This window comes from Enterococcus sp. 9E7_DIV0242, from assembly GCF_002140975.2.
Classification (GTDB): Bacteria; Bacillota; Bacilli; order Lactobacillales; family Enterococcaceae; genus Enterococcus_L; species Enterococcus_L clewellii.
On the sequence record NZ_CP147247.1, the window covers coordinates 1,556,441 to 1,787,126 of the forward strand.

Below are 230,686 nucleotides of genomic sequence, written 5' to 3' on the forward strand. Positions count from 1 at the left end.
GGACAGCTAATTCTATTCCCTCACTATCAATCAACCGCTCTTCACCATATACAGATAATAGAAGCGGTTCTCCACTTACGACACGGATAGAAGCGGCTTCCGTGCTCGCCATCACTTCAATAATCCGTTTTCGATATTCGATTCGGAAAGTGTACCCCTTCCATTGCTTTGGCACTACAGGATGAAGCATCAGCTGATCGCCATCACTGCGCAAGCCGCCAAAACCGTAAACAATATTCATCCAAGCCGCAGCAATTGAGGTTGTATGCAGCCCTTCATTTGTATTTCGATTGTAGTTATCCAAATCCATTCGTGTCGCAAAGCTGAAGAAATCAAACGCTTCATCCACCCTTCCCAATTCAGCCGCCAAGACAGAGTGAATGGATGGTGACAGCGACGATTCATGAATCGTCCTCGGTTCATAATACGCATAATTCACTTGCTTAGATTCCTTAGAAAAGCGCTGATTATATAGGAATTGGAACATTAGCACATCTGGTTGCTTGATCATATCATTTCGATAAATGCGGTCATAAGACCAATGACTGTATAGTGGAAAATCCGAAATCGGAATCTTATCAATATCGATATGCGGCAAATCAAAATACCCTTCGTGCTGCTCGATCACACCATCGGAACGTTCAAAGAAAAGTGTTTCTTCTGCACATTTTTGCCAATGCTGCCATTCCTGTTCAGTCAATTTGATTTTATCCATCAACTGTCCCAACTGCTCAGGAGCATCAACACTCATTTTCTCTAAAACTTTGATCGTGTATTCAAATGTTTGCTGAGCCATATAATTGGTATACGCATTGTGATTGACCATCACTTGAAACTCATCGGGTCCCATCACTCCATAAAAACCAAATTTTTTCGTTAATTGACTCCAATCTCCTCGAGATTCCAAAAATCTAGCGATTTCCACCAGCATTTCAATTCCATGCCCGTAAAGAAATGCTCGGTCATCCGTTAAATGAACATAGTGCCAAATGCCGTAAGCAACACCTGTACTTGGCTGAAACTGGGTACTCGCATGCTGCCAGAGATCACAAGCTTCCTCCCCATTTAATGTAGCAATCGGATAGCAGGCACCGATACAGTCTAAATCACGTGCTCTTCTTCTAGCTGCATCTAATGTCGAATAACGGAATTCCAACAAATTCTTCGCCGCTTTTGGGTTGTTGAACAAATAATACGGTAGACAACAGGTCTCTGTATCCCAGAAAGCATGACCACTATATGCTTCGCCAGTCAGTCCTTTCGCGCCAATATTGTTGGAAGGATTTTGCCCATGATAGGTCTGTTGAAGCTGGAAAATACAGAAACGAATCCCTTGCTGATTCTTATCATCCCCATCGATCTGAATATCAAAACGATCCCAAATAGTCGACCAGTAGTCTTTCTGTTCCTGTTGTGCCTGTTCATAGCCGGATGTCACTGACTCATTTAAAACAGTACTTCCCTCTGACCATAACACTTCTTCTCTAACTTCCTGCTTTTTGATTACATTTACAACAAGCTTCTCAACAACGGCTTCTTTTCCTTCTAATAAAGGCAGAATCAGTTCGTAACCAATTTTCTTTTCTGATTCGATCCGTTGCTTTTGATATTCTTGATTGACCGTCAGATGAAATCCTGTAAAAATCTGCTGCTTGGTCGTAAGCGTCTGCCCAATAATGGCCAGATCCCCTGCCTTATTCAGCACACCCTTTTTCTGTTCTTGCCAAAAAGAAACAGGTTCTTCTCCATGCATCGTATTGAAATCGACTCCTAGCTTCACTTGAATAGTTCCTGAAAAATTCAATGGCTCAAAAGAGATTCTTTGATAGCCATTTGTCGATTTTTCCATATGAAGAAAGCGTTCAAAAGTTAGTTTCAGCTGTTTCCCCGTTTGAGTTATCCAGATAAAAGAACGAGTCAATCTACCTGTCCTCAAATCTAGCTCACGATAAAAATCTTTCAGCTGGATCGTGTTCATATCCAGTTGCTCATCATCCAGTTGAATAGACGTATCTAACCAATTTACAGCGTTCAGCATAAAATGCGGTTTCGTTACAATTCCCTTATAGTGAGATAAGGCTTCCTTTCGACTATACTCATAAATCCCATTGAAATAGTTTCCTAAAAGGCTATCGCCGGATGTCCCTTCTTCAAAATAGCCACGTACACCCATATACTCATTTCCTAAGGAAAAAATCGATTCAGATACTCGCTCATACTTTGGGTCGAAGCCTTCTTCAATGATTTTCCAGGGATCTAGTTTAAAATAATCATCTGCAGCTTTTGCCATAGAATATACACCACCATTTTTATTTAAAGTACGTTTTTTGAAACAAGAGCCGAGGATGTCCATAAAAACACCCTTGTCCTATCTCATTTCTCTTGCTTAATTGATTTTTGTTACTGAACGGCGAACAATCAATTCACCTGAAAGTAAATACAATGGTTGGACCTCCTGATCCAACTGATTGATGATAGCGATAAGCTTCAACAAGGCCATCTCACCTTTTTTCACATGGTCCAAGCGAATCGTCGTCAACGGCGGATCATTGATTTCCGCATAACGAATATCATCAAAGCCGATAATGGAAATTTTCTCTTTGTCATATTGTCCCTGTTCCTTCAAAAAATGAATGAAGGAAGCTGCTAAAAAATCCGCAGTTACAACAACAGCTGTAAACTCATGCAATTGCTTCGCCATTTTTTCGAACTCACCACGATGAAACAAAAGCTTGCGATTAAAACTTAGCGTATGGTTCTTCAACGCCTTCTTGAATCCTTGATAACGCTGCTCGATAACCCCAGTTGTATCTTCATCAAACGGGTATGTTAGAAAAGCAAATCTTTCATGACCATTTTCAATCAGAAACTCTGTTGCAATCGTTCCAGCTTCAAAGTCGTCCGAATTGATAAACACCCGATTGTGTTCATGTTCAATGAGATACTCTTTTTTGTTTGCTAAGTGCGTATCAACAAATACGATCGGCGTCTGAATGATTTTATTGATTTCACTATAAAATTGCGGAGAAACACCTACAGCAATAAACCCTTCGAATTTCCAATTTCTTTGAACCGCTTCCACATCTTCAACAGAAGTAACATTATGGATCAGTGTAAACATTCCGGCTTCTTTCGCCTTACGTTCGATTCCTTCCAAAACTTCTGTAACAAAGGGATCTGAGAAATCCACATCTACTTTATCAGAATAATACAATAGACCGATCAGCTTGGATGAAGATTGGACTAAAGCCCGTGCATTCATATTGGGTGTATAGTTATATTTCTTTATGATTTCTTCGATTAGTTCAATTTTATCCTTGGAAACTCGATGGGCTTTCTTATTAATGACATTGGAAACGGTCGTTACACTCACGCCTGCTTCCTTGGCAATCTGTTTGATTGTTACCCGCATATTCTTCACCGTCTTCTTGTTTATTTACAACTATTATATCTATAACTCAAAATAGTATGCAAACTTTCTTTTCTATTTTCCAGATCCTGTTGCCACACCGGCAATAAACTGCTTCTGGAAAATAATGTATACAATGATAACCGGAATAATAGAAATTGATGTTGCAGCGAACAAACCACCATAATCTGTTCCATATTGACCATTGAACATTCGAAGTCCAACTGAGATCAATTGTTTGTTTTCATCATTGATCACTAAGAACGGCCAGAGAAAATCCTCCCAGCTCCATAGGAATTGGAAAATTGCCAGACTTGCAATTGTGTTACGAGACATTGGTAAAATGATTTTATGGAAAATAAAGAAATCTGTTGCACCATCAACACGTGCAGCTTCAAGCATTTCATCAGATATCTGCGAAATAGATTGGCGAAACATGAAAATACCGAAACCACTGACCATCGCCGGAATAATCAATGCCTTATACGAATCCAGCCAGCCAAAGTCCATCATCATTTCATATTTTGGAATAATCGTCACAGCCCACGGCAGCATCATTGTACTCAATACGACGCCAAACAATAGATTTCTACCTCTGAATCGAAACTTCGCAAAGACAAACCCAACTAACGCGCTAGAATAAATCGTGATTGCTGTGATTGCCACTGAAATCAACAAACTATTGAAAAACATACGCATAAAATTGAACTTCTCTTGAACATCTACATAATTTTGAAGCGTTGTTGGCGTTGGAAAGAGTCCGCCGTCCACTCTGACGATTTCCTGATTGGTTGCAAAAGAAGAGAGAAGCATCCAAACAAATGGTACGACCGTCACTAAGGCTAAAAATAATAGGAATAAGTTGAATAGGATCTTTTTCGTTTTCATTTGTCCAGCTTCCCTTCCCCTGTAATTTTGAACATGATGATTGTTAAAATACCAATGATCACAAAGAGTATGATCGCCATTGCCGAAGCTGTACCAAAATTATATTTTTCAAAAGCTTCATCAAAAATCAAATAGGAGATCACATAGGTACTCGTCCCAGGTCCGCCTTTTGTCATAATCAGTATTTGTATATAAGCCTGTAAATAAGTAATCAGTGATGTAATGACTACAAAAAGAGTAGTTGGTCGTAACAGCGGCCAAGTGATTTGACTAAATTTCTGCCATTTACTCGCACCATCGATCGACGCTGCCTCGAACACATCCTCCGGTAAGCCCATCAGTCCTCCAAGAAAAATTACCGTAGCATAGCCAAAATCTTTCCAAATCGTCATGATAATAATTGCTGGCATAGCCCATTGAGAGTTCATCAGCCAGTTGATATCCAAGCCAAACAGTTTATTGATCAGTCCAAACTGTGGATTGAACATCCACATCCAAACAAAGGATACCGCAACTAATGGCGTGATCGTCGGCATATAGAACATCCCTCTAAAGAATGTCTTGAAGCGTGCCAGTTTTGAATACAGCAAAGTCGCCAGCCCCAGCCCAAGTACAACACGAAACACTACGGAGAAGAATGAAAAAATAAATGTATTGCTCATTGAACTCCAGAACAGTTTATTCGTTAAAACATTTTTAAAGTTCTCAAATCCGACGTAGTCATATTTATCAATCAAAGGATTCCAGTCATGAAGACTTCCTGCAAATGCTTTATAAATTGGATAGATAAGAAAAATAGCAAAATAGAGGACCAATAGTGTGATCGTCACATTCCTCAGATTAATGAATGCAGGTTTTATTGTTTTTTGTTCCATAATTACTCCCCCTTCATTCTTAGGAAGGACGGTCGGGGAAATCCCCGACGTCCGTTCCCAATCTATCTACTTTGCTTCATCAAAAAACGCATAGCTGGATTCCAATGAAGTAAAATCTGTATCCTTCATTTCAGATTCCATCTTTTCTTGTCCATCCTTGATTGCCTGCTTCATTTCTTTTCCGTTATAAAGTACATCATCCAATGTTTGATCTGCTGTCTTTTCAACAGTAGCAGGGAACGCACCCGGCCAGATCAAGCGATCCACACGTGGAGCAATCGCACTTAAAACTGGATTTTCTAAAATTTCAGTATCTTCAGCCAACGATTTTTTGGTTGGGAATGAAGCAAGAGCCAACGCACCTTTTTTAGAGTATTCATCATTTGCCAAGCAATACTTCAAGAAATCCTGTCCAACAGCCTGTTGCTCTTCAGACTGGTTCTTATTGATCCCCGGAGTACTTTCTCCATTGTAGCGGTCATAAGCAAATGGCGTTTCTTCCGTTGGTGTTGGCGTTGGGAACACTCCAAAATCAATATCCGGATAATTCGTATTTAGCTCATTCAGATACCAGCCCCACATATAAACCATAGCAGACTGCCCATTACCAAAGCTTTGTTTCGCTTCTTTACCAAAGTCTTTTGAACCAACCTTATCTTTTTCATACAAGTCAATCAGAAACTGCATATTTTCAACTGTTGTCTTGTTGTCATAATTAACTTTTGTGCCGGACTCATCAAACAACAATGTTCCTTTCTGATAGTTCAAGCCTTCATAAATCGCACTATAGTTTTCAAAGTTATAGTTGAAGCCGGCCTGAGTAATTTGGTCTCCTTCAGTTTTAGTCAATTTCTTCGCTACTTCTCTGAACTGATCCCATGTTTTCGGAATATCTGCCTCCGTCAGTCCAGCTTCTTTCCACATCGTTTTGTTGTAATAAATATTTCCAGTGTTGATCAAGCTATCTGTGTAATAAACCTTACCATCGATCACATGAGGATCAACCGAAGTAAAGTCTGCCTTCAAGTCATCTACTGAAATATCATATGGCGCGAGATATGGAATCAAAATATCGTGCTGTGAATTATGAATATTAAAAATTGCTGGTCCATCTTTGCCCTTTAGAGATAGCGGAAGCTTTGTCCAATAGTCTTCCCAAGGCTGATTAACGATTTTGATTTCAACGTTTGGGTAGATTTTTTCATACTCTTTTGCCATTTCGATTGCCGGATCTCCTTCATTCCACGTCCAGTAATCAATTTTGATAGGTTCTCCATCGTTCACGAGTTTATTAGGGTCAAACTGAACCGTCTGGCCAATAATGTCCATCCCTTTATCCTCAGTTGTGTCCTTCGTCCCAGAGCTTGCTCCTTCATCTTTTTTTGATGAGGAACAGGCAGCCAATCCACCAATTAATAAAACTGAAAACAATGCTGTGATGACTCTCTTCTTCATTGTAAGCCCTCCTAAAATTTATAAGGTTTAACGTTAAACTTAATCTTACAAACAAAGTTTAACGTTAAACTAAAAAGTTGTCAAGCGCTTTCATGATATTTTTTTATTTTTAACGAAGATTATTATAGTTACATGTTATTCAATTTCATAAAGAAATTCTCTTTCGGGCGCTTTCTGTTTTTTAATGATGTTATTGAATTATTCTTTTTATTTACTTATCATTTCTGGTACTCAAATTACAGGCAAACAGTATCTCACAGTTTAATTTGTACTTCGCTTGGCTATTTAAAAAGGAGCGAGACAATACTATAGCTCAGCTCCTTGAATCCGAATAAACGGTGCATCCAAAGTCGTTCATTGTCTTCTCATTGAACATAGTTCGCTCCTTTGAACCTCTCGATTTATGGCTTATATCCTGTTCTATCCATCTCTGTGATTTCACGAATCACTTTACAAGGTACCCCAGCGGCAATTACGTTCGCAGGAATATCTTTTGTGATGACACTTCCAGAACCAATAATAGTGTTATCGCCAATCGTTACTCCCGGATTTACCTGAACCCCAGCACCTAGCCAAACATTATCTCCGATTCTCACAGCGTCTGCATAACAAGCGCCATTTGTGCGCTCCCATGCGTCTACTGCATGATTCGAGGTATAGATACCAACTCTTGGGCCAAAAAGAACATTGTCACCGATCTCAATACTGCCACCATCAAGCATAACACAATCAAAATTGGCATAGAAATTCTTGCCTATCGATATGTTATAACCAAACTCACATCTGAAGGTTGGTTCAAAATGTACAGCTGTACCTATCGACTTTAATAATCGTTTTAATAGTGCTTCTCTTTCTTCTGATGATTTTCCAAAGCTGACATTGTACTCATTTGTAAGGAAAACTGCTTTTTCTCTCGCCTCGACTAGTTCCTTTGTTAAGTCATTATACATTTGGCCACTTAAAATAAATTGTCTCTGTTCTTCTAAATTCATTTATTTTACCTCATAAAGTTTTATTCACTAAAGTATATCACATGCAAAAAAAAGAATAATCACTATTAATGAATAGGCGAATCCACTTTTTAAACGTTTACACTAAAAGTTATTTTTCTATAGTTCATAGCCACTGTCAGTGCGACCTTTCAACAAAAAAGAACCTGAGGAGGTCCCCAAGTTCTCATAGTCAGTTTACGCTTTTTCCAGTACGCCTCGACTAATCATACCGTCCATCAGAAAATAGAATTTTTCTTGACTCATTGCGTGCTGCTCATTTTTAAAAATATTCATAGATTTCAAACCATTAGCTGTCGTTACTGACATCTTCAATGTTTGTAAATCTTTTGCCACTGTAATTTTCAACTTAAAGCCTTCTTTGCTCTGTGGTGTTGCATCCAATGAGCGGATCAATTGAAAATTACCGGAATTTGTTTCTGTAAAGCCATTATCTCGTAACGTATAGCGTTTTGCAGCTGGATTCATTTTGTAGAAAACGTCTGATCCTTCTACTGCTGCTTTTTCTTTAAATGCCATTTACTCACCTCTTTTATTCATTTCATCTTTCATTATAGTAGGAAAGTATCACTTTTTCTAGTCAATTTCTCTAAAATATCTAGTAGGCCTTCAGGCGGCGGACCGTTTTGATCAGTAAGTCTGAGAAACGTGCAACTTCTTCCTCTGTATTGCCATAGCCAAAGCTGATTCTCAGTGATTCCTTTACAGCCGGATGTTCTTTCCCATAAATAGCTTCCAACACATGGGAAGGGTCTACTGTTCCTGCGGTACAAGCCGAGCCAATCGAGACAGCCGCACCATTTAGATCCAGATGCATCAGTAGTAAATCACTGGAGACACCCTTAAACCAGATATTTAAAATATGAGAAAGCTTATTTTCTATATCCCCATTGACCTGATGTTCGATCTCAGCTTCCTCGAGTTTTTCCAGAATAATTTTCTGAAGTGCTGTATTCTTCGTTTTGTGTTTTTCCTTTTCTTCCAAGGAAAGCAGTTCGACTGCTTTGCCCATACCAGCAATACCAGGGATATTCTCTGTTCCGGCACGACGTTTTTCTTCTTGTTCACCGCCTCGAAGAAGTGGTTGAAATTTTAGTCCATCTTTTTTGTATAAAAAACCAACACCCTTTGGTCCATTGATTTTATGAGCCGAGGCACTGAGCAGATCAATCCCTGCTTCATAAGGGGCAATTTGTTCAGAGCCGAAAGCTTGCACTGCATCTGTATGGAATACTGCCTGATGCTCCTGCAGTAGTGCGCCAATTTCTTTGATTGGCATGAGCTGCCCCGTTTCACTATTACCGGAAACAATAGAGACCAAAATCGTGTCTTCCCTTAGAGCTTGACGAAAATCAGCCAAATCGATGCGTCCGGATAAACCCACAGGCAGATAGGTCACCTCGTATCCTTGGCTTTCTAAATAATGTAATGATTGTAAAACAGCCGGATGTTCTACCGCTGTTGTAATGATATGCTTGCCATGTTCTTTCATCACTGCTGCCGTCTCGATAATTGCAGTGTTATCACTTTCTGTTCCACCACTTGTAAAAATAATTTCGTGAGGCTTGACCTGCAAACTATCTGCAATACTTTGACGAACCGTCTCCAGTTTATGATGCGCCTCTCGTCCAACCCCATGGATACTAGAGGGGTTTCCAAAAATGCTGTGCATCACTCCTGTCATTTCTTCGATCACATCAGGATGCATCGGTGTCGTTGCAGCATGATCTAAATAAATGTATTTCATCGGATTCGTCCTTTCTCGATATGCTTTACTGAGTCATTCTAGCATAGACAACAGGTTTCCTCAAAGTATCTTTCATTCGCTTAAATCTTTTGCTCCTTTTTAAAGGTCAGGTAGCTACTATACGTAAATACTGCGATGCCCAGCCAAATAAAACCAAACGCTGTAAATTGAGCCATTGTATACGGTTCTTTAAATAGAAACACAGCAAATAGCAGCATGATTGTTGGATTGACGTACTGAATGAAACCGACAATGATATATGGAATTCGTTTCGCAGCTTCTGCAAACAGCAACAATGGAATTGCTGTAACGATCCCTGCACCCATCAAGAGAAGATTGATATTGAACTCATAAGCCATAAAACCTTTAGCTGAGAAGAAGAACAAATAAACGAATGCAACTGGTAATATGACAAAGGTTTCCAATGTCAGACCCGTATAAGAACTGACCTCAATTTTTTTCTTCATCAGTCCATAAAAACTGAAGGAAAAAGCCATAATTAGAGAAGCATATGGGACAACACCTGTTTGGATCGTTAGAAGCAATACACCAGTCAATGCCAACGCGCAAGCAAAAATCCCAGCCCTATTCAACCTCTCCTTTAAAATAACTGTTCCCAGCAATACGTTGACCAGTGGATTCATATAGTAACCGAGACTAGCTTCGGTCACTCTTCCTTGACCAACAGAATAAATAAAGGTAAACCAATTGATCGAGATCAAAATAGCCGCTACAATAATGCCAATAACTTTCTTTTTGTCTTTCAATACAGCTGTTACTTCCTGCATAAATGCCGGACCACGCTTAGTGATCAAAATATAGATACCCATGAATAAAAACGACCAAACAATGCGGTAACACAAAATATCCATTGAGTTTACAGTCGGCAACAACTTCCAATAAAGAGGAATGATTCCCCATAATACATAGGCTACCAAGCCTAAAATAATCCCTTTTTTCTGTTCTTTCATACGTTCTCCTTCCACTCTCTTCAACTCACTCATCGCTAGAGCACCTCGCCATTTCCTCCCTTATCCTCAAGCGCTTCCTATATTTTTCACAAATAATAGAAAGACACTTAAAATCGAAAATAGCTAAAACGACCGGAAGACAATCCACCCAGCCGTTTTACTTTTACTTTGTATGTCAATGATGATTTACTCTTTTTTCTTCAGATGGAACAATGGACTCATTGGTGTATTTTCATGAATTCTCTTTAGCGCTTCTCCCATGAGTGGTGCACAAGACACAATAGCTAAACACTCTGGTCTGCGATCTTCCGTTACAACCACTGAATCTGTGATACATAACTGTTTGATTGGCGAAGCATCAATTCGTTCCTTACCACCTTTTGAAAGCAACCCATGCGAACCACAAGCATAAACCTCAGCCGCTCCGTTCTCTTTCAAAATCTCGGCAGCAACAGTCAGCGTCTCGCCCGTATTGATGATATCATCAACTAAAATACAGGTTTTGCCTTTAACTTCTCCGATCACATAACCTGAACGAACGCCATCTACTTCTTCCTGATCCACGATTGCCAATGAAGCATCCAGATACTCTGATAAACTACGCGCTCGTTGAACCCCACTATTTTTTGGAGACACAACAACGATATTTTCTCCAGTAAGGTTCTTATCTTGATAATGCTGTGCAAACAACGGCATGGTAAACAGATTATCCACCGGAATATCAAAGAATCCCTGTACCTGTACTGTATGCAAATCCAATGTCAGCAGACGCGTTGCTCCTGCTTCAACAAGCATATTAGCTACCAACTTCGCTGTGATTGGTTCTCTCGGCTTCGCTGTACGGTCCTGACGGGCATACCCATAATAAGGCAATATCACGTTGATCGTTTTTGCACTCGCCCGCTTCAACGCATCAATCATAATCAACAACTCCATCAAATGATCATTTACAGGTGCATTCGTTGCTTGAATCAAATAAACATGATCCCCTCGAATACTCTCCTCAATGTTGATTTGAATTTCGCCATCACTAAACTGGCGAACAGTGCTTTCTCCTAATTTTGTTCCAACGACCTCAGCAATTTTTTCTGCCAAAGGTTTGTTGGCATTCAAACTAAAAATCCGCAATGTATCATCTTTGTATTTGCTGCCCATGATTTCCTCCATTTTCCTCATTCTACCTCATTTATTTTACCACTGATTGCCTGAAAAATCATGAAACTTTCACAAGTAATGTCAAAATACAGCTTGAATCTGCTGAAAAGTGATATCTATCTATCATTCTCTCACAAGTAACACGGAAATAGTTGTGAGGTGTCCTATTAAATCACTCGTTCCCTTTTCAAATTGACATCGGTTTAGATAGGTAAAGCGATGAAATAGAGTGGCCGTGTCATCAGACGTTTCCTTATAAATACATGGTACCCTTAATCGAACTATTGAGCCAATGAAAACAGTTGATATTTTTGACTATAGCACCACCAAAAAACGCACTCAACATGGAGTGCGTTCTTTGGTGAAAAGCCTAAATAGATTTTGGGGAAATCTACAAACTTTGTTTACTCTGCACTCAAAGAGTTCTTCTCATGCAAGGAAAACGTTAAAAGAATCTATAGTATCATTTATATGCAAAGACGATCAGGTTTGTTGCATCGTCAATACATGTCTGCAACGTAATTCGTTCACCACCGCCAGTACCGGTAATCATATCCCAGAGACTGTTACCTGTACCGATTTCTGTGGCATAATCATCTACCTTGGTTATGCTGCTGACTGTGTAAGTTGTGGGGGTTCCGGCACCATCAGTAACAATAATTTGACTGCCTCCACCAACTCCAAAAATAGCACTGAAGATCCCAGGGTTATGGCCGATAAAATGAGAATTTAATCCATCATCGCCAGACTGTACAGCTGCACCACCCCATGTAGAAACCGTCCCATTGGGATTGCCATCAATGATACCCTGCCCTCCTGAACCACCATTTTGATAAGGAATAGCCATACCATTGATATACATTACCATTGCTTGGTATGCTGGTGCACTAGGCTGTCCAGCAGTAGAATCACCAATCGTATTGGTCACAGTCGTTGGTTCATTGACATCAGGGGCCGCAGTTTCTACAACAGGAGTTTCTGCTACAGGCGCTACTTCTACAACAGTTGCTTCAGCAGCGATTGGTTCCTCTTCCACGACTGGTGTTTCCTGCACTGCAGGTTCTTCCTTCACATGCTCAGTTGCTTCGGCTTTCTTCTCTGCTTTTACTTTGACAATTGTGTATGTGCGCTCTGCCCAACCAATATTACCACTGTTATCGGTAGCAGAATACCGTACGATTTGTTTCCCAGCAGTAGCTGTATCGATGCTTTTGTCTGCAACTACTCTTGCTGAAATATCTCCATCCTGGTCATCAACCGCTTTGACCTTCTCGAGTACATTTACTTTTTGACCAACAGTAACTGTCACATCTTTAACTGAAACGACAGGAGCAGTTTTGTCCTCTTTACTTGTTTCGGTCGCTTTTTCCGTTGTATTTTCATCTGTTGACTGACTGCGAATTTCCGCAAATGTTGTTCCCCCAGCGACAGTTAATAAGGCAATAGCTATGACGACTTTCAATACATTGGCTTTCATGATAAATCCCTCCTGCTCAGTGATGAGATTTATACTTATCGATGAATGAAAACCCGTTTGCTTTCTACACTGCCATCATATATCTAATCGTTTGAAACAACTAACGATTAGACTGCTATATCTATTAATTTTTATGAAAAAACATGGTATAATCCTTGTTGTAACAGGATTATTTCAAAATCTTCTTAATCATGAGAACATTTTGAAACTAGGGGAGAATAAAACAATGGAACAACTTATCACAACAGAAATGACCAGAAAAATTCTATTATTGAATCTTTTATATGGTGCTGATGATTGGTTGACGACCGAAAAAATTTCAGCACGACTTCATTGTTCAACCAAGACAGTCATTGCTGATTGCCGGTATATCGAGGAACATTGGCCCGATCAGCTAACCATAGAAACCTCAAAAAAGAACGGCATCAAGTTAACCATATCTACTTACCATTCTATCCATGATATTTATGTCGATATCATTAAAAGCTCAGCCTCATTTACACTTATGGAAACAATCTTTTTTCATCCAGGAGAAAGCTCTGAGGAAATGGCAAATAGGGTTTTTCTCAGCAGCTCTTCACTCTATCGCTTATCGAGAAAATTAAATAAATCGTTGAAGGAACGCCATTTATCAATCGAGAGTAATCCCTTCCTTTTTTCAGGAACAAGCGAAAGGCAAATTCGCTATTTCTTTACTTCCTATTTTGTTGAAGTATATGGTGTCCATAAATGGCCCTTTCATTTTGACAAGGTGGCTCTACTCAATCTGGCGAAAAAATTCAATGCAGATTTCCAGCTCTATCTTAGTGATTTCCGCATTATTCGAATGGCTTTCTCTATTGCCGTGACATTAACTAGAATCCATCAGGGCTTCACTACACAAAAGGAAATGACTAATGACGACCAGCTAGTCGAGAAGCTGTCTCAGTGCATGATGGAAAGCTATCACGAAGAGTTGCTGGCTCTGGTGAAGGACTTGGATTTTCCCACCCATTCTGAGTGGCAAAAGGACTTTTGTTATAGCGTTTTTTGGTGGATATTTGGCAAAGATGAAGAAACAGAAGAAAAGACAGAACTGTTAGCTGAACAACTGATTCAAGGGGTAAATAAAGAATTGAATACCTCAATCGATGACATTAGTCGTAAAAAAATCAATCAAATCATTCGAAATCTCTATTGTTACCACCAAATCTATCCTTACAAAAAACATATTATCTATTCCCGTTTTTTCTACTCGGGGAAATCAATCAAACAAAATTTTATCCTTTTTTCGACCCGCATTTCAAAGATACTAACAGAACACGAAACCAGTGACGGACTCCCTTGGAATACATTCTATTTAAATGAAGTGCTTCATGACTTCATGCTCTATTGGGAGGACTTACCAACACAGTTATTCAATAACCGTGGAAAAGTTTCTATTGCTGTCCTAAGCGATCTCGGAAAAGAACATGCTGAAGTGATGGGGACGATTTTGAAGATGAATTTTCTGAATAATGTCAGCGTGACGACACAAAACACCTCACTCTTCGACCCACCAAAGCAACAGGTCGCGAGCAAACGCGACCTGTATGTTAGTAACCATCATATAGAACACGTTTCACAGGAGAAAGTAGTCGTGGTTGAGGATATCCTTTCATCAAAAAATATTGTTGATTTAAGAAAGATCATCGAACAGAATCAGCTGTTCGCATTTGCTGCAAAAAAGAAGGCAGCAGCTTCCACGAAACATCTGTAAAACAAAAAATAGGCTTGAAGCACGATCCAAAAAGGAAGTACTTCAAGCCTAACTATTTACGTAAATTTTTGGGGAAAATCTACATACTCTTATTAACCATTTCAATGGTAATTATTTATATACAATGACCACTCACTCTTATAAGTGTCATTGATACATACAGCTTTTCTTTGTCTGTACCCGCGAAGCACAGAGCAAATGATTCTCGCAGGTGAGCTCCTGCTGCGAAAACAATGCAGTACTACTTTTTGAATCATTGATGCTTAATTGTAGAAAGAATACACAAACGGCTGGTTTTGTCGAACATCGATAATTCTAAATCTGCTTTTGTTTACACTGTTATGATATCCTGTTTTATTGAAAACAACCAGTATTTATTTTAGAAAAAAAGTTAAAATCAAGCGAAAAAAATGATATAATCCTTGATATAAATGAATTATTTCTATTTTTTCATTTGATAAGAACTTTTTGAAATGAGGAGGAAAAGTGACTATGGAACGACTGCTTTCTACTAAAATAGCTCGAAGAATCTTGTTATTGAATTGGCTCTATGGCGCAGAAGATTGGATCACAGCTGAGAGACTAGCCACTAAACTTCGTTGCTCTGTAAAAACAGTGTTCAAAGATTGTGACTATTTGGAATCACATTGGGAAGATCACTTGACAATCGATGTCTCAAAGAAAAAAGGACTGAAAATGTCTCTTTCTTCTAATCACTCTGTTCATGATATTTATGCAGATATCCTCAAAGGTTCAGATGCGTTTACATTATTGGAAGCCGTTTTTTTTCATCCTGGTGAAGATTCAGAAGCCTTAGAAAAAAGATGCTATATGAGCAGCTCCACACTCTATCGTCTCTATCGAAAAATAAACATCCCTTTAAAAGAACGAAGCCTGAAACTTGAAAGAAACCCTTTCGCCCTATCAGGAAATAGCGAACAGGACATTCGTTATTTCTTCTCTTATTATTTCGTAGAAGTATATGGCGTTCATCGTTGGCCCTTTAAACTAGAAAAAGAAAAAATTCTTAATATTGTCCAAAAATTAAACAATGATTTCCAACTTTATCTCAGTGATATTCGTGTTATCCATCTGGCCTTTTCCATAGCCGTATCACTTACCAGGATCGAGCAAGGTTATATGAGTCAGTATGAATCACCAGACACAACTGTGTTCCGAACAAGTGCCGGAGCTGTTACTTCTATGGAATATAGAAATGAACTTTCTCCCTTTATTGATGATTTGGCTCTCTCTTTGCCTGAAGATTGGTATGAGGATTTTAGTCAGACTGTCTTCTGGTGGCTTCCTTGCCGGAAAACAGATGAAGGAAAACAAGTGCTTCACGCTGTAGAATTTCTCATTAGTGAAATACAATCAAGCTTGAACCTATCCATAGACGCACAAAGTCACGAAAAAATAACTAAGGTTATCCAAAATATTTATTGCCTTCACCAGATGTATCCTTATAAAAAGCATATCATCTACTCGCGCTTCTTCTATTCCGGGAAATCAATCAAACAGAATTTCATCCTGTTTTCGGCCTTCACTTCCAAGGCTTTAGGACAGCTGGAAAAAGAAAGCGGTTTTCCTTGGAAAAGTATGTATTTGAATGAGATCCTTCATTGTCTGATGTTGTATTGGCAGGAATTACCGGCACAGCTTTTCAAACGTAGGGGGAAGGTCTCTATCACTGTTTTGAGTGATCTAGGGAAAGAACACGCTGAAGTGATGAGCTCAATCATAAAAATGGTTTTTACAAATAATGTGGTTGTTACAACACAGCACGCCTCACTCTTAAATACCCTGAGCAAAAATTCGGTTGAAAAGAGCGATCTTTATGTCACCAATCATCGTATTCAATACTTGGCAGGTGAGCGAGTTGTGGTTGTCGAAGATATCTTGTCACAAAGAAATATTATTGAACTGCGAAAAATCATAGAGCAAAATCAATTGCGTGCATTTAGACGAGCAAAAAGACAAGCAATGATCTCTAATTAGCGTTGGAGATCATTGCTTGTCTTCTTTTTATGCGTATTTCTATAGCTATTTCAAAAACTATTATTTCCTCAATTTAACGAACGAAAAACTATTTCTCCATTTTTCCGGAAAACAAGTTGACAGTCTACACTTGATACGATATCCTATAACTTGTGTTAGAAGAATGCCGCCTTAGCTCAGTTGGTAGAGCGCAGCCATGGTAAGGCTGAGGTCGACGGTTCAAGCCCGTCAGGTGGCTTACTATAAAACGCTGAAACCTTTTTATATCAAGGGTTTCAGCGTTTTTTCATTTGTCTTTCCACGAAATTTTCATAGGCCAAAGAAGTGAAAAAGCTTTTAACTAGAAGATATAACACTCAGACTATTTAAGTATGAAATATCTCAGTCATATCTCTTTCGTTTAGAGGATGATGGAATATTCATTGCCTCCCGATATTTCGCAACCGTTCTTCGAGCAATTTCTATGTTGTTTTCCTTTAGTCTTTCCACTAATTTTTGGTCAGATATTGGTTTTGCTTTATTCTCCTGATCAATCATTTCCTGGATCAGCTTCTTTACATTACTAACCGATGTATCTTCTCCTTCATTATCTGAACTGGCTAAGCCTTGGGAGAAAAAGGACCGAAGCTCAAATGAACCAAACTCCGTTTCTAAATATTTTCCATTGACAGTTCTACTAACTGTCGACTCGTGGATGTCTAATTTTTGAGCAATTTCCTTTAAAGTCATTGGTTTCAATGGACGCTCAGGCTTCAAAAAGAACTCTTGTTGCCGCTCAACAATTTCTGTTCCTACTCTTAAAATCGTATCGCCACGTTGAACAATGGTTTTTTGTAGCCATTCAAATTCCTTTTTCTTTTCTGAAATATATTCCTGAACTTCTAAGTCTTCTGTCTTTTCCATCTTACTGAAATAGGCCTGCTGAAAACGAATCGTCGGTATTCCCTCTCTATTCGAAATAACAGTTGGATGCCCATCTACGACCTTCACTTTTAAATCCGGTCGAACATACAGACCTGCTGTTGAGCCAAATATACTTCCCGGTGAAGGAGTCAATGTTTGAACATAGTCAAACACTTCCTGCACATCTGACAGCTCAATATCAAATTTTTTGCTGATTACTGCCCATTTTCGATTGGCAAAGGCTTCAAACTCTTCCTCGATAATAATATAAGCCAGTACAGGTGATCGGTCATCTCGCTCGATTTGAAGCAAAAGACATTCCCTCAAATCTCTGGCCCCTACCCCTGCCGGATCAAGCTGTTGCAGTAAGACCAGCGCATCTAAAATTTGAATTGAATCTGCTCCGGTCTGTTCTGCTGCCTGCTCTAAAGAAATCGTCAGATAGCCATTCAAATCAATAAACTCGGCTAAAAAAAGGACGAGTTTTCGTAAGAATGTATCTCGATAGTTTAAATGAATCTGATCGATTATATACTCGAATAATGAAAGTGGACTATCTGGAATCTGATTCATCAAATTGGATTCTTTTTCGTTCGTATATTGTCCGGACGAAGTACCAGAGTATGTATAGTCGGTTACATTTGTCTGTAACTCAATCAATGGATTCTCCAGTGCTTTATTCTCAATAAATGCCTGAAGTTCCTCAGTATTGTATTGCAGTACCTGTATCGATTGTTGCAGCTGTTGTGTCATGGCAAGTTTCTGTATTTGCTTTTGCTGTTGAGAAAAGTGCTGCTCAAATTTCATAAATTTCACTCTCCCACTTGTTTTTTTTCGTAATATCCGATAAACTAGTATTCGTGCTTGCGCCCTTAGTGTAGTGGATATCACGTAAGATTCCGGTTCTTGAGACGGGGGTTCGATTCCCTCAGGGCGCGTAACTTAATAGCTCATTTAGAAAATCTTGTTTCTCAAAGATTTTCTTTTTTTGTGCTATTTTACATCAAGCGATACCAAGCTTCTCATTTATTCATTGTATCACAAATTTAATTGCCAGAACGTAACGATAAGGCTTGTTCCGCTCAACTTTTACCTTCTTATTTCAAAAATTCAATCATTTTTTTCGGTTCACTGCACACTTTTCTTCCATTCCTTCAAGCATAGCCAAGATAGTATTTTTTTACCGAAAGAACATCAGCTAATTGCTCGTTTCTAACAAAAAAATAGAGCTGAGACATTCGTATGTCACAACTCCTTAAACTCTAAAAAACAGTGGGACAGAAGCAGAAATTTCTTTTGCTGCCTGCACATTTTAGAGCTTACAAGTACGACGAATAATCGCAAAAGCAACACCCTTTTATTGCTTGAAGCATATATTTCTGTTCCAACCTCATTCATACTGCTGTTTATATCGTCAAGCTGGCTAATTCAAAGCGGATCTTATATTGCAGTTCTTGAACGCTGCTCGCCTCTTCAGTAGTCAACTCATTTCTGTATTTTCTTGCTGCTTCGTCACTGTAGGAAGCAATATAGCACATCGCCCATAGCTTCGGTTCTTCGATCAAACGATCAGAAAACGGATAAATCAATGCAAAGTGGATGCGAATCTCCTCCAGCAAATCCAAATACAGAATATGATTGTTATGCATTAATTCTTTTTCTAAATATAAAACGATTCGCTGATAGGAAGAGGTTTCCAACGGTCGAGCCAAAGTCGCTGGAACGACAGTATATAGCTGATTGTCTCTCCACAAAAATTCAACATTCTTTTTATAGTGTAGGCGAGACAACTCTTCAAGAACTCGCGAACGGACAAGATTATGGATTTTTGAATCTACGAGAATCTCTTTAGCTATCTCATAGAATTCTTCCTGCGGCAATTGAGCAGATTTTCTAATAATGGACAGTTGTTGATAGTAATCACAACGATTTAACCCCTTAAGCTCTTTCTTCAGCGCTTCAATTCTTTTCACTTCAAATTGTTGATACAGCAACTCCGATTGACGCACTTTCTTTTTCACGCCAACTAACGCCCTCATCTCACCACTATTTTCCATTAAAATCCGCTCATTGATAATCCCATGGGCAGATAGAAATTGGTAATTAAGGATCAATACCTGAATGTACGTCTCCATATACTCGATGCAGGAAAGGTATTGTTTCTTCATTTCTTCTGCAAGTGTCAAGGCTTCTTGATTCTCCCCAATCGCTATGTAGGTGTTTACCATTAAATAATTTAACGGGAACTCCTGGCGTATGGCGTATGCTTCCTCATAATATGAAATAGCTTCTTGCATGTTTTTCTGAGCCGCCGCTTCTTTTCCGAGCTCAATAAACCGATCATAATTTTTAGGAAATTGTACTTTATTGTCCATCAGAGATGCCACCCTTCTAAAAACCCTTACGATTTATCTATTAAGTAAATAATAACAAAAAAAGAAAACAGTGTACACCACAAAAAGATGGAAATTCATGCGATTTAGAAGCCTTTTCTTTTATTTCTCAATAAAGATTTCTTAAAATGATTGCGGTTTCTTCTACTCCGCTGGCATTCATCTTTTCAGCCTTTTCTGCTAAAGAAAATCCTGTATATAATTCTTTGGTCAATTCATCTTCTACTTTAAACTCTTTGACTGTTTCAACATGGATAGATTCCGGCTCTAATTCTTGTACACTATCCCAACCGGTATCAATAAATATCTTTGTATTTTCAGAAACCTGACGATTATTTTCTAAGTCAGAAATGATTTTTTTCAGTTCGCCGAATGTCATTGCTCTTACTTGATGTTCCATTGAATGTCCCCCTGTATTTGTTCAAGTGATGCCTTTGATTCTATCATATTCAGCCACAAATAGATAGACACGACAGGATTTATTGGCCTTCATTGCTGTGAAGAAACTTGATCAATTTCATGGCCCTAAAGCCGGTTTAATAATGAAGAAGGAGATTCACAAAAAACGTGAATCTCCCCATCCTGTTAGAAGAAAGCAACATATATTTCGCTAGCAAAATTATCTGACCTGCAGTCCTGTTATTCTACCGTCACACTTTTTGCTAGATTCCTCGGTTTATCCACATCATATCCTCTATGCAAGGTTGCAAAGTAAGCGATCAACTGTGTTGGCACAACACTGACTAATGCGCTCAGCAAAGGATGAACATCAGGAATGATTAGCTGATCTTCTTTTCCCGCTAAGGAGTCACTTACGATTCGCAACGTCTTAGCACCTCTGCTCTCCACCTCTTTCAAGTTTCCTCTTGTATGTGCCGCAGTTCTTTCATCCGTAATAATTCCAATAACGGGCGTTCCTTCTTCGATCAGTGCAATCGTTCCATGCTTCAATTCTCCGGCTGCAAATCCCTCTGCTTGAATATAGGATATTTCCTTCAGCTTCAATGCTGCTTCCATCGACACATAGTAATCCATTCCTCGTCCTATATAAAACGCATTACGAGTATCTGATAGAAAATCCTCGACAAACTGACTAATCATCATTTTCTCATCAACAATCGTCTCCATCACCGTTGCAACTAAGCTCAGCTCAGCAGAAAGATCAAAGGCTGCCGCCTGTTGATTCTTTTTTGCATTTCCTACCGCTGAAGCTAAGGTAGCCAGAACCGCGATTTGAGCTGTATATGCTTTTGTAGAGGCCACCGCAATTTCAGGACCAGCATGAAGTAACAAGGTGTGCTTTGCTTCTCTTGATAACGTAGAACCTGAAACATTCGTCAATGTCAATGATGGATGTCCTAGCTCATTGATTTTTACCAATACTTGACGACTATCTGCCGTCTCACCGCTTTGGCTCAAGAAAAGGAACAAAGGCTTCTCAGATAATAGCGGCATGTTGTAGCTAAATTCACTGGAAAGATGAACTTCTGTCGGAATTCCTGCCAATTCTTCCAAAAGTCGTTTTCCTGCCCAACCGGCATGGTAGCTTGTTCCACAAGCAACAATATATATGCGGTCACATTGAGCAACTTCAGTAACAATTGAAGAATCCAACAATGTTGTTCCTTCTTCATTTGTATACTGCGCAAGGATTCGACGCATCACACTTGGCTGCTCATCAATTTCTTTGAGCATGTAATACGGATATGTCCCTTTTTCAATATCATTCAAATCTAGTTGTGCTTCGTATGATTCGCGGAAAACCAAGTTGCCTTTTTGATCTTCGATCTGAATTTTATCTTGTCCGACAATAACCAGCTCACCATCTGCAATTTCTACAAAGTGATTGGTTTCTTGCAGCATTGCCATTGCATCACTACAAATAACATTGAAGCCATCACCCAATCCTATTAATAAGGGACTCTTATTTTTCGCTACATAGATAACATCTGGCGCCTGTTCATCAATCAACGCAAACGCATAAGATCCTTTGATTACACTTAATGCCTGTTGGAACGCTTCTTTTGTTGTTTCAGTTGTTTTAGAAAAATGAGCAATCAAATGTACAACAATTTCTGTATCTGTCTCACCTTCCAATGAATGCTCTTGAAGAAATTCCTGTTTTATTTCTTCAAAATTTTCGATTACTCCGTTATGAACCAAAGTAAATCGACCATTCTCTGAAGTATGAGGATGTGCATTTCTCTCGCTTGGTCTGCCATGCGTAGCCCAACGCGTGTGCCCAATGCCAATTGTTCCGTTCAGCTCTCCTGTGATTTTCTTCTGTAAATCAGCGATACGACCTTGGGATTTGACCAAATGATTTTCTCCCGATCCGTTCGTTACATAAATTCCGGCTGAGTCATAGCCTCTATATTCTAATTTCTCCAACCCCTGCAATAAAATATCTGCAGCGTTCTCTTTTCCGATAATTCCAACGATTCCACACATAATGTCTTTTCCTACTTTCTCACATCAATTTGTCTGCAACAAAATTCAGCATTATATGTCTCTATCTGCATGGCCAGTGTTTTGTTATGACTTCACAGCCATTCTTTGTACTGTCCTGTAGAGTGCAGTCCCTGAAGCCACCCGCCGATAATTCGATAAGCTTCTCCCTCGTCACCTGGTTATCAAGCCAGATCTGGCGCTCTCCATTCTAAATTGGTATAGATACCTCCTTTTAATAAAACTCATAGAAACATATTAAATATTATAATACACAGTTTAAGTTGTCAACAAAAAAATAAGAAAAAACGAAAATTGGTATACTTGAAATAAACTTATAACCGAAAGAAAGAGGGACCCTATCAAGCCCCTCTTTCTTTCAGCTGTATAAACTTTATTGAAATGGATTGTAGAAACGTCCACCGTTTACTTTGAACAATGAAAAACTGAAAATCGTCAATAGAACCCCTAGCAGCATAACTAAAAAATCAACCTTATGAAATGGTTGCTGTGCATACCAAGTACGCTTTTTCTTCTCACCAAAGCGGCGAAGCTCCATCGCTGTACTGATGGTTTCTATTCGATCTAAACTCGACAAAATCAGCGGAAAAACAATTTGTGCCATTCCTTTAATTCGCTGACTGAACTTGCCTTTTCTAGACAGCTCATAGCCACGAGCTTGCTGAGCCAAGGAGATATCAAAATAATCTTCCTGAATATCTGGGATGTAGCGAATCGCCAAAGCAACTGCATAACTGATTTTATAACTGACACCCAGACGATTCAAGCTTGAAGCAAATTCACTTGGGTTTGTCGTCAATAGAAAAATCAGTGCTAAAGGAATTGTACAAAAATACTTCAAAACCAAATTAAACTCATAAAATAATTGCTCAGAGGTCAGTGTAAACCGTCCGATCCCTCCCCACAAAACTGTTCTACTCCCATATAATTCCACACCATACTCCGGTGAAAAAAGATAGACAGCTAAAATATTCAGTACAGAAAAAACAAAAATAAATTTGATAACAAACGAAATTTGGTGCCACTTGATATTGGATAGCTTGAATAAAACAACCGAAGCTACACTCATGCCCAACAAAAAGCGCGTATCATAGGTTGTCATACAAGCAACTGACAACAGGATCAAAAATAACAGTTTCGTTGTCCCATTTAGTTTGTGGATCAGTGTATCATCTGGGGTGTAACCCAACATTTGATGCTCACTCATTTTCTACGCACCTCCTGGTCATACGTCATGAAATTCTCAGTAAATAGATATGGATCGGGTAGAGACAAGTGCTTAGCAAACGTAAAAAGGCTCGTTTCTTTCAAAGAGGCTTTACTAATCAACGCTTCATCTGTCAGTACATCGACCGGCTTCGTGTCCGCAATGATCTTCCCATCAAATACGACAAGTGCACGCTCGGTATATTCCAGCATCAAGTGCATGTCATGCGTAATCATCACTACCGTCATTCCCGATTGATTGAGTGACTTCAAGAACGTCATCATCTCTGTATAATGCTTGAAATCCTGTCCCGCAGTTGGTTCATCCAGAATGATCATTTCTGGTTCAAGAACTAGTATTGAAGCAATCGTTACCCGCTTCTTCTGTCCAAAGCTCAAAGCAGAAATCGGCCATTTTCTAAATGAATACAGCCCACAAACCTCTAGCGCTTTTTTCACTCTACGCTCGATTTCCTCTTCAGAGACTCCCCTCAAGACTAAACCAAGAGCAACCTCCTCCCAAATCATTTTTTTTGAAATCATTTGATTCGGATTTTGCATGACAAAACCAATTTTATCTGCTCGCTCTTTGATTGAAGACTGGTCAAACGATTGTCCTTCCCACGCCATCGATCCGGACGAAGGTGTGATAAAACCACAAATTGCCTTACATAGAGTAGATTTCCCAGCCCCATTTTTCCCAACAATACTGATCATCTCGCCTTTGTTCAACGTCACGCTGATTTGGTCCAACACGTTCCGACCATTTTTAGTATAACGATAATTGATAGCTTTCAGTTGTAGCTGTGGCTGTTCATGCTTTTTTTTGATCGGTTCAGCTATGTCTTTCATCCAAACAGCTATCTCTTCTTTCAGGCCACTTCCAGCGACCTGTTCAATATCGGATAAATTAGTAACAGTTGATAAATCAACGCCGGCATACTTCATCGCCGTAACATAAAGAGGCTCACGAATGCCCTGCTCACTCAAAATAGAGGTTTGCAGTAACTCATCTGGAAGCATATCCGCAATGATTCGCCCATCATTGAAAACAATCACGCGATCGACCGGACGATATAAGACATCCTCTAGACGATGTTCAATGATAACCACGGTCGTCTCTGTCTGCTTATGCAGCTGATCGATCAACGCCACTGTTTCTTTCCCAGTTGCCGGATCAAGATTGGCCAACGGCTCATCAAATAACAGAATAGGCGCTTCATCGATCAATACACCTGCCATGGACACACGTTGCTTTTGCCCACCGGACAGATCCTGTGGGCGATGTGAGAGGAACTGATCCAACTCCACCGTTTCAGCCCAGCGCCCAACCTCTGCTCGCATCTCAGATAACTCTACCTCATCATTTTCCAAAGCAAAGGCAATGTCTTCACCAACTGTTAAACCTACGAATTGGCCATCTGTGTCTTGAAGAACAGTCCCCACATCGAATGATAAATCGAACAAACTTGTTTCAGTCAGTTCTTTTCCATTGATTGTCACACTGCCTTGTATTTCTCCCTCATAAGTATAAGGGATCAGTCCATTGATACATTGAGCAAAGGTCGACTTTCCGCTACCGCTCGGCCCTACGATAAGAACTTTTTCACCTTTATAAATCGTCAAATCAATGTCATGCAAGGTCGGTTCTGCCTGGCTGTGGTATTGGAAAGTAAAATTTTTAAATTGAATGAGCGGTTGCTTCATAATTTCTCTCCTTTATTTCTAGGATGTATCTGAAACTCTAGATGTGTCCGATCGTTTCAGATATCTCTGAATCACATTAAAATAACTGAGTCCATCCTCAATGTTTAGAATAACTCTATGTACTACAGATTTTCAACACTATAAATAACGGGACAGAAGCTGTCCTGCGATCTTACCACAGAAAAAGACTGCTACTGTCCCGACTACTTTCTTAAAACATTTTACCACAGAATCAGTCTTTTGACAGACTTCCTTTTTTCGTTCGTGTTGCTGCGTAAGCCTTCATCAATAATGTTCCGATAACACCTACAGCTATCACGTTCGATACCACTGCGATTCCTCCTTGCGTATACACTTTACTCGCAGGTTCACTGTAAATCAGCACATCCAAAGTTGGCGCAATCAGTCCCCAAACCACCGCATTACCAATGACTTGATAAATGTTGAAGGTGATCATGTCTTTCTTTGTGAATTCACCATGCTCCAAATCCATTTTTCTTCCTGCAAATCCATAGACAAGTCCAATAATTCCAGAACAAATGATCCAGCTCCACCAAGCACTTCCGTACGTAGTAAAATCTTTCAAGGTATGACCGATCAGACCAATCAAGCCACCGGCAATTGGTCCAAATAAGGCAGACATCAATGCTAGAAATGGATAGGCTGTTTCTAGGTTCGTATTAGGAAATCCGGTTGGGATAACTGCAAAACGACCTAAAATGACAAACACAGCGGAACCGATTCCTATCGCAACAATTGTTTTAACTGAAAAATCTTTTTTCATTTTTTTCACTCCTGCTTCTATTCAAAAATAATTTTTGGCGCTTTTCTCAACTGAATCGTCCATTCTGTTCCTGTGCCGATATGATATAAATCAGAAAAAGAATCCTGATTGACTGCAACACCGATATTGACTAATGAATTGACATATACCAGAGGTTCTCCGATATGGACATCTGCAAATGATTTCGCAAACTGCATAATATTCTGATACACTTTTTTTCCTTGATGAAAAATCGTAACCTGTAGATTATCCCCATGAGCTATTTGTTCTTGCTTCATGAAATCCAATGGGATATTGGTCCATAGAGAGCCAAAACGGACATCTAAAACATCAATACTCCCCTCTAAAATACCACTATTTCGTTTTGCTTCAATCAGCGGCAGAAGCTCTAACGTATCTGCTGTTACAACACTGCCCAGCTCAGTAAACTCGATCTCTCCATGAGCTAAACGCGCACCATTATAAGCGTAAATATCGCGTCCATGAAATGTATGACTTTCTTCTGAATGAGGCAATCTGCTTTTCACTTCATCAATCGCTCGAATTTCTTCAATTCCTTGGTAATGATGAATATGTGTCAATGAACCATTGTCCGGCGTAATGATATAATGACCGGAAACTGTTTTTGCTACAATACTTCTTCTTGTACTTCCTACTCCTGGATCAACAACTGAAACAAAAACTGACCCTTTCGGCCAATACTTCACCGTCTGATACAAACGATACGAAGCGACCCAAATGTCATACGGGGGAATCTCATGTGTCAGATCCTCCACGACGATCTCATCGCTGACCATGTGTGCAACACCATACATCGCACTGACTGCACCATCTCCCAGACCAAAATCCGTCTGTAATACTAAATATTTTCCCACACTGTCAGCTCCTTCATTAATCTGAAAAATCAGTATATTATAAATTCAGCTCCAATCGTATCATAAGATTAACGGACAATCAAACAAGAAATATGAAAATCATTCGGGATATGAAAACATACTCCCGAACTATTTTTTTAAAGTTCAGAATGCCTGCTTGAACAGCTACAAGTGATTAAGTTTAAAACTAAAAAAGAGCCTGGCATCAAACTCAATGCCTCGACTCTCTAAAAATTGAATAATCAGTCTTCTATAAGAAAAAGTATTTTGCTTAAGGACTGCTTTTAATCCATCCCAATTTCAGCCTGTACAACCTCTGCAATCGTATCTACATAGTAATCTACTTTTTCTTTTGTCGGCGCTTCAGCCATGACACGAAGCAACGGTTCTGTACCTGAAGGTCTAACTAAAATTCGTCCATCACCATTCATTTCCTGCTCCATCAATTCAACGATTGCTTTGATTGCAGGAACATCCATCGCGTTATTTTTATTCGTCACACGAATGTTTACCAGCTTTTGCGGGTATACAGTAATTTCAGAAGCTAGCTCGGATAATTTTTTGCCAGTCTGTTTCATCACGTTCAATAATTGAACACCAGAAAGCATCCCATCACCCGTCGTATTGTAATCCAAGAAAATCATGTGACCGGATTGCTCTCCACCAAAGTTGTAATCATTTTTCTTCATCTCTTCAACAACATAGCGATCCCCAACTTGGGTAATCACATCAGACATTCCCTCTGCTTCCACAGCTTTACGGAAGCCAAGATTACTCATAACTGTTGTTACGATTGTATTTTTCTTCAAACGTTTCTTTTCAGACAAGTATTTTGCACAGATAAACATGATTTTGTCACCATCAACAATATTTCCAAGCTCATCTACTGCAATCAGGCGGTCCCCATCTCCATCAAAAGCCAAACCAACGTCCGCACCCTTTTCAAGTACAAACTCTGCTAATTTTTCCGGATGTGTCGAACCAACACCATCATTGATGTTCAAACCATTAGGACTAGTTCCCATCGTGAAAAAGTCCGTGTCTAAATCAGCAAACAGACGATTAACAGATGTAGCTGTTGCACCATTTGCTGCATCAATACAGACAGTCAAATCAGATAAATCTCCTGGAATTGTTTGTACAAGAAACTGAGAATATTTCAACAATCCTTCCGGAAACTCTTCTACTGTTCCTAATCCTTCAGCTGATGGTCGTGGCAGTGCATCCTCTTCAGCATCCAACAACGCTTCGATTTCAAGCTCTTGATCGTCAACTAGTTTAAACCCATCTGATCCAAAGAACTTAATTCCGTTATCTTCTGCCGGATTATGAGAAGCAGAAATCATGACACCTGCAGAGGCTTTCTGCAAACGAGTGAGATAAGCAACACCCGGAGTAGCAATAACGCCCAATTGAAAGACTTCAATACCGACAGATAATAAGCCTGCGATAAGTGCTTGTTCAAGCATTTGTCCTGATACTCGTGTATCTCGCCCAACTAGAACTCTAGGTTTACGTGAATCATCTGCTGCATGCTGACTCAATACATAGCCACCGCAACGTCCTAGCTTAAATGCCATTTCTGGTGTCAATTCCTTGTTCGCAATTCCTCTGACACCATCTGTTCCAAAATATTTACCCATCACTTAATTCTCCTTAATCACTAATTAGTTTGGTTAATTTGTACTCTGTTCGGTTGATTGCTGACTGGTCTCTGATGTTCCTGTTGAACGATCACTTTCAGTACTTGTTCTTGATTCAGACCGCTCTGAACTGCTCCTGTTTCCTTGTGTGGTACCAGAGCTATCCGTGATCCCCCAATTGGTTGATTCACTGGTTCCCGACCTTGAGTAAACTGGATTGATTGTTACTTCTACCTGGCTAGGCTCTACTGTGTATTCACCAGTACTTGGAATCGTGATCGTCTGCTTGATCGATGTTCGAATGTTACTGACATCTATCGGTACTTCGATTGTATCGATTGTTTCCAAAACAGAGTTTGACCCACTGATTTCCACAACATTTGTCTCCGCATCAAACGAGAAGCTATTCACATCAGACGGTGGTGTTCCGGAAGCTATAAAGCGTAAAGCAACTTCTTTCTTCGGTAACGACAGCTTCACAGTCACCTTCACTTGAGGCGCCGGATTCTCAATACTAAGCACCTGGCCTTTACTGTCCAGAGCCTGTACATTCACCGTTTGATTGATCGTATCCGTCAATTGGTTTACATTTGTCAATGGTGCCACTACTTGAGCGATCTCTGCCATTGTTTCTTCTCCGGTGGTGATTTCCACATTTTTCGGACTGATAGAAACCGTATCAACCTTATACCCTTCGGCATCAAAGCTGTCAGGTATTTTTGCTTCTACTTCAAATTTTTTCGTTGCTTTCTTTTCAATTGTCACTGTGATTGTCTTAGTTTCCAGCTCAGCTGTGACTGCAGAGCTTAAACTTGTTACTCGTAAAGGCACCTCAGTAGTACCTACGGAAGTATTGGTTAAGTCCGCCACTACTTGAAAATTTCGAGTATCTTCATTGGTCTCTAAATTCAACTGAATTCTGTTGGCACTACTCAGATGAACGGCCACAGTGTCTTCATAACCAGAAACGAAATACTGTTCTTCATCATACTTCAATTGGACGGGTACATTATAAATCATTTCATCATAAATTTGGCTGGTTGTTGCCGTGTTCCCGGAATTTCCTTCTGAATTCGCATTGAAAAAAAGAAGTAGGGCGAATAATAGAGCAAGCAAGCCGGAGAACCAGTTGCTTTGGTACGCCTTTTTCATTTCTTTTTCCCTCCCTTAGTCACACCGTCAATAAAGTGCTGGAGGATATTTTTACGACTTTTCTTTTCTTCGTCCGGAACAAGCTCTTCCCTAAGAATTTTTAAGTACTCTTCTTGTGTCAGTCTAGGAATTAATTCGTTATTCAGTGTCAAACTGACATCACCGGTTTCCTCAGATACAATAATGGTCACTGCATCGCTGACTTCACTGATTCCAACTGCTGCTCTGTGCCTCGTACCAAATTCTTTTGGAATCAAATTACTTTCTGACAGCGGTAGGTAAGCAGATGCAACGGCAATTTTTCCCTCTTCAATAATCACAGCACCATCATGGAGAGGTGTATTTGGTATAAAGATGTTAATCAATAGTTCGCCTGTGACATCAGCATCCAAACTGATCCCTGTTTCAATATACTCCTCTAACCCGGTATTTCTGGCAACAGTTATCAACGCACCTATTTTCCGTTTGGACATATATTGAATGGCCTTATCAAATGCGAGAATCATCTTCTCATCTTCCTGCTGCTCACTTTTAGACGCTTTGAAAAACGAGCTTCGACCCAAATGTTCCAAGCCTCGCCGGACCTCTGGTTGAAAAATTACCACCGCTGCAATCACACCATACATAATGACCTGATTCATTAACCAAGACAGCGTGTGCAATCCAATGATTTCACTTATCATTCGAATGATAATAAAGACTGCTACACCTTTTAATAATTGAACGGCTTTTGTTCCTTTTACAAGCATGATCAGCTTATATACTAAGTACCATACGACTAAAACATCAATAATATTTATAATAAAATTACTGGACAACAAGTCATTGGACGTAAATTTCTGCCAATAGCTTACATCAAAAAATTGACTGATTTGAAAAGCTGTCATATAAGTTATCACTTCTCTCTGAAGATTTCCTTTTTTTAGTATAGCATAAATTTTTTAGGGATTACAGAATACTGAAAATTGAAAGAAACTTTTATGAAATAGGACATAGTTTTTTCGAAATAAAAAAGCTTTTGAAGAAAAGCGTGGAACATAATTCAGTCCCGCACTCCTCTATACACCTAAAACTGAATAAACGGTGGGTAACCACTGTGTTTCAAGGCTCTTCGGAAATAAGCCGTAGTATTCTGAAAATGTGAGTGATCACTTTCATATACTACGGCTTATTTCTTGAAGCAGACCACTTTTGGCCCAACCTCTTCAAAAGCTTCTGTTTTTATGCTATTCTTTTTCTCTTCGCGCAGCCCGTTCTGCTCGACGCGCCGCTCTACGTGCATCTGCTTCCGGATCTTTGACACGTTCTTTTCTTTCACGTACTGGTTTTTCCGTCGGCTGCGTACCAGATTCCGCTGCTGATTTTTCCAGTCTCGCACGAATCTTTTCTTCCTGACCAGCCACACGAGCATAACTGTAGAAACGATTTTTCGCATCGTTTACGGTCTTATCAAACAGCTTCCCTGCGTACTCTGCCTGTGTAGATTCCAGTGCGGAGAAACGGACCTGCTTTCTCATAAAGCCTTTCATTTCATCAAAATTCGGTTTTTTATAATCCAAAGTCATTGGATTCTTCCCTTTTTCTCTCATTTCAGGATTGTAACGATACAGTGACCAATAACCTGATTGAACCGCTTCTTTTGCCTCTAGTAAAGTTTGGCTCATACCACCTTTCAGCCCATGAGCGATACATGGCGTATAAGCAATAATGAGGGATGGTCCAGGGAATTTTTCAGCCTCTTCAAAAGCTTTGATCGTCTGCATTTGATTTGCCCCTGAAGCAATTTGTGCAACATACACATTTCCATAGGTCATGGCCATCATGCCCAAATCCTTTTTGGAAATATATTTCCCGCTAGCAGAGAATTTCGCAATCGCTGAAGCTGGTGTTGCTTTCGATGTTTGCCCACCCGTGTTGGAATAGACTTCATTATCCAAAACAAGCATATTGACATCTGCACCACTTGCCAACACATGATCGATACCACCAAAACCGATATCGTATGCCCAGCCATCGCCTCCAATCATCCACTGGCTTTGCTTCACAAACAGGTCCCGATCTTCATAAATAGCTTCGAGTAACGAATGACCGGATTTTTCAGCTTCTAAAGCAGCTGTCAGCTTCGCAGCCCGTTGCTGTGTTCCTTCACTGTCAACCATATGTGCCAGCCAATCTTCCATCAGCAGCTTCAGCTCAGTTGATGCTTCGCTCATCGCTTCAGTCATTGCAACAGCCAGATATTCTCTTCTTGTTTGCGCGGCCAAAAACATCCCATAGCCAAATTCTGCATTATCTTCCAATAAGGAATTAGACCAAGCCGGACCTTGTCCAGCATCATTTGTAGTATAAGGTGACACAGGTGCTGCCGCTCCCCAGATAGAAGAACAACCTGTTGCATTGGCAATCATCATCCGATCACCAAACATTTGTGTCAGCAATTTAACATACGGTGTTTCCCCACAACCCGAGCAAGCACCTGAAAATTCAAGTAAAGGTTTATTAAATTGTGAACCGAGAACCGTATTCGGCTTCGCCGGATTTTCTTTTTGTCTCAAGGTCATAGAGAAGGCCCAATTCATGGCTTGCTCTTTTTGTTCGTTGTATGGCTTCATTACCAAGGCTTTTCCTTTAGCCGGACACGCTTCAACACAGAGACCACAGCCTGTACAATCTTCTACAGAAACCTGAATACGGTATTTCAAACCATCTGCGCCACGCATTTCTCGCACGATATAGCCTTCAGGTGCTGCGCCCATTTCTTCCTCATCTGCAAGAAATGGTCGAATAGCCGCATGTGGACAGACAAAGGAACATTCGTTACACATCGTACAGCGATCACTGATCCACTCCGGCACTTCCAAAGCAATCCCGCGTTTTTCTACAGCTGTTGTTCCTAAAGGCATCCGCCCATCTGTCATACCATTATTGACCAAAGCTCCAACAGAAAGATCATTCCCATCCTGACGATTGATTGGTTCAACGATTTCACGAATATATTTTGAAACATCCATATTTGGTGTTGCAATCTTAATTTCACAGTCTTTCCAATCTTCCGGCACCTCTACTTCATGCAACAGTTCCACGGTACGATCGATCGCTTCCACATTTTTTTCAACAACAGCCATCGATTTATGCCCATAGCTTTTCAGTGCTTCATCTTTCAAAATAGGTAATACTTCTTCAAAAGGCATGATATCAGCAAGCTTAAAGAATGCTGTTTCCATCGCAGTGTTGATTCTTCCGCCCAAACCAACCTCCGTTGCCAGTTTGACTGCATTGATCGTATAAAAGCGAATCTCATTTTCCGCAAGGTACTTCTTCATCTTTGCAGGTAAGAACCGTTCAAGCTGTTCATCATTCCAAATCGTATTGAGCAGGAAGGTTCCGCCTTTTTTCAAGCCTTTCAATAAATCATAGGTATTCAAATACGCCGCTGTATGACAGGCAATAAAATCTGCATGCTCAATGAGATAGGTCGACCGAATCGGAGTCTCCCCAAAACGTAGATGAGAAACAGTCAGTCCACCTGATTTTTTTGAATCATAGTGGAAGTAGCCTTGCGCATATTTATTTGTATGATCTCCAATGATTTTGATTGCTGATTTATTGGCACCCACAGTTCCGTCAGAACCAAAGCCCCAGAATTTCGCTTGATAGGTCTGTGCATCAGTCAAATCGACCGCTTGGCCTGAATCTAAAGAGGTTTCAGTCACATCATCGACGATTCCTAATGTGAAACGAGACTTACGACTGCTTTCTTCCTTCAACAATTCATTATACACAGCGATGATTTGATTTGGTAAAACATCTTTTGACCCTAGTCCATAACGACCACCAACGATTGCCGGACGAAGTGTGGACTCATATAAAGCACTTTGAACATCCAGAAGCAATGGATCACCACCAGCACCTGGTTCTTTCGTGCGATCAAGCACAGCAATTGATTTCACTGTCGCAGGCATCTTTTCTAAAAATGTATCAATTGGAAACGGACGATACAAGTGAATATTCAAAAAACCGACCTTTCTTCCTTGAGCGTTTAAATGATCCACGGTTTGCTCGATCGTTTGCGCCACTGATCCCATAGAGACGATGACTTCTTCAGCATCCTCTGCTCCATAATAAGTCACTAGGTCATAATTGGTTCCACGTAGTTGATTGATTTCCTTCATATAGGATTGAACAATTTCCGGCAGCTTGTCATAATATTGATTAACTGTTTCACGCTGTTGGAAGTGAATATCCGGATTTTGGTTTGTTCCACTGACCGAAGGATGGTTTGGGTTCATACTCCGCTCTCTAAAATCAGCCAACGCCTCTTGATTTACCAGAGGAAGCAATTCATCATAATCGATCACTTCAATTTTTTGAATTTCATGGCTTGTTCTAAATCCATCGAAAAAGTTCATAAATGGTACTTTTGCTTCTAATGAAGCCAAGTGTGCAACAGGCGACAGATCCATCACTTCCTGTACACTGCTTTCACACAACATTGCAAAGCCTGTTTGACGAGCTGCCATAACATCCCCATGATCGCCAAAAATATTTAAAGCTCCAGTTGTTACTGCTCTACTTGCTACATGAAAAACAGTTGGAAGTAGCTCTCCGGCAATTTTATACATATTTGGAATCATCAGCAACAACCCTTGAGAAGCTGTATAAGTGGTCGTCATTGCTCCAGATTTTAGTGAGCCATGAACCACTCCAGCCGCCCCGGCTTCAGATTGCATTTCAACGATTTTGACTGGTTGACCAAATAAATTCAGTTTTCCTTCTGATGCCCACTGGTCAACCAACTCGGCCATTGTTGAACTTGGTGTAATCGGGTAAATAGCTGCCAATTCTGTAAACGCATATGAGATATATGCTGCTGCAGTATTTCCGTCCATTGTTTTCATTTTACGCATACGAATAATCATCCTTCTATCTATTAAAAGTAAAGTTATTTAAACATTCATTCCTCATCTATTATAACGGATAGAAGCAAACAATGAAACATTTTATTGAATTTTTTCACAAACTTTCAATATTCCATACTTTTCCATTCTGTTTCATTCATAAGAAAATATCTTTTTTGTCTAATAAACCAAGCTTTCATCTTGATAAATCGCACATCTTTTATGTTCAATCTTTTTTACTAAAATCTGTGAAAAAGATTCATAATCCAAGAAAACACTAATATTTGCTGATAATTTCAATGGAATTACCAATAAATACAAACATGGTCTTCAAGTACAAAAAAATACCCTCGATTGCAATCACTTAGTAAGTGATTGTAATCGAGAGTGCGATAAAATTTTTTATTACTTAATTAATATAGCTCCAAATACTGTTCTCTTTCCCATTCAGAAACAGTTTGACGGAAGGCCGCCCATTCCATACGTTTCGCCTCAACAAAGTTTGCATAGATATGTTCGCCTAACGCATCTTTCATTACTTCATCCTTGCGTAGCTCTTTGATCGCATTATGAATTGTTGATGGTAAATCTTCGATCTGCGCTTCTTTTCTTTCTTCTTCATTCATTACATAGATGTTTCTATCTACTGCTTTTGGCGGTGTGATTTCATTTCTGATACCATCCAACCCTGCCTGAAGCAGTACAGCCATTGTCAAATATGGATTGGCAGATGGATCAACCGAACGTAGCTCTAAACGTGTAGACAAGCCTCTTGACTCCGGTACACGTACTAGCGGTGAACGATTTCTTCCACTCCAAGCTACATAAACAGGAGCCTCATACCCCGGAACCAGACGTTTATAAGAGTTGACTGTTGGATTACAAACCGCTGTATAAGCACGAGCATGCTTCAGTAGACCACCTAAGAAGTAATATGCTGTTTGACTAAGCTGCATTGGGCCAGCTTCATCAAAGAAGGCATTGCCTTCTTCTGTAAATAAGGACATGTTACAGTGCATCCCGGAACCGTTAATCCCGAATAACGGCTTCGGCATGAATGTTGCGTGAAGGCCATGTTTTCTGGCAATTGTTTTTACAACCAGTTTAAATGTTTGGATGTTGTCACAAGCTTCCACAACATCTGCATACTTGAAATCGATCTCGTGCTGACCTGGTGCTACCTCATGATGAGAAGCCTCTACTTCAAAGCCCAGACTTTCCAATTCCAATACAATATCTCTACGACAATTTTCACCTAGATCCGTCGGGGCAAAATCAAAATATCCGCCTCTATCATTCAGATCCGTTGTAATTTCACCATCTTCATCCAGCTTGAACAGGAAGAATTCCGGTTCTGGACCCAAGTTAAACGAAGAAAATCCTAATTCTTTCATATCTGCAAGCGCACGTTTCAGATTCCCACGAGGATCGCCTGCGAAGGGCTCACCATTTGGATTATAGATATCACAAATCAAACGAGCAACTTTTCCATGATCACTTTCCCATGGGAATATCATCCATGTAGATAAATCAGGATACAAGTACATATCACTTTCTTCGATTCGCACAAATCCTTCAATAGAAGAACCGTCAAACATCATTTTGTTGCTGAGTACTTTTTCCAGCTGACTCACGGGTACTTCAACATTTTTGATTGTCCCCATGATATCCGTAAACATCAGTCTTAAAAATCGAACATTCTCTTCTTCAGCAATTCGTTTGATATCTTCTACAGTCTTTTGTTTTTTTGTCATAAGTTCCCTTCACGTCCTTCATTTTTTTATCCGAAACTATAATTTCGGGCCTTGCGATTGGAATGGATTTTGTTGAGTAAGTCCTCCTTGAGAAAGAATCTCGTCGTATAAAATTTTCCGAACATCTTCATCAGTCAGAGGCTTACCAGATGTATCCATGCTTTTCTGTTCTTCCAGCTTCATTGTGTAAACACGTTTGATTCCCGCCATGTTTAAGCCATCTGACAGATAATCTTTGATTTCCAGTAAAGTATCAATATCATTTAAAGAATACATTCTACGATTTCCTTCGCTTCTTTCCGGATGAATCAGGTCCTGCTCTTCGTAATATCGAATCTGACGTGCCGATAAATCAGTCAGCTTCATAACTGTACCAATCGGAAAAACCGACATTGATCTTCTTAACTCTTTTTCTCTCATATCCACCCCCCTCTCTTAGTTGCCTATAAGAATAACAGCACTTTTTTCTCTTGTCAATGATTAATGTTAGGTTTCCTCACATTAAATTTATTTTGTTCGGGTTTAGAAAATTTATAACAAGGTTGTGTGAGGAATGGGCTATCTCAATAAATAAGTCAGATGACGCAGAAATCACTTTGCTCACTTTTAAAATTAGTCGCCTGTTTCTCCATTGTTTAGTTACTAAAAAGTTTGTTAATTGGTTCTAAGAGGTCGTCCCTGATCGGCCCACTCTTTCTCCCCAATAGACCAATAATAAAAAAAACGTATCAGGATCAAGCTCTCCTCTATAAGAGATCGATTCTTCTGATACGTTTCAAGATTGTGCCAAAGCGCTTAGCTTCAAGCAACAAAAGTAGGTACTTTTCATCATCTGCTCTGCTCAAAAGGACAATCACAGTGATTCTAAGCAATAAGCTGCTTCTGTCACACCGCTTATTTAGATTGAGGCACATGAAAAGTCTGGGAAAATATTTATGTCCCAGACCCCCATGCTTTAATTGATTACTACAATATACAATGCTGAAGTAGGCAGATTTGCTTTTGATTATGAATAAAATACGTCATTTACAGCATTTGTTACAGCAATCTTCACATGCTCTGCAGTCAAGCCACCTTGAACATAGAGCATATACGGCGGCCTGATAGGACCATCCGCACTCAGCTCCATGCTAGCCCCTTGTACAAAGGTGCCTGCCGCCATAATGATGTCATCTTCATAGCCAGGCATATAGGATGGAATCGGTGCAACAAAGCTGTCTATCGGAGAAAATTTTTGAATTGCCTGACAAAATGTAATCATCGCTTCCTTCTCTCTCAGCTCGACCATTTGAATTAAATCTGTCCTATGCTCATCCCATTTCGGTGTGGATTCAATACCAAAGGTTGCTAATAGAGCAGCTGTAAATACTGCTCCTTGAATTGCTTGACTAACCACGTGAGGCGCTAAAAAGAAGCCTTGCAGCATCTCATATACGGAATAAAGCATCGCGCCACCCTCGCTACCGACTCCCGGCGTAGTCAATCGATAGGCACAACGTTCGACCAAGTCCTTTTTCCCAGCTAAATAGCCGCCTGTTCTTGCTATCCCACCACCGGGATTTTTAATCAATGATCCTGCCATGAGATCTGCTCCAACCTGTGTTGGTTCTACTTCCTCAGCGAACTCACCATAACAGTTATCGACAAACACAATAATGGTTGGATCGATTTGCTTAACAAACTGAATCATTTCACGAATCTTATCGATCGTGAAAGAAGGTCTGTCCGCATAGCCTCTGGAACGTTGAATACCAATAACCTTTGTCTGTGGCTTCATCTTTTTTCTAACCGTTTCGAAATCAACTTCACCACTAGTCAGCAGATCAACTTGGTCATAATGAATGTCATATTCTTTCATCGAACCGATCCCATTTCCAGCAAGTCCTATCACTTCCAGTAAGGTATCGTAAGGGGTACCGGTTATATACAGCAGTTCATCTCCCGGACGTAAAATTCCAAAAAGGGCCGTTGCAATCGCATGTGTCCCGGAAATCATCTGAGGGCGAACCAACGCATGCTCTGCACCAAAAGCTTCTGCATACACTTTTTCCAAGGCATCTCGCCCCATGTCATCATATCCATAACCTGTTACCGGCATAAAATGAGTGTCCGATATGCGCTGATTCCGAAAAGCTTGCAGGACTTTCGCTTGATTGTTCAAGGCAACTGTCTGCAGCTTTTTTATCTGTGGAGCAATTTTCTGTTCTACCTGCTCCAGCTTTGTAATCAGTTCTGGATGAAGCTCTTCTGTCCAGCTCATTCCTCTGTTCTCCTTACCCATTTCGATTCATTTTTCGCAAATCCCCGAACCTGATAGCTGTTCTCAGCCTCTAAAAATTCTTCTGAAAGAACAATGGTCTGTCGCTTCAGTTCACTCAATGCCTGCCCTTGATCTGCTCCTAAAGTCAACTCGTACGGTGATAGCAGCTCCATCATCTTTTCTCTGATACGACTAATTAGTATTTCTTTGTCCTGGCTTTCCTTCGCTGAAACCAAAACATTCGGAAATAACGTAGGGGTAAACTCATCTTTATCGATTAAATCCTTTTTGTTGTAAACGGTCAAGACAGGAATTGTACCAAAATCCAACTCCTCCATCAACGCAGTGACAGTTTGCTCATGCTGCAATCGATTCGAAGCGCTGGCATCTACCACATGTAACAACAGATCCATCTCACGACTTTCCTCTAAGGTCGATTGGAAAGCTTCAATCAGTTGCGTCGGCAGATCCTGAATGAATCCAACCGTATCTGTGATCGTGACAACCATTCCATTAGGCATCTGCCATTTTTTTGTTAGCGGATCCAATGTCGCAAACAGTTGATCCTCAGAGTATGTTTTAGCTGCTGTTAGTAAATTGATAATGGTCGATTTACCAGCATTCGTATAGCCAACCAGTCCAATCTGAAAAATATCTGCCGTTTGCCGTTTTTGACGACTGCGTTCTCTGTGAGCAGCTACTTCTTTTAATTCTCTTTTGATTACAGTTATTTTGTTGCGAATATGTCTACGGTCCGATTCCAGTTTGGTTTCACCCGGCCCTCTCGTTCCAATTCCTCCGCCAAGACGAGACAAATGCTTTCCTTGTCCAATAAGCCGTGGCAACAAATAGTTCAGCTGAGCTAATTCCACCTGCAGCTTTCCTTCTCTCGAACGGGCACGCAGTGCAAAGATATCTAAAATCAACTGTACTCTATCGATAACGCGAATCCCAAGTGCTTCACAAACTAATTGATTTTGTCTCGGAGTCATTTCATGATTAAAAATGATAACATCCGCCTCATAGGCATCTGCAAAATCGATCAGCTCCTGTAGCTTTCCTTTTCCGATCAAGGTCTGACGATCGACTCTCGGGCGTTTTTGCGTCAGACTAAAAACGACTTCACCTTGTGCCGTTTCTGTCAGGTTTTTCAGCTCTTTCATGGAATCTTCAAATTGTGCACTGTTCTCTTCTGTTTCGACGCCAACCACTATCACTTTTTCTTTCTCGTTTGCCATGTCTTTGTCCTTTCCTATCGCTCCAACCATTGAGTAACCTGCTGTTCAAGCGTCTTCAACGTATCAGGCTGTTGGAGCAAATCAAACCACGCTACATTCTTCATCCGGTTTCTAAACCAGGTCAGCTGTCTCTTGGCATATCGTCTGGAATTCTGTTTGACCTGTTCAACGGCTTCCTCCAAACGGATATTCTTATCAAAATAAGGAAAGAATTCCTTATAGCCAATTCCTTGTGCTGCCTGAGCGTCTCTATTATGATACATCTGCTCTGCTTCTGTCAAAAGTCCCTGTTCCAACATTACATCTACCCGATGATTGATTCGCTCATAGAGAGAGCTGCGTTCTGTTTCCAAACCGATGATAAAATAATCATAAAGAGACGCTGGTTGTTCCTTCGGTGTCAAAATACTGTACCCTGTCACATCAAAAACTTCTAAAGCTCTGATTACCTTCTTTTTATTATTGAAATGGATAGCTGCGGCTGCTGTCGGGTCTTTTTCCAATAGCAGTTGCCATAAAGCTTCATTCCCATTTTCCTCAGCGAAAGCTTCGTATTTTTGTCTCACCTCAGATGTTTCCTCTTCCTTTTTGCTTCCCAGCTGAAAATCATAAAGTAATGACTGAATGTAGAGACCTGTCCCCCCCACAATGATTGGAAGTTTCCCTTTCTCAGTGATTTCCTTGATTCGTTTTCGTCCTTCGCGTTGAAAATCTGCGGCGGAATAGCTCTCCGATATTTCTCGAATATCAATCAGATAATGAGGAATACCTTCCCGCTCTGCTTCTGTTACCTTGGCAGTCCCAATATCCAATTGTCGGTACACCTGCATGGAATCCCCACTAATGATTTCTCCATTCAATTTTTTTGCCAGATGAATACTTAACGCAGTCTTTCCAACCGCTGTAGGGCCTACAATTACTAAAACTTTCTCCATTTGTTTTTGTCCTTTTATATTTTTTAAAAAGACAGGTGGATATACTCATTAATTACTAGTGAGTCTCCGTCCTGCCTTTCTTTTTTATTTATGGTATAACACGTTGCATGATTATTTGGGAACCTTGACTCTGTTGCCAAGTCAACCTCTTTTAGAAGCTTGAGTATAATTACACGCTTTGTCGCGCATCTTTATAATCTGAAAGACTACAGTCGGACGCTAAAATCGCCACCGCTTCTTGTCAGATTTGGGTTATAAAATGGGTCGTCTTCAACATAAGGTAACCATCTATCACGAAAACGTTCGGCTTCTTTCAGGAAGCGTTCTTGTTTTTCCGGCGTGTCTTCGTAGCCTCTTGATTGAGATTCATAATGATAGAGCTCTGTATCTGCTGAATAAACATTGTATTTACCTAATTCTTCATAAACTCTTAAGCAAAGATCCACATCATTATAGGCAACAACAAACTCTTCATCAAAGCCATTCAGTTGTTCAAAATCTGCTTTTTTGATCATCACACAAGCGGCTGTGACTGCTAAATAATCTGTATTTGAAACCAAGCGGCCAAAATAGCCAAAGTCTCCTTTAGGGTAGGTATGGTGTCCATGCCCTGCAACACCACCTAGTCCAACGATCACTCCTGCATGCTGGATTGTATTGTTCTCATAATAAAGCTTGGCACCAACCGTACCTACATGGTCTAGTTGTGCCAGCGAGACCATACTTGTCAACCAATCAGGTGTGATCACCTTCGTATCATTGTTGAGAAACAGCAAGTATTTTCCTTTTGCGTCTCTGGCAGCAATATTATTGATTTTTGAAAAATTGAAGGGGATATCGATCGAATGCTTGATGAAACGATCCCCAAGTTCTGTTTTATACTGATTGTATAATTCTTCCATCTGTGGCTCATCGCTACCATTATCAGCTACAATTACCTCATAGTTCGGGTAAGTCGTCAGTTCAATGATCGAATCAATACAACGTTTCAAATCTTTATAGCCGTTTCGAGTGGGGATGATGATCGAAACCAGTTCTTTATCGGCAATCGCATAGTTCACTCGATACAGTCCATTTGCGGCACCAGCTTCAACTGTTCCATCAATGCTTCTTCTTTCCAATGCTTCTCGCAACGCTTTTTGCCCTGCTTGAAAGGCATAATCTTTAGAGCCTTGATTTGCGGCAGTCGAGGTTTCCAGCATACGCCAGTGATAAAGCACTTTCGGTATGTGAGCAATGGTCTTTGATGAAATCATTTCTGTAAAGCGAAGAACCAAATCATAATCCTGTGCTCCCTCAAACCCAACGCGAAGACCGCCAATTTCTTCAATGATTGAACGACGATACACCCCTAAATGAGAAATATAGTTCGTACTCATCAGCAGATCCGGAGACCACTGCGGCTTAAATGCCGGATCAGAACGTGTTCCTGCTTCATCGATTTTATCCTCATCACTATAGATCAAGTTCAGCTCTGGCCGCTCGTTCAAGAGACGGACAACCTCATATAGTGCATTTGGTGCCAGCTCATCATCATTATCTAAGAGCGCCACAAACTTTCCTGTAGCGACTTCCAACGCTGAATTAGTTGCTCGACAAATATGACCATTCTCTTTACGGAAAACCACTTTGATTCGCGGATCTTCCTTTTCATACTTCGCCAGAGCATTTAACAAGTCTTGATGGGTAGAAGCATCGTCAGCGATGCAAAGCTCCCAATTTGTATAGGTCTGATTTTTGACAGACTGAATACACTTATCCAGCCATTTGACCTCAACATTATAAACAGGCATCACGATAGAAATCAGGATATCTTTATTGATTTCTGCTGGCATGTCCAATGGTCGTTCGTTCTTTTCGATCCAGTCCAAGTATTTGTCATTTGTCTTTTGCTGATCGATCCGCACTCTGCGATAGGTATTCAAGATTCCGTTTCGCTTTAAATAGCCCAGACCTTTTTTGAACTTTCTAAAATAGTGCACCCATTTTTCTTTGCGGGCAGTTTGACTGACATCAGAATAACTTTTGGTCAAGTCGACTGTTTGGGTAACAGTCCCTTCTTCATTAGAAAAGTTTAGAATAGCTTCTCCTTTAAATGCGTTCAGCTTCAAGTTTATATTGAACCCGATAGAGACATAGGGTGGTAAATCATAAGCTTCTATCACATCTGGTCTTGGTGTAAGTCCAACCTTACTTTCAATAACGACTTCTGATGAAGCAACATTGATTTTTGGATTTTTCTTCGTCGCTAAATCAACAGCCCAACCTCTAACTGTGATTTCTTTTGTTTTCTTGTTTTTATAAATATTATCAATTGTTACGATAATGCTCTGCTCGTTTGTCATTGAATTGATTCGTTCCTTTTCTGCAAATTTTTCCTAATTCTAGATTACAGTGTTTTTTCTATAAAGTCCACTCACGTCGCCAACCTGAAATTGAAAATAATAATATCGTTTCAAATCACTTGTGATGAATCTGTAAATTTCTTTTATCTTCCGAAGCTTATTATACTTTGTCTATTTTAAATAAGCAATCTGCGAATAGTGTCACTGGTTTGAGATTTGGAAAAACAGTTTGTGCAAGATAGCAAACTCGGCTTAGCTATATCATATCAACTTCTACGCATAGAACATACCAGTCTTGATAGGTTGGCATTTTCTTTTGCTCGATGTTTTAAGATCTTTTAACAGCAAAAAAAGATTGGCGCATTGTCAAATTGACTAATGCTCCAATCTTTAAAGTCAAACACTAAGTACGAGACCTAACTGATCAACATCGATTATTTATGATCGTTCTAAAAATATCACTTTAAATGGATTTTAACGCAAAATTCTGTGTGTCTAAAGAAAGATTAACATTGTAATATGGATCACCATGTTCGATAATATCAGGCCATCGACTTTGAAACACAGCAATTTCATTTTGGAATCGTTGAATTTTTTCTGGAGTATCTTCTATTCCTCGAGATTTAGACTCATAATGATACAGTTCAGCATATGGATTATAGACGATCAACTTCCCTAAGGCTCTAACCTTCAAACAGAAATCAATATCATTAAAGGCAACTGCCAACTTTTCAGAAAAGCCTTGTACCTCTTCAAAAACTGAACGTTTTACCATCATACAGGCGGCTGTAACCGCACTGCAATTCTGAGTAATAATAATCCTGTGGAAATATCCGGTATCTCCTGGAACATGGTTTGCAAAGGAGTGAGCAGCAACGCCGCCAAGACCTACAACTACTCCGGCATGCTGAATAGTTCCATCCGGATAATAGAGTCTTGATCCCACAATTCCTACATCTTCACGCATCGCGTAATTCAGCAATTCTTCAATCGTCTCAGGATTAATAATTTCTACATCATTATTCATAAACAAATAATAATCTCCACTGGCAAAAGAAGCCCCATGATTATTGATTGCTGAATAATTAAAGGTCCCTTCATACGTAACGATTTTCACACGCGGATTAGCCGCCTTCAGCTGCTCATAATAATCAAACGTCTCATCCTCAGTACTATTATTTTCTATGATAATGTACTCATAATTCTTATACGTACTTTTTTCTTCGATTGAGTCTATGCATAGTTTCAAATCATCAACGTGATCCTTATTAGGAATAATGATTGAAACCAATGGATCACTACTTCGCTGTAACCTGGTTCGATATAAGCCAAAATACTCACCATCTTCAACGGTAGCCTTTATGCCAACACGATCGTAATGTTCTTGGACAGCCTTCTTACCTGCATCGATTGCATAACGTTTACTTTCCGGATTTTCAGAGGTAGAATCTTCAGAAATACGCCAGTGATACAGTATTTTCGGAATATGATAAATGTAACTCGTAGCTTCCACACATCTAAGCATAAAATCATGATCCTGTGCGCCATCAAATGCGGAGCGTAGCATGCCCACTCTATCAATAATCTCTCGTTTTACAACAGTAAAATGACAAATATAATTTACTGAACAAAGCATATCAATACTGAAATCCGGTTTAAAATGCGGTTGGACGTATTGTCCAGCTTCATCAACTTTGTCCTCATCTGAGTAAATCACTTCAGCATCCGGGTGTTTATTGATCAAAGAAACATTTTCAAATAAAGCATTTGCTGTTAGTAAATCATCGTGATCCGCAAAAGCGATATAGTCTCCGGAAGCAATCTTTATCGCTTCATTGGTATTGTCAGATATATGCAATTGTCTCTCATTATGCACAGCTTTTATTCGTTCATCTTCTGATTCAAACTTTTCCAATAGGCTTCGTATAGGCGAATTTTCGCCACTACCGTCAGATAGACAAAGCTCCCAATTCTCGTAAGTTTGTGCTTTAACTGAAGCGATCAATTGTGTCAGATAGTGTTCGGGCGTTTTATACAAAGGAATCACAATACTGATCAATGGACGATAGTCGAATGAATGAACTCTTTGCTGCTTGAGCTCATGTTCATCTGGAAGATGATGTACGATCCACTCCTGATAACTAACTTGCTTAGGTTGATCAGGAAGTGCTCTGCGTTTAAGCTTTCTAAAGACTGCTTTGATGAATCGACGATAGCCTTCTGTTTTTATCACCATTCGTGCCTTTTTTATTAGCGTTTGAAGGCGTTCTTTTCTATAATGTCCTTTGCTTAAGTGAAGCTCCTTATTGACCACAAAACTATCGTTACGAATAATCAACGAGCTTTTCTTATTGTTTCCATATTGAAAAGTGATGACAAATCCATTGTCCTGCTCCAAATCATATTCTGGATAGACAGCTAAAACATCTCGACGCTTCACCCGTTCAATCTCAAAAGGAAGATTACTATTTTTATCTCCGGTAAGAATGATTTCAACTGGTTCTGATGAGACGATCCAGCCCTCTACTCTACATGTTCTAGTGGCAAAATCAACATCAATTTTGTCATAGCAAGTCTGAATAGGTATTTTTTTCTGTAACAACGTAGGAACATCAACTTCAAAGCTAACTTCTTCTTTTCCATCATCAAGACTAACTATCTTTAAAGTTCGATAAGAGTCTAATGATTCTGGCAGAAAAACAATAATTTTTACGAATCGACCGATTACATCCTCTTGCAACGCATCTGATTCTTCAACTTCATAGTCCAATTGTTGCTCATCTAATCTAATACTGATGGCTTGATCTTTATTTAGCCAGGCATCAACAATATATTTGGATTTATCCTTTAAATGAAAACGATCACTTCTTACCCAAAAACTATTATCCACTGTTTTTTTCTCCTCGATTCACACAGTTTCCCATCAGTTCTTTCTGAAGGTCTTCTTGTATTGTTCATAGGCTTTCCAGATTTTCGTATTCTCCATATTGGTAATTACTTGTTTCTGGTACGCCAATTGCTTCTCTTTGTCTTCTAATACCTCTTGACATTGATTCATTTTTTCATTGATTTGTTGATTCTCTTGTTCTGATTGCTTCAGTTTTTCTGTCAGTAATTCTTGTTCACTAAATACAGTTTGAAGGACTTCTCTCTCTTGCATTTCTGTCAACTTGATTTGATAGCGGATAGTCAGTTGCTGGACTTCTTTTAAGTTAGCTAAAATCAGCTGTGGGTCCTCTTCTAAAAATACGACCTGATCTTCTTTTGTAAAAATACCATTTGTAGCAAAAACAGGTACCGCGAGTCCTTTTTCATCTGTAATCTTTAAGCCAGACACATTACATGAAAGTTCGTGAGGATCTAAACGTAGAAAATCCGTTTCTGCTTGCAAGTCAATTTTAAGAGTTACTTCTTTATCGATATTGCAATGCAAAAGAAAAGAATTTTCCTCAGAAAAATCATATGTTGTACTCTCAAACACTTGGATAAGTGCATTTCTATGCATCTTCTCTTCTTCGTAAATTCGTTTTAGATCAATACCTCCGGGAGAAATATCCTCATGCATTTCTCGTATTGGTACTACTATGTTTTCTTGCTTCTCATCACTCAATAAGAATTTCACCTGAAAATGTTGTTCCATCGAGGCATAAATTTCCTGCTCAGCTTCAGTAATACCAGCTTGTTCAAACAGCTCAACAACATTCAGTCGACTTTGGAAATGACTGTTTGCAATAAAATAATGCAGAATACGATAAACAACAAAATTGGCAGGAATCGGAAAATCAAACGTCCATTCATAATCAATGATTGTCCATTTCTCAGTCAAAATAACGTTATTCAAGACCATATCAATATTAGTTACTTCTGCGGAAAGCGCCGTATCAATCTGCACATCGCCAAATGTTTTAATGAATTCTTCCGTCTTAACAAAGGGGTGTGTCATTCCGCCTTTTTTCACTTCATTTATATAAGAAAAAAGAAGCGTATTAAACTGCTCAATCTTCTGTTTTTTTAATAATTCATTCAACTCGTTTTCTAATGTCAGCTGAGTCAGATACTCCAAAGCAACTTTATCCTGACAATAATCACAGTGGTTTAACTCGATTTGAGTTCCCTGATAGCTTTCGCTTAATCGCTTATACCAAGTATGAATATTTTTTATATGCTGTTGGCCTTCAGGATAGAGATTCCTTTTAAAAACTGTTAGATGATCGGAGTCATCAGAGACAATGTCCGTGCGAATAGCAAAACGACGAGCTCTTTCATTTGAATATTTACTGAAAATCAACTTCTCCATATCATTGATCTCCTTTCAACACTGTTAAAAACGAGTTTGAAAAAAGAGGAAACAGTCCGCTTTTCACTAGACTGTCATACGTTTTTGTTTCATCAAAAACATTCACTCGTAAACGATCATAATTCTGATTGATGTGCAAATCGCCCAGTTGAGGCAGATAGTCATCTGAATAAATATATAACGGGAGCTTGTAATCAGGATATGGATAATAGAAATCCACCTGTGAAAAACCACTCTTGTTAAAAATAGTCTGCAGCTCCGGTTTTGAGAATGTTGCTGCTATTCCATCATGATGATAGCCCTCAATCCCATCGTATAGAATACCGGAATGATCCTCAGCACAGCCGGCAAAGTACTTTAGACCCAATCTATTTTCAATCGCAATCACGATTTTACCATTTGGTTTTAGATGCTTTTTGATGATTTTTAAAAAATCAACATACGGATCTTCAGAATCTATGTATCCTTTACCATATTCAAAAACACCAATCAACGTAATCCAATCATATTTTTCAGACAGAGACTCTTCCACATCTTGGAAATTCCCAAGCTTGATCTCAATATTTTCTTTGTCCTTGTTTCGAGTAGCATTAATTAGACTTCTTTTTTTTGATAAGTCAATACAGTCTACTTTTTTTGCTTTTTCACTCAAGATGCCAGTAATTGCACCACACCCGGCACCAATTTCAAGAACACTTTCCGTTTTTTCAATAGGCAACCATTCTATAATATTTGTCCGCAGATGCGATAAATGATACAGGATCGCCCAATCCTTGCTTTCTGCAATCACTTCATTGTATTTTTCCTCAGGGTAATTTGTCACGATTTCCAACAGTCTGTCTTCAATTGCACCATCACTGTAATAATCTTCACCAGGATAGTGTGTTTCGTCTAGCTTCACTTTACCAACATATGTATCCACGCCAAGACCCCTTTCACTTATCATTGGATAACTTCAACTTGAACTTTAGAGTCCATATCAAAGTAACCAACTGTATCTTTTGAAGAAATAACCATAATATTACAAACATCATACAACCTATGGTATACATCAAATTCTCCCTCAGTATATCCTGTACAGCCAAGAGACAATAAATAGTTTCCACCTTGAATCGGCATGTTCTGAGTAAACGAAACCTCCAGAATAGTTCCTTTTTTCCGATTCTCTATTTTTACCTTTTCAAACATACTGTTTGTTCCTGAAATTTCAGTTCCTCTTAAGTCTTTGATTGTAAAGGCATAAATACCATCTTCCAAATCCTGATTAAACTTGATTTTCATTTTGATCGTAAAATCACTGAACTTTTCAATGGTATTGGTTGGGATTTTCTTTGAGTCAAGAATTGTAAAATCAATGATTTCTGCCATCTTGTTCCCATATTCCAATACATTAGGATTTAATGTAAATGGCTTCTGCCAGCTATCTATTTCCGCTGACTCGATCTCTTCCAATTCATTCGCCCCTTTTGGCGAATCATAAGCCTGAATACCTTCTTGCTTCACAAGGACTTTCTTGAATAGATCCACCATTTTTTTCGGCGTTCCTTCATCTAGTTTTTTCCCATTGTTTAACAAAACAACACGATCACAGTATTTAGAAATACTCCCTAAATCATGACTAACCAACAGAATCGTCTTGCCATTTTCTTTAAATTCTTCAAATTTCTTATAACATTTCGCTTGAAAAAATACATCTCCAACAGATAACGCTTCATCGACAATCAATATTTCCGGTTCGATGTTGATTGCAATCGCAAAAGCCAGTCGGACAAACATCCCACTGGAATAAGTTTTGACCGGTTGATTGATGTAGTCACCGATATCCGCAAAATCTAAAATTGCTTCCAGTTTTGCATCGATCTCTTCTCTTGAAAAGCCAATCATCGTACCATTCAAATAGACATTTTCCAATCCGGAATATTCCGGATTGAAGCCCGCTCCAAGCTCAAGAAGAGCAGAGATGCGTCCATTAACTGTTACTTTTCCGCTAGTAGGGTTCAATACACCTGTAATGATCTTCAGGCATGTCGACTTCCCAGAACCATTTGTTCCGATGATTCCAATTGTTTCCCCTTTTTTCACATCAAAGCTGACATCATCCAATGCGTAATGTTCACTGGATTTCACTTTCATTCCCAACGCTTCTTTTAATCGATCCGAAGGCTTGTCATACAGATGATAGACCTTGCTCAAATTCTCTATAGTAATTATACTTTCTGACATATAAGTTCCCCTTCTACAATACATCCGCAAAATGGATTTTTAATTTTCTGAACAATGTTATTCCTATTAAAAACAAGACCCCTGTTATTGCCCAAAAATAAAGAGTTAAACTAGGATATTCCCAGAAACCAATCTTATCTATTAATGTTGTGCGATACCCATTCACAATATAGTACATTGGATTTAATTTCAATATTGATGCAATGAGGCTATGTTCGCCTATATTCAAATCAGGAAATGCCCACATGATTGGTGTCATCCAGATTCCCACCTGTAGCACGATATTAATAATCTGTGTCAAATCTCTGAAAAAGACAACAATTGAACTAGTCAAATAAGAGACAGCTAAAACAAAACAAAAGATACAGAAACTATAGTAAATCACCTGTAAATAGTACAAGTCCGGTGTCATTCCATGAGCCAAATAAAGCAATAGAACGAACCCAAGGAAAAAGACATGAATAAAGAAAGCAGACAACACCTTTACCATTGGTAAAATGCTGATTTTAAAAACAACTTTTTTTACAAGATAATTATATTCAATAAATGTATTGGTTCCTGAAACAAGCCCTTCCTGTAAAAAGAACCATGGAACTAGTCCTGTCACTAGCCATAGAACATACGGTGCTCCACGGTCTGTTCCATTTTTGAAGATACTTCCGAAGACAAACCAATAAACTAGGATTGTGACGATCGGTTGGATAAACGCCCAGACGATTCCCAAATACGAGCCAGCATATTTGGTTTTGAAGTCGTTTTTAGCGAGTGTCAAAATCAGTTTTCGATTTTGATATAATTCGACTGGTATGCTCATTAACTTTTTCAACATAAACTCATTCAATCTCCTAAACTACATTATTTTACTAGTATTTTCCACATTAAAACATCAATAGATTATATCACTTATTTTGAATTCAAGCAATTTATCCCAGGGTTCGTAAATAAATATTTAACAATCTCAAATCCTAAATGCCCACGTAACTGAAAAGTCGTTTTCTCCCTATAAAACAGACAAAAAAACGATTTTATGCTCAGCTAAACCAAACATAAAAATCGTTTATAATTACGAATGCTCTCTATTCTTATACATAGATCAGCATTTCCGTTTTATCGATTAAAAAATGCTAACAAGAATGTGCAAAAGCCTAATACTGTTATAGCCAAGCCAAGAACTTCACTTTTAGGTTTAGAGATTTTTCTCAGCTCATTCAGGAGCAGTAGTACCAAGAATACAGCAACCATATATGTGATAAAGTATGTCCGTATCCCTGAAGCCCAAGAAGTAGGTGAGAAACCTATAATTACTCTTGCAGATGCACCCATTAAGAAGATAAGAGCTGCAAGAATCCCGACTTTAGGATCTTCAAAGCTCGTCACTAAGCCCACAAGCAAGCATAAAATCAACCCCAAAATCAGCAAAGTAGGAAGCCAAGTGCTCGGATGTCGGAATGCTATACCTGTCCCTGTATCTGCAAAAATCTCATTTAATCGATCTGTCGAGAAAATAGCACTTAAGTGATTTGAAGCATAGTGGGTAAATCCTAGTCGCATCGTTCCGCCGAGATAGACCATAACGTTAAATCCAAGTGGGATCATTGACAAAAATCTTACATAATAGTTTTGACTTCTAGTAAATGCCAAAAATGCAACTAAGGCAAATAATAGGAAGAATAGAATATTTGAATCAATGAAAAAGGGTTTACCAAATGAAGATAGCCCGATATCCAATTTGTTGATGAATGAGAAATTCTCAAACGCCGGAAAACGTACCTCTGTTTCAATCCCTGTTCTCGTTGTAGTCCCAGGAGACAAAAGAAACAAACCTAATCCAGCCAAGCTCAGTAGTGAAAATGCAAGTAGCTTGAACTCATATTGCTTCTTCTTAAATAAATAAATGCTGATGATTGTTGTAAACACAAGGAAGCACGAATTAACTTGCTCCTGATTCAATGCAAAAACAGCAGCAGCTAAACTAGCAACATAAATCGGAATAGTTATTTTCTCCCCCTGCAGCTTTTGATAAAACGGGTAAAAAGCAACTAAAGCAAGAAAAACAGCCCAATGATAATTTAGCGCTGTCGCGACCCAACCTGCTTCATCCATCATTCCATAAGGAACAAAAGAATACACACCAAAGGTCAAGAACAATCTTTTCCCTGTTATTTTAGGAAACGCATATTTTGTTAAAAGCCATACAGTCCCTGTCATCACAGCGGCATTCAAAATTTTCCATAAAGTAAAATATTTTGCCAAATACATCAGTACAGCTTCAATGACAATCCGTGCACTCCAGCTCTCATAATGTGCCTTGCTGGCTTCAATTAACCCCATCGAATTTAAGCGATCAAGATAGGTAATATCATCTCCACTTACAGCTGCCATATAGAAATTAAATACCAATGTTAAAAATGCAATAATCAATAATGGCACCAGATAATCTATTTTTTTGCCAACATTGCCTCTTTTTTTAGTATCCCCTAAGGAATTTGGATTATCCATATTTGCTCCCTTCGCATTACTACTTTTTTACTATCAGTCACTTATGAACAGGTAAAATTTCTGATGCAGCCACCGAATGAACAAGTAATTGCACCAGAAATAATTCAGCTTGCTATGCCTCTTCAAACGACCTTATTATTTTACCGCTACAGGAGAGGTGCTTGCAACCTTTACCACGCCATTTTTAGCATATAAATACGCATGAACATTATAAGAACCTGTGGCATTCCCATGATTTTTAATTGCAATGGTTGCTTTATAGGTCCCATTTGCTTGTTTCGTCGCTTTGTACCAACGCAAATCAGACTGATTGGCTTTATTCCAAACAGGAATACTGATTTCAGAAATCCCCGCTTTACTGCTTCCAGTTGCTGTTACTGTAAAGGATTTTGTTGTTCTATTATACGCACTGGCCACAACAGTCAATGTAGGCTCAGCAACATTGAAGGTTGTCGCTGCAACCATTTTTTTCGTACCATTTTTCAATGTTGCATAGGCATGGACCTGATATTGCCCAGCATCTTTGTGATTAGCTATCTGAATATTTGTTGCATAAGTCCCATCGCTATTCCTAGAAGCTTGATACCAACGAATATCATCCTGTCCATTTTTTGAACTCCAGGTCGCAAAATGAACCGCTTCAGCAGTACCATAGACGCCCAAATTAACCTTCAACTTAGCTGCATAAGTTGTTTCTGCATTATTCCCAGTTACAGATAAGCTTCCCGAAATAGGTGTTTCCACAACTTTTAGAGGAGTCATCCCTGCTACACCAGTCAAGCTATTATTCGTCTTCACATAGGCATGTGCCTGATAAACACCAGTATTGTATTTATGATTTTTAATATCTACAGCCACCTTGTATTGCCCGTTTGACTGTTTCGTTGCTTTGTACCATCTTATGTCGTTTTGATTCGCTGTACTCCATACAGGCACTTCAACTTCTTTTATTCCTGCAGGTGCGCTCGCTTTGACAAAAATATCAAATGTTCCTTTATTTTTATTATAATTGGTCGACGAAACAGAAGCTGTTGGAGCAGCTATAGTGAAGCCAGAGCCAGATACAATCTTTGAAACACCTGAAGTAAACGTCACATAAGTGTGGACATGATAGTAGCCTGCCGTTTTATGTCTGTTAATATCAATTGATGCCTTATATTTTCCATCGCTTGACTTAGACGCAGTATACCAATAAAGGTCATCTTGATCATCCTTAGCACTCCATACAGCATATCTAACATTTTTTATCGCTCCAGCTGAAGATGAGCCGGAGAATTTAGTTGATGCGATAATTGTTTTCTCCGTCTTGGCCGAATCTGAAAAGCTGACCTCAGAAGTCATTTCCTGAACAGTTACTTTTTGTGACAATCCAATCACTTTACTCAAACCATTGTTTGCATAAATATAAGAATGAACATTATACACACCTGAATTATACTGATGGTTCTTCACATTTACAGTAACCTTATATGTGCCATTTGACTGCTTCACACCTTCATACCAATAGATGTCAGACTGATTGGCTTTGCTCCAGACTGGAACCATTACTCTATTAATGCCAGAAGGTGTACTTCCACTCACGATAACATCAAAAGTTCCTGCAGCTTGGTTGTAGTTACTTATTTTAGCTGTCCCCTCCACAGAGGATACAGAAAAATTCGAGCTACCCAACATAATATTTGCACTTAGATGCGGCAACATTTGAACATAAGCATGCGTTATATAGTCACCTACTGTATTATGTTTGGAAATATCAATATCAGCACTCCATGTACCGTTATTATTCAACTTTCCTTCATACCAAACAATGTCATCCTGTCCATTTTTAACAGACCAAGTTGGGAAGAAAACCTTGTAAGGCGTGTACCCTCCTGCTTCTACCTGAGCTACAGCCTTGAATGTCTTCTCTTGTTTAGAGCTGTCCGCAACAGTTAAGCTGCCTGTAACTGGAATACTTGAATTCCATTGTGCACCATTAGTAGTAAACAGCCCAGTATAATCCGTATTGATATCAAATGGATGAGCTATCCCCGGGAAATAAAAATTGGAAGACCATTGCCATGAAGAAAAATCACTGTTCCAATTTTGAGATGCAGTTGGTGTGTAAGGATATTGAGCTACCCATATATTATTTTTGCCAAACATACTTGTACTAAACACTCCGCCGGCTACATCCAGCCAGCTTCTAGAAAGATAATACGCAACATTTCCATAACCAGAGCTGTTCAATTTATTTTGAAAAGCTTTAGAGTTTGCGTTAACGGAAGCTGTTCTCATTTTGGCTTCTTCTATATCTGAAACCATCACTGTGTTCGCTGGCAGAGATAATGACTTCGCTTTGCTGGCGAAGAATGCAGCTTCACTTTCCGCTTCAGCTGTTGATACATAATGAGAGTAATGATAAACAGATACCTGTAACCCAGCTGCCTTTGCATTAGCAACTTGTGATTGCGCATATGGATTAAAATAAGTCGTACCTTCAGTCAGCTTAACAACAACTCCCTTTACACCATAGGTCATCATCATCTTATATTGACTGGTTGTAATTGTTCCGTTATGAGAAGATACATCAATGAAGCTTACTGATGGTCGATTGGCTTCACCAGCATTTACCTTATCAATCGTCGCCCTAGTCAAACTACGACTAGAAACAGCTAAATCAGACCTACTTGCAGGAGAAGGTTCAGTATAACCATCCTCATCTTGTGCGTCTTCAGGTTCAACTATCTCTGTTGTCTCTTCCGTTGCTCCAGTTTCATCAGTTGGTTCAGAGCTTTCCGCATTGTCTTCCATATTAGAAGCATCCATTTGTTCTGAGCTGTTCATTTCAGAGATAGAACTATCTACTACATTGTTAGATACTTCTGGTGTTTCATTTGCTATTGGATTTTCCTCGATTTGATCATTTAATGTTGCTACAGTCCCCTCTTCCGCGGAGACAATACTCACCGGAACAGAATATCCCGCAATTACACTCCCACAAATAAGTAACGTCACTAATTTTTTTATCATCTTTTCCTCCAGCTTTCGTCTTGCATCATTAGATTTTCATACTTAAAGTTAAAAAAACTCAAAAATGCACAACTACCTATCCATCCCAATAAAGAAAATTACTTCTCTACTTACTCTCTTTCTTCAAAACTTTCATTTAGAAAAACTTTTCTGATAGCTATGGTTATCTTTGTTTAGCTCTTTTGCTTTTCTTCGAGCAACATTTGTCTTGCAACAAAATTGAACACCATCGTCAAGCCAGTTGCAAAGAATTTTGCCAGCATATAATACATATTTAACCATTCTATGCCTACATACATGACTGCTTGATTTATAAGTAACCCAATCACTGATGTTCCTAAAAATATTAAAAGTTGTGTTCTTACAGTAAGTCCCTCTTTAGCAACAAAAACATACTTCATACTCGCAACATAATTAAAAATAAGCGACAGTCCAAATGCAAGTGTTGTCGCTATGTACACATCTACGCCCAACAAAGATTTAAGCACAAACAAGCTGGCAAAATCAATCAGCGTAGCAATAATTCCAACAATTCCAAATCCAACAATCTTATTTAACATAGCTTTAGATAGTTCCTTTCCAATACTAAATGCGCTCAACTGTTTCCATTACCAGACACTCAAATAATTTTGACCACTGTCTCACGCATTATCTTTTCGAAATTCTTTTTACAGAACCAACTATTTCCAGTCAAATATTGACTCTGGAAATCATTTCTTTTTTTCTGATTTAAGAATAGATAACTCTTGAATAAGATTCTTTATTTTCATTTGTTGTTTTGAAGCCGTGATTGTGTTTCTCAGCTCCATTACCAATAATACAATTACTGCAAAAAACAGTAGGAAATTGGCGACTGTTTCGAATCCCAAGAGCTTAGAGAAAAATTCCGGTATCCCCGGAGCTGCGGCAAATATAACCAATATAAACGCAACAAACAGCCATAAGATAGCATTTCTCAATAAAAATATGTTCCGATTAATTGAACGGATAACATATATAAGAAAAAGTAATGAACATGCGATCATTACTGCATTCAACATCATATTCATCAATCTTTCTCCTTCATAAATCCTGAGACAAGTATTGCCAAACTAACTTCAATCATGTACTTTACCGAAGTAAGTGACTGAATAGAAGACACGCCTCCTGTACGTTCCATCATCGCGACTGGTCTTTCGACCACAGAGAATTTTTTCTTAAATAAATGGACAATCGATTCTGGTTCTGGGTAACTAATCGGATATCTTTCAGCGAAATAGGCAATTACCTTTTTGTTCGCTGCTCTATATCCAGAAGTCACATCATAAATTTTTTCTCTTGTAGAAAATCTTACAAAGGAAGATAAAATCTTGATACCCATTCGTCTCATTGGTGTTGTTTGAAATTCCGCTTTCGCACCTGGCAAAAAGCGAGAGCCTATTGAAAAATCAGCTTCTTTCTCAAGAATCGGCTTTATCAAATCATCTAGACTATCGATGTCATGTTGACCATCTCCATCAAACTGTACAGCAATATCATAGTCATGTCCAAACGCATATTTATAGCCGGTCTGTACTGCTCCACCGATTCCTAAATTACTAACTAAATGAATAGCAGGAATATTTGCTTTTTCTAAAATTTCTTTCGTTCCATCTGTAGATCCATCATTTATAACAATGTAATTCAATAAGTAATCACCATTTTTTCTTTGATTAAATCTATCAATAGAGGAGATGGTTTTCAAAATATTAGACTCTTCATTATATGCTGGAATAACCAATAATACCTTCATTTAAAGCCTCTCCCTTTCACAAAATAATTGATAAAACTTTCCTTCATGTTGCTTTGTATCTATAACTAATTCAAATTGCCCATATACATCCCAGAAAAAAATCTACTCAACAAAAGTTTCGAGTACACTGTCCGACAATCTCCCAGCAATCCTTAATACATCCAGTCAAACGAAACCTCCAAGTGACATATCCCACTTGAAAATGAACGGACAACCTTATTTCTTAGCCCAATGATTACTCAAAAAAATCATTTTATTTTCGCTTAATATACTAAAATGATAACGAAGTAATTTTTCAATCAATTATACAACTATTCTTTTTTACCCAATCCTAAACAATTATACTATATCGTTTTTTTTTACGCAATTATCGTTCCAATCATAAAAGTAAATACCATTCTTACATAATAAAATGAAACAGATAACTGCAAATTACCGTCTTAATAATGCGACAGTCTACTTATTCCCCAATTTAGTAAACCATGAGTAACAGGACGTTCGATAGGTTTTCATTAAAATATTAAGCTATTTTTAAATTTCTTATTTTTTCACTTGCCTTTTATGCTATGATGTTAAAGTTATCTTTTATAGCACTTATATATTAGAAAGGGGTACACAATGTTACTTTTCATTATTTATGTAGTCTTATCTTCTTCTGGGCTGATTCTTTTTAAGTTAGGTTCAAGCAGTTTAACTCTTCAAGTCCAAAACTCAATCTTTTCCATGAATGTTTCTTTAACTACTATTCTAGGCATGCTTTGTTACATGATCAGCTTCATTTTATGGATGGTCATTATCGGTAAATCTGAAGTTTCGTATATTGTGCCTTTGGGTGTCGCTTGTACAAATATCGCGATTTTACTAGGCTCTTATTTCATTTTGAATGAGACAATCACTACTAATGTCATCATTGGTGCTGTTTTGATTATTGCGGGAGTAATCCTGATCAGTCGCTAATCTCATTAGCTTTATTCACCAGATTAAGGTATATTTCTATCTATTCTTTTTTGTTCTTCTGTAAAGAGAAATGATAGAGATATACCTTTTGTTCTCATCTCAATAAGGGGCTGTGGCATTAGTATGCCTCAGCCCTTTAAAACCGGATAAACGGTATTCCAGAAGCAGCTACTAGCAGCGAGCTGCGTCGATGTCCGCTCAACATCAGTGGTAAACCACTGTGTTTCAAGGCTTTTCGACAATAAGTCGAAAATTCGCAAAAATTTATGGGGACACCAACCAATCAGATAATTCGAACAATCCTCGAGTAGTGGTATCGAAGCTGGCAAAAAACTTTTCCGAGCGTTTTTTTCCATCAATAGAGCGAATAACACAGGCAACAATGACTTTTTGATGGATGTCTAATCCAGCACAACAAGAACGAAGTACATCTTCCATAATAAAAAACCTCCTTGAAAAAAAAGGTCAGAATAGGCTATTCTACTTATAGAAACGATTTATTTTTATACGCAGGTTCTATGACCTAATGATTGGTACAAATAAGTAGAATGATCTAGTTTGTCACTCAAGGTCAACTTGGAGAAGAACCTCAATAAGTAATCGACCTACAAGCCGCTCCTGTCAGTTTTAGTATGACAGGAAATGACCTGTAGGTCGATTCTTTTTTGTTTTTATTCTGTTTGGTGGCGGGAACCACTATGGGTGTTTGTCACAACCTCGTTTCGCTGAATAAAATAGAGAAACTTGGAACAAAGCCAGAAGTTCTCTGAGTTTTATTCCAAGTTCTATATTCTTATTCGACTTTTTCTAATAATACCATTTAACATAGAGTCGAAATTCTTACGTTTACTATTGATTAAACTAATAGATCCAACTGCTTAAATGATGAAGCTTGAGATAACACTCGTCCACATAAAGCTCAAATTGATAGCAAGAAGAGAGAAGAATGTTAAATAATAAATGGATTGTTCGTTGAACGTATTTCTAATTTTCTTTGAAGATAACGTCATCAATAATGGTAGAACGATTGGCCAAAAATATCTTGGTTGGAAACCGTTGACACTCAGAGACCCTACTGGATTAAACGTTATATACAATGCCGTAGCAGATAAAATAATCATACAGAAGATAGAAAAATAAGTGATCAGTTTTTCAGGTATTGAAAAATAGAAAGACTCTATTTCCTGATCCTTTTCCCGTATATCAAAGATAGACAAGAAGATGAGTATACCAATATCAACTAATACTACAAAAGCATTCATATGCTTAAGATAGCCTAGCGACATAAAAATATCTTGTGTATAATCGATCGTTCGTTCAGAGAAGTAATCTATCACTACTTTTAAATACCCCAAAGGATTGTGAAGGATTGCTCGCATTTGAGCTGTTGTATCAACTCCTTCTATCGGCCACTGGTCCATTCCTCTTGAGTTTCCATAGCTATAAGTAATTAGGGCTAACAAGAACATCACAATCGATACGATGGACGTATAGATAATCCTCTGTTTCTTATCGGAGAAATTCTCTTTTTTCAACAATAAAAAGAACAGCAGAATCGGAGCATAGGTCACCTTACTGACGAGAACAAACAGGAAACTAAAAAGAATTGCCAGAAATTCCGACGTTTTCAGTTTTCGTCGATTCATTCGTACATCATAAATCGTTGTCAAGCCTAAGAATAAAAAGCCCATCATTACTGAGTCAAACCCAGCTGATGCACTGCCATAAAGAAGAACTGGCTGTGCAGCAAAAAAGAGCAACAGGTACTTATTTCTTGGCATCTTTCTGGCCACTAATAAAATCAATACTGCATAAGCAATTACGTTACTGAGACGTGCGAACCAAATATAAAACAGTGCTGGTAATCCTAACACCTTAGCAACTAAGATTCCTCCTGCTTCAAATATATAAGGAACAAACAAGTAACTTGATGCCGTAGAATTCATTTCTTTCCGTTCCAGCGTTGCACTTTCCTTGGTCAGATACTTAGCTGTGTATTCTTTTGCCTCTTCATAAGAGTAAAAGGCACCATCTAGCACGGGAACATTGTCATAGATATCAGTTAAACCTTTTGGCAAACTAATCTCGTCTCCATTTGAAAAGAATAAATTTCCTTCTGATACACTAAAAGCCTTGTATAAATGCTCCTTTTCATCATACGTATGCATTGGAGGAACTACAACACTCAACAATGTGCCAAAGGATAAAATAAGAAGAAAGACAAATCTTGCATGGTACTTTTCATCTTTAAAAATGAACACAGCAAAGCCAAATAATAAAATAAGAAAACAAAATAGAAATCTAAAAAGGTTGAATCGATACGTACTTTTTGTAGAAGCATTCAACTCGAGCCCTTGAACTCCGATTTCTCCAGCAGTAATTTCCAAACGAATGCTGTCAATTCTTGGCGAAATATTGATAACCTTCATACCATCATTCAGCCTTCTTGTTCCTATCAGCTTTTCGCCAGCAAATAATTGATACGTTCCAGACATATTATCCGCTGTCTTTACATCTAACATTAGCTTATTGAATCCGCGCCCATCTAATTCGAGAACCGTGTTTAGCGGCTCTGCTCCGTTCACACGCTTAAAATGATTTTTCTGCTGCTGCTCAACATTCCCTGTTGCTAAAACAGTAGCAGCCTTCTCTTGATTACTTTGAATAAGAGGTCGCCAGTTAAAAACGATCGCTTCTAAAATTATAGCTAATATCAGCGCCATTCCAATAATAACGATAGCCTTTTTTCCCAATGAATAACTTTTTACATTTTTAAACTTGTCAGTTCTCCTACTATTTTCCACTTAATACAACCTTCCCCTATCTCATTTTCCAATAAGCTGAAGCATTTGCGCTAAAGCATCTTGCCAGCTAGGAATAGTGAATCCTAATGCTTCCGCCTTGCTTAAATCCATTACAGAATATTGAGGTCTTTTGGCTTTTTGAGGAAATTGGCTAGAGTCAACAGGCAGTACCTCTGTCTCTGTATCCTTCAAAATTTCCGATGCAAATTCGAACCAACTACAGCTGTTTTCATTAGACAAATGATAAATCCCGTACTCTGCATGTTCCTTCACTACAAATGTCATAAACTCAGCTAATGTGCGAGTCCATGTTGGTCGTCCGAATTGGTCATTTACAACAGTCAGTTGATCCCTTGTTTCAGCCAGTTTCTGCATAGTAAACACAAAATTATGTCCATAAATGCCAAAAACCCAAGAGGTACGAATGATATAGTACTTGCTCATTATTTCTTGAACAGCCAACTCACCTAATAATTTAGTTCGTCCGTATTCATTTTGTGGATTTGTTGCATCATCCGGGCGATACATTCCATCCTTTTTTGTTCCATCAAATACATAGTCCGTGCTGATATATACTAGCGTGGCTCCTATTTCTTCTGCCGCAGCTGCAACGTTTTTTGTTCCTTCAACATTGATTCTCTCATCAAGTTCTTTGCCTTCATCCTCCGCTTTATCTACAGCAGTGTACGCTGCGCAATGGTAGATAATTGAGGGTTGCTTTTCACTGATAAAGCTCTTCGTTGCTACTGCATCTGTAATATCCATTTCAGCAGCATCTGTCGAAATATATTCTACTCCCTGCTCATCCAATAAATGACGCAATTCTGTTCCCAACTGACCATTTCCACCTGTAATTAAAATCATATAAATGCCGCCCTTCTTCTCATTAATTAAAAGTTTTCTAAATAAATATTTCCTGTTAAATGCAATAAGGTTGTGTAAAAACCAACTAAAGGAACTGTGACATAACACTGTCGCAGCTCCTTAAAACTAAAATCGTCCCTATGACAAGCGATTTGACTATCACTTCATATATTTGTATCATACGTAGCGCACAATAATAGTAATTGTCTAAAAAGTAGCATAGACATCTGTACATTCTCGATCCATAGAAAAAGAATGCCTTTTTACCTTTTACTGTCCATTTTTTGCGTAGTTGGCTTCCACAGCTTCTTTCTCAGCTCTCCACCAGTTTTCATTTTCTGTATACCATTTAATTGTATCAGCTAAACCAGTACGGAAATCTGTAAATTCAGGTGTCCACCCTAGTTCTTCTCGTAACTTAGCAGAATCAATCGCATAGCGTAAATCATGACCTGTACGGTCATTAACGTGATCATATGCATCACTTGGTTGTCCCATCAACTCAAGGATTAACTCAATTACTGTTTTGTTATCTTCTTCTCCATCGGCACCAATCAAATAAGTTTCTCCAATACGGCCTTTAGTCAGAATTGCCCAGACAGCAGACGAGTGATCATTGGTATGAATCCAATCTCGAACATTTTTTCCGGCACCATATAATTTAGGTCTGATTCCACTCAAAACATTGGTAATTTGACGAGGAATAAATTTTTCAATGTGTTGATAAGGTCCATAGTTGTTCGAGCAGTTAGAAATCGTTGCTTGCAAATCAAACGAACGGACCCAAGCTTTTACCAAAAGATCTGAACCAGCTTTTGTTGATGAATATGGACTTGATGGATTATAAGGTGTCTCTGCGGTAAATTTCTCTCCCGGGCCTTCACCATGTTCTGGAAGATCTTCACGAAGAGGTAAATCGCCATAAACTTCATCTGTTGAAACATGATGATAACGAACCTTGTTTTTCCGACATGCTTCAATCAATGTATAAGTTCCAATAATATTTGTTTGAACGAACGGGAAAGGATCATTCAATGAATTATCATTATGAGATTCCGCAGCGTAATGTACGACTGCATCTGTATCCTTGACTAAACGATCGACTAGCTCAGCATCAGCAATATCACCAACGACAAGCTCTACTCTGTCAGCAGGTAATCCAGCAAGGTTCTCTCTATTTCCTGCATACGTCAATTTGTCTAATACTGTAACATGAACCTCTGGATGATGGTTCACAACATAGTGTACAAAGTTAGAGCCGATAAACCCTGCTCCTCCGGTAACAATAATGTTTTTCATTATAGATGTCTCTCCTTGTTATTATTGAGAAAATCAATCAAGTCATTGATTGATTCTTTCATTTTGGTGGTTCGATGACCAATTCCCTAGCATTCTTGGTATAAGGGAATTGGCTCTCCTTGTTATTCTTGAGGAAAGTAGTCAAATCATTGCCTACTTTCTTCATTTTTTTGGTCCGATAGCTCTTTCCCTAGTTTTCTTGATACAAGGGAAAGAGTCCTCCTTGTTATTGTTGAGGAAAGTAGACAAGTCATTGCTTACTTTCTTCATTTTGGTGGTCCGATGACCAATTCCCTAGTTTTCTTGATAAAAGGGAATTGGCTCTCTATTTATTTGTTGTTTTAGATTTTGCCGTAGACAAAATCATTTTTTACTTCAAATTCTTTGAGTGTTGGATGCTTTTGATCCTTTTCTGATGTGATTGCCTTTTTGATATCGATTGGCCAATTGATTGCCAATTCTGGATCATCGAAAGCGATGCCTCCGTCGGCTTCAGCGTTGTAATAATTATCACACTTGTAAAGGAAATTTACGTTAGGTGTCAATGTTACAAAGCCATGAGCATAGCCTTTCGGTACCAATAGCTGACGATGGTTGTGTTCAGATAAGATATAGCCTTCCCATTCTCCATAAGTTGGACTGCCTTTTCTGATATCTACAATTACATCCAGAACAGCTCCAGTCACTACACGAATCAACTTTGTTTGAGCCGCTTCTCCGGTTTGAAAGTGTAATCCTCTCAAAACACCTGCTTCACTGGAAAGTGAGTGGTTATCTTGAACAAAATCAAAGTTCAAGCCCTGAGCAGCAAATTTTTCCTTTGAATAGCTTTCAGTAAAAAAACCACGATGGTCGCCAAAAACGTCCATTTCGATAATCTTTACATCCGTTAATTTTGTTTCAATTACTTTCATGATTTGTAGGTCTCCTATCCTGTTAAGCTTCTGCTAGTCTTAATAAGTATTGCCCATAGCCATTTTTCTTCAACGGTTGAGCTAGCTCAATCAGCTGATCTTTGGTAATGTAGCCCATACGATAAGCAATTTCTTCCAAGCAAGCAACTTTCAGGTTTTGACGTTTTTCAATTGTTTCAATAAATGTAGAAGCTTCCAATAGTGATTCATGCGTTCCTGTATCTAACCAAGCAAATCCTCTACCCATTACCTCAACCGATAATTGGTTTCTTTCAAGATATACTTTGTTTACATCGGTAATTTCCAGTTCTCCACGGTCAGACGGTTTGATATTTTTAGCGATATCAACGACCGTGTTGTCATAAAAATACAAACCGGTAACTGCATAATTTGATTTTGGTTTTTCAGGCTTCTCTTCAATAGAAAGAGCTGTCATATTGTCATCAAATTCAACAACGCCGAAACGTTCTGGGTCGTGTACATGATACCCAAATACAGTTGCACCCCTTTCTTTAGAAGCAGCTCTCTGTAACATTTTGGATAATCCTCCACCATAATAGATATTATCTCCAAGTACCAAACATACACTGTCGTCACCAATAAATGATTCACCAATGATAAATGCTTGTGCGAGTCCATCCGGGCTTTCTTGAACAGCGTACTCAATATGGATACCCAAATCTGATCCATCACCAAAAAGATTTTCAAATCTTGGTGTATCCTCCGGTGTGGAAATAATCAAGATTTCCTTAATTCCTGCTAACATCAGTGTTGACATTGGATAGTAGATCATGGGTTTGTCATAAACTGGCATCAATTGTTTAGATGTTGCTTTTGTCAACGGGTATAATCTTGTCCCGCTTCCTCCAGCTAAGATAATTCCTTTCATGGAAAAACTCCTTTGTAATTTAATATTTAGTCTTTCTTACATAGCGTACCATCGTACATTATCTCATTAACCTAGAAGCTTGTCATGTATTTTTATGATTTATTACAAAATTGTAAAAAACTATTTCTTGAGAATAATCCTCTTAAAAAGCAAATAAAGAAGCGTAGCTCGCCAATTCAATTGCCGGATAAAACTTGAACTCGTTGCAATTTCACTAACATTTTCATCATGTCTACGGTAATAAGTCAATGGCTTCTGCAAAAATGAACCGCTCTTCGCATATTCCGCAAGCAGACCAATCCACATATCATGCATTGGAACCTTACGTGGAATTGGCAGTATCTGTTCTTTCATTCGCCCTCTAAAACACATTCCCGCACCAATATAGCTATTTCTGAGGATATTTGGCCAAAACCCGCTTTTTATTTTTCGATATTCAAAATAAGAAGGACGAATCATTTTCAGTCCTTCGTCTACAATAACTAAATCACTGACTACCACATCAATTTCAGGCGATCTCTCAAAAAAAGCCAGTGTTTCTGCTACCTTTTCCGGAAGCCAAACATCATCCTGATCGGCAAGAAAAATGTAGTCGCCTTGTGCTTCTTTGATGGCTTGCTCAAAATTTGCAATTACACCGGAACGGGGCCCCTCTATCAAATAAATACGTGCATCTTTTTCCGCATAGTTTTTTAAGATAGTCAATGTACCATCGTCAGAACCATCATCAGAAAGGATTACTTCATCCTGTTCATCTAGCTGAACAAGAATACTATCCAATTGCTGGGCAAGGTACTTTTCTCCATTATATACTGCTATACAGACTGAAATCATTTTCCTTCCCTCACTAACAAACGGTATTCTTTCCAGGTTCGTCGCCAAATTTTTCTGTTTTTCACCGTAACAAACTGCTTGACAGTCCGCTTCATTAAATGCTTAGTATGATCAGCCAGCTTACCCTTATCATACTTTTGATAAAACAATCGTTCCGCTGAAATGATCGATTCATAGCGAGCTAAGCTGATTTGACTATAATCCAGAACAGACAAATCATGCTCCAGTTTTAGATCAAGCACTTCGATTGACTGATGCTCTTGGTTTAGCTTCCAAAAAATCCAATGGTCTAAGAAATCTAATGGAAAAGCCTCATTAAATTGACCAACTGCTGTCACCCCAGCTTTGGTCAAACTAGTGCCCGAATTTATGGCCATCAATCGTTGCTCTGTTCTTCCAACTGAAGGAAAGGATAGCTCACCGCTGACGTAACTATCACTAAATACCGGAGAAATTTTTCGACTTCCTGAATAGACAATAGGAACAAATGCCCCTACATTGTCTACATCCGAAAGCGAGGTAATCTGTTCGAAATAAGAACTATCTACCTCTGTATCTTGATCCAACAAGAGCAATAGCTGAGCTGAAACTTGATTAAATAAGGACAGTCCCTTGTTATAGGCTTGAGCTAAACCAGGATTCGCCGAATTGTGGAGATAGCTAACCCGCTCTCTATCAAAAAGAGCGTCTGCTTGTTTTTTCGGACTGTTATCGTAAATCAATAAATAGACATTTTTTCTTTTCGCCACTATTTGACTTAAAGCATTATAGCTTGGACATTCCGCTATCTTCTTTTTGTAGAGAACCAAAACGACCACTAGAGTATGCGCCATTAGAAGAACCTCCAACCCCATTTGTTAAAAAATCTATACATTGATTTCATAAATATATTAAACAAAGGAACACTTTTATGCGCAGCTTTTTCATAAATATGAATCACTGGCTCAAAAGGGGTATAGAGAATCTTTTGGCCTGCCTGCTCAAAACGCAAACATAAATCATTGTCTTCAAAATACATGAAAAATCGCTCATCAAAGCCACCGATATCATTGAATTTTTTTGTATCAAGCAACATGAAACAGCCTGATCCCATCCTGATATACGTAGTCTCTTCATCTGATAAATCTCTGCACTCATAATAGGCCAAGCGTTTGTCAAACAGTTTTCTGACAAAATTAAATGGAATAAACCGCAACATATAATCAAAAACATCCAACTTTTGTCTCACGAGATATTGGATCGTCCCATCCTCATTCAATACCTTTGGGCAAACCATTGCCAATTCATCATTCGCCCTAATTCTGTTTATCATAGCATCCAATGCTTCTTTCGTCACAAGCACATCCGGATTGAACACGATACCGTACTTTGTTGTCAACTGACGAAATATGACATTGTGCCCATAGCCAAACCCTCGGTTTTCACTATGCTGATGTAAGTTAATAAACGGCACATATGTTTTTAACTTTGATATATAGTCATCATCAGAATGATTATCAAAAATATGTATCTCATATTCTGAAGAATCAGCTAATTCTTTTTTTAGATTATCCAGTACTCTGAATATATGTCTGCTATTATATGTCACAATAGAAATTGCAGTTTTCTCATTCATTCGCTCTGTAAACCCCTTAATCATAGAATCCGGTATATATTAAGAATATACTAAAAAATTCACTCATCTCATTTAAATAACTTAAATATTGCTCTTACAGCCGACTAATTGTTTTCTTTTATGGTGTGAGCTTTTTTGTCCGTCTATCAATTCAAAACTTGATTTTCTTTGCTTAGAGTCTGAGATAACAAGCCTTTCAAAAAAAACTCTAAACAAACGGCAAGGCAGAAGCGGCCCATTCGGAGCTGAACACTTCTGCCTTGTAAAGTATACCATAATCACTTGGTTTTCGAAAATCAATGCTTCTTTTTCTTTGAATGCTTCCCAGCATGTTTTTCCAATTGCTGTTGACGGAATTCTTTGTTTCCAAACACGCGTAAAATATACATGAGCGGTTGATGATTTTCGCCTACCAAACCAATCAACTCAATAAACAGCTCAAGCCCAATCAGGCTAAATACAATTAATAAAATTGAAGCCAACTGACTGGCATAGCTAAATAGTAGTGCAACAAAAGAAAACACTAATGCCAAACCATAGATTGTCATTACTGCGCCCTTATGACTGAAGCCAAGAGAAAGCAGGCGATGATGTAAGTGCATCTTATCTGCAGAAGAGATAGGTCGTTTATTCAGCAGTCGTCGGATAATTGCATACACCGTATCTGTGATAGGAACACCTAAAATCATCAGCGGTGTAAGCACAGAAATGAACGTTGCATTTTTCAATCCCTGCAATGACATGACTGCAATCATAAAGCCTAAGAACAACGCCCCTGTGTCTCCAAGAAAAATCTTAGCAGGATAAAAGTTATATGGAAAGAAACCCACAATACTCGCTACTAAAATAAAAATTACAATTGACACATAAATCGTATTAGCATGTAAAAAGAAATACCCTATAATCCCGATGGTTGTTAAGCTGATGATTGAGACCCCTGAGGCCAATCCATCTAAACCGTCAATCAAATTGATTGCATTTGTAATTGCAACAATCCATATAACCGTCAATGGTAAACTAAACCACCGTAAATCAATCTGATTGAAAAATGGTAATGTGACAAAATCAATGCGAATTTCAGCAACAAAATAAATAACTAATGATGCCAGAATAATCCCTATTGTTTTCTTAGAAGGAGATAGCTCCCAAATATCATCGATCAACCCTGTTGCCACAACAATTCCAGCTGCTAAAAGAATCGGACCAATATATTCTAGCGGAATGACTGATTGAAAAAGAATCAAGCAAGAAAAACTGAATGAGAAATAAATAGCCAGGCCTCCTGCGGTCGGCATGATTTTCTTGTTGATTCTCCGTTCCCCAGGTGCATCATAAGCTCCAATTCGAAAAGCCAACAGCTTAACAAGAGGAGTCAGAATTAAAGAAATCATGAATGTCAGTAAAAGACGCAGCATGACCTCGTAAATAAACATAGACATAAAAAAGCCCTACTTTCTTAAGGTTCATCGTATATTATACAGAATCGCTCCTGATTTACAAGTTCTACTAATAATGTAATCCATTAACCAGAATCAAAAAACTTTCTGTTTCATCCCTACTGTCATACAAGCAAAACAGTTATTTTTTTAGCTTTTTCTTCACTCGTTGAATCACCTGTCGAAACATCCCTTCGCGATCCTCAATTTTTCCATGGGACAAGTAATCCTCCACAACAGCATTGATAATTCCACCTAAGACAATGATCGTTGAAGCAAAATTCAACCACAGCATCAAAACAATGAAGCTTCCAATAATCTGATATCCAGAAACCCTTGAACTGAAATAGGTGATATAAATCCCAAATGCTTGTGACAGTAGCAACCAACCGACTGTTGCAAAAATTGCTCCCGGAAATACAGAGCGACTTTTTAGCTTCACGTTAGGGACAACAAAATAAATCAAGCTCAGTGCAAGAAACAAACCTAACGCCGTAACTGGCCATTTCAGTGCTTCAAAAGTATCTATAAAATCTGTTGGGATGTGCACCATTTTCTCCAGCAGATCCAGAATGTTTTGACCAAGCCCTAGAATCAGCACAACGCCTCCTAAAGCAATCAAGAATAAGACGATCACAAACAAAGAGACAAGTCTCACTAAAATGAAATTTTTTCTCTGCTCCACCCCAAAAGCCTTATTCATTGCCGTTTGGAGAGCGTTGATACTCTGACTGGCACTCCAAAGAGTGGCCAATGCTGAAATAGAGAGCAAACTACCGGAACTTTGCGTCAGTAACGATTTAATTGCCGGCTTTAAATCATTGAATATTGTTTCCGGAATAATCTCAGCCATATATGGCAGTACACTATTCGGGTCAATCCGAAGGTACGGTAAAATATTTCCAACAGCAATCAATAATGGAAATAATGATAACAGCAAATAGTAAGCAACCACTACAGAAGTATTCCCTATCTCGGAATCGATCATTCGATCCTGTGTTGTTTGAATAAATCGCTGAAGCTTCTGATTATTTTTCAATTTATCCAGCATCTCTATCTCCCCACTCTTTTATCGGTTTAACAACTACGACCATAAAAAATTGAACAAACTCCATTTTCCTTCAAACACTATAGCCTCGTCAAATCACAGAAATGCTCTTCATCACGAATCCCATGTTCAAGTTATTTTTTTGTCGAACCGTACCTATTTTCCTCTCAAAATCTATCGCACAAAGGAACTCGCTCCTGTGGCTAGTCAATGTCGTGCTTTATTTAGCTGTTCCTTGATTCAATTAAGTTTTACATAAGATTTTTATTCCTTTTATGTAAAAAAACTGAAGACCGGAACAATCGTCAGAGTGACGTTGTACCTGGCCTTTTCAAGAAAAAAAGGACAACCCTTAAAATGAAAATTGTCCTTACATGTACAGTTAAAAATTAGAAGAAATCGGTCAAAGACCTTGATTGCTGCTGAAAACAAGGTCTTTGACCTTTCTCTGTATCATTTGCCTAATTGCTTAATATGTCAGTTCTTCCCCTTGAGACGTAAGGATTTGCGGCCCCTCTTTAGTAATAGCCAATGTATGTTCAAACTGGCAGCTTAAACCGCCATCTTGAGTATATGCTGTCCATCCGTTAGGGTCCATCTTCATTCGCCATGTCCCTGTATTTACCATTGGCTCAATTGTGATCACCATTCCCTCTTTCAAGCGAAGACCTTTACCCGCTTCACCATAATGAGGAACAGATGGGCTTTCATGAATAGTCGGGCCAATGCCATGACCAACAAAATCACGAACAACAGACAGCCCTTCTCCTTCGACGTAGGTTTGGATCGCATGACCTATATCACCAATACGATTACCGACCTGTGCCTGCTCAATCCCTATATAAAGAGCCTTTCTTGTTACTTCCATTAAATGATCCAACTCAGGTGTTGATTCTCCAACAACATAGGACCAACAAGAATCTGACATAGCCCCTTTAAAATCAATACACATATCTACTTTAATCAAATCGCCGCTTTTCAATAACTTCTTTCGAGGAAAGCCATGGCAAATTTCATCATTGATACTGCAACACGTCGCATATTTATACCCTTCATAGCCAATCTGAGCAGCTATGCCGCCATTTTTTTCAATAAAATCTTTCACAAATACTTCAATATCCCAACTGGAAATCCCAGGTTTGATAAAATCTCTCAAATGACGATGGACATCTGCCAGTAGCTCTCCAGATTCGTTCATCATTTCAATTTCTCTTGCTGATTTTAATGTGATCATCTTGCTTACCTACTCCTAATTCAATATATTTACTGTTAGTTTAGCACAAACTTATCCCACAAGTGAAATGAATAGTGAGGATTTCATTTACTTTGTAATGGTTTTGTAAAGTTATAAACAAAGATTTTTTCTCTATTTTGTGGTAATATCTTAATGATTAGGGGGGAAATAATAGTTGAATACTATACTAACTATACTATCAGCCTTCGTAATAATTCTTATCATTTTACGGCTGTCCCAGAAAATATCTTTTATCAAAATAAACAAAGAAAAATTTTTGTATTCTCTGGGAGATACTTTTTTTGTTTGGATCAGTTCATTGTTCGTATACACAGTAATTTTAGGTAAAACTGTAGAGTCTGTTGAACTACCTATTTATTTCGCTATTACTGTTGTGATTACACTTATTTTCTTAGGCATAACTATGTTTATCCAGTCAGAAAATTCTTTAGTCACGAAAAAAGAAAATAGGAAGAAGAGTAAAATTCAACTATTTATGTTAGTTTTTTATTCACTGGTTGTTTTCTTCTCATTACTTCTTTATACAAGCAGTATCTGGCTAATTAATACCTTTGGACCAATCAGTATTGAACAATTGCTCTACAGTATGCAAACACTAGGTGGAACAAATACGGATCAAGTATATACTTTCATTGATAATCCATTGATCATTTCCGTTTTTACAACTTATCTTTTCATAAAAGTTGTATTACTTTTATGGAATAATACAATTTTGAAAAAAAATGAAGGTCGACGTGTCAAGAGAAAGCAAAAAAAATGGACAAAATTGATTCTTCCAACGGTTGTATTTTCAACATTTGCCGCATCCATTTTACTAAGTGTCAATACAGTCGGTTTCGCTCAAGTTAAACTTTATTTTGGGCAATCTTCAATGATTGAAACAGAATTTGTCGATGCAAAAAATACAAACCTTGCGTTTCCTGAGCAAAAAAGAAATCTCATCTATATCTTCGCTGAATCTCTTGAAGGCAGCTTCACAAGTGAAGAATTAGGAGGAACACAAAAAAACAATCTGCTTCAAGAATTGACAGATTTAACAAATGAGGGCGCAATTAACTTCTCAAACTCAGATAAAATAGGTGGAGCATACCAAGTACCGGGCACTGAGTACACCGCTGCTGGTATTGTGTCACAAACTTCCGGCATGCCGCTTAAGGCACCAACCGCAGACTTGAATAGTTTTGGTCAAGGAGATATTTATAGTGATGGGAAAGCCCGCTTTTTACCTGGTCTAACTTCTATAGGAGAGATTCTAGAAGAGCAAGGGTACAATCAAACCTTTATTATGGGTTCTCCAGCTATATTCGGTGGAAGAAGTACGTATTTATCTCAACACGGAAATTACCATCTCTTTGATTTACAAGAAGCCAGAAATAGAGAGCTGATTCCTCAGGATTACAATCATTGGTGGGGATTTGAGGATAACAAATTGTTTGAATACGCCAAAAGTGAAGCTCTTGCTCTTGCAGATAAAGGAGAGCCGTTCAATTTGACTATGCTAACTTCAGATACACATTTTCCTGATGGGTTGTTAGATGATAAACCCACACCTTATGATAATCAATATGCAAACGTTATTGCCTATTCAAGTAAACAAATTACAGAATTTATCAGATGGTGCCAACAACAACCATTCTATGAAAACACAACGATTGTTGTCTCTGGCGATCATTTAACAATGGATCAAAATTTCGTTAAGGATTTCCCAGAGGATTATGAACGGACAATTTTCAACCTATATATCAATTCACCAATCCAAGCCGAAGATAATCGCAGTAAAAATCGTGAATTTGGGAGCTTTGATTTATTCCCTACTACCCTTGCTGCTCTAAATGTAACAATCAGCGGGGATCGTCTGGGAATGGGAACCAATCTTTTTTCTGATAAAAGCACTGTAATTGAAAGACAGACGCTAGCGAGCGTGCGAGATGAGTTTACACAAAGATCTGAATTTTACGACAAGCATATTTTAAATTATGACGAAAAAAGTTATAACAGTGATGACGAATCAAACGATAGTTCTCAAACAGAGACTACTTCAGAAGCAGTAGTCGAATCGTCAACAGTTTCTTCAACCACTGGAACAATAGGGACAACACCCTCTATTCCAGTAGTCACAGAAGAACAGACAACTGACGCTGTAACTGAACAAGTTATTGAATAAAGACATCTATCAATAGAGCCGAGTTTTAGAAGAGAGTGGATGAAAAATCAACCACTCTCTTTTTTATGGTTCTAAATAAGGAGCTTGATAGAAGCAACATTTTTTACTAAATCTAGCTTCCTTAGCCAATTGAACAACTCAAAAATGTAATTTAATTATAACTATTTTTTTGATGAAAATGCTTCTAATTGGCTGTTTTACTCGATTTCTGTTCTTACCTCTCTCTATCTGACAGTCATTTGCAATTTACATCTTGATTGTCTATCTGTTATAATCAAATCTGTATTAATTTTAAGGAGGAACAAAATGACCTTAGCTAAAATCGTTTATGCAAGTATGACTGGAAATACAGAAGAAATTGCTGATATTGTAGCAGAAGCATTTGAAAATTTAAATATTGAAGTAGAGATCGATGAGTGTACTCAGGTAGATGCTGCAGATTTTGCTGCCGCTGATATTTGTGTCGTTGCTACCTATACCTATGGTGACGGTGAGCTTCCTGATGAAATCGTAGATTTTTACGAAGACTTACAAGAAGTAGACTTAAAAGGAAAGATTTACGGTGTTTGCGGCTCTGGTGATACTTTCTATGAAGAGTATTGCAAATCGGTCGATGATTTCGATGCCGTATTCACAAAAACAGGAGCAACTAAAGGTGCTGACAGTGTGAAAATCGACTTGGCTGCTGAGGAAGAAGATATTCAAAACCTAGAGGCATTTGCTAAAAAGTTAGTTGAAGCAGCTTCTTAATTCGATAAGCTTGTTAATCAGATTTCCAGTATAAAACACGAGAGAAGCCGATAATTGTAGATTAACAATTATCGGCTTCTCTCGTGTTTTACGTTCTGAATTCTTTCAGCTATTCAAGCTCATAAATAAAAGAAGAATGTGGGATATAACTCAAGTCCTACGCTTGTTCTGTATCTAACCCAGAATAAACGGCAACTACTAGCAGCTAACTGTGTCAATATCCGCTCAGCATCAGTGGTAAACCATTGTGTTTCAAGGCTTTTCGACAATAAGCTGAAATTCAAAAAAATTTTGTGTAATGAAGCAATTTTCGTGAAATCCATCTTATTGCTTGAAGCTTGTAAAAAACTCCATTAGTATTATTTGTTGATAAATACTAATGGTAAAACGAAAGGCTATAAAAGCCTAAGAGAATACATAAAAAAAGCTTAAAAATTCAATGGTTATAGACTATTTTGATTGCAAGGTTTAAGCTACCTTTCAACATCTATTTTTAATTGAATAGGTTTTTCTGGATAAAACTCTCTTAACTATGTTTCAGTTAGAAATTGTCTATATGATATAATAAAATTAGTAATTAACTAAAGAAACGGAGTGCTTATATGTTCTATTATTTATGTGCAATTGTGACATTAATTAGTTCGGCTGTGAGCTTTGGATTTTCTATCGACGCTTATATAACAGCTAAACCTCTAAAAGATGCAAGTCTTACAAATGCAAAATATGCCATGTCAAGAAGTGTATCCATATTATTGGTTGCGATAGGACTATTTATTTTTAAATCAAATCCATTTTTAGTCGCCATTTCAACAATTATGATAGGTGTTCAATTGCTAGATGGGATTATTGGTATAAAAATAAGTAGATTTAAAACATTGGGGCCATTACTAACTGCTGTCGGTAATACGGTTGTGTTGATTCTGTTTTTAATTAATTAGACTTATGGTTAAATGAAAATATATAAACACATAAAAAACCTACATTTCGTAGGTTTTTTATGTGCGAATCCTTATTCTATTTGTCTTTACGGAAGTTAACACTCCTGTCATAACCTCTACTAATTCTTAACTATCTGTTTTATCTTATATCAATTGTTTTTTTGCGATTCAGAATTGTCTGGATATTTTCTTTCAATATATCCTCAATTTGTTCATCTGTAGGAGCGATAATCCCGGATGTCATCAACGAACCGATCCCTGTTGCAACAATCCATGTCCCCATATGTAAAGAATTGATCTGAACCTCACTCAGTGCTGCGTATTCAGAATCTTGTTTGACTGCATTCGAAAAATAATTGTAGGAAAACTCCTGCATTCGCTGTCCGCCACCATATTCTTCCAAGTAAAGCGCACGATACAGCTTGCTTTCATTTTTCGCAAAGTGAACATAATTTAAAGCTAAGTCAACAATCAAATTTCCCGTATGCTCAACAGGAAATACCTCTGTAGATAGATAATGATGAATCTTATCAAATAATGCTTCTTTTAAATCATCCATATTTTCAAATTCTAAATAAATTGGTTGAGTGGAACATTTCATTTTTGCCGCAATATTTCTGGCAGTAAACTTAGAAAACCCTTCAGTTGCCACTACTTCATAGGCAGCATTCAGTATTTGGTCTTTTGTGATCGTCTTTTTTCTTGCCATATTCTCAATCCTCTCTACCTATTCTCCAACAAAGCTACCTGATTCTACACCTAATGTTATTGTAACACGATTACAGATTTCTGCAAAATAGTACTCCTATTTTCTTATTATTTTATTTTTCTCCTTTCTCATTTGGTACATACGTTGTTTCCTCTTTCAATTCAATTGAGTTTGTTTTTTATCCATGTTATGATATTTTAGATTGGAGATAGATACGCCCTCAACGATCCTATAAAACTATGAAAATTAATAGATATCTATCAATTTTTAGAGCAATCATCAGAGGTCATTTTCTATTTCTTAAATACAGGAAAAATTTTACTCTATATAAATCCTGTCAAATAGTGTATTGCGCGAATAGTAAGTTTTGCCTGTTACATCGGCGAAAGACAAACTGTTCCTTCTCTCATTTACTTAGCAGGATTTATATCTACTCAATAAGGAGGATGCTTTATGACTTTACCAAATTTTGATAATTTATTACAAAAATATGCTCGTTTGATTTCTGAAACAGGTGTAAACGTTCAAAAAGGACAGACAATTGTTCTGCAAATCGCTGTTGATCAAGCACCTTTAGCCAGAGCAATCACCGAAGAAGCATATAAGTTAGGTGCTGCTGAGGTCGTTATTCAATGGACAGATGATGAAATTCAGAAGCAATTTCTTACACATGCGGATCAAAAATATATAGAAGCAATCCCCAAATATAAGAAGGATCAAATCAATGATTGGATCGATCGTGAAGTAAGCAGAATCAATATTGTTTCTTCTAATCCAGATGCTCTTGCAGGGGTTGATCCTGAACGTGTTGCTCTATACCAATCCGTTTCAGGTAAAGCTATGCTCGAACTGAGAAAACTAACGCAAGCCAATAAAATCAGCTGGGTTGTTGCTGCTGCTTCCGGAGCAGACTGGGCTGCGATGGTATTTCCAAATCTACCATCCAAAGAAGAACAGGTAGATGCTCTTTGGGATCAAATTTTCAAAACAACCAGAGTTTACAAAGAAGATCCGGTAGCCGCTTGGGCAGAGCATGATAAATTGTTGACCTCAAAGGCAGAAGAGCTGAATAAAGAACAATTTGCAGCACTGCACTACACAGCTCCTGGGACTGATTTGACGATCGGGCTACCCGAAAATCATATCTGGGAAGGCCCTGGAAGTCATAACGCTCGTGGTGATCTTTTCATGGCAAACATGCCGACCGAAGAAGTTTTTACCGCTCCGGATGCTCGTCGTGTGGATGGGTACATTTCCAGTACTCGCCCTCTAAGCTATGCGGGAACAACGATTTCTGGAATGAGCTTTACCTTCAAAGACGGTCAAGTAGTAGATTTCTCAGCTGAAAAAGGACAGGATGTTCTTGAACGTTTGCTAGATATAGACGATGGCGCAAAACGCTTAGGTGAAGTTGCCTTAGTGCCTGACCCTTCACCTATTTCACAATCTGGCTTGGTATTTTATAATACCCTCTTTGATGAGAATGCTTCAAACCATTTAGCACTAGGTTCTGCTTATGCCTTCAATATCAAGAACGGCACATCTATGAGTGAAGAGGAGCTTGTTGCTGCGGGTTTAAACCGTAGTCAAACCCACGTAGATTTCATGGTTGGTTCTGCTCAAATGAATATTGATGGTATCAAAAAGGATGGCACGAAAGTTCCAGTTTTCCGTAATGGTGACTGGGCTTAAATACAGCTTATTAAAGACGCCAAAAAAGCTTTTTCTACGGGCTTTCTGGCGTTTTTTTGGTGTTTATCAATAAAAGAAAACATCTATTCCAAAATAGAATTCACTGCGCTATATCTGAAACTATAGAATCGCGTTATAATGGATACAGGACAACACAAGGAGGGATTTATCATGGGGATTTGGACAGAAGCCTAACGTAAGGCAGTGACAACTTGTGCCTTACTAATCCGATTGAATCAATCAAAACAATTAGGAGGCAAAACCATGACTTATTTTACGTATCAATCAAAACAAATTTATTTCGAAGAAATCGGGAACGGTCCGCCACTTGTATTACTACATGGAAATTCCGCATCTGCAAAGATGTTTGACTTACTCTTACCATTGTATACAGAACACTTCCACGTGATTCTGATTGATTTTCTAGGTAACGGTCGCTCAGAGCGTATCGATTCGTTTCCAAAAGATCTGTGGTACTCTCAGGCGCTTCAAGTCATTGCACTGATTGAGCATCTAGGGTATAAAAGAGTAAATCTGCTTGGAACAAGTGGAGGTGCTTGGACAGCAATCAATGCTGCCCTTGAGCGACCTGATCTGATCGAAAAAGTTGTAGCTGACAGCTTTGATGGGCGAACATTGAACCCGGATTTCTTCGAAAATCTAATAAAGGATCGAACCTTCGCCAGACAAGACCCGATGAGCAGACAATTCTATGAATGGTGCCAAGGCGATGATTGGGCGCATATTGTTGACTTAGATACAGAGGCATTGTCTCACTATACAAGAGAAGACCTGCCGCCTTTCCATCATCCTATTGAGAGTCTGCAGATACCGGCATTGCTTATCGGAAGCTTGGAAGATGAATTGCTTAGAGATGATCTTGAAGCGGAGTATCAAACCATTTGTCGCCTTATCCCTAATGGCTCCTATTACATTTTCTCTACAGGCGGTCATCCAGCAATTGCGTCAAATGCTGAAAAAACCGCGGAGCTTGTTACAATTTTTCTCAATAAAGGGCCTAAAAAAAAGTAGCCTATGTTCGTCTACTTTTATAAACTTAGCCAGAGCGTGGGACATACCTCAAGTCCTACGCTTGTTCTGTATCTAAACCTGAATAAACGGTGGGACAGCAAAGCGGTTTAAATGTCCTGCTTTGCCTCGAGTTGCCAGTTCTACTTTTCTTATTTGCTAGATAGGCTAGACATTCTTTCCACCATTCATCTACTTGAAAATTAGTAGACTGGAAAGATAATAGTAGAATGGTATGCGTAAGGATAGTTAAAGGAATTTGAGAAAATTCCTCTCTTAATAGGAATTAGCTAATCGCAGAAGCAGCAACTACTAGCGAGCTGCATCGATGTCCGCTCAATACTCGTAGGCTCTAAACTGCGACGAGCCACAAGCGAGAATGCATCAGTGGTAAACCATTGTGTTTCAAAGCTTTTCGACAATAAGTTTGACGCTTCTGTCCCAAACTCATTTTTTTGCAAAACTTTACACCTCTTCACAGAAAATGTAACGTTTTTCTAGATAGTCTTTGTTACACTAAATACAACAAAGACAAACTGAAAAGGAGCAACTATTCATGAATTATAGAATTGAAAAATTAGACGCATTTACTATCACAGGTTTCGTTATTCACTCAACTAACGCTTGGATGAAAGGAATGAGAGATTGTCCTTCTTTTTGGAAAAAAATCATCAAAGAAGGAAAAAACGAACAATTGGTGCCGTTGATCGACAGAAAGCCGTTTGGTTTGATTGGCGCCAGCGTGTATAATGTAGACAGCACAGACTCAAAGAAATTTGATTACTACATTGCCGCCGCAACAACACAACAAGCACCAGAAACGATGGACACCTACACCGTTCCTGCTATGACTTGGGCAGTGTTTCCATGTACAAGAAAAACGTCGGGCAAAACACAGATGGCCATCGTCAAAAAATGGGCACCTCATTCAGAATATCTCTTACTGAATACAGGCTATGCTTCCGGACGAATGACTTCTGCTGCTCCTGATTTAGAGGTATATGGTCAAGGCGATGACGTCGAAATCTGGGTTCCTGTAAGAGAAAAACTTTAAGGAGAAAATACATGAAAAATTGGTTTGATAGCTTAAATGAGATAATTCTATATATCGAAGAAAATTTGGAGGAGGAAATTTCCTATGATGCTTTGGGAAAAATGATAGGCTACTCCCCCTATCACCTTCAACGCCTGTTTTTGATGGTCGCGGGTGTCTCACTCTCTGAGTATATTCGTTGTCGCAAATTATCGAAGGCTGCTCAGGAACTGATCAGTCAAAATAGTAAGATTACTGACCTTGCTTATAAATATGGGTACAGCTCACCAACTTCTTTCAACCGAGCATTCAAAGCATTTCACGGCGTTACACCTAAAGAGCTGAAAAAGAGCAGTGTCCTAATCAAGGCTTATCCACCTCTTACTTTTGAGCTTTCGATTAAAGGAGCTAGCAGCTTGGATTATCGAATCGTTCATACTGAGCCGTTTAAAATCGTTGGGAAAAAGCTCCCTACAACCATGGAAAATGGCGCCAGTTACAGAGAGATACCCGCATTTTGGCAACAGCTGCAGCAAAGTGGTGCGATCCCAGATATTCTTGCTCTGATGAACTGTCAGCCTTTCGGATTATTGGGCGTCAGCGACTACAATCCAAATCTTAATAAAAGCGAATTTGACTATTATATTGCTACAGCAACAACATTACCACTCCCAGAAGACTATGAAGAGCTGATTATTCCAGCCACTACCTGGGCAGCATTCCCACATAAAATGGCTAGTCCTGAGGAAATGCAAAAATTTCAGCATCAAATTGTGATGGATTGGCTTCCTTCAAGCGGTTACCAATTTGCTTTTGGACCAGACCTAGAAGTATACGGCAATGACAACACGCTAGAAACATGGATTCCAGTAACACAAGGATAAATCAAACTGCTCCATGCCCAACACCTTTTTTGGGAAGCATGGAGCAGTAATTTTTTTGCCAAACAAGGTTGTGGGACTCAACTCAATCCCGCACTCCTCTATCCATTTAAGACCGGATAAACAGTGGGACAGAAGCAACTTCTTCTATTTCTGTTCTTCTAAAATGGAGATATACATTTGAATCAATGGACTCTCTGCGGTAAAATCTGCTTTGCCATTAATTTCTTTCAGGCTTGTCAACAGCTCACCAACTGTTTTTTCGCCGATAAGCTCTTTCCACTGTGTCGACTTTATCTCACCTTTATCAACTATCTCAATTCCTGATAAAAAACCAAAGCCTGTCAACAAAACAAAGAAACGACTAGAATCTGCGCCATAAATAGCTAAGTCCTTCGACCACAAAAGATAGCCTACAAAGGATTCTTCCCCGAGCTTAAAGGGAAACACTCTAGTGTCCTTAAATGTCAGATTTGCAAATTCCTTCATGTAGAAGCTGCCCATCTCAGAACTAATTTTTTCACTAAGCTTCAGAAGTTCGCTATCTTTACTGTAATAATCGTTATACGCTACAGTCAATGCCGCTATTAACTGGCCTTCTAATATAGGATCAATTTGTGTGTGCACTTCTACTTCTCCTCTGTTACTCATTTTTTCTTTTTTATTATAGCACGACAGTGATCAAATGGAAGAACATCACTTTCCACTCACACTTATTCTCTAATCAGCTTTTCCAGGGCTATCAATAATCGACTATAGCTACCTTAATGCCCGCTTTATTTTGTTGATTTATACGCGATACATCTTCTTACCCTTTTAAATGAATTTTCAATTTCCTATGATATCAGTATGTTTATAAAAGAATTAGGCAGAGAAAATGATGCAGAAGAACCTATCGATTCATTAGGACAAATCCACTCTTTTTCAAAAAGAATACTATACACAATAAAGCAATTGCCACATGCCATGTATCATGCTACAAATACACATTGGTTCACCTCTACCTCGAAAACTAGAATAGCGGAAAATATGTACATACAATTTTTGAGCTGCAACTCTTTTTGGGATATCATTATCGATGTTGAATGGGATAAAGGGATAGACATTCAAAATGTACCATACAGGTGATCCAATTGGGCTTACCGACATTCCTATTTATTGATTTCATTTACAATATTCGCAGAACAACTCCGCCATGTATGTTTCTCTCTCTTTAAAATCATTCAAAACCCATTCAACTAATATATTAAAGAACCCCCCACACAAAAACTTAATCGTATATTTTTCTTTTTCAGGAGAATAAAATTTCTCACATACGAATTTCTCACATATATCTTCTAAAAATAAATTGCTTTTATCAAGAAGTAAAAAAGTTAAATTTGATTTTATTAAATTCATCATAAGTGTTTTTTCAGTTTTAAAACTTGAAAAGAACATCAAAATGACATCGTAGGTATTGTTCAAGCCAATAACAGCTATTTTTTCTTCATATTTGGCGAAAAATGTAGTTAAGTAGTCCGTTATGACATCTTCCAAAATCTCATAATTTCTATAAAATGCCATTCTAGAAACTCCTGCTTTTGACGTGACTTCCGTTATTGAAATTTTATGAAAGTCCTTTTTTTCCATTAATATCATAAGCGCAGTAAAGATACTTTCCTTTGTGATTGCATTTCTATAACTATTCATCCTATTTACCATTACAGTTTTCTCCAATCTGTAACGTTTCATGCTGTTACACTTGAAACGTCTTATTATGCATAGTATACTGCAACCACCAAGACGTTACAACAGTAACATCTATTGAAGGAAGAAAGGATTATATAACGATGAATGAAAAAAGAAATGATAAAAAAAGATGGACAGAAAAAGAAATCGGTTCCCAAGTTGGTAAAAATATTGTTGTTACAGGTACTGGGGGATTGGGCTACGAAGCAGCAATATCGCTAGCAGGTGCAGGGGCCACTGTTATTATAGCAGGTCGTAATGTCGACAAAGGGAAGAGCGCCGTTCAAAGTATTAAAAACAAATACCCACATGCAAAAATTGATTTTCAAAGAATCGACCTTGCTGATTTATCTTCAATAGAAAATTTTGGCAAAGTACTTGCCTCAAAAATTAAAAAATTAGATATTCTTATAAATAATGCTGGCGTTATGGCAACACCCGATAGAAGAGTTACGAAAGATAATTTTGAACTACAGCTTGGAACTAATTATTTAGGACATTTTGCATTAACAGCACACCTTCTTCCACTTCTTCGTAAAGCCCAAAATGCTCGAGTTGTAACGGTTAGTAGTATGGCACACCGTTCTGGAAAAATTCATTTTGATGATTTGCAATTAGAGCATCATTACAATCCAGATGTGGCATATTCCCAATCCAAATTGGCATGTTTACTGTTTGCCTTTGAACTTCACAAACGTAGTATAGCTTCAAACTGGGGAATTACTAGCATTGGTGTTCATCCTGGTGGCGTTGCAACAGAATTAATAGAGAACGGCCCTGGTAAAACTTTTTACACTAGATTGATTTATCACACACTCCAAATGCCTAGTCAAGGAGTTAGAGCGTCTTTACTTGCTGCCACTTCACCAGAAGTCAGAAGTGGTGCTTTTTATGGACCTACAAAACTTATGGAAATATACGGATATCCTAAATTAGTGAAACCAGCAAAACAGGCATTAGATGCTAATGTATCCGCAAAATTGTGGGAGTTATCATGTCAATTGGTTCATGTAGACCTAAAGGAAAAATATACTAGTGGCAAAAGAAAGTAAAATTATTAGGATAGCTTTCCATTATACAACTGTTGGTTATAGTCTATGCGTAGCAAAGAAGGAGGAATGAAATCGCAGGCGCTTAAAATTCAGATCTTTATTTCTACATATGATTATGACAATCATATTGAATAGCTCTCAAAAAAAGTTGTGTTAGCAAACTCGCTTATCTCCTAAAAATGAAAGATAAGAAAAAAACTATCTACTATGTTTAAATAAAATCAAAAAATACATCCAGTTGAATTTCATGTAAAACTATACTATCTAAAAAATAAAAAGCTGAAAACCTTGATATAAAAAGGCTTTCAGCGTAATGTCTATGACATCCCCTGCTGGAATCGAACCAGCAACTAGGTCTTAGGAGGACCTTGTTATATCCATTTAACTAAGGGGATAGATTAAATTTAGAAGTGTGCCATAATGCCCGCTTAAAAGAGTACTGTTATATGCATTTAGCTCAGAGGTATGATTGGGATTCTTCAATTTTTCTGTTCCAAAACTAGCACCTATTACAAATCAACTTTGTACAAATGCTTGAATCTTTCCGAACAGCTTCGACTATAAAAAAAAATCCTGCAAGTTATATTTTACTGTGCGAATCTGCTTCTGTCAATTGCTCCTGTTACTCTACGCTACTTATTTATTCCCTTTTCTCTATCTTCAAGCAAAAAAATCGCAAAGCTCCAGACCCAGTGCTATGATTGATATAAGAAGAAACAAGGGAGTGTTGCAGTATGACAGATAAATCCAAAGAAGAAGTTTTTGCTGAACGTCAAGACAATTACAAACAGGAAAAGGAACAAATCTTCAAGAAAGCCTTGAAGGAAGAAGAGAAGAAGAAAGAAAAAGAAGAAAAGAAATAAACACTAGCCCCGGTCACTAATTTTACGTGTCCGGGGCTGTTGTCTTTTATCTTCATCAAAAATAGTCTTCTAATATTGGTTTTCCTGCTGGCAGCAGTGCCGCTAACTTTTCAACCTGTGCTTCTTCGCCAACCAATCGTTGATGGAAGTGAAGGATTGCACCTGAACGATACCCCATAAAGAGCTGTGTCCAGCTTTGAATCGTTGCACTTAGGCTCTTTTCATCTACTGATTCCTTCACCTTACGTATCTCCGCTTTGCCATTGACAACTTTCAATTCCCAGACGCCTTCATTCCACGAACCAAACTCATCTGTCACGTTTAAGTAAAAAATGTTTTCTGAGCTGGAAGCTTTAAATGGATAATCGGATAAAAACGTTTGAAAATCAACAATTCGTCCCATCATATAAGGCTTAAGATGCATATCTAACAATGGCGACGGAATCAACCAGCTCAAATCTTCACCAGTAAATCCTTTTTTGAAATAAAATTGATGAGTTGCCCCATTGTGTGATCCAATAAATCTCGCCAACGCCATATAGCCTGCTTGGCTTAACGCTTGCCATTCAATGATCGTAAAGCGTTCTACATTGGTTTGATAGACCACATAACCCTCTGCTTTTCCTTGCTCATTTTCATAAATTGCAAAGCGATAGTCATTCCCTAAGGCAAATTTATATTCTTGCCACCAGTCTTCACGTTTCAAGCCACCACGCTGCACCTCTGCTATTTGACTGTAAATCGAATCAATAACCTCTTTAGCCTGTTCCCAGCCCGTACGGTGGACTTTACCAGCTACTGCACGGATATTTGGCCAATTTATTGGATCAATCGTGTACTCGATCTGTTCGAAAATCTGCTCGTAGCCATAACGGCGATAAAAAGGGTATGAAAACGGCGCTAGATACGATAATGCTGTTTTCTCCTCTGCCAAATCTGCCAGCATTTTTTTCATTAACGCCGTAATCCCGCCTTGCCCTCTATACTCAGGATAAGAAGAAACACAACCAATTCCGGCCATCTTATATTCAACACCATGAAAGTTCGTTATAAATGGCGTAGCCAATAATTGACTCGTCAGCTGCTCACCATCAAAAGATCCATAGCAAGCTGAGCGTTCAGTGACCCAATCAAAGCGTTTTCTACGTTTCTCTGTTGTTTCTGAGTTGAATGCATAGGCCGCCAGCTCAAACATTTGCTGTGTATCTTCTAGTGTCATTTTACGAATATTTTCCACTATACATCTGCCCCTTTCCAAAAGACAAAAAAGGAAGGAACATTGAGATCAACCTCTTGTTCCATTCCCATATTATTTCATTTAATAAGAACTTTCTATCTGCTGAAGCATCTTTTTAAACTGTCTCTTCTTAAGAAAACCTATCAACATCCCCACAACCGCATCATTCATCTTTTGCAACGTTCCAAAGGATTCCATTTTTTCGGTATAATGTACTTCACAAGAATTTTCATCCACCGGTTTAACCGTATACTGAGCAAAATACTCATTTTTTACAGTAGACGTTCTATATGCATAGGTTTCATTTTCCACCAATTTTTCAATCTTGATTTTTGCTCGGCTATTTTTAGAAAACTCCTTCACATATTCAAAATTATTTAATTGCATGGGTTTCATTTTTTTACCAGTACTTCGATTTACATCAAACAAAATCGATTCAATCACTTTGTCAAAAAAATAGGTGGCTGGTACATTCAATTTTTTAACGATTTCCATTCTCTTTCACCTCAGTTTGTTGTTCTTGTTTCTCTCGTTTTCTCCCTTTTAAAAAGAAAAATAATCCAGCGCCAAAAAGTGATGCCGCAGTGATAATGCTTAAAAAGTCATATACGCCTGTTTTCGCATTTGCACTATACACAAAAATCAACAACCCTATACTCATCAAGAACAGTCCATTTTTTAACATGATTACCAGTCCTATCTAATTAGTAAATTATATAGCAGCCGCTTGGAAGTAAAGAACGCCACCCCAAGGTTGCTCTTTAATCATTTCTTTTGCTTTGGTCGCTGCTGCTGCTGCGTCACCAGTTACATCAAAAATCAACTTGATGCCTTGTTTTTCTTTAAAGCTATATGTGAAGTCTCCTCCATCGTAGTTGTTTAGTAGGTCCTTGATTGCATCTTGTTGCATTGCTGAACTAATTCCAATCATCTGTATAATCCCCTTTCAAATTATGTATAAACCGCTTCGCATTAGAAAAAATAGTGATTTTTTCTGTAACCTGCGAGCTTTCAAACAAGTAACTTTACTTGTACGTGTAACTTCAAAAATTCGACTAAGATACATGCATGTTTAAAACTATAATACTAAAATTTTAGGATTGAGACAATCATCAAAGCAGATGATTGTCCCAAAGTCTAAATAATTTACTTGATTAGTCTTTTTCACCTAAAGCTGGGTCCATTTTATTCGCTGCAATAACGAATGGCGCCCAGATAGCAAAGGCAACGGCTAAGTTGACTAGAGTCAATACGATTGCTCTCCAGTCACCGGCAGTAGCTAAGAATCCGCTCAATGCTGTTGGCATTACCCAGATAACATTTACTACAACTGGATTAACAAGTCCAGCCATTGTTGCAAAGTACGCAATTGTTGCAGTTGCAATTGGTGCAAGAATAAATGGAATACCCAATAATGGGTTCAATACAACTGGTAAACCGAACATTACAGGTTCATTAATGTTGAACAAACCAGGTCCGATTCCCAAAGTACCGATTGTCTTGTAGTCCGCACGTTTAGAGAAAATTAGAATGGTAATCAAGAGTACTAATGTTACCCCTGCTCCACCAGGCCATACAAATGCTTCAAATGAACCAGCAACCCATTTGTAAGGAATCGCTTCACCCGTTTGGTAAGCATTTGAGTTCTCTACCATTGCAACACCGTAGATGGATTGCAATACAGGACCCATGATATTTGTACCATGTAAACCAAAGAACCATAACACGTGTACAAGTAATACGATAACAAATACTGCTCCGTACCCTTGAGATAAACCAAGTAATGGAGCTTGAATAGATTCAGAAATCCAGTCAATCAATGGCATACCTACAAAACGTTCAAATAGATAGTAAATCAATCCTGAAACATACAATGCTACAACACCAGGGATGATGGCAGCAAATGCTTTAGATACTGCTGGTGGCACTGAATCCGGCATTTTGATAATAACATTTTTCTTCATCAATTTAGCAAAAATAATAACTGAAATAAAACCGAAAATCATAGCCGTAAATAGACCTGTACCGCCCATATATTTACTGAATGGGAAATATCCCCACGCACCGGCAGCAATACTTGAAACACCATCCGCAGTAGTGATTGTACCACCTGCATCAGTAATCATAGTCGCTGCGTCTTTTGATAACTCACCAGTTAAAGCTAAAGTAGCTGTTGCAGTTTGTGGAATCCCCATAATAAAAGCAACTAGCGAAACGATCGCTCCTGACAAAGTATCAACCTCATAAGCTTTAGCAAGGTTGTAACCAAATGAAACTGAGAATACAACCGCCATGATAGCGAGTGTTCCTGTCCACACCAAGCCGTTGATGGCAATTACAGGTGTAAAGAAGGTTGTGATTGCATTGTCTGCACCAATATACGTATTTGGAAAATCACGCATAAACGCATTCAACAGTGTAGCAACAGCCCCCGCCATTGTTGCAGGCATCATTGTGATAAATGCATCACGTAAAGCTACTAAATGCTTTTCAGAACCAATTTTAGCAGCAACAGGCAGGATGTATTTCTCCATCCAGCTTACTAATCCATTCATTTTTGTTCCTCCTATAAATAATTATTTATCTAAAGAGAATGTTCCCTTTAAACCAAATCCATAGATAAAACTCCGTTCAAAAAGTTTTCATCTGTTCTCCATCACTCTTCCGTTCAAAAAGAATGGTGTGCTTATTTACTATCCATGTGACGGTAAACGTCAATGATTTCTTTTGCTAAATCTGTGAAAGCAATTGAAGTCATCAAGTGATCTTGACTATGAACAGTTAATAAAGTAACTGTCATGTTGTTTCCTTGTGCTTCTTGAGTCAATAGACCTGTTTGAGAATGATGCGCTTCAACAAGCGAAGCTTCTGCATCTGCAATTTTTTGGTCAGCTTCTTCAAAGTTGCCTACTTTAGCTGCAGCAATAGCCTCCATTGCGTCACTTTTGGCATTTCCGCCATACATGATTAAGCCCATGATTGCTTCTAAATTTTGTTCATCCATTTTCATTTCTCCTTCGATTATTGATAGTGTATTGGAATTAGCCCATTAATGCGATCGCTTGATCTAGAACTTTTTCACCATTCATCATGCCGTAGTCAGCCATGTTGATAACATCCAACGGAATTCCTTTTGGTTCAAGTTTTTGTTCGAATTGCGCTTTCATGAAACGTACTTGTGGGCCTAAAAGCAATACATTTACATCTTTTGCTTCCAAGTTGTTGTCTGCATCTGACGCTGATACTGCAAAGATATCTGCATCCATTCCACGAGCTTCAGCTGCTTTTTGCATTTTAGTTACTAGTAAACTTGTACTCATTCCTGCTGAACAAACCAGCATAATCGTTTTTTTTGACATGTTGTTCACTCCTTAAGATTTTTAATTACACTTTTATATAAGCAAGAAGCGTGCCAAAAAGTGATATAGACCAAACCCTTTGATATCAAGGTTTTGGTCTATATCACTTTGTATTACACACTATCCCTTTGCGTTACACACTATCTTTTGTGTGTAATTCTACGATTTAATGATTTTATTTTCTAAGAATATTTTTGTTAGATGTGCCACTTCCGGTTCTGGGATTGAAATCCGATACGCCTTCTCTATTGCCATCAGGTTCGTCCGGGCAACATCTGTTTCAAGACGGTTTTTCTTCACGAAGTCAGTCAAACCATCGAAGGTCTTTGTCTGCTCCCCTTTTAGAATCGAATCTACAAGAAAGGCTAGATGAATCACAATTCCAGCATCCACGCCTGGTTCTACAATAATATGCATGTCTGTCTGTATTTGATGTACCGTCTTTTGAAGCATCACAATCAGCTTCTGTAGAGAATCAACAGCTGTGATTGTATCACTCAATGATTTTACGATTTTCTCCGTTGGAACCTCATCTCCGGCAATTCGTTTCAGCATATTCAGCTTCTCATCATCGAAGATATCGTAAGCGGAAAAGAAAGGAATGTTTTGATACTCAACATCGACAGTTCCAGCGATCGCTTTGATTTCATATTCTTCCATCAAACTGTCGATATGCTTTTTAAAGGCCTCTCTTTCAAGAAATTGCATCTGAATGATTTCTACCTTTTCTTCATCTATTACAGGAAGAATTCGTTGGTACAGTCTAGCAGCAACGCCTTCTCCAGTAAAGCAAGTCACCACGACTGCCTTTTTCACCTGATTCGGATTTTTCAAGCTGCTTCGGAATTGCTCACGGATGATTCCTTCAAAGGACATTTGGATATTCTGGTAAATATCCTCCAAGCTTCTTCCAACGCCGGCCATACGGATTGCTTCTAAAACAATCATCGTACTGGTCATAGAGATAGCCTTCGTCCGTATCCCTGTTTCCTCATAAATCATGTTTCCAAATGAATTCAGTGAGCCCATATCAGTCAAAAGCAACATACCATTACTCAGTGTTTCCTGATTTTCCACGACATAGCTGCGCAACTGTTCATACATGGTCTGAACTTCCATCGTAAGCGGCATGTTCATTGCCTTTCCTGTAGATATTCCTAGTAGCTCCTGTGCCGTTTTCAGCATACTCGAAGCAGTGGAATCTCCGTGCATCAAAACAACGACTCCCACATTATTCACTTCGATCGTTTCCTTGTTTCCTACATCTATGGAAAGAAACATACTGATAAAACCAATTTCATCAAAAGGAATTTCGATATCGTTTTCCTCTTCAATAATCGCAGATAGATCGATTGCTACTTGAAACTCATCCTTCATCTGTTTTCGTATATTGTTCAGGTTAGGATGGACAATCATATGACCTTCTCTAACACGATCGATTGTGCTTTGCAAATGAAGAGCAAATGCAAAGCGTGCATTCTCATTGTATTTTCGAGACAAACGCTTTTCAGCAATATCATACAAACGATTGGTTGATTTCCAAATACTTTCCGGCAACAGTTCTTTATGAATCGAGCTTTGTGTTAATTCCTCCACATAGGTTTGAAAATAGGCGTCCATATCTGTCGAAATCAACTCTTCCAAATCAACATTTTCCAAATCATTTTGAGAAAGAGTCGATACTTTTTCCTCAATGTCATTATAGACCTGCATATCTCTTGCTGGATCTCTGGACCAGACGACCTCATTGGTTCCAGGCTCAAACGTCAAGTAATTGTTTTTAGCATCCACAAAACGATCCAGCCTATCAGAAACTTCCTTGATTTTCAGTAAGCCCTTTTGAACTTGTAAAGGCAAATCCTTTTTCCGGATCATTAACGAAGTCGAATTATGCGTTCGATAATGTAGAAATGATTTTGCACAAACCAATTTTAAGTCACGTTTGACTTGCCCGATATTTCCCTCTGCATCATATAACATAAATGCCAGAACGGCCTCACGCTCAATGTTGATTCGCTGATTCAGTCGATTAGCCTCCTGCTTGATAAAGAGTGAGATGATATCATAACGCTCATCAAGTGAACGGGCTTCCAAATTAGGCAGCGTAATGGCCATTGGAATACGACGATTGAAGGTTGTCAAAAAGCTCTCAGAAGATTCTGTTGTTGCTCCAATGATCTGCACAGATGCATTGTAGGTCTTCCCACTTTCTCCCAACGGACGATAAATACCCTTATCAATAAAAGTAAATAGCATTTCTTGTCCTTCCGGAGGTAGTCGATGAATCTCATCAAGAAACAGAACCCCTCCGTCTGCTTCCGAAATCAATCCTGGAGTATCATTCTCAGCCCCTGTATATGCACCTTTCTTTACCCCAAAAATATGTCCAAAAAGTAATTGAGGATTTTGGGCATAATCCGCGCAATTAAACGCAACAAAAGGGGCATTTTCCGGTAATGTCTTAGAGTCTACCGCAAAGTGATACATACATTCCGCAAACAACGATTTCCCTGTCCCAGTCTCCCCAAAAATAATCGTATGAAGTCCTCTAGGAGGATAAAGAATCGCTGCTTTTGCCTGTTGGATGCTGACCTTCAATGAATCATTCGCTCCGACAAGGTTCTCAAATGAAACCTCACTTGAATTATCAACATGAATCCGGTCTCCATCCTCTTCAAGCGCAACATCGTAAATGACCGGTCGACCTGTGCTCTTAATAACTGCGCCTTCCTTTGAAAGCTCACTTAAATATCTGCTTGCATTGCTTCGATCGATCTGCAGCTCTTTTGCAATATCTGCCGCCGTCATACCGATCTTTTTCTTTTGCAGCAGTGCTAAAATTTCTTCTTTTCTGGATTTCATGCTTAGCCTCCCTTATGCCCGATGAATCCAAACACAACAGTTAACAATCAATTCCTTTTTTTCACTTTATCCGTTGATTTTCTATCCGTGGTTTTTTGTTCTTTATGAAATCCGGCATCATAAATAAACAGCTCCTCCGCAGATTGACCGACCTCTTTCATCAAACGCTGAAAATCACGTTTGGTTCGCTCATTGATAAACGTTACCACCGATCCCTCTGCACCCATTCGTCCTGTACGCCCTGCTCGGTGGGCATAACTCACACTATCCTGTGGCACATCGGCATTGATGACAAAATCAACTGCCGGGAAATCCAAGCCTCTGGCACCCACATCGGTTGTCAGTAGCATCTTTGCTCGTCTTTGAGAAAATTGGCTGATCGCCAGCTTTCTCAACTGCTTGTTCTGGTCCGAAGCCAAACCAACAACTGGAAGCCCCTCATAGGCTAGCTTCTCTTCAACTGCACCTAAATCAGCCAGCTGATTAAAGAACACCATGCCGTAAAACGACGGAATATGAAGCATCTTTTGAAGAAAGTCTTTTCTCTTTCTAAAAGGCACTTCTATGTAGAAATGTTGAATTTTACCTGCCGAAACATCTTCGTTAACTGCATCCACCGTCAAAGTATCGACCGCCAATTCGTTGACCTCTTTTTCAATCGTATCAGCCGTCGCAGAATAAAAAACCAGCTGATAATCTACCGGTGCACTTTGCAAAATCTGTCTCGTCAAGTCTAAGTCACTCTTTTGAAGCAATAGGTCTGCCTCATCCATGACGATCGTTTTTAGCTGATGGCTTTTGATTTTTTTCGAACGGATCAGTTCCAGAATTCTTCCCGGCGTACCAATCAATACCTCAGGCTTTTTCTTAAGCTTTTCTACTTGGCGCTTGACATTCGCTCCACCAATCAGTGTTTGTGTCTTTAGCTCCACTGTCTTACTCCACTCCTGAGCCACCTGCCCAATTTGTACTGCCAGCTCCTGCGACGGGGCAAGAATTAGCAGTTGACTGCCTTCCTGTTTCTTCACATTCAATAAAAGCGGCAACAAATAAGCCAGGGTCTTCCCTGTACCAGTTGGTGAGATTCCTCTAACATTTTTTCCTTCTAATAGAGGCAAGAAGCTTTGTTCCTGAATAGCCGAAGGTTGATCAAAACCAGAAGTCTGCCATTGCTGCTGCCATCCTTCTGGTAACTGTTTCAAAAAATCCATATGTATATCCTCTTTCAAGAGCAGGACAGAAGCTCACTTACCTTCACTTCTGTCCTGTCATTTATTGGTTTTTAGCTCTCATTTGTCTCTATACTCATACTAGATGCTCAAATGGCTTATCCCTATTTTACTTTTTATCTGCGTCAAATACAATACCCGCACTGGCTCTTAAATCCGTTAATACCTGATTGACATTTCGAGCAAGCTCGACCCATTCTTCGTAAGCTACACCCCAGTTTTTATCCTCCGGATTTTCGATGACATGGGCAAAATCTGCCGCTTCCTCAACCATCGGATTCTCTTCTGTCGTCAATGAGATGACTTCAGTTCGTTGCTGGTTACGATCATGAAATTCCGCTTTTGAAATCGCATTGATACCATCTAATAGTAATGTACCATTATCAAAATAGATTTCAGAGGATAGAGAAGAATCACCGATTTTCCCAGCTTGAATCGTTACATCAAAACGATCATAGCGTAAAATGGCTGTTCCCAAACCGTCGACACCCGTCTGAATTTTTCGAGCAAAATAATGACTTTCGTTCGGCATACCAAACCATGCTATAGTTGCATAAACCAGATAAACACCTAGATCCATCAATGCACCACCAGAAAATCGTGGCGAAAAGATATTTGGCTCTTGACCGTCTAATACCTGATCGTAACGGGAAGAATACTTCATATACGTGAAGTTTGCACCAATGATTTCATTTTTTGACGGCAATAAACTACCAATCTTTTTAAAGCTCTTTTCATGAATATTGCGCGCTGCTTCAAAGAAGAATACACGCTGTTGGTTTGCTAAGGTAATGATTTCATCCATTTCTGCAGGTGTTGAAAATGCCGGCTTTTCCACTATTACATTTTTTCCAGCTAAAATTGCCTGCTTAGCCTGTTCAAAGTGTAGTGCATTTGGCGAAGCGATATAAACAGTGCTCATATGCTCAATGTTGAAGAAAGTCTTTAAATCAATTGCATACTCTACATCCCCATACTTTTCGCCGAATTTCTGTGCTGATTCCAGCTTTCTGGAATAAACCGCAGTTAAATCATATTTTCCTGTCTCCAATGCTGCTTGTACAAATTGATCACTGATCCAGTTTGTTCCAATCACGCCTAAATGAATCATTTTATCCTCACCTTTCTCCTACTCATTTACTGCTCTATAAATTCACTCTCAAAAAGAGTGGGTGACATAAGTATACCCCAACTCCAAGAATCCGAATAAACGGTATTCCCAAAGCGGCTTTTGTCACAACCTCTTTAAAGATAATGAAACCTATTTTATCTAAAGATTATATCTATTTTTGTTAATGCCTGACTCCTTCTCTACACAGGCTGAATGAAAGCTTGTTCTAAATCAAATGGTATTTTCCCCACTACTTGGATCGACTCTGGCAGTACATGACAATTGTATGCAAGAACGGTCAACCCAGCTTGCTGGCCATCGAAAATGGCCTGTGCCAGCGCTGGTTGCATCTCTTTATTGATGGTCGCATAATCGAGAAGCTCAAATTGAGCGATAAACAGGACATAGCACTGATAGCCTTCTGAAATTGCCTCCGTCAATTCTTTCACATGCTTCAATCCTCGAAGGGTCGGTGCATCAGGAAATGCACCAATGCGGTCATTTTCCAGGGTCATTCCTTTTACTTCTACAAAAGCCTTCTGTCCTTTGTCTGTTTCAATAAAAATATCGAATTTTGAATGACCATATCGCTGCTCTCGTTTTAACGAACGAATCGCTCCGTTTAGATTAGGGAGTAGAATATCTCCATCAAGAAGTGCTTGTGCAGCTAGTGCATTGGGCACCTGACTATCAATATTGAACCATTGCTCTGCCTTTTTTACAGCAATTAGGTCATAGGCTGTTTTTCTCTTTGGCGAAGGGCGATGACTCAAAGCAACTTTTGCTCCCGGCAGCAACACTTCTTTTCCTCTACCCGTATTTTTGACATGGACAGTCACTTGCTCACCTGTTTCTATTAACTCACACTCTGCAATGAAGCGATTTGGCCTACACAAAAATCGAGCCAAATGAACCTCTGGATAGACAATCATACGAACACCCTTTCCTCATCACAATACCACATTTTACAGCGTTTAGACAACTAAGTTGTAGCAGCTGCATAAAGAAAAAAGCTGTTTCATAAAATGCTTCTAAAATAGTCATATTTCATAAAACAACTTTTAGCTATACTATCAATATGAACTTTAGATCCAGAAAAAAATAGACTTGCTTTAATTTATCAGAATAGAAAGACTTGCTATAATTAACTTGGATAAATATACTATGAACAAATAGGTGATCTTACTTAATTAAAGACTAACAGATGAGTTAGCAGATAAGGATATCATAAAATGAATAAACAAACGAAAAAATCTATTTCTAAACAGGTATATACTCGTTTAATAAATAAAACAGAAGACTATATTGAGCAAAATTTGAAAGAACCCCTATCACTAACTCTTTTAGCAAGAAACGCTCATTTGTCTGATTTTCATTTTCACAGGATATTCAGCTCTTATTCTACAGAAACTGTAAACGAGTTCACTACCAGATTTAAACTAGAACGTGCGGCAATTTTTTTATGCATCAACCCCAGTATTTCTATAACTACTATTGCTATGGAGTATGGATATAGTGATTCGAGCTCGTTTAGCCGAACGTTTAAAAAGCATTTTGGGTTAAGCCCTGCAAAATACAGAAAGCAGCAAGATTTGCCAAGAAATACGGATTGGTTCATGAAATAATAATTTATGTAAAAAGTCAAAAAAGCAGGAGGACAATTGCATATGATTGAACCAATCAATATCACAACAGAAGAAATGAAAAACCAAAGGATTATCTATATTCGTTTTAGAGGAGACTATGCTGAATTTAGAAGAAATAGCAGAAAGTTATTTAGTGAGTTATATGACTTCGCTGCTAAACATAAGCTGATTGTTGCGGATGAAACAAAAGTTTTGACAGTCTATGATGACAATCCTTTTATTACTAATGGAGAACATTTACGCACAAGTGTGGCGATGACAATTTCAGCGGACGCAAGGATAATTGAAAGTGGCAACATTTGCGAATCCAGTATTTCGGGTAAATTCGGTGTGGGTCATTTTAACTTGGCAGCTGCTCAATATGGCGAAGCTTGGCAATATATGTACCAAGAATGGCTTTTTAAAGGGAATGCTACAGCGAGAGATGCGGTTCCTTTTGAACTGTATAGAACAGAACCCACTAAAAATAGAAAAGAGAAAAGCCTGACTGATATTTATATTCCGATTCTTTAAACTTCCTATCTGATTAAATAGCACCTTCTAAAAGCTAGCATTATTTTAGAAAAGTCGGCTGGAAGAATATCTGGAATAGAAAGAAGAATCTGTGACAACAAAGCCACAGATTCTTCTTTCTATCTATTTCTCTGATCCTGATTGAGAGTAGTAGCCCACAATTGGAACATAGAAGCACAAGATTATTCCCCATACTGCAACAAAGGCTTGCGTATTCAACGAGCGCAAGTACAGACTTGCTGTGAGCAAAAATAGAGGAACCATGATAAATTTTATTACAGGTTGATTGAGATGCGGCTTGATTAATGCAATAAGAAAACGTATAGGTAAAAAGATTACCCCAAACAGCAATGTCATCAAAATATCTTTCTTCGTTACTTTCATTTGTATTCTCTCCTTTTTCGGCGATTCCAGAAACGCTTCTTGTAGTAGTTCCTCCAATAATTTCAGCGAGATAAGATCAGGTCTGCTTTTTCCAAGTTCCCATTTTGAAACGGTCTGTCTTGTAACGAAAACCTTATCTGCTACTTCCTGTTGTGTCAATCCTAACTCTTTTCTTTTATCCTTCATTCGTTGTCCTATATCCATTTTTTCCTTTACCTCCTGACTCGACTTTACCTGTAAAATGACAAAATTTCACGCAACGCAAGCTGTTGCGCGGGCAATAGCTGTAATGTGCTCAATTTTATTGAATAAACCTCGGAAATCCTAGTGCATTTTCTTTACATTCTTAAATTTTGTTAATGATGCTATAGTCAAATCATCAAAATTCCTTCATTCATGCTATCATAAAAAGAAAAGCCGGAGGTTGAAAATTTGAAAAAGCATTGGTCATTTTTGCTTGGGGCCTCTGTCGTCACAGGTATTGCCAGTTCATTACTTTTTAAGCACGGTAAAAAGAAGTTGGATGAGAATCGGTCGACTGCCGATCTGATAAAGGTATACCAAGGACAGTGGTGGTTTGTTGATAAGAAAAAGGCAACACAGCATCAGCTAACGATTGATGATAAGTTAACAATCGTTTTAGATGGAAAAGAGTTGGAATTTGCATTGATTGAATGGAATATGACCCGATTGACAATCCAGGATTCTTTTGGTTTCCATTTGATTATTGAAACAAAAGCTGATAAGCCAGCTACATTGTATGACGAGGCAGATGACAGTACCTATTTATTAGAGGCTGTTGTTCCTGTAGAGAAATTGATAGAAGAAGATTAATCGTTCTCACTGTTTTTAAAACAGGAAGAAACAGCGAGACGTTCAATTGAATAGAAATACGGCAGGAGCGAAAAACTCCTGCCGTATTTTTTATGGGAAATGTCCAATTTCTTTAAGCCCTATCACATGTTCTTATGTTTTTGATAGTAAACGATACTAGCTGAGACTCATATACAATTCACATTTAATAGTTTTCTTTTAAGAATAAGGCAATCTTTTCGCGTAGCTCTCCGTGTTTTACTTTGTCATATTGCTTATCCTCATCATACCAATTGGACTTGTCATATAACCAAACTGGCATTTTCCGACGCTCTTCCGTTTCCCATTCATAACGCGGAAAAACATGCGCATGCAGATAGTTATCTGTATTTCCTAAAATATCATAATTTACACGCAACGGATTGCAGACAGCCAACAGTGCATCTCCTAAGAACGCCATATCTGCCAAAAATTGAGTCCGCTCTTTAAGAGGTAAATCATTCAATGAATAGACTTCTGTTTTTGGTAGCAAAACACAGTATCCCGGTAAAAACTGTACATCGCCAAAAACGGCGTAGCCTCCCTTTAGCTCCTTCATCAGCATTGGGTTTGATCCATTTTGAGCGGATAAAATCCGATTTTCATACCATTCCATCGCGCAACGCTCTTTCTCTAAAAATTTAAGACGACCTGCTTTGACGTCTATTATAGATCCTCAATTTCTTTTCGATCTTTGGTGATACTTAGTTTTCCTTGTCGCTTCTCAAGCTCTTTCTCTATCTCAGATAATGGGATATTCTTTTCTGCCAATAAAACCAGCATATGGTACACTAAATCAGCTGTCTCAGATATCAATTCATCCTGCTCGTTTTTCGCTGCGATAATGACTTCCGTTGCTTCTTCACCGACTTTTTTTAATATTTTATCTAGCCCTTTATCAAAAAGATAGTTGGTGTATGAGCCTTCTTTGGGTTGCTCTTTTCTTTCGATGATTTCGTTATATAGTGATTCAAGCATCGGCTTGGTCCTCCTCCATGATGACGTTGAAAAAGCAGCTATGTGCACCAGTATGGCAGGCTGGCCCTGTTTGATCGACACGTATCAGTAATGTGTCTTGATCACAATCGGTGGTAATTTTCTTTACATGTTGGACATGCCCACTCGTTTCGCCTTTGTTCCACAGCCCTTCACGAGACCGAGAATAAAACCAAGTTGTTTTTGTTTCCAGTGTTTTAGCAAAGCTTTCTTCATTCATATACGCTAACATTAGTACTTCATCTGTTTGGTCTTCAATAATAATTGCAGGAACTAAGCCCTTTGAAAAGTCTGGTTTCATCTGCGAACCGTCACTCCTTTGTCTTGTAAATACTCCTTCAGCTCTGGAATACTGACTTCTCCATAGTGGAAGATACTAGCAGCAAGAGCCGCTGTAACATCGGTTTCCTCAAAGACTTCTAAAATATCTTCTTTGTTCCCACAACCGCCGGAAGCAATAACAGGGACGGTCACTGCATCACAGACCGCTTGATTCAACGCTAAATCGTAGCCCTGTTTTGTGCCATCCGCATCCATGCTAGTCAGTAAAATTTCTCCAGCCCCCAGACTGACCGCTTGTTTGACCCATTCAAGAACATCCAAGCCAGTGTCCTCTCTACCCCCTTTGACAAATACATGCCAGCTGCCTGAACTTGTTCGCTTAGCATCCACTGCCACAACGATACATTGAGAACCAAATTTTTCTGCCCCTTGTCTAATCAAATCTGGTTCTTTGATCGCTGCTGAGTTCAACGAAATTTTATCGGCGCCCGCCTGCAGCATTTTTTTCATGTCCTCAACAGAGCGAATCCCACCACCGACTGTCAAAGGGATAAAAACCTCAGAAGCCGTTCGTTCGATGACATCGATCATCGTTTCTCGTTCATCGCTGGTTGCTGTGATATCAAGGAAAACAAGCTCATCTGCCCCTTGATCATTATAGGCACGAGCAATTTCTACCGGATCGCCAATACTTTGTAAATTGACAAAATTGACTCCTTTGACGACTTGACCATCTGTCACATCCAAGCAAGGAATGATTCGTTTTGTCAGCATGAGGCTTCCACCTCCAAGATTTCTGCCAGAGTCACACGACCTTCATAATACGCTTTCCCTACGATTGCTCCATAAACATCAAGCTTGGCAAGCGCCTCTAAATCCTGTTTATCACTGACACCTCCCGAAGCAATAATCGCGACCTCCGGAACTGCTTGCTTCAACGCTTCATAATGCGCTAAGCTTGGTCCGGTTAAGGTGCCATCCTTTGAGATATCTGTGTAGATCAACGTCTGTACTCCGATAGCCGCCATTTCTTTTGCCATCGTCAAATAGTCCGTCTTACTGACCTCCAGCCAACCGCTAACAGCCACTTTCCCATTTTTCGCATCAATACCAACTGCTATCTTCTCTTTATAGTGTGCCACAGCTTCTTTGACCAGTTCCGGATTTTTTAAAGCAGCAGAACCAATAATAATTCTGTCCACCCCAATAGTAACGTACTGTTCAATTTGAGCCATCGAACGAATACCGCCGCCAACTTCGATCATCAGTCCTGTTTCTTTTTTGATTTTTTCAATCAATGGCGCATTCGTTGTATTCCCATCCAACGCACCATCCAAATCAACAATATGAAGCCTCTTGATTCCTGCTTCTTTAAATGTATGGGCCTGTGCCAACGGGTCCTCGTTGACAACTGTTTTTTTTGAAAAATCGCCTTTTATCAGGCGAACCGCTGCACCTTCTCGAATATCAATTGCCGGTAATACGTACATGATCTACGACCTCCTTGAACCCTCTTAATAGTTTAAGTCCTGCCTCGCCACTTTTTTCCGGATGAAACTGCGTCCCATAAATCGTTCCTTTTGAGATCATTGCCGGAACCTTGAGTGAGTACTGTGCTAGTGCATCAATATTATCTGGATCGCAGTCTGTATAATAAGAGTGTACAAAATAGACAAATTCGCCTGCCATTTCCTTTGTTAGCGGCGTATCATTTGTAATCATCAACTCATTCCACCCCATATGTGGTACAGGAAAACCTTTTTCAGCAGGTAACTGCTCACAGATTCCCTCAATCAGTTCCAAGCCGCGAGTAAAGCCGTTTTCCATACTGCCCTCTAGCAACAGCTGCATTCCTAAGCAAACACCCAATATTGGAACACCATTTTTAGCGGCTTGCTTGATTGCTTCCGTTAGACCTCGCTCATTCAACGCCTCCATTGCCAAGGAAAAAGCACCAACACCCGGTAAAATCAATCCATCAGCCTGTGCAATTTCCTCTAAATCTGAGGATAATTTATTTTCCAGTCCTACATAGTTCAATGCCTTCTGGACATTCCGCGTATTTCCTGTATCGTAGTCAATAATAACGATCATCTATAATGTTCCTTTCGTGGAATTCACCCCATGAATATCTGGATTGAATGTAATAGCTTCTCTCAAGGCTCGACCTGTTGCCTTAAACAAAGCTTCTATTTTATGATGGGTATTTTTTCCATGCAAAATTTTCAAATGCAGATTCATTTGCAGATTAAACGCTAATGCTTGAAAGAACTCTTCTGTTAACTCAGTGTCGAATGCACCAAGCTTAGGATTATCGAATACCGCATCAAAAACCAGAAAGGCTCTGCCGCTTAAGTCCAACGAAGCCATTCCCAGACTTTCATCCATCGGTACAAAGCTGGTTCCATAGCGATTGATCCCAGCTTTATCTCCAAGTGCCTCTTTCAAGCATTGCCCCAAGACGATGCCGACATCTTCCACCGTATGATGGCTATCCACCTCAAGGTCGCCATCTACTTTTACAGTTAATGCCATTCTGCTGTGACGTGCAAACAGCGTCAGCATGTGGTCAAAAAAGCCAACCCCCGTCTCAATCACAACAGGCTCCTGTGCATCCAAATTCAATGATAATTCGATTGCTGTTTCTGCTGTTTTTCTCGTTAGACTCGCTGTTCTCATTGATTTTCCTCCTTGAATCGGTACTCAACGGCACGGGCATGCGCCTCAAGTCCTTCTTTTCTTGCCAATAAAGCGATATCCGCTTGAATTTCTGCCAATGCCTCTTTTGTATAATAGCTAACCTGACTGTATTTAATAAAATCATAAACACCCAACGGCGAGTAAAATTTTGCAGTCCCGCTTGTCGGCAATACATGATTCGTTCCGGACAGATAATCTCCGACTGGTTCAGACGTATATGCGCCTAAAAAGATTGATCCCGCGTGCTTGATTTCATGCAGTCGACTCATCGGATCAGCCATCTGTACCTCTAAATGTTCCGGTGCAATCTCATTCATGATAGCAAACATGTCTGCTTCTGTATCTGTTAAGATAATCCAGCTGTGATCAACAATCGACCGTTCAGCGATGTCTTTTCTCGGAAGCGTGATTAGCTGTTCGGCGATTTCTCTTTCCACTTCTTCAGCCAGTTCTTTCGAGTTCGTCACTAAAAATGTTCGAGCCAATACATCATGTTCTGCCTGCGACAATAAATCAGCGGCAATAAACGCCGGATTTGCCTGACTATCTGCCAAAACACCGATTTCCGATGGACCAGCGATCATATCGATACCAACAACCCCAAATACCATTTTCTTCGCTGTTGCAACATAGATGTTTCCAGGACCGACTATCTTATCTACTTTCGGAACACTGTCCGTACCATATGCCAACGCCCCAACTGCCTGTGCCCCTCCAATTTGGAAAACACGATCGACTCCGGCAATTTTGGCTGCTGCGAGGATGATCGAAGGGACGCCCTTTGGTGAAGGTGGTGTGACCATGATGATTTCTTCAACTCCGGCGATCTTTGCCGGCAACACGTTCATTAGAACGGAGGACGGATAAGCTGCTGTTCCTCCTGGTACATAAACACCCACTCGCTCTAATGGACGAACAAGCTGCCCTCTAAATACCCCATTTTTTTCGCTATCCATAAAATCGTACTGCTTCTGTTTTTTATGATAACTGATAATATTCTCCTTGGCCTTCTCTAACGCTTGCTTCACGTCAGCATCCAGCTGTTGGTAAGCCTGCTCGATCTGTTTCGGTGAAACCTCCAGATCAGTCAGTATAGTCCGGTCAAATTCTTTAGAATACTCGATTAATGCTTGATCACCATTGGTAAGAACAGTATCAATGATTTCCTTTACCGCTACTTCGACTTGCTGATCCTCTGCTTTTCTTGTGTATTTCTCTTTATCTAGTTCAGACATTATTTCTTGCTTAGTTCCTGATAACCATCTCATCGCTATCCCTCTTTTCCAATTACAGCTTCCAGCTGTTCAAACAAATCAAAAATTTCCTGACGCTTTCGTTTCAAGGTGGCTTTATTCACGATCATTCGAGCAGATATTCTGCAAATATCTTCGTAGATACTCAAACCATTTTCTTTCAATGTCGTTCCAGTTTCAACAATATCCACGATTGCATCTGCCAAGCCAAGAACTGGAGCTATTTCCACCGAGCCTTCGATTTTGATGATATCCACATCTTCTCCTTTGCTGCGAAAATGCGCAGAAGCTATTGTCGGATACTTCGTGGCAATCCGTTTTCGTTTATGATCATTCGGTTGATATTCTTTCGTTGAAGCAACAGAAAATTTGCACTCTCCGATAGCCAAATCCAGCATTTCATAATAGCCATGCGGATGCTCCAGTAATACGTCCTTACCAACTACACCAAGATCAGCTACACCATGCCTGACATACGTTGTAACATCCGCCGCTTTTACCAATAAAAAGGTCAGAGTTTGCTCCGCATTTTGAAACACGAGCTTTCTCTGTTTATCCTTCATGAAAGACACATCGATTCCTGCCTGTTCAAATAATTCTAGAGTCTGTTTTTCCAGTCTGCCCTTTGTCAGAGCAATCGTCAAATTATTCCCCATTCTGCTCACCTACTTTTACCCGAATCATCTCTTCTTCTTTAAGATAAATCACTTCTTCGTAGCCCCATTTTTCACCATAAGCCAGTGCTTCCTCCCATGTATCAAAAAGAGACAACTCACTATCAATGTGTCGGTAAACGAAATCCTGGGCAGCTGCAAGATCTGACAGTTCAGAATGAACCAATATCTTAGGATTTTTCAGCTCTGCTAAGAGACCTAACCGATATTGCAACGCGACCAACGTATCCAAGTTGATTCCCAATCCTACAGCCGGAATCCGTGTATGACCAAACTGTTCAACCAGATGATCGTAACGTCCACCTCTCAAAAAGACTTCCGGAACCAAATCCGCATAACCATTAAACAGAATCCCTGTATAATAATCCATTAGTGCCACTGAACCAAGATCTACTGTTAAAGAAATATCTGGATGTGCGGAAACGATCAGCTGTGCCATCTGACTGATTTCTGTAAGAATCGGAGCTACCATCGTTTCCTCTGGAAGCATCTTCTCTGCTTTGTTCAGCACCTCCTGGATTTCACCAAACAGCTTCGGCAATTCTTTAACAAAATCATCCAGATCACTAGGGTGCTGTTCAATGAATGCATCCAATGCGCTCAAGTTTTTATTACTCAGCAACTCCTTAAAGGTCCTTTTCTCTTCGGTATTCAATTCTAAATAGCCAGCAACCTCATTCAAGATACCAGCATGCCCCAGTTCAAAATGAAAATTAGGGATTTTCAGCTCCGTCAGGATTTCTACTGCACAGGAAATACATTCAAGCTCTGCCTTAACTGATGAAAAACCAATCAGCTCTATGCCTGCTTGTGTCAGTTCATTTTGTTCACCGGTCATTTCATTATTGAAACGAAATACTCTACCGCTGTACGACAGCTTCAAAGGAGGTTGTATCCCAGCAGTTGCCGCTACTCGACCAATCGGCATCGTCATATCCGGGCGTAAAACAAGCAGCCGGCCCTGCTTATCAAAAAAGCGATAGAGAACACCTTCGATTTCATCCGTCTGAAACACATCTTCAAATTCAATCAACGGTGTATCTACTCGTTGATAGCCTCGTTTACGCACAACCTTATTCACTTGCTGTTCGAGCTGATATGCCCCATTCGCTTCGCGAAACAGCTTATCCTTCGTTCCGGAAGGCAAACTTCGATTCCATTTCATGATACAGCACTCCTTTTATTTGTTGTGGAAACTTGTCAAGGAATTGTCAAGTTTCTTCTTTTTGGTGGTCCGTTGTCCAGTTCCCTAGTATTCTTGGAAAAAGGGAAATGGCTCTCCTTTTATTTGTTGTGGAAACTTGTCAAGGAATTGTCAAGTTTCTTCTTTTTGGTGGTCCGTTGTCCAGTTCCCTAGTATTCTTGGAAAAAGGGAAATGGCTCTCCTTTTAATTGTTGTGGAAACTTGTCAGGTAATTGTCAAGTTTCTTCTTTTTGGTGGTCCGTTGTCCAGTTCCCTAGTATTCTTGGAAAAAGGGAAATGGCTCTCCTTTTATTTGTTGTGGAAACTTGTCAGGTAATTGTCAAGTTTCTTCTTTTTGGTGGTCCGATAGCTATTTCCCTAGAACACTTGATAATAGGGAAATAGTGCTCCTTTGTTAGACCTTCTTTTGAAAAAATATTTCCGATATTGATTTTTTGGGGTAACAAAAAGTCCTCTTGGCAAATAAGCCAAGAGGACGAGAATTTTTTCACGTGGTCCCACCTCAGATTCATTTCCGCCTCTCAGCGAAAAACTCTGTTAGTCTACGACTAAAAGCGATAACGGGCAGTACCGATTTTTCCTACAGGTATTCAGAAAAACAATTTACAGGCGTGTTCGACGATCGTTCACTGTCTCCTTGCACCAACCGGAAACTCTCTGGAGTGACTAAAATCCTCTACTATTCTGATCTTTATTTTTTCATCATATTCTCATTTATTTCTAAAAACTTTATCATGGAAAAACGAATTAGTCAACAGCTTTCCAAAAGAAAATCATGAAAAATATTTTTTTAAGCAAAACCTAGTATCTTTATTGTGCTTGTGCAACCAAGGCACGCAAAGACTGATCCACATTTTCAGCAGCTAAGCGTCCTTCTCGTATTGCCCAAATCACAAGACTAGGGCCTCTTTTCGCATCACCGGCTACATAAACACGTTCATTATTTGTCGTATAGTCATCCAATACTTCGGCTACATCCAGTTGATCCAGCAAGCTTCTCTCTGGACCAGTAAAGCCCATTGCCAATAGTACAAGATCAGCTTTCAGGGTCTTTTCCGTTCCTACAATCGGTTGAAATCCTTGATCGACCTGAACCGTTTCCAAGCCAATGACCTGGCCTCTTTCTGCGCCAATAAATGCTGTAGTGGAGGTCTGATACAAGGTCAGCTCTTCTTCCTGTACATGATTTGCTTCTGCCTGACCATACCCTTCTTTATCAGTGAATGGGTACTCCGGCCACGGATTACCTGCTGCTCTATCCATAGGCATTCTTGGTGTGATCTCTAATTGTCTGACAGATGCACAGCCCTGACGAATCGCCGAGCCGATACAATCATTTCCTGTATCTCCTCCGCCAATCACAATAACATGCTTTCCAGCCAACTTTTTACTTGTTGCTTCTGTACCATACTTCAGCACATCCTTTGTTGCTTCAGTCAAATAATCCACCGCAAACTGCACACCTTGAACCTCTCGGCCATTAACTTTCAAATCTCGCGGTACACCCGCACCTGTAGCAACAATAATACGATCAAATTGTTGATACAGCTCTTCTGCCGTGATATCTACACCAATCTCTGTATTGGCAACAAACGTAATACCGACTTCCATCATGACATCGATTCGTCGTTGCACCACTGCTTTATCCAGCTTCATATTAGGAATGCCGTACATCAACAAGCCGCCAAATCTGTCTGACCGTTCATAAACTGTTACTTCGTGCCCCAGCTGATTCAAGCGCCACGCGGCAGAAAGCCCTGCCGGTCCACTGCCGATAACAGCAATTTTGAAGCCTGTTTTCTCTTTAGGAATCCCCGTTGGTTTCACCCAGCCGTTTTCAAACGCTGTATCAATGATAAACCGTTCATTATCATGGATAGCGACGCCAGAACCATTCAAAGCCTCTGTACAAGATTTTTCGCACGGTGCGGGACAGACGCGTCCCGTCATTTCAGGTAATGGATTAGTTCTACTCAAACGTTCCCAAGCCTTCTTGAATTCGCCACGATAAACCAGATCATTCCATTCTGGAATCAGGTTATCATTTGGACAGCCGGATACCGCTCGTTTGCCTCCGTAAAATACACCTGTATGGCAAAAAGGGATGCCGCAGTTCATACAGCGAGCTGCTTGTTCTTGGCGATCTTCCTTGTTCAATGGTACCTGTAATTCATCCCAATCATTTATACGTTCGGCAACTGGACGATAGGGATTCTCTTTACGAGCATACTTTAAAAATCCAAATGGATCAGCCATCTTAGCCACGCTCCTTTACTGTTGGTTTCTGCGGAACACTTTGTGCGCCGATCACAGCTTCAAATGCTGTTTCCAATAATTGTTCTCCGGATAGACCCTCTTTGCGTAGCTTCTCGGTAACGATAACCATCTCATGGTATTCTTTAGGATAAACCTTGATAAAATGCTGTTGCTGATTATCCCAATCTGCCAAAATTTCTGCTGCTTTTTCTGAGCCAGTATGTTGGTAATGGTTTTCCAGTAATTCTTGCAGCACATGGTCATCACCTGATTCGCCTAAACGGAACAGTTCCACCATCTCCATATTGCATCGGTTTGCAAACTGCTCATTCGGATCGTAGATATAGGCGACTCCACCAGACATCCCAGCACCAAAGTTACGACCGGTTTCACCCAAGATGACTGCCACACCACCTGTCATATATTCACAGCCATGATCACCGACCCCTTCAACGACAACTCTTGCACCACTATTTCTGACACAGAAGCGTTCTCCACCTCGTCCTCTGAAATAAGCTTCGCCTTTATTTGCGCCAAAGCAGGCAACGTTTCCGACGATTGGCGAGACTTCAGCCTTATAACCAGCATCTTCCGGCGGAACGATAATCAGACGACCGCCACTTAAGCCTTTTCCAACATAATCGTTGGCTTCTCCAGTCAGCTTAAGCGCCATCCCTTGAGTAATGAAAGCCCCAAAGCTTTGGCCTGCAATTCCTTTATAGTGGTAATTGATCAAGCCCGGTTCAAGCTCATAATTGCCGAAACGTTCAGCAATCCAACCACCCATACGAGCTCCAACCGAACGATTGACATTGTTGATTGGTTCTTCGATATAGATTTTTTGGTTGTTTTTGATAGCTGCGCCTGCAAAAGCATCCAGCTCTTTCCATTGCCGCTGTTCTTGAAACGGATCTTCACATTTGCGCTCAATCCCTAATGTGTGACCAAGCATTCGAGAAAAGTCCAATGATTTTGCTTTCCCCTTGGCAACAAATTTTGGCTTCAACATCTCTGCATGACCAATCATTTCATCGATTGTTCTGAACCCCAGCTCCGCCATGATTTCTCTGAGATCCTCAGCAATAAACATCATCGCGTTGATGATATGTTCCGGTTTACCTGCAAAGAATTTACGCAGCTCCGGGTTTTGAGTCGCTACACCAACAGGACAAGTATTCAAGCTGCAGACACGCATCATCACGCAGCCTACTGCAACAAGTGCCAATGACGCAAAGCTGTACTCCTCTGCACCTAATAAGGCCGCCACCGCCACGTCTCGCCCAGTCATCAGCTTACCATCTGTTTCCAATGTCATTCGCTGACGTAATCCATTTAAGGCTAACGTTTGGTGGGCTTCAACAAGACCCATCTCCCATGGAAGTCCGGCATCTCTGACAGAATTTCTCGGAGAAGCACCTGTCCCACCATCATAACCAGAGACTACGACAACATCTGCCCCAGCCTTGACTACTCCTGTAGCGATCGTCCCAACGCCTGTGCTTGATACTAACTTGACGTTGATTTTGGCATAAGGATTGATCGTTTTCAGATCATAGATCAACTGAGCTAAATCTTCGATTGAATAAATATCATGATGAGGCGGTGGTGAAATCAAACGAACGCCAGGTGTCGAGCCACGAATTTCTGCTACCCATGGAAAGACTTTATTCCCAGGTAGCTGTCCGCCTTCTCCCGGTTTTGCTCCTTGCGCGACCTTGATTTGCAACTCTTCAGCACTCATCAGATATTCTGCATTCACACCAAAACGACCGGAAGCCACCTGTTTGATTTTACTATTTAGATTCACACCATTTGCTCGCGCTTTAAACCGGTTGCGATTCTCGCCACCCTCGCCACTATTTGACTTAGCACCAATTCGGTTCATTGCCTCAGCAATACATTCGTGTGCTTCCTGACTCAATGAGCCGTAGCTCATCGCACCGACCTTGAAGCGTTTGACGATTGCTTCTGCCGGTTCTACTTCCGTCAGCTTCACAGATTGACGTTCACTAGTGAATTCCCACATCGCACGTAAAGTCGTAGGAGTTTCCAACTCTTCCTTGTTTAACTGCTGGGCATACTTTTTATAAAGTGAATAATCCCCCTGACGAACGGCTTGTTGAAAATTGTAGATTGTTTCAGGGTTAAACAAGTGATGTTCGCCATCTGCTTTGAACTGGAAGCTTCCTCCAGATGGCAGAAAATCGGTTTCCTTTTCACCATAGGCAGATTCATAACGTTCAAGATATTCTTTTTCTATCTGATTCAGTGTCAGTCCGCCAATTCGGCTTGCTGTTCCTGTAAAGAACTGCTCGATCACTTTTTCGGACAATCCAACAGCTTCAAACAACTGTGCACCATGATAACCGGCAATGGTGGAAATCCCCATCCGAGACATGACCTTAACAATACCTTTTTCTGCTGCCTGACGGTATTTTTCTAATTTATCCGCTAGATGATAGTCCTTCAAGGTTTCATAAGTCCCGTATGGATGAATCCCGCTTGCTCCATAACCAATCAACATGGCGTAATGATGAACCTCACAGACCTCTGCTGAATCAACAATAATGGACACCTGTCCCCTTTTTCCTTGCTCAACAAGATAATTATGCAATCCAGAAACTGCCAGAAGAATCGGAATAGCCATTTTGCCTTTGCCATACGCTCTATCTGAAAGAATGATAATCGTCGCACCACTATCGATTTTTTCTTCGGCTTCTTTAAACATCGTTTCCAATGCTCGTTGCAAGCGATTCGGAACCTCCGGTGTCAATGAATAGATGATCGATTGAACCATACTTTTTTGTCCACGGATATTTAGTTTTTTAATTCTTAAGAAATCATTGGTGGATAAAACAGGGCTTTCTATTTTCAATTTATTACAGTTTTCCGGCTGGTCGATCAATAGATTGCCATCACGACCTAAAAACATTTCTGTTCCGATAACTAGTTTTTCTCGAATCGCATCAATTGGTGGATTTGTTACCTGAGCAAATTGCTGCTTGAAATAAGTAAATAACGACTGGGGCTTATCACTCAATACCGCCAATGGGGAATCATAGCCCATCGAAATAACCGGCTCCTCGCCTTTTTCTGCCATCGGAAGAATCGTCATTCGAATGATTTCATCTGTATAACCATTCAGCTTCCATAAATGGTTCAATTCTTTTTCAGTCAGTGCTACTGTTGATTCTTCAGCTGGCTCTTCCAACTGATCAACAGTCAACAGCTGCTCATTCAACCATTCCCGATAAGGATGCTTCGAAGCATAGCGCGCCTTGATTTCTTCATTGCGGTAAAATTTTCCTGCATTCGTATCAACGACGATCATACTAGCAGGACCTAACATTCCCTTTTCAACGACCCTAGCTGGTTCCAAATCAACAACACCAGATTCAGAAGCAACCACAATAAAGTTGTCTTTTGTAATCGAATAGCGTGAAGGGCGAAGACCATTTCTGTCTAATGCTGCACCGACCATTTCACCATCTGTAAAACAAAGTGCTGCTGGCCCATCCCATGGTGCTGTAAAGCTAGAGTTATACTCATAGAATGCAGCTGTTTCATCCTCTAGATTGGCCTCTTTCGACCAAGCCTCTGGAATCATCATCATCAATGCATGCGGAATATCCCGACCATTCCGGTACAGGTGTTCCATACAATTTTCCAATTTGGCTGAATCAGAGTTTTCTTCATTATAGACATCGATATGGTGACTGTGCATCCAATTTTCTGCACCGCGAAGGGTATTGATTTCCCCGTTATGCGCTAAGAAACGAAAAGGCTGTGCCCGATCCCAGCTGGGAAAAGTATTGGTTGAAAAGCGTGAGTGGATCAATGCGATATGACTTTCCATTGTTTTATCCTGCAAGTCAGGATAGAACAAACGGACTTGATAGGCGTGGAGCATGCCTTTATAAACAATTGTTTTAGAGGACAGACTGCAAATAGCTAATTCATCCGGAGAATATATTTTTTCAATCGTTCTCCGTAGCTGGAAAAGGCAGTCTTCAAAGGCTCTTCCTGCTTTAACATCAATTGGTTTTTCAATAAAAAGCTGAATAAATCCCGGCATAACTTTTTGCGCCCCGGGGCCACAGTATTCAAACGCAAAGGGAACATTTCTTTCCCAAAGTACACGATAGCCCGCAGCACTGATTTCTCCGGTTATCGATTGTAACAACGCTTTTTTTTCCATTTCTTCCTCTGGTAAAAATAGCATAGCAACAGCATAATGTCCTTTATCAGGTAAGACAATTTTTTCAGCTGCCGCTTTTTTCTGAAAGAAAGTATCCGGCATAGCCATCAAAATTCCCGCACCATCTCCAGTATCTGGTTCCGCACCAGTCCCGCCCCGATGGTTCATTCGTTCCAGCATCGTGAGCGCGTGATCGATCAGCTGATGAGAAGCCATTCCATCCATCTGTGCGATAAAGCCCATTCCGCAGGCATCTTTTTCAAAAGAAGGATCATACATCATATTCTTTCTATTTGTGGTCTGCTTTCCCATTCACATCATTCCTCTTTTAAATAGTTTGAAAATTCTAATTTATTTTTAATAGTTTACATGGTTCTGGTAAATTTTACAATACCAACGTGAAAATTTCAGAAAAAATAACGGTCGTAACAGTATCAATTCAATGAATTTTTGAAAAGAATGGAAAATGTGCCTAAAGTTTTCATATTAGTATCTTATTAAATGGTCAAATAGATGCTTTTCTGATAAACTGTGTTTGATGACTCCTGAGAAAGGATGAAAAAGATGACACCAAATCGAGAGGATTATCTCAAGCTCATCTTCGAATTAGGCGGAGATGAAAATAAAATCAATAATAAGCATATCGTTTCAGGATTGAATGTTTCAGCTGCTTCTGTCAGCGAAATGATTTCAAAGCTGGTCAAAGAAAAACTAGTTAATCACTCCCCTTATCAAGGCGTTCAGTTGACAGAACTAGGACTGACAAAAGCCAGTACCTTGATTCGCAAGCATCGCCTGTGGGAAGTATTCCTAGTCGAGCACTTGAGCTATTCATGGAATGAAGTCCATGATGATGCCGAGGTGTTGGAGCATGTGACCTCACCAATATTGGCAGATCGCCTATCTGATTATTTAGGCCATCCAAAATTTTGCCCTCATGGTGGTGTCATTCCCAAAGCCGGTGAGCCTGTCCATGAAGAACGGCATCAAACACTCGTAGACTATCCAATTGGAACACGCATCCGCATTGCACGAGTCCTTGATGAAAAAGACTTACTGGATTATCTGGTCTCTATTGACCTTAACATCCATGACGAATTTTTGATCGACGATATTGCGGCTTACGAAGGACCGATCACTATCAGTAATTCTGAAAAAAAATTGGCTGTCAGCTACAAGGCTGCCAGCACAATATTTGTTGATCCATTATAGAAGGGGAGGAAAAGTATGAACGAAAAAACAGCATTGTTTACCATATTTGGAGGAACAGGGGATCTTGCAAAGAGAAAGCTTTACCCTTCTCTTTTTAGGTTATATAAAAAAGGAAATCTTGGCGATCACTTTGCGGTCATTGGGACAGCGCGAAGAGAATGGTCCGACGATTATTACCGTGAAATCGTTCGTGAGACGATTGCTGATCTAAATCCGTCGGAAGAAGAAGCAACAGCTTTTGCAAGCCATTTCTATTATCAGTCTCACAATGTGAACGACACAGAGCATTACGATACATTGAAGGAACTGTCTGATAAGCTAAATGAGAAATACCAGCTACAAGGGAATAGAATTTATTATCTGGCAATGGCACCGCAATTCTTTGGTACGATCGTCAACCATTTGAAATCTCAGAACATCTTGACTGAGGACGGCTTTGATCGATTGATTATTGAAAAACCTTTTGGGACAGATTATGAAAGTGCACATCAGTTAAACAATGAAATCCGTGCTGTATTTCCAGAAGATGACATCTTCCGTATTGACCACTATCTGGGAAAAGAAATGATTCAAAATATCTCAGCTATTCGTTTTGCCAATAATATTTTTGAATCACAATGGAACAACCGTTATATTGATAATGTTCAAATTACCTTTGCAGAAAGTCTGGGTGTGGAAGACCGTGGCGGCTACTATGAAAATAGCGGAGCTTTGAAAGATATGGTACAGAATCATATTCTTCAAGTGCTGGCTTTGCTAGCAATGGAGCCACCTGTTACATTCTCAGAAAAAGAGATTCGTTCCGAAAAAGTCAAAGCACTAAAAGCTATCAGACTCTACACGGAAGAAGAGGCTTTAAAAAACTTTGTGCGCGGACAATACGGTCCTGGTAGTCTTGATGATGCCTCTTTTGCAGGCTATCGTCAAGAAGCGAATGTTGCGGAGGATTCACAAACTGAAACGTTTGTTGCCGGCAAGTTCTACATCGATAATTTCCGTTGGTCAGGTGTTCCATTCTATATCCGTACAGGAAAACGTCTGACAGAAAAAGGGACACGCATCAATATCGTTTTCAAGCAAGTCCCTATCAATGTATTTAAAGACGATGTCGAAGAATGCACACAAAAAAATGATTTACCGCCAAACGTGTTGACGATTTACATCCAACCAACAGAAGGCTTCTCAATGACTTTGAACGGCAAAGAAATTGGTCAGGGCTTTACTACTGCACCTGTGAAGCTGGACTTCCGTCATAGTGCAGAAGTAACAGGGAATAGCCCTGAAGCATACGAAAAACTATTGCTAGACAGCTTAAATGGTGACGGAACAAACTTCTCTCATTGGGATGAGGTCGCACAATCATGGCGCATCATTGACATCATTCGTCATGCTTGGGATAAAACAACAGTAGATTTCCCTAACTACGCTGCTGGATCAATGGGACCAAAGGCAGCCTTCGAGCTATTGGAAGCAGATGGCTTTCAGTGGACATGGGAACCTGATGTTTGGTACCGTGAACGAGGTCAATTGGATTAACAATGAAGGACATATAAAAACTGGATTAGCTACTCAATCGGGAGTAGTAATCCAGTTTTTTGCTATATACTTGCTTCTTATTCCATAGCTTACTCAGAACAATAAGCTAAGCAGCGGAAAAATATCTGTTGTATTCGCCAGACAATGAACAAAGATCGCCAGCTTCAATGAATCTTTTTTTTCTGTGAAATAGTACAATGGCAGTAATGAAACTACACGCGTCACTATCAACCAAGGAGACCAAAAGTGATAACAAGCAAACAGCACTGTATTGAGAACAATCCCCCATTTTCCCATCCATTTCATTCTAGCTAATAAAAAACCTCTAAAATAGCATTCTTCGATTACTGGATAGATTACCGCAATAACAAATAGATACAGCAGCAACGTGACAATCAGAATTTCCTTGGAAAAGCCAGTCATTGATTCTCCTAATTGAAATTGTGCGGGCATAAATGCAAAGATCGTTTCAGAAAAATAGATTCCTAATGGTTTGAAAACAGTAAAACAGATTCCTAGAAATAGAAACAACGGAACCCCATACAAAATAACTTTTCCATTAGAAAATGGTGATTTCAACCCAAGGATTTGAAAGAAGTTCCAGCTTCCAGTCTCCTTCTTAGACAAATAGAAAAGAAGGCCTAGCTCCCAGCCAATAATGCCGACCATCCCTGCAACAACTAGTATAAACACATTCGGTAGGCCTTCAAACACCTGCAATCTCATCAGTACCAATTGAAGTAATACAGTAATCACCCCAGGACATAAATGTAAAAAAATCACTGTTCCTATATTTTTTATTTGTTTTTTTTCTGTCATATAAATCTCTCCCATCTCTCTATGCTTTTAGCATAAACTATGGGACAGTCCTAAGGTCAAGCAGCCTTTTTTATTTTTTGAAAGGGACATAGATTTCCAAATAGGATTTTGCCTGCTCATCTTCCATTGCAAGTAATAACATACAAGCAATCGCTTGCCCAATAGGCTCTAACTGATGCGTGTTCATATAGGTCAAAATAGTCTCAAACACTCTCCCTATCAAATCTTCATTAGTTTCCTTATCTTCAATAATCGTATAGACACATTCATCAAACTGCAGCAATTCACCTTCTTCTCCTTCAGCAGCATCCTTGGTAATCAACATTTTAGAACTATGAATCCCTGTTTCATCAAACAGAACCAATCGCTTAAGTTGGGTCATAGCTGGTTTCGCTTCTGCCAATTTATGTAAGGCAGAAAATTCTTCATACGCACGAAACTCAGAAAAATCCCCCAACACCTTTTGTGGGGGAAACGGTCGTATGGAAATCTGATTTAGCTTCTGTTTAATCGCTTCAATCGTCTGTTGAACCATTTGGATTCCTTGCTTCAGTTCTTCTTGCTGTTGGATAATAGCAGCTATTTTATTCTGTTTTTCCTCTAGAATAGCTGATAGATCATCTAAATCCGTTTTTTGATTAATCCTCGCAATCGCTTTAAAATCCAAATCTAATGAACGGTAAAAATCAACCATCAGGATTCGGTCAATATCCTCCGGTGTATATTCACGGTAAAGATTCTCTTCATTTTGAGTCGGTGAAAACACATTCTTTTTTTCATAATACCTTAGCTGATCCTTAGAAATACCAAGAAAAGCAGCGACTTGTCCGATTGAGTACATAAACCCCTCCTATTTATTTTTTCTTTCTTAATTTTAAGAAAAACAACTGTTGATGGCAAGCGTAAAAAAAAATCTTACATTTCTTCGTTTGGAGATAATCCGGTTACCTGTCATCGATAATAAATCACTTCTCAAAAACTGCACTCTTACAGAAAAAAACAGTCATGAGTGGAGAATCATCGATTCCACTCACAACCGTCTTTCATTTACTTGTTTAGCTTTCAAATCCTTCTGCTACTGCTTCAGGATAATTTTCTTCAACGATACTTGCACAACGCCCACAAAGTGTTGGTAGTTTTTCATCTGAGCCAACATCTGTTCTCACGGAACGGCAACGATCACACGTTTCACCAGGCGCAGCTTCAACCATAACCTTCATATCATCGAATGAAAGAGCTTCTGCTGGAGCATCACCCTCACTGATTTCAAAGGCTGAAACAATCAACAATTGTGCAATATCTGCATCTGCTGCTTTTAATAAAGCACGAATCTGTTCGGTTGGATAAACAGTTACCTTCGCTTCTAATGATTTACCGATCAGTTTAGAATTACGCGCTTCTTCTAAAGCTTTCAGTACATTATCACGGAAATCCATGAAGGCTTCCCACGTATCCATCAACTCTGCTTGATTAGCGAATTCTTCATAGCCAGGGAACTCAGCAAGCTGAACATATTCCTCTTCTTCTTTCAGGAAGCTCCAGATTTCTTCTGACGTATGAGGAATGATTGGTGTCAATAGCTTCGTCAATGCTACGGCAGTCTGATAAAAGACTGTCTGCATACAACGACGTTGATAGTCATTTTCTGCTTCAATGTACACCACATCTTTTGCAAAATCCAGATAGAAGGCGGACAAATCAACTGTCAGGAAGTTCATGACAGAACGATAGATTTGCATAAAGTTATACTTCTCATAGCCTTTTTCACGGATTTCTTTGATGACTTGATTCAATTTTACCGTCATATATTTATCAACAGAACGTAGCTCTTCAAATGGTACTGTATGTTTGGATGGCTCAAAATCACTTGTGTTTGCAAGTAGGAAACGCATGGTATTTCTGATTTTTCTATAAACTTCAGATACTTGGTTCAAGATATCCATAGATACACGTACATCAGACTCAGAGTCCACACTACTTACCCACAATCTCAAAATGTCTGCACCCATTTGCTTGATTACTTTTTCAGGGACGATTGTATTGCCCAGAGACTTACTCATTTTGCGGCCTTCGCCATCTAATGTAAAGCCTTGAGAAAGGACAGCTTTATAAGGTGCTACACCATTGATTGCTACACTTGTTGTGATACTTGAGTTGAACCAGCCACGATACTGGTCTGAACCTTCAAGGTACATATCCGCAGGGAAAGTTAGCTCAGGACGTTGACGCAAAACTGCTTCATGAGAAGAGCCTGAATCAAACCAAACATCCATGATATCCTTTTCTTTTGTAAATGTACCGTTTGGTGAACCTTCATGAGTGAAACCAGCTGGCAATAGCTCTGCTGCTTCTTTTTCATACCAGATATTTGAGCCATGCTCTGCAAATAGATTAGCTACATGGTCGATTGTTTCCGGCGTAATGATTGCATCTCCATTTTCTGCATAGAAGATTGGCAATGGTACACCCCAAGCACGTTGACGAGAGATAACCCAATCGCCACGATCACGAATCATGTTGTAAAGACGTGTTTTCCCCCAAGGAATAATCCAATCTACCTTTTCCACTTCATCAAGAATATCTTGACGGAACTTATCGATCGATGCAAACCACTGTGGCGTTGCACGATAGATGACTGGTTTTTTTGTACGCCAATCATGTGGATAACTATGCTTGAAGAAATCCAGCTTCAATAGTGCATCCTTCTCATCCAGTAAAGCAGTGATCATTGGGTTGGCCTTATCATAAAAGACACCTTCAAAGCCTGGTGCTTCCTCTGTAAACACACCACGATTATCAACTGGTGACAATACATCCAAACCATATTTTTTACTTACGATATAGTCATCCTCACCATGTCCTGGAGCTGTATGAACCAGACCAGTACCAGCTTCCAGCGTAACATGGTCTCCAAGCATCACTAAAGAAGTACGATCATAGAATGGGTGTTGTGCTGTCATATATTCCATGTCTTTTCCGCTGATTGTATCAACGATTTCTACATCATCCCAACCGATTGCTTCCTTCACTTGATCCAACAAGTCTTTTGCGACCACATATTTTTTCCCATATGCTTTTACTACTACGTATTGGTAATCTGCATTAACAGAGATCCCCAGGTTTGCAGGCAATGTCCAAGGGGTTGTTGTCCAGATAACTAATGATGTATCAGTATCCAAAAGTCCTTTGCCATCGACAATCTTAAAGGCAACATAGATAGATGGTGATTTTACATCATGGTACTCAATTTCTGCTTCGGCTAAAGAAGATTCGCTTGATGGAGACCAATAGATTGGCTTCAGTCCTTTATAGATATAGCCTTTTTCAGCCATCTTACCAAATACACGAATTTCTGCAGCTTCATACGAAGGATCCAGTGTAATATATGGGTGTTCCCAATCGCCACCAATCCCTAGACGCTTAAAGTCCGCTCTTTGTGTATCCACTTGAGAACGTGCGTATTCTTCACATTTCTTGCGGTATTCTGCCAACGTCATTTCTTTACGCTTCACACCTTTGTTTGTCAAAACCTGTTCAATTGGTAAGCCGTGCGTATCCCAACCTGGAACATACGGTGATCGGAAACCTGACATTGATTTAGAACGAACAATAATATCTTTACTGATTTTATTCAGCGCATGCCCCAAATGAATATTTCCGTTGGCATACGGGGGACCATCATGAAGAATAAATGACGGTTTTCCTTCATTTAGTTGTTGTCTCTTTTCATAGATTTCTTTTTCTTCCCAGTCTTTCTGCCACTCAACTTCTCTATTTGGCAGATTGCCACGCATTGGAAAAGCTGTTTTTCCAAGCTGCAGTGTTTCTTTCATTTTCATTATTGCTTCCTCACTTTCAATATATATGAATACAACAAAATAGAGAATAGAAAATTAGTGCGTATATTCCTACTTAGAGTCCTTGTCTTTTTTGCTGATTCATAGATCTAAATTCTGTTTCTTTAAGAAACATAAAAAATTTATTCATGGTTATTAAAACAAAAAGAGCCCTTCCATCCCAAGGGACGAAAGCGCTCGTGTTACCACCCAAATTTAGAATCATTTTGTCAATGATTCCCTCTGATGATTGGTATCGTAATCACACGTCAAGCCTTACTCTGTTTCACGCTTGATCTGGAATAGAGGATCTTTTCAATAGTAGGGTCTTGTCAATCTTTCACCATCATTGACTCGCTACAAAGAATACGTATTGATTTTTCTGTTCTATTCATTAGAAATTATTCTATTCTTCTGTTGCAGATTTGCTATCTAGAAACTCTAAGGATTCAGATAACTCATCATTCAGCTTCTTCGCATCTTCTAGAGAAGAAACCGTAGTTGCCTCTTCCGATCCAACTACTGGTATTGCTCCTGTTTCACCAGTTTCTAAGCCACCAGTCAATTCCTTAGACAGGACCTCCTGAATAACTGTATGACTGTCACTCACATAGCTTGAGAATGGTTTCAGCAAATCGTTCCATTCTTCACTCTTAACTTGTTCAAGCTGTGTTTCCAACATCAAATTCAAACGTTGATGGAATACACGCGTTTTCTTCTTCAAGTCATCCGTTTCAGCAGCAAGCTGTCTTGCACGGTCTGTTGCTTCTGTAAGGATTTCAGTTGCCTTATCTTCAGCTGCAGTAATCAACGCATTAGAACGTCTTTCTGCATTGCTTACCATTTCATTTGCTGTATTTTCAGCAGAAGTAACAATCACTTCTGACTCTTTCGTTGCACTTGATTTCACTTTGTCAGCTGTATCTTGTGCCACAATAATTGATTGGTTTAACGCGTCTTTCAATTCGTTGAAGTATTGCAATTTTTCTTCTGCATGTTTCAACGATTTTTCTAATTCACGGACTTTTTGAAGAGAATCTTCATAATCTTTTGTTACTTGATCAAGAAAATCATCTACTTCGTCTTGATTATAGCCTCTCATCTTTGTAGAGAAAGCCTTATTCTGGATATCTAATGGTGTTAACGCCATACTCATTCACCTCATCGTTTTATTTTCGCAGTACTCCCAATAACAAACGGTATTTTTCTTTTTTAGTTTTGCCTTCCAACTCCTGTATCTGTATACGGCCAAAGCCTCTTATAGATACAATATCCAACAACTCTAAAGGAAAATCCGGACGTATATTTTCAGCCCAATTGATTTTGACCTTTCCAGATTCTATCAGCTGTTTAGAGCGCTGCCTAGAAATGTTATATACAGTAGAAATCAAATTATCTAATCTCATAGAGCTAACTGTGGCATGCTCCAATGACCATTCGTCCTTAGGCATAATAATCTCTGTATACGTTCTTTCTTCTAGCCTCACAGCTATCTTTCCAATCTTTTCCACTTGAGCAACTACAAAGTTCATCGTTTCATCAGCAATAAATACCTGCCAACGTTCCCCATCTGAAATGATGTCCCCAAAATATTGGCGTTGAATCCCTGTATTCATCAACGTACCTAATATTTTTCCATGAGAAAGCGATGTAAACTTCACAGGATAAATAATCTCAATCAACTTAATATTGAAATCTTCTGTTGTCGGCTCATAGTAATCTGGAAAAATCAAACATCTTTTTCTCTCAGCTTGCTCATATCCGCCATAAAAACGAAAAGACAAGTCACTATTCTGACGAATGATCGTCTCAAGGATATATGCTTGTCTGGGATCTAAAAACTCAGTCAAATAAGGCGCATATTGACTTTCTACTTTTTCGATCCAGTCACCTGCGGAATCAATAAAAGGATGCTCATCTTTCCGAAAATGCTGATACACATTTGCATTCATAGATAAACCACCCTTCTTTTATTAATAGCCTAATAGTGACATGACAATCATGTTCAAGCCGCCACTTGCCAGATTCAACACGATAATTCCTATCATTACATTAAAGCTAACCATTCCAATATTCAAATTCAATCGATCAAACAAACTTAAATAGGGTTCGCACAATCTCGCAACCAACCGCCCAAGAAATGAATCCTGTGCTCCAGGAAACCAAGAAAGCAGCGCATAAACAACCAATAAACCAGAATAAATCTGAACACCCTTATTTATAAGAACTAAAATCTGAATAATAATGATTACCTCCTACACTAAAAATCAAACATCTGTTTTTTAGCTAATGATTGTGCAGTTGCACTGTCTATTTCCATATTTGGTGGTGTGCATAAGAAAATTTCATCCCCAACACGTTGAATATCACCATCTAGCGCATAAACAGTTCCTGTAATAAAATCAACGATTCGTCTCGCCTGACTTTCCTCAAGTAAGTGGAAGTTAATCAATACAGCTTCTTCAACAATGATATGTTTTGCGATATTCATTGCTTCCGAATATACTCTAGGCTCAATAATCGAAATCTTCATTGGTTCGCCATAACGATTGTTCTCCTGTGGAACAGATGATGTATTAGAATTGCGCATGGAGACAACCTTTTTCTCATTGTACGATCTTGTCTGATGACTACCACTATTCGGATTTTGATATTTTTCTGTTGAACGATAACGAGCCGATGGTCTCTCCTTCAAAGTTTCTGAATCAGAATATGCTTGACGTTGGACAGTTTGTTGCTGAGGAACCGCCTGCTGCTGCACTCTTGGTCGCTGCTGCTGTTGTCTCACTCGTGGTTGCTCATTTACAGCTGTCTGCTGCTCTGAGTAACTGTCGTAGCTATCTTCATATTCATCTTCACCAGATAATCCAAAAAAATTTGATAATGCATTCTTATTAAAAATTGACATAGATTCCCCTCCTTTACGCACCTCTAAATAATCCTCTGCCGACACGAACAAATGTTGCTCCTTCTTCTACAGCTATAGGAAAATCATTCGACATTCCCATACTAAGATCCGTACACGGAGCATAGGGCAAATTCATTTCCCTTACCATAGTCTGAGCATCTTTTAACTCCGAAAAAAAAGTATGGAGTTCATCATCATCGGCATTCAAAGGTGCCATGGTCATAAGACCAACAACACGAATTTTATCCATCGTACTCAATTGATTGATAAAATCCTTTAATTTTTCTTTTCTTAGTCCATGTTTACTCTCCTCAGCAGAGATGTTCACTTCAACAAAGCATGAGATGGTCTTCTCAGCCCGTTTCTGAATTTCTTCTGCTAAGCTCAAACTGTCCAAAGCATGAAAATAGTCGATGTTGTTGATTATTAATTTTACCTTTCTCCGCTGTAAATTACCAATCAAATGCCACTTTATTGAAGAATAATTCTTCAAAGCAGCTTTTTTCTCTAATAATTTATCCACACGGTTCTCTGCAAAATCCTCAACACCAAGCTCTGCAAGCTGTTCGGCTACTTCACTATCAACTGACTTAGTCACAGCGACTAAAGTCACTTCTGTTTCGGAACGATGGGCATGCGTACATGCCAGCTTGATAGTTTCTTTGATTTCATTCAAATTATCTGCCAGCATGTGTCATTGCCTCTCTATCTTTTTCTTCTGAAAAATGGCGGTGTATTTAATTCATCGTCATTGTGAGAAGATTCTTCACGATGGAATGTTTCAAATTCTTTTTTCTCAACATTTTCAATCGTTGTTTCTTCCACTTTTGGACGTACATTCTGCTCACGACGGATGTCCCAGTCTCCAAAAGCACTTGTTTCTTCCTGTTGTTGTGATTGTTGCGGCTGAGCATTTCTAGCCTGCTCCATATCCAAAACAGGGGCTTGTTGAACAGATTGAATTTGTGTATTTGTTGCTCTTTGTCGCTGTGGACGTCTTTCTTTCTTAGAAGGATCGATCCCTGTCGCAATAACAGTTACGCGAATTTCGTCGCCAAGATCTTCATTGATTGATGTACCCAAGATGATATTTACATCACCAGTAGCAGCACTAGTAACAATATCTGAAGCATCCTGTGCTTCAAACAAGGTCATGTCCAGTCCACCTGTGATGTTCAATAACACTTGCTCTGCACCATCAATAGATGTTTCAAGTAATGGAGAAGAAATGGCTTTCTTCGTTGCTTCGATCACACGATCTTCACCGCTGGCAACACCGATACCCATCAATGCTGTTCCTTGGTTTTCCATCACTGTCTTCACATCAGCGAAGTCCAAGTTGACGTAACCAGGTGCAGTAATCAGATCCGATATGCCTTGAACTCCTTGGCGTAAAACATTATCCGCTTCACGGAAGGCTTCAAGCATTGGCGTCTTTTTATCTACAACTTCTAATAGACGGTTGTTCGAAATAATCAAAAGCGTGTCTACGTTTTCTTTCAGAAGGGCGATTCCTTCTGCTGCAAAACGGCCTCTTTTAGGGCCTTCAAAGCTAAATGGACGAGTAACGACACCAACTGTCAAAGCGCCTAATTCTTTTGCAATTTTAGCTACAACAGGTGCAGCACCCGTTCCAGTTCCTCCACCCATTCCAGCAGTGATAAAAATCATATCAGCTCCTTGCAATGAATCAGAGATAACCTGTTCGCTTTCTTCTGCAGCTTTTTGACCTACCTCCGGTTGAGAACCGGCACCTAAGCCGCGTGTATATTTAGGGCCAAGTTGGATCACAGTCTCAGCTTTTGAACTTTTCAAGGCTTGAACATCTGTGTTCGCAGCGATAAACTCAACACCCTTGACATTTTCTTCAATCATACGGTTGACAGCATTGCCGCCGCCGCCGCCGACACCGATGACTTTAATGACAGCGCCGTTATTGATATTATTATCTAAAGAAAATTCCATATTATCGTTTCCTCCTATTTTAGTGATTAATCAAAGATATTTGAGAAGAAGTCTTTGATTTTTCCAGTGACTTTTTCATTTGACTCATGATTTTCAGCATTTTCATAATTTGTTTCTGCTGGTTCGTCCTGATAGTTTTCATAGGAAGCTGCTTCTTGCTGTTGCACAGCAATCTGTGGAGCTGAAGCTGTTGACTTCCCACCAGGAACCGCACCTTTAGCAATATGATAAATCTCTGGAAGCTGTGCAGAATACTCAACGATACTGATAACATTTGTGAAAACAGGATTACGCAATCCCATATGGTTCGGCACATAAAGTTTCACACCTGTATCAAAAATTTCCTGAGCCAGATCTACAACACCTGGAAGGCTTGCGCCACCGCCAGTTAAAATAATTCCACCTGGCAATTCCAATGCGTCGATCTCATCCAATACTTCTTTTGATTTTCTAAATATTTGCTCTACTCTCGCTTCAATCACTTCTGACAGATAGCGTTCATCTACTTTTACTGGTTCGGATTTTCCAATTACATCTACTGGAAACTCTTCACTGACAGATGTACGTTCAGGGAACGCATCGCCATAATTGATTTTCAGTGCTTCAGCATTGTTGAAGGATGTGTTCAAAACAATAGAAATATCTTTTGTTACGAACTCTCCGCCTTCTTGATTCACATGGTTAAATTTCAATTGCTTGTCATGCATCACAGCAGTTGTTGTTTGACCACCACCCATGTCGATAACGATGGTTCCAAATTCTTTTTCGCCATCTGAGAGAATCGTTTCAGTCAATGCAAGAGGCGCAATGACCATTTCATTTACTGATAGACCAGCTTTCTCTACACATTTCCGTGTATTATGGATGATTGTTTTAGGTCCGGTAAAGACCACGCCCAACATTTCAAGACGAACACCGATCATTCCACGAGGATCTTTGATCCCCTCAAAACCATCAACAGTAAACTCTTGAGGTAAGATTGCAACGATTTGACGTTCTGGAGGAGTCGAACGAACCAAAGCTGCAGATGCTACATTGCGTACATCCTCATCATTGATTTCCTTTGATTCACTGCTTACAGCAATCATCCCTTGGCAGTTTTCCACTTCCAACATATTAGCCGGCAAACCTACGTTAACACTCTTGATTTGAATCCCCGCTTTTTCTTCCGCTTGCCTTACAGCACGCTGAATTGCATTTACGGTTTTATCAATATCAACGATGATTCCTCTGTTTAAACCATCAGATTTCGCGTTTCCCACGCCAATTATATTCATTTGGCCCTCAATAAATTCGGCTACAACAACTTTTACTGATGTTGTACCAATATCAAGGCCTACATACATTCCTGTTTTTGCCATGAATGGGGTTCCTCCTCCTAATTAATCCAATATGTAAGCGAACCTATACGCTCGTTTATCTATATTTTGTCAATACTCACTTCTTTCAATTCTACCATAAACAAGGGGTTTTTAGAAAGAAGATTCTACTATTTTATCATTTATTTTTTTACTGCTCTACTTCGGCTGACAAAGAGCTCTCTTCTGTGCTTTCAGAAGCCTCGCTATTCTCTGTTTCTTTCTTATGAGAGTAAGAGAAAATCCCTACTTCCATATCAATGACACCTGGCTCTGTCATCTGACCTGCGACTTGAGAGTAATAACCCATTTTTTCTACTAATTGCGAGATATTCACGATTACCTGATTGCTGTCCTTCATATAAAGCGTAATCAGTTCTTTGTTGGACTCGGAAGGTGAATACTTGATTTCGGTAATTTGCTCTTTTTGTTCATCAGGCAGTCCACCATATGATACTATCAATGCTTGAATTTGTTTCTCATCTTGAAAATTGGCAAAGACCGGCATCCCACTGATTGGGTTGTCTAGCTTATCTGTTAACACAGTTCCATTTTCCAAGATTGGAGAATAAGAACCCTCCGAGTAATCAACAGCAAGGACATCATACTCAGCAATAGAAATTTTAAAGCTATTGATGCCATTTAAAGAAACAGTTGCTTTCTTCACCCGCGGAAATTTCTTCTCAATATTTTTTTCATTGACAGTCCGATCAAAATATTGGGCCCACAATGGTTCTTCAATCATCAATTTGGAGTCTGTGATTATTGCCTGTGAATCAACATTTTCATTACCGGTGACTGTCACACCAGACAGCTTACTGAAAGGCGAAATAAAGTAACATAAAACTAAAATGATAATGGCTGAAATCGAAATAATCAACGTCAACCGCCTCACCAGACGAGTGTTTCGTACTTTTTTGACATTAGGTAATCGGTCGGCAAAAGATTCGTAAGTGCTCTGCGGCTTCTCCTGTTCAAAGTCCTGATCTTGCTCTTCAGAAAGTTCCTTTGCTGTTTCATCTATGTCTTCTGTTATTTCCGATTCAGCGTCGGTTTCAGTCTCTTCTTCTTTTCTTTCCGGGTGCCAGATAGGGGTATCGCCTTGATTTCTCATATACTCAAGGTTTTCTTTCTGCCACGGAGTCAGTTGAAGCTCATCATTTTCAGACTGCTTTTGATCATTGTCTTTGTTATCAAAATCCTTCTCACTAATCTTCTACACCTCCCGTCATCGTACAAGTTCCTCCACTACTTGATAGAGTCGTTCACTGGCATTTGGGATCCCTTCATTTCGGGAGTTATCTGCCATTTTTTTACGAACTTCATCATTTAACAGAATCTCTTCTATAGAAGCTACAAGCGTGGAACCAGTAAGTTCTCCATCACTGATCAACTGTGCTGCTCCTGCCTTCACCAAGCTTTGAGCATTCTTTGTTTGATGATCATTTGTGACATACGGGCTGGGAATAAGAATTGATGGAAGCCCTAAAGCAGTAATTTCAGCAATCGATGTTGCTCCTGCACGTCCCACAATCAACTGTACATTTCCCATGACATCTGCCATTTTATCAATATATGGCTGAATACTCACATTTTTCAGCGTTCTTTTAGAAAGATTTAACTTTTCTTGAAGCTCTTCAAAATAACGTTCTCCGGAAGCATACAACACTTGATATGGTTTATCTTCAAAAAAAGGTAAAGCCTCTAAAAAGGCTTGGTTGATTTTCAACGCACCTTGACTGCCTCCAAAAATGACAACTGTTGGTTCCTCTGGTTTCAGACCATACTCAGCCAAAATTGCTGATTTCTCGACACCAGCCACTTCCTGTGCTCTGGGATTGCCGGTCAAAACTACTTTTTCTTTTGGAAAATAAGAACTTACATCTGGGAAACACACGGCTATTTTCGAAGCAAACTTACTCAAAAATTTGTTGGTGACCCCTGGGACACTGTTCTGTTCATGAACGATTGTTGGGATACCAAGTTGCTTGGCAGCAAACATCACCGATCCTGATACATAACCGCCTGTTCCTATAACGATATCCGGCTGAAAAGAGCGGATAAGCTTTTTGGCTTTTCCTATGCTAGATAGAAAAAGATAAACAGTTTTGATATTCTGAGGACTTAATGACCGACGAAATCCTTGAATCTTGATCGTACTGAATGGAATCCCATAGCTTGGCACAATTTTACTTTCCAAACCACGCTCTGTTCCAACATACATAAATTCTGCGCCTGGCTGTGTTTTCTTCACATAATCAATAAATGCCAACGCCGGATAAATATGTCCGCCTGTTCCTCCGCCTGTTACTAGTATCTTCATGCTTCTTCTCACTTTTCTTTTTGTTTTAGCTGCTGAAATGCCTGCATAAATTTCTCTCCGCGCAGTTCAAAATTGGGGTATTGATCCCAACTTGCGCAAGCGGGCGACAATAAGATAGTATCATTTTTTTGTGAAAAATCATAGGCTTCTTTTACAGCTGTTTCAACATTTTCAGTCAAGACAATTGAAGTGATCCCAGCCTGAATTGCTGCTTGGTTCAGCTTGTCCTTCGTTTCTCCAAAGAGAACAATCCCTTTCAGTCCGATAAGGAAAGGAACAAGTTCGTCAAAATCATTTCCACGATCCAAACCACCTGCCAAAAGAATCAAGTGTTCATTATCAAAGCCACTCAATGCTTTCTCTGTGGCTAGAATATTGGTAGCCTTTGAATCATTGAAAAATCTGCGGCCATTGAGTTCCCCCACATATTGCGTACGATGTGGAACACCTGTGAAACGTTTTAAAGTTTCACGTATTGCTTCAGTTGACACCCCTTTTAATTTTGCTACAGCAATCGCTGCTAATGCATTTTCAACATTATGACTACCTGGAACGCCCAATTCAGAAGCTTCCATTATATAGTCATCCTTGAAATAGAGTTTCCCCTCTTCACAAAATGCGCCGGCTACCTTCTCATTGATTGAAAACGGGAGAATCGTTGCCGCACTTGTTTTACTCAACTGACGCAATTCTTCCTGGTCCCAATTCAAAATCAGGTATTCTGAGGAAGTCATATTCTTTTGCATATTCCACTTTGCTTTAACATATTCTTCACGAGTCCCATGATAATCGATATGTGCTTCATACAAGTTCGTAATAACAGCAATTTCCGGTTTGAAGGTCTCGATCCCCATTAATTGGAAGCTTGACAGTTCCATTACCAGATCGTCTGCTGCCTCTGATTCCTGAGCTACTTGACTGGCTGGAAACCCAATATTTCCAGAAAGACGTGCCGTACCAGCCTCTCTGTCGGCATTTAATAAAAGCCCGATCATTGTTGTTGTCGTCGTTTTCCCATTGGTTCCAGTAATGCCGATAATCGGACATTCAGCGATTTGATACGCAAGCTCGACCTCTGTTAAAACCGGCAATCCTTTTTCCAAAGCTTTTTGAACAAGCGTGTTTGAATAAGGAATTCCCGGATTTTTGACAACCATAGAAAAATCCTCATCTAAAAGCTCTATTGGGTGGCCCCCCGTAACAACACGAATACCCAAGCTTAATAAATCTTGGGCATCAGGATTTTGATCGAATTGTTTAAAGTCATTAACCGTTACCAATGCGCCTAGTTCCTGCAACAATTTTGCAGCACTGACACCACTTTTCGCCAAACCAAGAACTAAAATCTTTTTATTCTCATATGTCGTAATTTTTTTCATAATTAATCCCCTTCACTTCCTTAGAAAATGAGCCAAAGTGTCACTGCAGAACAGATTAAGCTAGTCAACCAAAAAATGATATCGATTTTCCATTCAGACCAACCACTCATTTCAAAGTGATGATGAATCGGAGACATTTTGAAAATACGTTTTCCAAACATCTTGAATGAAAACACCTGAAGCATCACACTAGCAGTTTCAATGACATAAACTAAACCGATCAATAATAATGTCCATTCTTGTCTAAGTATGATTGAAATCGCGGCTAGCAGTCCACCTAAAGCTAATGAACCGACATCCCCCATAAATATTTTCGCCGGTTTTTTATTATATGGGAAAAATCCAATCAACCCACCGATGACACTTAAACACACAATAACTACATCAAACTGCTGTTGTTTCCATGCAATAATCGCATATGTTCCAAATGAAATCGTCCCCAGACCTGACACTAGACCATCAATTCCATCTGTAAGATTTACCGCGTTGGAGAAGCCAACAAGCCAGATAATGATGAATACTCCATAAAAAATACCCAGCGGTACTTCCATCACACCAAATAGATTTAAGCTGTCTGGCAGGCTATCCATTCGATAAACCAAGTAAAAGACGATTCCGCCTAAAATTTGACCAACCAGTTTTTGCTTCGAATTAAGTCCCATGTTACGCTTCTTGAATATTTTGATAAAATCGTCCAAGAATCCCAACAAGCCGTACAAAATCAGGATAAATAGTAAGACTAACACAGAAGATGTCAACTGCTTCAACCATATCCCGGCAATCAAAGAAGTAACCGTCGCAGCTGCTAAAAAGACAGCCCCACCCATTGTTGGTGTTCCTGATTTAACATTGTGCCAAGTCGGGCCCTCCTCTCTTGTTACCTGTCCTTGCTTTTTCATTTGAAAATAGCCAATAAACATCGGCATGATTGAAACAGTCAGCGCAAAGCTGACTGCAATCGGGATAAAAATCTGTGTCCACTCCATAATATCTCTCCTAATTCACTTCAAACTCAATTATTTAATTGCTTCAGTAGCTGCTTGTGTCCCCACATCTGTTGATTTAATTTCCATTGCCAATTTCATCAATGGATTGGCAACCTCAGCTAATGTTGTCTTGTTATAATTCGTATTTGGTCGTTTCATGGTTATATACAGTATGTATTCCGGATTCTCAGCCGGCACCATTTCAACGACAGAATAAAGATAGTCTGTTGGACCAGTATAATAAACGCCGGTCTCTTCATCGACAACCTGTGCAGTCCCTGTTTTAGCCGCAACACGATAGCCCGGTACCGTATAGACATCATAAGCAATCCCATAGGTTGGATCTTCTACAGTATCGATCATATATGTTCGAACTTCATTGACTGCTTGTGCACTAACAGGTGTCCCAACTTCTTCTCGTTGTGTGACTTCCTTTTCACCAGTTTGAGCATTCACGATTTCACGTATATATTGCGGTTTGATCATTGTTCCATCATTCGCAAAAGCGCTGAATGCCTGCATCATTTGAAAATTAGTAACTGAAACAGCCTGACCGAAAGAAGACATGGCCTGATCGACTGTATTATCTCCCGGAACGCTACCGGAGGATTCACTCTCCAAACCTGAATTCGTTGATTCGCCAAAACCAAACTTCTTAAGATAGTCCTGCCATGTCGTACCACCCATTCGACGCTCCAACTCTAACATTCCAACATTACTGGACCAGGAAATCGCCTGACGGAAATTCAAGGTTCCTTTTTCACCTTTATCCCAGTCATTAACTACTGTTTCGTTCCCCGGCGTATCATCAAGAACCACACCTCCGTAAGGGTAGACAAAGGTTTCATTCGGGTTGAATCCCCCTTGTTGGATCGCTGCAGCAGAAGTCATGATTTTCATTGTAGAACCAGGTTCAAATTTATCTTCTACTAAGAGATTACGCCATAAATCCAAACCTTCTCTCGTTTCCGGTTCAAAGGAAGGGCGTTGGGACATCGCAACGATATCACCGGACTTTGCCTCCATCAACATAGCAGTTACTTCTTCCGGCTCATACTTTTCCACCAATGGGTCAAGCAAGTTTTCCAGACGTGTCTGCAAACGGATATCTAAGGTTGTCACGATATCCTTACCATCTTGCACTTGGCTTTCTTCTACAACAGATCCGGGAACTGGATTTCCATTCACATCTTTTTGATAATCAATCTTTCCATCTGTTCCGCTCAATATATCATTATAGGAATATTCGATCCCCATTTTACCGACTAGACCAACAGACTCATCATCTTTATCTGCTAAATCTGTATAACCTATAACATGAGAGGCAAAGACTCCGTTCGGATAAATACGATCCGGATGATCTTCAAAATAGATCCCTTCTATTTCTTGTTCTTTCAGAGCAACTTCAATATTTTGCTTCTTTTCAAGCGACAGATTCTTCCCGCCTGAACCAAACTCCACTTGAAATTTGGGAGAACCATCTTTGTTTGTCCCATCATTCAAATACTTTAATGCGTCTTCTTTCGACAAATCTGTATTGTTAGCTAAAATAGTTGCAATCGCATCAAAATCCTTTTTTTGTGCATATAGCTTTTTCTTTTCCTGACCCAAAAAGTCTTCAGATAAAACAGCATATAGTGAATAGGAGGTCGCATCTTCTGCAATAACTTGACCATTTCGATCCAATATCGATCCTCGCTTAGCTTTGATTACTGTGCTTCCACTATATAGTTCCTTTGTCTTTTCTTTTAAAGAAACACCAGCAACCTCTCCAGAGCCAATGATATAGGACAATCTGAATGCAAACAAAAAGAACAACCCAATACTTGTAGCAAATAGAATAATGCCTACTTTTTTGCGATTGTTCATTGGATTTAAATTCTTTTTACGAATAAACGTTTTGATTCTATTTCTTATGCTCATATTAATTCACTTTCCTTAAATTTCCGTCATTTTCTGAAAGTCCCTGTTCTTCCGCAATCGCCTTGATACGATCTGCTTTTGACAGTTCATTTCTTTCTTGTTCAAGTTTTAAGGCTGTCTCTTCCTTCTGAGAGATTTCTGCCTGAGCATCAGTGATTCCATTGGTCGTCTGAACGATTGCTGTTCTCACTTGGATTGTCAGGACGGCAATACTGATTACAGCTGCCAACAGGAATACTGCAAGGATTTTTTCAATAAACGAAACGTTTCTCAAACGTTGTTTTGGATAATGGAGCAAGTCATCAGCAACATCTACCTGTTTCACAGGGCCATCTGCTTTGACCACGGCTTCGTCAATAATCTGCATATCATAATGTGTTTCTTCATATTTTTTCAACTCAGCCATGTTCTGCCCTCCTCGTCCTCTAAAATATGATGATGTTGCTTTCTTCATCATCATTTGATTGCTACTTGTTTTTATGTAAAGTCCGGAGTATTATCATCCGGTAAAATCGAGAAAAAGATAAAATCAACTGTTTCTTACAGTCTTCTCTTCTCAATTCCATCTATTACTTCTTTATTCTTTCTGCTATCCTCAGCTTCGCACTTCGAGAACGGTTATTTTCTTCCAGCTCTTTCTCGCTTGGTAAGATCGGCTTTCTGGTAACAACTTTCATTTCCGGTTGAAACTCTTCCGGTATGATTGGAAGTCCTGGCGGCAAATCTTTGACTGAACTGTATTCCTTGAACATCGTTTTGACAATCCTGTCCTCTAAAGAATGGAACGTGATCACGCTGATTCGTCCGTTCAGGTTCAATAACTCGATTGCTTGTTCCAGTGACTCTTCAACAACACTAAGTTCATCATTTACAGCAATCCTGATTGCCTGAAACACACGTTTGGCAGGGTGTCCGCCATTTCTTCGTGCAGGTGCGGGAATCGCTGTCTTAATAATATCTACTAATTCTCCAGTTGTTTCGATTGCTTGTTTTTCACGAATACGCTCGATTTCTCTGGCAATTTGCTTCGAAAATTTTTCCTCACCATAGCGGAAAAAGATTTTTACTAGTTCCTGATAAGAATACTCGTTTACGACATGATAAGCACTTAACTCAGCGCTCTGATCCATCCGCATATCTAATGGTGCATCTTTGTGATAACTAAACCCGCGTTCTGCCTCATCCAATTGTGGAGAAGAAACACCTAGATCGTAAAGCACACCATCTACACCGTATACGTCAAAATCAGCCAACCTATCTTTCAGATGGCGAAAGTTAGATTTTACAAATGTAACCATGCCTTTATCAACATATTTTTTTAATCGTTGCGCCGCAAAATCCAAAGCCTTCTGGTCTTGATCAAAAGCGTACAGATGTCCGGTTTCATCTAATTGGGATAAGAGATACTCACTGTGTCCTGCGCCGCCAAGCGTACAGTCTACATAAATCCCATTCTTTTTAATTGCCAATCCATCTACTGTTTCTTTTAACAGTACAGTATAATGTTGAAACTCCACCATCTTAGCTCCTCATCCTTAAAAACCAAAATCAATCATTGTCTCTGCAATCTCATCAAAATTTTCTTCTGCTTCTACTGAAAAAGCTCTCCAGCGTTCTTCATCCCAAATTTCAATGCGATTAGAAACACCAATAATGACACAGCCCTTTTCAAGGTTCCCATGTGCTCTCAATGTTGCAGGAATATTGATCCGTCCCTGCTTGTCAACCTCACACTCTGTCGCAGCAGAATAAAAAAAGCGGACGAATGTACGGGCATCCTTCTTAGCTAAGGGCATTTCTTTCAACTTTTCTTCTAATATTTCCCATTCAGATAATGGATAGCCAAACAGACACCCATCCATTCCTCTAGTCACAATAAACTTTTCTCCAAGTTCATCTCGAAGTTTGGCTGGAACGATTAATCTGCCTTTGGCATCAATATTATGTTGAAATTCGCCCATCAACATAGCTGATTTCCCCGCTTTTCCACTTGATAGAAACAGTCTACCACATTCCACCACTTTCTACCACTCAAAACCAGAAAAGTTCAACTAATTAATTGTTATTTAAAAAGTTTGTAATATTTGACGTTTTTTATCACTTTCACAAGAAAACGCAACCAATGTCTCCAACTTACGCTCCCTCTTTAAATCTCCTACTAAATTAGAACAAATAATGACCAATATTCATCAAAATTAGAAACGCATAAACCAATAGAACCAGTAAAAAATTCAACCGCCAGAACATTTTGAAGAATCGACCATAAATAAGCTCCCCATAGTAATACGCTTGAAACAAAGCAACACAAATCCCTAATAGTAAAATCGATATGAACATATAGGGAATAATTGTTTGACCGTATGTATCTTTAGACAGCACATGCAGACCGATCAATAAAAATGGAATGGAAATATCCGGTGATTTGATTTTATAGCGCTCTGCCAGCGCCAATCTTGAAATAATGAAATTTGCTGCAAATAGAACAGCAACCGGAAAAACATACCAAAGAAGCATAACAATTGAAAAAGAGACCATCCCAAACAATTCCTTTCATAACACTTGATTTAAATATACTTTATTTAGTTTACACGCATGTTTCATTTCCTTTAAAAATTCATGCCTAAATAATACTATATGACTGCCTTTAAATAATTCAGCATCTAAGAAACACGTATCTATCATAATAAAAATACTGAGGATTATTTTCATAGAGTCACGTATCTATATTACAAGGCAATCCGTTACTAAACAAGTGGTTTATCGCTTATAATGAAAATAGAAATAAACAAAAAAAGGAGGCAGCCCAATTGATCACCTATTTAAAAAAAGAGGATCGGCAGTTTACCACTGAAAAAGAGGACACAGAGGAAGTGAAGTGGATCGTCGTAGACACCCCTTCACACGAGGAAGTGGATTACTTGATTTCGACCTACAAACTGCCTTCCGACTACATCACAAGTGTACTTGACGAGCATGAAAAGGCTCGTTCTGAAGGAAATTGGCATGATATCAGCGAACGCTCTGCCTTGATATTGATCCAATTCCCTAAAGCATCAGTCAGTCCCAGCGGCTACATGCAGTTAAATACTTACCCACTATCTGTGGTTCGAACAACAGATAATAAAATTATCACAATCACCGATCAGAAAACTGATTTTATCGAAAAGATCAGAAAAGAAGGGTTACAGGATTCCAAGCTTTCTGTTCACAGCGCACTTCTCTTCCAACTGCTATGGGAAATTTCAAAAAGCTATAATGGTTTTCTATCAAAAATCATCACAGAAATTGGCCATTTAGAAGGGGAATTAAAAATTGCCACTGAAAACAGCCAGTTGTATCAAATGATGGATATTCAAAAAAGTCTTGTTTATTTTGAATCTGCGCTCTCTGAAAATATCAATGTTGTCAAACGACTTTATGACGATAGGGAGCGTCCGGATACGTTCGATCATCTTCCTCATCTCCACGATATCCTAGTGGAAATGAAGCAGGGTCTGACAACTTCTCAAATCCAGCTTAAATTGGTCGATCAAATCAGCAGCACCTTTTCATCGATTGTATCTAACAATTTAAATATCGTCATGAAAATATTAACTTCTTTGACGATTGTATTGACTATCCCGACCATCATTGGCGGAATCTATGGAATGAACGTCAAATTGCCCTTTGCCAATCGTGAAGATGCGTTCCTTTGGATATTCTTCATCACATCTATTCTATGTGCAGCAGTCATTTATTTCCTGAAGAAAAGGAATCTTCTCTAATTTTGTGTTGCCGATTCTTTCAAAAGGAGGTAAACTATAAAAAGGCAAAGGATGTGAATAATAATGGAAAAAAAGAAAACTAGTACATTCTCAAAAGTCACTAAAGTAGTTGTTTGGCTAATGCTGATTGCCATTATCGGTTCAACACTAGTTACTGTAATTTCGACTTTTAGATAAGAATATAACTGCAACGAAGGCACGGTAAAAGCCGGTTTGATGCTTTTTTGCTGTACAAACTCATTGAATTAAAAAAGTAGATCCAACTCTTCAAAAGGAAGACTTGGATCTACTTTTTGGTATACTACTACAACGTACGTTTCTCCTTCTGAGCCATATTGAGGAGCTCTTTGGCGTGCTCCATCGTCAATGGAGTGATTTCACTTCCGGCAAGCATGCGAGCAATTTCATTTGTCCGCTCTTCCCCTGACAATCTGACCACCCTTGTCTCTGTACGGTCTGCAATGATTTCTTTAGAAATGAAATACTGATAGTCCGCGACAGCTGCGACTTGTGGCAAATGGGTGATACACAGCACCTGTGAATCACTGGATATTTGATAGATTTTATCTGCAATTGCTTGCGCCACTCGCCCACTGACACCAGTATCTACTTCATCAAAAACAATACTAGTGATTCCTTGTGTTTTAGAAAAAATAGTCTTCAACGCCAACATAACTCGTGACAGTTCTCCGCCAGAAGCGACTTTTACCAGCGGTTTCAATGGTTCACCAGGATTGGTAGTGATGTAAAACTCTACCTTGTCCAATCCATCTTCCGTCATTTGAGGTTCCGGCTGTTCAAGGAATCTGACCTCAAACAGTGTGCGCTCCATATACAGCCCCTTCAGCTCGTGTAAAATATCTTTTTCCAAGTCGATTGCCGTTGCTTTGCGTACCTTACTAAGTTCAGCACCAACTTTTTGAACTTGCTGTTGCTTCTCTATAAGGATTTGCTCTAGCTCATCTGCTTTCCCATCAAGTAACCCATTCTCTGCAAGTTCTTCTGTAATTTCCTGATAGTAAGCCAAAACTGCCGTAACAGATTCGCCGTATTTTCTTTTTAGTTGTCGAATCAGTTCCAAGCGATTTTCCACTTCATCCAAGCGATTCTCATCTAGTTCCAACTGTCCCAAATGACGCGCCAAATCGGCACTTGCCTCTTGCAACTGATAATACCCATTTTGAACAGCTTCTGAAATGGATTGATAGTCCGGGTCCAGCATTTCGATCGTTGCCAATTCATTCATCGCATAGGCAATATTATCTAAACTGCTATTTTCTTCACTATTAATCGCCTCATAGCTGCCGGCAAGTGCATCTGCAATCTTCTGAAAATTCGCCAGCTTATTTCGCTCTTCAATCAGTGTTTCTTCTTCCCCTACTTGAAGCTTGGCTTCAGCGATTTCATTGCTTTGAAATTGCAGCATATCTATGCGCTGAGCAAATGCTTTTTCGTTGTTTTGAAGATTCCTTACCTTTTTTTCAAGCTGCCGGTATTCCTGATAAGCGGCGACATACTCAGCTTTGATCCTACTGAGCTTATTCCCACCAAAATCATCGAGCATTCCCAAATGTCGTTCACTGTTCATCAATTCCTGATGCTCATTTTGCCCATGAATATCCACTAAATATTCCCCGATTTTTCTCAACATGGCAATAGTGATGATTCGTCCATTCACTCGACAGATATTTTTCCCAGATGAAAAAATATCGCGTTGCAGAATCAGTACGTCCTCTTCCTGATCAATCCCTTGTTCGTCCAATAAAGTGGTAAGCTCCGGATGCTTTGGCAATGCAAACAAGCCTTCCAGTGTACACTTCGAAGCGCCTTGTCGAATGAAATCACTTGATCCTCTTCCTCCGGTCAGCAAACCAACGGCATCGATGATGATCGATTTTCCTGCCCCGGTCTCACCAGTCAGTACGGTCATTCCTTTTTGAAATTCGAGCTCTAGCGAAGAGATTATTGCAAAATTCTTTACTGAAAGCTGTTGCAGCATAGATATTCACCTCTGATCATTATAAGTATTTGAAAAATTCTTCTCTTAAAAATTTTGCACTTTCCTCTGTTCTCGCAATCATCAGAATACTGTCATCATCACAAATCGTTGCAAACAACTGCTCCTTGTATTGCTTCTCGATCAAGTCTGCTGAAGCTTTGGCATTCCCCGGAATCGTGTGCAGCACAACATATTTTTCCATTTGATCAACAGAGACGAATGCTTCCTTCATCAGTTTCTCAAGGCGTTGAGACGTATTTTCTTTCGTTTCAACAGGTACACTATACCGGTAACGATTATCGGCAGATGGGACCTTTACAAGCTTCATCTCTTTAATATCTCTTGAAATCGTAGCCTGTGTGACTTCGATCCCCTTTTCTTGAAGCAGCGTGACGAAGTCCTCTTGTTTTTGTATATTATTGTCTGTTAATAGACGAGCGATTATGCGATGACGATCTTTTTTCCTCATACTAAACTACTCCTTTTCAGGTTCATTTCCTTTTTATCATAGCCTATTTTTTTCTCTTTTTAAAGCAATAAAAAAAGCTTTCCTAAATTTTCACTATTCTTTATGGCTTTTCAAAGTCTCAACACCATTAAAAATACTGGAAAATTAATCAAAGACAGATTTTTATCAAGGGTGTATCTGAAAAAAACACAAGGATTCAACCTTTTAAAAATTTATGGGACCTACCCAAAAACAGAGACAGATCAGTTACTCACTGTCTCTGCCTCAGTCCAAAAATCAATGTTCCCGTTTCAATTCATGATGCGCACGTTGAACGATTTCCTGAATGTTTACTTCCGGATCGATCGCTCCTTCTTGTTGTGTTGCTGTTAAGTGAACGAGAAATTCGATATTTCCTTCTCCACCGGTAATTGGAGAAAAATCCAAAGCTCTCACTTGGTACCCATTTCCAGCAGAAAAGTTCAGAATATCTTCAAGTACTGCTTCATGCACTGCCGGATCTCGAACAATCCCCTTTTTCCCAACCTGGTCTTTCCCCGCTTCAAATTGTGGCTTAATCAATGCAACCACATCGCCACCAGATTTCAATATTTCGTGAAGAGGGGGTAAAATCAATCGTAAGGAGATAAAGGATACATCGATCGTTGCAATTTCCGGCTGCCCTTGTGTAAAATCTTCAAGCTTGCTATAACGGAAGTTGGTTCGTTCCATCACAACAACACGTTCATCTTGACGAATTTTCCAAGCAAGCTGATTATAACCGACATCTAACGCATAGCTAAGTTTGGCACCATTTTGCAATGCAACATCCGTAAATCCGCCAGTGGAAGAACCAATATCCAGCATGATTTTCCCTTCTACCTCTACATCAAAAACTTGCAAAGCCTTTTCCAGCTTGAGACCGCCTCGTGACACGTAGGGAAGCACTTGCCCTTTGATATGTAACACAGTCTCTGTACCTATTTTTTCTCCGGGCTTGTCCAGTCGTTCGTTGTTTCCATCATAGACTAATCCAGCCATAACCGCTCGCTTCGCCTTTTCTCTTGTTTCAAACAGCCCTTGATTATGGGCCAGAACATCTACACGTTCTTTTTTCATGTTCGTTTCTCCCTTACTAAAGCGCAAGCTGCTCTAAAATTCCTTGAAGCAGTTTCGGCTGAAAATCACTGTTATTCTGTTGAATGTCTGACAACTGCTCGCTTGCCAACATCATTTGCTCGTTGAAAGCCTTCGTAGCACCCTCAATTCCCAATAATCCGGGATATGTACTTTTATTGAGCGTTTCATCTCTTCCAACTTGTTTTCCAAGCGCTTCCTCTGAGCTGGTAACATCTAACAAGTCATCTCTGATCTGAAAAGCTAGACCCAAGTGCTTGGCAAAGTCACCCAGAAGTGCCACGATCGTATCTGTTTGCTCCGCTAAAATTCCACCAGCTAACAGCGCAAACTCAATCAAAGCCCCAGTTTTTCTTTCATGAACCTCGATTAGCTCCTCTAATGTAAGAGAACGGGTTTCTCCTTGAAGATCACCCGCTTGACCGGAAACCATTCCTTCCGTTCCAGCTGCTTTTGTCAAAAGTTGGATCAGCAAGATCTTTTCATCCATCGCCAGCTGACTCAAGGCAAGTAGTTGAATAGCTGCTGTCAACAATCCATCTCCAGCAAGGATTGCGTGAGCCTCACCATAGATTTTATGATTTGTAGGCTTCCCTCTACGCAAATCATCGTCATCCATTGCAGGTAAATCATCATGAATCAATGAATATGTATGAATCATCTCCAGCGCCGCAGCTGTCTGAAAATCCTTTTTCTCCAAATCTTTTCCAAAAGACGCTACTACTGCCAGTAACAAAAGTGGCCGTAGCCGTTTCCCACCTGATTGAATAGAATAAAGCATGCTTTCCTTCAAGTAAGTATTGGTTGTATATTTTTCGATAAATGTGGTCATTTCCTGTTCAATCATCGGAACATAGCGCTGTTGAAACTGACTGAATTCTGTCATGCCTGTTCACTCTCTTCAAACGGGATTTCTTCATTCGTTTCTGACATCATCTTTGTTAATGACTTCTCTGCTTTTTCCAAGGTATCCTGACAATGCTTGCTTAAAACCATCCCTTTTTGAAAGGCCTCTAAGGCTTCTTCTAAAGGAACATCCCCTCTTTCAAGCCGTTGAACAATTTCTTCTAACTCGTTTAAGGATTCTTCAAATGTTGCTTCTTTATTTTTAGGCATTTTCTTACTCCTTCTCAAATCGTTCGATGTCGGTAACTGCCGCAATAACTTTCCCATCACTGTAGTGAATCGTCACTTGATCTTTGACAGTTAAATCTTCTACTGATTTTATGACTTTGTCTTCTTTGGTTGTATAACTATAGCCCCGCCCCATAATTTTCAGCGGACTTAAGAGGTCCAACTGCTGAATCGCAGACACCAATCTCTGTTGACGCATTTCCATATAGTGAGCCATCCGTTCATTCAACCGTTTGTCAATAAACGCCACCTGTTGAGCAGTTTCCCGGATTCTTCCAGCAGGATTTTGTTGCTCCAACCGAGCTACGATCCGTTGGCTTTGTTGAGATTTTTCATGGTAGATCGTTTGCATACTTTGACTCAAACGTTGGGTCATTTTATCCAGCTTTACTTGCTGCCCTTCATAAAGACGGTCGGGCTGTAGAAAAACATACGAATTTCGCAAACGTTTAAAGCGCTCGTTTTTCTGCTGTAACTGATAAAGAAAGCTCTGTTCCAAACGAGTCTGCTTTTCTCTGATGCGTAAAAGCTCTTCCGCTAATACCGGTACAGCCAGCTCAGCTGCAGCTGTCGGCGTTGCTGCTCGAACATCTGCTACCAAATCCGCAATCGTCACATCGGTCTCATGACCCACCGAGGAAATCACAGGGATCGTGGTTTGATAAATCGCTCTGGCGACCTGTTCTTCATTGAACGGCCACAAATCTTCGATCGAGCCGCCGCCCCGGCCAATGATCAAGGTATCAAAATCCCCCTGCTCTTCAACTCTATGAATATTCCTTACAATGTCTGTCGCTGCTTGCTCCCCTTGAACTAAGGTCGGAAACAGTACCAGTTGCGCAATCGGATACCTTCGCTTGACTGTTGTAATGATATCTCTGATTACCGCACCACTTGGACTGGTAATAACTGCTATGCGCTTTGGATATCTTGGCAACGGCTTTTTGATTCCCTCAAAAAGTCCTTCTTTGGAAAGCTTTTCCTTCAGTTCTGCCAAAGCTTGGTAAAGTGCTCCAACCCCATCAGGCTCCATATGTTCTACATAGATTTGGTAGGAACCACCATTTTCATAAAGAGAGATGCGCCCAACGACTAGGACCTTCATTCCTTCTTTGGGTTGGAACTTTAATTTCTGAAAAGCCGATTTAAACATGATCGCAGAAATTTTTGCTCGGTCATCCTTCAAGCTAAAGTATTGATGCGCATTTGCTCTCAAGCGAAAATTCGATATTTCCCCTGTCAAATACACTCTGCCCAAATAAGGATCTGCATCAAATTTTCGTTTTAAATATTTTGTTAATGCAGTCACTGTCAAATACTGCTGCGTCATTGCACTCACCCTACTTCAACTTTTTTGCGGCTTCAATCGTCTGATACATCAACATAGTGATTGTCATCGGACCAACACCTTTTGGAACTGGTGTAATATATTCTGCAAGCTCTGATACTTCGTCGAATTTCACATCGCCAATCAACTTGCCATTTTCATCTCGGTTCATTCCTACATCAATCACAACTGCCCCCGGCTTCACAAACTCTTTCGTCACGAAATGTCCTCTACCAATTGCAACAACTAGGATATCTGCTTCTTTAGCCAAAGCAGGAAGGTCCTTCGTACGAGAATGGGCAATCGTAACTGTCGCATTCTTCATCAGCATCAGCTGTGCCATTGGCTTTCCTACAATGTTACTTCTGCCGATCACTACTGCCCGCTTTCCATCAAGGTCGATATCATAGGCTTCAAACATCTTCATGATTCCATATGGTGTACAAGGAATCATTGTCGGATTTCCTACAAATAAGTGCCCCAGATTCATCGGATGAAACCCATCCACATCCTTCTTAGGATCAATCGCAAGCAATACTTTTTCTTCATCTATGTGGCCTGGCAAAGGTAATTGAACCAGTATTCCATGGAACTCTTCTGACTTATTGTAAAAAGCGATTTTTTCCAAAAGCTCATCTTCTGAAATCGTTTCAGGCAATCGCTCAACCTTTGAGAGAATCCCAATTTTTGCTGCAGCCAAGTCCTTATTTTTCACATATGTCTGACTTGCCGGATTTTCTCCAACGAGTAAAACAACTAAGCCAGGACGAATCCCCTTTTCCGCCAGTTGGCTGACCTCTTGTTTCATCTCTTCTTGCATTTTATCCGCTAGTTCGCGTCCATTGATCAATTGTCCCATCGTGTCACTCCTTCATTATTATTGTCAGCTGCCGACTTTTTGTTTTGTCATCCATTGTGTTGAAGTCAGCCGTCGTTTATTTTATCTATCCTACCTATATTTCTATTGGTCCCGAAGCCTCGCTACAGCCAGTCTTTATAAAATCTAAGCAAAAACAGAAGCCTTTCCAACAGAATTTTTCAATGCTTTCATTTTATATGAATACGACTAAATAAGCAACACGAAGCATGGAGAGTTCTACTTATGTAACAAGGTCTAGCGACTTTTCATAAGCTGATTTATTTGTTGATACAACCGAGCCAACCATCAGTCCATAACATAATAGACCTGCTATCTTCATAGCTCATAGAAAAACACTCCGAGCCTTCTAACGTCTGCACATAGCAGAATCGTAGAAAGCTCAGAGTGTTTGTTTTATTCTAATTCTTTCATTACATTCGATAATACACCATTGACGAATTTTCTAGAACGATCATCGCTATATTTTTTGGTTAACTCAAGTGCTTCGTTCAATGCCACTGTATTTGGCACATCGCTAACATAGTTCATTTCGAAAATAGCCATTCGTAAAATGATCAAGTCCATTTTTGCGATTCGCTGAATCGTCCAGTTCTTCCCTAAATGTGAGTGGATCGTCTGATCCAGCTCTGCTTTCTTCTCACAGACACCGCCGACTAAAACATCCAGATAGACGGGAACAAATTCCTCACCATCCTCGCTGACCATTTCTACCTGGTCCAGCTCCAATGCATGAGTGATTGCATCCTGCTTTGTCAAATCACTGTTAAAATCTAATGGAAACAGCGATTGTAGTGCCTTTTCTCTGATCTCGTGACGAGTAAACTCTTTACTCATTCTCTTCCCCATCCTCCGGGAAAAGCTCAGAAAAATCAGGTTCAGGGATCCGTTCAGGGATAACAGCAACAACATGAATATTTACTTCAATCAGATCAATATCTGTCATGAACAAGACTTGCTGTTTCACACGTTCTTGCATTTCAAGCGCTACTTTAGGAACAGAAACACCATAATTTAAATAGCAGTAGATATCTACTTTTAGTCCTTCTTCTTCGGCATTCAGATAAATACCTTTTCCGTGAGCAGCACGTCCAAGGAATTCTGTAACGTTATTGGCAAAGGTTCCTCTCATGCCATATACACCATCTACTTTTGAAGCAGCGATCCCAATAATCACTTCGATAACCTCTGGAGCAATCACGATCTCTCCAAGAGCATCTTTTGTATTAATAATTAGATTTTTTTCTTCTGCCATTATAGGTCCTCCTTTTATTAAGCCCGTGACACGTAAGAGCCATCTGTCGTATTCACAATTAGACGATCCCCTTCATTCACAAAGAATGGTACATTTACAACAAGTCCGGTCTCCATCGTAGCAGGCTTAGAGCCGCTGGAAGAAGTATCTCCCTTGATATTCGGATCAGTTGCAGTTACTTCTAATGTCACTGTATTAGGCAAATCAACACCCAAAATCTCAGAACCAAACATGATGATGTTCAGCTCCATGTTTTCCAGCATATATTTCAGCTCATCCTTGATTTGTTCTTCCGGAATTTCTATTTGCTCATAGGTTTCCAGATCCATAAAGACATGGCTTCCGCCGCTTTCATATAAATACTGCATTTTACGGTTGTCAATTTGAGCTTTTCCTACTTTTTCTCCTGCACGGAAAGTCTTTTCCTGCACACCGCCTGTGCGGAGATTCTTAAGTTTAGAACGAACAAAGGCAGCCCCTTTTCCAGGTTTTACATGTTGAAACTCAACAACACGCCAAATCCCACCATCCACTTCAATTGTCAAACCTGTTTTGAAATCATTGACCGAAATCATTTGTGCCCTCCTCTACCGTTCATACTTTTTACTCGTTCCTAGTTTAACATTAAACGATTCGTTACGCTACCAGAAAAAACAAAAAGCTCCATTACCCGCTCCACACTGTAAAAACTTGATTTTCCTCAGCTAAAGACAAGCAGTCTCGCGATTCTTCTTCGATAAAAAGAACGGGCATGGATCTTCTAATTCCTTTTTTCTTCTATAGTATAATCAATTCTTTTGGTGAATGAGTCAACACGCGGTTGCCTTCTGCTGTAATCAACAAGTCATCCTCGATTCGCACACCGCCAAGACCTGGAATATAAATTCCCGGCTCATCTGTAATCACATTTCCAAAAACAAACTGCTTATTTGATTTGAATGAAACATTTGGCCCTTCATGAATCTCCAAGCCAATGCCATGTCCTGTGCTATGACCGAATGCTTCTCCATAACCATGTGAAGCAATATGGTCACGTGCGATGGCGTCCAATTGAATTCCTGTCAACCCAGGTTGCGCTTGTTCCAGAACCTTCAACTGTGCCTCAAGCACGATTTGATAAATCTCTTTCAGCTTTGGATCAGGCTCGCCAACAGCAAAGGTTCTTGTCATATCAGAAACATAGCCTTGATAATAGCAACCAAAGTCCAATGTAACAAAATCACCTTTCTCAATCAGCTTCTCACTTGCTACACCGTGAGGCATCGCAGATCTCAACCCACTGGCAACAATTGTATCAAAAGACACTCCTGAAGCACCTAAAGAACGCATATAAAAGTCCAATTGATTGGCTACTTCGATTTCTGTCATTCCCGGCTTGATTACTTTTAAAATATGGTCAAACGCTGAATCTGCAATACTGCAGGCTTTTTCGATGATGGCAATTTCTTCTTCATCTTTTACTTCTCTAAGCTCTTCGATCATTCCCGCCACCGGAATTAAATCACATGTCAGGATTTCCTCTAAAACACTGTATTCCGCAAAACTAACATGTGCTTCTTCAAATGCAATGTTTTCAAGTTTCTCTGTTTCCACAAGCGTCATTACTTCATCAAAGATCGGCCCGGTGTTTTTAATGATTTCATAACCTTCTGCCTGCTGAGCTGCCTGTTCCGTGTAACGGAAATCAGTGATAAAAAATGCCTTATCTAAGGTAATTACAGCTAGACCTGTTGACCCGGTAAAATTTGTCAAATAGCGTAAGTTATACGGACTTGTGACCAGAAAAGCAGAAATATCATTCTTCTTCATTTCCTGTCTTAATTTATTTACTCTTACGATCATTGATCATTCCTTCTTTCCAAAGTTAGTTGTTTCTATATAAATCCTATTAAAGATTCTATACATGGTTTGTAGTCTATTCCGCCAATAAAAAATGTCACTTTCTTAGCAGTGTTTACCTATTATTATATCAAAGTTCAACGATGAAACAACTTTTATCATTTTTTCTAATTTACTTTAAAGAATCTATTAAAAACAGATTTTTTCAGTATTTTTCTTATATACTAAATAAAGATCGCAGAAAGAGGGATGTCATGAAAAAAATTATGCTCATTTTTATCAGTCTTTTAGCTATGGGTGCCTGTCTGGCAGTCTACGGCTTTTTTATAGAACCTAAGCGACTCACAACCAAGCATTACGAACTTGGAGAAACAGAGACTAGTCTCGATACAGTTAGAATGGTCCAGCTTTCTGATATCCACTTGCAAAAATCTTATGGAACAGAACAGCTGGAAAAAATCGTTACTGCTGTCAATCAGGAAAAACCAGATATTGTTGTCTTTACCGGGGATCTTTTTGACAACTATGCGTCATATGGCCCCGTGGATGAAACGATTGATCTATTAAACAAAATTGATGCCCCCCTTGGAAAATATGCAGTCTGGGGAAATCACGATTATGGTGGTGGAGCATCCACTGTTTATGCTGATATCATGGCCAGCAGCGGCTTTCAGCTATTAGAGAATACAGGGCAAACACTCGCAGTGACCGACCAGAAAAAACTTTACCTTGCAGGTATTGACGATTCTCTTTTTGGAAATCCTTCCATTGAAGGAGCCATGATGACTCAGAAAGAAGCCGCATACTCTGTCCTTTTGAGTCACGAACCGGATGTTGTCGAGAGCGCTGTCGATTTCAATATATCGCTCGTTCTCAGCGGACACAGTCATGGTGGTCAAGTGAACATTCCCTTTTTCCCGGTAACAACAGCTTTAGCAGAAAAATATATTCGTGGTTTCTATACCTTAGGAAGTCAAACACAGCTTTACGTCAATACTGGTTTAGGAACATCCATGATCCCAATAAGAATCGGGGTTCCGCCACAATTTACTGTATTTGATCTTTACCTGTAAAAACAGACCAAACAACACCAAAGAGTCACGGACTCTCTGAACGATTGTTTGATCTGTTTCTTTGTTTATACAATGATTTCTTTGGTTTGCTTGTCTATATGGATTTTAGCTGTCCACGTTTCAAAGGATAGCACCACAGGCTTTTTATGCGCCAATGCTCTCTGGTAGTCTGTAAGAGATGATTCGACTTCATCAACAGAATCTACTGGTTCGATCGTGAATTTCCCCTTGAGAGCCATACTTTCAAACTGCATTTCTTGATAACAGCACACGGACCCATTTGGATTTTTCAAAATATTTTGAACCGTCTCGCCCTCTCCATCAACGTAAAAGCGCATTCGCAACAGCCCTTCACGCCACAATGGTCTGGATACAGTAATAACATTCGGAAATCCACGTTGATCGACCGTCGCAATCAAGAAAACTGTGCTTGAATTCAACAATTTGAGAATTCGTTCATGAAGCTCCACAATACTCATCTCCCCTCTACTTTTCTTCATTATACCAATAGTTTCACAAATCACTAAACCATATCCATTTTTTTGCTCTCAGATAGCTATAGTTATCCTTTTAACTGCATTTTTTGATATAATCATATTGATTAATTATCAAAAAATGCAGGAGGTATTTCCCTTTATGTTTTCTCAACAAATTCACCATATTGCAGTGAATGCATCCGATTATGAAAAATCAAAGCATTTTTATGTGGATGTTTTAGGTTTCTCTATCATTCGTGAAAATGTCCGAGCTGAGAAGAAGGACATCAAGCTCGATTTAAAATTAGGGAATCAAGAACTGGAACTATTTATCAGTGATGTCTTCCCTAAGCGCCCTTCTTATCCAGAAGCTTTAGGTTTACGTCATTTAGCCTTTAAGGTAAATAGTGTGCCGGATACTATAGCTTATTTAGAACAACACGGAGTTTCGTGCGAGCCCATCCGAACCGATGATTATACCGGAGAAAAAATGACTTTCTTCTTTGATCCAGATGGCCTTCCTTTGGAAATTCATGAATAGATACGCAAAGAGCGTGGGACATAACTCAAGTCCCACGCTTGTTCTGTATCTAAACCCGAATAAACGGTGGGACAGAAGCAACTTCTTCGACAATAAGCTGAAATTCAGCAAAAATTTGTGAAGCAATTTTCGTGAATTCCATCTTATTGCTTGAAGTTTGACGCTTCTGGCCCAACCTCTTTCCTACGATTAGTCAAGGGGAAAGTGGAAACAAATTCCTTATAGTTTTTAAAGAAGTGAAGAACTATCTGAAAGTACACTAAATAAACTAGATGGATCTCTGAATTTTTCATCTAGTTTGTGCTATAATTTTAGAATAAGGACTCGTCCTTATTGGTCGTTGGAGGCCGTATACGCATAAGCGTACCTTGTATGATTCCTAACCATGGAATGCATACACTTCAGGAGCTTGTTCATGCAGGCAACTGTGGCAACCTTTTCCATTTTAGGAAGGGGTTGCTTTTTTAATTTATAATAATAGTCGACGATATGATTGGAGGCGGCGTGTTGTTGTCGAATCATATTACGAATAGTAAAGTAAAGAATCTTTCGCCCCTTTGGATTCCCTCTTTTATTGATATGATCCTTTCCTATATATGATCCAGATTGAAACCGCCGGATATCAATCCCGACAAATGCATTGAGTTTGTTTGATGTAGAGAAACATCGAATATCGCCTAATTCTCCAATCAGAAGTGCAGCCGTTGGCGCACCAATTCCTGGAATCGTCTGATACAACTCAAATTCTTCAAGAGGATGAGCAGCGTTCATCATTTGTTCCATCAATTTATTTTTCTGTTCTAATAGGTCCTGAAGAAGCTGGGCATAGTAAATGACTTTCTGACAGAGAACACTATTGGACTCAACAGCTGGATAAGAGTTTGAGGCGTAAATGAAAATCTGGTCAGCTTTCTGCCAAGCCCTATTTTCAGAAATTCGTTTCCTCGTTGTTTTCATCAATCGATTTTTGATTTTTGTTCGACTGGAAGCGAGAACGAAGGCAGGATGTGGAAAACATTCAATCAGGGATAAGGCATAGGGAGTGATACGGCTGGAAAAGAACTGTTCCAATTCAGGAAAAGTCAATTGAAGAGCATTATGAAGATTCATACGAACATGACTGATTTTCGTCTCAATTTCCTGATAGAAGCGGGCAAGTTCTCGTAGTTCGAGATAGATTGCTTGTTGGTGTAGCTTTGGTTGGCGTCTATTTTTACAATGAGTTTGAGCCAGTTTATGAGCATCAAATTTATCCGTTTTCCAGCTACGAAGCGAGCCTTCCTCCATCTGTTTTTTTGCTTCTAAAGGATTTAGAAGGCAGTAGGTCAGTTTATTATCCTGACAAAACTTTTCTAAGGGACGTGAGTAGATACCAGTTGCTTCAAAAACAATTTCAGGGACCTCTGGTAAGGTCTGAATTTCCTCTAATAGCAGCTGAAATCCTTCTTGATTGTGAACTACTTTTCCCTCAGATAAGCAAAAGTTGTCCTGATAGAGTACTTTGTAACTTTCTCCTTTTGATACATCAAAAGCTAAAATAGATGACATAGTTTTTTCTCTCCTTCTCTTTTTATAGAAAGACCTTCACTGAACCATTTCAATTCTACTTTCCTTTACACGGACTCGGAGTCCCAACATACTTAAACCAGATTCTAAAATGTCAGTGAAGGAGCTCATTTTGCACTTCGGACTCGAAGTCCACGAGGTCATGTCCGAGCTTCCTTTCACTCCCACTATACGCTATAAATAGAAAATAGTGGGTAAGCTATTCCGTCGAATATCTTACCCACTAATCTTAGTATGTTTTATCTATAATTTATAGGAGTATTCTATCTCTGCTTATCGTCCACACATTAACGCTAAGCTTTCTTTCTTTGAATATAACCAAAGCTTATCAGTACGCCAAGCAAGCCCAAAAGCCCTAGGAACTGATACCCCGTTTGATTTTGTTCACCCGTTTCAGGATATTTTCCACCCCCAGGTTTCTTTGTACCTTCTGCTGTACTTTCAGAAGTTGATCGACTCGCTGTAGAAGACTCGGAAGATGATATCTCTGTAGTCGAACTGCTGCTCGTTTCAGAAGTAGAGCTAGATGTATCTGTCCTTTTTTCATAGATATACGTTACTTGCTGAGTTTCTGCTGTAAATTTTCCAGAAGCATTTTCCGGAATTTTTTTCAGTGTATAGCTTGAAAATTCTTTTACTGAAGTCTGATAGTTGGCACCAACAACACCAATGATTTCAGTATCTTCTATCAGCTTCACACCTTGATCATCACTTTTCCTGTTTCCTCGACAGGATCTTCCAACACATAGACAACAGAAATACTTTGTGGCGAATATTTGAACAGTCCATTGATTGCTGTCGTCTCCGTTTTATAGCCTTCAACAGCAGGCACTGCCAACTCAAGTGATGTCCCTACTTCGCCCTGATGAACAACCTCTTCTGCCAAAAGCTCTTCCTTCTCATTTACAAGACGAACGGAGATTTTTCCAGTATTCTCATAAGTAGCAGGAAGCTCGTAAATCTGTTGTGTCCCATATGTCACACCATCTGACAGGATTCTCTGCTCTAGATTCAAATAGGCCAACCGCTTCATATGAGCAAAATCTGCATCTGTATATATATCAAAAGTGACTGTTTCACCCGGAGCAATAAACATTATCCCTACCTCAGATAAATCCAATGATTGAGATGGTTTAACAGAAGTTTTCGTCAAATTCTCCTTTTCAGTCGATAAAGTGAATAACTCTCCTGATTCATTTGGCACTGATAATACAGGATTCTTGATTGTTTTATGGTTTTTCTCAACAGCTTTTAGAACACTATCTGTCTCTATTAGTTTTTCTTCATTTGTGAGACTGATTTTATAGCCTTCTTTTCCATCCATAAGAGGAGCTACTGTTGTCTTGATTGCCAAAGGTAACGACTCAAGCTCGTGTACCTGCAATGTTGGGTCTTTATACAGGCCGTTATAGATGGCCGTAGTCAACGTATCTCGTTTTTGACTCTCTTCTGCCGAAGGCTTATCCTGTGACTGCATCCAGGTAATGACTCCTCCCAGCCCCTTCTCACGAATATAGTTCGTCTTTGCCTGAATCGACTGTTCACTATCATAGGTGAAAAAGACTTTAGAAGCTTCACTATACATATAAGAAGCCTTTGATTCGTCATCCCAATATTCCGTCAAATCGGAATACTTTTCCTTTAGTTGATCGAAAGAGCGATAGGCCCAAATACCACCATTACGGCCTTGATCTCCGTTCACAAGAGGCTTGGCATTTTCCGCGCCACGGCTTTTATTGCCATCAGCATCCACAGTAGCAAAATCAGCACTACCAAACAAACCTGGTAAATTTTCAGGATCAGGGCCATCATTTTCTACATTTCCCCATCCTCTACTGTAAAAAGCGGCACCAATCACAATTTTCTCCGGTGTAGCACCATTGTTTAAAAAATAGTTCACACTATCATTCGTACTGAAAGACCACGGCTTGCCATTCCCTTGTGGTGCTTTTGAGCTAGTATAAAGCCCACTATGATGATTTGTTGTATTTTCCCAGGCACCATGAATGTCGTAAGTCATCAAATTCGCAAAATCAACCACTTCAAAAACACCTGCAATGTCCGTTCCCATATTCAATGTATATGGTCCCGCTGCCAAGGCAACTGAAAGCTCATATTTTTTACCGGTTTTCTTGCCTAGCCCTTCCAAGCCACTTCTCAATTCCTTCAGCAAAGTAATAAAATTCTGGCGATCTTTTTCAGAGGCTTCCGGCGTTCCTTCATCTTTCTTACTATCAACTAAATCTGGTTCCCTAACACTTCCCGGGTATTCCCAATCGATATCCAAAAAATCCATTTGGTTATATTCGACGAATTTAACCAAATTTGATACTAGATTTTTCCGGTAGTCTTCGTTTTGCGCGTTTAAAGCAAAATCACCTGATTTGGTCCAACCACCAACCGAAACACCAACTTTCAAATTTTGATTTTTTAAGCGCAACTCTTGCAGTGCATTCAAAAGTCCTGCATTAGGTGCATAATCAACAACGGTGCTTTCTCCACCTGTTGTTCCTACTGCGGCAAACTCATCTGTCCATTCTAAATTCCCTTTCACATCGAAATCCAGAAAAGCAAAATTCAAATGTGTCAGTTTTTCAGCTGGAATATCCTTCGGGAAAAAATTTCCCTCACTGTCTTCAATCGACCAATCGCCATAATACATTACGTTTCGATATACCGGCTGCTCCTCTGCAAAAACAATTTCCCCAAAACCAGTTCCTTGTATAGATGTACTTGCTGTGAATAACCCCAAAATAATGACGAAGAACACAGGAACTATTTTTTTCATTTTGATCATAGAGTCTCTCCTTTTCTGATATTGTTTACGCTTTCAAAAAGAGTGTAACATATTTTAACCAGCATTTAAATATTATAATGTAATAAAGTTAATATTTTTTGATAATCATTTCAATTACTAAAATTTACGAGAACAAAAAAACAGAAGCAAACCTTTTTTAGGGTTAGCCTCTGTCTTAAAAAACACTATTCTGTTGCATAAAACATTCATCCATCACTTCGTTAACACTCCTGTTTTTTCTGATTTTTCAACAACGATCACGAGCTCTTTCACGCGACCGCCGATTTTTTTTGCAAACAATTCCGCTTGATCGACATTCTGAAAGATGACCGCATCTTCCTTGTTGCGAGTTCGTCTGCCACAACTGTCAATATACCCATGAAAAACTTTCACTGCATACACATTCTCACCTCCTTTTTCAGACACTCACAATTCCATCTCGAAATAGAAAGTATCCTTTTCAATCAGAAGATACCCAATTTTGAACGACGAATCAACTAATATGCTCATAACTATCCAAAATACGCCCAACTAGAAAAACCCCTCTGTCTCTCACTACCTGAGAAACAAAGGGATCTCCATTATTACTTAGTGATCGTGTAACTGTCGATCACTTTATACGCTGCGGTATAAACGGTCACTTTTAACGTCTGATCCTCCACACTAACTGCAGAAAAAACAGTATTCTCCGGAAGGTTATCCTTCCCTGTGATATCACCTGCTGGTGCCCAGCGAACAGCTGTCCACGCTTTTGCATCTTCAAGCTTATACGTTTTTTGTCCGCTATTTCTGGAAACCATATAAATTGTTCCATTTTCGCTGGTTGAAATCGTTGAAGGGTCAGACATATCTGTTACCGGCTGGCCATTTTTGATAGGATAGCTACGGATATAATTATGATCATGACCAGACAACACCAAATTCACACCCAGTTCTTCCATAACCGGAACAAGTTTTGCTTTGATATTCTTTGACCCTAAAACAGAACTTGAAGAACTCGTCCATTTGCCACCATACGGACTCTTGTGGAAGGAAGCAACAATGAATTTTCCGTCGCCCTTTTCCGCTACCTCTGCTCTCATCCAGGCAATTTGCTTGTCAAGATTTGCAGTAGAATCGTAATTAGAATTGATATTGAAAAAGAGAACATTTCCGTAAACATAAGAATAGTTTAGTGGGAAGCCATTTATCGAATCGACATTGAAAACTGATTGATAGAACGACTCACTCGTTTTATACTCGTGATTCCCCAATACTGGTAGAAAAGCAGTATCTGACATTTTTGTTCCCATTGCATTAAAGAAGCTCGTAAAATGAGATTCATTTGGTGACTCAACCATATCACCAGTATGAATAACCAGCGGTGTTTCCGGGAAACGGTTCAGCGCCTGACTTAGGGTATTTCCAAAATATGGTCCATAGCCAGATAGGTCACTTTGAGAATCAGCTAAATGTAAAAATGTGAATGGTTCTGCTTCCTCTGTATCTGTCGTAAAGCTGTAAATCGGGCTATAATAGGTCGTTTCCGAACCTGTTTTTGCATTTTTGACTATATTCCCAACTCTATATTGATACGTAGTTCCCGGTGATAAGCCTTCAAGCTGCACCTTGTTCGTCGCTTTCTTTGTGAAGATTTGCTTGTTCTTTTCAGATGTACCTGAAAATACTTGCCAATTTTCTGCTGTAAATTCCGTACCAACTGGAACGACCTCAACAAACGGTTGACTGAATGCCGTTGCGGTCTCTGTTTGCCAGCTGATTGAGCGTGTCGTTTTGGCATCTTTGCCAAACGCATTATTCAGTGCGTAGGTCGTTAACTCTTTGGCTTCACGTGCTGGTGTAGCTGCATGATTGATTTCAAATTTGTCAATTTGCTGTCCATCAACAGTATACGCAGCAACTTCGATCTTCTCAGCAGTGACTTGAATGTTGGTATACATTTTCTTCTCAGATGATTTCTTCTCTGTACTACTGCTGAAATCACTTGACTTATTGATCCATTCTCGTTTACTGCTATTCCCATTTTTTTGTTCGATTCCCGATGCCCCTGGTGAAACATAGACAGTTCCATCTTGTGCGGCAATTGTTTGATCACTTGGGTAATCTGAAAGGACAAGACCATTTTTTACTGGATAAGAGCGCTGATAGGCCGCTTCATTCCCTTGGATAACCAAGTGGATTCCTAATTTATCGAACGCATCTTCCAATTTCTTTTTGATCGTTGACGTGTTGGATGAATTGCCATAGAAGCTATTACCGATCGAGACAATTTTCCATTTACCTTGTCCTTTGGCTGCAATTTCTTGATTCAGCCAGCTGATATGACTAGTAATATTCGCCGTAGATGTTAGCTTAGTATTCAACTGTAGGAACAGGGCATCACCATAAACAAATGAATTATTTGCTAAATCATTACCAGAAGCTACTAAATTATGATTCAACAAAAATGCTTTATTACTTGAACCCGACGAAAGAGTCGTTGCAACTAACGGATAGTTCTCATAGATACTTTCACCCTGTTGGAAATAGCCATTCCAATAAGCTTCTGAAGATAACGAGCTATTTGCTTGCCCTGTATGCATAATAAATGCTGCTTCCGGATACTTCTCAACTGCTGTATGCAAGGTATTTCCATAATAATTTTGGTAGGACGAAGTTGTTCGATAGTTCGCATCTGAGGTAGCGATAAATGAAAAGCTATTTACCGCAGCTTTTGTTGTGAAGGAGTATTCTTTAGAAATGGCTCCTGAAACTTCATCTACGATTCGATAATTGTAGGTCGTCCCTTGCTTTAACCCATCAATATCTGCTTTGTGATAAGAGATTTTACTACTTTTCGTTGCGGCTGCTGACACACTTTGATTCGCTTCAACATTGAAATCCTCATCAGTTAAATAATAGTAAATAGTTGTTTCTGGTTGACTATCACGACTGGATGCTGTCTCTGCTGTTCGATAGTTCAAATGTACAGTAGAAGTCACATCATCTCTTAACGACTGATTGAGGTTGTAGATCGATAACTCAGCCGCTTGTGCAGAATATTCTGTTGAAAAAGAAAATACTGTCAGTGCTAGCGCAACGCTCATTACTCCTAACTTTCCCCTATTCATTCCTTTGTTCATCTGTTTCTCCCCATTTCTTTCTTTGCTTTGGCTTGTCTCTATCAAATACTCCACTTGATACATTCCAACAAAGAATTATCCAAAATAAAAAAACGCCATATATTTAAATAATACCAGATATACAGACGTTTTTGACAATAAAAATTACATTTGTTTTTTATCATCAAATAATAAAGAGTAACAAAAAAGAAAAATATCACTATAAACAAAAATACAATGAATATATCAAGATTCTATCGATAAAAACGAGATACTGAAAGACAATACAAAATTCATCTTATTCTCAATTTTTACACTTCCTATCTCCCCTCTTAGCTAGCCGTCATCGTCTGAATTTTATGCTCTTTGCTATACTTTCAGTTACCTCTCTCTTTTCCACTACTAAATAGTTATCTGTTTTTTCAATCAGATATAAAATAAGCCGAAGAACGCAAGCAATTCTTCCGTTTTTTACGATTACTTCGTTGAATATAGATAGACATCTAAAACGATTACTATATACATAAGAGCAAATTGGCCAAAATAAAAAAGCTAGAATCCTTATCAATTAAGGACTCTAGCTATATTCTTAAAGATTAGTTAGCTACTGGATATAGTGGAGGGCTGATTTTACAGCGTTTTACTTGTTTCATTATTAATGAATTAAAGAATAAAATTTACTAATCGCCTGTCATAGAATATCAACAAGTATTTTACTTTTGGCATTCAAAATGGCATTCAATAAAATTTCTCATAAGCTGCGGCGCTACTTTAAGAATCGTTTGACGGTTCTTTTTTATTATTCCGGATCCTGGCCGGAGGACCTCCCCATAATCTCCCCTATCCATAGTTTGTTACCCACACTAATAACATTCCGATTGAACCGGAGCGCTCTATAAATCCCCATTGCCTTGCCCCCACCGTATGGCATGAAATGCTTTCTATCTGTGTTTGTTTTGAAATGTAGCCCCCTTTATAAAATAAAAAGTCAGGTTTTGTCAGGTTTCTATACATATGTGAATGTTGGGTTTTGCTAAGTTTTAACTATTTCCTATAAATGTATTTGAAAACTAAGTTTTACGAAGTCCTACGCATTTTAAAAGTGAGGTTTTATGAGGTTCCATAATATAAAAGTGTTCAGGTTTACTCAGGTCCTAAAGAGTATAAATGTTAGCATTTGTTAGCCTTCTACGGACGTGCTACAGCTCTCCAGCATATTTTACCACAAAGGATGAAAGAAGCCTCTCAGCGGCCAAAATATGGCCGAAACAATCATAGAAATAGCCTGATTACTGTTTATAATAGGGAACAAATTAGTATTTTTTAGTAGTTTGTCCCTCCCTTTATACATTCAAACCTTAGCATTTCTAAGCATCTTATACATTTCAACCTTAACAATTCTTAACAATGTGGTCATGTGGTCAAGTTTAGTCAAGTGTTGCTGGTCCCTTATACGTTTCAAATCTCAACATTTCTCAACAATGACCCTATAATAGAAAAAGGTTAACAAACGTTAACAGGCCCCCCAGTTCATCGCCGCATGAGAAAAAATGTACAGTGACGGCGTGAAGCACAAAAAAGAACACCGTAGGGAGATGGCCCCCTACTGCATACAAAAAGAGGACCGGCCGGGATGTTCTCCATCCTCTTAGCTAGTCCTCTCAATATGGCACTGTTTCATACCTGGATCGCTCTTATTCTTCCCAGTAAATGGCCAACTCGTCTGCGATCTGCTTAAACAGGCGCTTCTGTTTCCGTTTGATTGTAGAACACGAGTAGCAAGCTTCTAATAAAGCCTTCTGAACGGAATACCCTTTGAAGTAGTGCAATGTGATGTAACAGTTAAAACTTTCATCCCCTGTATTGGCCAAGCAATCACGAATGGCTTTTTGTTTCCGGCGAATCTCTTTAGCCACTCCCTCACTGTCTGGATCGTTTCCCAGTGTGGCCAGCTGCTTATCAAAGAATGGGTATTCGTGCATAAGATCCCGAACCTTTAGATAGCTTGTTGGGTGCATACGCTTCATAAGGCATCGCCCTCCTCTCTCGATTGGATAACCACCAGCAAGCTAATCCATCATGTGCCAGCAAGCACCTTCAAAGCACCCCGTTTCAGTATTGAAGGTAATTACTTTGTTATAGCACGCTGCCAGGTACACCAATTCATAGATATGTGTTTTCCCTTTTAACCACTGGGCTATCTCACTATCCTGTAAACTGAACTCTTTACCTGGCAAAGTATGATAAAGCGGCGGCATCAAGTCTATTCCGTCTTTTTCAAAAACCTGTTCTAATTGCTCACCCCAGCCAGTTTTAGCCCCTCCAGGAAACCATACTTTTTCAGCCTTTCCATAATTCCAACCAACATAAATATATCTATCCGTCTCCTCTTCCTTATAGCTTATAATCACATAGCTGGACGTTACTAAGCTTACCACATAATTTATAATAGGCGATTCCTTCATCCAAGCGATGACCTCAGCCCGGTTTGCTTTTGGTGGCATCGTTTTAAATTCTAAAAAATTTTGATCACGTACTACACGAAACTTTTTTCTTCTTTTTTTCCTTGCCACTTTCCACCCTCCTTCCTTCACGTATTTTTTCTTTCACACGTTTAGGGAATGAATCAAGAGGTAGTGTATAGGCTTGGCTACCTTCCAAGCCAGCCTTACACAACTCTTTTATTCCCTGTCCCTGTAACGATTCACCAATATATATATTTTGTATATATATATCAGATTGCACAGTGAAAATCATATATTTCACAAATTAGATAAATATTGATATACGGCTATTTACAGAGTGAAAAAGTGAAAATTTCCTTGTTTTCTTCACTTTGCAATTCACAAGCTGAAAAAGGTGAGTGAAAATGTTATTTAAAGCTTCTACTCTTTCATTTCTTCATTGTGAAATTAAGTGAAATTTCCTTGTTTTTTTCACTTTTCATTCTTCTAACATTTTTACTCTTAGAAAAACTATTCCGCCTTTTATGATATAGTCATTTTCAAACTCATTTACCCAGTTTCTTATAGTTCGTGGCGACTTATCCAAAATAGCTGCAATATCGTTAATTGATGGCGGTGCCTGGTTGGCATCATTAAATTGTTCAACGGCCGCTTTAAGCTTCTCGGCTCGTTCGTTGACCTTACTTTCTTTAGGCTTCCGGCTTCGCTCCCCAGTCTTCCATAATGGCAAGCTATGCCCTGGCTCTAAGTCTGAAAGCAAGTTACTATCATCACTTTTGTGTATTGGATAATCAAACCAGTATTCACGATCTTTGATGGGTGGAAAGTCTTTTGTAATTATGATGGTTCGCCAGGCTGTCCGATGATCTAAACGTTCGGCAAGATGATCAGCTTTCTCTTTTAACGCCTCTTTTTGTTCTTCTGTAAAAATCCTATCAATGTGAGGCTCAAAGTCTGAGTAATGCCAGTTAAACAGCTCAGGCAAAGCCTCAGATATATTTTCATCATAATAAGCCGGATAGAAATGCAACAACTCACTGCCATATAGCTGCACTAGCTCGCTGTTTCTTACTGACCACGAAAGGCTAGAAGTCGGCTCCAGTTCTACCAATTCTATATAGGCATCGCATAACCTCAACAGGCTGGAAGTGGAAATAATTTTCTTCATTTCCTTGTTTCCTTTGACTTCTCTTTGAACGGAATGAGTATATACAAGACTGCAGCCAAACGTCTTCACAAGCCTATTCAATTCCTGGTCAAAAGTGATAAGCTGATATGGATCTCCTTTATCTAAATCTATCAAGTAATCTATTGGATCGATGACAACAAGCGTGTACTGCTCATTAGCCACAAACTCTATAATACTATCCACAAAAGACCCAAAAGAGAGGAATTTTTCCCCTTTAAGCGTGTGTATGGTGATGTTGGCCAAATGGTCCGCCGCCATATTTAGACCGCTGTAAACCTTCTTAAAATGGCTCATGGTGCTTATCTCGTCATTATCCAGATTGATATATAATACTTTTCCATGTTGGCATTGCCAGCCTAGCCACTTATTGCCTTCTGCCACTGCTGCACTCAGTTGGATCGCTGCAGATGTTTTGCACGACTTACTAGGACCACACAAGGCCATAATATTGAACTTTTTTAAAAGCCCGGTTACTAGATGCGGTTGTGAAACTGGCAACCTATCCCATAGGCTTAACAAGCTGTTTTGAGGCTGGTTAGCTGCTCCAGTATTAAATTGTTCCAAATGTCTCACCTCCCTTCAAGGCTGGTTTTTAGTCCTCAATCACATCTAGTAAAAAACTGGCACTTGCATCCATTGACCTAGAAATTTTATCTAGCATTTCCGCCATATTCTGCATGGCTCCTTCACTAAATAAAGAGATGTGCAAACTAATCAAGCTATCATGATCCATTTTGCTGCTATCCCTTGCGGAAAGAAGGTCCAGGTAGTTCTTAATAAAATCCAGTCGGCTGGCCTGGTCTGCTAATTCATAAGCAACCTTCTTTATTTTTTCCGTTTCAACTGCTGTACTGGCTTTTGATTGTAATTTATCGCCATGTTTTACCATTTCCGTTTCCTCATTTCGTCATTTTTTTTATTCAGATTTCTTAGATGTTTAGTTTTATAATCTATCAAGTTCCAATCTCAATTTATCTCGAACAAAATCATTACCTTTTCTTTGATCGTGGTATTTAATCCAAAGTTGAAATGTCTTTACTCTGGCTTCCCTTATGCTGAATTTAAGAGCAAGATTGTCCAAAATCTGTCTTTTTATTTCATTGATTTCGTGATTAAGTAACTTTCTTTCTCCATGTCCTCTCAGCGTGTATAAGATTGTTAGCTGCTCGTTGTATTTATTCCCAAAACGAGTACGACCAATAGAATTTTCTAGTGTCTCAATTCCTTCGTTGATTTCCTCCAATGTAAAAGACTCAAGTTTTATCAATATTTCAGGATCGTTATAAATATTCATTACTTTTTCCTCATTTCATATTTTCATTTTTTGTGCTAAAATGAGGGTACAACTGAATACGACCACAAAAAATGGTGCTGTGCTTTTCCAAATTGACGGGGAGAAGCACTCTTTTTTTATACCCTCATACTCATTCAAAAGCCTTCACCTACTAATCAACAAAGTTCTGTTCCAAATCCATCACCTTATTAAACAAAGTCGCCTGTAACGTGATAAGCTGGTCAATGCTTCTATCTATGGAAGCAGCAAGTAATTTGTCAGCATCCGGATCCTGTTTTCGGTATCGTAGTGCTGTGTTTTGTATACTCGTGAACGTCTCACCCATAAAGAAAAGCAAGTGTTTCACCTGGTCCAGCTCTTGGCTAACCGCATAACTATTTAATGGCTTACTCATTTTTCTGTCTCCTTCTGTTGTTTCCCAAACTGTACAACGTGCATCATTTTTGCCTGTTCATCAATCCATTGCATCTCAGTCCTCATTTTCTCCAATTCACTTATTAAGTAATCCAATTTTTCTACAGGAAGATGCAAAGTAACCCCTGTGTGATTATCTTTTACTGAACTGGTTACATCTCCCAAATTCTCTAAAATGCTGGCATAAGCTCCACATAACACTTGATGCCTTATTTGTGTTTCCTCAATCTTATTTTCAATGATATTCTGATTCATAATAGATTCCCCCTAATTTTTTAAACCTTAGTAACTCATATCACCACAGCGCCGCAAGCTGCATTATTTTTTATTTTTCTGCATAAATTCATCACAATCGTTTTTATCAATTCTCGTCATACCATCAATCATAATGACTTTTAAACCTAAAGAGATGAACCGTTGAAGCGTATTGAATGAAACACCGCAATAGGCTGCCGCTTCTTTTTTTGTCATATATCTAGCCGAATTTTTCCGTTTCTCATGAGCTTCAAAAGCATAAGACACACCTTTTTCTATCCGGCTGTTGATCTCATTGAATACTGAATCATCTAGCTCTAAATCATCTATTGTTAGTTTCACCACTCACCACCGCCTTTCCAATGGGAATTTTTAAGGTAGTCTGATAAATAACCCCTTGATTATTTAACGTGGCTTTGATAGTTGGATAGTCCAGATCAAGCATGATAAGAACTGAAATATCCATCTCCCTTTTATTGACCGCTGCAAGCTCCTCAGCAGTAAGATAGTCCAATGGGGATGATTTATTGTTTACACCTCGTGCCTCTCTCAGTTGCTTCGCTGTGAAGCCTACCGCCGTTTTATAGGCCAGATCAGTAAAATGCTTGTAGTAATGTGGTGAAAATTCTTTTTCCTTGATAGCATCCGTCATTTCCTTGTGAACAGCTTTACCGCTGCCTCGTTCTAAACGTCTGGCATATAATTCTTGCTGCATCTCAAAGAATTGTTTTACAAGGGCTTTTTTGAACTGTCTTACTGGTTCCGTATTATCCAGATAAGTAATAAGCAAGGTGGCTTGCTGCTCGTTGAGATGATAGATTTTTGATTTTCTACCCCTACCCTCGGTTATTTTCGACATTTCAAATGTCGTTTTTCCGAACTCCTCCAAATCATTTTCATGTTTCCGTATTAGCTGCCTTACTGCCCTGTGTTCCACTTCTGCATACTTGGCGATAACTTCGGATGTCGTAAACGGCACATCATCGAGCCTACCCGATTCATTGAATACTAATTGCTGCATCTCTCTACTCTCCTTTCTTGAAAAAATACTTACTAAGTGGCCACCTTTTCATTTACTAGCCAATCAACCAGCTTTTTATAAACTGATTTCTTAACAACTCGCCGCTGCTCATTTTCAATCAGTGACAAAGTTTTAGATGAAATACCGATCTCGGCAGCAGCATCGCCAAGAGTGATGTTTTTTCTACCTCTTCGCTCCCTTAGCTTTGCGATCATCTCTAAATCAAGCTCAAACATAAATTCACCTCCATTCTCAATATCCGATTACAAGAATATCTTAATATCTGAATATAAGAATGTCAAGCAGAAAATTCTGTTATTCTGATTTTAAGATTTACTTTATTCCTAAAATATGATAAATTAATGGAAAATAACTATGAAAGAGTTTGATAATATGGGAAATAGAATTAAGCAGTTGAGAATTGAACATGGCATCACTGTAAAAGATTTAGCTGAAGAGTTAGGAATTTCTCAGAGCATGCTATCCAATTACGAAAATGGAAACAGTGCACCTCGGAAACAGGAGATATGGCAAGGATTAGCTAGAAAATTTGGTGTTGATATTGGCTATATAATGGGCGTTTCTGATATAAAGAATATTGACTCACCAGATGCCATATTTAATTCTGCAAATGATTACGATTTAAACAAGTTCATATTTAAGGAAAATTTAGACAAACTAACCGGGAAAGATATAGATTCAACAATATTAGAAAATCCGGAGTTAGTAGAGTGGGTTCAAGCTGTCATTTTTGCATATGAATACTTATCAGACACGAAACACGGCATAGCTGATTTGAACACTGTAATAAAAAACTCAATAGATGGTGTACTAACAGCAACCAAGTACTTTTCTTATAATGAGAATTTATCTGAAACAAAAGAGAAAGATCGCTTATTAAAATTTTACGAAGCAAAAGAAAATGTTTGTAATGGTTTAGATAAGCTCTTTAAAAATGGAGAAAATCCTATTTATGTTGATCGTACGTATGTCTCTAATCACGAACCAGAGAAAGAAAGCTAACAACTAGCCACCCATCCCCCTTCACACAAAGCGCCGCAAGCTTGCTACGGAGGGAAGTAGTAACAATGGCAACAGTTAAACAGTACACAAAAAAGGACGGCTCAAAGGCCTGGCAATTTCAAACCTATCTAGGTATCAACCCAGCGACCGGAAAGCCAATAAAGACCACAAGAAGAGGATTCGACACAAAAAAAGAAGCCCAGCTCGAATTGAACAGGCTTCTTGTGAATTTTGAGAAAAATGGCCTTGAGAAAAAGCACAATGAAACATTTAAAGAGGTTTATGAATTATGGTATGAATCTTACCGGCAAACGGTTAAGGAAGCAACCAGCATCGCCACAGAACGTTACATCAAGCTGCACGTACTGCCAATACTAGGCGATTGCAAAATTAATCATATCACACCGGCGATGGCACAAAAGGCCGTTAATGTTTGGGCTGATAAACTACAAGTATACAAAGTAGTGCTTCAATACGCTTATAAAATCGCTGATTATGCTATCACGTTGGGAATTATGGAAAAGAATCCCTTTGAACGGGTAACAAGGCCTAAAGCGAAGCGTACAAGGGATGAAAAGGAAATAAAATTCTATACCAGCGATGAAGTGCAGCAAGTTCTTTCATACCTGGAAAAGAAAGTTCACCGGGTCAATAATAAGAATTTACTGTATAAGTATTTTGCTGAATGGGATTTGACTATGTACAGGCTATTAGCGTTTAGCGGTATTCGTGGCGGTGAGGCGCTGGCTCTAACTTGGAATGATATTGATTTCGAGAGTGGCACCCTAACGATCGATAAGACACTATCACAGACCAGAAAAGGTTATGACGTGTTGCCACCTAAAACAAAATCATCTAACCGGATAATCTCCATTGATGATAAAACTTGTAGGATGCTGAAACGTTGGCAGCTTCGACAAAAAGAATTTTTCTTTCAAGCTAATACTACAAACAAGAACATCATATTTTCAGATTACCAAGGCAACTACGCACACCGTCAAGCATTGTATCAACGATCTTCCAGACTTTCGGCGTTTGTTGGGTTGCCAAACATCGGTACCCATGGCTGGCGGCATACTCATGCCTCAATGCTTTATGAGGCTGGTGTACCCATGAAAGAAACACAGGAGAGGTTAGGCCATGCCAGCTTGGAAATGACTAACTCTATATACACTCATTTAAGCAGTAAACAAAAAAATGCCACCGCCGAAAAACTAGCTAAATTTGCTAATTTCTAAGCTGATGGCATTCAAAATGGCATTCAATCGCCAACTTATTAAAAAGAAAAGGGCTGGAACCCTTGTACGGCAAAGGCTCCAGCCAGTTAAATAAAAGCTTAGTTAGCTACTGGATAAACAGATACTTGTTTTTTGTCGCGGCCTTTACGTTCGAAACGAACAACTCCGTCAACTTTTGCAAACAATGTATCATCTCCACCGATACCAACGTTAGCACCTGGATAAATTTTAGTTCCGCGTTGACGGTATAAAATTGAACCACCTGTAACAGTTTGGCCATCCGCACTTTTCGCGCCTAGACGTTTAGATTCTGAATCACGTCCGTTGGAAGTAGAACCTCCACCTTTTTTATGGGCAAATAATTGTAAATTCATTGTCAATAACATATGGTCTGCACCTCCTAATTATTATTTATCGTTTGTAATTCAATGTATTCGTCATGCTCTTGTTCGATTGCCTGTAACCCCAGTAAGAGATTTTCAAGCAATACTTGAACGATATTCGTCTGTTCCTGATTGAGTTCTGCTGGAATCTCTGTATAGAGATAACCACCTTCCTCTTCATTCACATCTACGATTGGCGTAACACCTGCAAGAGCTTCGATACCGTTTACTGCACTGACAGCCAATGCAGACACTGCTGCACAAACTATATCACTGCCGTAAGGACCGGCCTCTGCATGTCCGGTCATTTCAAACGAAACGATTCTTCCGGATGTATTACGCTTGAACAAGCTTTTAATCATTGATAGGCCTTCTTTCCTGTCAATACAAGTAATTACGCGTTGATTGCTTCGATAACTACTTTTGTATATGGTTGACGGTGACCTTGTTTACGATGGGTATGTTTTTTTGGTTTGTATTTGTAAGTAACCACTTTTTTCTGTTTGCCGTGTTTTTCAACAGTTCCTTCAACAGTTGCACCTGCAACAGTTGGAGCTCCTACTTTAGTAGACTCGCCACCAACTAGGATCACCTCTTCAAAAACAACTTTTTCGCCAGCTTCTACGTCTAATTTTTCAACGTAAATTGCTTGACCTACTTCAACTTTAACTTGTTTACCACCAGTTTTAATAATTGCGTACATGCTATACAGCACCTCCTTCTTCTAGACTTAGACTCGCCATCCCAAGTGACAGAAATGTACTTACATGACTTGTTCTGAGCGGTTGTAGCTGTGGAGACCACAATTACAACATTAACATCATACCAAAAACCGTTCACTCAGTCAATGAAAACTTCCAGTAAAACACATGATTGTTGTATGGTCAAAGCGATTCACTAAATGATTCATTGCTTTCTTCGCTGATTTGCTCTTTCTATGATAGAATAAGTATCTATTTTTATGAATAAGGAGGAGTTTACCATGAAAGGTTCCTATTTTGACGGAGGACTTGGGAGTTATATTATTACAGCTATTATTGCTACGTTGATTACTACATTTACCTTTGGAATTTGTGCACCTTGGGGCATTTGCATGATGTATCGCTGGAAAATTGAGCATACCGTTATTGAAGGTCGACGTTGCCAGTTTACCGGTACGGCTGTTGGTCTGTTTGGCAGCTGGATCAAATGGCTGTTGTTGACTATAGTCACATTAGGCATTTATAGTTTCTGGCTGAACATCAAGTTAGAACAGTGGAAAGTAAGTCACACGATCTTTTATTGATTCGTCAGAAACAGCCAAGGAAGAGATACACAGCTGTTAAATCAAAACTGTTGTGTATTTCGATTCTGTATTCCTATCCAATGTATCAGATTTTTCTAATTCTATAGTAGAATAAAATAGTTCTTCTTTTTTTACATTCCTAAGAGAGCGCTTGAGATATTTCACTCGTAAAGAATAGAGAAAAAATAGTTATTTTTAAAGTGAAATTTTCTCTTGCAAGAGCCTCTCTTTTTTGTTAAGATATTGATGTTGCTAATTTACAGGTACATCATTTCATCTGTCTATTTTTGTATTATATAATAGTAGTAACATACCACACTGTGCTAGTAGCTCAGCTGGATAGAGCACTCGCCTTCTAAGCGAGCGGTCGGGGGTTCGAATCCCTCCTGGCACGTAGAACATCCTTGTTTTATAAGATTTTGCAGATATTTTGCCCAAAATTAGCCCAAATAACAAAAAAGCCCCTGCTCTAATTAAGAGTAGGGATTTTTCTTTTTTTATAACCAACTACACTTCCGCTCAATACCATCTTTAATAGAATGAAAAAACCGCCCCAAAAGGAGCGGCCATTAGTTCCCACTATAATTTGAGGAATCATAGAGAAGGAACTATATTTATGTTAATACGAGTTGACTAAATTGTCAAAAACTACAATGCTTTCCGTTTTGTTAAATTCTTCAAGCTAGTAAATTGTGCATCGGTTACAATTACTACAGTGATATTCTTATTGTTGATAGTCTTGTAGACTGTGCCGATTGCTCGCGCCTCATCTGGATTCGCAAGCCCTTTGATAGATGTTCCGTCGAAATAATACTGAGACTTTCCTTTTTGAATAATGCATTCCATGTTCAATTCCTCCAATTTAACTTCTATTTTATTTGTTGTATCATTGTTGCTTGTATTTGTAGATGATGAACTTAACCCAAAGCCCTCAGCGATTCCATCACAGATAGCTTGAGCGATTGCCTGACGATTAGCACTATATACTGCGATATCTTCTTTACTTGAAATGAAGCAGACCTCAAGCAAAGCGCTGCTCATTCCCATGCTTTTTGCTGTCCAGATTACTGAAAAATCCGTACGCTTTACGCCTCGATTGACAAAAAACTTGCTTATTTTACTCATGATTTTCTGTTCTACATCTGTTGCACTCTCCGCGTTAGTCACAAAGATTTCTGTACCTTGTGCGGTTGCACCTGCAGCATTAAAATGAACCTCGAATACATAGTCATAGCCGTTGCTGAAAGGCACTGAACCTCGTTGAATCGAGGCAAAAGCATCAATACTTTGATTTAACACTGTGACATCTGCACCCTTATTTCTCAGTAATGGTGCTAGTCGATTTACAACGTCACGAGTTTCAACTGCTTCTTGTAACCCACATCCAACCGCACCAGGATCGCCGGCGCCATGGCCGGCTATCAGTAAAATCTTAACCATCACTCATCATCCTTTCTTAAGAGATTTGCGCCCAAATCATAAAAACCTCCTGCAGCAAGTCCGGCCACTGCTCCGCCCCAAATAAAATTGATTAGGTTTCCTGGATCAAATGACAAGCTCCAAGCAATGCCAATGGCTAGCCCAGTGAGCAAATTAATCAACGGTAGCCATTTACTCTCAGCTCCCGTGTACGTTTTAATCAATTGTGTAAGTGACAAAACAAAAACAGCGATCGTTGTCGCTGCAATCAAAATATTATCCATTTTCCGTTTCCCCTTTCAATTCTTTGTTTTCTGTTTCAAGCCGCTTAATTTCTTTTCTTAGTTCAGCGATTAGCGCATCCTTATCATTCAACTTCTCCTTAAGTTTCTTTACTTGATCTCTCAAATCCGCAACTTCTTCTTTCACGCTTCTATTACTCTCCTTTAGTTCATTAATGATCCCTTTGATTTCAACCGTGTAAATTTTGTCAACATCGGATTTTGTGGATCGTTTTGTTCCAAAGTAAGTAAATAACCCTGTAACGATCGTTGCTATTAATGTAGGTGTAATCCAGTTTTCCATTAAGCATCTACCTCATATCTCGCTGCTAAATAAATAGCCACATTGTAGCCTAAAAAGAGCGCCCAACTCATGTTAGGCACTCCTGATAGCTCGTTAATTATTAGAATCGCTGTGTAGGCTGACCAAATTGCATTCATACACACGAGTGACCATTTCTGCAGTTGAGATTTCTTTTTGACTAAAGAAAAAATCAGCAATAATCCGATTACAATAGCTAGCGAATAAAACGGCCAGCTATTCACGAAATCTAAATGTTGAAATCCTCTGACCTCGTTTGTATAGTCTAATTTCCCGTGATGGAAAGCAAGCCACAAACCGATTGCGACTGATTGTACAGAGACTAAATAACTCATTGCATTCTTTCTCATGTTTCGCCTACTTTCTTCTATTAAAATACAACGAACGAAGCCCGTGCCATCGTAGTTCCTCCGTTGTTTGAAACTTTATAAATTGCACCATCCAAATTAACTTGAATAGTATCTGTTGTTCCGCTATTGTTCCAAAGTGGAATAAGATGCATTTGGGCTGACGTTGGCACAAATACGCTCGAAGGAATACGGGCTAATGGAGAACCGCCCGGCGTTGTTCCGTTGAACACAAAATCAATTAAACGACAAGTGAATGTTCCTAAATAGTAACGATACTGCAGTGTGCCACTTACTCCTGTTCGTGCCCACGGGATAGTGATCCAGCCAGAATCGCGCATAGTAGCATAATCTAAAACTACATAATCTGAGTTTTGCCTTAAAACTAAACGGTCATAGTATAAATCTATTCCATTCGAATTCCCGTTTTTTTGTTTCATCCCCATACTGTAGCCGGTCGGCGTCAGACTCCAATATCCTTCTAATCCTGTGTTATCGCCAGTGTATCGTGACTCTACTGTTGCCCCTTCGATTTGAGTGTAACCACTCATTGCATCTTGAATAGCGCCGTAACCACTAAATGTGTTTTTAAACAATGAACCGTGAATTTCAGTACCCTCAAGCTTTTCAAATTTCCCATCTATAACAGTCAAGTTTGTTGCAAAGATATTATCTGCCATAAACTGATGTATAACCCATGTTGCGCCATTCCATCTTTTTAAAGGTTCGCCAGGCTTTTGCCACATCATATCTTTAACTTTTGGATCTGGTTCAGCATCAGAATATATTATGCTGGGGTCGCCTTTCTCGCCTTCTTTGTACGTAGTTATTGATACTCCCCTGAAATCTGTATATGCTGTCGCGACTGTTTGTCCGTTCCAAGCAAACCATTTCATATTAGAGACACCTGCAGGAACTTTGATGGTGTGAGTAAAAGGTGTCCAAACGTTCGCAACTGTTGTATTTGATGCAGGTGTAGTTACCACATCCTTAACGAGTGAACCGTTTGAAACGCCATTAAGTTGAAAATAACTGTTTGCTCCGGTAAGCTGAGTTTCGTTCTCAGCAGCCTTTCCAGCTTCGTAAAATCTAACTACAGAAAAATATCCAGTGTTAACTATAGCGCTAAATCTGGCTTCTCCTTGAATCCTGATATAAGTGTCTGGAACTACAGGAATGTTTACACTTCGAATGTATCTTGACGCTGTACTTCCTTCTCCTACTCTCATGATTGGTAATGTTGGATTATCAGATTCCGCTGCTAACCGTTTGGCGTAAGCGTTGTAAGTCCATCCCATCGTCGATGTGTTTCCAGAGCTATCGTAGTTCTCCCAGTTTGGATTAAACAGCAGTTGCCCTGAACCATTGATACCGTTTGCCCCGTCCTCGCCTTGCGGACCTTGAGCGCCCATTTTACCAACACTGTACGCCGTTGTTGTCGTATTGTCAGTGTATGTCTGAATAACTCTAGTCCATAAGAATTGATTCTCTGGAACGCTCGGTACTGTCGTTTGCCATCCGCTCGTCGGCGTAGTGGTTCCGCTTGTGCTTATTGCGTATGCTATAGCTGTTGCTTTAATCCCTTTGCCTGCTGCTCCGTCCGTTCCGTCATCGCCTTTGAACTCAGCCCAAGTGTAATCGGCAGGGTTTGTACTTTCTTGCGCTACAGGTTTATTGTGAGCCAATCCGATGTATTTCTTTCCGGCCGGATTGTCAGATAATCCGGTTCCCGTTGCAGTATCGGCGTACTTTATCCATGTATATGTTGTTGTTCCGTCTGCCCCTGGTTCTCCCGGCGCCCCTTGATCTCCTCTGTCGCCTTTATCGCCCTTGTCTCCTTTGGCTCCGGCTTCTCCATCTGAAACATTCGTGACAGTGACCTCAAAGCCTCCGCTGTTTGAGCCTGAAACGTTTGTAGCAATATACCGGTATACAGCTTTCTCATTGATATCTGCTGCTTTGACGGTAATACTCTGAGCATCAACGAGGTGTTGACCGTCTTTGTACCAAACAACATATAGGCTGTTTGTAATGTCTTCTACACCGTCCAGAACACGAGCTTTTAAAGTTGTCTGCCCTTCTCCGTTTTTAAATACTGTGCCATTGTCGCTAATCATCTGATATTCATATTTCTTATTGGCATCAATCAGCTGTTGAACTTTAGCAAGCAATGAAGAATCTATCTGACTGCCGATTTCTTTAAAATTCGAAAATGTTGTTTTGTTCTTCGATGGATCGGTAAACGATTCAACCTGTTCAGTCACACGTGCTTCGATAATCAGCATAGGCTTATACTTATCATTTTCAATCGTTAGGGTATCGCCTACGTTCGTATCAAAATAACCCTCTACCTCAAATTCTAGTTCCGGCACACTATGCTTTTTCAGTTCAGCAAGTGCAGCCCCGTATAAAGCTTCCTGTGTGCTGTACTCCGTTTCCCAATCGTAAGTAATGTACATATCGGTTGTTTGAGCGGCGAAAGAAGGGAAGCGATCACGAGCCTGTGGCGCTCTGATCAAATCCCCATCGGTGTAATACTCTAACAAGTTGTTCTTATCGTATTCCTTTTTTATATAACCGACTAAATTTAAACCATCTTTCCCACGTGGACGAATACCTGTATAGATTTCCTTGATATTCTCTTTCCGTGTGATCGTCTTGATTTCTTTGCCAAACCTCAATGTCACATTCGTTTTGTTCTCTCCGATACCTTGGCTTGTATCTGAATGCTTACGATAGATATTCAATGTAATACTGTTTAAGCTGTAGTCGTCATTTAGCTTAGTAACAAACTCAAATTCTGCACTGAATACGTTAGCGATCGAATAGAGACGAGCAAGCACGGTCTGAGTGCCGGTCCATTCATATGAAATTTTCTTATCTGATACTTCGTTAAGTCCGATAGTCAAAGTTCTTTCTGGATCAAATTTTCTGATATACTGTTCAATACTCATTGCGCCATCGCTGTTATACTCTCCGCGAGTTTCATTGTTCAACTCAAGCGAAAGACTAAAAGCGATAACAGTGAGCTGATACTCATTTTCTTCTACATCGATAATGTTCATCCAATAGTCTTTATTCTTCCAGATAAACGCAAGCTTATTGCCACACGTCAAATATTGCACATCCTCATGAGTCTTTGCTATATCAAGCGTTAGGACACTAGCATCGCCCTCAACAAAACGGTTAAGTGTGTCATTTGTATAATGAAGTGTGCCTGTTGCTGAGTTATCCAGAAATGTGAGGTTTTGCCGATCTAAAGAGTCACGAACCGCGATTCTTACATTCTCATTCATTAAATCCATGCCTCCCTAATTTCAGCCGTACACGCTGACAAGTCCAACTCACTAAAATCTGATACATAAACCTGTACTTTTGTTTTGCCTGGTTGCGCCTTAAAGTATTGAGTTCCTTTCACTTCATCGGCTAGCGACTCAACGCCATCAACATACATTTTTGTTTCATTCCCATCAATTACTACCTCTGTGTTTGTTGAGTATCGATTCGGTACATCTCGCCATTTGTCGACGTTCATTTTCGAGAAATTTAATTCTCTTAAGTAGCAGCGTGTAACAAACTGGCTGGATTCATTAGTATTTCTACTATAAGTTTGCCCGATGTAAATACCTATTTTGGCACATTCCATATCTTTTATACTTGGTGAACTAGCACCAATACGAGAGCCAAACCAATACATTTCTACAGTATCATTTGTTTTAATTAAATCCGTATGACCTCTCGCATTGTTGAATTGATTTTGACTATTAAGATAGCTAGGTGTGAAATTAATATGCTTATAGACTGCTGGTCTATCTCCACCAATCTGGAAAAGAACACCAGCGCTATTCCCGGATGCGTCCGTCTTCTCAATGATATACGAACAAATCAATTTCAAGTCTGCAGTAAAGAAACTGACATTCACACAACCTGTCTGGCCCATTAATCCCGTTTCAAACCAAGAATTGAAATAGCAGTAGAAATTTTTCGCTCCTATTTTCCCCTCTGAATCGGCAGGAACATCAATCATTTTCATTCCGCCTTTCCATCCAGATGTAGCAGAACCCCCACTACCTAACCGCAAAATATTGCGGCCATCGATTGTGCTTTGAGTTAATGTTCCACCAGTTTTTTTATTACTATCTTGTGGATTTGTGCCAGTATAGTTTTCGTAAGAACTGAACGATGTAGTACTGATTAACTTTTCACTTTGTTGATAGTCTACCCCGTCCGCTTCGTCAATTTTTCCGAACTGCATTGCTCCATACTCGCTGACAATGCCAACATAGCCGTTTTCTTTCGTATTCTTCAATCTATAAGTGATAGGCACACTCTCTGAACCTTGATTGTCAATCTCGAACTCATAAATACCGTCTGCAGTCTTTGTAAGAGGAAACTGTTTTATTGCAGTTGAGTGTGCTGCAGCATCCGGAACTAGCCATGTGATTGTGCCACTTCCATAATACTTACTATCAGAAAAAGGAACATCATCCGAAGGAATCGCTAAATAATATTTGTCAGGTTCATCTCCGAAAACTAATTTTTTCGGTTCATCAACGTCAAGAATTCTTGCTAATTCTCTGCGTTTTTCAAGCACATTATCCACTAAAGAAAAAGGCATAGAAATAGAGCTTTCGTCATTAGTAACTGACAAAAACTCTTTCCCTCTTCTTTCTCCTAATTTCTGCAAATTAATGTCACGACTTGAGCCTATCCCTCGATCAAAGCCCGGCGCAACGATTAAATAATCTGCCAGTTCGTGACCGTCGAATACTACTGACAAAGTTTTTTTCAGTGATACAAACTTTACCATTAAGCCCCACCTCTCACTGCATTAACAATATACTCTCTGTTTTTGTTCGCTTCTAAAACGTGCGGCGCTGTAGCGTAGCCGATTTCTTTTGTCGCTCCCGGATAAAGATATACAGGCACTTTAATTTCTATCGGCTGCTTGTCTACTTTGTCATCAATTAGAGAAGCTTTGTCTCTTTCAAATCCTTTTGAAATATCATGCATGATACTTCTTTGTGTGTCTATATCTCCAAAAGAAGCGAAACCATCCGTTACATTAAAGCTATCTCCTAGCTCGTCTGCCATGCTTGATACGGTTGATTTGACTACCTTAAACTCTTCTTGTAGTCCTTTGTTTAATCCGGCCATTATTGCATTACCAGCAGGAATCAACAATTTTTTATCATAGGATATAGGACCTTTATTTTTCGCAATCCAGTCAGCAATCCCACCGACAAAATCAGTAACAGCTCCCCAAGCGCCTTTCAGTCCGCCTAGGAACCCATCCATGATTGCTTTACCTGCACCACTGATATCTATATTTCTCAAGCTGTTAAATACATTCTTTATACTATTGATTACTCCTTGCACTTGAGAGCCTACGCTAGATACCACGCTTCCCATACCTGAAAATCCACTTCCGACAGCAGTTAGAACTCCCTGTATTACGCTTCCGGCAGCCGAAATGACTGATTGAATAACGCCCCAAATATTTGAAATGAGACCGCTTAATACACTGCCTGCACTTCCAAGCGAGCTAAAGAAAGTTTTAATCCCGTTGATTACACCAGAAATAATTGTTCCTGCTGTAGATATAGCTGATTGTATGTTGGTCCAAGCGCTTGATAACATCCCGCTCAAACCACTCCCGACCGATCCTAGATTAGCAAAAAGACCGATAACAACACCGACCCATTCCGCAATCGTTTGAAAGACAGGTAAGCAAGCTTGAAACACACCTACCAAGAATTGTACGACCGGAGTAAGGAACTGAACTGCAACAGCAATCATATCAAATACCGCTGAGACACCCATTAGCACCCCTTTAAACACTCCACCCAAGAATGAAGACACTATCTGCAATACAGGCATTAATAGCTCAGCAAGCGCAGAAATGAATGGTTGTGCCGCGTTCCACATATTAACAAATGATTCTATGAGTTGATCAATTGCAGGTCGCACAATCGTCATCATCGTTTCAAATGCGGCAGTTACAGCTGGTATTACTACTTCTGCAAATGCCTGTATACCGCTAAAATCCAGCCTTGTAATTGCTTCGCCTATCATATCAACAATAGGAGTTATGGAAGTTATTACTGTACTTAATAATCCCGGTATTTGTGACAATATTTTCCCGAAACTACTTATAAAAACAGGGGCTATTGTTGCAAAGGCATTGCCCAACCCTGAAACAATTGAAGCCCCCAAGCTTGCCAAATCAGACGCAACAGTAGCCATGCCCTCTTGGAATTTCATGACCATTTCTCCAAATTCATACGCTAAATCTGCTATATCAGCATATAATGACATAGGCATTAATTCCGTAAATGAATCTCTTAAATCAAACACGCTTCCTTTTGTATTGTCGAACAAATTTGTCCAAGTCTTAAACGTTTCTATAACTAGACCTACTTTTTTTAGTGCGGTTTCTATCGTGTCAAAGATAGGTATATCAATATTTAAACTAGCTAATAGACTGTCAAATGCTTCCCCAATCATCGGGGCTGACGCTGATATAAAAGTACCAATTGCACTAGGTAATGTAGATAGTATGTTCCCTACCATCGGAAAGAAATTTCCAAGTAGAAAAGTAGAGGTTGTTTCTGCTAAAGCTTGCAAAGAAGGTGTTATGTCTCTTCCTAGTGCCAAGTTACCCAATACGTTAGAGAATGCTGATTTCATTGCTGCAAAGGAACCACTGAATGTTTCTGCTGCTTCTTTGGCTGTTGTTCCTGTTATATCGAGTTCTTCCTGAACGGCATGAATCGCATCGTACACGTCCGCAAGGTTGTTAATATCGTACTTTATACCGGTTAGCTTTTCAGCATCCGCCAGTAATCTTTCCATCTCGGTTTTAGTACCACCGTAACCAAGTTTCAAGTTATCAAGCATTGTATAGTTTTGCTTTGCAAATCCTTGATAAGCGTTTTGTATATCTTGCATACTCGTTCCCATTTTATTTGCGTTATCTGACATATCGATTAACGCCATGTTTGCTTTGTCTGCTGCAGCTTCTGTGTCTCCGCCCATAGACTGTAACAAACTTGCTGAGAAGCTGGTCACGCTCTCCATGTAGTCATTAGCTGATAGGCCTGCAGTACGGTATGCTTCATCTGCATATTTGATAACTTTATCAGCACTACCTTTAAACAGCGTTTCAATACCACCAAGCGATTGTTGGAGGTTGGCCCCTTCTGAAAGTGATGAAGAAATGACCTTCCCTAAAGTTGCACCTACTGCGGCGACAGCAGCGACGGCAGCAACTTTCAAACCAGTACCTATTTTTAAGCCAGCTGATTGTCCTGCTGATTCTGCCTCTGGATCAAGTTGACCCCTAAGCGCTCCTGACAAGCCACGAGCTGAGGGTACTATCTGGACATATGCTTTTCCTAGTTCTGTTGCCATATCCCCTTTCCTCCTAATCTATACCTTCCAATAATTTTCTTCTTACCTCTTCGAACTCCTCGCTAGAGTTAAATACGACTTCATCTTTTTTGACTGGTGGTTTCCCACTAAGTGAATCTAAAATGAATTTTGGTTTGTTTTTCCCTTTTTGACCGTCTTTTGTTTGTGACCATAAAATCATGCTTAACCGATCATTTATTCCGGCCAATAAAGTTGTTTCTAAGGGAACAGCTTGATCCATCATTTTCATTTTGATTCGGGAATCATCCCTCAAACCACAAGAAAAAACAGCTACCCTTGTTGGTGGCAGCTGTCTATAATCGTAAATATTATACGTTTCTGCAAGGTCGCAAATTAATGCCTCGTCATCAAAACGTATCATCCCAGCAAGGATTAAGAGTTTTTTGTTATTTGTTGATTTTGGAAAATATCTGTAATCTCTTCTGATAATTTTTCGATTGGTACAACCCCGCTTTCAGTGCGTACATGATCCTTCAATTTGTTGGTCTGTTCTTTACCTAATAACAACTTCACAACTTTCGTCATAGCAGAAGCATTTTCTTCTGATTCTCCAATCGCTTCTAAAAGCTCGTAGTTTTCCAAACGCTCCTTTTGAATTTCATAGTTGAACCCTGATTTCGTTTTACCTGTAATAATCATTTGTTTTCCTCCTAAAAAATAAAGAAGACTAGCGGCTGCTAATCTTCTTCTACTAGTATGGTTATTTTTGCGCAAACATAATCCATTGACAAAATTGAAGGCGTTATAGTGTCCGATGTATATGTTCTAGTATTCAAAATTAAATAACCATCATCTAATATATATTTGCTAGGGTCTATTTCCCTTGTAACGGTGTTGATAGCATCATCAGTGTGAGCGTAACCGCCTTCCCAAGCAGTAGAGTTCCACCACGCCAATATATATCTATAGCCTCCTGGGCCATTACCGTAACCGCTTGAAGAGACCTCTAATTTTTTTATTTCTTCTCTTAGCACGTTTGCTTTTTCTATTAATGTTGTTGCGTTGTGATTTGAAAAGTAATTACCATCATGTCTATCTACCGTTTCAACTATATTTAGAAATGCATTTATTTGCACATTTCTTGCTAGTGTAGTTGTTTGTAAATCAACCGTTGTTCCATCAAGCGAATATATAGCGTCATACATAGATTGTGTGAATTCACTCGCATTTAATGACGGTGCTGGTACGCTTGCAGAAACTAACCATCTTACGTCGTTTGGATTTTCTTCTACACTTTCTGTAACTTTGTCCTTTAAATCACACACAATTGTTACTTCTTTATACGTGATCTCTTTTGTTTTGAATGTTACTTCTTCGCTCTCTCCACTTTTGTTCACAACTTTTACAGTATACTCTGTGTTGCTTTCTAAATTCTCTATGATATGCGGAGAAGTAACGCCCTCAGCTATCACTATGTCATTTAGTAACACATCCCCATTTGCGCCTAACCATTCAATTATTGCGCTATTTCTAGCTATGTCAAAAACGGTCAGGTTTTGGGGAGGCTTAGGGGGTAGCTGTAGGTTTTTGAATGTATTCGTAGTGAGAGTTACCTTGATCGTCCGGCAATGCTGTCAAAGTGATTTCATAACCAACTGCTTCCTCATCTACATAAGAAATTTCGCCAATCTCTGACACTTGACCATGAGGAATGACAATTCGTTTCAAAACGCCACCTTTTAAAATCATGTCAATGACAATCGCATGTTCATCTAATTGAGCAGCATTAGCTTTTACAACAATACCGGCCTCTAATGATCCAGAAACATTTTCAATACCATAGACTTCTTTTAAAACTTCAACATTTGTTGATTCGATTAATTTGTAGGTAAAGGTATCTTCTTTTTCAGATTGAACAACCGCAACCGTATCGCCACCCCATGCTTTGATATTGTCAGAAGATGGGGTATTTGTATTAGTTAAGCCATCTTCTGAAATATAGCCTAATCCTTTAAAGGCATTATCTAAATCAGTTGTTGCATCAGCTGGCAATGTGGTACCTAAGGGAGCAGAGAAAATTGGACCTGTTATCTTTGGTTTTGCTGTTGAAACATTTTCTGTTTTTGACATATAAAATTCCTCCTAATAATGGTTGATATCAAACACCGCTTGATATCTGTATTCTTTCGTTGTTGTATCTGTGTAGTTGTAGTCACTGTTTAATTTAATACCGCTGATTTCATCAACAATAATCATTGCTTCCACCGCTTCTTTTAGTTCTTCGTTTAATTTTGCAGCCTCATACATGGATTCCGCATAACTTTGAAAAGCAAAGGTCGAAGACGGCAAATAATTACTTTTTGCACCGCCTGTCTTTTCGAAAAGAACGAAGCGATCCGGAGATTCTGCAGGACGTTCTAAAAAAGACGGTACAGACAAATGACTATCAAGAAATTGTTTTATCACAAGTTCAATCATCTATCGTACCGCCTTTAAAATTGTGTTGTTCTTCATATTATCCCTTTTTGCTCTGTAGGTCTCAGCGCTGATCATGGCATTTGCCCGATTCTGTCCGACATAGACATCTTGTTCATATCCATCGCCGCAGCGGTTCCTAATGCCTGTTGCTTTATCTGATAGCACTTTTTGCATTGCTTCTGACTTCATCAGTTCAGCAACACCGCCCCGATTCAATTCAAAGCCTTTTTTACTCATAGCGTTCCACCATCACTTTCTTATTCCAATCAAGCGGTATAAGGTCCTCAATGCCCTCAAGCGGTATTCCAAACGTGCGCCAACGTTTACCGAAAAATAGGACTTCTCTATCTTCCCATTCGTGGGTATCTTCTTTAGGAATAGCTAATGTATAAACAGCCTTTTTCCCCGTAAGATTTTGCTGGTTTACCACATCGTCAGAAGAAACCGGGCTAATAAGTACATTATCAATATCAAACGGCTTATCTTCATATATCGGTTTATCAAATGGATCAACTCCCGTTTTGACCTTATCGACCAATTGAATAGTTATTCCTTTAATCTTTCCCATAAAAATTGATCACTCCATATCGTTGACGGCGTAGCCCTAAACGATTAAGTTCAGAAGTCTTTATAAACAAGCCACCACCGGGAACTAGATAAGAACCTGAAACACTATAGCCTAGTGCACCCTCTGCGAACTGTGTCATAGGCTCTTGATCGGTTGAGGTCATAAGTGTGCGAGCAACCACATCAACGGTCACAGATCGCACGACATTAGCAAATGAAGGACGTTCCTTTACCATCTCGTCTAAATCTCTGCCGACTTTGAAAGCTTCCTCGCGTAACGAGTCGGAAATGACAGAAAGCAACGCCCCTGCCCTTTCCGTTTCATTAGCTTTAAGTGGTCGCCATAGTTTTTGCACATCATCTAATGTAGCAAAATCACTCATGTGATCACTTCCCTTGCTGCATCATCAAATCATATAGCTCTTGTTTCTTTGCTTGCGGATTATATTCAACTTCAAAGGCATCCAGCTCCTGCATAATCTGCTTTTTAGTAATTTCATCTGGTGCAGTATTGATTAATTCTGCTTCTTCTGGTTGTTCGTCTTCAATGATGACTTTTTTATCATCTGCAGAAGTTACTTCGATATTTTTTTTAGCGTAATCGCTGGATAGTACCCAATTACCACCACTAATTTTACAAGGACTACTAAAAGTAGCCCCTGTCTTTGTATTTTTATATTCCATGGTTAATTACCTCCTGCAGCTGGTTTAATGATACGAGCAAATGAGGTTTCGTCTAAAATACCCCATCCTAAGAATGTTTCTGAGCGCAGATAAACTTGGTTGTACCCTTTCAAGTCTTGCCCGCTGTTGTCTGGATCTCCGTACTTGATTACTTCTAACGGAATTTCTTTTGCAAATCCCCATTGGAAATAATTAACAAAATCTCCGATAATCGCAACATCGCTTGTTCCGCCAGATACGGTGTTGTTAATATCTGCTTTTAGACCATTGATAGAACCCGGATTAGCACCCCAAGCCAGCTCAGGGAATAAACGGATATTCGTATCGCCACCAGTGCGCATTGCAGCAAGTGCAGCAGAAAAAGCAGGATCAGCAGCTAAACCAGTAACTACGCCTTCTTCTCCTTGAATCATAGATACTGCAGCCTCAATGTTTGCGTCTGGATCAACTTGTGAAAATTCAACTGTCTGAGTTACCTTGCTGTCAAAGTGATTTGTTCCGATTACAGTTGATGCTACGCCGCTACGTGGATTAATCCCATGAAACGCCATTAAATCAATACCACGCGCTAATTTCTTAGCATAACCTTCGTTAAATGATTTGATTACATCGATTTTCTTTTCTTCTGAGGAATAAATAAACTCGTCAGAAACACGTGCGCCATACTCTACCTTGATAGGCACCATTTTAACGGGTGCGATTGACACGCCGCCGTGTGTTTTCTTCCCATTTTCTGCCACAATATCGATTTCAGAATCCATTGTGAAAATAAACTCTGTTTTTCCATCAAATGGGATTGCCTCTTGTTGCGAAAGAATGGCTAAAGAACTTTTTCCCTTTACTTTGTTAATCAAATCTGTTACTAATTCCGGTTCAAATAGACTACCTCTTGATAATGTCATAATAAATTACTCTCCTTCTGTGTTTAAATTACTTATTAATGATTTATAGGCGTTGTCTTTCTCATCGCCTAAAGGTTTCTCGGTGTTTTTCAATGGTGGTACTGCGTTTTTAGGCTTAACAAATGCGGCCAGTCGCTCAGCATCCGCTTTTAAAGTTTCTTCGTTATCTCCAACAAGTCTGTCTGCTAAATCAAACGGCAAACCGTTCTGCAAAGCGATTTTTGTGCGTAAACTTGCTGTTTCATAGCCAGCAACCTTAGCATTCAAATCACTTATTTGTTTGTCGTAATCGGCATTGCTTGTTTTCGATTCTTCAATAGTCGTTTGCAACGTACCAACTTGTTTTTCTAATTCCGTGTTGCGTGTTTTGATTTCCTCGTAATCGGAAAATTGTTTTTCTAGTGATTCCTTTTGACGAGTCAATCTATCCTGGATAATTCGGTCCAGTTCCTCTTGCGTTTCAATTGCTTTAAATTCTGACATAATAAAAATCCTTTCCCAGCTTACCCGGCTGTCTCGGTAATTTTTTGTATTAAAAAAGCGGCTCTAAAATAGAGTCGCTTAATACCTAACTTGTTGTTTTTTCTTAGGCTTAACATTGCTGCAAGCCCAATGTGCTAATAAAGCACTATCCATTAAACTAATGTCCATATCATCAAACTGTGACTTATACCCAAAACCGCCATTCGTACCAATGTTTCGTTTTTCGGAGTTGGTTACTACTGCAGTAAGTGACGGTTGATCCGTGTGACAGATACCCTTTTGGAATATTCCCTGCTCCCATGCTGAATTTGCAGCGATGATTTCTGAAACTTTCGGTAATATTGGTTGTTTCAGTTTGAAATCCTTCATCTCACTAGAAAGAATGTTCTGTCCGGCCGCTCCATCAATCGCCACACTCGCAACATCAGCATTTTTTAGAAAATTAATGATCCATTGATTCCCATTCCGTACAGATTGACAATCGATCGATTCAACAAAGATTTTTCCTGATAAGGTACGAACCGCAATGCTCATAGACACATTCGCGCCATCATTACCGTACTTTATACCAACGTGCAACGGACCTCTAAGAGCCGGCAAAGCTTTAACTTTCAACGCTTGCCACTCAGTTTCTGAAATAGCTGATTTTTGATTGTATTTAGGCCAATAACCAAGACGTTGAACGTTATGATCAAGTTTATCCTCGCCTAGCTCCGCCTCTATCTTACGTTCATTTAAATGATAGCCCATCGATGGATTAGAGTTGTACCAAGCTTCTATATCATTGATATCCTTTTCTTCATCGACTGACCATTCAGCCCAACCGGAATATTTGCCCTGTCCAAAGAGAATTTTTTCCCGATAACTAGTAAATACAGTACCACTAGAAACTGGTGTCGGCGGTGTACCACACATGATTGTCATAGGATTATCGCTATCAGTTACCGTGTACTTCAACGCTGATTCTTGCTCTATTGTGTACTCTTGGGCTTCATCAATAACTAGCAAATCAAATCCTTCTCCAAGTCCACCACTTGATGTTCTAGTCCTGAATTGGATAACCCCACCGCTCTCATACAGTTCCAAGCGTTCCTGTCCTTTGGCTTTTATTGAATTAAAATCCTCGCCTTCGACATACCCCATATCTTCAAGATACTTTTTCATCTTTTCGAACGAGGAATGAGACGTACTAATCCGGTGTGCTGTATGAAGCGTGTTTAAGCCCTCTTCTAGCGCCCAAAGTTCAACCATATATACTATTTCTGTTTTACCATTTCGTCGCGGAATTGAAAAACCGTATTTTTGATGTACCCACAAGCCATCATTGTCAACGGCCATAATAGGCTCTAATAAATTAAGCTGCCACTCGTAACATTCACGACCCGTTTTTTCATAATATTCAATTGCTTTTTGACATAGACTGTGTTCATATGGAAGAATTACCGATTGAGTAGGATGCTGATTACCAAATCGCACTTTAGTAGTCATAGCTTTCCCCTTTCAACCCTGTTCAGCATGGTAACCCTATCGCTGGGTACAAAAAAAGCACTTAGCTTTCGCTGAGCGCTTAGAAAATTATTTTTTCCCATGATTCGATTGGAATTTCTTCAATGGGTGTATTCGTATCAATAGCTTGTTGAACATCCTCGGCCATAGCCTTTATTCCTGCTTTCAATTCCTCCGGATGGTCAGCTATGTTTAACGGGTTCCACCAGCCTATTATATTGTCTGGAATATCCATATTGAAATGATTCCGATAATTCTGTTTTAGCGTATCTGCTTCTTTGAAAAGCTTGTCAACTTCATTCATCCTTTATCATCCTTTCAATAACATTCCAATGATCAAATTTAAATACTCCGGATCGTCCGCTATACTTTTGTAGAACCATACATCATCTTTACTAATTTCAAAAAGTTGTCCGTTTCCCGGTTCGTATATACTTTCTAGCCCCATACTCAATACTTCACTAGCATATTGATATTCTTTCCCAATATACGGGCTTATGAAATTATCTCGTTTAGTATATTCGCTGTATCTATAGCCAAAGTTAGGAAATATTTCCGTAAGACTAGTTTTTGCTTCTCCCTCAGTTCTATATGCGACAAACTCTTTGCTGATTCGCAACAAATCTGGGTTAAGATGCTCTACTAAGTGGCCTATCTCATGGTAGGCGGTCGTTTTCCTCGTGCCGTCAGCATAAATGCTCAAGCCTTCCCCCGGCCTTGCCCCTCTTAGTAGCTGCCTGCCACTAGCGTTGCGTAATTCTCCGGAGAAAAAACCTCTATTTGTCTTGCCTGCAAATAATTTTTTATTATTTTGTTCTAGCAAATCCGCCCAATCTTTCGGATAATAGGAAAATGCTTTCTCAAGCTGAGCTTTAACTGTTTTGTTAGACCTATTATACCATGTTTCTTTTGGTATTTTGCCTGACATTGTCCTGAAATTGCTGAATATTTCGGTTAATTTCTCTTTATCGCCTAGTAAGCTATCGATTTTATACAGGTCATTCACTTGTTCCCCTATGCTTATTAGCTCGCGAGGTGTAGCGGTCTTGATATTAATATCTCTTATACGTCTCTTTAGCGCTTCGATTCTCAATGTTTTGTCGTCTTTTGCATTAAGATTCTTTCGATTTTCTTTTTCTTCTTTCTTCTTCGAATTCCTCCAAAACTTCGACCACACGTCTTGCTTTCTTCCGTCGCCCGGATCGTATTCTACTGTACAGCGACAACGTTCATGCCTGCGGTAAATATCATCCGGCGCATCCTCGTAGTCATATGATCCAGCAAGATTCTGACACCACTTACAGGCGTGACCTGATACTCTACGAATAATCTTCGGTTTGAGTCCTGACCTAGATTGAAAGCTCGCGTTTTTTTCGATAGAATCATCCACGATACTCTGGCTAAAGTTTACTATAGGATCATCAAGAATCCACTTGATAGCCTCAAAATCATCCTCAGAAGAAACACGGTTCACAATTCCATCGATACGATCCTGATTTAATTCTGGAACCTGTGCTTTTAAACGTAAATTTGCATTTTGGTTAAGTTGAGTTTGTACATCATAAGCAAAGCCAGAAATTAAATCATGATTTTTCTTCATAGTTGGATTTAGCAACCTATCGGCAATGTTATAGTGCATTTTCCCATCCGGTAAGCTGGCAGCAGCAAGATTTTTCGATAAAACATCGGCTAGTATGTCGCCTACCTCAATTGCAAAGCCGTTCACATCGAGATACGTTGCCTTATTTTCTTTCAACATAGCTACAGCTTTTTTTAAGTTGGTACTGTTTGAGGCTCGGATGTCAAACTGACTTTCAATAGATTCTAAGAGGTCCGGTACAACATCCTGAACCATTAACCATCAGCTCCTTTCAACCCCGTTAGGTCTCTAATTGTCTCGCCATTTACGTACCCCGGAACAGCTTGATTAAGCTTGACTGCTCCATCTCCAACCAGACCTAATGTATTCGCGTCTGCTTCAAAAAGAGGCTCCCACTTCGGCTTTGTATTCATAAATTGGCTTCTTGTAAATGAGTAATCATCTCTTAAGCAAGCTGCTAGATAAGCGACATTCAATAAACCGGACCCTAGACTACGTTGTGCTTTCCGTCCGGCAAGTCGCAAATTCTCATGACTTGCCTTGATTGCTTCAACGCTGGACGGATTGTCAGACACAAACCCCAAGTCATCTAACGTTAGCCCTGTTTCTCCTGCGAAGCCAGCAGCAGCAGTCTTTAATTGCTCGGTAAATGGTGTCATACTTGACGTTGTGAACTGTCCTAACTTCGGAGATTCTCCGTTCTCGTCTTGGGTAAACTGCAGCATGCTTGTGACTGTAGCTCTCCAACTATCCAATGGCTCAGACTCACTACTCAACCCAACTACCCATTTTTGTGGAAACGAATAAAACTCCGCTGTGATATCTGCGCGCTCTAACGTTCGCTTAGCATAGCGTTGATAGTACATCCCGGCACGTGTGATGCGTGAACGTCCAAAAGGTCTAACTGCATCCGGGCGATGAATGATAGGCACTAACAGCGGATGCGGAACGTTGCTTTCGATTGTTGTTGACTCTTTGTTGTCAATGTAATAAGTTGTCTTTCCGGGTAAAAAATGTGCTTCCGAAATTGGCGCTCCTTTGTCATCTCTATCCAATACAGCATAACCCTCTGTTAACAGCCCCGTAATAGGATCAATTATTCCAGTAGCATTGCTTGCTTCTATGACTTGCAACCTTACGTTGTCATCTTCTCCTTGTGAGATATAGACGAAACTACAAGAAGCGATTAGCGCAGATAGAACAACACTGTCAAAAAACACATCCGGGTTATTATCTTGGAAAATTTCATTTACCATAAAATCGTCATTCGTAAATTCACGAAATACCAAACGATCGGCTAAGCTGTCTACGCCTTTAGCACACCAGCCTAAAATCGATCGATAGCGTATTCTTATTTCTTCGGGTATGGTAACGCCCATTAATGGATCAGTGTATTTCATAGCGTATTGCTCATAACGCATATCTACTCTTTTTTTGCGTAAACTCAGCTTTGTTCTTAGATATCCAATACCTTTTTCTTCCACTTTTTCAGCTCCTTTCAATGTCGCGCGAGAAAATATGTACAGTGACGGCGTGAACCTCGGCCACAAGCACGGGTGGGGTAGTACCCCCCTATCTATTTCTCGTCGCTCTTGTCCTTAATCATGGCCTTCTACGATGAATAAGATGACCAATCGATTGATTGTGGTAAGTTCCTATTACCTAATACTTTTGTTCCTTGTTGTTCTAGTTGCTTGTTGTTGAATAGCTTGTCAGACTTCTGTCTGTTGCAAGTCCAGTGAGCTAACTGCAGGTTGGCAATGTCAGATGGATGCCCACCTTTTGATACAGGTACTATATGATCGACCACAGCTGACATAGGTTCAGGAGACTTTAGTCTCTTGTCTATCGGCCTGCCGCATATGCCACAGGTATTCTCTGTCTTTAGTAGTCTCTTCTTATTCTTCTCAAAGGCTACTCTGTGCGGTCCTTGTCTGTCTGCTCTTGCTGTCATCTGGTTTGCTCCTTTCTGTGGGGCGGCTAGAATAAAAGGCCCTCGGTCAGTTACTTATTTGCTTACCACAATTCTTGCAAAAGTAAATCTTATTGCTGTTCTCGATACCTAGATAAAGATACTCATGTTTACACCTCAATCGACTGATAAATGACTTTCTCTTCGTTAAGCGAAAAAACTTCCTATTCTTTTCTAGTTCTTCCATTTCCCACACCTCTTACATTCCTGATAATGAAACGGTGGATAAGCGTTGATTACCTTATGCTTGTAATCGTGTTGACAAATCAAATGTTGTTTCGTTATTCGCTTAATCCATAGAAGTAAATCGCCAATCATAGCATCAGCTCCTTAATCAAAATAAAAAGACCGCCTAAGCGATCTAATCAAACTATGTAACCTGCGTAGTTAGCGCAGGAGTATCACAGTTACCATCTGCGACAGTGGACGTCTACAAACGAGAGTTAACTCGACGCCAGCTCAGGGTACCCCCTCTCGACCTCCTGAACGTTTTAACAAGGATTGTAGGACTTGAACCCACACTAACGGTTTTGGAGACCGTTGCTCTACCGGTTGAGCTATACCCTTAGAATGCTACCTGCTCAGCCAGATAGCACAATGTGTAACGATGCTGAGTCGTTTGCTGCTGTACTCTGTTTCCGCAGATAGCAGCTAAAGAAGAAACTCATTAGACGATTATTTTTTAGTTTGTTGTAAGTGCCTCGTTCTTTGATTTTCTCCTTTTTTCTTAAAATTCCACATTACCATTTTATCAATGAAATTAGGGTCGAAAGTCAAGAAATAGTACAATTTTAAACATTTAAGTTTAATTTTCTTGCAATTTCGATAAAGAAATCATCTCGTTTGCTAAAAGCTGTAGTTCTGCTGCAATAGACTAGGCCGTTCACAATCAACCCTTGCATAGTATACTTCGGACATTTTCTCATATACAGCTCTCTGATGATAACTTCTGTGTCTTCGTCAAACTCTTCTAAGGTATCAGCAACGGCTCTCTTATTCCGCTCAAGCCCTGTCAACCTCTTATCCTGCTCAATCGTAATCATCAAATTATCTTGAGCATCATAACTGGCTTTAGTTCCCTTGATGTCTCTGTTGATGTCAGACTCACGATATGGATAACGTAGTTCTTCTTCACGTTTTCGAATATGTTCGTCTGTTTCCGGATAATCCGCTAGAATATCCTTGATATAATTAAACGTTGATTTTCTCAAATCGTCAGTCCCCTTTCTTCTCTCTATAAGCTACATACACAAATATCGCAACGATAGCCACGATCAGCACTGCAACAAATATGTTTTATAGCTCATTATGTTTCACTCTTTCGTTTAGTTCTGCGTTGATCACGTCCATGATGCTAAACTCTTTTTTAGCAGGCGTGACTAATTCGAGTAGTCGTTTAGCTACACCTTGAATATGCGAGTTCTTGGCGCCGACTACTGCAACATAATCGACTATCTCACTTGCTAGCTTCTGTTTTTCATTCATTCTCCCGACCTCCTGTCTTAATATACGCAGTTTTATAGCAAAGTTATTTGACTTACATGGTTCTCTACCCGATCAACAGATAAATCATGGTATTCTTTCTCTTTTTCAAAACATATGAAATTTCTATTTGTGTTGAGACATGCGACTGCAGTTGTTCCTGATCCAGAGCAGCTATCTAAAACAGTGTCGTTTTCATTCGTGTATGTCTTTATCAGATATTCAAACAGGCTTACTGGTTTTTGTGTTGGGTGTAACGCTGATTTTTGAGTATCTTTAGGAAACTCTAAAACAGAAACTGGAAACCTTTCGCCATTCGATACTGATATTGTTTCTTTATCAGCTTGATTATAGTTAGAGCCGTGATTTCCTTTTTTTGTTTCATAAGGTTTAAATCCGCTACGCATCTGCGGATTGTATGTCGGCAGCTTCTTGTAGAACACAAGCAGGTGGTCATGATCCTGTTTTCCAAATACTAAAATATTTTCGTTGTCTTTTAATGGCATCTTTTTAGCATTTAGAAATCCTGTACCAGCTGTTTTCTTCCAAATCCACTCGTATCTCAATAGTTTCAGATTACTTACACCTAAAACCTTATCAAAAGGAGCTTGAGCAGTTAAAACTATAGCTCCGTCATCCTTGATAATTCTTTCATATTGTTTCCATAGCGGCTCTAAAGGAATCACTGAATCCCATTTATTTCTTGTTGTTCCATACGGTAAATCTGTAAGAATCATGTCCACCGACTTATCAGGTATACGTTGCATACCTATTAAACAGTCCTCGTTGTATATCTTGTTTAGTTCGATCATATTATTCACAAAAGGAGTAAAGATATCTTTCATGCCGGCCGGCAAACCTCCGACTCCTTTCGATTTTTCTGTATCTATGGTATAAATGTTTGTATGGAGGGAAGATATATGCAACAAACAATTATTACTGCAATCATTTGGCTTGTTTCGTTTCTTATTGGTCTCGTTGCTCTATACTTCGTTTTAGCTTTTGGCATTCGAGACGGAATTAACGAATCTGTCCTAGGTAAAAAGATTCGTGATGAACAAAAAACAAAGAAATAATTTTAGTTTCTCTTTAGTTCTCTAAAGAGTTTTTTTGTGCCTCGGCTGCTGCTTCCAGTTCCTCGGCTGTCATGATGAGATTAACTTCAATCATTTCAGCGATTGAATGAGTATTACCTCTTACATCCACACGAACATAGCCGTATGAAGTATCAGGTCCTACTACGTTCAGTTGTCCGTCATGCTCAATCAAATCTCCCGGCTTGATCTCGTCAAGTTTCCTTCCGCGCTTGTGAAAATGCTCTGCACGCTTGAAGAGTGAGATTTCTTCTGCTGTGGCTGCCTTAGAATCAGTCACAGCAATTGAATTACCTGTTGTGTAAGAATCGAACTTGATGAATATATCAGCTTGTACTTTATACGATTTCACTGACATTCTACCTTCTGATACAGAAATCACTTTGAAGATTTCTCGTTTCCCTGAAAACTCGAATGAGTAGTACTCCCCGACCTCGAAAGTCTCCTGAGGCTTCTGCTCGTTTTCTTCCTGATCCAAAACAAGCAATAGTTGATTAGTCAACTTCAAAAGGTCTCCATCGTGACTATTCGGCCAGTCGAATGAAAAATCAGTACACATATAAGCGTGAGTCAGTCGTTCTTTCAAGTGTTTTCTATACCATTTCGAATCGCCATGGATTTTCGGCATTTTCTCGTTAATAAACTCTTTTCGCTGTTCTTTCTGTTCTGTCATCCCTGTTCCTCCTAAAATTTCTTAAGTCGAATATTCAATGTACCGTCGCCACAAATATCTATTTCTCGTATCTCAAGTTCATTAAAAGGGAACTCTGTTAATTCGCTTGCCGATACTTCTGCTAAAGAGTATTTGTTATGATTAACAATATTTACTACAGTTTCAGGGTCTAATATTTCTAATAAATGTTTTATTTTCATTTTGTTTCCTCCTTAAGTGGCATGTGCATTTACCACACATACCATTATTTTGTTTATTTTTCTTCCATTGGTACAATTCCCAAAACAACATAACCAGGTTGCTGGGCGTAATCGGTAATGTATGTGATTTTTACTTCTAAACTGTTATCCGTAAACGATCCGCAAGTGTACTCTTGAAGAATGAGAATATCGTCTACTTGATAATCACGATCGTTTTTTCTGATTTCAAACTGCTTAATACCTGCTCTTACTGCTTCAAGGTATTCAGGCTGTATTTTCAGATATATCTTTTCTCGCTCCTGCTGAACTGTGTAGCCGTGCTTCATCGCTAACAGGAATAATTCTTGATGTTCTCCTGATTCAGCAAACCAATCTGTTATTTTTCTAGGAATCACAATGGTTCTATGAATAGTATTTGAGATGAACGATGAGAAATAATCTGCTGGTAGTGCTTTGTGTTCTGTGCAAATATCAGCCCATTCAGCCACATAAGCAGGAACCTCAACAGTCTTGCTCTGTTCTAAAGAATCCCAAACGAATTGCTCATATGATCGGTCATCGTTTCGCTTATCAAGTTCAAAGCTGACAGTATTCATCAACGCTGCAATTTTCCCTCTTGCTTCCCAAACTTCTGCGAAATTATGAGGGATGGTTACACCAGTTTCTTTTTCGATAATCTTCTTTGCGTATGTGTATGTCATGTTTGTCTGTTTGTTATGCCATTCAAATATCGCAACAAACGTACCAGCATAATGTTTGATAACCGGCTCAAAATCTTCGGCTCCGTGGCAGTCATATTCATCTTCAAGAAATTCTTTTAGTCGCAAAATAATTTTTTCTTCAAGGTTATCTCGATCTGCAGTAACGTTCGTTATCTCGTCATAAGCATCAGCTTTCTTCTGCAGCTCTTCCTGCTCGGTGCGGATTTCTTTAAGTACAGCGATAAATCTTTTCAAATATTCCGCTGCTTTTTTAGTTGCTGGAACATCCGCTTCTGAACAGGCCCAAGCACCATTTATATATTTCATGCATGTTTCTAGTTCAGATTTATACTTCTTGATTTTTTCCTCTACCTTACTCATTTCTCAGCCTCCAATAATTCTGGATTTTCGTGTATTCTAGATTTGATTGTCGACCAATCACATTGATACAACTTAGCGATGGTGTTTATCGATAATCCATGATTCAATAAATCCTGTAATTGATAATTCGGAATCAAATGTCTTTTTTTCATTTTTATCCCTTTTCTATTTTTATTCGCCTTGCTTATCTTCTTTTTATGATTATCGCTTAAAATACGCCCTCTATTGTGGTTGCTATTGTGAGCTGAATTTATAACAACAGCTAAGTTTTCTTTGCGTGCATCAAGTTTGTTTTCATTAACATGATGAATGCTAGCGTGAAAAGGTAATTTAATGCCTAACCAATACTGCATCAACAATCTATGGACATGTATCTTAGTTTTTCCTATGCTTACTGCTGGATAACATCCGTGCATATATATTTTCTTTTTTGAAAGCATCGGATAATCCTGATACCATAAAATAGCTTTGGCTAAATCTGTTTCGTCAACGATACAACTGCATTCATTGATGAAACTAATTTCTTTTTGTGCCTTTATCGTCATTTAACAGATCACCGTCCTCCCATATGTTGCCGATGACTTCATAATCATTTTTGTGATGAATATTTAGAGATGTAGTTGCTGTCCCATCATCAAGTCTGAATTGACAATACTTATCACTCCACACAACAAGGGCTATAATCCCACCAAAGCGAACGTAATCTTTTTCATAAATCTCCACACCATTCGTGTCTTTTAAGCCTGTGTATTGCATGAGCTTAATTTCTTTAGAATCATACCAATCACTATCATATTTGATTGAGCCATCATTTAAATTTATTAAATCTGGATCTTCAAACATTCCATAATCATTATGAAAACATCGAAACTTAATTTGTCTCATTCCGCTTCACTCCTCATAAACTTATGCACGCTATCATCAAACATATCGTCAAAGGCTGCTTTTGCTTCTGAGGTATCAACTTCCGCTGTAACCTCTAAGCCCCATTCACAAAATTCTCTCAACACCTCGAACTCTTCTGCATCATTGAATTTTCGATAGTTTTCAGCTACATCCTCCGGCAATTCTGCCCCGAAGTGTTCCCAGCCAAATCGGGTAAAAATTAAGAACGGCGGGTTCTTTTCGGTGTGCAACTTCTTAAGATAATTTAATACTACTTTTTGATGTTCTTTCATTCCGCTTCACTCTCCAAATAGTAAATCCTATCAGTTATTGCTGATTCTCCTGTAACGTATAATTTCATGTTGATCCAGTAATTTTTCTTGATATTGAAAATCAACTCGTCTTTATAGTTCACAAACCACTCGTTTGTTACAATTTTTCTGCCTTCTTTATCCATGAACATTAAAGGATTCGACGTACATGCAAATGCTCTGACTAGTTTTCCGTCTACCACATCACCACAATTATTTTTAGCTTTATCAGCTGTATAAATCGATCTTAGGTGTTCAGCGTCTCTGATTCTTTGTATCATTCAATCGTCCTCCGTCCTCTTTTACCTAGCTCGAACCCTCTTGCGACTCGCCACTCAAACCACGCGCTCGAACTCTTGATACCTGCTGCATCTTTGATTTCATCGACCGTGTAACCAATTTGTCGAAGCGCTTGATATTCTCCATGCGAAAATTTAGTAAGTTCGATTTTTATTGGATGCGATACAGCCATCAACGGACTGCCGATGATTTTGCCTATATCTTCAATACGTTTGATTCTGTCTTGATCGCCCGACTCCATCCAGTCGTTATTAGGACCCATTAAGTCAAGCAGCTCTCTTCTCAATTCTTTGAAATGTTGCTTTTTATATCTTGCGTTGCTGAATGTAACTGAGCTTGTCATGTGATCCCTCCTTAAAATGGCAAGTCATCATCTGAGATATCGATGTCGCTACCACTGAACTTCGGAACTTCCGTACCCGGTAACATTCCTTGTGCTCCATGTGCTTGTTGGAAGCTCTCCGGCGTGTTCTGTTGTTGTGTTTGGCTAAATCCCTGTGAAGTTCCTTCCACGCCTCTCTGCTCATTCTGTGAGCGAGATTCTAACAGTTGGAAATTATCGACTACAACCTCAGTAACGTAAACTCTTTGACCTTGCGGATTGTCATATGATCTTGTCTGTATTCTGCCAACTACTCCAAGTAACGTACCCTTACGGGCATAGTTTGCTAAAGTCTCAGCTGGTTTACGCCAGATAACACAATTGATGAAATCCGCCTCACGATTTCCACTTGCATTCGTGAAGTTTCTGTTTACTGCTAGTGTGAAAGTAGCGACTGCTGAGCCGCTACTTGTATATCGTAAATCGGGATCTTTGGTGAGACGTCCGACTAGAACAACATTGTTAATCATATTTTTCCACGCTCCTTGAAATTCTGCTGTAGTACCGTTTCGTAGCCTTCTTTTTACCCATTAACGAATTTTCTCGTATTGGGGAAAATTGTCCTGTTCCCAAAAATGGAATACCGTACCAAGGCGCTAATATCTTGACAACCTTTTCAAACCAATCTGAATCGCCTGATTCAAGCGCCTTCGTTGCTTTTGCAATCGCAAGTTGCTTAGTAGCTGCGGAAGATACTCGATAACCAGAAACAGCATCAAAAATTATATATTCCCCGTTTTCTTTTCGATAGCAAATTTTCATACCGTGAAAATCGTATAAATAAACTGCTGATACTTTTTCTACATCCACGTTTTTCAGCTCTAACATATGCCAAAACTCAGTACATTTTTTGCTTGGTTTCCTGATCCACGTCCGTATTTCTGAATTTATATAATTCACTTTAATCTCTCCCTCTGCGGTTTAGAAAGTCTTCCATCTGCTTATCTATCTTTGCTTGCTGTTCTGCAGATAGTTTTTCCTCTGGTACAGGATTAGCTATCGAATCAGGTATCTTCTCTTGTCTGATTGGCTGTCGGTTACTAAATACTCGTTGTGGTAACTGATTGTCTCGTTTAGCCCACTGTCTGATTGTTGCTAAATAATTTTTGTAGCTCTTGCCTGTAGAAGCACAGTAGCCAGAAACTTTTTCTATCCGCTGCTCCCAATCATTTGGGAACTCTTCTTTTAGTTTCTCCATGTCTTGATCTGACAAAAGAACGTTTTTATATTCGCCATATTTATGACGGGTAGGTTTAGGCTTCTGTTTTTTAGAAGCCGTTTCCCCTATCTCTTTATCTAACCTATCCTTACTCTTACCTAACTCTAACCTAACCTGTGTATCCAGACTGTATCCATCGTGTACACATTCCTTATTTACCAAGGGTTCAGAGGCTTCCGGCGTAACTTCTGACCTTCCTTGACTATTCTGTTCATTTTTTTCGGATACATCCTGTATACATTCCGTATCCATGATTTGATATCTGTTATTTTTATCAACTGAAAGTCGCTCTTTTTCTTCAAAAAACATTGTTTTGTTGTACCGGTCTTTTTGTATATAATTATGGATTTTCCAATCCTTGATAACCACTACACCAGATTCAAACGGTATAATAAATTGCTTTGCTGTCAATAGTTTTAAATCGTCTTCGCTAGCTCCTATTTTTCTTCTGATTGTTTTCGCATTTCCAAGGAAGCCGTCATCATCGGCTTCCATATTGAGATGAAAATATAAACATTGAGCTGAAAGCGGCATATCTAAAAACAGGTCTGTATCCGTTATTTTTTTACTAAACATTCTACGCTGTGCCACTCTCTTCATCCTCCTGTAATTCTTTTGCTTGTCTCTTAGTCATTAGTCCTAATCGGACTAGCGTTTCTTCCTTCAATTTGATTGGCGCTACATGGTAATGCTTCATAAACTCAGTTAATCCTCGCCAGTGAATTTCGTTGTGATGTTCTCGGCAAAGACAAATGAATTTAGATTTCAAGTGGTTCACATTTCGCCTATTGTTACCCATTCCGACAAATCCAATTGCGTGATGGATATCAGAGTGTTCTTGTCTGCAGACCGCGCATTGTCGGGTCCTGATTGCGCAGAACATCTGCCAATTGATCGTTTCTTCCAAAGGCTCATAGCCATTCGAGAAAGGCACACACTCTTGAAACATGAAAGCGATTAGGTACTTGATATAGAGCGTTGCTATCTCTATGCTTGTATTACTCAAAGAGAACTCTATGCCTGTTTCGTATTCAAATTCAAACTTTGTTTTTGCTTTAGCCCACCCAAGCGGATAACCAAAATGATTGTCAATTTCTCTCAGCATCGCATAAGCCATATTTCGTTGTTCAGGTTGTATTTCACGTTGATCTGATATATTTACCTCAACAAGCGGCTGCGCTCCGTCTGACAGCGTTAGAATCCTTCTCAGCTCCGATTCATTATCAAGGGAAAGAGTAATTTCTTTCCCTGATATTTTGGTTACTTTTCCGAATAGTTTCATTGTTCATCAACTGGATTCTTGTACTGCTCTTCAAGCCAATTCATACCACGTTTTAACGTTCCCAAGTCTCCCTTGGTCCACTTAAAATCATCAGCGGTAATTTTAGCGGTCTCAGTTAAGAGAGTCAGCGCTTCATCAGCTGTTTTCTCGTACTTAGATGCAAGCTTTTCCAATGCACCATGAAAGATTTTTTTACTTCTTTCGCTTGCTAAGTCCAACATAGAGATATCTTCCGGCATGTCTTCTCCGGCATAAATATAGAGACCTAAACCAAACATAGCCAAGTTCTTTACAAGACAACGCATGAGCGCTTTATTGATATCGAACATGGTTGCTGCTTCAACAGTTCTGTCTGTTTCCCCGTTTTTCACATTCTTGTTTTGTTCCGGGTCCCATTCCCAGTTTGCAACTTTATATGTGTATGAGCTATCTTTCATCGCTTTGTTGGCACTATCCATAACCGGTAGCCACATTTCATGTGTTTGATTTTTAATAGTTACTTGCGTAAAAACCATATATCCTGTTTGTGGATCGTATAGATATGGCATTTTTGTAATTTCGTCACGTTCAATTTTGTACGTTGCATCTGGATATCTTTTGCATACTTCCGCCCATGCCCACGCCCAAGATAGATAAGTGAGGTTGTTTTTCTTTTCAACTACATTTTTTACATCAATCTGATAAAGCACATTAAAAATGTGGTTTTCTGCTACTTCAAATTCTTGTTTTTTCTCAGCCATTCGCATAGCCTCCATATCGTTCATAAACTTCTGAGCCAGTCCCGATCAAATCCATAGAGACATAGTTCTCGTTTGTTGCTAGCTCTTCCAGAAAATCTTCCATTTCCCCGTCGGGGACAAAGGCGCGATGATCCGCTACTTCTCTTTTACTTGCGTCGATCCTTCTGAATACGACATCAAAATAAATAGTCATATCATTCTTATAGATTTCTCTACCGTGATAGTCTTCTAGCACTTCTACTTCATACATGATTGATTTTTCCTTTCTATTCGTGATAGAATGGACGAAAGAATAATTGTCTATGTCTCAGACCTTGCTTGCCGGCGTGTCTGAGGCTTTTTCTTTTCTCCACTCACTCGCTATTTTTGATACTGTCCGCTTATTTACGCTAAAGGCGGTCGCTATTGTTAGATACGTGATTTCTGACAATGTAGTTAGATACAAAATCGCATCTTTCTCTCTGTCAGATAGCTTCTTATGCCCTCTAGCATCCCTGAGTTTCATTCTGTTTGCGTGTTCAATATTCTCCTTCGGAGTAACCCATTCAAGGTTATCAAGCAGATTATTCAGCTTATCCCCATCCTTATGGTTGACTTGACTTTTTGCTAAATCTATACCAAGAAATGCTTCTGCCACTAACCGATGGACCTGCTTGGTTTTTGTCTCCCTATCTATTTTGAGATTAACCACTTCATAACCCCATTGATTAACACGCGTTTTTAAAATTGTAGCTTTTGCCGTTAACAAGGATTTGACTCTCCCTTTTGATGAAATCTGATACGAGAATCTTTCTTTTCCATCATGCTTCACATAGCGCCATTCTTCTTCCATCCATGTTCCCTCCTTACTTGACAATTGCGATCAAATTACATATTAGGGAAATGATTAACGCTATGAACAACAGATATCCAATCGCTTGTAACCGTCTGATTTTATATAGCGGTTTGTTTGCTATTGCTGCTAGTCCTTTTTTGTTCATGTGATGCCTCCTATCATTTTTTGAATATCCGAGACTCATTTTCTCTAATCCAATTAGCCATTTTCATTGCATCGAAGTTATACCCGTTGCCCGCTCTTGAATCTCCTGGATAGTACACAAAGCCGTTGTTGTTAGCATCAAGCTCGTCTCTAAATGACCAAAATACTTCTAAAGAAAAATTTCTTCCTCTTTTTAGTAATGCTTGCATCGTTTTTAAATTACCTCTACAAAGAAGTTCTGTACCTGGTTCAACTACAGCAACGTTGGCTGCTTCTTCTCTTGCAATTTTTCTGATTAGTTCTTCAATCATTGGACGGTCTCCTTTCTTCCTTCCTATACTGTTTTTCTCATTCATTAAAATCAAATTAATACGAACATACATTCTTTTAATTTGATTTTGAATATTTGTTGAGTTAGAATGTAATTGTTAATTACATATTTTTATGAATGTGCCAGTTGATTTTTCTCTGTTGAAAAAAGTAGCGTTTTTGCGACTTCTTCGCCAAAAAAAATTTCAACTGCTTCAAAGTTAGTTAAAGGCACCTCTTTTGCTATTTTTTTTGCTTCTTCAATTGAAAAGTCGCCACCATTTTTCATCTTTCTATAGAATGTACTTCTATCAATTCCAATCGCGTCTGCCACCGCTTGTTGAGTTGTTCCTTTCTCGACTATAGCTCCTTTTAGCTTCAATACATTTATCATAGGTCACACCTCTCTCTCTAATCGCATTTATGCGACTTATTACATTCAATATACAACATTCTGATTTTTTAGTCAACAACAAAGTTGCATTTTTGCGAATTTTTTTGTTGCATTTTTGCGCCTTGGTAGTTATAATAATATTACTATCAATGAAAAGAGGGTTTATTATGAATGTTGGCGAAAGGATGAAAGCCAGAAGAAAGCAGTTAGGCATTAGTGCTGATGATGTAGCAAAAAAGCTAGGAGTTTCTAGGTCTACAATTTTCAGATATGAAAAAGGTGATATTGAAAAACTTCCAACTAATATAATGGATGATTTATCCGATATTTTAAAGACCACTCCTGCGTATTTAATGGGATGGAGTGATGTTCCATCTATGAATAATGAAATTATTGATGTGAGTAAACTTGTTAATATTGTCCATGAATTGGAACCAGAAAGAAAAGAAAAAATATATCGTTTTGCAGAACAACAACTTAACGAACAGAATGGAATTGTAAATCTTGATAAACATTCGCAAAACAAAAAAATTGTCAATGGTCGCTCGACTGCTGCTGGATTTCCTATAGATGGTGATACTGAGGATAAAGAGGCATCTATAATGATTATCGATCAAACTGAAATTCCAAGTGACGCTGATGAAATAGTTACTATCGCGGGAGATAGCATGGAACCTGATTATCCACAAGGAAGTCAAGTATTCATACATTATCAGCCCGAGGTTGAAGAAGGCGAAATTGCTATTGTCGCAATTAAGGATGAAGGGGTTACTTGTAAAAAAGTGTATTATGATTTTGATGAGAAGAAAATTATTTTAGAATCTATAAATGAGGAATACAAAGATATGGTCTACCCTATGGATGAAATTAGAGTGATAGGGAAAGTGTTATAAAAAAATAGACTAATCAGCACCACAAATACTGATTAGTCTAACATCCACATTATGTGCAGATTGTAGTAAATAAATTATAACATAGAAATGGGGATTTATTAATGAAAAAGATATCGTTTTTTATTTTAGCAGGTCTAACTGTATTCTCTTTAGCAGCTTGTGGTGATGACTCTAGTGATAAAGTTACGGTAACGTCAGAATCTAAAACAGAAGAAAGCAAAAAAACAGAAACAAAAGAAGAATCAGAAGTAGGCGCTAGATCAAACCCTGTACCGTTGGGCCAAACAGCTACTTTTGATACAGCTTATTTTGTAGATGGTGGAGAACAAATCAAAACAAATTTATCTATTACCTTATCGAACGTCGTTAGAGGAGAAGAAGCATATAACTATCTGTTGAGTGCTAATCAATTCAACGAAGTAGCTCCCGAAGGTAAAGAATGGGTTATTTTTGATGTTTCTATGAAAATGAACTCAGGTAGTCAAGATAAAGCTATGTATGTTATGGCAAGCTTTACACCTATTGCTTCCACTGGCGAAGAAGTTCCACAAGACACTTATGGAACATTGGCTGAAGGTGAATCATTTGGATTAAAAGATTTGTATGAAGGTGGAACAATGACAGGAAAAGAAGCAATGCTGATTCCAGTTGGAGATGACACTTTGATAAAATATACTGGCGACGATTTTTCTACAACAGTTTTCTTTAGTCTTAAATAAAAAAACACATCCCCCTCCAACCAAGAAAAAGGATGTGCTACTGAAAATAAAACCTGAGAAATAGGCTTATTTACCTATGCTTATTTTATCAGACATAAGGAGATAATACAACATGACAGAATGGACTGGAGAAAAGTTAGCTAACTATCTACAAAAAGAATACGGTACTTCCGATCCGATAAAGTTGGCAAAAATCTATGGCTTCAATTTTCGTTATCATAATTTTGATGATTCTGACCCAGCTTTTTATATTGCAGGAATCAATGGCAGAAAAGACATATACTTGAGTACGTCTATTCCTAACAATCAAATACCTTTTTATATTGGACAACAACTTGGCAGATACTTGCTCTATAATCCTGATCAAATAGAAAAGGGTGACAACAATGGCATCTTATAGAAAAAAAGGCAAAAAATGGTATTTCAGAGTTTCATATAAAGATGAAGCCGGATCTTTCAAAGTAGTTGAACGTCCTGGTGGACTAACAAAAAAAGAAGCTCAATTAGCAGCTGCGGAGTTCGAAAAAGATATTGCAGATGGCGTAAACATTAAAAATAAAGAGCGGCTTTTCTCTGACTATTATCTTGAATGGTTTGAAACTTTCAAAGAAGGTAAATTCTCTATCGAGACTGACAGAATATATAGAACCACTTATAATCTTATATGCGAACATTTTGAAGAAATAAAATTGAAAGACATCGATCGCAAAAGATATCAGCAGTTTATCAACAAGTACGCGGAGAATCATTCAATCGGAACCGTCAAGAAGGTAAATGCTACCATCAAATCTTGTTTTAAAGATGCTCTTCATGCTGGCGACATTCCTAGAATGCCTAGTTATAAAATTACTCTATCAGGAAAAGCAGAGAAACCAGAGAGCGAAAAGTATCTAAATGAAGAGGAAGCAGCAAGACTAACAAAAGCAGTGATTGATAATATAAAAGTTAGTTATACTAGTAGTTACATGATCCTACTAGGTTTAGATAGTGGAGCACGTTTTGCTGAATTGTTAGGATTGACAGAAGACTGTATTGATTTCGAAAACAATTCTATAAAAATAGATAAAACATGGGATTATAAACACTTGAATAATTTCTCTACCACAAAAACGGATTCTAGCAACCGAACTCTTGCCATTAATCCAATAACAATGAATTATTTGAAGCAGTTCATTGATGCCAAAAAAGTGAAGCCTATAAATAAACTAGTGTTTACAGACAGCAGTCTTAAGCCGATATCTTCAAACGCTGCAAATAAAGCTCTAAAGCGCGCTCTTAAAAGAGCTGGTATAGAAAGAGATATCACCTTTCACGGTCTGAGGCATACACACGGAAGTCTCCTGTTGCTACATGATACAAGCTTATTGTATGTATCTAAAAGGCTAGGACACTCTAATATGGAAACAACAGCCAATGTTTATTCTCATTTGACAAAAGAGTTAAACGAAAAGGGAAACCAAGTTTCTGAAACAGTTATGAACAATCTTTATAGTTCCCAAAATCTTGCCCAAAATATTTTAAATTGACATATACACCTATATACTAAACAACTTATTTTATTGTATATTACGCTGGTATATATCAATGAAACGTTCTCCTGGCACGTGCTAAACCGTTTGAAACATTAGTTTCAAACGGTTTTTCTTTGTTCATTTTCAAAGTATTCAACATGAATGGTTTTTTCCCAAGTAAAGTTCTCTTCTTTTCTTTTAGATAAAACCCACTCTCTGTTCATTTATGTTTTATAAACAGGTAGTATAATCTAACATTTTTGTTAGCAAAATACATGGCTTAATGCCTAGTAAATAACTTAAACTAAATAGGGAGGAACTAGTAGAATGAAAAAGTTAATTCAATTAATTTTATTGGCAGGGCTTTTAATTGTAGGCTTTTTTGGTTATCGCTATTATCAAGAAACCTATGTAGGAGAAATTGCCTATACTAGAAGACCTGCAGAAATTCCCGAAAAAGTAAGCCATGAAAGCGAAAGCGGTATTGGAGATGATTCGCCATGGTATTCTTACGATTATACCATTACATTCGTAAAAGAAGACGGTTCGACAAAAAAAGATTCACTTAGTATTTCAGGAGATAATCCACAACCACTAGAGCCAAATAGCTATGTCAAAGTGAAGATCAGTAAAAAAAGAATAATCGAAGGTCCCAACAACATTTCAGAATCAGAGATTCCTATTAAGACAATGGATGAAATAAGGAAAATTGAAGGGTAGTAATAAATCTACAGCCTACACCTTATTTATCTCTGTCTTCAAGAACAAATAGTTCATTTTTTTTAAGCATTCTCATAGACTTAACACAATTCTTTTCCATATAGATAAGCCCTCTGACATTAGATTTCTGATTCAATGTTAGGAGGCTTATTTATTCTAGTCATCCGTTTTAATATAGTAATTATTTTCTCGAATCTCGTATCCCATGATTTACTGCAAGACGAATAACACAGTATCCAACAAATGCACCTACCCCATAATAAATTAAACTAAATATCATGCTCACTCTAACTCCCTCCATCTTCTATTCTTTTATTTACAAACTTACTTATATGCAAAGCCTAAAAAATCAGATGCAACCGTTTCTTTAGAAGTTTAAAAAAAGCCTTTTTCATCATAGCTACAAGCCGACTCTTTAAAGATCATCTCAAAGTTCCAGCACCATGTTATACCATGTTTCTCCCGCATGTTGGGAGTCAGATATCCCTTCATTCTTATATCCGTTTTTCTCATAAAATGGAATTAGTGATGCCAAACAAGTCAACGTTATCCCGACTCTCTCATACTTTTCAGACTCTTCTGCAAGCTTAGTAAGCAGTCTACTTGCCACGCCTAAATTCTGATAAAGCGGATCGACGACTAAACTAAGAACAGACTGGTATCCACCTGTTTCAGGATTTTTTATGGTCGTTTCGAAAAGCTCATCGTAAAGATACCTCTCCGGAATAACAGGTCCTACAGCATACCCAATGATCGTATTTTCACCAGAAATTGCTAAGATAAAGCTATCTGGTATTTTTTTGATTCTTTCCAGCATCGCTTCGCTACTCGCTGCTTCTTCCTGTGAAAACCCCATGTTTTCGATTTCAATAATTCTATTTAAATCAGTTGCTACTGGTCTACGAAAAGTTATTGTCATGTTCATCACCTGAATAAATATTTCCTACATTGAATCACTAGGATAGCTTAACTGTAGCATACAAAAGAACCGAAAAACAACCAAGTAATCCAATCTGAGCTTCTTCTATGTTTATACAAATAAATCTATTAATCCTCTTATCCTTAGCTTTCAAACAAAAAATATCTTTTTTGAAAAAATAATTAAATAGAAATACGAAATACCGTTGACCTCATTACGAAACGCATGTTATTCTTCTCATATAAAAAGAAAGGGATGATAAAATGAAAAACAGGATTACTTTTATTGGTGCTATTTGTTCTATTGCGTTAGGTATGCTACTAGTGGCTCCCGTCACTGCACAAGCTTGGGGAAATGAAGGAAAGTATGTACACTTTTTTGATTCAGATGTTCGCTTACCACTTACTGGTCAAGCAGCTGAATTTACAAGGGAAAAATACGATGAGCAAATCGAACAATTCAATAAAAAATACCAAAAAGACTATGATGCTCTCTACACAAACCATGACAAGGAGCAAGCTGAGTTGAATGATTTAATGGCTGCCTTGGATGAACGTCATAGTAATGGAGAAATTACAGAAGAAGAATACGCCATTGAATATGATAAACTACAGGCAGATCTTGAAACACTGGAAAATGAGTTCACCAAAAAAATAGAAGCTTTTGAAACAAAATCTGAGGAAGAGCTCGAAAAGTTGGAAAAGCAGCAACAAGAGGAGGAAGCTTTTATCGAAACCTACGAACTGCCAACCAAGGAATTTTTAGTCACAGTTGATACTATCTCGACTGAGCTCCTTTCACTGAATCCAAGCTTGTCTGGGCTGGAGTACGTTCCAAACCTCAAATATTTCACTGGAGAAATAAGCAGAGAATGGACTGTGTCAGATACTCGGTCACTTTTAAACACACCTAAGTTAGAAATTTTGCACTTACCCATTAGCAATCAAACTAATTTGAATTCAATGAAAAATCTAATACAGTTGAAAGAACTTCATCTTGAGGCTGGAGGCTATGCCAACAAAGAAGAAGAACACATTCAGGAGACAATGAACGACGAGCGCTATACAGAAGCGTTACTAACGGACATCTCCGCATTATCGAATGCCACAAATCTGAAAAAGCTTTCCGTTAGTGCTGAAGGTGCAATGCCTGTCGTAACCTTGAGAAAAGGGACCACTTCTTACGAATTAGTTGATCCAATCGTCCTTTCTTCGCAATTTGACGGCGCGACCCTTTCTTATTATTCTTACTTAGATGAAACTAATTATAGCTATGCTAGTAATGACCTATTGAAATGGGAAGGTCTGACAGGTGAAGAAGACATGCTGTTGTTTGATTGGGATGTCAGCCAAGGACAATTTGGATTTAGGGGCATTGGTCAGATTCCTATTCGCTGGAAATAACATGAATCGATAGTCATAGTTAAGGTGAGTGGAACAATCATATGCTAGCTAAGACTATAACTCTGTTGTTCTACAACCTTCTATCAGCTTCTGATGTAAAAATCACACTATGCTCCGAGAGCAGTATTCTCTAGTCAAAGCACTAAGAGTTGCTGTTCCCGGAGCTAATTATTTTTCAAAATCGCCTTGACATCTTCTATCTACTTACACTTAGTCAAGTGGTAGTAGCCCGTCGTAAAAACGACTGTCCCTTTTTTGCTTTTGATTTTTTCAACTATCTGAGTAAAAACGACTTTTTCATGTATCGGGCTAGGAATCTCTTTTCGACCTAAAAAGGAGCAACACATTTAGACTAAATGGCTTTTATGACGACAATATCTATCAAATGACCACCTACAATCGTTTTTAGTCAAAGTCTATTATTAATGATACAGCATTTCATGTACAACATCCTGCACAGACAGCGATGCCGGATAATATGTCGGCCAGTTCTCCATCTCTTTAAGAAGCTCCTCATGACTCATATCGCCAAAATAAATATGATAATGCGCTGATTTTTCCGGTGCAATGATATGGTCACTGAATTGTACTGATTTTGGTGCTTCCTCCTCCCCACTCACCTTATCAAACAAATAGCGAACACCTTTCTTCCCAGACTCATAGGTCAGGATTTTATATCCAGCATATGCATAATTCCCAGCAAACCATTCTCCATCCCTATAGAAGGAAATCAACTCTTGATAAATGTCGATCCTTTCTATATCTGTCTGATACCCTATTCTATAATATTCTTTGTATTCCTCCGCTGTTTTTTCTCCCTCTTCCGCTTTATGCTCAAAAACTTCGTCTAATGATCCGACCTCTAAATAGGGAAAGACAGACTGCCACTCTCCTGCCCAATCTGAAAGTGTTCGATCCGCTACCTCAGCATCTTCAAAAATTCCTTCTGCAGCCGGTGTCTTCGCGTGGGAATGTTCATGGTCTTGGTCAATTTCAGAAGACGACTCACTACTTGCAGATGAAGCAGAGGATTTCTGACTATTGGGGTTTTCAGCCGTACCACACCCTATAACACCAAAAATTAATCCCATAAGTATACCTGTATAAAAGACAATTTTCTTCAACATATTTCCTCCTAAAATATAAATAGTAATAATTACGATTTACATCGTAACATACAATTAAAACACTGTAAACAAAAAAAAGAAGCTGGCAATTTGCCTCGCTCCTTCTGTGCTTTCTGAATGTTCAAAAGAAATCTGGCGTTTCCCAATCTTCTTCGGTTACTCAAGACAATTCTTCTCTCAATCGTCGTTTCTCATAATAAATTTCATTCTCTCGTTTTTCTAGCGCCTTCTCCTTTTGAGTTAAAACAATTTTTTCCTTATCTATTCGTTCAAAAATATCCTGTTCTTCTCTTTGAATATCCGAAAAAATTTCTGTAAAAATAGATTTCGCCTGACTTTTTTGGAATATTTTTTCGAGCTTATAAAACAGCTGTCCAGATCGAGTAAAAATACGCTCATAATCTTTACTGAGCTTCTTCATTTCTTGTTCCGTTTGCTTTGCTTTGTAGCGTTCGTTGGCAATTCGGTTTTCTTCTTCTTCCAACGCAAGTAAAAAGCTATCCCTGTCTTTCTTTCCCATTCATTTATCTCCACTTCTATGTAAATAATAATCAGACATTTATTGAAGCTTTCTTTTCTCTTAAAGCAACCTCTCTTGACGGCCCCAACCGCTTTTGATGAAATGTCTATGTTTTATTTGATTAAACGTATTTTCATTTATTCTTTACAATAATACTATCATAATTATAAATAGTTTCATACCAAAAGAAACCACTTTTTTTCATATAGAGAAAACTAAATAAAAGCAATGCCAATACAACAAAATACCCACCCTTATAAATATAAGGGTGGGAAAAAGGAGTTAAATGAAAAATAAAAAGGGTTGTTAGTTGTTGTGTCATTATAATACTACCGCTTAAATGAATTTGCAAATAATAACCCTCGGGATCAAAAAAACTTTTTTCTATCCCTCAAACTGTCACTTTTAATCAATTAGAAGACTCATCAACCGAACATCCAAAAACTCATCTTCATCTGTTTTTGTCCCTCTCGGCAGGATTGCTTCTGTTTGGAATCCGACCTTTTCATAAAGCTGTATTGCTCGTTGATTTCGTTCCTGCACGGTCAATTCCAAGCGTCGGATGATGCCTCCTTCACAAGACCAATCGATCAGGGTCTCCATCATTGCTTTCCCTAAACCAAAACCCCAGTAGTCTTTTAAAATACTGATACCTATCTCTCCTAGATGCTCCATTCGTTTTTTGCTTGAGGCACTGACAGAAGCCGTACCGACAATCCGATTTTCAATGATGGCAACCATCAGTACATTGTTAGGAGAATCATAGAGATTCGCCAAGTTGTGTGCCAGTTCCTCCACTTCAATAGCAGGTTCTTCTCCATTCATAACTAAATAAGGAGTTTCAACAGCAACCTGCTGTAAAGCTGCTGCTATCTGCTGTGCATCATCAGGGACTGCTTCTCTGATCGTGATATCAACCTCTTCTCGCGTCATTCCTTTTCCCCCTTGGATTTTTCGATTCTCTCAAGAAAAGCCAGTCCGGATTTACCGACACCAATCAAAGAAATCAATCGTGTTTCTTCGTTATCCGCGTCCTTTTCCAAAGTTATAGAAAGATATTCCTCAGGGATATCATCTTCCAGCAGCTTTCCCCACTCAACAACACTGAGTCCATCCCCCTCAAAATATTCTTCCAATCCCAACTCTTCCGTTTGCCCTGCTACTCGATACACGTCCATATGATACAGTGGCAATCGACCACTTTGATATTCTCTGACAATTGTATAGGTTGGGCTCTTGATCATTCGTTCAATGCCTAACCCCAACGCAATTCCTTTTGTCATTGTCGTTTTCCCGGCACCCAAATCACCCGATAGTAGAATGACATCACCAGCTAAAGCAGCGTGTCCAATTCTTATTGCTAATGCTTCTGTTTCAAGAAGATTTGCTACACTTACGTTCATTTTTTCTCCCCTTCCTGTCCGTTATCTTCTTCACCTTAGTATATTGGCTATGCGGAATCATTATTTCAGACGCTATAGTACCGGATTCATAAAATACTGGCAAGTCCTCTAAAGCATAGGGTGACCATTCAAAAAGCTGCTTTTAGCTTTTATGATCCGCTTTCACTATTGGTAAGCAGCTCTTGTTCATTTATGAAACCAGTATGACGCTTCAATTCATTTTTAAAAGTGGCTTCTATAGGCAAAACAAGTGATTCTTCACATGACGTTATGGTCTCTTCTTTTGGAGTATATCATAAAATAAACATTGAAAAAACTGCTTGAATCAAGAGCAACAGAAACAACAGGCAAAATGAAAGATTTGCCTGTTGTTTATTTATTCAATTCGTTTTGAACCATAATAAATGATTGTCTAGCCAACTAAACTAATTTACTTTCTCCAGACCGATAGAGAAAAACACTTCTTTTTTACCCATCTAAGTGGTTAGACAATCAAAACACTACTTGTTTTAGATACAATTCTCATGCGTTACCAGATACTGCTTGAACGTTCATGATCAATACTCAAGGAAGCTGTTTTTGAATCGCCAGATAAAACAGAACAGCTAATGCTGCCCAGCACAATGCTAGAATAACCAGCAGCCAGTTCGGTAAAAGGTACAACCATTTTTCCTTTTGAACCTTTGTCACATAGGCAATATCTCTTGCGATGAAATACAACGAAAACATTAGCGTTACCAAGCAGATCGCACCTGTGATCCAAATCCATTGATTCATTTTCTTCTCCTTAGTCTTTACTTATTTCAAAACGCATCGATAAGGGTCCAATTCAACACACTTTGGTATTCAGTATTTATCTTTCCGACATTCGCGGGGATAGCCAGTTTTATTTGTTCAGCTGGAAGGATCACCTGCCACATCCCTTTCCCTTTTCCAGTTTCGGCTTGCATCAGCTCCATTGAGGAACCATCGGAAGGAAGTCTCAACGTACTGCCCGATGTCAGGCTAGGACTATTTGTTCCTGTCACAGGTACCAGCGTTTCATCATCTGTATCTCGGTCAACCACTTCCTTTAGGGTAACACCGGATACTTCTATCGCTGTCGCTGTTGGCAGCTGCTCTGTTCCTGCAGCATTTTTAAATTGTTCAAGACTGAGATTCATTCGCCAACCTGTTGTCGAACCATCAACGCGATCATCGAAAATCCGGACATATAACCCGTTGGATAGTGTATCCGTCGTATAAGCAGCTGCAGATAAATCCTTTTTTTGAGCGGCTGCTGAAATGTTCGCACGACCAAAATCAAAACGCTTTGGTAAATTTTTTAATCCAATATCTTCTATTTTTGAAAAGTCGAAATGATCAGCATCTTCGATACGTACAAAGTCGCTAGCAGTCATGCTGTCAAAATTCCCAGTCAATGTTATACCAGCCTCTACAACCGTATTTCCTATACCATTAACTATTGTTTCAAAAGTAATATACATCTCCTGTGATGGATTGATTGGTTGTCCAAGTTCTTCTGTCGTCCAAAGATCATCATTTACGCTCATATAGTTAATCGTTGTACTCCCCGGCTTATAGGTAAGCGTACTACTTCCAGAAGTCAGCTGCATTGCCAAACGAATATCTCTCAACGCTATAGTATTACTATTCGTAACAACTGCCGTCCATTTAATTACATCTCCTGTTACTACAAGCTTCTTCGAGGGGATTAAAACCACACTCCCCTTCCCCTTCTTAATCTGAGCTGTTGCTTGTGTAGTAAGAGACGTAAAATTCCCGGAAACTTGAATGGCGACTTGATAGTCCTTATCCGGTACTCCCTTAAGCCTTGTTTGAAACTCAATTGTCAGCTCTTCCCCTGGTGCTAGTCTATTGGTTAATGGATTGTCAGGGAACCAAACTTGATCTGCTTGAGAAATATTATTGATTTTCGTACTATTTGCTTCATAAGAAAAGAGTTCAGGTTCTACCACGCCCTGCAAGGTACGACTTAATTGAATCGTGTTCATCTCTACATTTCCGGTATTCTTCAACGTTCCACGCCAAATGACGACATCACCAGATTCAATAGGAGTTGTCACTGGCTGCAACGTAAAAGCTCCTGATGTACTCCTCAGTTCCACAACATTTTTAGCTTTTATTGAATCAAAATTCCCTTCAGCGGATAGCTCAAGATAACAATCATCTCCAACATCCCCTAACGTTTTCGTATTAAAAGTTATTTCAAGTGACGCACCAGGAGCCAAGGTCTGTGCTAAAGGAACAGTCCAAACCGTATCTGACACAGCGACATTATCTATTTTCGTTGACTCAGTCACATAGGTTAAACTGGAAAACAGTTCTTTTCCTAGCATAATTCCTTCCATCGGCACATCGCTAGTATTTGTTAAGGTTCCAATCCAACGAATCGTTTCCCCCACTGCTGCGAATGCATTATCAGGTCTTACTGTTATTGTTCCAACAGCACGTTCCGCAGTATAAACATACTTGAGCGTTTGACTCGCAGTAACTGCGGGCAAGCTAACAGGTGATGTATTCGGTGTATCCACACCTGGCGTCTGATTTTCTGTCAACCAGCCTTGATAAACCCAGCTTTCCCCTTGAGTGTCTGCGATCTTTGCTTGGGGAGTACTTGTAAATTCTGAACCAGAAATTACCTCATTGATCTGATCCGATACGCCGGTCAGCTTTGCACCTTCATCTGTATAATAACTTTCCGTCACAGTGATTGGTGTCCCTTTTTCATACACGAGAAAGATCGTGGCTGATTCGTACGCATCGATCGAATGAGTCGGTGGATTCCCGTATTTTAGAGGTGTCGCAGCATTGAAAATCGAACCTGCTCGATAGCCGCGATAAACGTAGGTCTCTCCATTGATCTCATAGCTTGTTGGAACCCTTTCCATCGTGTGTGAAAACGGAATCGACTCATATAAGGTTCGCTTATTCTGTTCAAAATTAGCAGGTGGTGTGATCGGTGTCCCTTCAGGATCGACAAAGGCTTCTTCGATATAAGGTCGTTGGTAAAAAAGCTTGATTGGACTATCCTCTAAAGTGTAATTACTAATTGCCGAATAAGCCTGTGCTGCCCACTCTTTATTGATATAATTCTGATTATCTCCAGCAGGTAGATTTTTCCATCGCGATTTTAAATAGTCACCTTGATAGTCATAACCAATGAAGCTTGTTCCATTGGATGCTGTCTCCAAATAGTCCCACTTCACATATTTATTCATGCGGGCAAAATTCGGAGTAGACGTTGGAGAAAAGAAAATTTCAGCTACATATTCCGTTTGGGTAGAAAAACCACTGGCAGGTTCCGGTGTAATATTCAACTCTGTATAAACACCAAGATTACCGATTCTTAGTGCTCGAACCATCATTCCTTGCCCATCATTACCATTTAACTGAGCTAACGTGATAATCCCGTTATCATCAGAAACGCCACTTTTTGTCCCCCCTATGTCAGCAATTACTCTCATTCCCTGAAGATTTTCTATTCCGGGAAAATCAGTCAATGTAGGATAATATTTGACTACTTCATATTCATAAGGTACGCCAACTGCCGGAGTCCCATCATGTTTCAGCAATTGGTACTTCATATCAAAGGCATCATCGTAACCAGAATATCGTGGCGTAGTAGGTAGGGTGATAGCAAACGGCTGGATAGCTGATCGTGCATCCATATCCATGGTTGGTAGTTCACTTTGTTCAATAGGTTTTTCACGCGTACTTTCCTTGGCAGACAACTCAGAAGGGGTGAACAGGTAGCTCCCGCCAATCAGCGTCACAAGCAAAAACAGCCACCCAAACAACTTCTTGCAATACTGCTTCCTATTCATCCCTCCTCACCTCTTTTCCACTCGTCTTTATTAACAATAATAGGACCAATAAAAAAGTCAGGCCTAAAATATTTGCTGAATAAATCAATGGCTGCTCTCCCATACTTGGCAGATTGCCCGAAGACTTTTCACCAGTGCCTTCCGGCTTTGATGTTTCTGGATAACTGACGGAATCATTCGGATCATTATCGATAGGGAGTGTTGTATTTTCTGTAAACGTCACGCCAATATCTGTTTTTGCTGTTGCAAATACTTGACTGGGAAGTAAGAACAGACTGATGAGTAGACTGAGTAGAAATAAAAATACTTTACTTTTTCTTCGCATTTGCCTCCCTCTATTCTTTTTTCTTTTTTCGCTTCTTGAATTTCTTCTTCTGCCGATTCGATCGTACGACCAGTCCTGCAAGTAATGTGATAGTCAACAGTGCCAGAATACAAAAACAAAGGATGAACCATTGAGGAACAATCAGCTTAAAGGAAGTATCCTCATTCATTTCATTTGCTTTCTTTGAAGAAATCTCGAATTCTCTACTGAATTCCCATTTTTTACTAGTCTCTTCTTTTCCTGTGACAATTGCTTCAAATCGATACTTGCCGGCTCTGACCTCCTCCATTCCCCAATCCAATTGAAAAGGAAAAAGTGTATGGGGGGCAATCCGGCATTCCTCCATCGTTCGTTCGGTTATTGTCTCATTGTTTCCTAAGTCGATCAGTTTCCCACTGATAGAAAACTCACCAAACACCTGTGGCAATGGATTTAGAAGACTCGCTGTCAGCAATTTCTTGCCAGCATCGATTACTGGTTCAACATTGTAAAGCTCGATGGCTTCTAGGCCTTGATTAAGATAATCTTTATCTGACTTCAAAGCAATTCCAGAAACATAGCCATACGTATTCCCTACAGACATCCCACTTCCTTGCTCTTCTTCTTTCAACTTTGGTCGAATACTGATTCCACCGAGAACAAGCCCCTTGAGTGCATGATTGGGTATTTTGAGCTTCAATTTCGCTATACCTATTGTGCCAGGTTCCACTTTCAATTCTTTGGTTTCAACTGTAACCAATTGTTGAATGGACACGGCCTCATTTGACTCGACCAGTTCATTCCCCTCTTCATAGGTAAGCAACCCATTCGCATTCGTTCCAGCTGAATGAAGCGCCACTGTGTAGAGCTCTGCTTGATTGCTTCGATTGATCACTTCTATTTCCAACTCTTGTTCTTGATTGGGCTGTACGTGCAAATAGAAATAACGGATATGTGCATCCATCTGATTTTCCGGAAGCCTTGGCTTGATTGTAAATGCCGCAAATTTTTCAGCACCTGAGCCTGTTGTTTGCTCGTCTGATGCAGAAACTTTAGAGGGGACACTTCCTAAAAAGAAAAAGAAGAGAAGACAAATCAAAAATTGCTTTTCCCGATGATATAGCTTTACTTTCATAAACCTTGATCTCCTTAAAAAGAGGGATAACAAAACTTACTCTATACGATGAATACTTACAGAAGCATAGAAGGAGCTTCATATCTGCAATTACTCATCGCACAGATACGCGCAAGAATTGTCTTTCATCCTCTTGTGGTGCTCGCATCAAGCTAGGATGTACTTCTGCGAGTTTTATCACCCCTCGTTTAACGCTTGCTATGTTTAACCACAATCCCAGTTGGGAAATTGACTAAATTGAATCTGTCAATGTCCAGTCTACCGTTCCTTTGTACGTTTCATTTGCTACTGGTGAAACAGAAGCTGGAATGTTTAATTGAATATTTGTTAATTCGCCAGCCCAATACCCCTGTCCTTTTGTTGCATCACCTGTTAAAATACGTGTGTTTGTCGTCGTCAATGTCACTCCTGTGACTGCAGTTGGTTGTTGTGCAGTTGATACCACATCCGAAATTGTATTTGTTGCTGGGTCTGTGACTTCCTTAAGTGCTTGACTCATTGTGATCGTTGCGCCTGTAAGTTTACGTGTACTGTCAGTTGTTCCTTCAAGCTCGGTCATTTTTGCTTCCAATTTCCAACCGACATAGGTTCCTCTCAAATCGGCCATTGCAACATGCTTTGTTGTTGGATTTGCTCCTGCTACTGATTCAACGGTAGAATCTATGTTGATTGTCAATGCAGTTGGTGTTGCTGGAACGGCTGTTTTCTTAAAATTAAACTCTTTCGGGACATACAGCAATCCAAAATCTGTATCAGGTGGTGTAATAGGTGGATCAACTGGTGGTGTAACTGGTGGAATAACAATGGTCCCGCTCTCAAATTCTACTTTAGAATCGGACTTTCCTGAATAATCCTTCGCACTTGCCTCAATTGTTCCTACAGCAATTCCTGCTGTACAGACGGCCAACAGTGCAGTTGTGATAAACTGCTTTTTCATAGTGTTTCCTCCTCCAAAAAAATAAGATTTATTTCATAAAACAAAAAAGTGTTTTTTGAAATTCGTATATATTGCTACTTTCACGTGTATCTTACCTTGATTCACAGTAATTTTGATTAATTTTTCTATCTTTTATATTTTATTTTTTTATAAAAAAAGCGTGTTTAAACAGCTTTAAATGTATATTTTTTTCAAAATAAAAAACAATATATCTTGTTTTTGACTGCTTTTTCTTCATTTTTTCTGATATAAATGGAACTGGAAATCTTTTGAAAGGAGTGTTTCTTTATGTATAAAAATAGATTCAATACCATTATGTTGGATAAAATAAGTTTAGAAAAACTGAAACTGTACCAAGAGCTGCAAACCTATCAGGAAAACATTTACTCGATACATTTCATTTCCACAATGCAAAAAATGTCTTATTCAAAATTAAAACAGCTGTTAACAGAACTCTCCGTTGACTTAAAGACGATCGATAAGGATACATACCCTTTACTCACATCAACAAATCAGATTTTCATACATGGCTGGATGCCAAATACCGAAAGCTATTATCTGTATTTGATCAAAAAAAGCATCCCGTATTTATTTTTAGTCGAATGCTTACTTAATCAGGTTTCAACACTTCAAGAGTTCTCAACAAAATATTTTATTAGCTCTTCAACCGTTCGAAGAAGATTGGTAAATCTACATGACTATCTCCATACAATGGACCTGCAAATCAACTTTTCCAAAATGAAACTGATAGGGGATGAACGGTTGATCCGGATTACTTTTCTCCTATTTTTATGGCTGGGAGACAGAGGAAAACACCCACAGCTGCAACATTTTCAAATAGAAGAAACAGAAAAATTATCTAGTGTTACGCGACTCTCTCCCTACCATGATTATCCAACAGCTCAAAGTATGACACGACACTATGCAGAAATCGCTGCCCAACGGATCAAAGGTAAGCATTTCGTTACCGACACTCCAAAGTATGATACGGTGTTAAAAAACAACCTTTCGCCTAACTATTCTGAGTGCATAAGTATTTTGGAGGTCCCAAAAGAGAAGCAGCTTGCCGAAGCTAGATTTCTTGCATGGCTTTCTTTCTATGGCCCTTCCTTCTATTACGAAAATGATTTGCTTTTCCATAGTTTGGAGGAATTACTCCAAAAAGAAGGGAGTATTGAGTACTTGTTCAATTCAAAAGTGCTTACCCCCTTACTAACTGAGCTTTTTGGCTCAAAGAAAATGATTAAAAAACAAGTAATACGAATGAATATGGTCAATATTTTTTTCAGCTATGCTGTCTTTCAATGCAACACACCTACATTCTCATCCTTAACTTGTACTTTTTTATACAAAGACAATCCGTTATTTCAGGAACTTTGTCATACCATAAAAAAAAGACTGTCTGCTCTTTCCAAACACAGACATTTCTTTTGGATGAATAGATGTTTAACAGAGTTAACGCAAAGCTTTGCGATTCTCCTTTTCCCAGAGTACGAACGCTTGGAACGAAAATATGTATTACATGTCTCTATCCTATATGAAAGCAGCTTCACCTTTTTCCAAAAGCTGGATACTTTTTTAGCCGGTATCCCTTTTGTTGACAATCATCCCTTCGATGAAACCCAACTGGATACTATAGATTTTGTTATTTCATCTTCGGAAACATTGGCAGAAAATATTGATCCTGACAAAGTTATTGTCTTTCCATTCCCCAATGATCAAAAATACCTGTACGAACTCTTAGGAGAACTGAGTACACTTTATTCGAAAAAGATCAAAGGACCCTTGCTAGAGCCGCTAGTGACGTAGTATTCAAAATAATTAACCCCTCATTCAATTTTAGAGGATAAGACAATTTTCAATTTGACGATTGCCTTATCTTTTTCATCATCTACTTCCTATCACTCATTTCTCACTATCTGCTTCCTATATTTTTACAGTTATCTATTGATAGTCTATAATAAAACTGAGCGTTCCTTTAACGGAACCCTAGAAAGGGAGAGAGAAAATGAACAAAGAGAAGAGCCGTTGGCAACGTTTCTTAGGGGGTGGAAATTTACTATTTACCCTAGCAGTATTGTGTCTCATTGCGATACTGATTTTTCTATTTCACACAATCTCATTTATTTTCAACCCATTATGGGTCATTTTTATCACTGTTCTTCCTCCGGCAGTTTTCGGAATTGTTATTTATTATTTACTGAATCCTATTGTTAAACGCTTGGATAAAAAAATGCCTCGTGTCTGGATCATCGCCGGGCTGTACATCCTTATTTTGGCCTTGTTATTCTTAGGTGGACTACAAATCTTCCCAATGATTCAGAAACAGACCGAAGAGTTGATTGAACAATTTCCAACTTTTCTAAATGATTTTCAAAAGAGCGCAGAAGCATTCGTGGCAAAAACACCATTTGCAAGCGAGTTTAGTCAAGCGACAGAGTCTTTAGAAAATATTTGGAATAAAATCAGCGGCGTCGCAGGTGACTATCTGCAAAAGGGGGCTCAAGGTTTGGGGAATGTATTTTCTGCTGTGTCTACTACCTTCCTGACCTTATTTACCGGACCAATCATTGCGTTCTTTCTACTAAAGGATAAAGAAAAATTTTATCAAACATTGAAACGCATGTTTCCTCCGGTGTTTCGCAATGATTTTGATGAACTCAGCCAAATTATTAATATTCAGATCGGTGACTATTTAAAAGGACAGATTATTGCTTCTCTTGTTTTAGGTGTCATGTATCTGCCGACCTTCCTATTAATTGGTATGCCTTTTGGCGGAATATTGGCTCTGGCCGCTGGGATTTTATGTATCATTCCTTATATCGGTCCTTTTATCGCATTTATTCCTGGACTAATCATTGCCTTTCAGGATTCGTCCTTCATGGGGATCAAATTTTTGATTGTCTGGTTTGTCATTCAATTACTTCATGGTGATTTGGTTGTCCCTCGTGTAATGGGTGATAAACTGAAAATCCATCCGATTACGATTCTGCTCGTTTTACTGGTCATGGGTGATTTATTAGGACTTGTAGGGGTCATTTTCGGAATTCCGATTTATTGTCTGCTCAAGGTTTTCGTTATTTATCTTTTCCGTAAATTTAAACAGCGTTACAATCGTTTTTATGGAGAAAAAGGGAAGTATGAAGAGACTGAATTTACGAAGGATGAGTATTTGAAATAGAATAATAGAGTAACTTTGTGTGGTAATTCGCAAAGGATAATGATACAGCCGCCTGTGTTATAGCCGCTGTATCACAAAAAGACCGACATCATGAGATGTCGGTCTTTTTGTCGTTCTTCTAATTAGTTATCCATCAACGCTTGAGCTGCTGTAATGATAGATAGCTTGTATACATCTTCTTCATTCGCACCACGTGACAAGTCTGAAACAGGTTTGTTCAAGCCTTGCAAGATTGGTCCGATTGCTTCAAAGTTACCTAAACGTTGTGCAATTTTATAGCCAATATTTCCTGATTGCAGTTCAGGGAATACAAAGACTGTTGCTTTACCCGCAACATTAGAACCTGGTGCTTTCAATTGTGCAACAGAAGCTGCATAAGAAGCATCAAACTGTAATTCACCATCGATGTCCAAATCAGGCGCTAATTCTTTCGCAATTCTTGTTGCTTCAACAACTTTATCTACTTCCGGCGCTTTTGCAGAACCCTTGGTAGAGAAGCTCATCATTGCTACTTTAGGCTCAATGTCAAACAGCTTCGCTGTTTTTGCGCTTTCAATTGCAATTCCAGCTAACTCTTCCGCATTAGGATTTACATTGATTGCACAGTCAGAGAAAATATATCTTTCTTGTCCGCGTCCATGGAACATGATCATTGCCCCACTTGTACGGCTAACTCCTGGTTTTGTTTTAATGATTTGTAGTGCCGGACGTACCGTATCACCTGTTGAATGGACCGCTCCACTGACCATTCCGTCAGCAACTCCCATATATGTCAACATTGTTCCAAAGTAGTTTACGTCTTTCAGAATCTTTTCAGCGTCTTCTTTGCTGACTTTTCCTTTACGACGTTCTACAAATGATTCAACCATTTCATCCCATTGGTCATAGTTATCAGGATCAACAATCGTAAAATTAGATGTTTTGATTCCACGGGCATGGGCTGCTTTAACGATCTCGTCTGGGTTACCAATCAAAACAGGCTCAAGTAACTCTTCCGCCTTCAAACGAGCAGCAGCACCTAAAATTCTTGGATCCAACGCTTCCGGAAAAACAATCTTCACATTTTTATTAATGATTTTCGCTTCTAAGTTATCGAATAGTTCCACAATATACCCTCCAGTATTCTTTTACATGTTCGCTCTCAATCATACACCATTCTAAAAGAAAATAACAGTTTTTTTTATCTGTATCAGTGAAAAAACCTTATTATGATAACTTATTCACAAACTTCCAAACCTATACTATAACAGTTCCAATCTGTTTTAATACACTGTATCAGGAAGCTGCCAATTGATTGGTGTTTCCCCTAATTGCTCCAAAGCTTGGTTTGCTTGAGAAAATGGTTTTGACCCGAAAAATCCACGATGTGCAGACAAAGGACTTGGGTGTGGTGATTTAATGATTATATGTTTATTGGTATCGATCATGCGTATTTTATCCTGTGCCGGTTTCCCCCATAAAATGAAAACAACAGGCTTATCACGCTCATTCAGCTTCTTGATCACTGCATCTGTCAGCTGTTCCCAGCCTTGTCCGCGATGAGAATACGCCTGACCTGCTCGAACCGTTAATACTGTGTTTAGTAATAGGACCCCCTGCTTCGCCCAACTCTCCAAAAAGCCATGATTGACTGGTGCATACCCTAAATCTTCCTGTAGCTCTTTATAGATATTAACCAAGGATGGTGGTGTCTTGATGCCTGGCTGCACAGAAAAGCTCAACCCATGTGCCTGGTTTGGTCCATGGTAAGGATCTTGTCCTAGAATAACCACTTTGACATCCTCATAAGGAGTCAACTCTAATGCAGTATAGATATGGTACATATCCGGATAAATCGTCTGTGTGGCATACTCCGTTTTCAAAAACGTTCTTAACTCACTATAATAGGGTTGGCTAAATTCGTCCGCCAACATTTCTTGCCAGCTATTATGAATAATTGTCTTCATGTCCTCAGCTCCTTTACCTAACTAGAATAACCAACTTTATTAAAAGTTACAAGGAATTTTATTATAACAGTTAGACTGAAAACATGGTAAACTATAGATACGTAAAATGAATGAGGTGGAAATAGTTTATGATTAAGTTAATAGCTTCAGATATGGATGGTACATTGCTAGATTCTAAGATGGCCATTTCTGATGACAACGCTTCTGCTATTCGTGAAGCGGCTCGTCAAGGTGTCGAATTTATGGTGGCTACTGGTCGGGCATACTCAGAAGCGCAACCTGCATTGGAAGAAGCGGGGATCGATTGTGCAATGATCACGCTAAATGGAGCACAGGTTTTCGATAAGCAAGGAAAGACGATTTTTACTGCTGGGATCGAGAAAGCTACTGCTAAAAAAGTTCTAGATCTACTTGATCAAAATAATATTTATTATGAGATTTCTACAAATGAGGGAATCTTCTCCGAGCATCAGGAAAAGAGAATTGAGAATTTTGCTGCGCATATTGCAGAAACCATGCCTCACTTAACCTATAAGGTAGCGATTGCAATGGCAGCCGCTCATTTGTCACTATTAAAAATCACTTATGTGACAGATATGAGCGAAGTCATCGATCGTGAAGATATTGAAATATTAAAAATTATCGGCTTCAGCATCGATGGTCCAAAAGTACTGGGCCCAACGGGAATGGAGATTGAAAAGCTGCCGGGTGTTGTGGTTACTTCTTCCGCTCAAAATAATATCGAAATTAATCATAAAAACGCGCAAAAAGGGATCGCAGTTGCGCATGTTGCAAAATTGCGAGGAATCAAAGCGGAACAGGTGATGACAATCGGAGATAATTTCAACGATGTCAGCATGCTGCAATGGGCCGGCGTAAGTTTTGCGATGGGCAATGCAGAAGTAGAGGTTAAGGATTATGCCAAGTATGTGACATCAACAAACTTGGAAAATGGTGTAGGTGAAGCAATTTTACGGGCGATTCGTGAAGATTTATAGTTTTTGTCGGTAAATCTGAAAAGAGGTGGAGCTTCGTGTCTGAATACTTTATTCAGGAGCAACAATTGAGCAACGTGACCCGAACCATTGTAAAAGATGAAGATGGTACATCACTTTTTTTGCTGGTGGGACGCTGGGGCACTCGTGGAGATGCCTTATCGCTTTACGCTATGAACGGTGAACTGGTTGCCAGTATCAAACAGCTGTCGTTTTTCTTCGGCACTCGTTTTGATCTTTATAAGGGGTTCGAAAAGGTTGGCACATTGAAAAAGCTATTGAATCTAAATGCCGATTTTTACTACGTGAATCAGCTTCACTGGACAGTAATCGGGGATATTCGAAATCACTATTATACAATCCATCATAACAACCATAAAATCATGGAAATGAGTAAGGCTACTCTTTTCACAGGCAATTATTTTTGTCTGGAAGTTGAGAACGATGAAGATGCCCCGTTATGTATTTGCATTGCAGCGGTTCTTGATTACTGGCTTTACAATAAAAAAAGAGAAAATGATCAGAAACGCCAGACGATGGTCGGCTGGGGTTCCTGCTAAAAATAAAAAATGAGCCAACAGGTTTTATCCCTGTCGGCTCATTTTTTTATTCATCTATCCTCTTTTGCATATGTTCATAAAGGTGCCCACTGATCATGCGCTCTTCTACGAATTTATAGCCATGGCGCTCATATAAACGTTTTGCATTTGGATTTGCTTTATCTACACTCAGACCAATCACTGATTTTCCTTCTCTTTTAGCCAGTTCAGGTAATGCTTCCAATAGTTTAGAGCCAATCCCCAGCCCACGGAAATCGGCACCTACAGAAATCGTATCCAAATACCATTCATTTGGCAGTGTTTCCGGATCGATAAAAAGCTGTAGATTTTCATTAAACCCATGTTTTTTCAGTGTGTTCTTCAATGGTTCATCAATAGTTGGTTCATCTTCTGCAGAGTAGCCGAAAGCAATTCCTGCTACCTGTCCTTCGACCTCATAAACGAGTCCTCTTTTGTATCCGTAGCGGTACGTAGGATCTGCTATGGTTTCTTCAAGGATCGCCGCCACCATTTCCTCTGAAACCTCATCAAAAATAGGCAGCTCCATATCTTTTAAAATAACAAGAATCAATGGAGCGATCATCGCGCCATCTTCTTTTCTTGCAAAACGAATCATTCTTATCACTCACTTTCTACAGTGAGTGTACCATTTTTTTATAGTAATTTCATCTTTATTACTCTTTCTTGCATAGCTGAAAAAAACATCGATGCACAAAATATTATTCACTTTTATCTATCAGCCTAATGCGGCCTGTGGGTAAGTAATAAACAAACTGACCATATAACTGATTTCTCCGGCCGAAATCGTCACAGCATACTTCTCTTCAATCGATTGAACGGCTTCTCTGATTACCAGGTGTTCCCAGGGAAACTGCTCTTCATACGCTGCTTGATCTGGAAAATCATTGCCTCTGCCGCCTTTTTTCAACCCATCTACCAAACAGCAGATATGAAAAATTGCACCAAATATCGTGCGCTTGTGGAACTGTCGCTGCAGCTTTTTCTCCAAATGCGGCAAGATACTTTTGATATCTGTCACAATTTCATTGCTGTCAATTTCAGAAAGCTCCTCTTTCAAGGTTTGACCAATATTCCGATAAGTACTATCAATATCCACGATTTCTTGAATCTGAGACAGTGCTTCCGACTGGAACAAATCATATAATTGAAATTGTGTGATACTCGTTTTGATAGGCAATGACGACACAATACACAAAATTGTATATTTTTTTTGCATCGCAAAAAGATAGTTGGTGGCACTCTCATTGTGTAATAAGGTTACAGGAATAATTTTCACTTCTTCTGTATTGATTGCCAACTTATTTTCCAAAATATTTTTCATCGTTACAGCAGTCCCCTCGCCAGTCACGCAAAAGGTCAGAATTACGGCTTCTTTTTTATCATCCCAAGCAGAATGACAAACAGAGGTCTCGACTGTTTGAGCGTATTCGTTTACTTGCAAGGTAGACTGGTAGATTTCATCCAGAGAAATCCCCAGCACAGCTTTTCGAGTTGCTTCCAGCACATGAGACGTACTTACCAGACCAATCGTCGCACAATGATTCCCCAGCTCCTTTTCTATTTCATGGCCGATATTGTTTAAAGACCCCATATCAACTAAAAACAGCAAATCGGCCGTTGTCTTACTTTCAATCAAGAGCTGCTTCAAACGTTTCAACATAGCACTTGGACTCTCTTCAAGATCCATATTGATTCCCCAAGCACCTTGCTCAACATTCAATAGTCGATTGACAAAGGTCGTCATAGACGTTGCTGTAGAAGCCCCGTGAGCCAGAACGATTACCTGAACCTGCTTGGATTTCTCTGGGCCTTCATCACTGTTATAGATAAAAAACATTGCCAGAAAAACAGCTTCTTCATCCGGTATATTGATATCCAGCGAGCAGTTCAAGTACAACAAACACTCTTTAGCGATCATGATATATTCTGGATACTTCGTCTCAATCTCAAGACTATCCGGATGAATTGTGACAGGATCACCACGTCGAATTCGATCATAGGTATTGAGTAAATGGATGGCCAAGCTCGCTTGAATTTTCTCATTCAGCTTCCGATTCAATAACTGCTCTGCCAGCTGAATCGTCTGAATACACGTTTCGTATAAGGGTTCTGAAAAAACGGATTTCAGATTTTTGATCGATCGTCCGTCGCTCTCTTCTCGATAAAAGGACAAATAATTTTCCTCAACAATTTTTACAAGTTCTTCATAGCTTAGCTTCCCTGATTTTACCTCATCGGTCTTTTCATTCAACAGTTTATAAATATTTTTCTGGTCTGAGGCCCCCTCGTTATCCAGTTCTTTATCTGGTTGAAAAAGAACATATCTGCCAACCGTTGTTTTCATCTTTTGCCAAATGATTCGTTTGTCCGGTTCCTGATACAGACCATTCAAAATATGAGACGCCAACTCCGGACTATGTATACGGATATCTTGTTGTCCATTTAAAAGAAAATCAGCATACGCCTTTGCACAGCATAGCTGGATATCACTTTTTAGCTGTCCGATATTGCTGGGACAATGATAACTGATTAGTGCTCTCAAGCTATTTTGTGTAATTTTAATTGGCTCGTTCAAGCGGTTGGCTTCCGCCTGTAAAAACAACGAGACCAAGCCGGCTCTTTCCTCTAGGGTTCGTTCCGCTAAGCTTGGAATTTTCAGAACCATTGGTATTCGTCTTTGAAATGTCTGCAGCAACGCGGAATTAGGCGCTTCCGTCGTTGCTGCGATCAGCTGAACCGTTGCGCTTCGTTCCCTCGCAGTTTCGCCTAAACGGTTATACGTCCCATAATCAATAAACGTGAACAACATTTCCTGCCCTTCCGGAGGCAAACGATGGATCTCATCTAAAAACAAAATGCCTCCATCCGCTTTCTCAATCAGTCCTCTTCGTTCTTCTTCCGCACCTGTATAAGCATTCTTGGTGACCCCAAACAACTGACCCATCAACAATTGGGGATTATTAGCATAATCCGCACAATTGAATCGAATGAATGGATACTCCCCAGATTTTCGTTTGACCGTTTTCGCATAATCATAAATATAAGAGACAAACATGGACTTCCCAACACCGGTTTCTCCATAAAAAAGCATATTCAGCCCATTCGGCGGATACAAAATGGCCGCCTGCGCCTGATTAACAATCATCTTCAATGAAGGATTTTTCAATACAAACTGCTCCAGCTCTGTCATTTTTATCACAGGATGATATAAGACCGGCTTACCGCATTCTTTTCGTGCCATTCCCTGAGCAACTAACTGATTCAGATCACTACTGACATTCGCACGAGAAAGCTCCAGCTGTGCCGCCACTTCGTTCGTTGTGATCCCCATCCCATCATACAAATCCTTCAACCCTTCGTAAACAAGTTCCATCCGTTTCATCTCTTCACCTCTCTCTGTTTTCATTTTAAAGGGTTTTCATAAAATGTAAAGGTCAATCTGCTTTCATGTGTTTCATTTTTTTCTGGGAATCAAAACACATCCCTTTTATCCATACAATATGAGGGATAACAGCTATTTTTTCTATTCATTCGAAAACTCGTTTACCGCCTCTTTCACTAGACTGTCATCCTCCTGCTTCTTTTCGTACACCACACTACTTTTTGACTGTCATGTGTTTTGGCATGCTTCTTGCTTTATATAAAGATGAATCAGTAACGATGGGAGGGTTTGTCATGGAAAATAAACTTGTAGAGGAGGATTGGATTATTGGCTTGATCTTACAGGGGGGATCAGCAAGAAGTTTGGCTATGCAAGCAATCGATCAAGCATCAATTGGGCAATACCAACAGTCAGAGGCATTAATGTCTCAGGCACATGAAGCACTCAGTATCGCCCATGATTACCATTCTCTACTGACACATGAAACGATCGAGGAAGCTGTACTGCCTACTCCGTTGCTTTTGATGCATGGTCAAGACCATCTGATGAGCGCAATTACCACAATAGATATGGCCGATCGAATGATTCTGCTTTATCGACGATTGGACAAAGGAGGAATCTGACCATGATCAACATCACTGTTGCCTGTGCTGCAGGAATGTCCACCAGTCTTCTCGTCAGCAAAATGGAAAAATATGCGGCAGCTCAAGCGATCGATGTCACGATCATTGCTGTTCCGGAAAAACAATTTGACAAGCATTTATCAGAAACAGATATTTTACTTTTGGGCCCTCAAATTTCTTTCCTTGAGGAGAAGTACAAGCAAAAATATCAGGGAAGTTCTTTGGTTGTAAGTACGATCTCCATTATCGACTATGGGCGAATGGATGGAGCAAAAGTAGTAGAAATGGCATTATCTTTATTAGAAGGAGGACAAAAAGATGAATAAATTTATGGATGGTTTGCAGGATAAATTAGGCCCGATCGCTTATAAACTTGATTCAAATCGCTACCTATCCGCGATAAAAAATGGTTTCTTTGTTGCTATGCCCTTATTGATTATCGGTTCTTTATTCTTATTAGTTACACAACTACCATCAGATGCTTACTTGAACTTCATGTCATCTGTTTTAGGTGAAGACTGGATGAGCTTGTTCCTTCAAGTAAACAACATGACTATGAATGCGATGACGATCTTTGTTATTCTTGGAATTGCCAGTGAACTGGCAAAGCATTATCAAGTTGACCGAGGTTCTTCTCAAGCAATTGCAATCGTTGCTTTTCTGGTATTGACACCTTTGACTTCTGATGAATCCGGAAATATGTTTTTACCATTAGGAAACTTTGGTGCCTCAGGTCTATTTGTTGGAATGATCACAGCGATCCTTGCTGTTGAAATTTTCCGTTGGGTGACTCAAAAGGGCTGGACGATCAAAATGCCTGAATCCGTTCCTTCAAATGTTTCCAAATCATTCTCTGCATTGATTCCAGGATTTTTCGTTATTGTCGTGTTCAATTTGATTCGTATCGGTTTTACGTTTACAGAATTTGAAACGGCTCAAAACTTTATCTTTAATGTACTGCAAACGCCATTATTAGCATTAGGAAGCTCTCTTCCAGCGACATTGATCGTTCTTTTATTCGAAGCATTACTTTGGTCCTTTGGTATCCATGGCTCAAATATTGTCGGTGCCGTTATGACACCAATTTGGACAGCTCTTGCTGTAGAAAATGCTGAAGCCTTTGCTCGAGGCGATGTACTGCCGAATATCGTGAACGCTCAATTTTATGGAAACTTCATCAAATTGGGAGGTTCAAGTGCGACGATCGGTTTGGCAATTGCCTGTCTGTTCTTTGCGAAATCTTCCCAATTCAAAACCTTAGGAAAACTATCTTTTGCACCAGCCATTTTCAATATCAATGAACCACTAGTATTTGGTATTCCAATCGTATTGAACCCTATCATGTTAATTCCATTTATTATTGCACCGTTGTTAATGTGTATTATCGCTTATTCCGCAATGGCAACCGGTTTAGTACCGTTCACCAATGGGATTTTGCTACCATGGACCACGCCTCCAGTTGTCGCCGGCTTCTTACTCTCCGGATGGCGCGGCGCTCTCCTTCAGGTTATCCAGATTCTCCTGAGCTTTGGCCTGTACTATCCATTTTTCAAGATGGAAGACCTGAAAGCTTATAGAATCGAAATGGAAGGCGAACAAGCTTATGATAAAGAAATGGAAGCAGAAATCGCCGAAGAGAGCTAGGATATTAATAATACAATTTCAAAAAAATCTAACCACTATTGATTTAGTTGAAGTTACTTCTTGACATGGGAACATTCCCATGTCTTATTGTTTATTTATGATTTAAAACGGAAAGGATGAAGTAGTATGACGAACTATTTTCCAAAAAATTTTTTATGGGGTGCAGCAACTAGTGCTTATCAAGTGGAAGGCGCTTGGGACGAAGACGGCAAAGGAAAATCCGTCCAAGATGTAAAAATATTGCCGGACAACACCAGCGACTTCAAAGTGGCCGCTGACCATTACCATCATATGAAAGAGGACGTCGCATTATTCAAGGAATTGGGATTGAAAGCTTATCGTTTTTCTATTGCTTGGACAAGAATTATTCCCGATGGCGACGGAGAGATCAATCCTGCTGGAATCAAATTTTACAGTGACCTAATCGACGAATGTATCAAGCATGATATCGAACCTGTGGTAACAGTGTACCATTTTGATTTGCCAGCTATTCTTGATGAAAAAGGTGGCTGGGGGAACCGCGCAACAATTGATGCTTTCGTCCGCTACTGCAACATTCTGTTTGAGCACTTTGGTGATCGAGTAACCTATTGGCAAACGATCAACGAACAAAATATGATGGTTCTTGCCGGAGCAGCTGTTGGAACGGGCGATCGTCCATACAAACAGCTTTTCCAAGAAAATCACCATATGCTGGTTGCTCAAGCAAAGGTTATGAAAGACTATCACGAAAAAGGATATAACGGAAAAATTGGCCCGGCACCAAACATCGCTGTTGCTTATCCCGAAACAGATAAACCGGAAGATGTTCGTGCAGCTCAAAATTTTAATGCATTGAGAAACTGGCTGTTTCTTGATGCAGCGGTTTACGGTGTGTACAACCATCAAGTACTGGCTATGCTGCGTTCAATTGATGCTGAGCCTGAAATGACAGAGGAAGATTTGGCAATCATGAAAGCCGGAACTTGTGATTTTATCGCCTTTAACTATTACAATTCCGGAACAGTTAAAGCAAGCGCTGTAACCATTGAAAATGCTGGAAAAACAGACCAGCAAAGTGGATTTAATCTCGCTGGCTATTTCCAAAGCGTGAAAAACGAGCATCTTGGTACGACAGAATTTGGTTGGGAGATCGATCCCGAGGGCTTCCGCACAACAGCCAATGAAATCTATTCTCGCTATCATCTACCAATGATCGTAACTGAGAACGGATTAGGCGGACGTGATGAGTTGACAGAAGACGGCAAAATCCACGATACTTACCGTATCGAGTATTTGCGAGACCATATTCGTACAATGAATGAAGCGATCGGAGATGGCGCAGAAATTATCGGTTACTGCCCATGGAGTGCAATGGATCTGATCAGTACCCACGAAGGCATTAGAAAACGTTACGGTTTTATCTATATCAATCGTTCTGACTTTGATATGAAAGACATGAAACGTTATAAAAAGGACAGCTTCAGCTGGTACCAAAAAGTGATCGAAAGCAACGGAGCAGATTTAACTTAAGAATATAGTTGACGAAAAACGCCCCACAGAGAAATGACTTAAGTCTCTGTGGGGCGTTAACTATCTCTATTTATCAGTAGCAGTTCATTTATAGCAGTTCATTTTTTGCTGCCATCTCTTTATACCAATACGCACTTTGCTTTGGATAGCGCTCTTGTGTCTCGAAGTCTACATAAAATAGGCCATAACGCTTATTGTATCCATTCGTCCATGAAAATACATCCATCAATGACCAGATAAAGTAGCCCTGTACAATTACACCACGGTCGACCGCCTTCAATATAGCGGCTAAATGCTGACGAACATAATCGATCCTCGCCGTATCCTGAACTGTTTCTTCTACCAGAATGTCCTTATCTCCCATGCCATTTTCAGTCACATAGATTTTTTTATAATTAGGGTAGGTTTCTTTAACAAACACTAGCATATCTTCTAATCCTTGTGGAAAAATTGGCCAATCCCAATCAGTTGTTGGAACAGCTGGATTATTGACTCGTTCGCCGATACCCTTCAGTGCAAAAATGCTGCTGCCCTTTTCACCAGTACCATTATGATGGATCGCACTTTCTCCTTCGTAAGCCTTTAAGAAATGACTGGCATAATAGTTGATTCCCAGAAAATCGATATGCTCTGCCGCATAGCTCAGATAGTCGAAATCTGTCGGATTTACATTTAAATCCCCGTGATTTTTCTTCAAAATATCTTCAATGATCGCCATGACCTCATCAGAATAGTTCCCTCTGAAGGTTGCATCCAGCATAAAACGATTCGCCAACGTATGCTCTCTGACTGCCGCTTCCTGATCCGCTACGGCTTCACTGATTGGGTATTTTGATTCTAAAATATGAACGATCCCGATTTCTCCTGAATAATTCTGTTCTTTGTAATACTTTACGACTCGAGCATGTGCGACCATCATATTATGCATAGACTGCACCGCTTTTGGAATATCATAGTGAATATTTGGTGGAAAATGACCGATGATATACTGTCCTGCAACGACAGACCACGGTTCATTGATCGTGATCCAATAGTTGACCTTCTCCCCGTACTCCTTAAAACAAAATTCAGAAAAAGCGACATATGCATCAATCATTTCCGAAGACAACCAATCTCCCTTTTTATATAGCGGATACGGTGTATCAAAATGATGCAGTGTCACAAAAGGTTCCACCCCTTGCAACAAACAGGCATCGATCAGTTCATGATAATAGTCCACACCTGCTTGATTGACAACGCCGGTTCCCTCTGGAAAAATTCTGGTCCAAGCAATCGAAATCCGAATGCCATTTATACCAAACGCATGGGCCTGCTCAATATCCTCTTTGTATTTATGGTAAAAATCACTTGCTGTATTTGGATCGAAAACACCTTGTTCTTTTAGGTAGTCATCCCAATAGGTTTTCCCTTTCCCATCGGTCTGCGTTGCGCCTTCAGCTTGGTATGCCGCAGTTGCTGCACCAAAGATAAAATTTTTCGGAAATTTCTGCATGATAGACTCCTTCTTATTTATTCTGCTAGCCATCCGCTCTATATAAGATTTTCAAACACAAAATTCACTGCCTCTTCAGGTGTTCGAGCAAGAGCAACATACTCTGCTCCGGAAGTTGAAGCAGCCCTTGTCTTAAGACCCTTCACATCCTCTTGCAGTTCCCCTAACATGGATGCCATTTGAGGGGCTAAAATAATCAAATCAAATTCTCCAAGCAAGTCTTTATGCTGCCCATATGCCATAGCAGTAGAATCCAATGGGATATTCTTTTCTTTCGCACCCTTCTTGATTGCATTTGCCAACATTGCACTAGTTGCACCATTTGCACATAATACTAAGATTTTCTTTTCTGTCTTCGTTTCAGCCATTGCTTCCACGGCTGCGGCAGTCACAGCTTGTTCTTCCACTGCTTCCAATTTTTCTTCAACTAGTTCATTTTCCTGAGTGCGTTCCTTTTCCAGTAGTTCATTATCGTACACTTTAAAGAATGGGAAGTACATAAGAAAATCAACAACTAGAAGAACGAGCATCAGAATGATTGCTTGAAAGGCAAAACCTGTCCCCATAATCAACCCCAATGGTCCGGGCGTTGTCCAAGGTAAATTGTAGATAAAACCGTTCATTCCCAATACATCGACAAAGAACTTAAACAGCCAAACATTCAAAATCGGTGTCAAGATAAACGGAATAAAGAAAATCGGATTCAATACGATTGGAGCACCAAATAACATAGGTTCATTGACACCAAATAGAACTGGTACAGAGGAAGCACGCCCTATCGTCCTTAACTGCTTGGATTTAGCCAGAAAAGCGAACATCAGCGTAATGACCAGTGTTGCGCCAGTTCCTCCTAAAGTTGCGACAAAATATTGTGTACCTTGTGCTAAAATACGATTGGCCTGCTCACCATTTTGGTATAATTGCAAATTTGCTTCCACATTTGTGATGTAGATTGCTGCAACAGCTGGCTCAACAATTGAAGGACCATGAATCCCAACAAACCAGAAGAACGCCATCGCACCAAAAATCAAAGCCAAGCCTAGATAGCCATCTGCAGCACTGAAAATCGGCTGGAAGAGTTCAATGACTTTCTCAGAAAAGTTGGTCCCGACCAGATTTCTAAAGCCAAGGTCGAATAGCCAGAAAAATACCACAGAAAGAGTGATCGGAATCAAGTCTTTAAAGGTCTGAGAGATATTGCCCGGAACTTCCTCCGGCATTTTTACCGTGATGTTATTCTTAATACAGAAACGATAAATATTTGGAACAACAAATCCGACAACAAAAGCTGTCAACAACCCTTTTGTCCCCATGAAACCTGTCGCCAAGCCACCATCCAGAGGATCGACACCAATAAGAAGAAACGAAATAATAGCAGCTATCATGGTAGAAACGTTGTTGATCTGATTTGTTTTTGGTAATTTACTATTGAAATTATCCGTCAAACTTTTTGCTACAGTAGCAGACATCAGCAATCCCAAAATCCCCATCGAATAATTATATGCCTTCATGAGAATCGCCTCTGTTCCTGCACTCCAATAGAAATCAAAGATGTTCGGAACATATGCGACTAATAGAAATATACTTGAAAACAAAATGACCGGAATCAAACTGATAAACCCATCTCTAATAGCCCGTAAATAAGGGTTGTTTGATATTTTTTCAAATGTCGGCTTCATCTTCTCGATTCTAGAAACTAATACATTCATAATAAAACTCCTTTCTTCTTGCGCTTCATCCTACTTATTTCTTATAGATATTGAATAGATGCTTGATTGTGTCCTTCAATAGCATCGTTGTCATCAAATGGTCTTGTGCATGAACCATGATGAATCCTACTTCGACTGATTCCCCTCTTGCTTCCGCTGCCAACATTTGTGTTTGCGATTTATGCGCTTCAATTAAACTTGTGTTTGCTTCTTCGACCAATCGATCTGCATCAGCAAAATTGCCTTTTTCAGCTTCGCTCAACGCTTCCATTAATTTAGATCGAGCTTCGCCTGCAAAAGCGACTACTTCAAAACCAACCATTGCTGCTTCTTCTCTATTCATTGTCTTGCCCTCACTTTATGTTTGTTTTTGTTCTTTATTGTTCGTTACAAACAAATAATATACCGCTTTCATGAATATGTCAACACCAATATTTTAAAAAAACTAAAAGAATTACCATTGACATAAAGGAAAATAGATGATAAGTTCTAATTAAACAATATCGAACATTTTAAAACAATGAATAAGGAGGAGTTTGCGTTGATAAAGGAAGAACGTCAAAAAGCTCTGCTTGATCTTTTAGATAAGAAAAAATTTTTGAAGGTCAGTGAAATTACCGAAAAGATCAATGTAACAGAAATGACCGTACGTAGAGATTTGAAGGAATTGGAACAGCAAGGGAAATTGATTCGTGTACACGGCGGAGCAAAGGCCGTTAAGGGAAGCGACCTTACGCTTTTAGAGCTAAGCCATATTGAAAAGAAGAATATTCACCTTTCTGAAAAGGAAGAAGTTGCAAGGACTATAGCGAATCAGATTGAGACTGGAGATACTGTTTTTCTAGGTCCAGGTACAACGATTGAACTGGTTTATGATTACTTGACCTGTGATTTTGCGAAGGTCATCACTAACTCAATTCATGTATTTGATAAGTTTAAGAATGATAGTCGCTTTGAGCTAGTTTTGATCGGCGGCTCTTATCGTTCAAAAACAGGTGCCTTTGTCGGTACGATTGCCAATGATACTGTTGCAAGTATTCAGGTACATAAAGCATTTATCGGTGTAAACGGGATTTTGGATAACTTTGTGACAAACTCAAATGAGGATGAAGGTGTTACACAGCGCACAATCCTACAGAGTGCACACACAAAATATATTATTGCCGATCATTTCAAGCTAGATAAACAGGATTTTTATAAATTCTATTCCTTATCAGATGCAGATTATCTGATTACAGATCAGACAATTCCTGAAGAAATATATGAGAAATATGAAAAGATCATCCAAATCATCAATTAGGAGGAAAACATGATGCAAGTAATAATCGGTGCGGATAAAGACGGCACTCAAATGAAAGACATGATTCACGATTATTTAAAAGGAAAAGGGCTTGAAGTTGTTGATACAACAGGAACAGAATCCCTTGACTTCATCGACTCGACTGTACGAGTTGTCAACAAGATCAGAGAAAACGAAGAAGCATTCGGTATACTCTTCGATCGTTATGGCGCTGGTAGCTTTATGGCGGCGACTAAGCATGAGGGAATCATCGCTGCGGAAGTTTCGGATGAACGTTCTGCCTACATGACAAGAGAACATAATAACGCTCGGATCATCACTGTTGGCAGTGGCATCGTTGGGCCAGATCTGGCAAAGAATATTGTTGACGCGTTCTTGACCTCTCATTATGAAGGTGGCCGCCATCAAATTCGCGTAGATATGCTTAATAAAATGTTTTAGGAGGAAAAATAATGAAGATCGCTATTGGCTGTGACCATATTGTTACAGATACAAAAATTGCCGTTTCCGATTTTTTAAAAAGCCAAGGGCATGAGGTATTAGATGTCGGAACCTATGATTTTTCTCGAACCCACTACCCTATTTACGGAAGGAAAGTCGGGCTCTTAGTCAGCTCCGGCCGGGCAGATATGGGCGTCACTATTTGTGGAACTGGTGTTGGTATTACCAATGCTGTCAATAAAGTACCGGGTATTCGTGCTGCTCTAGTCAGAGATATGTCAACTGCTGTCTATGCAAAAAAAGAACTGAATGCCAATGTTATCGCTTTTGGAGGAAAAATCATTGGGGAGCTTCTATTGTGTGATATCATTCAGGAATTCTTAAAAACAGCGTATCAGCCTACTTCTGAAAATGAACAGCTGATCAAGAAA

At 39.3% G+C, this 230,686-nt stretch carries 230 protein-coding genes, 5 tRNA genes and 2 other annotated features (2 of these 237 cut by a window edge); of the genes, 45 read left to right on the forward strand and 190 right to left on the reverse strand.

Features of this window, described 5'->3' with window-relative positions; translation table 11 throughout:
* From A5888_RS07265 to A5888_RS07315, 11 genes are all read right to left on the reverse strand, one after another.
* Positions 1-2,290 carry the 5' portion of a glycoside hydrolase family 65 protein gene (locus A5888_RS07265; RefSeq protein ID WP_086350537.1) on the reverse strand. It extends 14 nt beyond the left edge of the window, so the window shows 2,290 of its 2,304 coding nt (coding positions 1-2,290); it begins with the start codon at positions 2,288-2,290; the stop codon falls past the left edge of the window.
* A 96-nt stretch (positions 2,291-2,386) separates the two neighbouring features.
* Positions 2,387-3,412 (reverse strand): LacI family DNA-binding transcriptional regulator, encoded by a 1,026-nt coding sequence (locus A5888_RS07270; protein WP_086350407.1) that lies wholly within the window; start codon positions 3,410-3,412, stop codon positions 2,387-2,389.
* Between the two features lie 72 nt (positions 3,413-3,484).
* Positions 3,485-4,297, reverse strand: coding sequence for a carbohydrate ABC transporter permease (locus A5888_RS07275; protein WP_086350408.1), 813 nt, complete (start codon positions 4,295-4,297; stop codon positions 3,485-3,487).
* Positions 4,294-5,172 (reverse strand): carbohydrate ABC transporter permease, encoded by an 879-nt coding sequence (locus tag A5888_RS07280; protein WP_086350409.1) that lies wholly within the window; start codon positions 5,170-5,172, stop codon positions 4,294-4,296. Before A5888_RS07280 ends, A5888_RS07275 begins: the two co-directional genes overlap by 4 nt.
* A gap of 66 nt (positions 5,173-5,238) precedes the next feature.
* Complete coding sequence (locus tag A5888_RS07285) at positions 5,239-6,627, reverse strand: extracellular solute-binding protein (RefSeq protein ID WP_086350410.1); 1,389 nt, start codon at positions 6,625-6,627, stop codon at positions 5,239-5,241.
* A gap of 401 nt (positions 6,628-7,028) precedes the next feature.
* Complete coding sequence (locus A5888_RS07290) at positions 7,029-7,619, reverse strand: sugar O-acetyltransferase (protein ID WP_170924863.1); 591 nt, start codon at positions 7,617-7,619, stop codon at positions 7,029-7,031.
* A 195-nt stretch (positions 7,620-7,814) separates the two neighbouring features.
* The gene (locus tag A5888_RS07295) at positions 7,815-8,156 is read right to left on the reverse strand and encodes a DUF1831 domain-containing protein (protein WP_086350411.1); all 342 of its coding nucleotides are present in this window, start codon (positions 8,154-8,156) and stop codon (positions 7,815-7,817) included.
* A 79-nt stretch (positions 8,157-8,235) separates the two neighbouring features.
* Positions 8,236-9,384 (reverse strand): cysteine desulfurase family protein, encoded by a 1,149-nt coding sequence (locus A5888_RS07300; RefSeq protein WP_086350412.1) that lies wholly within the window; start codon positions 9,382-9,384, stop codon positions 8,236-8,238.
* Positions 9,385-9,464: 80 nt separating this feature from the next.
* Positions 9,465-10,388, reverse strand: coding sequence for an EamA family transporter RarD (gene rarD / locus A5888_RS07305; RefSeq protein WP_339102021.1), 924 nt, complete (start codon positions 10,386-10,388; stop codon positions 9,465-9,467).
* Between the two features lie 153 nt (positions 10,389-10,541).
* Entirely contained in the window at positions 10,542-11,510 is a 969-nt protein-coding gene (locus tag A5888_RS07310) for a ribose-phosphate diphosphokinase (protein ID WP_086350413.1), read from the reverse strand.
* Between the two features lie 463 nt (positions 11,511-11,973).
* Entirely contained in the window at positions 11,974-12,987 is a 1,014-nt protein-coding gene (locus A5888_RS07315) for a sortase domain-bontaining protein (RefSeq protein WP_139843897.1), read from the reverse strand.
* A gap of 226 nt (positions 12,988-13,213) precedes the next feature.
* Here A5888_RS07315 and A5888_RS07320 point away from each other — a divergent pair, with 226 nt between their 5' ends.
* The 3 genes from A5888_RS07320 (at position 13,214) to A5888_RS07330 (ending at position 16,961) form a co-directional block, all read left to right on the forward strand.
* A complete protein-coding gene (locus tag A5888_RS07320) occupies positions 13,214-14,725 on the forward strand; it encodes a helix-turn-helix domain-containing protein (RefSeq protein ID WP_086350414.1) in 1,512 nt (503 codons plus the stop codon).
* Positions 14,726-15,217: 492 nt separating this feature from the next.
* Positions 15,218-16,723 (forward strand): helix-turn-helix domain-containing protein, encoded by a 1,506-nt coding sequence (locus A5888_RS07325; RefSeq protein WP_086350415.1) that lies wholly within the window; start codon positions 15,218-15,220, stop codon positions 16,721-16,723.
* Between the two features lie 165 nt (positions 16,724-16,888).
* Positions 16,889-16,961: transfer RNA gene (locus A5888_RS07330), tRNA-Thr, on the forward strand.
* Positions 16,962-17,104: 143 nt separating this feature from the next.
* Here the strand turns inward: A5888_RS07330 and rpoN are convergent.
* Positions 17,105-18,433 (reverse strand): RNA polymerase factor sigma-54, encoded by a 1,329-nt coding sequence (rpoN, locus tag A5888_RS07335; protein ID WP_086350416.1) that lies wholly within the window; start codon positions 18,431-18,433, stop codon positions 17,105-17,107.
* A gap of 59 nt (positions 18,434-18,492) precedes the next feature.
* Here rpoN and A5888_RS07340 point away from each other — a divergent pair.
* A tRNA-Arg gene (locus A5888_RS07340) sits at positions 18,493-18,564 on the forward strand.
* Positions 18,565-19,032: 468 nt separating this feature from the next.
* On the opposite strand, the gene A5888_RS07345 is transcribed toward A5888_RS07340, so the two are convergent.
* The 27 genes from A5888_RS07345 to A5888_RS07475 form a co-directional block, all read right to left on the reverse strand.
* On the reverse strand, positions 19,033-20,001 hold the full coding sequence (locus A5888_RS07345; protein WP_086350417.1) for a hypothetical protein: 969 nt from the start codon (positions 19,999-20,001) through the stop codon (positions 19,033-19,035).
* A 127-nt stretch (positions 20,002-20,128) separates the two neighbouring features.
* Complete coding sequence (locus tag A5888_RS07350) at positions 20,129-20,419, reverse strand: hypothetical protein (protein WP_086350418.1); 291 nt, start codon at positions 20,417-20,419, stop codon at positions 20,129-20,131.
* 239 nt (positions 20,420-20,658) lie between these two features.
* Entirely contained in the window at positions 20,659-22,470 is a 1,812-nt protein-coding gene (gene glmS, locus A5888_RS07355; protein ID WP_086350419.1) for a glutamine--fructose-6-phosphate transaminase (isomerizing), read from the reverse strand.
* 391 nt (positions 22,471-22,861) lie between these two features.
* A complete protein-coding gene (locus A5888_RS07360) occupies positions 22,862-23,695 on the reverse strand; it encodes an energy-coupling factor transporter transmembrane component T family protein (RefSeq protein ID WP_086350420.1) in 834 nt (277 codons plus the stop codon).
* Positions 23,692-25,401: an ABC transporter ATP-binding protein gene (locus A5888_RS07365; protein WP_086350421.1), complete on the reverse strand. Its 1,710-nt coding sequence runs from the start codon at positions 25,399-25,401 to the stop codon at positions 23,692-23,694. The genes A5888_RS07360 and A5888_RS07365 overlap by 4 nt, the downstream gene beginning before the upstream one ends.
* Before the next feature lie 232 nt (positions 25,402-25,633).
* Positions 25,634-26,185, reverse strand: coding sequence for an ECF-type riboflavin transporter substrate-binding protein (locus A5888_RS07370; protein ID WP_086350422.1), 552 nt, complete (start codon positions 26,183-26,185; stop codon positions 25,634-25,636).
* Positions 26,186-26,202: 17 nt separating this feature from the next.
* On the reverse strand, positions 26,203-27,060 hold the full coding sequence (locus tag A5888_RS07375; RefSeq protein WP_086350423.1) for an SAM hydrolase/SAM-dependent halogenase family protein: 858 nt from the start codon (positions 27,058-27,060) through the stop codon (positions 26,203-26,205).
* 284 nt (positions 27,061-27,344) lie between these two features.
* Positions 27,345-28,703, reverse strand: coding sequence for a phosphoglucosamine mutase (glmM, locus tag A5888_RS07380; protein WP_086350424.1), 1,359 nt, complete (start codon positions 28,701-28,703; stop codon positions 27,345-27,347).
* Positions 28,704-28,736: 33 nt separating this feature from the next.
* Entirely contained in the window at positions 28,737-29,855 is a 1,119-nt protein-coding gene (locus A5888_RS07385) for a CdaR family protein (protein ID WP_086350425.1), read from the reverse strand.
* A complete protein-coding gene (gene cdaA, locus A5888_RS07390) occupies positions 29,852-30,742 on the reverse strand; it encodes a diadenylate cyclase CdaA (protein ID WP_339102022.1) in 891 nt (296 codons plus the stop codon). Before cdaA ends, A5888_RS07385 begins: the two co-directional genes overlap by 4 nt.
* Before the next feature lie 339 nt (positions 30,743-31,081).
* Positions 31,082-34,762, reverse strand: coding sequence for a pyruvate:ferredoxin (flavodoxin) oxidoreductase (gene nifJ / locus A5888_RS07395; protein ID WP_339102023.1), 3,681 nt, complete (start codon positions 34,760-34,762; stop codon positions 31,082-31,084).
* Between the two features lie 404 nt (positions 34,763-35,166).
* A complete protein-coding gene (gene glnA / locus A5888_RS07400) occupies positions 35,167-36,507 on the reverse strand; it encodes a type I glutamate--ammonia ligase (protein ID WP_086350427.1) in 1,341 nt (446 codons plus the stop codon).
* Positions 36,508-36,543: 36 nt separating this feature from the next.
* The gene (locus A5888_RS07405) at positions 36,544-36,927 is read right to left on the reverse strand and encodes a MerR family transcriptional regulator (protein ID WP_086350428.1); all 384 of its coding nucleotides are present in this window, start codon (positions 36,925-36,927) and stop codon (positions 36,544-36,546) included.
* A gap of 586 nt (positions 36,928-37,513) precedes the next feature.
* Positions 37,514-38,767: an aminotransferase class I/II-fold pyridoxal phosphate-dependent enzyme gene (locus A5888_RS07410; RefSeq protein ID WP_086350429.1), complete on the reverse strand. Its 1,254-nt coding sequence runs from the start codon at positions 38,765-38,767 to the stop codon at positions 37,514-37,516.
* Positions 38,764-40,005 (reverse strand): GTPase HflX, encoded by a 1,242-nt coding sequence (gene hflX / locus A5888_RS07415; RefSeq protein WP_086350541.1) that lies wholly within the window; start codon positions 40,003-40,005, stop codon positions 38,764-38,766. The genes A5888_RS07410 and hflX overlap by 4 nt, the downstream gene beginning before the upstream one ends.
* Positions 40,006-40,019: 14 nt before the next feature.
* On the reverse strand, positions 40,020-40,940 hold the full coding sequence (gene miaA / locus A5888_RS07420) for a tRNA (adenosine(37)-N6)-dimethylallyltransferase MiaA (RefSeq protein WP_339102024.1): 921 nt from the start codon (positions 40,938-40,940) through the stop codon (positions 40,020-40,022).
* Positions 40,941-41,146: 206 nt separating this feature from the next.
* Positions 41,147-43,285, reverse strand: a complete 2,139-nt coding sequence (locus tag A5888_RS07425; RefSeq protein WP_086350431.1) for a glycosyltransferase family 2 protein — start codon at positions 43,283-43,285, stop codon at positions 41,147-41,149.
* Positions 43,286-43,748: 463 nt separating this feature from the next.
* On the reverse strand, positions 43,749-46,175 hold the full coding sequence (locus A5888_RS07430; protein WP_212647223.1) for a glycosyltransferase family 2 protein: 2,427 nt from the start codon (positions 46,173-46,175) through the stop codon (positions 43,749-43,751).
* A gap of 33 nt (positions 46,176-46,208) precedes the next feature.
* On the reverse strand, positions 46,209-47,582 hold the full coding sequence (locus A5888_RS07435; RefSeq protein WP_086350432.1) for a hypothetical protein: 1,374 nt from the start codon (positions 47,580-47,582) through the stop codon (positions 46,209-46,211).
* A 1-nt stretch (position 47,583) separates the two neighbouring features.
* Complete coding sequence (locus A5888_RS07440; protein ID WP_086350433.1) at positions 47,584-48,504, reverse strand: class I SAM-dependent DNA methyltransferase; 921 nt, start codon at positions 48,502-48,504, stop codon at positions 47,584-47,586.
* A gap of 20 nt (positions 48,505-48,524) precedes the next feature.
* Positions 48,525-49,805, reverse strand: coding sequence for an ABC transporter ATP-binding protein (locus A5888_RS07445; protein ID WP_086350434.1), 1,281 nt, complete (start codon positions 49,803-49,805; stop codon positions 48,525-48,527).
* Positions 49,806-49,818: 13 nt separating this feature from the next.
* The gene (locus tag A5888_RS07450) at positions 49,819-50,634 is read right to left on the reverse strand and encodes an ABC transporter permease (protein ID WP_339102025.1); all 816 of its coding nucleotides are present in this window, start codon (positions 50,632-50,634) and stop codon (positions 49,819-49,821) included.
* A 278-nt stretch (positions 50,635-50,912) separates the two neighbouring features.
* Complete coding sequence (locus A5888_RS07455) at positions 50,913-52,304, reverse strand: DUF6056 family protein (RefSeq protein ID WP_086350436.1); 1,392 nt, start codon at positions 52,302-52,304, stop codon at positions 50,913-50,915.
* Positions 52,305-52,439: 135 nt separating this feature from the next.
* A complete protein-coding gene (locus A5888_RS07460) occupies positions 52,440-55,316 on the reverse strand; it encodes a GBS Bsp-like repeat-containing protein (RefSeq protein ID WP_086350437.1) in 2,877 nt (958 codons plus the stop codon).
* A gap of 173 nt (positions 55,317-55,489) precedes the next feature.
* Positions 55,490-55,876 (reverse strand): GtrA family protein, encoded by a 387-nt coding sequence (locus tag A5888_RS07465; protein ID WP_086350438.1) that lies wholly within the window; start codon positions 55,874-55,876, stop codon positions 55,490-55,492.
* Between the two features lie 150 nt (positions 55,877-56,026).
* On the reverse strand, positions 56,027-56,365 hold the full coding sequence (locus A5888_RS07470; RefSeq protein WP_086350439.1) for a DUF2304 domain-containing protein: 339 nt from the start codon (positions 56,363-56,365) through the stop codon (positions 56,027-56,029).
* Positions 56,365-57,087 (reverse strand): glycosyltransferase family 2 protein, encoded by a 723-nt coding sequence (locus tag A5888_RS07475; protein ID WP_086350440.1) that lies wholly within the window; start codon positions 57,085-57,087, stop codon positions 56,365-56,367. The genes A5888_RS07470 and A5888_RS07475 overlap by 1 nt, the downstream gene beginning before the upstream one ends.
* A gap of 618 nt (positions 57,088-57,705) precedes the next feature.
* On the opposite strand from A5888_RS07475, the gene A5888_RS07480 reads away from it, so the two are divergent.
* Positions 57,706-58,044 (forward strand): hypothetical protein, encoded by a 339-nt coding sequence (locus A5888_RS07480; protein WP_086350441.1) that lies wholly within the window; start codon positions 57,706-57,708, stop codon positions 58,042-58,044.
* Positions 58,045-58,308: 264 nt separating this feature from the next.
* Here the strand turns inward: A5888_RS07480 and A5888_RS07485 are convergent, their stop codons facing one another.
* From A5888_RS07485 to map, 12 genes are all read right to left on the reverse strand, one after another.
* A complete protein-coding gene (locus A5888_RS07485; RefSeq protein WP_249274529.1) occupies positions 58,309-58,482 on the reverse strand; it encodes a hypothetical protein in 174 nt (57 codons plus the stop codon).
* A gap of 440 nt (positions 58,483-58,922) precedes the next feature.
* On the reverse strand, positions 58,923-60,848 hold the full coding sequence (locus A5888_RS07490; protein ID WP_086350442.1) for a DUF2142 domain-containing protein: 1,926 nt from the start codon (positions 60,846-60,848) through the stop codon (positions 58,923-58,925).
* Between the two features lie 21 nt (positions 60,849-60,869).
* Complete coding sequence (gene rfbD / locus A5888_RS07495; RefSeq protein WP_086350443.1) at positions 60,870-61,712, reverse strand: dTDP-4-dehydrorhamnose reductase; 843 nt, start codon at positions 61,710-61,712, stop codon at positions 60,870-60,872.
* 270 nt (positions 61,713-61,982) lie between these two features.
* Entirely contained in the window at positions 61,983-63,011 is a 1,029-nt protein-coding gene (gene rfbB, locus A5888_RS07500) for a dTDP-glucose 4,6-dehydratase (protein WP_086350444.1), read from the reverse strand.
* 341 nt (positions 63,012-63,352) lie between these two features.
* Positions 63,353-63,925: a dTDP-4-dehydrorhamnose 3,5-epimerase gene (rfbC, locus tag A5888_RS07505; RefSeq protein ID WP_086350445.1), complete on the reverse strand. Its 573-nt coding sequence runs from the start codon at positions 63,923-63,925 to the stop codon at positions 63,353-63,355.
* Positions 63,926-63,947: 22 nt separating this feature from the next.
* On the reverse strand, positions 63,948-64,814 hold the full coding sequence (gene rfbA / locus A5888_RS07510) for a glucose-1-phosphate thymidylyltransferase RfbA (protein ID WP_086350446.1): 867 nt from the start codon (positions 64,812-64,814) through the stop codon (positions 63,948-63,950).
* Positions 64,815-64,934: 120 nt separating this feature from the next.
* Positions 64,935-65,648: a glycosyltransferase family 2 protein gene (locus A5888_RS07515; RefSeq protein WP_086350447.1), complete on the reverse strand. Its 714-nt coding sequence runs from the start codon at positions 65,646-65,648 to the stop codon at positions 64,935-64,937.
* A complete protein-coding gene (locus A5888_RS07520) occupies positions 65,645-66,481 on the reverse strand; it encodes a glycosyltransferase (protein WP_086350448.1) in 837 nt (278 codons plus the stop codon). The genes A5888_RS07515 and A5888_RS07520 overlap by 4 nt, the downstream gene beginning before the upstream one ends.
* The gene (locus tag A5888_RS07525) at positions 66,481-67,263 is read right to left on the reverse strand and encodes a glycosyltransferase family 2 protein (protein WP_339102026.1); all 783 of its coding nucleotides are present in this window, start codon (positions 67,261-67,263) and stop codon (positions 66,481-66,483) included. The genes A5888_RS07520 and A5888_RS07525 overlap by 1 nt, the downstream gene beginning before the upstream one ends.
* Positions 67,264-67,559: 296 nt before the next feature.
* The gene (locus A5888_RS07530) at positions 67,560-68,702 is read right to left on the reverse strand and encodes a glycosyltransferase family 4 protein (RefSeq protein WP_086350449.1); all 1,143 of its coding nucleotides are present in this window, start codon (positions 68,700-68,702) and stop codon (positions 67,560-67,562) included.
* A gap of 139 nt (positions 68,703-68,841) precedes the next feature.
* The gene (locus A5888_RS07535) at positions 68,842-69,756 is read right to left on the reverse strand and encodes a YihY/virulence factor BrkB family protein (RefSeq protein ID WP_086350450.1); all 915 of its coding nucleotides are present in this window, start codon (positions 69,754-69,756) and stop codon (positions 68,842-68,844) included.
* Positions 69,757-70,216: 460 nt separating this feature from the next.
* Positions 70,217-70,981 carry a type I methionyl aminopeptidase gene (gene map / locus A5888_RS07540; protein ID WP_086350451.1) on the reverse strand — a complete coding sequence of 255 codons (765 nt, stop codon included), beginning with the start codon at positions 70,979-70,981 and terminating at the stop codon, positions 70,217-70,219.
* A 319-nt stretch (positions 70,982-71,300) separates the two neighbouring features.
* Between map and A5888_RS07545 the strand changes: the two genes are divergently transcribed.
* The 3 genes from A5888_RS07545 to A5888_RS07555 all read left to right on the forward strand — a co-directional run bounded on the left by A5888_RS07545 (position 71,301) and on the right by A5888_RS07555 (position 74,854).
* Entirely contained in the window at positions 71,301-73,166 is a 1,866-nt protein-coding gene (locus A5888_RS07545; protein WP_139843899.1) for an LTA synthase family protein, read from the forward strand.
* A 306-nt stretch (positions 73,167-73,472) separates the two neighbouring features.
* Entirely contained in the window at positions 73,473-73,916 is a 444-nt protein-coding gene (locus A5888_RS07550) for a flavodoxin (RefSeq protein ID WP_086350453.1), read from the forward strand.
* 602 nt (positions 73,917-74,518) lie between these two features.
* The gene (locus A5888_RS07555) at positions 74,519-74,854 is read left to right on the forward strand and encodes a hypothetical protein (protein WP_086350454.1); all 336 of its coding nucleotides are present in this window, start codon (positions 74,519-74,521) and stop codon (positions 74,852-74,854) included.
* Positions 74,855-74,993: 139 nt separating this feature from the next.
* Here the strand turns inward: A5888_RS07555 and A5888_RS07560 are convergent, their stop codons facing one another.
* Complete coding sequence (locus tag A5888_RS07560) at positions 74,994-75,563, reverse strand: TetR/AcrR family transcriptional regulator (protein WP_086350455.1); 570 nt, start codon at positions 75,561-75,563, stop codon at positions 74,994-74,996.
* A 453-nt stretch (positions 75,564-76,016) separates the two neighbouring features.
* On the opposite strand from A5888_RS07560, the gene A5888_RS07565 reads away from it, so the two are divergent.
* Positions 76,017-77,255 (forward strand): aminopeptidase, encoded by a 1,239-nt coding sequence (locus tag A5888_RS07565; protein WP_086350456.1) that lies wholly within the window; start codon positions 76,017-76,019, stop codon positions 77,253-77,255.
* Positions 77,256-77,519: 264 nt separating this feature from the next.
* Positions 77,520-78,287 (forward strand): alpha/beta fold hydrolase, encoded by a 768-nt coding sequence (locus tag A5888_RS07570; RefSeq protein WP_086350457.1) that lies wholly within the window; start codon positions 77,520-77,522, stop codon positions 78,285-78,287.
* 287 nt (positions 78,288-78,574) lie between these two features.
* On the opposite strand, the gene A5888_RS07575 is transcribed toward A5888_RS07570, so the two are convergent.
* A complete protein-coding gene (locus A5888_RS07575) occupies positions 78,575-78,745 on the reverse strand; it encodes a hypothetical protein (RefSeq protein WP_339102027.1) in 171 nt (56 codons plus the stop codon).
* 95 nt (positions 78,746-78,840) lie between these two features.
* On the opposite strand from A5888_RS07575, the gene A5888_RS07580 reads away from it, so the two are divergent.
* Both A5888_RS07580 and A5888_RS07585 read left to right on the forward strand, forming a co-directional pair.
* Positions 78,841-79,338 carry a GyrI-like domain-containing protein gene (locus A5888_RS07580; RefSeq protein ID WP_086350458.1) on the forward strand — a complete coding sequence of 166 codons (498 nt, stop codon included), beginning with the start codon at positions 78,841-78,843 and terminating at the stop codon, positions 79,336-79,338.
* 11 nt (positions 79,339-79,349) lie between these two features.
* A complete protein-coding gene (locus tag A5888_RS07585) occupies positions 79,350-80,201 on the forward strand; it encodes an AraC family transcriptional regulator (protein ID WP_086350459.1) in 852 nt (283 codons plus the stop codon).
* 144 nt (positions 80,202-80,345) lie between these two features.
* Here the strand turns inward: A5888_RS07585 and A5888_RS07590 are convergent, their stop codons facing one another.
* A complete protein-coding gene (locus A5888_RS07590) occupies positions 80,346-80,825 on the reverse strand; it encodes a hypothetical protein (protein WP_086350460.1) in 480 nt (159 codons plus the stop codon).
* Positions 80,826-81,362: 537 nt separating this feature from the next.
* Positions 81,363-81,761, reverse strand: coding sequence for a TetR-like C-terminal domain-containing protein (locus tag A5888_RS07595; RefSeq protein WP_339102028.1), 399 nt, complete (start codon positions 81,759-81,761; stop codon positions 81,363-81,365).
* 266 nt (positions 81,762-82,027) lie between these two features.
* Between A5888_RS07595 and A5888_RS07600 the strand changes: the two genes are divergently transcribed.
* Positions 82,028-82,978 carry an oxidoreductase gene (locus tag A5888_RS07600; protein WP_339102029.1) on the forward strand — a complete coding sequence of 317 codons (951 nt, stop codon included), beginning with the start codon at positions 82,028-82,030 and terminating at the stop codon, positions 82,976-82,978.
* Between the two features lie 323 nt (positions 82,979-83,301).
* On the opposite strand, the gene A5888_RS07605 is transcribed toward A5888_RS07600, so the two are convergent.
* Positions 83,302-83,373, reverse strand: a tRNA-Arg gene (locus A5888_RS07605).
* Positions 83,374-83,712: 339 nt separating this feature from the next.
* On the opposite strand from A5888_RS07605, the gene A5888_RS07610 reads away from it, so the two are divergent.
* Entirely contained in the window at positions 83,713-83,841 is a 129-nt protein-coding gene (locus A5888_RS07610; RefSeq protein WP_283160600.1) for a hypothetical protein, read from the forward strand.
* Positions 83,842-83,896: 55 nt separating this feature from the next.
* Here A5888_RS07610 and A5888_RS07615 read toward each other — a convergent pair whose 3' ends face one another.
* The 11 genes from A5888_RS07615 to sfsA all read right to left on the reverse strand — a co-directional run bounded on the left by A5888_RS07615 (position 83,897) and on the right by sfsA (position 94,568).
* A complete protein-coding gene (locus tag A5888_RS07615; protein ID WP_249274532.1) occupies positions 83,897-85,078 on the reverse strand; it encodes a GNAT family N-acetyltransferase in 1,182 nt (393 codons plus the stop codon).
* Between the two features lie 81 nt (positions 85,079-85,159).
* Entirely contained in the window at positions 85,160-85,573 is a 414-nt protein-coding gene (locus A5888_RS07620; RefSeq protein WP_086350463.1) for a DUF3284 domain-containing protein, read from the reverse strand.
* Positions 85,560-85,763: a DUF3188 domain-containing protein gene (locus A5888_RS07625; RefSeq protein WP_086350464.1), complete on the reverse strand. Its 204-nt coding sequence runs from the start codon at positions 85,761-85,763 to the stop codon at positions 85,560-85,562. Before A5888_RS07625 ends, A5888_RS07620 begins: the two co-directional genes overlap by 14 nt.
* A gap of 27 nt (positions 85,764-85,790) precedes the next feature.
* A complete protein-coding gene (locus tag A5888_RS07630) occupies positions 85,791-86,009 on the reverse strand; it encodes a hypothetical protein (protein ID WP_086350465.1) in 219 nt (72 codons plus the stop codon).
* A gap of 223 nt (positions 86,010-86,232) precedes the next feature.
* Positions 86,233-87,633, reverse strand: a complete 1,401-nt coding sequence (locus A5888_RS07635) for a PTS sugar transporter subunit IIC (RefSeq protein ID WP_086350466.1) — start codon at positions 87,631-87,633, stop codon at positions 86,233-86,235.
* A gap of 131 nt (positions 87,634-87,764) precedes the next feature.
* Positions 87,765-88,082, reverse strand: a complete 318-nt coding sequence (locus tag A5888_RS07640) for a PTS lactose/cellobiose transporter subunit IIA (protein ID WP_086350467.1) — start codon at positions 88,080-88,082, stop codon at positions 87,765-87,767.
* Between the two features lie 37 nt (positions 88,083-88,119).
* Entirely contained in the window at positions 88,120-88,437 is a 318-nt protein-coding gene (locus A5888_RS07645; protein WP_086350468.1) for a PTS sugar transporter subunit IIB, read from the reverse strand.
* A gap of 159 nt (positions 88,438-88,596) precedes the next feature.
* Positions 88,597-91,299: a sigma 54-interacting transcriptional regulator gene (locus A5888_RS07650; protein ID WP_086350469.1), complete on the reverse strand. Its 2,703-nt coding sequence runs from the start codon at positions 91,297-91,299 to the stop codon at positions 88,597-88,599.
* 47 nt (positions 91,300-91,346) lie between these two features.
* Entirely contained in the window at positions 91,347-92,510 is a 1,164-nt protein-coding gene (locus A5888_RS07655) for a DEAD/DEAH box helicase (protein WP_086350470.1), read from the reverse strand.
* A gap of 127 nt (positions 92,511-92,637) precedes the next feature.
* The gene (locus A5888_RS07660) at positions 92,638-93,639 is read right to left on the reverse strand and encodes a Gfo/Idh/MocA family protein (RefSeq protein WP_086350471.1); all 1,002 of its coding nucleotides are present in this window, start codon (positions 93,637-93,639) and stop codon (positions 92,638-92,640) included.
* Between the two features lie 200 nt (positions 93,640-93,839).
* Positions 93,840-94,568, reverse strand: a complete 729-nt coding sequence (gene sfsA, locus A5888_RS07665) for a DNA/RNA nuclease SfsA (protein ID WP_170924869.1) — start codon at positions 94,566-94,568, stop codon at positions 93,840-93,842.
* A 303-nt stretch (positions 94,569-94,871) separates the two neighbouring features.
* On the opposite strand from sfsA, the gene A5888_RS07670 reads away from it, so the two are divergent.
* Both A5888_RS07670 and A5888_RS07675 read left to right on the forward strand, forming a co-directional pair.
* The gene (locus tag A5888_RS07670) at positions 94,872-95,264 is read left to right on the forward strand and encodes a helix-turn-helix transcriptional regulator (RefSeq protein ID WP_086350473.1); all 393 of its coding nucleotides are present in this window, start codon (positions 94,872-94,874) and stop codon (positions 95,262-95,264) included.
* 42 nt (positions 95,265-95,306) lie between these two features.
* Positions 95,307-95,798, forward strand: a complete 492-nt coding sequence (locus A5888_RS07675; RefSeq protein ID WP_086350474.1) for an AraC family transcriptional regulator — start codon at positions 95,307-95,309, stop codon at positions 95,796-95,798.
* Positions 95,799-95,921: 123 nt separating this feature from the next.
* On the opposite strand, the gene A5888_RS07680 is transcribed toward A5888_RS07675, so the two are convergent.
* Entirely contained in the window at positions 95,922-96,386 is a 465-nt protein-coding gene (locus tag A5888_RS07680; RefSeq protein WP_086350475.1) for a helix-turn-helix domain-containing protein, read from the reverse strand.
* Positions 96,387-96,614: 228 nt separating this feature from the next.
* Between A5888_RS07680 and A5888_RS07685 the strand changes: the two genes are divergently transcribed.
* The gene (locus A5888_RS07685; RefSeq protein WP_086350476.1) at positions 96,615-97,016 is read left to right on the forward strand and encodes a DUF4828 domain-containing protein; all 402 of its coding nucleotides are present in this window, start codon (positions 96,615-96,617) and stop codon (positions 97,014-97,016) included.
* Between the two features lie 184 nt (positions 97,017-97,200).
* Here A5888_RS07685 and A5888_RS07690 read toward each other — a convergent pair whose 3' ends face one another.
* From A5888_RS07690 to gltB, 12 genes are all read right to left on the reverse strand, one after another.
* Positions 97,201-97,650 carry an HIT family protein gene (locus A5888_RS07690; RefSeq protein WP_086350477.1) on the reverse strand — a complete coding sequence of 150 codons (450 nt, stop codon included), beginning with the start codon at positions 97,648-97,650 and terminating at the stop codon, positions 97,201-97,203.
* A 50-nt stretch (positions 97,651-97,700) separates the two neighbouring features.
* Positions 97,701-98,012: a phosphoribosyl-ATP diphosphatase gene (gene hisE, locus A5888_RS07695; protein WP_086350478.1), complete on the reverse strand. Its 312-nt coding sequence runs from the start codon at positions 98,010-98,012 to the stop codon at positions 97,701-97,703.
* Entirely contained in the window at positions 98,005-98,331 is a 327-nt protein-coding gene (gene hisI, locus A5888_RS07700) for a phosphoribosyl-AMP cyclohydrolase (protein WP_086350479.1), read from the reverse strand. The genes hisE and hisI overlap by 8 nt, the downstream gene beginning before the upstream one ends.
* Complete coding sequence (gene hisF / locus A5888_RS07705) at positions 98,328-99,086, reverse strand: imidazole glycerol phosphate synthase subunit HisF (protein WP_086350480.1); 759 nt, start codon at positions 99,084-99,086, stop codon at positions 98,328-98,330. Before hisF ends, hisI begins: the two co-directional genes overlap by 4 nt.
* Complete coding sequence (gene hisA / locus A5888_RS07710; RefSeq protein ID WP_086350481.1) at positions 99,080-99,802, reverse strand: 1-(5-phosphoribosyl)-5-[(5-phosphoribosylamino)methylideneamino]imidazole-4-carboxamide isomerase; 723 nt, start codon at positions 99,800-99,802, stop codon at positions 99,080-99,082. Before hisA ends, hisF begins: the two co-directional genes overlap by 7 nt.
* A complete protein-coding gene (hisH, locus tag A5888_RS07715; RefSeq protein WP_086350482.1) occupies positions 99,780-100,406 on the reverse strand; it encodes an imidazole glycerol phosphate synthase subunit HisH in 627 nt (208 codons plus the stop codon). The genes hisA and hisH overlap by 23 nt, the downstream gene beginning before the upstream one ends.
* The gene (hisB, locus tag A5888_RS07720) at positions 100,407-100,991 is read right to left on the reverse strand and encodes an imidazoleglycerol-phosphate dehydratase HisB (RefSeq protein ID WP_086350483.1); all 585 of its coding nucleotides are present in this window, start codon (positions 100,989-100,991) and stop codon (positions 100,407-100,409) included.
* Complete coding sequence (gene hisD / locus A5888_RS07725) at positions 100,988-102,280, reverse strand: histidinol dehydrogenase (RefSeq protein WP_086350484.1); 1,293 nt, start codon at positions 102,278-102,280, stop codon at positions 100,988-100,990. Before hisD ends, hisB begins: the two co-directional genes overlap by 4 nt.
* A gap of 2 nt (positions 102,281-102,282) precedes the next feature.
* Positions 102,283-102,921 carry an ATP phosphoribosyltransferase gene (hisG, locus tag A5888_RS07730; protein ID WP_086350485.1) on the reverse strand — a complete coding sequence of 213 codons (639 nt, stop codon included), beginning with the start codon at positions 102,919-102,921 and terminating at the stop codon, positions 102,283-102,285.
* Positions 102,911-104,104, reverse strand: coding sequence for an ATP phosphoribosyltransferase regulatory subunit (gene hisZ, locus A5888_RS07735; protein WP_086350486.1), 1,194 nt, complete (start codon positions 104,102-104,104; stop codon positions 102,911-102,913). The genes hisG and hisZ overlap by 11 nt, the downstream gene beginning before the upstream one ends.
* A gap of 507 nt (positions 104,105-104,611) precedes the next feature.
* Positions 104,612-104,844, reverse strand: a binding site (T-box leader).
* A 109-nt stretch (positions 104,845-104,953) separates the two neighbouring features.
* Positions 104,954-106,399 (reverse strand): glutamate synthase subunit beta, encoded by a 1,446-nt coding sequence (locus A5888_RS07740; protein ID WP_086350488.1) that lies wholly within the window; start codon positions 106,397-106,399, stop codon positions 104,954-104,956.
* A gap of 1 nt (position 106,400) precedes the next feature.
* Positions 106,401-110,909 (reverse strand): glutamate synthase large subunit, encoded by a 4,509-nt coding sequence (gene gltB, locus A5888_RS07745; protein ID WP_086350489.1) that lies wholly within the window; start codon positions 110,907-110,909, stop codon positions 106,401-106,403.
* 252 nt (positions 110,910-111,161) lie between these two features.
* Between gltB and A5888_RS07750 the strand changes: the two genes are divergently transcribed.
* Positions 111,162-111,809 carry a metal-dependent transcriptional regulator gene (locus A5888_RS07750; RefSeq protein ID WP_086350490.1) on the forward strand — a complete coding sequence of 216 codons (648 nt, stop codon included), beginning with the start codon at positions 111,162-111,164 and terminating at the stop codon, positions 111,807-111,809.
* Between the two features lie 15 nt (positions 111,810-111,824).
* Positions 111,825-113,345 carry a glucose-6-phosphate dehydrogenase gene (gene zwf, locus A5888_RS07755; RefSeq protein WP_086350491.1) on the forward strand — a complete coding sequence of 507 codons (1,521 nt, stop codon included), beginning with the start codon at positions 111,825-111,827 and terminating at the stop codon, positions 113,343-113,345.
* A 93-nt stretch (positions 113,346-113,438) separates the two neighbouring features.
* On the opposite strand, the gene A5888_RS07760 is transcribed toward zwf, so the two are convergent.
* The 19 genes from A5888_RS07760 to A5888_RS07850 all read right to left on the reverse strand — a co-directional run bounded on the left by A5888_RS07760 (position 113,439) and on the right by A5888_RS07850 (position 133,377).
* Positions 113,439-114,164 (reverse strand): CPBP family intramembrane glutamic endopeptidase, encoded by a 726-nt coding sequence (locus tag A5888_RS07760; RefSeq protein WP_170924864.1) that lies wholly within the window; start codon positions 114,162-114,164, stop codon positions 113,439-113,441.
* 70 nt (positions 114,165-114,234) lie between these two features.
* Entirely contained in the window at positions 114,235-115,005 is a 771-nt protein-coding gene (locus A5888_RS07765) for a MerR family transcriptional regulator (protein ID WP_086350493.1), read from the reverse strand.
* Between the two features lie 214 nt (positions 115,006-115,219).
* Complete coding sequence (gene ileS, locus A5888_RS07770) at positions 115,220-118,003, reverse strand: isoleucine--tRNA ligase (protein WP_086350494.1); 2,784 nt, start codon at positions 118,001-118,003, stop codon at positions 115,220-115,222.
* Positions 118,004-118,406: 403 nt separating this feature from the next.
* On the reverse strand, positions 118,407-119,150 hold the full coding sequence (locus A5888_RS07775) for a DivIVA domain-containing protein (RefSeq protein WP_086350495.1): 744 nt from the start codon (positions 119,148-119,150) through the stop codon (positions 118,407-118,409).
* 19 nt (positions 119,151-119,169) lie between these two features.
* Positions 119,170-119,952, reverse strand: coding sequence for an RNA-binding protein (locus A5888_RS07780; RefSeq protein ID WP_086350496.1), 783 nt, complete (start codon positions 119,950-119,952; stop codon positions 119,170-119,172).
* A gap of 21 nt (positions 119,953-119,973) precedes the next feature.
* Complete coding sequence (locus A5888_RS07785; RefSeq protein WP_422389748.1) at positions 119,974-120,249, reverse strand: YggT family protein; 276 nt, start codon at positions 120,247-120,249, stop codon at positions 119,974-119,976.
* A gap of 11 nt (positions 120,250-120,260) precedes the next feature.
* Complete coding sequence (locus A5888_RS07790; protein WP_339102030.1) at positions 120,261-120,908, reverse strand: cell division protein SepF; 648 nt, start codon at positions 120,906-120,908, stop codon at positions 120,261-120,263.
* A gap of 13 nt (positions 120,909-120,921) precedes the next feature.
* Positions 120,922-121,599: a YggS family pyridoxal phosphate-dependent enzyme gene (locus A5888_RS07795; RefSeq protein ID WP_086350498.1), complete on the reverse strand. Its 678-nt coding sequence runs from the start codon at positions 121,597-121,599 to the stop codon at positions 120,922-120,924.
* 14 nt (positions 121,600-121,613) lie between these two features.
* The gene (ftsZ, locus tag A5888_RS07800; RefSeq protein ID WP_086350499.1) at positions 121,614-122,873 is read right to left on the reverse strand and encodes a cell division protein FtsZ; all 1,260 of its coding nucleotides are present in this window, start codon (positions 122,871-122,873) and stop codon (positions 121,614-121,616) included.
* A 26-nt stretch (positions 122,874-122,899) separates the two neighbouring features.
* Positions 122,900-124,234 (reverse strand): cell division protein FtsA, encoded by a 1,335-nt coding sequence (gene ftsA, locus A5888_RS07805; protein ID WP_086350500.1) that lies wholly within the window; start codon positions 124,232-124,234, stop codon positions 122,900-122,902.
* A gap of 148 nt (positions 124,235-124,382) precedes the next feature.
* A complete protein-coding gene (locus A5888_RS07810; RefSeq protein ID WP_086350501.1) occupies positions 124,383-125,345 on the reverse strand; it encodes a cell division protein FtsQ/DivIB in 963 nt (320 codons plus the stop codon).
* A gap of 114 nt (positions 125,346-125,459) precedes the next feature.
* Positions 125,460-126,554 carry an undecaprenyldiphospho-muramoylpentapeptide beta-N-acetylglucosaminyltransferase gene (murG, locus tag A5888_RS07815; protein ID WP_086350502.1) on the reverse strand — a complete coding sequence of 365 codons (1,095 nt, stop codon included), beginning with the start codon at positions 126,552-126,554 and terminating at the stop codon, positions 125,460-125,462.
* Between the two features lie 8 nt (positions 126,555-126,562).
* On the reverse strand, positions 126,563-127,933 hold the full coding sequence (gene murD / locus A5888_RS07820; protein WP_086350503.1) for a UDP-N-acetylmuramoyl-L-alanine--D-glutamate ligase: 1,371 nt from the start codon (positions 127,931-127,933) through the stop codon (positions 126,563-126,565).
* Positions 127,934-127,953: 20 nt separating this feature from the next.
* On the reverse strand, positions 127,954-128,919 hold the full coding sequence (mraY, locus tag A5888_RS07825) for a phospho-N-acetylmuramoyl-pentapeptide-transferase (protein WP_086350504.1): 966 nt from the start codon (positions 128,917-128,919) through the stop codon (positions 127,954-127,956).
* Between the two features lie 30 nt (positions 128,920-128,949).
* On the reverse strand, positions 128,950-130,842 hold the full coding sequence (locus A5888_RS07830; RefSeq protein WP_086350505.1) for a peptidoglycan D,D-transpeptidase FtsI family protein: 1,893 nt from the start codon (positions 130,840-130,842) through the stop codon (positions 128,950-128,952).
* A 1-nt stretch (position 130,843) separates the two neighbouring features.
* Positions 130,844-131,248 carry a cell division protein FtsL gene (gene ftsL, locus A5888_RS07835; RefSeq protein ID WP_086350506.1) on the reverse strand — a complete coding sequence of 135 codons (405 nt, stop codon included), beginning with the start codon at positions 131,246-131,248 and terminating at the stop codon, positions 130,844-130,846.
* 163 nt (positions 131,249-131,411) lie between these two features.
* Positions 131,412-132,362: a 16S rRNA (cytosine(1402)-N(4))-methyltransferase RsmH gene (rsmH, locus tag A5888_RS07840; RefSeq protein ID WP_086350507.1), complete on the reverse strand. Its 951-nt coding sequence runs from the start codon at positions 132,360-132,362 to the stop codon at positions 131,412-131,414.
* 15 nt (positions 132,363-132,377) lie between these two features.
* Positions 132,378-132,809 carry a division/cell wall cluster transcriptional repressor MraZ gene (mraZ, locus tag A5888_RS07845; protein ID WP_086350508.1) on the reverse strand — a complete coding sequence of 144 codons (432 nt, stop codon included), beginning with the start codon at positions 132,807-132,809 and terminating at the stop codon, positions 132,378-132,380.
* 196 nt (positions 132,810-133,005) lie between these two features.
* Positions 133,006-133,377: a DUF3397 domain-containing protein gene (locus tag A5888_RS07850; protein WP_086350509.1), complete on the reverse strand. Its 372-nt coding sequence runs from the start codon at positions 133,375-133,377 to the stop codon at positions 133,006-133,008.
* A gap of 272 nt (positions 133,378-133,649) precedes the next feature.
* On the opposite strand from A5888_RS07850, the gene A5888_RS07855 reads away from it, so the two are divergent.
* Entirely contained in the window at positions 133,650-134,606 is a 957-nt protein-coding gene (locus A5888_RS07855; protein WP_086350510.1) for a magnesium transporter CorA family protein, read from the forward strand.
* A 63-nt stretch (positions 134,607-134,669) separates the two neighbouring features.
* Positions 134,670-134,783: a stressosome-associated protein Prli42 gene (gene prli42, locus A5888_RS07860; RefSeq protein ID WP_086350511.1), complete on the forward strand. Its 114-nt coding sequence runs from the start codon at positions 134,670-134,672 to the stop codon at positions 134,781-134,783.
* A gap of 127 nt (positions 134,784-134,910) precedes the next feature.
* Here the strand turns inward: prli42 and recN are convergent, their stop codons facing one another.
* From recN to A5888_RS07915, 11 genes are all read right to left on the reverse strand, one after another.
* On the reverse strand, positions 134,911-136,605 hold the full coding sequence (gene recN / locus A5888_RS07865; protein WP_086350512.1) for a DNA repair protein RecN: 1,695 nt from the start codon (positions 136,603-136,605) through the stop codon (positions 134,911-134,913).
* 19 nt (positions 136,606-136,624) lie between these two features.
* A complete protein-coding gene (argR, locus tag A5888_RS07870; protein ID WP_086350513.1) occupies positions 136,625-137,074 on the reverse strand; it encodes an arginine repressor in 450 nt (149 codons plus the stop codon).
* A gap of 276 nt (positions 137,075-137,350) precedes the next feature.
* Positions 137,351-138,172 carry a TlyA family RNA methyltransferase gene (locus A5888_RS07875; RefSeq protein WP_086350514.1) on the reverse strand — a complete coding sequence of 274 codons (822 nt, stop codon included), beginning with the start codon at positions 138,170-138,172 and terminating at the stop codon, positions 137,351-137,353.
* 16 nt (positions 138,173-138,188) lie between these two features.
* Complete coding sequence (locus tag A5888_RS07880) at positions 138,189-139,076, reverse strand: polyprenyl synthetase family protein (protein ID WP_086350515.1); 888 nt, start codon at positions 139,074-139,076, stop codon at positions 138,189-138,191.
* Positions 139,073-139,306 (reverse strand): exodeoxyribonuclease VII small subunit, encoded by a 234-nt coding sequence (locus A5888_RS07885; protein ID WP_086350516.1) that lies wholly within the window; start codon positions 139,304-139,306, stop codon positions 139,073-139,075. Before A5888_RS07885 ends, A5888_RS07880 begins: the two co-directional genes overlap by 4 nt.
* Before the next feature lie 4 nt (positions 139,307-139,310).
* A complete protein-coding gene (xseA, locus tag A5888_RS07890; RefSeq protein WP_086350517.1) occupies positions 139,311-140,654 on the reverse strand; it encodes an exodeoxyribonuclease VII large subunit in 1,344 nt (447 codons plus the stop codon).
* Between the two features lie 10 nt (positions 140,655-140,664).
* Positions 140,665-141,510 (reverse strand): bifunctional methylenetetrahydrofolate dehydrogenase/methenyltetrahydrofolate cyclohydrolase, encoded by an 846-nt coding sequence (locus tag A5888_RS07895; protein WP_086350518.1) that lies wholly within the window; start codon positions 141,508-141,510, stop codon positions 140,665-140,667.
* Between the two features lie 414 nt (positions 141,511-141,924).
* Complete coding sequence (gene nusB, locus A5888_RS07900; RefSeq protein WP_170924865.1) at positions 141,925-142,365, reverse strand: transcription antitermination factor NusB; 441 nt, start codon at positions 142,363-142,365, stop codon at positions 141,925-141,927.
* On the reverse strand, positions 142,358-142,783 hold the full coding sequence (locus A5888_RS07905) for an Asp23/Gls24 family envelope stress response protein (RefSeq protein WP_086350520.1): 426 nt from the start codon (positions 142,781-142,783) through the stop codon (positions 142,358-142,360). Before A5888_RS07905 ends, nusB begins: the two co-directional genes overlap by 8 nt.
* A 17-nt stretch (positions 142,784-142,800) precedes the next feature.
* Positions 142,801-143,358, reverse strand: coding sequence for an elongation factor P (efp, locus tag A5888_RS07910; RefSeq protein WP_086350521.1), 558 nt, complete (start codon positions 143,356-143,358; stop codon positions 142,801-142,803).
* A 202-nt stretch (positions 143,359-143,560) separates the two neighbouring features.
* Entirely contained in the window at positions 143,561-144,625 is a 1,065-nt protein-coding gene (locus tag A5888_RS07915; protein ID WP_086350522.1) for a M24 family metallopeptidase, read from the reverse strand.
* Between the two features lie 251 nt (positions 144,626-144,876).
* On the opposite strand from A5888_RS07915, the gene A5888_RS07920 reads away from it, so the two are divergent.
* Positions 144,877-145,695, forward strand: coding sequence for a metallophosphoesterase (locus A5888_RS07920; protein ID WP_086350523.1), 819 nt, complete (start codon positions 144,877-144,879; stop codon positions 145,693-145,695).
* 65 nt (positions 145,696-145,760) lie between these two features.
* Here the strand turns inward: A5888_RS07920 and A5888_RS07925 are convergent, their stop codons facing one another.
* The gene (locus A5888_RS07925; protein WP_249274533.1) at positions 145,761-146,174 is read right to left on the reverse strand and encodes a pyridoxamine 5'-phosphate oxidase family protein; all 414 of its coding nucleotides are present in this window, start codon (positions 146,172-146,174) and stop codon (positions 145,761-145,763) included.
* Between the two features lie 157 nt (positions 146,175-146,331).
* Between A5888_RS07925 and A5888_RS07930 the strand changes: the two genes are divergently transcribed.
* Entirely contained in the window at positions 146,332-146,712 is a 381-nt protein-coding gene (locus A5888_RS07930; protein WP_339102031.1) for a VOC family protein, read from the forward strand.
* 330 nt (positions 146,713-147,042) lie between these two features.
* Here A5888_RS07930 and A5888_RS07935 read toward each other — a convergent pair whose 3' ends face one another.
* The 15 genes from A5888_RS07935 to A5888_RS08005 all read right to left on the reverse strand — a co-directional run bounded on the left by A5888_RS07935 (position 147,043) and on the right by A5888_RS08005 (position 161,050).
* Positions 147,043-148,260 (reverse strand): IS110 family transposase, encoded by a 1,218-nt coding sequence (locus tag A5888_RS07935; RefSeq protein ID WP_086347488.1) that lies wholly within the window; start codon positions 148,258-148,260, stop codon positions 147,043-147,045.
* A gap of 311 nt (positions 148,261-148,571) precedes the next feature.
* Positions 148,572-148,976 carry a MucBP domain-containing protein gene (locus A5888_RS07940; RefSeq protein WP_086350524.1) on the reverse strand — a complete coding sequence of 135 codons (405 nt, stop codon included), beginning with the start codon at positions 148,974-148,976 and terminating at the stop codon, positions 148,572-148,574.
* Positions 148,973-151,075 (reverse strand): glycoside hydrolase family 18 protein, encoded by a 2,103-nt coding sequence (locus A5888_RS07945; protein WP_086350525.1) that lies wholly within the window; start codon positions 151,073-151,075, stop codon positions 148,973-148,975. Before A5888_RS07945 ends, A5888_RS07940 begins: the two co-directional genes overlap by 4 nt.
* Positions 151,076-151,288: 213 nt before the next feature.
* Positions 151,289-151,477: a hypothetical protein gene (locus A5888_RS07950; protein WP_086350526.1), complete on the reverse strand. Its 189-nt coding sequence runs from the start codon at positions 151,475-151,477 to the stop codon at positions 151,289-151,291.
* Positions 151,478-151,659: 182 nt separating this feature from the next.
* The gene (locus A5888_RS07955; protein ID WP_170924866.1) at positions 151,660-154,197 is read right to left on the reverse strand and encodes a fibronectin type III domain-containing protein; all 2,538 of its coding nucleotides are present in this window, start codon (positions 154,195-154,197) and stop codon (positions 151,660-151,662) included.
* A gap of 1,673 nt (positions 154,198-155,870) precedes the next feature.
* Positions 155,871-156,203 (reverse strand): hypothetical protein, encoded by a 333-nt coding sequence (locus A5888_RS07960; RefSeq protein ID WP_086351185.1) that lies wholly within the window; start codon positions 156,201-156,203, stop codon positions 155,871-155,873.
* 42 nt (positions 156,204-156,245) lie between these two features.
* The gene (locus tag A5888_RS07965) at positions 156,246-156,749 is read right to left on the reverse strand and encodes a hypothetical protein (RefSeq protein ID WP_086351186.1); all 504 of its coding nucleotides are present in this window, start codon (positions 156,747-156,749) and stop codon (positions 156,246-156,248) included.
* 370 nt (positions 156,750-157,119) lie between these two features.
* Positions 157,120-158,394 (reverse strand): AAA family ATPase, encoded by a 1,275-nt coding sequence (locus A5888_RS07970; protein ID WP_086351153.1) that lies wholly within the window; start codon positions 158,392-158,394, stop codon positions 157,120-157,122.
* Positions 158,395-158,422: 28 nt separating this feature from the next.
* Positions 158,423-158,719 (reverse strand): hypothetical protein, encoded by a 297-nt coding sequence (locus tag A5888_RS07975; protein ID WP_086351154.1) that lies wholly within the window; start codon positions 158,717-158,719, stop codon positions 158,423-158,425.
* Positions 158,720-158,773: 54 nt separating this feature from the next.
* Positions 158,774-159,124, reverse strand: a complete 351-nt coding sequence (locus A5888_RS07980; RefSeq protein WP_086351155.1) for a hypothetical protein — start codon at positions 159,122-159,124, stop codon at positions 158,774-158,776.
* Positions 159,125-159,275: 151 nt separating this feature from the next.
* Complete coding sequence (locus A5888_RS07985; RefSeq protein ID WP_086351156.1) at positions 159,276-159,518, reverse strand: hypothetical protein; 243 nt, start codon at positions 159,516-159,518, stop codon at positions 159,276-159,278.
* Positions 159,515-159,793, reverse strand: a complete 279-nt coding sequence (locus A5888_RS07990; RefSeq protein ID WP_086351157.1) for a hypothetical protein — start codon at positions 159,791-159,793, stop codon at positions 159,515-159,517. The genes A5888_RS07985 and A5888_RS07990 overlap by 4 nt, the downstream gene beginning before the upstream one ends.
* A gap of 63 nt (positions 159,794-159,856) precedes the next feature.
* Entirely contained in the window at positions 159,857-160,135 is a 279-nt protein-coding gene (locus A5888_RS07995) for a helix-turn-helix domain-containing protein (RefSeq protein WP_086351160.1), read from the reverse strand.
* A complete protein-coding gene (locus A5888_RS08000) occupies positions 160,116-160,814 on the reverse strand; it encodes a Rha family transcriptional regulator (RefSeq protein ID WP_086351158.1) in 699 nt (232 codons plus the stop codon). The genes A5888_RS07995 and A5888_RS08000 overlap by 20 nt, the downstream gene beginning before the upstream one ends.
* A 32-nt stretch (positions 160,815-160,846) precedes the next feature.
* Entirely contained in the window at positions 160,847-161,050 is a 204-nt protein-coding gene (locus A5888_RS08005) for a helix-turn-helix domain-containing protein (protein WP_086351159.1), read from the reverse strand.
* A gap of 139 nt (positions 161,051-161,189) precedes the next feature.
* On the opposite strand from A5888_RS08005, the gene A5888_RS08010 reads away from it, so the two are divergent.
* Together A5888_RS08010 and A5888_RS08015 are read left to right on the forward strand one after the other, a co-directional pair.
* On the forward strand, positions 161,190-161,837 hold the full coding sequence (locus A5888_RS08010; protein ID WP_086350202.1) for a helix-turn-helix domain-containing protein: 648 nt from the start codon (positions 161,190-161,192) through the stop codon (positions 161,835-161,837).
* 65 nt (positions 161,838-161,902) lie between these two features.
* Entirely contained in the window at positions 161,903-163,075 is a 1,173-nt protein-coding gene (locus A5888_RS08015; RefSeq protein ID WP_086350201.1) for a site-specific integrase, read from the forward strand.
* Positions 163,076-163,173: 98 nt separating this feature from the next.
* On the opposite strand, the gene rpmA is transcribed toward A5888_RS08015, so the two are convergent.
* From rpmA to rplU, 3 genes are read right to left on the reverse strand one after another with little or no spacing between them, the layout of a single operon-like run.
* On the reverse strand, positions 163,174-163,461 hold the full coding sequence (rpmA, locus tag A5888_RS08020) for a 50S ribosomal protein L27 (protein ID WP_086350200.1): 288 nt from the start codon (positions 163,459-163,461) through the stop codon (positions 163,174-163,176).
* A 14-nt stretch (positions 163,462-163,475) separates the two neighbouring features.
* Positions 163,476-163,820, reverse strand: a complete 345-nt coding sequence (locus tag A5888_RS08025; protein ID WP_086350199.1) for a ribosomal-processing cysteine protease Prp — start codon at positions 163,818-163,820, stop codon at positions 163,476-163,478.
* Positions 163,821-163,852: 32 nt separating this feature from the next.
* The gene (gene rplU, locus A5888_RS08030) at positions 163,853-164,161 is read right to left on the reverse strand and encodes a 50S ribosomal protein L21 (protein ID WP_086350198.1); all 309 of its coding nucleotides are present in this window, start codon (positions 164,159-164,161) and stop codon (positions 163,853-163,855) included.
* Between the two features lie 19 nt (positions 164,162-164,180).
* Positions 164,181-164,255 (reverse strand) — a sequence feature (ribosomal protein L21 leader region).
* A 185-nt stretch (positions 164,256-164,440) separates the two neighbouring features.
* Between rplU and A5888_RS08035 the strand changes: the two genes are divergently transcribed.
* Together A5888_RS08035 and A5888_RS08040 are read left to right on the forward strand one after the other, a co-directional pair.
* Positions 164,441-164,743, forward strand: coding sequence for a DUF898 family protein (locus A5888_RS08035; protein WP_086350197.1), 303 nt, complete (start codon positions 164,441-164,443; stop codon positions 164,741-164,743).
* Positions 164,744-165,063: 320 nt separating this feature from the next.
* Positions 165,064-165,137: transfer RNA gene (locus A5888_RS08040), tRNA-Arg, on the forward strand.
* A gap of 254 nt (positions 165,138-165,391) precedes the next feature.
* Here the strand turns inward: A5888_RS08040 and A5888_RS08045 are convergent.
* The 27 genes from A5888_RS08045 to A5888_RS08175 form a co-directional block, all read right to left on the reverse strand.
* Positions 165,392-166,183, reverse strand: coding sequence for an N-acetylmuramoyl-L-alanine amidase (locus A5888_RS08045; RefSeq protein ID WP_086350196.1), 792 nt, complete (start codon positions 166,181-166,183; stop codon positions 165,392-165,394).
* The gene (locus A5888_RS08050) at positions 166,183-166,446 is read right to left on the reverse strand and encodes a holin (RefSeq protein ID WP_086350195.1); all 264 of its coding nucleotides are present in this window, start codon (positions 166,444-166,446) and stop codon (positions 166,183-166,185) included. The genes A5888_RS08045 and A5888_RS08050 overlap by 1 nt, the downstream gene beginning before the upstream one ends.
* A complete protein-coding gene (locus tag A5888_RS08055; protein ID WP_086350194.1) occupies positions 166,439-166,747 on the reverse strand; it encodes a hypothetical protein in 309 nt (102 codons plus the stop codon). Before A5888_RS08055 ends, A5888_RS08050 begins: the two co-directional genes overlap by 8 nt.
* Positions 166,747-167,115: a hypothetical protein gene (locus A5888_RS08060; protein WP_086350193.1), complete on the reverse strand. Its 369-nt coding sequence runs from the start codon at positions 167,113-167,115 to the stop codon at positions 166,747-166,749. The genes A5888_RS08055 and A5888_RS08060 overlap by 1 nt, the downstream gene beginning before the upstream one ends.
* A 20-nt stretch (positions 167,116-167,135) precedes the next feature.
* On the reverse strand, positions 167,136-170,408 hold the full coding sequence (locus A5888_RS08065) for a phage tail spike protein (protein ID WP_086350192.1): 3,273 nt from the start codon (positions 170,406-170,408) through the stop codon (positions 167,136-167,138).
* Positions 170,408-171,922, reverse strand: a complete 1,515-nt coding sequence (locus tag A5888_RS08070; RefSeq protein ID WP_086350191.1) for a distal tail protein Dit — start codon at positions 171,920-171,922, stop codon at positions 170,408-170,410. The genes A5888_RS08065 and A5888_RS08070 overlap by 1 nt, the downstream gene beginning before the upstream one ends.
* The gene (locus tag A5888_RS08075; protein WP_086350190.1) at positions 171,922-174,525 is read right to left on the reverse strand and encodes a phage tail protein; all 2,604 of its coding nucleotides are present in this window, start codon (positions 174,523-174,525) and stop codon (positions 171,922-171,924) included. Before A5888_RS08075 ends, A5888_RS08070 begins: the two co-directional genes overlap by 1 nt.
* Positions 174,526-174,538: 13 nt before the next feature.
* Positions 174,539-174,907 (reverse strand): DUF5361 domain-containing protein, encoded by a 369-nt coding sequence (locus A5888_RS08080; protein ID WP_086350189.1) that lies wholly within the window; start codon positions 174,905-174,907, stop codon positions 174,539-174,541.
* Positions 174,908-174,918: 11 nt separating this feature from the next.
* A complete protein-coding gene (locus A5888_RS08085) occupies positions 174,919-175,185 on the reverse strand; it encodes a hypothetical protein (RefSeq protein ID WP_170924849.1) in 267 nt (88 codons plus the stop codon).
* A 38-nt stretch (positions 175,186-175,223) separates the two neighbouring features.
* Positions 175,224-175,976 (reverse strand): hypothetical protein, encoded by a 753-nt coding sequence (locus A5888_RS08090; protein ID WP_086350188.1) that lies wholly within the window; start codon positions 175,974-175,976, stop codon positions 175,224-175,226.
* Between the two features lie 76 nt (positions 175,977-176,052).
* Positions 176,053-176,616: a phage tail protein gene (locus tag A5888_RS08095; RefSeq protein WP_086350187.1), complete on the reverse strand. Its 564-nt coding sequence runs from the start codon at positions 176,614-176,616 to the stop codon at positions 176,053-176,055.
* A gap of 12 nt (positions 176,617-176,628) precedes the next feature.
* Positions 176,629-176,964 carry a hypothetical protein gene (locus A5888_RS08100; protein WP_086350186.1) on the reverse strand — a complete coding sequence of 112 codons (336 nt, stop codon included), beginning with the start codon at positions 176,962-176,964 and terminating at the stop codon, positions 176,629-176,631.
* Positions 176,965-177,201 carry a hypothetical protein gene (locus A5888_RS08105; RefSeq protein WP_086350185.1) on the reverse strand — a complete coding sequence of 79 codons (237 nt, stop codon included), beginning with the start codon at positions 177,199-177,201 and terminating at the stop codon, positions 176,965-176,967. It lies immediately after the preceding gene.
* Positions 177,194-177,532, reverse strand: a complete 339-nt coding sequence (locus A5888_RS08110; protein WP_086350183.1) for a hypothetical protein — start codon at positions 177,530-177,532, stop codon at positions 177,194-177,196. The genes A5888_RS08105 and A5888_RS08110 overlap by 8 nt, the downstream gene beginning before the upstream one ends.
* Positions 177,519-177,914 (reverse strand): phage Gp19/Gp15/Gp42 family protein, encoded by a 396-nt coding sequence (locus tag A5888_RS08115; RefSeq protein ID WP_086350182.1) that lies wholly within the window; start codon positions 177,912-177,914, stop codon positions 177,519-177,521. Before A5888_RS08115 ends, A5888_RS08110 begins: the two co-directional genes overlap by 14 nt.
* Positions 177,915-177,918: 4 nt before the next feature.
* Positions 177,919-178,215, reverse strand: a complete 297-nt coding sequence (locus A5888_RS08120; RefSeq protein WP_086348528.1) for a hypothetical protein — start codon at positions 178,213-178,215, stop codon at positions 177,919-177,921.
* A gap of 2 nt (positions 178,216-178,217) precedes the next feature.
* On the reverse strand, positions 178,218-179,117 hold the full coding sequence (locus A5888_RS08125) for a phage major capsid protein (RefSeq protein ID WP_339102032.1): 900 nt from the start codon (positions 179,115-179,117) through the stop codon (positions 178,218-178,220).
* Positions 179,118-179,123: 6 nt separating this feature from the next.
* Positions 179,124-179,600, reverse strand: a complete 477-nt coding sequence (locus A5888_RS08130; protein ID WP_339102033.1) for a capsid assembly scaffolding protein Gp46 family protein — start codon at positions 179,598-179,600, stop codon at positions 179,124-179,126.
* Between the two features lie 78 nt (positions 179,601-179,678).
* Positions 179,679-181,088 (reverse strand): DEAD/DEAH box helicase family protein, encoded by a 1,410-nt coding sequence (locus A5888_RS08135; RefSeq protein ID WP_086350181.1) that lies wholly within the window; start codon positions 181,086-181,088, stop codon positions 179,679-179,681.
* A gap of 79 nt (positions 181,089-181,167) precedes the next feature.
* Positions 181,168-181,410 (reverse strand): hypothetical protein, encoded by a 243-nt coding sequence (locus A5888_RS08140; RefSeq protein ID WP_086350180.1) that lies wholly within the window; start codon positions 181,408-181,410, stop codon positions 181,168-181,170.
* A gap of 6 nt (positions 181,411-181,416) precedes the next feature.
* Positions 181,417-182,961, reverse strand: a complete 1,545-nt coding sequence (locus tag A5888_RS08145) for a hypothetical protein (protein WP_249274519.1) — start codon at positions 182,959-182,961, stop codon at positions 181,417-181,419.
* The gene (locus tag A5888_RS08150; protein ID WP_086350178.1) at positions 182,961-184,190 is read right to left on the reverse strand and encodes a phage portal protein; all 1,230 of its coding nucleotides are present in this window, start codon (positions 184,188-184,190) and stop codon (positions 182,961-182,963) included. The genes A5888_RS08145 and A5888_RS08150 overlap by 1 nt, the downstream gene beginning before the upstream one ends.
* Positions 184,191-184,318: 128 nt before the next feature.
* Positions 184,319-184,660 carry an HNH endonuclease signature motif containing protein gene (locus tag A5888_RS08155; RefSeq protein WP_086350177.1) on the reverse strand — a complete coding sequence of 114 codons (342 nt, stop codon included), beginning with the start codon at positions 184,658-184,660 and terminating at the stop codon, positions 184,319-184,321.
* 513 nt (positions 184,661-185,173) lie between these two features.
* Positions 185,174-185,245, reverse strand: a tRNA-Trp gene (locus tag A5888_RS08160).
* Between the two features lie 224 nt (positions 185,246-185,469).
* Entirely contained in the window at positions 185,470-185,889 is a 420-nt protein-coding gene (locus tag A5888_RS08165) for a transcriptional regulator (RefSeq protein ID WP_086350176.1), read from the reverse strand.
* An 85-nt stretch (positions 185,890-185,974) separates the two neighbouring features.
* Complete coding sequence (locus A5888_RS08170) at positions 185,975-186,163, reverse strand: hypothetical protein (protein WP_086350175.1); 189 nt, start codon at positions 186,161-186,163, stop codon at positions 185,975-185,977.
* Between the two features lie 32 nt (positions 186,164-186,195).
* On the reverse strand, positions 186,196-187,017 hold the full coding sequence (locus A5888_RS08175) for a site-specific DNA-methyltransferase (protein WP_339102034.1): 822 nt from the start codon (positions 187,015-187,017) through the stop codon (positions 186,196-186,198).
* Between the two features lie 63 nt (positions 187,018-187,080).
* On the opposite strand from A5888_RS08175, the gene A5888_RS08180 reads away from it, so the two are divergent.
* Complete coding sequence (locus tag A5888_RS08180; RefSeq protein WP_170924848.1) at positions 187,081-187,236, forward strand: hypothetical protein; 156 nt, start codon at positions 187,081-187,083, stop codon at positions 187,234-187,236.
* A gap of 13 nt (positions 187,237-187,249) precedes the next feature.
* Here A5888_RS08180 and A5888_RS08185 read toward each other — a convergent pair whose 3' ends face one another.
* The 17 genes from A5888_RS08185 to A5888_RS08265 all read right to left on the reverse strand — a co-directional run bounded on the left by A5888_RS08185 (position 187,250) and on the right by A5888_RS08265 (position 196,010).
* A complete protein-coding gene (locus tag A5888_RS08185; protein WP_086350174.1) occupies positions 187,250-187,927 on the reverse strand; it encodes a hypothetical protein in 678 nt (225 codons plus the stop codon).
* A gap of 11 nt (positions 187,928-187,938) precedes the next feature.
* Positions 187,939-188,127, reverse strand: a complete 189-nt coding sequence (locus A5888_RS08190) for a hypothetical protein (RefSeq protein ID WP_086350173.1) — start codon at positions 188,125-188,127, stop codon at positions 187,939-187,941.
* A 53-nt stretch (positions 188,128-188,180) separates the two neighbouring features.
* A complete protein-coding gene (locus A5888_RS08195) occupies positions 188,181-189,209 on the reverse strand; it encodes a DUF3850 domain-containing protein (protein WP_086350172.1) in 1,029 nt (342 codons plus the stop codon).
* Positions 189,206-189,754 carry an HNH endonuclease gene (locus A5888_RS08200; protein WP_086350171.1) on the reverse strand — a complete coding sequence of 183 codons (549 nt, stop codon included), beginning with the start codon at positions 189,752-189,754 and terminating at the stop codon, positions 189,206-189,208. Before A5888_RS08200 ends, A5888_RS08195 begins: the two co-directional genes overlap by 4 nt.
* Positions 189,726-190,094 carry a YopX family protein gene (locus A5888_RS08205; RefSeq protein ID WP_086350170.1) on the reverse strand — a complete coding sequence of 123 codons (369 nt, stop codon included), beginning with the start codon at positions 190,092-190,094 and terminating at the stop codon, positions 189,726-189,728. Before A5888_RS08205 ends, A5888_RS08200 begins: the two co-directional genes overlap by 29 nt.
* On the reverse strand, positions 190,091-190,387 hold the full coding sequence (locus A5888_RS08210; protein WP_086350169.1) for a hypothetical protein: 297 nt from the start codon (positions 190,385-190,387) through the stop codon (positions 190,091-190,093). The genes A5888_RS08205 and A5888_RS08210 overlap by 4 nt, the downstream gene beginning before the upstream one ends.
* Entirely contained in the window at positions 190,384-190,686 is a 303-nt protein-coding gene (locus A5888_RS08215) for a hypothetical protein (RefSeq protein WP_086350168.1), read from the reverse strand. Before A5888_RS08215 ends, A5888_RS08210 begins: the two co-directional genes overlap by 4 nt.
* Positions 190,683-191,048, reverse strand: a complete 366-nt coding sequence (locus A5888_RS08220; protein WP_086350167.1) for a hypothetical protein — start codon at positions 191,046-191,048, stop codon at positions 190,683-190,685. The genes A5888_RS08215 and A5888_RS08220 overlap by 4 nt, the downstream gene beginning before the upstream one ends.
* An 11-nt stretch (positions 191,049-191,059) precedes the next feature.
* Entirely contained in the window at positions 191,060-191,557 is a 498-nt protein-coding gene (gene ssb, locus A5888_RS08225) for a single-stranded DNA-binding protein (RefSeq protein ID WP_086350166.1), read from the reverse strand.
* On the reverse strand, positions 191,550-191,987 hold the full coding sequence (locus A5888_RS08230) for a hypothetical protein (RefSeq protein ID WP_086350165.1): 438 nt from the start codon (positions 191,985-191,987) through the stop codon (positions 191,550-191,552). The genes ssb and A5888_RS08230 overlap by 8 nt, the downstream gene beginning before the upstream one ends.
* 1 nt (position 191,988) lies before the next feature.
* Positions 191,989-192,897 (reverse strand): replisome organizer, encoded by a 909-nt coding sequence (locus A5888_RS08235; protein ID WP_249274517.1) that lies wholly within the window; start codon positions 192,895-192,897, stop codon positions 191,989-191,991.
* Positions 192,884-193,588: a putative HNHc nuclease gene (locus tag A5888_RS08240; protein ID WP_086350163.1), complete on the reverse strand. Its 705-nt coding sequence runs from the start codon at positions 193,586-193,588 to the stop codon at positions 192,884-192,886. Before A5888_RS08240 ends, A5888_RS08235 begins: the two co-directional genes overlap by 14 nt.
* Complete coding sequence (locus A5888_RS08245; RefSeq protein ID WP_086350162.1) at positions 193,585-194,328, reverse strand: DUF1071 domain-containing protein; 744 nt, start codon at positions 194,326-194,328, stop codon at positions 193,585-193,587. Before A5888_RS08245 ends, A5888_RS08240 begins: the two co-directional genes overlap by 4 nt.
* Positions 194,321-194,578: a hypothetical protein gene (locus A5888_RS08250; protein ID WP_086350161.1), complete on the reverse strand. Its 258-nt coding sequence runs from the start codon at positions 194,576-194,578 to the stop codon at positions 194,321-194,323. Before A5888_RS08250 ends, A5888_RS08245 begins: the two co-directional genes overlap by 8 nt.
* A 57-nt stretch (positions 194,579-194,635) precedes the next feature.
* A complete protein-coding gene (locus A5888_RS08255; RefSeq protein ID WP_086350160.1) occupies positions 194,636-195,160 on the reverse strand; it encodes an HNH endonuclease in 525 nt (174 codons plus the stop codon).
* Positions 195,161-195,321: 161 nt separating this feature from the next.
* Entirely contained in the window at positions 195,322-195,618 is a 297-nt protein-coding gene (locus A5888_RS08260; RefSeq protein WP_170924847.1) for a DUF771 domain-containing protein, read from the reverse strand.
* 131 nt (positions 195,619-195,749) lie between these two features.
* Entirely contained in the window at positions 195,750-196,010 is a 261-nt protein-coding gene (locus A5888_RS08265) for a helix-turn-helix transcriptional regulator (protein WP_086350158.1), read from the reverse strand.
* Between the two features lie 167 nt (positions 196,011-196,177).
* On the opposite strand from A5888_RS08265, the gene A5888_RS08270 reads away from it, so the two are divergent.
* The 5 genes from A5888_RS08270 to A5888_RS08290 all read left to right on the forward strand — a co-directional run bounded on the left by A5888_RS08270 (position 196,178) and on the right by A5888_RS08290 (position 199,853).
* Entirely contained in the window at positions 196,178-196,903 is a 726-nt protein-coding gene (locus A5888_RS08270; protein ID WP_086350157.1) for a helix-turn-helix domain-containing protein, read from the forward strand.
* 101 nt (positions 196,904-197,004) lie between these two features.
* Positions 197,005-197,622 carry a lipoprotein gene (locus tag A5888_RS08275; RefSeq protein ID WP_086350156.1) on the forward strand — a complete coding sequence of 206 codons (618 nt, stop codon included), beginning with the start codon at positions 197,005-197,007 and terminating at the stop codon, positions 197,620-197,622.
* A 112-nt stretch (positions 197,623-197,734) separates the two neighbouring features.
* Positions 197,735-198,022, forward strand: coding sequence for a hypothetical protein (locus A5888_RS08280; RefSeq protein WP_086350155.1), 288 nt, complete (start codon positions 197,735-197,737; stop codon positions 198,020-198,022).
* Positions 198,009-199,148 carry a site-specific integrase gene (locus A5888_RS08285; RefSeq protein WP_086350154.1) on the forward strand — a complete coding sequence of 380 codons (1,140 nt, stop codon included), beginning with the start codon at positions 198,009-198,011 and terminating at the stop codon, positions 199,146-199,148. The genes A5888_RS08280 and A5888_RS08285 overlap by 14 nt, the downstream gene beginning before the upstream one ends.
* 312 nt (positions 199,149-199,460) lie before the next feature.
* On the forward strand, positions 199,461-199,853 hold the full coding sequence (locus A5888_RS08290) for a YxeA family protein (protein ID WP_339102035.1): 393 nt from the start codon (positions 199,461-199,463) through the stop codon (positions 199,851-199,853).
* A 427-nt stretch (positions 199,854-200,280) separates the two neighbouring features.
* On the opposite strand, the gene A5888_RS08295 is transcribed toward A5888_RS08290, so the two are convergent.
* The gene (locus tag A5888_RS08295; RefSeq protein ID WP_086350153.1) at positions 200,281-200,772 is read right to left on the reverse strand and encodes a GNAT family N-acetyltransferase; all 492 of its coding nucleotides are present in this window, start codon (positions 200,770-200,772) and stop codon (positions 200,281-200,283) included.
* Between the two features lie 263 nt (positions 200,773-201,035).
* Here A5888_RS08295 and A5888_RS08300 point away from each other — a divergent pair, with 263 nt between their 5' ends.
* On the forward strand, positions 201,036-202,175 hold the full coding sequence (locus A5888_RS08300; RefSeq protein ID WP_086350152.1) for a hypothetical protein: 1,140 nt from the start codon (positions 201,036-201,038) through the stop codon (positions 202,173-202,175).
* A 422-nt stretch (positions 202,176-202,597) separates the two neighbouring features.
* Here A5888_RS08300 and A5888_RS08305 read toward each other — a convergent pair whose 3' ends face one another.
* The 9 genes from A5888_RS08305 to A5888_RS08345 all read right to left on the reverse strand — a co-directional run bounded on the left by A5888_RS08305 (position 202,598) and on the right by A5888_RS08345 (position 211,449).
* Positions 202,598-203,302 carry a metal-binding protein ZinT gene (locus A5888_RS08305; RefSeq protein ID WP_339102036.1) on the reverse strand — a complete coding sequence of 235 codons (705 nt, stop codon included), beginning with the start codon at positions 203,300-203,302 and terminating at the stop codon, positions 202,598-202,600.
* Positions 203,303-203,462: 160 nt separating this feature from the next.
* Positions 203,463-203,822: a DUF3958 family protein gene (locus tag A5888_RS08310; RefSeq protein ID WP_086350150.1), complete on the reverse strand. Its 360-nt coding sequence runs from the start codon at positions 203,820-203,822 to the stop codon at positions 203,463-203,465.
* 405 nt (positions 203,823-204,227) lie between these two features.
* Entirely contained in the window at positions 204,228-204,755 is a 528-nt protein-coding gene (locus tag A5888_RS08315) for a GNAT family N-acetyltransferase (RefSeq protein WP_086350149.1), read from the reverse strand.
* Positions 204,752-205,225 carry a tRNA (adenosine(37)-N6)-threonylcarbamoyltransferase complex ATPase subunit type 1 TsaE gene (gene tsaE, locus A5888_RS08320; protein ID WP_086350148.1) on the reverse strand — a complete coding sequence of 158 codons (474 nt, stop codon included), beginning with the start codon at positions 205,223-205,225 and terminating at the stop codon, positions 204,752-204,754. Before tsaE ends, A5888_RS08315 begins: the two co-directional genes overlap by 4 nt.
* Positions 205,226-205,789: 564 nt before the next feature.
* Positions 205,790-206,002 (reverse strand): hypothetical protein, encoded by a 213-nt coding sequence (locus tag A5888_RS08325; protein ID WP_086350147.1) that lies wholly within the window; start codon positions 206,000-206,002, stop codon positions 205,790-205,792.
* Positions 206,003-206,028: 26 nt separating this feature from the next.
* A complete protein-coding gene (locus A5888_RS08330; RefSeq protein ID WP_086350146.1) occupies positions 206,029-209,073 on the reverse strand; it encodes a WxL domain-containing protein in 3,045 nt (1,014 codons plus the stop codon).
* Positions 209,066-209,398: a hypothetical protein gene (locus A5888_RS08335; RefSeq protein ID WP_086350145.1), complete on the reverse strand. Its 333-nt coding sequence runs from the start codon at positions 209,396-209,398 to the stop codon at positions 209,066-209,068. The genes A5888_RS08330 and A5888_RS08335 overlap by 8 nt, the downstream gene beginning before the upstream one ends.
* A gap of 10 nt (positions 209,399-209,408) precedes the next feature.
* Positions 209,409-210,512 (reverse strand): DUF916 domain-containing protein, encoded by a 1,104-nt coding sequence (locus A5888_RS08340; RefSeq protein WP_086350144.1) that lies wholly within the window; start codon positions 210,510-210,512, stop codon positions 209,409-209,411.
* A gap of 232 nt (positions 210,513-210,744) precedes the next feature.
* Positions 210,745-211,449 carry a WxL domain-containing protein gene (locus A5888_RS08345; RefSeq protein WP_086350143.1) on the reverse strand — a complete coding sequence of 235 codons (705 nt, stop codon included), beginning with the start codon at positions 211,447-211,449 and terminating at the stop codon, positions 210,745-210,747.
* A gap of 288 nt (positions 211,450-211,737) precedes the next feature.
* Between A5888_RS08345 and A5888_RS08350 the strand changes: the two genes are divergently transcribed.
* Positions 211,738-213,258, forward strand: coding sequence for a helix-turn-helix domain-containing protein (locus A5888_RS08350; protein WP_086350139.1), 1,521 nt, complete (start codon positions 211,738-211,740; stop codon positions 213,256-213,258).
* A 199-nt stretch (positions 213,259-213,457) separates the two neighbouring features.
* Entirely contained in the window at positions 213,458-214,630 is a 1,173-nt protein-coding gene (locus tag A5888_RS08355) for an AI-2E family transporter (protein ID WP_086350138.1), read from the forward strand.
* A gap of 122 nt (positions 214,631-214,752) precedes the next feature.
* Here A5888_RS08355 and pta read toward each other — a convergent pair whose 3' ends face one another.
* Positions 214,753-215,736: a phosphate acetyltransferase gene (gene pta, locus A5888_RS08360; protein WP_086350137.1), complete on the reverse strand. Its 984-nt coding sequence runs from the start codon at positions 215,734-215,736 to the stop codon at positions 214,753-214,755.
* A 156-nt stretch (positions 215,737-215,892) separates the two neighbouring features.
* On the reverse strand, positions 215,893-216,576 hold the full coding sequence (locus tag A5888_RS08365) for a uracil-DNA glycosylase (RefSeq protein ID WP_086350136.1): 684 nt from the start codon (positions 216,574-216,576) through the stop codon (positions 215,893-215,895).
* A gap of 128 nt (positions 216,577-216,704) precedes the next feature.
* On the opposite strand from A5888_RS08365, the gene A5888_RS08370 reads away from it, so the two are divergent.
* Positions 216,705-217,574, forward strand: coding sequence for a Cof-type HAD-IIB family hydrolase (locus A5888_RS08370; protein WP_086350142.1), 870 nt, complete (start codon positions 216,705-216,707; stop codon positions 217,572-217,574).
* A 35-nt stretch (positions 217,575-217,609) separates the two neighbouring features.
* Positions 217,610-218,131 (forward strand): LURP-one-related/scramblase family protein, encoded by a 522-nt coding sequence (locus A5888_RS08375; protein WP_086350141.1) that lies wholly within the window; start codon positions 217,610-217,612, stop codon positions 218,129-218,131.
* Between the two features lie 46 nt (positions 218,132-218,177).
* Here the strand turns inward: A5888_RS08375 and A5888_RS08380 are convergent, their stop codons facing one another.
* Both A5888_RS08380 and A5888_RS08385 read right to left on the reverse strand, forming a co-directional pair.
* Positions 218,178-218,747 (reverse strand): GNAT family N-acetyltransferase, encoded by a 570-nt coding sequence (locus tag A5888_RS08380; RefSeq protein ID WP_339102037.1) that lies wholly within the window; start codon positions 218,745-218,747, stop codon positions 218,178-218,180.
* 120 nt (positions 218,748-218,867) lie between these two features.
* A complete protein-coding gene (locus A5888_RS08385; RefSeq protein ID WP_086350135.1) occupies positions 218,868-221,534 on the reverse strand; it encodes a sigma 54-interacting transcriptional regulator in 2,667 nt (888 codons plus the stop codon).
* A 293-nt stretch (positions 221,535-221,827) separates the two neighbouring features.
* Here A5888_RS08385 and A5888_RS08390 point away from each other — a divergent pair, with 293 nt between their 5' ends.
* The 4 genes from A5888_RS08390 to A5888_RS08405 all read left to right on the forward strand — a co-directional run bounded on the left by A5888_RS08390 (position 221,828) and on the right by A5888_RS08405 (position 225,313).
* Positions 221,828-222,157 carry a PTS lactose/cellobiose transporter subunit IIA gene (locus A5888_RS08390; protein ID WP_170924846.1) on the forward strand — a complete coding sequence of 110 codons (330 nt, stop codon included), beginning with the start codon at positions 221,828-221,830 and terminating at the stop codon, positions 222,155-222,157.
* A gap of 2 nt (positions 222,158-222,159) precedes the next feature.
* Entirely contained in the window at positions 222,160-222,483 is a 324-nt protein-coding gene (locus tag A5888_RS08395) for a PTS sugar transporter subunit IIB (RefSeq protein WP_086350133.1), read from the forward strand.
* The gene (gene celB, locus A5888_RS08400; RefSeq protein WP_086350132.1) at positions 222,476-223,801 is read left to right on the forward strand and encodes a PTS cellobiose transporter subunit IIC; all 1,326 of its coding nucleotides are present in this window, start codon (positions 222,476-222,478) and stop codon (positions 223,799-223,801) included. The genes A5888_RS08395 and celB overlap by 8 nt, the downstream gene beginning before the upstream one ends.
* Before the next feature lie 126 nt (positions 223,802-223,927).
* Positions 223,928-225,313 carry a glycoside hydrolase family 1 protein gene (locus tag A5888_RS08405; protein ID WP_086351129.1) on the forward strand — a complete coding sequence of 462 codons (1,386 nt, stop codon included), beginning with the start codon at positions 223,928-223,930 and terminating at the stop codon, positions 225,311-225,313.
* 88 nt (positions 225,314-225,401) lie between these two features.
* On the opposite strand, the gene lacG is transcribed toward A5888_RS08405, so the two are convergent.
* Genes lacG through A5888_RS08420 form a run of 3 tightly spaced genes read right to left on the reverse strand, consistent with a single transcriptional unit; the run spans position 225,402 to position 228,857 of the window.
* On the reverse strand, positions 225,402-226,805 hold the full coding sequence (lacG, locus tag A5888_RS08410) for a 6-phospho-beta-galactosidase (protein WP_086351130.1): 1,404 nt from the start codon (positions 226,803-226,805) through the stop codon (positions 225,402-225,404).
* A 38-nt stretch (positions 226,806-226,843) separates the two neighbouring features.
* Positions 226,844-228,514: a lactose-specific PTS transporter subunit EIIC gene (locus tag A5888_RS08415; protein WP_086351131.1), complete on the reverse strand. Its 1,671-nt coding sequence runs from the start codon at positions 228,512-228,514 to the stop codon at positions 226,844-226,846.
* Positions 228,515-228,548: 34 nt separating this feature from the next.
* A complete protein-coding gene (locus A5888_RS08420) occupies positions 228,549-228,857 on the reverse strand; it encodes a PTS lactose/cellobiose transporter subunit IIA (protein WP_086351132.1) in 309 nt (102 codons plus the stop codon).
* Positions 228,858-229,055: 198 nt separating this feature from the next.
* Here A5888_RS08420 and A5888_RS08425 point away from each other — a divergent pair, with 198 nt between their 5' ends.
* The 3 genes in view from A5888_RS08425 to lacB are tightly spaced (at most 12 nt apart) and all read left to right on the forward strand, a layout consistent with a single transcriptional unit that may run on beyond the window.
* Entirely contained in the window at positions 229,056-229,814 is a 759-nt protein-coding gene (locus A5888_RS08425) for a DeoR/GlpR family DNA-binding transcription regulator (protein WP_339102038.1), read from the forward strand.
* 12 nt (positions 229,815-229,826) lie between these two features.
* Positions 229,827-230,255, forward strand: coding sequence for a galactose-6-phosphate isomerase subunit LacA (gene lacA / locus A5888_RS08430; RefSeq protein WP_086350130.1), 429 nt, complete (start codon positions 229,827-229,829; stop codon positions 230,253-230,255).
* 11 nt (positions 230,256-230,266) lie between these two features.
* On the forward strand, positions 230,267-230,686 hold the 5' portion of the coding sequence (lacB, locus tag A5888_RS08435) for a galactose-6-phosphate isomerase subunit LacB (RefSeq protein WP_086350129.1). It continues 99 nt past the right edge of the window; only the first 420 of its 519 coding nucleotides appear in the window; it begins with the start codon at positions 230,267-230,269; its stop codon lies off the right edge, out of view.

Excerpts from the sequence above, each read along its gene's own strand:
- A5888_RS07270 (WP_086350407.1), bottom strand. The coding sequence starts at position 3,412 with ATGCGGGTAACAATCAAACAGATTGCCAAGGAAGCAGGCGTGAGTGTA.
- A5888_RS07275 (WP_086350408.1), bottom strand. The coding sequence starts at position 4,297 with ATGAAAACGAAAAAGATCCTATTCAACTTATTCCTATTATTTTTAGCC.
- A5888_RS07280 (WP_086350409.1), bottom strand. The coding sequence starts at position 5,172 with ATGGAACAAAAAACAATAAAACCTGCATTCATTAATCTGAGGAATGTG.
- A5888_RS07285 (WP_086350410.1), bottom strand. The coding sequence starts at position 6,627 with ATGAAGAAGAGAGTCATCACAGCATTGTTTTCAGTTTTATTAATTGGT.
- A5888_RS07290 (WP_170924863.1), bottom strand. The coding sequence starts at position 7,619 with ATGAATTTAGAAGAACAGAGACAATTTATTTTAAGTGGCCAAATGTAT.
- A5888_RS07295 (WP_086350411.1), bottom strand. The coding sequence starts at position 8,156 with ATGGCATTTAAAGAAAAAGCAGCAGTAGAAGGATCAGACGTTTTCTAC.
- A5888_RS07300 (WP_086350412.1), bottom strand. The coding sequence starts at position 9,384 with ATGAAATACATTTATTTAGATCATGCTGCAACGACACCGATGCATCCT.
- rarD (WP_339102021.1), bottom strand. The coding sequence starts at position 10,388 with ATGAGTGAGTTGAAGAGAGTGGAAGGAGAACGTATGAAAGAACAGAAA.
- A5888_RS07310 (WP_086350413.1), bottom strand. The coding sequence starts at position 11,510 with ATGGGCAGCAAATACAAAGATGATACATTGCGGATTTTTAGTTTGAAT.
- A5888_RS07315 (WP_139843897.1), bottom strand. The coding sequence starts at position 12,987 with ATGAAAGCCAATGTATTGAAAGTCGTCATAGCTATTGCCTTATTAACT.
- A5888_RS07320 (WP_086350414.1), top strand. The coding sequence starts at position 13,214 with ATGGAACAACTTATCACAACAGAAATGACCAGAAAAATTCTATTATTG.
- A5888_RS07325 (WP_086350415.1), top strand. The coding sequence starts at position 15,218 with ATGGAACGACTGCTTTCTACTAAAATAGCTCGAAGAATCTTGTTATTG.
- rpoN (WP_086350416.1), bottom strand. The coding sequence starts at position 18,433 with ATGAAATTTGAGCAGCACTTTTCTCAACAGCAAAAGCAAATACAGAAA.
- A5888_RS07345 (WP_086350417.1), bottom strand. The coding sequence starts at position 20,001 with ATGGACAATAAAGTACAATTTCCTAAAAATTATGATCGGTTTATTGAG.
- A5888_RS07350 (WP_086350418.1), bottom strand. The coding sequence starts at position 20,419 with ATGGAACATCAAGTAAGAGCAATGACATTCGGCGAACTGAAAAAAATC.
- glmS (WP_086350419.1), bottom strand. The coding sequence starts at position 22,470 with ATGTGTGGAATCGTTGGAATTATCGGAAAAGAGAACGCTGCAGATATT.
- A5888_RS07360 (WP_086350420.1), bottom strand. The coding sequence starts at position 23,695 with ATGAGTGAGCATCAAATGTTGGGTTACACCCCAGATGATACACTGATC.
- A5888_RS07365 (WP_086350421.1), bottom strand. The coding sequence starts at position 25,401 with ATGAAGCAACCGCTCATTCAATTTAAAAATTTTACTTTCCAATACCAC.
- A5888_RS07370 (WP_086350422.1), bottom strand. The coding sequence starts at position 26,185 with ATGAAAAAAGATTTTTCAGTTAAAACAATTGTTGCGATAGGAATCGGT.
- glmM (WP_086350424.1), bottom strand. The coding sequence starts at position 28,703 with ATGGGTAAATATTTTGGAACAGATGGTGTCAGAGGAATTGCGAACAAG.
- A5888_RS07385 (WP_086350425.1), bottom strand. The coding sequence starts at position 29,855 with ATGAAAAAGGCGTACCAAAGCAACTGGTTCTCCGGCTTGCTTGCTCTA.
- cdaA (WP_339102022.1), bottom strand. The coding sequence starts at position 30,742 with ATGACAGCTTTTCAAATCAGTCAATTTTTTGATGTAAGCTATTGGCAG.
- nifJ (WP_339102023.1), bottom strand. The coding sequence starts at position 34,762 with ATGCGTAAAATGAAAACAATGGACGGAAATACTGCAGCAGCATATATC.
- glnA (WP_086350427.1), bottom strand. The coding sequence starts at position 36,507 with ATGACAAAAAAACAAAAGACTGTAGAAGATATCAAACGAATTGCTGAA.
- A5888_RS07405 (WP_086350428.1), bottom strand. The coding sequence starts at position 36,927 with ATGAGAGAAAAAGAGTTAAGAAGATCAATGTCGGTTTTTCCGATTGGT.
- A5888_RS07410 (WP_086350429.1), bottom strand. The coding sequence starts at position 38,767 with ATGAGCTGGACAGAAGAGCTTCATCCAGAACTGATTACAAAGCTGGAG.
- hflX (WP_086350541.1), bottom strand. The coding sequence starts at position 40,005 with ATGGCAAACGAGAAAGAAAAAGTGATAGTGGTTGGCGTCGAAACAGAA.
- miaA (WP_339102024.1), bottom strand. The coding sequence starts at position 40,940 with ATGGAGAAAGTTTTAGTAATTGTAGGCCCTACAGCGGTTGGAAAGACT.
- A5888_RS07425 (WP_086350431.1), bottom strand. The coding sequence starts at position 43,285 with ATGACAAACGAGCAGAGCATTATCGTAACAATTGATAATATTTATAAA.
- A5888_RS07435 (WP_086350432.1), bottom strand. The coding sequence starts at position 47,582 with ATGGAGAAGTTGATTTTCAGTAAATATTCAAATGAAAGAGCTCGTCGT.
- A5888_RS07445 (WP_086350434.1), bottom strand. The coding sequence starts at position 49,805 with ATGTCAGAAAGTATAATTACTATAGAGAATTTGAGCAAGGTCTATCAT.
- A5888_RS07450 (WP_339102025.1), bottom strand. The coding sequence starts at position 50,634 with ATGTTGAAAAAGTTAATGAGCATACCAGTCGAATTATATCAAAATCGA.
- A5888_RS07455 (WP_086350436.1), bottom strand. The coding sequence starts at position 52,304 with ATGGATAATCCAAATTCCTTAGGGGATACTAAAAAAAGAGGCAATGTT.
- A5888_RS07460 (WP_086350437.1), bottom strand. The coding sequence starts at position 55,316 with ATGATAAAAAAATTAGTGACGTTACTTATTTGTGGGAGTGTAATTGCG.
- A5888_RS07465 (WP_086350438.1), bottom strand. The coding sequence starts at position 55,876 with ATGTTAAATAAGATTGTTGGATTTGGAATTGTTGGAATTATTGCTACG.
- A5888_RS07470 (WP_086350439.1), bottom strand. The coding sequence starts at position 56,365 with ATGAATATGATGTTGAATGCAGTAATGATCGCATGTTCATTACTTTTT.
- A5888_RS07475 (WP_086350440.1), bottom strand. The coding sequence starts at position 57,087 with ATGAAGGTATTATTGGTTATTCCAGCATATAATGAAGAGTCTAATATT.
- A5888_RS07480 (WP_086350441.1), top strand. The coding sequence starts at position 57,706 with ATGTTACTTTTCATTATTTATGTAGTCTTATCTTCTTCTGGGCTGATT.
- A5888_RS07485 (WP_249274529.1), bottom strand. The coding sequence starts at position 58,482 with ATGGAAGATGTACTTCGTTCTTGTTGTGCTGGATTAGACATCCATCAA.
- rfbD (WP_086350443.1), bottom strand. The coding sequence starts at position 61,712 with ATGATTTTAATTACAGGTGGAAATGGTCAGTTGGGAACAGAATTGCGT.
- rfbB (WP_086350444.1), bottom strand. The coding sequence starts at position 63,011 with ATGAAAAACATTATTGTTACCGGAGGAGCAGGGTTTATCGGCTCTAAC.
- rfbC (WP_086350445.1), bottom strand. The coding sequence starts at position 63,925 with ATGAAAGTAATTGAAACAAAATTAACGGATGTAAAGATTATCGAAATG.
- rfbA (WP_086350446.1), bottom strand. The coding sequence starts at position 64,814 with ATGAAAGGAATTATCTTAGCTGGAGGAAGCGGGACAAGATTATACCCG.
- A5888_RS07515 (WP_086350447.1), bottom strand. The coding sequence starts at position 65,648 with ATGATTTCAGTCTGTATAGCAGTATATAATGGAGAAAAGTACCTTGCC.
- A5888_RS07520 (WP_086350448.1), bottom strand. The coding sequence starts at position 66,481 with ATGGCGCATACTCTAGTGGTCGTTTTGGTTCTCTACAAAAAGAAGATA.
- A5888_RS07525 (WP_339102026.1), bottom strand. The coding sequence starts at position 67,263 with ATGAATGAGAAAACTGCAATTTCTATTGTGACATATAATAGCAGACAT.
- A5888_RS07530 (WP_086350449.1), bottom strand. The coding sequence starts at position 68,702 with ATGTCTATGTTTATTTACGAGGTCATGCTGCGTCTTTTACTGACATTC.
- map (WP_086350451.1), bottom strand. The coding sequence starts at position 70,981 with ATGATCACATTAAAATCAGCAAGAGAAATTGAAATGATGAACGAATCT.
- A5888_RS07550 (WP_086350453.1), top strand. The coding sequence starts at position 73,473 with ATGACCTTAGCTAAAATCGTTTATGCAAGTATGACTGGAAATACAGAA.
- A5888_RS07555 (WP_086350454.1), top strand. The coding sequence starts at position 74,519 with ATGTTCTATTATTTATGTGCAATTGTGACATTAATTAGTTCGGCTGTG.
- A5888_RS07560 (WP_086350455.1), bottom strand. The coding sequence starts at position 75,563 with ATGGCAAGAAAAAAGACGATCACAAAAGACCAAATACTGAATGCTGCC.
- A5888_RS07565 (WP_086350456.1), top strand. The coding sequence starts at position 76,017 with ATGACTTTACCAAATTTTGATAATTTATTACAAAAATATGCTCGTTTG.
- A5888_RS07570 (WP_086350457.1), top strand. The coding sequence starts at position 77,520 with ATGACTTATTTTACGTATCAATCAAAACAAATTTATTTCGAAGAAATC.
- A5888_RS07580 (WP_086350458.1), top strand. The coding sequence starts at position 78,841 with ATGAATTATAGAATTGAAAAATTAGACGCATTTACTATCACAGGTTTC.
- A5888_RS07585 (WP_086350459.1), top strand. The coding sequence starts at position 79,350 with ATGAAAAATTGGTTTGATAGCTTAAATGAGATAATTCTATATATCGAA.
- A5888_RS07595 (WP_339102028.1), bottom strand. The coding sequence starts at position 81,761 with ATGGCATTTTATAGAAATTATGAGATTTTGGAAGATGTCATAACGGAC.
- A5888_RS07600 (WP_339102029.1), top strand. The coding sequence starts at position 82,028 with ATGAATGAAAAAAGAAATGATAAAAAAAGATGGACAGAAAAAGAAATC.
- A5888_RS07610 (WP_283160600.1), top strand. The coding sequence starts at position 83,713 with ATGACAGATAAATCCAAAGAAGAAGTTTTTGCTGAACGTCAAGACAAT.
- A5888_RS07620 (WP_086350463.1), bottom strand. The coding sequence starts at position 85,573 with ATGGAAATCGTTAAAAAATTGAATGTACCAGCCACCTATTTTTTTGAC.
- A5888_RS07625 (WP_086350464.1), bottom strand. The coding sequence starts at position 85,763 with ATGTTAAAAAATGGACTGTTCTTGATGAGTATAGGGTTGTTGATTTTT.
- A5888_RS07630 (WP_086350465.1), bottom strand. The coding sequence starts at position 86,009 with ATGATTGGAATTAGTTCAGCAATGCAACAAGATGCAATCAAGGACCTA.
- A5888_RS07635 (WP_086350466.1), bottom strand. The coding sequence starts at position 87,633 with ATGAATGGATTAGTAAGCTGGATGGAGAAATACATCCTGCCTGTTGCT.
- A5888_RS07640 (WP_086350467.1), bottom strand. The coding sequence starts at position 88,082 with ATGGATGAACAAAATTTAGAAGCAATCATGGGCTTAATCATGTATGGC.
- A5888_RS07645 (WP_086350468.1), bottom strand. The coding sequence starts at position 88,437 with ATGTCAAAAAAAACGATTATGCTGGTTTGTTCAGCAGGAATGAGTACA.
- A5888_RS07650 (WP_086350469.1), bottom strand. The coding sequence starts at position 91,299 with ATGAAATCCAGAAAAGAAGAAATTTTAGCACTGCTGCAAAAGAAAAAG.
- A5888_RS07655 (WP_086350470.1), bottom strand. The coding sequence starts at position 92,510 with ATGGATTTTTTGAAACAGTTACCAGAAGGATGGCAGCAGCAATGGCAG.
- A5888_RS07660 (WP_086350471.1), bottom strand. The coding sequence starts at position 93,639 with ATGATTCATTTAGGCGTGATTGGAACAAACTGGATCAGTGATCAATTT.
- A5888_RS07670 (WP_086350473.1), top strand. The coding sequence starts at position 94,872 with ATGAATAAACAAACGAAAAAATCTATTTCTAAACAGGTATATACTCGT.
- A5888_RS07675 (WP_086350474.1), top strand. The coding sequence starts at position 95,307 with ATGATTGAACCAATCAATATCACAACAGAAGAAATGAAAAACCAAAGG.
- A5888_RS07680 (WP_086350475.1), bottom strand. The coding sequence starts at position 96,386 with ATGGATATAGGACAACGAATGAAGGATAAAAGAAAAGAGTTAGGATTG.
- A5888_RS07690 (WP_086350477.1), bottom strand. The coding sequence starts at position 97,650 with ATGGAATGGTATGAAAATCGGATTTTATCCGCTCAAAATGGATCAAAC.
- hisE (WP_086350478.1), bottom strand. The coding sequence starts at position 98,012 with ATGCTTGAATCACTATATAACGAAATCATCGAAAGAAAAGAGCAACCC.
- hisI (WP_086350479.1), bottom strand. The coding sequence starts at position 98,331 with ATGAAACCAGACTTTTCAAAGGGCTTAGTTCCTGCAATTATTATTGAA.
- hisF (WP_086350480.1), bottom strand. The coding sequence starts at position 99,086 with ATGCTGACAAAACGAATCATTCCTTGCTTGGATGTGACAGATGGTCAA.
- hisA (WP_086350481.1), bottom strand. The coding sequence starts at position 99,802 with ATGTACGTATTACCGGCAATTGATATTCGAGAAGGTGCAGCGGTTCGC.
- hisH (WP_086350482.1), bottom strand. The coding sequence starts at position 100,406 with ATGATCGTTATTATTGACTACGATACAGGAAATACGCGGAATGTCCAG.
- hisB (WP_086350483.1), bottom strand. The coding sequence starts at position 100,991 with ATGAGAACAGCGAGTCTAACGAGAAAAACAGCAGAAACAGCAATCGAA.
- hisD (WP_086350484.1), bottom strand. The coding sequence starts at position 102,280 with ATGAGATGGTTATCAGGAACTAAGCAAGAAATAATGTCTGAACTAGAT.
- hisG (WP_086350485.1), bottom strand. The coding sequence starts at position 102,921 with ATGGGGAATAATTTGACGATTGCTCTGACAAAGGGCAGACTGGAAAAA.
- hisZ (WP_086350486.1), bottom strand. The coding sequence starts at position 104,104 with ATGAAATGGAATCGAAGTTTGCCTTCCGGAACGAAGGATAAGCTGTTT.
- A5888_RS07740 (WP_086350488.1), bottom strand. The coding sequence starts at position 106,399 with ATGGCTGATCCATTTGGATTTTTAAAGTATGCTCGTAAAGAGAATCCC.
- gltB (WP_086350489.1), bottom strand. The coding sequence starts at position 110,909 with ATGGGAAAGCAGACCACAAATAGAAAGAATATGATGTATGATCCTTCT.
- A5888_RS07750 (WP_086350490.1), top strand. The coding sequence starts at position 111,162 with ATGACACCAAATCGAGAGGATTATCTCAAGCTCATCTTCGAATTAGGC.
- zwf (WP_086350491.1), top strand. The coding sequence starts at position 111,825 with ATGAACGAAAAAACAGCATTGTTTACCATATTTGGAGGAACAGGGGAT.
- A5888_RS07760 (WP_170924864.1), bottom strand. The coding sequence starts at position 114,164 with ATGACAGAAAAAAAACAAATAAAAAATATAGGAACAGTGATTTTTTTA.
- A5888_RS07765 (WP_086350493.1), bottom strand. The coding sequence starts at position 115,005 with ATGTACTCAATCGGACAAGTCGCTGCTTTTCTTGGTATTTCTAAGGAT.
- ileS (WP_086350494.1), bottom strand. The coding sequence starts at position 118,003 with ATGAAAATGAAAGAAACACTGCAGCTTGGAAAAACAGCTTTTCCAATG.
- A5888_RS07775 (WP_086350495.1), bottom strand. The coding sequence starts at position 119,150 with ATGGCGTTAACACCATTAGATATCCAGAATAAGGCTTTCTCTACAAAG.
- A5888_RS07780 (WP_086350496.1), bottom strand. The coding sequence starts at position 119,952 with ATGAATGCAAATGTGTATCAGCATTTTCGGAAAGATGAGCATCCTTTT.
- A5888_RS07790 (WP_339102030.1), bottom strand. The coding sequence starts at position 120,908 with ATGTCAATTTTTAATAAGAATGCATTATCAAATTTTTTTGGATTATCT.
- A5888_RS07795 (WP_086350498.1), bottom strand. The coding sequence starts at position 121,599 with ATGCTGGCAGATAATTTGAATGAAATCAAAGAAACTATCAAGCTGGCA.
- ftsZ (WP_086350499.1), bottom strand. The coding sequence starts at position 122,873 with ATGGAATTTTCTTTAGATAATAATATCAATAACGGCGCTGTCATTAAA.
- ftsA (WP_086350500.1), bottom strand. The coding sequence starts at position 124,234 with ATGGCAAAAACAGGAATGTATGTAGGCCTTGATATTGGTACAACATCA.
- A5888_RS07810 (WP_086350501.1), bottom strand. The coding sequence starts at position 125,345 with ATGAGAAATCAAGGCGATACCCCTATCTGGCACCCGGAAAGAAAAGAA.
- murG (WP_086350502.1), bottom strand. The coding sequence starts at position 126,554 with ATGAAGATACTAGTAACAGGCGGAGGAACAGGCGGACATATTTATCCG.
- murD (WP_086350503.1), bottom strand. The coding sequence starts at position 127,933 with ATGAAAAAAATTACGACATATGAGAATAAAAAGATTTTAGTTCTTGGT.
- mraY (WP_086350504.1), bottom strand. The coding sequence starts at position 128,919 with ATGGAGTGGACACAGATTTTTATCCCGATTGCAGTCAGCTTTGCGCTG.
- A5888_RS07830 (WP_086350505.1), bottom strand. The coding sequence starts at position 130,842 with ATGAGCATAAGAAATAGAATCAAAACGTTTATTCGTAAAAAGAATTTA.
- ftsL (WP_086350506.1), bottom strand. The coding sequence starts at position 131,248 with ATGGCTGAGTTGAAAAAATATGAAGAAACACATTATGATATGCAGATT.
- rsmH (WP_086350507.1), bottom strand. The coding sequence starts at position 132,362 with ATGGTGGAGTTTCAACATTATACTGTACTGTTAAAAGAAACAGTAGAT.
- mraZ (WP_086350508.1), bottom strand. The coding sequence starts at position 132,809 with ATGTTGATGGGCGAATTTCAACATAATATTGATGCCAAAGGCAGATTA.
- A5888_RS07850 (WP_086350509.1), bottom strand. The coding sequence starts at position 133,377 with ATGGTCTCTTTTTCAATTGTTATGCTTCTTTGGTATGTTTTTCCGGTT.
- prli42 (WP_086350511.1), top strand. The coding sequence starts at position 134,670 with ATGGAAAAAAAGAAAACTAGTACATTCTCAAAAGTCACTAAAGTAGTT.
- recN (WP_086350512.1), bottom strand. The coding sequence starts at position 136,605 with ATGCTGCAACAGCTTTCAGTAAAGAATTTTGCAATAATCTCTTCGCTA.
- argR (WP_086350513.1), bottom strand. The coding sequence starts at position 137,074 with ATGAGGAAAAAAGATCGTCATCGCATAATCGCTCGTCTATTAACAGAC.
- A5888_RS07875 (WP_086350514.1), bottom strand. The coding sequence starts at position 138,172 with ATGAAAAAAGAACGTGTAGATGTTCTGGCCCATAATCAAGGGCTGTTT.
- A5888_RS07880 (WP_086350515.1), bottom strand. The coding sequence starts at position 139,076 with ATGACAGAATTCAGTCAGTTTCAACAGCGCTATGTTCCGATGATTGAA.
- A5888_RS07885 (WP_086350516.1), bottom strand. The coding sequence starts at position 139,306 with ATGCCTAAAAATAAAGAAGCAACATTTGAAGAATCCTTAAACGAGTTA.
- xseA (WP_086350517.1), bottom strand. The coding sequence starts at position 140,654 with ATGACGCAGCAGTATTTGACAGTGACTGCATTAACAAAATATTTAAAA.
- A5888_RS07895 (WP_086350518.1), bottom strand. The coding sequence starts at position 141,510 with ATGGGACAATTGATCAATGGACGCGAACTAGCGGATAAAATGCAAGAA.
- nusB (WP_170924865.1), bottom strand. The coding sequence starts at position 142,365 with ATGAGTAAAGAGTTTACTCGTCACGAGATCAGAGAAAAGGCACTACAA.
- A5888_RS07905 (WP_086350520.1), bottom strand. The coding sequence starts at position 142,783 with ATGGCAGAAGAAAAAAATCTAATTATTAATACAAAAGATGCTCTTGGA.
- efp (WP_086350521.1), bottom strand. The coding sequence starts at position 143,358 with ATGATTTCGGTCAATGATTTCAAAACAGGTTTGACAATTGAAGTGGAT.
- A5888_RS07915 (WP_086350522.1), bottom strand. The coding sequence starts at position 144,625 with ATGATCGTAAGAGTAAATAAATTAAGACAGGAAATGAAGAAGAATGAT.
- A5888_RS07920 (WP_086350523.1), top strand. The coding sequence starts at position 144,877 with ATGAAAAAAATTATGCTCATTTTTATCAGTCTTTTAGCTATGGGTGCC.
- A5888_RS07925 (WP_249274533.1), bottom strand. The coding sequence starts at position 146,174 with ATGAGTATTGTGGAGCTTCATGAACGAATTCTCAAATTGTTGAATTCA.
- A5888_RS07930 (WP_339102031.1), top strand. The coding sequence starts at position 146,332 with ATGTTTTCTCAACAAATTCACCATATTGCAGTGAATGCATCCGATTAT.
- A5888_RS07935 (WP_086347488.1), bottom strand. The coding sequence starts at position 148,260 with ATGTCATCTATTTTAGCTTTTGATGTATCAAAAGGAGAAAGTTACAAA.
- A5888_RS07945 (WP_086350525.1), bottom strand. The coding sequence starts at position 151,075 with ATGATCAAAATGAAAAAAATAGTTCCTGTGTTCTTCGTCATTATTTTG.
- A5888_RS07955 (WP_170924866.1), bottom strand. The coding sequence starts at position 154,197 with ATGAACAAAGGAATGAATAGGGGAAAGTTAGGAGTAATGAGCGTTGCG.
- A5888_RS07960 (WP_086351185.1), bottom strand. The coding sequence starts at position 156,203 with ATGAAGCGTATGCACCCAACAAGCTATCTAAAGGTTCGGGATCTTATG.
- A5888_RS07975 (WP_086351154.1), bottom strand. The coding sequence starts at position 158,719 with ATGGTAAAACATGGCGATAAATTACAATCAAAAGCCAGTACAGCAGTT.
- A5888_RS07980 (WP_086351155.1), bottom strand. The coding sequence starts at position 159,124 with ATGAATATTTATAACGATCCTGAAATATTGATAAAACTTGAGTCTTTT.
- A5888_RS07985 (WP_086351156.1), bottom strand. The coding sequence starts at position 159,518 with ATGAGTAAGCCATTAAATAGTTATGCGGTTAGCCAAGAGCTGGACCAG.
- A5888_RS07990 (WP_086351157.1), bottom strand. The coding sequence starts at position 159,793 with ATGAATCAGAATATCATTGAAAATAAGATTGAGGAAACACAAATAAGG.
- A5888_RS08000 (WP_086351158.1), bottom strand. The coding sequence starts at position 160,814 with ATGCAGCAATTAGTATTCAATGAATCGGGTAGGCTCGATGATGTGCCG.
- A5888_RS08005 (WP_086351159.1), bottom strand. The coding sequence starts at position 161,050 with ATGTTTGAGCTTGATTTAGAGATGATCGCAAAGCTAAGGGAGCGAAGA.
- A5888_RS08010 (WP_086350202.1), top strand. The coding sequence starts at position 161,190 with ATGAAAGAGTTTGATAATATGGGAAATAGAATTAAGCAGTTGAGAATT.
- A5888_RS08015 (WP_086350201.1), top strand. The coding sequence starts at position 161,903 with ATGGCAACAGTTAAACAGTACACAAAAAAGGACGGCTCAAAGGCCTGG.
- rpmA (WP_086350200.1), bottom strand. The coding sequence starts at position 163,461 with ATGTTATTGACAATGAATTTACAATTATTTGCCCATAAAAAAGGTGGA.
- A5888_RS08025 (WP_086350199.1), bottom strand. The coding sequence starts at position 163,820 with ATGATTAAAAGCTTGTTCAAGCGTAATACATCCGGAAGAATCGTTTCG.
- rplU (WP_086350198.1), bottom strand. The coding sequence starts at position 164,161 with ATGTACGCAATTATTAAAACTGGTGGTAAACAAGTTAAAGTTGAAGTA.
- A5888_RS08035 (WP_086350197.1), top strand. The coding sequence starts at position 164,441 with ATGAAAGGTTCCTATTTTGACGGAGGACTTGGGAGTTATATTATTACA.
- A5888_RS08045 (WP_086350196.1), bottom strand. The coding sequence starts at position 166,183 with ATGGTTAAGATTTTACTGATAGCCGGCCATGGCGCCGGCGATCCTGGT.
- A5888_RS08050 (WP_086350195.1), bottom strand. The coding sequence starts at position 166,446 with ATGGATAATATTTTGATTGCAGCGACAACGATCGCTGTTTTTGTTTTG.
- A5888_RS08055 (WP_086350194.1), bottom strand. The coding sequence starts at position 166,747 with ATGGAAAACTGGATTACACCTACATTAATAGCAACGATCGTTACAGGG.
- A5888_RS08060 (WP_086350193.1), bottom strand. The coding sequence starts at position 167,115 with ATGAGAAAGAATGCAATGAGTTATTTAGTCTCTGTACAATCAGTCGCA.
- A5888_RS08065 (WP_086350192.1), bottom strand. The coding sequence starts at position 170,408 with ATGAATGAGAATGTAAGAATCGCGGTTCGTGACTCTTTAGATCGGCAA.
- A5888_RS08070 (WP_086350191.1), bottom strand. The coding sequence starts at position 171,922 with ATGGTAAAGTTTGTATCACTGAAAAAAACTTTGTCAGTAGTATTCGAC.
- A5888_RS08075 (WP_086350190.1), bottom strand. The coding sequence starts at position 174,525 with ATGGCAACAGAACTAGGAAAAGCATATGTCCAGATAGTACCCTCAGCT.
- A5888_RS08080 (WP_086350189.1), bottom strand. The coding sequence starts at position 174,907 with ATGATACGTTTTGATGACGAGGCATTAATTTGCGACCTTGCAGAAACG.
- A5888_RS08085 (WP_170924849.1), bottom strand. The coding sequence starts at position 175,185 with ATGATTATTACAGGTAAAACGAAATCAGGGTTCAACTATGAAATTCAA.
- A5888_RS08095 (WP_086350187.1), bottom strand. The coding sequence starts at position 176,616 with ATGTCAAAAACAGAAAATGTTTCAACAGCAAAACCAAAGATAACAGGT.
- A5888_RS08100 (WP_086350186.1), bottom strand. The coding sequence starts at position 176,964 with ATGATTGAACTTGTGATAAAACAATTTCTTGATAGTCATTTGTCTGTA.
- A5888_RS08105 (WP_086350185.1), bottom strand. The coding sequence starts at position 177,201 with ATGAGTAAAAAAGGCTTTGAATTGAATCGGGGCGGTGTTGCTGAACTG.
- A5888_RS08110 (WP_086350183.1), bottom strand. The coding sequence starts at position 177,532 with ATGGGAAAGATTAAAGGAATAACTATTCAATTGGTCGATAAGGTCAAA.
- A5888_RS08115 (WP_086350182.1), bottom strand. The coding sequence starts at position 177,914 with ATGAGTGATTTTGCTACATTAGATGATGTGCAAAAACTATGGCGACCA.
- A5888_RS08120 (WP_086348528.1), bottom strand. The coding sequence starts at position 178,215 with ATGGAATATAAAAATACAAAGACAGGGGCTACTTTTAGTAGTCCTTGT.
- A5888_RS08125 (WP_339102032.1), bottom strand. The coding sequence starts at position 179,117 with ATGACATTATCAAGAGGTAGTCTATTTGAACCGGAATTAGTAACAGAT.
- A5888_RS08130 (WP_339102033.1), bottom strand. The coding sequence starts at position 179,600 with ATGTCAGAATTTAAAGCAATTGAAACGCAAGAGGAACTGGACCGAATT.
- A5888_RS08135 (WP_086350181.1), bottom strand. The coding sequence starts at position 181,088 with ATGACTACTAAAGTGCGATTTGGTAATCAGCATCCTACTCAATCGGTA.
- A5888_RS08140 (WP_086350180.1), bottom strand. The coding sequence starts at position 181,410 with ATGAATGAAGTTGACAAGCTTTTCAAAGAAGCAGATACGCTAAAACAG.
- A5888_RS08145 (WP_249274519.1), bottom strand. The coding sequence starts at position 182,961 with ATGGTTCAGGATGTTGTACCGGACCTCTTAGAATCTATTGAAAGTCAG.
- A5888_RS08155 (WP_086350177.1), bottom strand. The coding sequence starts at position 184,660 with ATGACAGCAAGAGCAGACAGACAAGGACCGCACAGAGTAGCCTTTGAG.
- A5888_RS08170 (WP_086350175.1), bottom strand. The coding sequence starts at position 186,163 with ATGAATGAAAAACAGAAGCTAGCAAGTGAGATAGTCGATTATGTTGCA.
- A5888_RS08180 (WP_170924848.1), top strand. The coding sequence starts at position 187,081 with ATGCAACAAACAATTATTACTGCAATCATTTGGCTTGTTTCGTTTCTT.
- A5888_RS08185 (WP_086350174.1), bottom strand. The coding sequence starts at position 187,927 with ATGACAGAACAGAAAGAACAGCGAAAAGAGTTTATTAACGAGAAAATG.
- A5888_RS08190 (WP_086350173.1), bottom strand. The coding sequence starts at position 188,127 with ATGAAAATAAAACATTTATTAGAAATATTAGACCCTGAAACTGTAGTA.
- A5888_RS08195 (WP_086350172.1), bottom strand. The coding sequence starts at position 189,209 with ATGAGTAAGGTAGAGGAAAAAATCAAGAAGTATAAATCTGAACTAGAA.
- A5888_RS08200 (WP_086350171.1), bottom strand. The coding sequence starts at position 189,754 with ATGACGATAAAGGCACAAAAAGAAATTAGTTTCATCAATGAATGCAGT.
- A5888_RS08205 (WP_086350170.1), bottom strand. The coding sequence starts at position 190,094 with ATGAGACAAATTAAGTTTCGATGTTTTCATAATGATTATGGAATGTTT.
- A5888_RS08210 (WP_086350169.1), bottom strand. The coding sequence starts at position 190,387 with ATGAAAGAACATCAAAAAGTAGTATTAAATTATCTTAAGAAGTTGCAC.
- A5888_RS08215 (WP_086350168.1), bottom strand. The coding sequence starts at position 190,686 with ATGATACAAAGAATCAGAGACGCTGAACACCTAAGATCGATTTATACA.
- A5888_RS08220 (WP_086350167.1), bottom strand. The coding sequence starts at position 191,048 with ATGACAAGCTCAGTTACATTCAGCAACGCAAGATATAAAAAGCAACAT.
- ssb (WP_086350166.1), bottom strand. The coding sequence starts at position 191,557 with ATGATTAACAATGTTGTTCTAGTCGGACGTCTCACCAAAGATCCCGAT.
- A5888_RS08240 (WP_086350163.1), bottom strand. The coding sequence starts at position 193,588 with ATGAAACTATTCGGAAAAGTAACCAAAATATCAGGGAAAGAAATTACT.
- A5888_RS08245 (WP_086350162.1), bottom strand. The coding sequence starts at position 194,328 with ATGGCTGAGAAAAAACAAGAATTTGAAGTAGCAGAAAACCACATTTTT.
- A5888_RS08250 (WP_086350161.1), bottom strand. The coding sequence starts at position 194,578 with ATGTATGAAGTAGAAGTGCTAGAAGACTATCACGGTAGAGAAATCTAT.
- A5888_RS08255 (WP_086350160.1), bottom strand. The coding sequence starts at position 195,160 with ATGGAAGAAGAATGGCGCTATGTGAAGCATGATGGAAAAGAAAGATTC.
- A5888_RS08260 (WP_170924847.1), bottom strand. The coding sequence starts at position 195,618 with ATGATTGAAGAACTAATCAGAAAAATTGCAAGAGAAGAAGCAGCCAAC.
- A5888_RS08265 (WP_086350158.1), bottom strand. The coding sequence starts at position 196,010 with ATGATAAATGTATTGAAGCTAAAAGGAGCTATAGTCGAGAAAGGAACA.
- A5888_RS08270 (WP_086350157.1), top strand. The coding sequence starts at position 196,178 with ATGAATGTTGGCGAAAGGATGAAAGCCAGAAGAAAGCAGTTAGGCATT.
- A5888_RS08275 (WP_086350156.1), top strand. The coding sequence starts at position 197,005 with ATGAAAAAGATATCGTTTTTTATTTTAGCAGGTCTAACTGTATTCTCT.
- A5888_RS08280 (WP_086350155.1), top strand. The coding sequence starts at position 197,735 with ATGACAGAATGGACTGGAGAAAAGTTAGCTAACTATCTACAAAAAGAA.
- A5888_RS08285 (WP_086350154.1), top strand. The coding sequence starts at position 198,009 with ATGGCATCTTATAGAAAAAAAGGCAAAAAATGGTATTTCAGAGTTTCA.
- A5888_RS08290 (WP_339102035.1), top strand. The coding sequence starts at position 199,461 with ATGAAAAAGTTAATTCAATTAATTTTATTGGCAGGGCTTTTAATTGTA.
- A5888_RS08295 (WP_086350153.1), bottom strand. The coding sequence starts at position 200,772 with ATGACAATAACTTTTCGTAGACCAGTAGCAACTGATTTAAATAGAATT.
- A5888_RS08300 (WP_086350152.1), top strand. The coding sequence starts at position 201,036 with ATGAAAAACAGGATTACTTTTATTGGTGCTATTTGTTCTATTGCGTTA.
- A5888_RS08305 (WP_339102036.1), bottom strand. The coding sequence starts at position 203,302 with ATGTTGAAGAAAATTGTCTTTTATACAGGTATACTTATGGGATTAATT.
- A5888_RS08310 (WP_086350150.1), bottom strand. The coding sequence starts at position 203,822 with ATGGGAAAGAAAGACAGGGATAGCTTTTTACTTGCGTTGGAAGAAGAA.
- A5888_RS08315 (WP_086350149.1), bottom strand. The coding sequence starts at position 204,755 with ATGACGCGAGAAGAGGTTGATATCACGATCAGAGAAGCAGTCCCTGAT.
- tsaE (WP_086350148.1), bottom strand. The coding sequence starts at position 205,225 with ATGAACGTAAGTGTAGCAAATCTTCTTGAAACAGAAGCATTAGCAATA.
- A5888_RS08325 (WP_086350147.1), bottom strand. The coding sequence starts at position 206,002 with ATGAATCAATGGATTTGGATCACAGGTGCGATCTGCTTGGTAACGCTA.
- A5888_RS08330 (WP_086350146.1), bottom strand. The coding sequence starts at position 209,073 with ATGAATAGGAAGCAGTATTGCAAGAAGTTGTTTGGGTGGCTGTTTTTG.
- A5888_RS08335 (WP_086350145.1), bottom strand. The coding sequence starts at position 209,398 with ATGCGAAGAAAAAGTAAAGTATTTTTATTTCTACTCAGTCTACTCATC.
- A5888_RS08340 (WP_086350144.1), bottom strand. The coding sequence starts at position 210,512 with ATGAAAGTAAAGCTATATCATCGGGAAAAGCAATTTTTGATTTGTCTT.
- A5888_RS08345 (WP_086350143.1), bottom strand. The coding sequence starts at position 211,449 with ATGAAAAAGCAGTTTATCACAACTGCACTGTTGGCCGTCTGTACAGCA.
- A5888_RS08350 (WP_086350139.1), top strand. The coding sequence starts at position 211,738 with ATGTATAAAAATAGATTCAATACCATTATGTTGGATAAAATAAGTTTA.
- A5888_RS08355 (WP_086350138.1), top strand. The coding sequence starts at position 213,458 with ATGAACAAAGAGAAGAGCCGTTGGCAACGTTTCTTAGGGGGTGGAAAT.
- A5888_RS08365 (WP_086350136.1), bottom strand. The coding sequence starts at position 216,576 with ATGAAGACAATTATTCATAATAGCTGGCAAGAAATGTTGGCGGACGAA.
- A5888_RS08370 (WP_086350142.1), top strand. The coding sequence starts at position 216,705 with ATGATTAAGTTAATAGCTTCAGATATGGATGGTACATTGCTAGATTCT.
- A5888_RS08380 (WP_339102037.1), bottom strand. The coding sequence starts at position 218,747 with ATGATTCGTTTTGCAAGAAAAGAAGATGGCGCGATGATCGCTCCATTG.
- A5888_RS08385 (WP_086350135.1), bottom strand. The coding sequence starts at position 221,534 with ATGAAACGGATGGAACTTGTTTACGAAGGGTTGAAGGATTTGTATGAT.
- A5888_RS08390 (WP_170924846.1), top strand. The coding sequence starts at position 221,828 with ATGGAAAATAAACTTGTAGAGGAGGATTGGATTATTGGCTTGATCTTA.
- A5888_RS08395 (WP_086350133.1), top strand. The coding sequence starts at position 222,160 with ATGATCAACATCACTGTTGCCTGTGCTGCAGGAATGTCCACCAGTCTT.
- celB (WP_086350132.1), top strand. The coding sequence starts at position 222,476 with ATGAATAAATTTATGGATGGTTTGCAGGATAAATTAGGCCCGATCGCT.
- A5888_RS08405 (WP_086351129.1), top strand. The coding sequence starts at position 223,928 with ATGACGAACTATTTTCCAAAAAATTTTTTATGGGGTGCAGCAACTAGT.
- lacG (WP_086351130.1), bottom strand. The coding sequence starts at position 226,805 with ATGCAGAAATTTCCGAAAAATTTTATCTTTGGTGCAGCAACTGCGGCA.
- A5888_RS08415 (WP_086351131.1), bottom strand. The coding sequence starts at position 228,514 with ATGAATGTATTAGTTTCTAGAATCGAGAAGATGAAGCCGACATTTGAA.
- A5888_RS08420 (WP_086351132.1), bottom strand. The coding sequence starts at position 228,857 with ATGAATAGAGAAGAAGCAGCAATGGTTGGTTTTGAAGTAGTCGCTTTT.
- lacA (WP_086350130.1), top strand. The coding sequence starts at position 229,827 with ATGCAAGTAATAATCGGTGCGGATAAAGACGGCACTCAAATGAAAGAC.